Consider the following 230,686-nt stretch of genomic DNA (forward strand, 5'->3'; position numbering starts at 1 on the left):
TTGCGGACGTGCTCGGTGTCGATGACTTCGTTCCCTGCCTGCTCCCGTCCGGCAAGGTTGAACGCATCGAGAGTCTGGCGAGAGACGGGCACAAGGTTCTGATGGTTGGCGACGGGCTCAACGACGCACCGGCGCTGAGCGCCGCGCATGTCTCGATCGCACCCGCCACGGCGGCCGACATTGGCCGCAATGCAGCCGACTTCGTTTTTCTGCGCGAAAGCCTTTTGGCGATCCCGCTGGCGCTGGACGTGTCGCGCAAGGCGGGAAGCCTGATCCGACAGAACATAACAATTGCGATCGTNATCGCGGCGGTCGCGATGTCTGCCTCGTCATTGCTTGTGATTGGAAATGCCATGCGTCTGCAAGGCTTCGCAACGGGTGCGTCGTCCGAAACGTCGCGGCAGGACAGGCCCGCGCGGGCCGGCACCTTGGCCCGATCCTCATGACGACGCTCGCCTATCTCATTCCGGTGGCGCTGTTCCTTGGCGCACTCGGCCTGTCCGGCTTCCTGTGGGCGTTGAGAAGCGGCCANGGTCGCGATGTCTGCCTCGTCATTGCTTGTGATTGGAAATGCCATGCGTCTGCAAGGCTTCGCAACGGGTGCGCCGTCCGAAACTGCGCGGCAGGACAGGCCCGCGCGGGCCGGCGCCTTGGCCCAATCCTCATGACGACGCTCGCCTATCTCATTCCGGTGGCGCTGTTCCTTGGCGCACTCGGCCTGTCCGGCTTCCTGTGGGCGTTGAGAAGCGGCCAGTACGATGATCTCGATGGCGCTGCGGAGCGCATTCTAATCGACCGCGACGACGGCGCGGAGAATCCTCCTCGCTCCAAGTGACTCAGATCAAAGCGCCGCGGGTCGGGATGTCCTATCGTCGTCCGACGAAAGATCAGGAGGGTGAGGATGCAAGCCGAAGCCATCATGACGAAGCCAGTCATCACGACGGATGCGAACGCGACGATCGCGCAANAGGGTGAGGATGCAAGCCGAAGCCATCATGACGAAGCCAGTCATCACGACGGATGCGAACGCGACGATCGCGCAAGCGGTCGAGCTCATGCTTTCAAACAAGGTCAGCTGCCTGCCGGTAACGGACAGCGACGGCACCCTGGTTGGTATTGTAAGCAAAAGCGACTTCTTGCGCCGAGAAGAACTTGGGACCCAGCGTGTGCGTCCGCGCTGGCTGGAGTTTGATCTTGGCCCGGGCACAGTCGCCAATGACTATGCGCGCTCGAACGGACGGATCATCCATGAGNTCGACGAAGCGGCCAAGCTCATGCTTTCAAACAAAGTCAGCTGCCTGCCGTTAACGGACAGCGAAGGTGCCCTGGTTGGCATTGTAAGCAAAAGCGACTTCTTGCGCCGAGAAGAACTTGGGACCCAGCGTGTGCGTCCGCGCTGGCTGGAGTTTGATCTTGGCCCGGGCACAGTCGCCAATGACTATGCGCGCTCGAACGGACGGATCATCCATCAGGTGATGACCACACCCGTCATCTCGGCGCCTCCTAGCGCCTCGATTGCAGATATTGTCGACCTGATGATGCAACATCGCATCAACAATCTTCCGATTGTCGATCGGGACAGGGTCGTCGGCATCATCACGCGAACTGATTTGCTGCTTGTCCTGATCCGCGCCATGCCGAAACAGGGAACCACGCCACCCGATGACGACCTGATCCGCAAGGCTATCCTTGCCGAACTGCAGTCACAAACCTGGAGCGGTGGTGACTTGATCGATGTGAGGGTCAGCGACGGCCTTGTCGAACTGAAGGGGGCGATTGTCGACGAGCGTCAGCGGAAGGCAGCGATCGTTGCGGCTGAGAAGGTTGCCGGCGTCGGGCAAGTCAAGGACGGCCTCCTCCTCAGTACGGATCCGTTCGGTGAAGGTTTCATAGCTGCGGAAAAGGCGGGGACGCGGAGCAGAGTCCCTTTGGTTCTGCTCCCTTCCCACATCACTTGGACATGAGGCCGTCGGCGAGTTCCTTCGGCGTCTAGCGCCCGTCATGGGCGGAGAGTACGCTGTCGGCAGCAAGATGCCCGTCCTGACGGAATGCGATGGCCGCTGCCTGTTTTGGTGGGCTTGGACCGGCGCTTCCTGTGGATCTGAAGAGCGGCCAATACGAAGATCTCGACGGCACCGCCCAGCGCATCCTTATCGATCGGGAAGAGCCGCGAGGCTGAACCGGTTGGCGGCGCCCAACCACTGTGCGGATGCTGGTCGTCAGTCGACCGAGTCTGTGCTGGATTGCCTCGTCATGATGATATCGGCGCGCGTGCGAAGAACGGATCAGCCACAATACGTTGCCGAACCTTTGGCCAGTAGGGGCACGCGATTGGGAAGCCGACCATTCAGAATGCCTAGACATGCAAACGTTTTCACGGCAATCGACCACTCGACCGTGAACCCGCCGTTGCCGGTTTATCGAGCCTGGTTGATCCAGATCAGCGTTATCTCTTCGTCGGCGTGGTTTCATTGACCAGGCTTCCAACGGAGAACGCATGTCTATCGACGATGGGGAGATGAGCGGCAAACCGTGGGTGATTGCGATGCTTCAAGAGCGCTTCGTATCGCAGATAGCCGCTATGGCGGCACGCTGATGGCCGGCTCTGTCGACACATTCGACATCATTGTCGTCGGAGCTGGGCCGGTCGGACTTGCCTTCGCAGCATCGCTCGCCCTGAGCCGACTCAAGGTGGCAGTGGTTGAACGGCAGTCGCTCGACAGCCTGGCGAATCCGGCTTTCGACGGTCGCGAGATCGCGCTGACGCACGCATCAGTGAGAATCCTTCGCGAGCTCGGCGCCTGGGACGCCATGCCCGCATCTGACAAATCACCGCTTCATGGCGCGCGCGTGCTCAACGGATCGAGCCCTTTCGCCCTGTGCTTCGATACTCGCAGCGGATCTGGGGAACCACTCGGATTTCTGGTCCCAAATTGTCGGATCCGCGATGCCCTGTTCAAAATTGTCCACTTCCAGGATCATGCCCGGCTGCTGTGCGGCAACTCGGTCGTCAATGCAACAAATAGCGAAGACGAGGCGGTCATAACGCTTTCTGATGGCAGGCAATTGGCCGCTCGGCTGCTCGTAGCAGCGGATTCGCGTTTGTCCGCGATGCGCGACCTGCTCGGCATTGGCGCCAACATCCATCCGCTTGGCCACTCCATGCTGATTTGCCGAGTGAGGCACGAGCGCTTCCATCACCAGATCGCGGTCGAATGGTTCGACCACCATCAGACCATAGCGATGTTGCCGCTCATGGAAGGCGTGTCGTCGCTGCTTCTGACTTTGCGCTCAATCGAGGCCGATAGACTGTCTGTTCTCGATGACGAATTGTTCCTCATGGAATTGATGAACCGGTGTCGAGGACGCCTCGGGCAGATGACCCTGGCAAGCACCCGCCATGCCTATCCGCTGGTCACGACCTGGGCGCACAAGTTCTCGGCACCGAGTGCGGCACTTATAGGAGACGCTGCCATCGGCATGCACCCGGTGACCGCGCATGGCTTCAACATCGGCCTCAGCGGCCAGAAGCAACTCGCTCATAGCATACTGACAGCATGTCGCGCCCGCCGCGACATTGCCGATCCCGACATGCTCGGCAGATATGAAAGCCGGCTGCGGCTGTCGGCGGCGCCGCTCTATCATGCCACCAACATGCTTGTCGGTCTTTACTCAAGCGAGCACCCGGCGGCACGGCTTGCAAGACATGCTGGGCTCCGCTTTGCCCAACATCTTCCCTTTGTCCGCCATGGCATTTCGGCCATGCTCAGGCGGTGAATCGCACAGAGCGCTACCGCTCTGGAGCGCTGTCTTGGCGCGGCTTCTTTGTCTTGCTGGCTCGCAGCGTCGCGGGCAAGGCTGCTTCCTGGTGACCTTGCCGATCATGGCATGATTCGGATCAAGGCACGCGCGCGGGCGAAACCTTGATGATTCGGCAATGCTGAGCCAAAGGTGTGACCCGAAGCATGGTGAGCGCACTGGTTATCCTCGCTGGGTTAACCCGTCCTTCAGTGGGCTTGCATAGGTTTGGTCCTCGCGAACAATGACGGAAGCAAGCTGGTCCATTCATGGCACCCCTAAAGAAAGAAGAATCGCTGGAGGCCAAAATCCGTCAGGATCAGCTTGCTGACCTGAGGGCCGGGCTCTTCGTGTCGATGCCGATAAGCGCGATCCTGTCAGGCCTGATTTGCGGGGTGCAGGCCCTTTCTGGCGGCGGCTTTGCCGCTGCAAGCTGGTTCCTGGTCGTCAATGCGCTAAATGCCGCCCGGCTTGCACTCGCCCGTTTTCAGCTAAAGGAAACGGGGCGCCATCAGGATTCGCTTGGCGTTTTGCCGCGCCTTCGCATGTTTGGCGTCCTTGCCCTTCTGGCAGGGTTTGCCTGGTCCTTCCCGGCCGTGCTGACTGTTGGATACACAACACCTCAAGCACCGATGCATCTGGTCATACTGGCGGGCATTTCAGCTGGTGCGGTTACATATGGCAGTTCGTATGCCGCGGCGGCGACCAGCTTCATCACACCTCCACTCCTCATCACGGTGGCGTGCCTTTTGGCGAAAGGCAATTTTGAACGCTACATTCTGGCTTTCACCGTTCTGCTCTTCATGGGCGGCTTGGTCCGAGCTTCGTTTGTTGGGCAGGCGCGCTTCCGCGAAGCAAGCCGCCTGAGACATGAGGCAGAGCGACTTGCGTCGGAAATGGAGCGCAACTCCAGGGAGGACCATTTGACCGCCCTTCTCAACAGGCGGGGCCTTGAACACGCCATCGGTCGGTTCAAGACCGCGGATGGCCCCTTCGTGGCAATGCTGATTGATCTGGACGGCTTTAAATCTGTCAACGACACCTACGGTCACAGGACCGGTGATGAACTGCTTGTCATGATCGCCCGCCGCATAGAGCAGGAAGCACCGGAAGGCTCAACGCTAGCTCGTATCGGCGGCGATGAATTCGTGCTGGTTTTTCCCTCAACGAGAGCTTCGCTTTCTGCCAGTGATCTCGCCTCCAATATCATAGCCAAAATTGCTCGCCCCTATATCGGGGTCGCGTCCGTGCGCGTCGGGGCATCGATAGGGATATACTTGGCGCAGACGTCGAGCCTGACTGAAATGCTGTTGCGGGCCGATATCGCCCTTTATACGGCCAAGCGCCATGGCAGGAACGAATTTTGCCTGTTCGATGCCGAACTCGACCGGGAACTCCAACGCCGCCAGTCCATCGAACGGGACCTTCATTCGGCGATAAAGACGGGAAGATTGCAACCTTGGTTCCAGCCGATCGTGAAACTCGACACCGAGGCCGTGGTCGGTTTTGAAGCCTTGCTGAGATGGTCCCATCCGACACATGGTGCCATCTCTCCACCCGAAATCATCACAGCCGCACGCGAAACCGGAATGCTTCAGCTGCTGACGCAAACCGTATTCGCCGACTGTTGTGCTTTTATCGACGGCTTGGTGAAAGCTGACTGTCGTAACATTCGTGTGGCGATGAATGTTTCCCCGCGCGAACTGGAAGCCGGCGATATCGACGACATGGTTCTGGATGGTCTGGCCGCAAGAGGCCTGCCTGCGACGATGTTCGAAATCGAGATTACCGAAGAATCGCCGGTGGACCCGGACAGAGTGGATGAAAAGCTCGGACGGCTTTCACATGCCGGTATTTCCATCGCGCTCGATGACTTCGGCACCGGCTTTTCTACCTTGGCATCTCTCAAGGACCGTCGGATACGCAAGGTGAAAATAGACCAGGGCTTCATTCGCGGCTTGGCCAAGTCCCGAGAGGACCGACTGCTTGTCAAATCCGTCATCGAACTCGGTGACATGCTCGGGATCGAGGTCATGGCCGAGGGCGTCGAAACAGAGGCGGATCGGCAAACCCTGCACAAGCTTGGTTGCCGAACCGCTCAAGGCTTCCTCTTCTCCAAGGCTGTGCCTTTGATGCAAGCACTGGAAATGGCAGTCAAACAGTACGCGAACCAGTTGTGACCGCTCCCGCCGCGCCGGCTGTCGCGGCCGTGCGCTGCCGAATTTGGCTACAGAGACTTGCCTGATCGAAACACGTGGCAGTGGGCGTTGTGCATCAGCCGGCGAACAGTTCCTTGTAGCCGGTCGTCACCATCCAGTTCGCACGGTCGATATGGCTGCGAAGAGCTTTGCGGGCGCGGACCGGGTCAATGGACGGGTCGATGCCGAGAATGCGCTCGGCCATCTCCTTTTCGCTGGCATTGTCGGCGCAGGCATCCAGGATCCGCAGGTAGATCGTGAAATGCTCCCTGTCGTAGCTCGTGAGGTTCTCCGACCAGGGGACTTCATCGCTCAAACTTGAGCTTCGAGTCTCATCCGTTCCCATTGGTCCATTCATGCCTGCGAACCTCGCCTGTGAGCGCAGGCAGTATATCCCAAAATGGGATAATCCGAAACCGGGATTAGTCGCTGATCCGGTCTTTACCCGACCGGTTCGCCTCCATGCCCAAATCCCTTCGATCGCCCCGCCACCAGCGGTTCCTGGCCCGGCTGGTTTTGCTGCGCAAGGCCAAAGGCCTGACCCAGAAGCAGCTGGCTGACAAGCTTGGTCGTCCCCAATCCTTCGTGGCCAAGTACGAGGGCGCAGAGCGGCGTCTCGATGTCATCGAGTTTCTCGACATAACTGCGGCCCTTGACGCTGATCCGTGCGAGATTCTCTCCAGCCTCCGGTCCTAGCGGGCGCGCCGCATCCATCATGATCACGGACAGGAATATTGAGTGGGACAACGCCTCAATTTGTTGAAAGGCGAGCGCTGGTTTTCGGAGGAAGCCGCGCGCACGGCGCCGATGCCTTTTGGTTCTCGACGTAACTGCGGCGCCTGACCATGTGCGAAAAAACTTGGCGGGCGCCCGCGCGCCTGACGACGCGCACCAGGTGCTCGTGAACCGAGCCCGCTTTTCTTCGGCAAGCTCAGGCGGTCTCGGCCATTCGGCTTCGCCCCTTGGCGTGGGCAGCCCTTCGGGCTGTGACGGCCGCCGCCCTTGCGGGCGGCGCGGTTTGTCTGTTTGGCCTTTCCCGGTGGCGCGGGGCGGGCGACACTCCCTTCTAGACCCGCCGCGGCAGCCCGCAACCCTTCGCGTGCCGCTCAGGGTCCTCCTCTTCGTTCCGGTCCTTCGGATGCGGTCCGCCTACCACGGCGGGCCTTTCCGGTCGCGACTCGCCGCCCACCCCGCTTCCGGGGAAAGGCGCGGCGATTGGCGAGCGGAGGATAACACATGCGTGCAAACAGCAAGCGTACCACCAGCGGAGAGGCTGGCGCAGGCAAGGGCAGGCGCCCAGGCGCAAGCCTCTATCAGGAGATCACCGACCGCATCATTGCCGAGCTGGAGCGCGGCACCGTGCCATGGGTCAAGCCATGGGGCAGCGCAAAAGCAGGCCTCGGCCTGCCGAGGAATGCGTCCACGGGGCGCACCTATTCCGGCATCAATATCCTCATCCTGTGGGGCGCCGTCATCGAGCGCAGCTATCCCAGCCAGAATTGGCTGACCTTCCGGCAGGCGCTTGCCCTGGGCGGCAATGTCAGGAAGGGCGAGCGCGGCACGACGATCGTGCATGCCGACCGCTTTGTCCCAAAGAACGAGAAGGAGCGCGCACGCCACGAGGGCGATGCACCACAGGCCGTGCCTTTTCTGAAGCGCTTTACCGTCTTCAATGTCGCGCAATGCGACAATCTTCCGGAACACCTCCATGCCCCTGCCGAGCCGCTGCCACAGTGCGAGATCGTGCCGCAGCCCGAGACGCTCATTCTCGCCAGCGGTGCGGATTTCAGGGTCGGCGGCGATCGCGCTTTCTACATGCCGTGCAGCGACCACATTCAGGTGCCGCCGCAGCCAGCGTTCCATCAGCAGATCGACTATTACCGGACCTGCTTTCACGAGCTAGGCCACTGGACCGGCCACCCGACGCGGCTTGCTCGCGACCTCTCCGGCTCGTTCGGCTCCAAGGCCTACGCGCGTGAAGAATTGGTCGCCGAAATCACTGCCGCCTTCGTCTGCAGCAATCTCGGCATCGAGCCGACCGTGCGTCACGCCGATTACATCGGCTCATGGCTGAAGGTGCTGCGCGAGGACAACCGCGCTATATTCCGTGCCGCCAGCCTAGCTTCAAAGGCCGCTGATTTCCTGTTTGGCCTTCCGGCCGATGCGGAAGGCGAGGCGCAAGAAGGGATTGCGGCATGACGATGCGCGATCCTCAACTGACCGCGACCGAGCCGACGCCGCAAAGGAGCAGACGCTCATTCCCGGCGTCCAGCCGATCACCACGCGGGCAAACCCTCCTGATGGACGCGCCGATGTGTCCGCGCGCGGCGCAAAGCTGCTCGAGGTCGGTTTCTAATGGGGAGGCGGATCAGAGGAAGGTCCGGTGAACCTTTCTCCCGCCGGACGCAAGAAGTCAACGCGACCCGTTCTGACAAGGAGTCTTTCCATGATCCTGATCACCAATCCACTGCGCGCACGACTGCTCGCCCATGGCGCCGCCGGCGCCGACATCGACCATTTTCCCGTTGTGAAACTGTTTGATCCGACAGGTGCCGCGACCTCGCTTCTGAGCGAACTCGACGCCGATGGCGACACGCTGTTCGGTCTTTGCGATCTCGGCTTCGGCTTCCCCGAACTTGGCAGCGTCAGTCTGGCCGAGCTTGCATCCGTAAAAGGGCCGCTTGGCCTCGGCATAGAGCGCGACCTGCATTTCCAGGCGCGCTTTCCGATCTCCGTCCATGCCGAAGCCGCCCGCATTTTGCGGCCACGTCACCGAGGCCGAGCGACTGCTGCGGCAGGCAGCAGACGCCCTATCAAAGCCCCATTCCGAGCTTCCGCCCGACACGGCGGAACAGCAGCGCCGATAGGCGCAAAAACCGTCCCGCCGCGTCGGCCTTCGGCCTCCGCGGCGGGGACAACCCGGCAGGCGGCGCTATTTCGCCGCGAAATCGCTTGCCGACGAGCGCGGTGAAGGCGATCCCTTGCCCTGCGCCATCATGGAGGACGGTGACGACGCCGATGCGCTCGAAGCTTCCTGATCGAAAACCTCGCCCGCCTCGATCCTGACGAAGTATGGCAATGGGAGACGTTTCGCGGCTTGTCAGGCAAGGCCGCACCGTTCTCGACATCGCTGTGACCTTCGGCATCACTGATCTCAAGGTCAAACGCATTCTGGCGCTTGGCGACCTCTTGCCCAAAATCCGCGAAGCCTATCGGCGCGAGGAGATCGACACCGAGCCGGTGCGCCATCTCACCATGTCTTCCAAGGCGCAGCAGAAGGACTGGCTGGCACTCTGTGCCGATCCCGATCAATACGCGCCGCGTGGCTATCAATTGAAGCAATGGCTGTTCGGCGGCCAGTCGATTTCCACCAAGGTGGCACTGTTTGCCATCGAGGAGTATCCCGGCCTGATCACCTCGGACCTGTTCGGCGAGGACAGCTATTTCGCCGATGCCGACCTGTTCTGGCAAAAGCAGAACGAAGCGATTGCCACCAAACGCGACACCTATCTCAACGAGGGCTGGAGCGAGGTTGTGCGCTGGAACCGAGCCAGTATTTCCACGCATGGGACCACGAGAAGACCCCGAAGAAGAAGGGCGGCAAGATCGTCATCACTGTCTCGCATCGCGGCGAGGTCGAGTGTCACGAGGGCTGGCTGTCACGCAAGGAAGCCCGCCGCGCCCGCGAGGGCGGCGAGCAAGAAGAAACAGCCGCCAAGCTGCCGCGCCCCGAAGTCACCGGCCCGATGCACAACTATATCGATCTGCATCGCCATGCCGCCGTGCGCGCGGCCATGCTCGACCATCCCGCCGTGGCGCTGCGCCTCGTGGTGGCGCACGCCATCACCGGTTCGGGCCTGTGGCAGGTGCGGCCTGAGCCGCAGCGCGCAGCCAACGAGACGGTGACTGCCAGCCTTGCCGGCTGCAAGGCTGAAGCCGCATTCGGCAAAAAGCGGCGCGAGGTATTGGCCCTGCTCGGATCACCGGATGAGGATAGCTTGGTCGCCGGCGGCAATGGCGACGCCGTTGCTATCGCCGGCGTGTTCGCGCGCCTCTTGGCGCTCTGCGACGACGATGTCATGCGCGTTCTCACCCTTGTCGTGGCCGAGACGCTTGCAGCCGGCAGCGCCGTCGTCGAGGCGCTCGGCAACCACCTGAACGTCGACATGGGCATATGGTGGCAACCGGACGATGCTTTCTTCGACCTCTTGCGCGACAAGGAAATCGCCAATTCGATGCTGGCCGACGTCGGCGGCAAGCTGGTCGCGGACGGCAATGTCGCCGAGAAGGTCAAGACGCAAAAGAACATCATCCGCGACTTCCTGGCGGGCGAGAATGGCCGCCCCTGGGTCGAGACCTGGCTGCCGCGCTGGATGAAATTCCCGGCCGAAAGCTACACCAGCCGCAGCGGCTCCGCACCCCGATCAGTGGACACAAGTGCAGCCGCTGTTCGTGCGCGAATAGTCGATCAGGGCCCGAGCGGCGGTTCTCTCGATTACCGCCGCTCAGGTCGCGCGCGCCGCTACGGGCCACGCCGGCTGCCGATTGGGCGTCTTGTCGAGCCAGTGCCGCGCGCGAGAAATTCCGACGCCAGTTCGCCCCATTTCGGCAGCCCCGCACCTCGCCGGGTTGCTTGCTGAGGCGCCAAAGGCCCATGGGGCCAATTGTCCGATCCGGTTGCCGACAGAGCCCGCGCAGCCGGCGCTCTGCATTGCGGCCGGCTTCTTGTGTCACCGATCGCGCCACCTGTCTCCATTGTGTCTCGGGGACCATTCCCTGCGGCTGGCTTGTCGACCTATGGGCGGATCAGGCCCGCCCGAAACCCTCGCCGGCAGCTTTTTTCCCCGCCGCCTGCGGCGGCTTCCTCGCGCCGCTTCGCTTCAAAAAAGCTGCCCGCGCGGGTCCTCCGCTATCGCTGCGGCCGTCCCGGTTCCGGCGGTCCGGACGCGCCCATCACGGTCCGCCATCGCAGGGGAATGGTCCCTTGCGAGCACCAAGAGGAGACTGGAAATGACCGCGATCGGATACGTCACCAAACAGGAAAACGGCGGCTACAAGGGCCAGCTCAAGACGCTCAGCGTCCGCGCCGACATCGATATCGTGCCCAATCAGGCAAAGAGCGCCGACACCCATCCCGACTTCCGGGTGCTGACGCAAGGGGTCGAAGTGGGTGCGGGCTGGATCCGCACCGGCGAGACCTCCGGCAAGGACTATGTGAGCCTGTCGATTGCCGCCCCCGAGTTTGGCCCCCGCAAGCTCTACGCCAATCTCGGCCGCGCCGCCGGCCAGGATGACGACGACACTTACGCCATCATCTGGAACCCGGTCGACTAACCGGCCGATCCGGAAAGCCCCGCGCCGCCACCGGCGCGGGGTCCTCTCTCAGGACCCGTGAGGCCGCCGAAGGGGGCGGCGAAAACTCGCCCCCCACTCTTCGCCCGTCCCCAAAACGATCTCGCTCGCCGATCCTCGCCTTCGCTTGTCCGTAGCGAAACGAGGATCATCATGGACGACGAAAACGAACGCGCAGCCCGCGCCAAGAAGGGCAGTCCGTTTCTCAATACCGCGCAAGCGGCCTTCTATATCGGGCTGTCCCAGCGCACGCTGGAGAAGATGCGCCTCAAGGGCGGCGGCCCGCAATTCCGCAAGCACGGCCGCTATGTCCGCTATCACATCGACGAACTCGACGATTGGTCGAAGGGGCACGCGCAGGAGACCGGGCCCGAGGACGGCGGGCACGATTCCGGCTCGGCCGGCGAGGGAGGCCGCTCATGAGCCGGCGTCCCACCATCCATCTGATCGGCAGCCATCTGCGGCGCATTCGGGCGCGCAAGACGATCGCCATGGCCACGATGGGCCTTGCCCTGATCGGCTTCGCCGCCTTCGGCAAACCATCGCCCTGGCTGGTCTGGAACGCCTCGGCGAGTGCGCCGGTCGGCCTCTATCGCGTCGCGTCCGGATCGCCGGCTCTTGGTGATCTCGTACTCGTCCGCCCGCCAAAACCGGTCGTCGATCTGGCCGCCGAACGCTTCTATCTGCCCAGCAACGTGCCGCTGGTCAAGCACCTTGCCGCGCTGGCTGGCGAGCACGTCTGCGCCTTCGGCGACGCCATCATCATCGGCGGCGAGATAGCCGCGCGCCGGCTTGCAACCGACACGCAGCACCGTCCGCTGCCTTCGTGGAATGCCTGCCGAAAGCTCGCCGCTGCCGAGGTTTTCCTACTCGGCAGCGACGAAAATCGCTCGTTCGACAGCCGCTATTTCGGGCCGGTGCCGACCGAAAATATCATCGGGAGGCTCGTGCCGCTATGGACCGAGTGACCCTCCTGATGCTGGGCATGGTGTCTCTCGCACCATGCTCCTGTTCCGCGGCGACCAACACGAAGCCGGTCGTCATCTCCCATAGTCCGCAGCTTGCAAGATGGCAGCCCTTCGTAGCCGAAGCAAGCCGGCGTTTCAGCATTCCACAGACTTGGATTTATGCCGTCATGGATGCCGAAAGCCGGGGGCAGACAAGGCTCAATGGACGGCCGGTCACGTCGAGCGCCGGTGCCATTGGCCTGATGCAGGTGATGCCAGGCACCTACGAGGAGTTGCGCGCAGAGCTTGGCCTGGGAGCCGCCCCGCACGACCCTCGCGACAACATTCTGGCAGGCACTGCCTATCTGCGCGCCATGTATGACCGCTTCGGATTTCCAGGCCTGTTTGCAGCCTATAACGCTGGGCCGGAGCGCTACGAACAGCATTTGCAGCGCGGGCGACCGCTGCCTAGCGAGACGGTTTCGTATCTGGAAGAGATCAAGGCGGCGGGCATTTCGGCCGGCGATATGGACGCGCTCACCGGCAAATCCCGTTCCAAAAGCGCGCCGGGAATCCCGTCCGGGCAGTCGCTGTTTTTTCTCCGAAACGGTGTTTCCGTGACCGGCCCGAATGGCCAACTCCTGGTGCCGCTCGGATCGGAGCGAGCAAGATCAGGCCGGCCGGATCGCAGGTGAGGGCAGCGGCTACCGTGGTTCGGGCGGGGGCAGGGAGGCAGGTCCGCGGAAGGCAAGATAAAGGCAGCGCCTCCTGGAGGCGGCGAAGTGTTTGTCTGCACATCGTTTTTCCAGGAGGTTGCCTCCGGGTCCAGGAGGGTCTGGCGGGCAAGCTTCTGATTTTGCTGCTGGTTCATCGGAGGCCGCTTGCAGGATGACGAATTCACGCCGAAGCTCGGCAAAATTGGCTCGCGCGGCTCGAAGGCGGGCAAACGCTACGCTGGCCAGGTGCAGGCCGCGATCAACCGAGCAGGCGGCAGGAGCGGACGCGGCAGCCGCTTCATCGGAAGCCGGGTGGGGCGCGGCGGGGCCGCTGCCGCCGTTCTTAGAGCGCGCGACCGCGACGCGGCGTTTCGGCAGCGGCGCGCAGTCGTCAAGGCACGCATCGTCAAGCTGGCCGGCAAGGGAGCCGACGGGGCTCGTGCGCACCTCCGCTACCTCCAGCGCGACGGCGTCACCCGGGAAGGCGAGCCTGGCGAGCTCTACGCTGCCGACAATGACCGCGCGGACGGCAGGGCCTTTCTCGATCGCGCGAACGGTGACCGTCATCAGTTCCGCTTCATCGTCGCCCCTGAAGACGGTATCGAGTATGATGACCTGAAGCCGCTCACCCGGCGCCTCATGGCGCAAATGGAAGAAGACCTCGGCACCACGCTAGACTGGGTGGCCGTCGACCATTTCAACACCGGCCATCCCCACACCCACATCATCGTGCGCGGCAGGGATGATCACGGCGAAAACCTCGTCATAGCGCGTGACTACATCTCCTCTGGCTTGCGCGAGCGCGCAGCCGAACTGGTTAGCCTCGACCTTGGCCCGCGCACCGACCGCGAGATCGAGCAGCGCTTGCGCCAGGAGATGGATCAGGAACGCTTCACCAGCATCGACCGGCAGCTGATGCGCATGCGCGACGATGAGGGGTGTGTCTCACTGGCCAGCCGACACACCTTTCGCCAGACGCTGCACCAGGGCCGCCTGCGCAAGCTCGAGCGGATGGGCCTCGCCGGGGAGATGCCTGCCGGTCGCTGGCGCCTGGAGGATGAGCTCGAAGCCACGCTACGCCGCATCGGCGCGCGCGGCGATATCGTCAAGACCATCCATCGCGAGCTGACCGGCAAGGGGCTCGTCCGCAGTGCCGCCGACCATCTTATCCACGATCGATCCGACGGGTCGGCTCAAACCGTGGTCGGACGTGTCGTCGGGCGCGGGCTGGCCGACGAAATCACTGACCGCCATTACCTCGTCGTCGACGGCGTGGACGGCAAAAGCCACTATTTTGATATCGGCAAAGGCGAGGCCACCCAACCGACACCAGAGGGCTGCATAGTGCGGGTCAGGCCGAGGGACACCGGGCCAAGAAAAGTCGACCGCACAATTGCCGGCATCGCCACGGTCAACGACGGGCGCTACAGCATCGATATCCATCTCAAGCATGACCCCTCGGCCACCGAACGCTTTGCCGAAACGCACGTGCGGCGACTGGAGGCGATCCGCCGTGCGACCGGTGGCGTCGAGCGCGAGCCGGACGGCACATGGACAGTCGCGCCCGACCATCTCAACCGCGTTGCGGATTACGAGCGTCAGCGAGCGAGGGCCCAGCCTGTTGTCGTCGACAAGCTCTCATCAATGCCGCTGGAGAGCCAAGTAGGCTTCGACGGCGCCACCTGGATCGACCAGGAGCTGGTATCAGCCCACCCTGAGTCCTTGCGCGACTCTGGCTTCGGTCGCGAAGTACGTCAGATCCAGGCCCGCCGACAGCAGTGGCTGATCGCGCAAGGTCTTGCCCATGATGCGCAGGATCGGGTCATCTATCGCGCCAACATGCTTTCAATGCTGCGCCAACGAGAGCTGAACCGTGTTGCCAGTCAGCTCTCGGACGAACTCGGGCTCTCGTATTCTGAAGCGCAGCATGGCAATCGAATAGACGGAACGCTGCGCTGCTGCGTCGAGCTCGCCGGCGGAAAATACGGTGTCATCGAGAAATCGCGCGAGTTCACGCTGGTGCCTTGGCGGCCGGTGCTTGAGCATCAAATCGGCAAGGAGGTGTCTGGCGTGGTGCGCGCCGAGGGGATTTCCTGGATGATCGGACGCCAGAGGAGCGGGCCCGGCGTTTCGTGAACTGGCTATAATTTATTTGTCTGCGTTGAAACACATACTCAGCCCAGACGGAGTTCCTCCGCCTGCTGCTTGCTCGCAGCATTCATTTGGCGGAGAGTCAGTGTTCTGCATTTTGTAGTTCGCTCTGTCAAAAAGCGCTGGGAATATGCACCATGTTCTGCGTTGACACGGAAGGCGCGCCGACAGGTGCTGCGGATCGGCTCCCGATGCGCTGCCAGCTAGAAAGGTGGGCTGACTCGTGACAGCGCAAGGGGCTCTGGCGGCCGCGGTACGGCGACGCGAGTTCTGGCATCGAGGATGAAGCCGCACTTCCCCTCTTATTCTACTCGCAGGACCGGCAGACGCGGCGGTCGCCCGTGCGAGCATGCTGTTGGCCCTGGCGTGAACTGGCAGTCCGTCCCGGGGGACTTTGTAACGGAGAAAACTAGGCGGAAAGAGGCGCGCGGCCCGTCTCCCCAGCAACCCGCCTTGCGGATCCTCCTCTGCCCGCTTCACAGACGGGGATACCCTCCGCCCCCTCGCTATTCGTTGCCCGCCGCTATGCAAAGGACAGGCGACCTGAATCCGTGCTCAAGCCGATCTGGCGGCAGAGAGGGGAGTCTCGGGCTGAACATGGGACCCGTGATGGACATAATTGCCACGCGAATCCTCATGTTCGCCTAACCGGCCGGAACGATTTGCAATCCGGGCAGGCAAATTAAGGAGTAGCTCGTTCCGTTTGCAAGCCCAGACAAGTCTTGGTTTTCTCACGGGCGCGATACAAAAGGCACAGGCTGGACTTGGCTGCCGGGGGCGGGGCTTGTCGACCGCTCGATTGAAAGTGAGATGCGAGGCGGAGAATCACCCATGTGCAGAGCGGCAAGGCGCTCGCCTATGTCCCTGTCATTCACCGTTAGTCGATGGTTTAGACGAAGATAGTCCGTCCATGTCGGCGTGCGGAATGTCTCGGTCCAAAGCGTCGACTTCTGAAGGTCTCGCTGGAGGGTCCAGTCCCGCGCACCGGCGCGGCTCTGAACGCGCCGCCTTTCGCGCATGCAGCTCAGAAATTCATCGATACTCTCCTCGAGTATCGAGTACTCCACCTTGATCACGATCGGACCGCTCCTGGGCTTCAAAGGGAGGGCCAGTTCTGGTGGCCTGAAGTCGACGGCCGCTTGATCCGATTCCTCCCATAGCCGCACCGGCAATAGCTTTCCCACAGCCGCGCCCAGCAACAGTGCCGCTGCAGCACCTTCCAAAGCCCACGTCAGCGAATAGTACTGCGCGACAGCACCCCAGATCCAGCTACCCGCTGCCATGCCGCCGTAGGTCAGGGCGTAATAAATGGACAGGGTGCGACCAACGACCCACCTTGGGCTTGCCAACTGCACACACACGTCGGTTCCGGTCCAGGTGACAACCCAGCCAGCGCCACCGATTGCAAGCGCGATCGCCGCCACAGCCACCGACGATGTGAGGGCCATCAAAAGGCAGCACGTTGCGCAAGCAACGGATGCGAGCGTGATCAATCGGTTCTGGGACGTGATGCGTCTCAAGTAGCTGCTGCCAATGCCGGCGATGAAGGCGCCTGTGCCGAAGCCGGCCAATAGCACGCCGTACACAATTGGCCCTCCCGCCAGTTGGTCGCGAACCAGGAGGGGGAGCAAAGCAAGGATCGAGATGCTTGATAGCCCGAACAGGGTTGCACGCACGATCGCCACTCTGATCTCTGAGGATATCGCCGTGAATCGCATGCCATCATGAATGGCCGTAGTCATCCGCTCGCGCGGAAGAGGCGAAGAGCGAACTTGCCACTGTGAGCGCAAAACAGCGCTCAACGGGACCAGGTCACTTAGCGCAGCGAGGGCGAAAGCCGTAAGGGGGCCCAGCAAAGCTAAGATTACACCGCCCAGCGCCGGTCCTATGCTCCGAACCACGTTGTACCCCACCGACATCAGCGTCACTGCAGCGGGTATGTCGCGCTTTTCCAGGATATCGCCGACCGAGGCGTGCCAGGCTGGATCGTTCAAGGCAAAGCCGCATCCGGCCAAGAAACTCAGTCCCAGGATCAGCCATGGACTAGCAAAGCCCAGTCCCACAGAGAGTGCCAGCGCCGTGGATGCCAGTGCGATCAGGCAGTGTCCGGCAAGCATCACGCCACGGCGGCTGAAGCTGTCTGCAATGGCTCCAGCAAGGATCGACAGGAAGAACGCGGGCAGTGTCGATGCAGCCTGTACGAGCGCAACCATCAGATCGGAGGCTGAAATCGTGGCCATGAGCCAGCTTATAGCCACGCTCTGCACCAGCCAGCCAAGGCTGGATATCTGCGTGGCTGTCCAGATAGAACGAAAGACCGGGTTGTGAAGAGGGATCAGTGTGTTTGCCGCAAAGCGCGGAGGATCTTGACGCCGCATCACTTCTCGCCTCCACTGGGTGTCGTTCTTCCGCTCATTTGCTTGCAGCGGTGCGGCTCTGTGCACTGACTGCGTCACAACGAAGTTCCGAGATCGCGCTCGCAACAAGGACAATGTGGCATCCACGGTGCTGATGCGCGTTGAGGTACCAACCTGGCCGTTAGCTGATGGGTCCCGCAGCCCGCTTGGTGCGGTCAGTTCTGCCCTGCGACTCTTGGCTTTGGACGGTGCTAGCGCCCCGATGGCCGGCTTGTCAAACTGCCGTAGTGCCAGCACATCCATCCCATCTGTTGAACGCGATCTCCGACGAGGTCGAGCAGCAGTAGGTCAACGGCAAATCTGGGTATTTCCGCTTCCGGTCGAGCGCGTGGCCATCGTCCAGAAACCCGAAGACGTTCATCACCCATGCGACCACGCGCCCGAGACGATGCGACACGGCGATAGCGGTTCACCAGAGGACGTGCGTTCTACTCAGCAGGAACATTGTTCTGCCGATCGTCGGCTGCGCCAGCCGCCACATAAAGCGGCGCCAGAGTCTTGCACCCGTCATTGGACTCCCGCTTTGCAGGTTTCGCCTAGGGCCTGCATCAGGTCATCGATAATGTCCTGAGGATGTTCAAGCCCTACAGAAATTCGCAGCAATCCACCTGGCGCTTTGGACTTCGCACCTTCAACGGATGCGCGATGCTCAATCAGAGAATGCGTCCCGCCAAGGCTTGTCGCCCGGACAACAATCTTCAGGCGGCCGGCCACGGCCATTGCAGCATCGGCTCCGCCCTCGACGATAAAAGATAGCATCGCTCCGTAATGGCTCATTTGCCGCGTAGCAAGATCGTGTCCCGGATCAGTTTGCAGACCAGGAAAGAGCACTTTTTCGACGCGGGGATGAGACGCCAGGGCCTCGGCCACTTTCTGGGCGCCTTCGCAATGGGCGCGCATGCGGACCGGCAATGTCTGCAGACCCCGCAACGCCAGCCAACAGTCGAAGGGCGCTGCGACGCTGCCCTTGTGTTTCTGGACCATCCGCAATGGGCGACCGAGGGGTGACGCGTTTGGGACAATGACGACACCGGCCATCAAATCCGAGTGGCCGCCAATGTACTTTGTCGCCGAGTGCATCACCGCGTCTGCCCCGATTTCGAGTGGCAGTTGAAGCACTGGGGTGGCCCACGTATTGTCCACCACCGCCAAGGCGTTTGCCTCGTGCGCGATTGCGCAGATGGCCGCAATGTCGACAACGCGGATCATCGGGTTTGACGGCGTCTCGATCCAGACGAGGCCAGTCCGCTTCGATGTCACCGCGGCGCGCAAAGCGTCCAAATCGCGCATGTCGACTGGGGCAAAGTCGAAGCGAGACCCAATGTCGGTCTCTTCGATCAGCGAACGAATGCCGAAATACATGTCATCCGGCAGAACGATCCGACCCGCCGACGGATGGCTCTCGAATACTGCAGCGATTGCGGCCATGCCCGAAGCGAAGGCGATGCCGTCTTCCCCTCCCTCAAGCGTCGCCATGGCCGCCTCGAACGCATTGCGTGTAGGATTTCCATCCCTTGTGTATTCGAAGCCGGACGGAAATGACCCGTTGACACCGCGTTCGAACGTCGTGCTGGTGTGCAGCGGCATGGATACGGCCCCCGTGGACGCGTCGACCCCTCGGCCGCAGTGGATCGTCTTCGTCTCAAAACGCATCGGTCATTTCCTTCCTAACGGGCAGTTGCAATTTCGGCCTGGTCATTATACTGACCACAATAGGTGAGCCGAGGTCCTAAGTCAATATAATGACCGATGTTACGACAGCGATGGGTTCCGAGCAGGTGCTTGGCAAAGCTATAGCGGTTCGAATCCGAGACTTGAGGCGCGACCAAAATCTGACCCTGGATCGACTGGCAAAACTGAGCGGCTTGTCCAAAGGAACCGTCGTCTCGCTGGAGCAAGGCAAGGCGAACCCTAGTATCGGCATACTTTGCCGACTGGCGGCGGCGTTTTCGCTCTCCGTGGCCGATTTGCTGAATGACGAGGCTTCCACAGTTCGCCTTCCTATTGAGCGGACAGAGACAAGGACACTTTGGACAAGCGCCAAGGGAAGCTTTGCACAACTTCATTCATCGACCTCGGGGCGCACGATGTTCGAATTGTGGAGCTGGGTCATTATGCCGGGCGACGTGTTTTCCGCGGACGCTCATAGTCCGGATACGCGCGAGCTGATCTCGGTCAGTCAGGGTGCCCTGAGCGTTGTGGTAGGTGCCCATGTGGTAATATTAAGCGAAGGCGAGAGTGCGCGGCTTGTCACTGATCAACCGCACGCATACGCGGCGGCATCTGATGTGCCCGCCCACTTCACGATGGCGGTGCTTGAGCGTAGTGGACACCGAGATCCGGGGCACTCGTCGACGGCAGCGAAGATTCAGGGGCCCGTTCCGTAAGATTTCGCCGATCACTAACAGCCGCCATTCACGACAGGAGATTTAGCGTTGTACGTTCCGCCACATTTTGCCGTCCCCGATCAGAACGCCCTGTTCGAGCTTATCGAGAGACACCCGCTCGGTATCCTGGTCACCCACAGCAAAGGCATCCTCGACGCGAACCACGTCCCCTTTGAGCTCGACCGCTCGAAGGGAGACAAGGGCGTCCTCAATTGCCATGTTGCCCGCAAGAATCCAGTCTGGGAGGAAGTCGCCAATGGCGATGAGGTTCTCGTAATCTTCCGTGCGGCCGACGCTTACATCTCGCCGAACTGGTATCCAAGCAAGCATGAATTCCACAAGCAGGTGCCGACGTGGAACTATCTCGTCGTCCATGCCCACGGACGCATCACTGTCCGGGATGATGAGCGGTATGTGCGCCGCAACGTGGCGAAGCTCACTCATATGCAAGAAACCTCCCAGCCGGTCCCATGGAAGATGGGCGACGCGCCGAGGGACTTCATCGACACGATGGTCAAGGCAATCGTCGCCCTGGAGATCGAGATCACCGGCCTGGTTGGAAAATCAAAACTCAGCCAGAACAAAGAGGTGCGCGACATTCAGAACCCTGGTGAAATGCTGCGTGCCCAAGGGGCCATTGCGATGGGAGAAGCGATGCTCGCGGCTGCGGCGGCCAAATCCCAATAGCATGGTCTTGTCCCGACAAAGCCGCTGGTGCCGGCCTCCGACGGGTCACCTAGCCCGCCTTGACGCACGGCAATAGCTTTTGACGGCCTGAAGCGACGCTGTGGTCACCGTTGTGATACTTTTCCACGCGCCTGGTCAGGCGGCAGGATTGCTCCGTCGTGGCCGACGGGTTCGTTTCAGTCGCCGGCGCCCCGTTGTATGTCGGCGACCACCCGCTACCGGTCTTGAATGAGGCGCAATCGCACGCATTTCGAAGCCACGTACCTTGGGCGGCAAGCTCGACCATGCACTCGACGCAGCTCCCAAGTGGCGGCGCCGTCAACGATCTCCTTGAACCTGCGGAACTTGCCCGAAAGCACTTCTCTTACGGGAGATGATTGGCTTTGTCGCCGAACCGACTGATGGTGGCGGCGCCGCCGTAGCGATCAGACCCGCCTTGCAGCGCAATGGCTACCCGGGCGCGACCGGGAGATGCGGGCGGGACTGTGGAGCTGCGGAGACGGAGCGGATCGGCATGGAGCCGTGACCGCTTGCGATCTGGCTCTGGAACGAGTTAACGAAGCGCGGACTTCCGATCGTGTCAAGCGCCGCCCTCTCGATGATGCCGGACAAATCGGGCCGCCGCGAGCGGCGGGCCTTGCTCAGATCGGACGGACCGGATGGTTTAAGCAGGTTCGCATCAAGAGCCACGGCACCTGTGTCGTGCGGGTGCTGCTGTCGGCACGCGACCTTCTCGTCAGCCTAGTAGGCAAAATCGAGAACAGATGCCTGGGCTTCCTTAGGCCTTCGGCGTCATATTCGGCAAGAAGATCGATGCCCAGGTGATCCTACACATGCTCAGGATACAGGCGACGCAGGTCTACCATGATCCGCTGCGAGCCGGCATCAACGAAGTGCATGAACTGTCGAAGACACATGAAGCGATCGCCAGGGCCTAGACCGAGATCCAGCACCGCATGCTGACACACTACCAGCCGCTGTATTTTCCCGAGATCGATCGCTTCCGGGGGAACAGCCGCAGCGATCGGTTCTTTGCCTTCCTCCATGCCTTTCCGACCCCAGCAAGCTTCACGGCGCTGACGAAGGAGGAGTTTGTGGCAGCAGCTTGGGATGCCGTCGGCCGCAAGGTCAGCAAGACACAGATTCTGACGATGTTTTCGAGACGGCGCGCCCATCGATCGGATTGCCGCTGCCACTGGATGACTTGATGCGCCTGCCATTCGCATGTTCCAGATGGTCATTGACGAAGCACGCAGCCTGATCCGGCACCGCAATGAGATCGAAGCACAGGCCGACGATCTGCTGCGGCACAGCCAGGATTATCAGCTCCTGCGACAAATCCCGGGCATCGGACCGATCGAGGCATTGACCGTCGTTGCCGAAGCCGGCGATCTTCGCCGCTTAGGTCATCATCGCCAGTTTCTAAAGTTTTGCGGGCTGGACCTCTCGACACAGAAGTCCGGTGAGGCCAGACCCGCCTTTCCAACCCAGGCACACGACCCATTCAATAGCATTCCTAAGCATACTGACCAGGGCGACCTCGACCCCCCTAATCACAGCGGTGAGCTCGCAGGCGGGGTCGATGAACACTATTGATTGGCCGAGCTTGAGCGGCATCTCTATCACATTGATAGCCTGTTAGGCTGGTCCGGCGTTTTATCGGACCCATGATCCATCCGAGCAGCTTGTGAGGGATGCAGCCGAACCAGGCGCTGCTCCCACAGTCTTCGCAGGTCCTCCAGCAGAGCTTCATGCTTAGCCTTATCCGGCGCAATTATATTGAGGTGATCGCTTAACACGGCTTCGCCCTCAATCCGCATCAGCAGATTAAACAGGTCGTTTGAAATTCGCACACTGTCAATGCTGGAGTGGTTCGGAATAATCTCGCAGACAGTCTCCTGATGATCTCGCGCTGTGTAAGCACGGGTTTGATGGAGGGAGACTGAGGGAGGCAATGAAATCGCAAGCGCAGTCCAATCCTGCAGCGTTGCAGCCCGTTTTTTTACCAGGAAGGGCCCGACCACAAGTCCATCCAGCTCTGTCGTCAAAAATGTGGCAATCGCGTCTGCAACCGTATCCACGATCGGTTCAGCATTGTTGTTAAAGGACGTATTGAGCAGAATTGGAGTGCCTGTCCGCTTCTTGAACGCATTGATGACCTCCCAGTAAGCGGGGTTGGCATCGCGCGATACTGTTTGCAGCCGAGCCGTACCGTCGACGTGCGTAATGGCACCCAACAAGGCGCGCTTTGAGTCACGCACGCGAACGACGAAATTCATGAATGGAAATTCGTGCTTACCGTCCGGGAGGTCGAAAAATTCGCTCGCATCCTCTTCCAGCACAGATGGTGCGAAAGGCCTATAGCCTTCGCGCTTCTTGACCATGGCATTGATCCGGTCCTTGTTTGCAGCGGGCCGAGGGTCGGCAAGAATGCTGCGGTTGCCCAGCGCACGTGGCCCAAACTCCGAACGACCCTGCACCCAGCCGATCACGGCGCCGTTGGTGATCCAGTGGGCTGCACTGCTCGCTACGTCATAAGAGCGTTCAACCTCGAGATGTCCGGACCATGCATTCAGTTCCTGTTCCACGGCGCGGTCGCTCCCGAGATCAGGACCCCAATAGACCTCCTGCAGTCGCTCACGCGGCGCGGGGCGGCCCATCTCGTTAGAGACTATCAGCGCAGCTCCCAATGCGCAGCCAGCGTCGTGAGACGCGGGTTGCACGAAGATGTCTTCGAAAAGCCCTGAATACAGCAGCTTGCCGTTCATCGTGCAGTTGTGGGCTACCCCTCCCGCCAGACACAACCGCTTCATGCCGGTGGCCTCACGGTGGTGCCGGAGAATGTGGAACACGATCCGCTCAAGCGCTTCCTGCAGTGACGCACTCACATCTCGATGCTGCTGGGTGAAAGGCATTCCCTTTCGCCTGATCTCGATGTTGCGGAGCAACGCCGGACCGATGCGGTCGAGGTGAACACGGTAGCCACCGTTGGCGGAGAGCTCGTAGAACTGCTCGAAGAGCTCGCGATAGGGAGCGGGGTCGCCATAGGGCGCGAGTCCCATTACCTTATACTCGTCGAACATGCCGTAGCCGAGACAGCGGATCGTCTCGAGATAAAACAGCCCAAGAGAATTGTCCTCCGGGAAAGCCTCGATTTGCGTAATTTCTGTGCCAGACCCTACCGCCACAAGGCCCGACAGGAAATCACCACAGCCATCAATCGCTAGAATGAGACTTTGTTCGAAGCCCGACATTGCAAAGGCGCTCACGGCGTGCGCCTGATGATGACCTACGAATGAAATACGCGAACTGTCCAACTTAGTGCCGAACTCACGCGCTAACAGGTTCTGCACCAACATTTTAGCATCCAACGGAGTGGAGAGAATGTCCGGTTGGGAAGCGGACATACCTTCAAGCATGGCGTTGGCATAGGGCTCGCTGGCGTAGACCGCGACACGATCAATGTCGCTGAGCTGAACCCCGGCCGTCGAGAGACAGTATTGAATCGAACCACTTGGCAGCTTGTTCGAGTGCTTGATTCGATTGAGGCGTTCCTCTTCTACGGCGGCTATCACCTTTCCGTCTCGGACGAGCACCGCGGCGCCGTCGTGCATAAAGGCGTTCGGACGTTCGAATCGGTTTTCATGGACTTGGTCAAGTCCGCCGCTGATTCCTAGGCACAGCATTTCTTTCTCCAGATAGTAACGGGAAGCCAAATTGGCTTACCTCGACTGTTTCCAACTAAATAGGCCGTGTTGTCGCCTGCAGCTGCGACCGCCCGTCAGGCATCAGCGGCATCGAAGAAAGCCTCATAAACGATCAATGAGATGCTTCGACTGTGACGCCTACAGTGCCATCACGCCGAGAGCTTGGCTGGATCATCCAATCCTGAGCGGCTGCTGACATGTATCCGGCGATGTCGTTTTCATCGGCAGAACCAACTTGCGATGCCGCCTGTTCTTGGGAAGGGCGGCCGTCGACGAATAACAGTACCGCCCCCGTGAACTGGCCCGATTTCATTCTCCGAAGCGACCATGGTCGCACCGCCCGACTTTGTCGGCCAGTTGCAACTCACTTTCTCGGCACGACCTCCACTGCACGTCAGGGCGCATCGAAGATTTTCTCCTTTGGATTATTCCTAAGGCAGCTTTCGTCACGCGATAGAGCAGCGTGTGATTGGTGCGTGAGGCTCTTTTTTGTCCATGCACGATTCCGGAAGAGTGATGAAATCGATTGTTTTGATCAAAGTCATCCACGCTATAAATAACAGCCGCAGCACATGCGTTTTCAAAGCGCTTCAGGCTTCCCGGATGGCTACTCCGATGTGAAGCGCATGGCATTCCAAGCGCTCTGTCAACCAAACGACGAGTATCGGCGTCGACCCTCATTGCCTTCGTCTTCGCGACTCCGTGACAGCGGCTGGCATTGTGTTTGTAGGGCATCGGGCGAAGATCATGTCGATCGGCCATCTCGCCTGCCTATCGGCAAACCCTTGAACAATGATCCACGCACCAGCGCGATTGTGATCACGAGCGCCTCTGAGCTCGGGAGGTTCGGTTTTCTGAGGGTTCCTGGGTCTCCGAAGCGATGGAGGTAGCTAGCCTTCCTGGTGCTATACGGTTGTGCTCTTCAATGGAGTGGACGCATTTGCGTCTCGAAAGCGGTTCTTCAGTGGAACCGGCGCCAAGGCCCGTCTGTGGTCGTTCAGAACACGGGGTGCCGTCTCCAAACCGGCTATTGGAGCGGGCAGCCGCCGGAATTTGACCCATGGAAATGAGCGCCTGTCAGGAGGCGTTCGAAAACGGCGCGATCTTCATCGCGGCTGTTTCATGGTGTCATTCCTGACATGTTCTTTATAATCGGCAGCTTGCGGATAGTCTTGCCCGTCGCCGCCCGTAGCGCGTTGGCGACGGCCGGGCCGATCGGCGGCACACCTGGCTCACCAACTCCCGTGGGCGGCTCCTCGGACGGCACAATGTGCACCTCGACTCGCGGCATCTGCTCGATCCTGAGCGGTGTATAGGTATCGTAGTTCTCTTGGTCTACGACACCGCCCTTCAGGGTCAGCTCCTCCTGGAGGATCGCGCCTAGCCCGAATCCGATACCGCCCTCCATCTGAGCGCGAATCTGGTCAGGATTTATCGCGGTGCCGCAATCTACCGCGCAGACGACGCGGTCGACCTTGAAACCATTTTCATCGTTGAGGGTGATCTCCACCACATCGGCGACATAGGTCGAGAGGCTTTCATGCATGGCCACGCCGCGGAAACGGCCTTCCGGCAGAGGCTTGTCCCAGCCTGCCTTCTCAGCAGCCACTTTAAGCACGGCGGCATGCCGTGGATGGTGACCGAGCATTGACAAGCGGAAGTCGACCGGATCACGGTTCGCAGCGGCGGCGAGCTCATCGATCAGGGTTTCCACCGCGTAAGCGGTGTGGGTGGAGCCTACCGAACGCCACCACAGCACCGGGATGTTCACGTCCGTGGTGGTCAGCTCGACCTTCAGGTTCGGGATCGCATAGGGCAGGTTGGTGGCGCCCTCTACGGAGGTTGGATCGATGCCGTTCTTGATCATCGCCGCAGAGGTCGAACCGCCCAAGACCGATTGGCCCACGATGTGGTCATGGAGAGCGACGACATTGCCTTTCTTGTCGAGCCCCGCCTTGACTGCGTGCACATAGGCCGGCCGGTACCGCCCACCCCGCATGTCATTCTCGCGGGTCCACTGCACCTTCACTGGCTTGCCGCGTCCCAGTGCACGCGCTGTGGAAACAGCTTCGATGATGACATCTGCATCCAAGACCGCGCGGCGGCCGAAACTGCCGCCGGTCTTCATCACGTGCAGCCTCACCTTGTCCGGCGTGGTGCCGCCTACCTGAGCGGCAGCCGCCTGATAAAGGTCGGGCATCTGGTGTCCGCCCCAGACGTCGATGGTGCCGTCTTCGTTGATTCGGGCGGCCGCGTTGAGTGGCTCGATCGAAGCATGAACAAGATAGGGGAATTCGTAGTGCCCCTCGATGATTTTCTCAGCACTGGCGAACGCTGCGGGAGTGTTACCGTCGTCGCGCGCGGTGGCCGCGCCCAGATCGTCTGCTGCCTTGTTGTATTCGGCCATGATCTCGGCCGTGCCGCGCTCTTCGGCCTTCTCCTCGTTCCAGGTCACCTCCACGAGGTCGCGGCCCTTCAGCGCCGTCCAGGTGTCCCTGCCAACCACGGCAATGCCTCGCGGCGTCTGGACGACATCGACAATGCCGTCGAGTGCCTTGGCCTTGGTTGCGTCGAAGCTCTCGATCTCGGCGCCGAACTTCGGCGGATGGATCATAACGGCCGTCTGGAGTCCCTCCATCATGAGGTCGATCGTGTAGGTCTGCGCGCCGTTGGTCTTGCCGGCGGAATCGTAGCGCTTGAGGCTGTCCGATCCGATCTGGGCCCACTTGTCGCGCGGCTTTAGCGGCACGTCGTCGGGAACCGGCATTCCCGCTGCGGCTTCAGCCAGGTCACCGTAGCGCGCCTGCATCCCTGAGGCGTGCGACACGACCCCGGAAGCGACTTTGATCTCGCCGGCTGGCACATCCCACCGCTGCGCCGCGGCCGCCACCAGCAAGGCCCGTGCGGCAGCACCCGCCTTGCGGTAGCGTTCCCACGACGAACTCATCGACGTGGAGCCACCAGTTACCTGTGCGGCCCCGCCCCAGGCGACATTGCCGTAGAGCGCGGTATTGCCATATCCGCCGACCACGTCCACCTGCGCCCAGTCGCCGTCGAGCTCTTCCATAACCAGGGTGGCGATGCCGAAATAGGAGCCTTGTCCCATCTCGAACTGCGAGGAGTAGATGATGATTCGGTTCTCCTTTGTGATCTCGACATAGGTCTGGAAGGGGTTCGCCTGAACCTTTGCAGTAGTCGTTTGTGCGATGTCGGACGCCGCCAGCACTGGCCGGTAGCCCACGGCGAGGCCAGCGGTGGTGACGCCCGCGCCGACGAGGAACCGGCGGCGCGTGGGCCGCACGGAGTTATGCTTCGAGAGAAACTGCGACATGCCTCAAGTCTCCAGCCGGTTGGCGGTCTCGTGGATGGCCGCGCGGATGCGATGATAGGTGGCGCAGCGGCAGAGATTGCCGCTCATCGCCGAATCAATATCATCGTCCGTCGGCTTAGGCGTTTCTGTAAGGAGGGCCACGGCCGACATGATCTGGCCAGACTGGCAATAGCCGCATTGAGGTACGTCGAACTCGGCCCACACGGCCTGGACCGTTTCGCCTATCTTGCCCGACACACCCTCAATGGTGGTGATCGAGGCTCCTTCGATGTCGCCGACTGCGGTCTGGCACGAGCGCGTCGGCATGCCGTTAACGTGAACCGTGCAAGCGCCGCACTGGGCAAGCCCGCAACCGAATTTCGTTCCCGTGAGTCCGATGACGTCACGGACCGCCCAGAGCAGCGGCATCTCTGGATCGACGTCGAGTGTTTGCGCCTCGCCATTGAGGGTAAAAGCGACCATTGCTTGCTCTCCTTGTCCTGAGCTGGCTATCTCGTTGAGCCTCCGCCCGCCTGGCAACCGAGCTCTTGTTGCTGAGGCCTAGCGACCACACCCTAGGAACGCGCAGCTCAAGCAACAAGCCGCTAGGTTGGCGAGTTACGAGATCGTGAAGTGGGTCGTGTCGAAAGGCTGGAGGCAACTGAATGTCATTTTTTGGGCGGACAGGCCGCTTTAGGCTGAGTTACACGAGACTGGACATTCGGGTCGTCGCGAACATCGACCGCTGGTCGGCCGCGTCCGGCAGGGCCCTGATTGGCTACACGAAATGAAATGGGACGACTATCGATGGGGGCCTACCTCGACCCGCAACCTCCACGACTGGACCCTCAGGTTTCCGACTATCGTCCCGGGCGGTGGCCGAGCTCGGCGCCTCGGACGCGATAATAGACGGTGAGGCGTTCGTCGTTGACCAGAAGGCTTGTCGCGCATTCCCAGTCTTCAGCGGGTTCTTGGCCGCGGCGGGAGACGTCAGGACCATGCTTGCCGGCTTCGACCTGCTCAAGATCGACGGCGAGGGTCTTCGCGATCGGCCACTCGTCGATCGGCGCAAAGCGCTAGTTAACCTGCTGAGACGCCGCCCAAACGGCATCGTTCTGAGCGACGAGATCAGCGGCGGCAGCGACATTCTCGCGCAAGTCTGCCAGTTCGGCCTCGACGGCATCGTCTCCAAGCTGCGTGTCAGTCCATATCGATCCGGCCGGCGCCAAGACTGGGTGAGACAAAATGCGTGCTGAGTGATGAGTTCATCGTCATCGGCTGCGAACCCGGCAACAGTTACGGCGGTCGGGAAGCGTGCTCTGGCGAATGTCGAGGACGGAAATCTGGTGTTCGCCGGCGGCATTGGCACCGGCTTCAATGCGCGCACCGGGCCGGAGTAAAGCGCCGGCTCGATGCCATTCAAATGGACAAACCACCGATTCCTAGTTTGAAGGCGAACGGTGCGGCATGGGCGGAGTGCCCTGCGCAGTCTGTACCTCCGCAGTCGATTGTCGAGTTCGAAGGGGTGTGATTGGCGTCGAGACCGCTCCAGCCATGGCTATCAGCACGCCGAGTGCGTTGTTTTCGATCAATTCTCGAAATGAGCGGGTAAATACATGCACTTCCTTTCACTTGCCGAACGGGGTTTGCTGTTCACCGGCTGGCATCCGATGGCAAACCTTTCAACGCGGCGGCGATCTGGCGCTTCGCTGCTGGGGGCAGAGGCAGGATGGGACGCGGGGGTTCGGCACTGCAAACGTCGAGCAATTCAGCGAGTGCATAGACGACGCGAAGGCTCGAGAACTCCTTGAAGAGGCTCCAGATCGGGACCAGCGCGGCATTGATCCGTCGCGCTTCGGCCGCATCGCCCTGTTGCGCCGCTGTGACGATCGTCATGCAGACCTCGGGCAGGATGCCCGCAAGGACGCTGTACCATGTGTCGGCGCCGGCGATCATGGCCTCGGCGGCGTTCCAGTCGCCGCTGTAGCCAATCGAGAACCCTTCCGGCAGTGTGCGCCTCTGGGCGGTCAGGTGGTTCTTGATCGCATCGCTTTTGTCTGTCGGATTCTTGATGGCGACAATCCCAGCCACCTTTGCCAGGCGGCTGACAAGGGGTGGACTGAAATGGAAATGCGTCGTTCCTGGATTGTCGTAGACGACGATCGGCAGGCCACTTTCGCGCGCCACAGTGGAGAAATGTTCGAACACCTCGTCATCAGTAAGCGGGGTGTAGGAGGCGGCGGCAAGCAAACCCGCAGCTGCTCCAAGGGCCTTGGCGTCTTGCGCGAGCCCCACGGCTTCATCGGTGCGCAGCGCGCCCACACCCACCACGACCGGCATTTGCCCCGCCGTTTGGTCCAAGGTCTCGGAGAGCGCCCGCCGCCGTTGCTCGCGCGACAGATAGATGTATGTGCCGGTGCTGCCGAGAAGACCGATGGAATCGACCTGAGCAATGCCAAGCCGAGCAATCAGCCTGCGCAGGGCAACGCTATCGACGCGGCCGTCACGATTGGTCGGGGTGATGGGGAACGCGGAAAGACCGCTCAGGAATGCCATGGCAAGGCTCCAGATCTTTGTGTGAGCGCAGAGGTGGCCGCACGCCAGGTCATTACAAGACGTCCAAAGCCCGCCGCAGATCGGCGATCAGGTCATCAGCGTCTTCAAGCCCCACCGAGAGACGCATGAGATCCTCGCCGACTCCATCGGCCAAATGGGCATCCTTGCGGATCGGCTGCCGAGCACGGGTGAGGCTTGCTGGATGATAGATGAGGCTGTCGGCATCGCCGAGGCTGACGGCGCGAATGATCAGGTTGAGCCGGTCCATCATCCGGCGCGCTCCTTCGTATCCAGCGTGGAGGCCAAAGGCCAACATGCCCGATCCGTTGGACATCTGTTTTCGCGCCGTCACCTGATCAGGGTGCGAGTCGAGGAACGGATAACTCACAAATGCCACCGCCGGGTGCGCTTCCAGCGCCCGAGCCACCGCAAGGGCCGTGGCGCTGTGCCGTTCCATACGCAGCGTCAGCGTCTTTAGACCGCGCAGGATTAGGAAAGCTGACAGGGGCGAGAGCGCTGCGCCGGTGATGTAGCGCAGGCCCGTTTCATGCAGCGTACGGAGCGTTTGGGCGTCGCCGAGAAGCGCCCCGCCAAGGGCATCGCCATGACCATTGATGTACTTGGTCATCGAATGGAGCACGATGTCCGCCCCGTGCTCAAGCGGTCGCTGGAGCGCGGGCGAGGCGAAGGTGCTGTCCACGGCAACCTTCACACCGCGCGCGTGAGCGCGCTCGGCAATTGCCGCTATGTCGAGGATGCGGCTCAGCGGATTCACCGGCGTCTCGAAGAAAACCAGCCGCGTCCGCTCGGTGATCGCAGCATCGAGATTGTGGGGATTTGACAGATCGACCGCGACGACCTTGATGCCGAAGCGGGGGACCGCCTGTTCGACCATGGCAAGCGTGTTCGCATAAAGCGTCTTGTGGACGATGAGTTCATCGCCCTGGGACAGGAGCGACAGGATCAGAGTGCCGAAGGCCGCCATCCCCGAGGCAACAACCAGCCCCGCCTCGGCTCCTTCCAGATTCGCGAGCCGCTGCTCGAGGATCTCGGTCGTGGGATTGTATTCGCGCGCATAGAGCCGTCCACCAAGGGCGGCGGCGGCATCGTTTGCTGCCACGCTTTCGAACCCATAGGTTGACGTCAGGAACACTGGCGGCTGGACGGCATTGGAAAAGCCGGCCGGATCGTAGCCATGATGGATCGCCCGGGTGGCAAATCCGGGGCTGGTGCGGTTGAGCGACCCCGTGGGAGCATCGGTTTCGGATTGATGGGAGCTGGTCATTCGGCCTCTGCGATCTCTCTTGGGGTTCCGAAAGATTGACGGCAACCTGGCCAATGTGAAATATCCAGTTGGCGATGAAAGAGATGGTCCAGTCTTCAAGTGCCGGGTCTGCAGCGCGCTCGCACGCGATGGGTGCACGCCAGATATACGAAGCCCTTCGCGAGCAAATCCTCGGCGGCGTCTACGAAACCGGCAGTCAGTTGCCATCCTCCCGAGCCCTGGCAAATGACCTCGGCGTTTCGCGAACCACGGTGACGGTCGCCTATGAGCAACTGGCTGCGGAGGGTTTCATCGAAGTCCGTCAAGGCGCACGACCTCGCGTTGCGTCTTCGTTGATGGGCCCTGGGACGGGGCGCACTCACGCGCAACGGGTCGGCCCGATCCACCTGTCCGCATATGGCGAGCGGCTGCGCGCGACGTCACCCTGGCCAGATTATCTGCCGACTGGGCTGAAGGTCGAGTTCCGCTATGGCGACCTCGCGCCGTCGGATTTCCCTTCATTGGTCTGGAAACGCGCGATGAACGAGGCGATGGGGCAGCGCCCGCTGCGTCTTGCCTATGACGATCCTCGCGGCTCGCGCCGGCTTCGCCAGGCGCTTCAGGGCTATCTCTGGCGCGCCCGGACCCTGAGCTGCGACCTCGACCAGATCATAGTTGTGAACGGTTCGCAGCAGGGCCTTGATCTGTGCGCGCGCCTGCTTCTCGATCCCGCCGACCGTTTCGTCATCGAGGATCCGTGCTACAGGATGGCGCGTCAGGTCTTTGCCAGTACGGGTGCCTCACCCATCCCGGTCATCGTCGACGAAGACGGGATGAGGACCGAGTTGCTGGCGGGGATCGGAGCACGACTGGCGTATGTGACGCCATCGCATCAGTTTCCGCTTGGCGGCGTCATGCCGATCGCGCGCCGCCATCAGCTTCTGAAATGGGCGCGGCACAACAACGCCTATGTGATCGAGGACGACTACGACAGCGAATATCGCTACGACATCAATCCGGTCCCTCCGCTGCACAGTCTCGAGGACCACGGGGCTGTCATCTACCTCGGCACGATCTCCAAAACGCTCTCGCCGATGCTGCGCATCGGCTACCTCGTCCTCCCGCCCGAATTGCAGGAGGTCTTCGCAACCGCCAAACAATTCGCAGACCGGCATTCGCCGGTCGCTGAACAGGAAGCGCTGGCATCGTTGATCGAGAGCGGCGGCTACGAAAGCCATGTGCGCCGTGTGCGCAGGCTGAACGGCGAGCGTCGGGAAACGTTGTTGGGTGCCTTGCAGCACAGCTTCGGGGATCGCATCACTGTCCAGGGAGCAGATGCGGGACTGCACGTCGCGGTTTGGTTCAATGACCTGCCACGATCGCGGGAAACGGCCTTGGTCGAATCCGCCCGCGACGCTGGCCTGGGGCTACACCTGATCTCGCCGCTCTACGAACGGCCATCGGACCAAGGCCGCACCGATCGCGTCGGACTTGTCATGGGCTATGCCGCCTTGAGCATTCGGCAGATCGGGAAGGGCGTTGAGGTCCTGCGAGAGGTTGTCAAGCAGGTGCAAGACGCGATGCCGGCGCGGAACAACTGAGACGGGGCGACGCCGAAAGCTGGCGCTGAAAACGGTCCGAGGGCCCGCCGTATTTCTTTCCAAACAGCCAACTGGACCGGGAAAATGCCATGCAACTGGCGCTGTTGATCAGGCCAGTTTTGCAGCAGGTTTCCACGAGACGAATTTCCGAGAGCGATGATGACCTGGCGAGGAAAGCTGCTTCACGTCCATATCGCGCCTGCCGGCTCCTATGAAATGGAGGAGCTGGCGCAGGCGCAGCTTATTGCCGGCCAAGGCATTGTCGGAGACCGCTACTACCTGGGGACGGGGACCTATTCGGCGCGTCCCGACGTTCGGGAGGTGACATTGATCGAAGCTGAAGTTCTGGACGCCATCGCGAAGGGCGAGCCCAGGATTCCGGGCTTCAAGGCCAAGCTCGGACCCGAAGATCACCGGCGCAATCTGACGACACGAGGCGTTCCGCTTAGCCATCTTGTCGGCAAACGCTTCCGGGTCGGGGAAACGATTCTCAGGGCCGCCCGGATGAATGTGCCGTGCAAGTATATCGAGGAGTTGCTCGGGCTTCCGGGTCTCTACGAGGGGCTTCTGAACCGCTCCGGCCTGAACTGCACAATCGAGGTCGGGGGCGTGATCCGCCCCGGTGATCTGATCTTGCCCATCGACGAGTGAAACGCCATGGCGTCGCCGCGCATCATCATGAAGCTGACCGTGACCGCCGCCCGCAAGGAGCCGGGCGACGTGCTGGTCATCGACCTGAAACACCCACGTAAACCTGTGCTGCCGGCGTTCGAAGCGGGTTCTCACGTCGACGTCCATCTGCCTGAAGGGAAGGTGCGTCAGTATTCACTTTGCGGCGACCCGACCGAGCTTGGCCGCTACACCATCGCGGTGAAGCGCGAGAATGACGGCCGTGGCGGCTCGGCGTGGATCCACGAAACCATTGCCGTCGGCTCCACACTGCCTGTCTCCGCGCCACGCAACCATTTTGCGCTCAAGCCAGGCGAGGGGCCGACTTTGCTGCTGGCAGGGGGAATCGGGATCACCCCGATTCTGGCCATGGCGCGCGCGCTGACCCGGCAGGCCAAGCCCTTCGAGTTGCACTATTTCACCCGCAGCCGGGCGCTCACGCCACTCTTGGCGGCGATCGGGAGCGATCTTCCTGGCGGCAATGTGCGGATCCATTTCGACAACGAGCCTCAGACCCGGCAGAACATCGCCGCGCTGCTGGCGAACCGTTCGGACGACGCGCAGACATACTACTGCGGACCGCCTGGCTTCATGGCGGTTGTGGGGCGCGCGGCTCAACACTGGCCCGAGGGTACTGTTCATTTCGAAACTTTCCAGCCTCCCGAGTTTGATGGCGCGCCACCGGAACCATTCGTCATAGAACTGGCTGAGGGCAGGGTGGTTGAGGTTTCGGCTGAGACCACGGCACTGGCCGCCTTGCGTGCGGCCGGTGTGCCGTTGATGGCCTCGTGTGAGAACGGGGTGTGCGGGACCTGCGAATGCGCAATGCTGGCGGGACAGCCGATCCATCGGGATGCCGTCCTGTCGAAGGAGGCACGCGGCCACCGCTTCATCCCCTGCGTATCGCGCGCGACAGGTGTGTTGAAACTCGATCTTTGACCATTTGGGCGGGGGTCCTGTGAGACCGGCAGCTGATTTGCGGGAAACTGAATGACGAGGAAACTGGAATATCTGCACGAGATCGAGCGCTGCGTCTCCTGGCTCGCAGCCTGGACGATCCACCACGCCAACCACGTCCGCGAGGGCGATGAGATCAAGGTCGGGGGGCATCAGGCCTCGTCCGCGTCGCTGAGTACCATCATGACCGCGCTCTACGGTTCGGTCCTGCGCCCGCAGGATCGGGTGGCGGTCAAACCCCATGCGGCGCCGATCTTCCATGCACTTCAGTATCTGGCGGGCAACCAGACCCACGAAAAGCTCATGAACTTCCGCGGCTACAAGGGCGCGCAGAGCTACCCTTCGCGGACGAAGGATGTCGACGATGTCGACTTCTCGACCGGGTCGGTGGGTCTCGGCGTTGCTCAGACGCTGTTCTCGTCGCTGGTGCAGGACTACGTCTCGGGTCACGGCTGGATGAAGGAGCGTGCCGAGGGCCGAATGGTCAGCCTGATCGGCGACGCCGAGATGGATGAGGGCAACATCTACGAGGCCCTGATCGAAGGCTGGAAGCACGGGCTCAGGAACTGCTGGTGGGTGGTCGACTACAATCGCCAGTCGCTCGACGCCGTGATCCGGGAGGGCCTCTGGCAGCGTTTCGAGCAGATTTTTCGCAACTTCGGCTGGGACGTGATGGTCCTGCGCCACGGGGCTCTGCAAGAGGCTGCCTTTGCCGAGCCGGGGGGCGAGAAGCTGCTCGAGTGGATAGAGCGCTGTCCGAACCAGCTCTATTCGGCGCTGACCTTCCAAGGGGGTGCTGCCTGGCGCAAGCGGCTGCTCGACGAGATCGGAGACCAAGGGCCGGTCACCACTCTGATCGAACGCCGCTCCGACGACGAGTTGCAGGCGTTGATGACGAACCTTGGCGGGCATGACATGCCGAGCCTCCTCGAAGCCTTCGAGGCGGCGTCCAGGCATGACCGTCCCGTCTGCTTCATCTGTTACACCATCAAGGGCTACGGTCTGCCGCTTGCCGGACACAAGGACAACCACGCGGGGCAGATGACGCCCACGCAGATGGAAGACTACCGCCTGCAAATGGGCGTAAAGCGGGGTGAGGAGTGGAACAAATGGGCGGCCGCCACCTTGCCGGAAGCGGAACTTGACGCCTTCTTCGCAAAGGCGCCGTTCTTCAGTGAGGGGCGTAGGAGGCTGTCTGCGCCGTCGGTGCCGGTGCCTGAAACCCTTCCGTCACCGGGGCAGCCCGGCAAGCCGCTCTCGACCCAGATGGGGTTCGGCCAGATCCTGAACGACATCGCACGCGAGCGCAGTCTGCTTGCCGACCGCATTGTCACCACCTCGCCCGATGTGACGGTCTCGACCAATCTCGGTGGCTGGGTCAACCGGCGCGGCCTTTTCGCCCGGGAGACCATGGCGGACACCTTCAAGGCCGAACGCATTCCGTCGACCTTTACCTGGGAATTTGGGCCGAAGGGGCAGCACCTCGAGCTCGGGATCGCCGAGTCGAACCTGATGATCATGCTCGGGGCGCTCGGTCTCTCGCACTCGATCAATGGCGTGCGCCTGCTGCCGATCGGGACAGTCTATGATCCCTTCATCTACCGATCGGCCGACCAGCTAAACTACGCCTGCTATCAGGATGCGCGCTTCATGCTGGTCGCAACGCCCTCGGGCGTGACGCTAGCGCCCGAGGGCGGAGCACACCAGTCGATCGGCACCCCATTGATCGGCATGGCGCAGGATGGGCTTTGCGCCTTCGAACCGGCCTTCGTCGACGAACTGTCCGTGATCATGCGCTTTGCCTTCGATTACATGCAACGTAATGGCGAGGGGGATCCGGATGAGACGACGTGGCTGCGTGATCAGACCGGAGGATCGGTCTATCTTCGCCTGTCAACCCGGCCGCTCGAGCAGCCGCCGCGCGACATGAACCCGGCGCTCGCGCGGGACATCGTCAATGGCGCCTATTGGCTGCGTCCGCCTGGGCCCAACGCGAGTGTCGTCATTGCTTATCAAGGCGTCGTCGCGCCGGAGGCGATTGCCGCGACGGGTCTTCTGGCGGAGGACCGGCGCGATGTCGGGCTGCTCGCGATCACCTCCGCGGACCGGCTTAATGCGGGCTGGCAGGCGGCGGAACGTGCCCGGCAGCGTGGCGCGATTGGCGCCCTGAGTCATATCGAGCGGCTGCTCGCGCCGCTATCGCGTGACTGCGGCATCGTCACCGTGATCGACGGCCACCCGGCGACGCTCGCGTGGCTCGGTGGGGTTAACGGGCATCGCGTGAAGGCGCTCGGGGTCGAGCAGTTCGGCCAGACGGGGACTATTGCGGACCTATACCGTCACCACGGCCTGGACACCAACGCCATCGTACATGCGGCGCAGGCGGTCAGTGCGGGACCGGCTGTTCGCTACCGGAAGGCGCTGCCTTGACCATGAGCGACCGGATGCTCCGTGGCTGGTACGGATCGGCTGTTTCCACGGGCGTTCCGGTTCGCTTCAAAGCGGACAGGGCCGGGACACTGTGGACGTTCTGATCGCGCTTGAGTAGCTTGTGCGACCCCAGGGTCACCTGGGAATACGCAGGGAGGCGGCTTTTATTTAGCCTTGCGTCCAATTACGAATTCGATCCAATCCAGTCCGGAGCAAAAGCTCCGCGTCCTCCCGATTTTCGGCTTCGACGTAGCACCGCATTTCCGGGGCATTTCCGGATGGACGCAAATGCAAGACACGCTTATCCGCGAGAGTGATACGAAGTCCGTCAACATCGCTAACCTTGCTTACCACTCCAATCGACCCGACGAAGGCGGCGATGTTAGTTTCCGCTGAACGAAGGTATGTCATGAGGCGAGTGCTGCTTTCGACGGAAAAATTTTCCAAGCGATCCGCCGCCGCCGCCGGCAATTGAAAGGAACTGCCAATCTCCGACAGTGGCTGCCCACTTGTACTGACAAGGGAAAGTGCCGCCAGGATGGGGAGAAAACTGTCGCGTGTAGGTAGCGCTGGCAGTTTAGTTCCGTTCGGGTCAAAGTCCGTGCCGGTCAACAAACCACCGTTTGCTTCGAAACCAACCACGCGCTCGTGACCCGACGCAACCAAATCGAGCATGGCAGCAATAACAAATGGCGATCCAACCTTGGTACGCACGACTTTAAAAGAACCTGCGGTCTCGATACCAGAGTTTGATGTGACCGGCGTGACGACTGCCTTCGCTTGCAGGAAGTTCGCCGTAATCAGGCCTAACAAATCACCGCGAAGGGGGTCTCCATGGTCGTCAGCTACCAGTGGGCGGTCACCATCGCCATCTGCCGAGACGACCGCATCAAGCCGATGCTCTTTGGCCCAGAGCTTGAACTGTTGAGCAGTCTCGTCAGAGACCGCTTCAGTGTCGACAGGAATGAAAACTTCCGAACGTCCCAGGGTTACGACCGTCGCACAGTGATATGAGAGAATGTCAACCAAGAGATCGCGCGCGACTGTGCTGTGCTGATATACGCCCACCGTTAAGCCCTTTAGAGCATTAATCTCCATAAGCTTTCGATTGCGCGCCATGAACAAGGCCTTGCATTCGGCCTCCCGGTGCTGCCGACGTGCAACAGCACCTTCAAGGACGTATCCGCGCTTCTCCAGCTGCAAGGCGATGCGCGTTATCTCCCGCTCATCATCCTTGTCGATCTCACCGTCGGGTCGATAGAATTTTATTCCATTACGGTCGGCCGGAATGTGCGAGCCTGTGATCATCAAACAACCACTCTTACGCGCCTGAGCATACAGTGCCAGGGCAGGGGTGGGGACTGCGCCGCAATCGACTACGATGAAGCCGAGCGCGGACAGTGCCGCCGCACAGACGGCGGCGATGGCCGGACTCGAGGCGCGAAAGTCGCGCCCTATGAGTATCTCGTCGCCAATTCTGGCCAGGCCGGATTCCAGCAGGAATGTCGCGAATGCCGTTGCATATAGGGCAGAGGCGGCTCCTGCCAATTCTGTCGCCAGGCCCCGTAATCCACTTGTTCCGAATTTCATACCAAATCCGACGTTGCTAACCGGGTTTTGAAGGTAACATGCTCAAACTTTGGCTCGTCCGGAATGCCCATCGACAGATCCCTCGGACGAGAACAAGAAGTACATTCGGTTACCGTAGACGCGTTCGGTTATCGACGGTTACCCTTGTGAGGATTGACGCAGTCGGCGTCGGCGTGGGCAGCGCACCGTGACCTTCACGGCGACGAGGTTGGAGCGGATGGGGTCCGGGTCCGGCGGGGCTCCTCGCGGCTGGCTCACATGAGCGCTATCGCCATCGAGTGATTGTCTCAGTCTACATTAGCTCTGGGTCCCGAAAGCGCGTACAGGCCTGAGACGCAGCAAATCCTCTTATCTACCGCCGTTCGGTGTAGCTCCCGTTTAGAAATGCATGATAGACACTCTCGATGCCTTCCATGAGAGTGATCTTTGCCGCCCATCCCAAAGTGCGCAGCTTGTCGACGCTCATCAGCTTTCGCGGTGTACCGTCAGGTCTAGAGTGATCATGCGCGATCTCCCCAGTAAATCCGACTACACGGCAGATCATTCTAGTCAGCTCTAGGATCGTGATGTCCTGTCCGCAGCCGAGATTGACGTGATCATGGTCAGAGTAGTTCTTCAGAAGGAAGACTAATGCGTCGGCGCAGTCGTCGACGTGCATGAATTCCCGACGTGGTGTGCCCGTGCCCCAGATGGTGATTTGCTTATCACTTATGAGCTTAGCTTCATGCGCTTTCCGGATCAGCGCTGGGATGACGTGGCTTGACTGCAAGTCATAATTGTCGCCTGGCCCGTAGAGATTCGTCGGCATAGCGGAGATGTAGTCGCGGCCGTATTGCTGGCGATAGGCTTGAGCCATTTTGATGCCGGTGATCTTGGCGACGGCGTAGCATTCGTTGGTGCGCTCTAGTGGCCCGGTCAAAAGCGCGCTTTCAGGAATGGGCTGTGGTGCCATCTTCGGATAGATGCAAGACGAGCCGAGGAAGAGGACGCGGTCGACATTGTTTTCGTGGGCTGCCGCGAAGATATTGGCCTCGATCATCAGATTGTCGTAAAGAAAGTCGACCGGATAGGTGGCGTTCGCGAGAATACCACCTACCTTTGCCGCCGCCATAATGATAGCGTCCGGTTTCATCACTGCCACGAAGTTTTCAACCTCGGTCTGTCGCTTGAGGTCTAGCTCTCCCCGAGGGGCGGCCACAACTTTGCAGTCTTCAGACGCGAGTCGGCGTACAACAGCGCTGCCCACCATACCTTTGTGGCCAGCGACCCACACGGTTTTTCCGTTCAGATCATACATTACGCTTCCTTCATGACTACAGATGTCTGCATGACCTTCAGGTCTTCGCGCACCATTTCCGCAGCAAGCTCGCGCACGGATGTCTCATGCACCCAGCCGAGCTTCTCCTTCGCCTTGGTAGCGTCACCCAGGAGAAGATCGACTTCCGTGGGGCGGAAGTAGCGTGGGTCCACTTGGACTAGGCATCTGCCGCTCGCTACATCATAGCCCTTTTCGCCGACACCCTTGCCACGCCATTCGATCTCGACGCCGATATCTTCGAAAGCCCACTCGACGAATTGGCGGACAAGAGTCGTTTTGCCCGTAGCCAGCACGTAATCATCCGGTTGATCCTGCTGTATCATCATCCACATACCTCGCACGTACTCACGCGCATGGCCCCAATCGCGTTGAGCATCGAGATTGCCGAGATAAAGCTTGTCCTGCTTGCCCAGGTAGATAGCAGCGGCAGCGCGGCTGATCTTGCGCGTCACAAAAGTTTCGCCACGAAGGGGGCTTTCGTGATTAAAAAGAATGCCGTTGGAAGCGTGCATACCATAGCCCTCGCGATAATTGACGACCATCCAGTAGGCGTAGAGCTTGGCGGCGGCGTAAGGGCTGCGCGGATAAAAGGGCGTCGTTTCGTTCTGCGGTACGGACTGCACGAGGCCGTATAGCTCCGAAGTCGAGGCTTGATAGAAGCGGGTCTTGTCCGTCAGACCGAGGAGGCGAATCGCCTCAAGAAGTCGCAATGTACCGATACCGTCCGCGTTTGCTGTGTATTCAGGTGTTTCGAACGACACCTGCACATGGCTCTGAGCAGCCAAGTTGTAAATTTCGTCTGGCTGAGATTCCTGAACCACGCGGATGAGGTTAGTCGAATCAGTGAGGTCACCGTAATGCAAGATCAGGCGCGGATCGGATTCGTGCGGGTCTTGGTAGAGGTCTTCGATACGACCCGTGTTGAAGGAAGAGGAACGTCGCTTAATCCCATGAACGATGTAGCCTTTTTTGAGAAGAAGACGGGCAAGATAGGCACCATCCTGTCCAGTTATGCCCGTAATAAGAGCAACTTTTCTGCTATCGCCCATTCTATTCCTGCTCTATCTAAAGTTTAAAGTTTCGGCTCCGGCTCGCCACGCCGACACAATGTGCGGCCCGCCCCGTGCCCTATGGAGCACTTCGACAGATGCGGCGCGAAGCTCGTCATTGACGGTCTGCCAGCCGAGCACACCTGCTCTTGCTTGGAGTCACAGCAAAATAGAGTTGCGCCGCTAACTGGGATTCGTACATGCGGTTAGAGTGCCGATCAGCTCACGCCGCGAGCGACTGTACTCCGAGCACCTTGCAGCTGATTTGCTCATCTATCAGCGAGTGAGGACGCCCTTCTTTCTTGCTTCAGCGTCTTCTAATGGGAATTGTTTGGATCAGTGAAATCGATTGTTTGGATAAAGTGCATCCACAGAATGGATGGTCTGACCGAGCAGCCTGGGCGCATCGCCGGCCCGGAGTCGTAGGTCCCGAGCTTCCGTTCGGGGCGAGGACAAAGTTCGTGGCCGCGAGCCCTCACCACAGCATCCGGCACAGGTCGTGCAGAACTTTGGGAGCAGACTGCAGATTCTGTCGATCAGCTGGTTCCAGGCGCGTCGAGCCGTCGACCTCATCTCGCCCGGTACCGGTTGCTGTATGCAGCCTTGCACCTTGGCGTACGGCGTCGACGGAATGATTTGCTTCGGCAGGCAGTGTCGCAGCGTTTCCCGGCTGTTTCGGCTCTATTGGCCGGGCCCGCGTCAGCCGAGCCCTTCATCATGGCATCCAACACATGGATGGCCGGCATCCACTCAATAGATTTTACATATGCCGCGGAAGCCCAGTAGAGAAGGCTGAACCGGAAGCGAGGGCATCGGCTTCAAGCTGTGCGAGCGTCACGGGATTAGTGGGCAGTGCTGAGTGAGCTCTTCTGCCCTATGGCCCGGCCTCTGCCAAGCGCCCGGCGTCAGGGTCTACGTGTCGACTAAGGATACCAAACCGGGCAACCTCCTCTCTGAACGAGATTTCCGAAAATGCATGTTAGTGGATTGGAAAAGCGCCGGTTCGTCGTCTCTCGGAGGCGTACGGGGTTCGGTGATTGTCTGTGGTCATTGGCGGCCGCTTGGCGCTACGCGCAGCGGTCGGGACGAACTCTAGTCATCGACTGGCGGGGGGCCTGCTACCTCGACCAACCCTTCACAAATGCGTTTCCGGTGTTCTTCCAGCCGATCAATGACATCGCTGGCGTGCCGGCTATTTCCGACGACCGGATCAACGACGTTTCCTTCCCTGGTCCATTCTTCCCGGAGTGGTGGAACAGGCCGGCGATCGAGTGCCTTTACCGGCCAGATGAGCAGATTTTCCAAGAGCGCGATGAGTTGGGCGAGCTCTTTCAGGCCGAACACGATGTCGAAGCGAACACAGTAGTGTGTGACGCTTGTCTGATGTGGCGGTGCGATGAGGATGCAGAGCGGCAGGTGTTCCAGAGTGTCCAGCCTCGGCCAGAAATTCAAGCCCGCATAGATGCCATTTATCAGGAATGTTTTGAGGGGCACAGCATCATCGGGATTCATGTTCGGCACGGTAACGGTGAAGACATCATGGAGCATGCGCCCTACTGGGCCGATCCGGAGCTCGCCGTTCGGCAAGTGTGCGCTGCAATTGACAAGGCTAAGGCGTTACCGCACCCCAGGCCTGTGCGGCTGTTCTTATGCACGGACAGCGCGCGGATACTGGATCTTCTGTCGGCCAGGTTTCCCGATCTGCTCACTGTCCCGAAGCACTTCGGATCCAATCAAGGTGGCCCTTTACACACTGCAGCACTCGGGATTGACGGCGGAATTTCCGCCCTCGTTGAGATGTATCTTCTCGGGCGCTGCGATACCGTAATTCGGTTTCCCCCGACGAGCGCCTTTACACGATATGCACGCCTTTTCGCACCACGGGTAATTGAATTCGATCTGAAAGAGCCAAGTCGTTTGACTTTGATAGAAGGCAGCCAAGTCTCTGATCTCAGTTAAGACCCGCCACCTGCGCAATTCGGCAGACGCAACCAACAGGCATAGTTGAATGCGCATTTCTCACCGACGCCAGTGGAGGCGTCGTACATTACCGATACCGTCGTCATCTGACGCCGCCTGCAACGTGCCAGAACTTCGCTGTTACGCGGGGGCCGCAGACAAGCCAGAGCGACGGCGATCGTGACGCTGACGCTCGAAAGAACGCGGGCGATCACTCCAGAGACGAAATTGAGGTTGGTTATGAAAGTCATTCCCGTGATCATCAGCGGCGGAGCCGGATCGCGGCTATGGCCCGCCTCAAGGCAATCGCACCCCAAACCTTTCCTCAAAATGGCGGATGGATATTCTCTCATTCAGCACACTGTGCTGCGCGCCGCTTCGATAGAAGGTGTCGTGGAACTCGTCGCTGTGACATCCGGGGACCACCTCTTCCTGACCAAGGACGAATTTGACGAACTGGATTCCGTGGTCCTGCCACGCACCTTTCTGCTCGAGCCCGAAGGCCGGGATACGGCCGCCGCCGTGGCTGCAGCCGCGATCCATGCGAGGGCAACGCAAGGCCCTGACGCGATCCTGTGCGTCTTCCCGGCCGATCACCTGATTGGCAACCTGCCTGCGTTTCTAGACGTCATGGGCCTGGCCATGAAACATGCGAAGCTCGGGCGGATCGCCACATTGGGCATCACCCCAACCAGACCGGACACAGCATTCGGCTACATCGAAGCAGATGGTGAGAACGTCGTCCGTTTCGTCGAAAAACCGGATCTGGAGACAGCCAAAGCCTATGTCGCGTCCGAATGCTTCTTCTGGAACGCCGGCATCTTCTGCTTCAGTGCGCAAACCATGCTCGACGAGATGGTTTTGCATTGTCCCGAGGTGCTCCAGGCCGTCGCCGACAGCTACGAGAACGGCCGCGCCAGTCAATGCCAAGGCTTTGCCAAAATCGAACTCGCGCCTGAGCATTTCGGTTCCGCGCCGCGAATCTCGCTCGACCACGCTATCATGGAGAAGACTAACAGACTTGCCGTGGTTCCCTGCGACATGGATTGGAACGACATCGGATCCTGGAACGCAATGGCCGATTTGATCGCCCCCGACGAAAGCGGGAACAGGATACGCGGCGATGTGCATATGGTCGACACGACCGGCACCTATGTGAGCTCCGACAAGCGCGTCATCGGCACGGTGGGCGTAAGCGATCTGGTGATCGTGGATTCCCCGGACGCTTTGCTTGTCACATCCCGCGACCGCGTTCAGGACGTTAAGAAGCTCTTCGAGGGCCTCAAGGCTTCGGGACATGAAGCTCATCTGGTCCATAGCACGGTACACCGGCCCTGGGGTACCTATACGGTTCTGGAGGAAGGCGAGCGCTTCAAGATCAAACGCATCGAGGTAAAGCCCGGTCGCCAGTTGAGCCTGCAGATGCACTATCATCGTTCGGAGCACTGGGTCGTGGTCAGCGGCTCCGCCAAAATCGTCAATGGCGAGCAGGAGTTGTTCCTGGGGACAAACGAATCTACTTACATCCCCTGCGGCCATAAGCATCGGCTCGAGAACCCAGGCAGAATTGACCTGGTTATCATTGAAGTGCAGAGCGGCGATTATCTCGCCGAGGATGATATCGTTCGCTTCGACGACGAATATGGTCGAACGTAGATAACAGTACAAAAAACGTTAAACGGCGAGCCGTCGCTCAAGGATCTCTGTCGTGGGTTCTGGGCCTGACATTGGCAAGCAGCGGGCCGAGCGTGTCATAGTATCCGCCCCGCACTCTCATCAGGCACTCGATCGTGGTCGAAAACATCGGTGAGCGCTTGACAGCTCGCCGTCCGCGGGAACGAAGACTTCAGATATTTCTTAGGCGGACCCGTTGCTCAGCTGTCCAACGGCACAGCCGTATTTCAGCCTGTAGGCGGCAATGAAATCCTCATCGCTGCAGATGCAGCGGCCGCTGGAATCTTTGGCTTTCGGATCATGGAGGTAAGAACCAAGGGGGCGCAGTAGATTCACGCGAGTGCTGGTCGTCGGACTCATCGGAAAACCCGCACTATGCTTGACCAGGTCTGCGGCAAGCATGATCCCGGCAATCGCTGATTGAAAGGCCATCGGAACCACGGTTCGAAGGAGACGACTTCCATCGCTAAGCTGGAACACCAGGCCGCCGCAGATAACCTGCTGATAAAAGGAACGGAGGGGCTGGCCAACAAACGCGGCGAGCGGCTCAAACGGGCCATCGCCGTAGCCACCCGAGCTACGAACTCATTGGGGACTCCGGTATTGGTCTGCAGGAGCGTTTTTACCTCCTCGTGTGCTTCCGGCATTCCGAGTTCCTCCGCGACCAATTGGTGTTCGTCCTTGGATTTCCCGGTCGGCATGTACATGCAGCAAAGGCAAGCCTGGCCGTCATCGAAACCATGCCGCGAGATGCCTAGATCTTGCTCCTGAGTCCAGGCGTTCGCGATCCATCTGGGCAGAGCACCTTGGACAGCTAGACGGTCGGCGGCGGTGTCAAGCGCCACACCCACTCGGTCGAATACCCGGTCGCCCCGGCGCGCAACATATTCTGCCCACTTCATAGGGTGCGCCTCGACCTCAAGGGCGGTGGACCGAAGGGCGTGGGTTGCTAGGGGCCGCCTTAGAGAGGCCGACCTCCGCCTGACCTGCCAACACGTAGCGCTGCAGGTTTGAGAGTTCGATAGCTTCGTGATCAACTACATGCAGGCGCCCGGACAGACCGGATTGCCTCGCCAGCGCCCAGAGCGAGCTATGGCCCATCGCGCCGAGCCCAACGAGGTGCGTTTCACCGAGGTCGACAGGGAAGTCTAAGGGGATGGAATCGCCGGCGTTGCTCTTGTTGTAGGTATATAAACAGAGGTCGATGTTCTCGTCCAGCTCCGCGCCGGTCAGCTGGGAAGCAAAGACGGTTCGAAAGACGTTGGCGGCGGCAAAGCAGCTTGCGGCGCCGGCTCCATACGCCAGGCAATTCGCGGAGGTTGAGAATGGCGCAATCGGCGAAGCTGTCGCCGATCGCGAAATTGAAGCTCAGGATCTGTCGGTCCTCGTCGAGTTCCAGTTGTTGGTAGGTCGCCTCGGCTCGCCCCGCGATCATATAAAAGTCGCTCTGGCGAAATTGCTCGACGGCTTCCGACTCGTTCTGAAGCCATACCACCTCCTGATTGGAAATCGGCGGATAGACGGTCTCCAGAATGGTAAGCTTAGATTTGGTGCTGGTCGCGCTGATAGCCCAGGCCTATTTCCTTTGTGGACGCGCCGCAGAAACGTCCTTGATCGATTGCAGACATAATGTCATCCGCGATGCTTTGACAGGTGCGTGAAATCTTAGTCTGCGAATGCGTACGCATTCCAGCACGCGACGAGGAAATCGGCCACTCGGCGCGCCCGTACGGTGTCACTGTGTGCAATGGCGACAAGGCGTTCCAGCGCCTCAATCACGTTGGTGATACTGACCGTGCCGCCTTCAGTCAATTTGTCCCTCCTGAAAATCCGGCGGGCGCAACGCAAACAAGTCGATCACCACACTCCTCGCGGGTGCGACAGGAGTGGCGCTGGCTGTCTCATGGCAATTCCGAGACACACACGCCCAGCATGGCGCTTGAGGTCGTGGCCGCCTGCGCGCGCGATGGATCGACCATATGTTCCCCACGCAGCCCTGATTGGCATTGGCATGGCGATCGTTCCTCGGGAGGCTGCTCGCTGCATCCTCCCAGCATAACGCGCGCAGAAACTCCTCGTGGGTCAAGCTGCTAGGGCAAACTCTCACCGTTGAGAAAGGGGCCGCACGAACGCCGGGAGGTCCTTCGCCCGCCGGATAGAGAATGCCGCCACCCCAATTAAGGATGACGCACGCCTTCGCGCGCTTCCACTTCTCGACGAACTGCGATGCGCCGGCGATAGAAGGTGCCCCGAGCCCGCCACATTTTCGGTGGTCGATGCCACTAGCTTATGAGAACCTATTTTTATCATAAGCTTGTGGGAGCCGCCAATGGGGGTGCTTTTTTCTCGTCGAACCGTCCTTGCGGCGATCGACGTTCTGGAATCGGTTTCGAGCCAGGCCGAAACCAGCGCACTGTTCATCGAATTCGGACCGGACATATATCGGCATCTTCGTAGCGACGGCTTCAGCGTCAAAAAACGCATGAATGACCTCAAGGCGTTTGTGGATGCGAACCCCGAGCAGCCGGTTGACGGTGGTCTGCTGGAAAATGTTTTGGTTGAACTGGCTGTCCAGCACATGCCGTCCGAGGAGCCGGAATACCCTTGGTCTGAGCCTGTCACTCTTCACCCGGTGTATGTGCCGCTCAAGCATGCCTTAGCGCAGGACGACTACGCAGTTGTGGCAGGCAAGCTGCGCCGCACGTTGCCAGAGGATATAGGCATGCCACAGGTTCAGTCCGAGATGACGGTGCTGCTCGACCGACATGGTTTCACTACCGCGCAGGGACATCTAGACCAGGCGCTCGACGCTCACGCGCGAGGCCAATGGGCCAGCGCCAATGGGCAGCTTCGCAATTTTCTCGATTCGGTGCTCGACGGGATGTCGGAGAAGATCGATTCATCTGCAGCGGGACTCGCTAGCGGCCAGCCACGACGGACCAAGCTCGCAGCCGCAGGTTTTCTGAGCATACCGCTTAACGAATGGACAATGACGGCCGAGGGTTCCTCAATGGCCTTTTCAAGCGGCTGGCTCCGGCGGGGTCGCATCCGGGGCTTTCGGAACCCGACGACAGCACATTTCGGCTACACGTCGTGCTCTTGACCGCCGCCCTCCTGCTTCGACGATTTGACGCGTGGGGTAAGCCATGAACCAGCTCGTCGGGTTTTCTGCTCTTCTGCTCCATCAGTTCCCGTGGTCGACGCCGCCGGCGAGCGCGCCCGCTGGCGGTTTCTGTAATTCTTCACCGCGCATATCCGCAATCCGAACACCCGCCGCGCTTACAGCAGGGATGTCGGCCAGTTCCTCCAGTGGTGCCAGGCGCAGGGCGTGCGCGACATTCCTGACGGACCGCAAAGCGCCCAATCTAAGCCGCTCCGGATCGAATCCGCTGATCTCGAAACCTGCCGTAAGTTCATAATTAGCATGGCCGCATATTTTGGCTGCGGCACGTATGTGTTTGAGCAGCTTTTTGCTCGTCGCCTCTCTCGAACTTAGCAACGGGAGAATTTTCACCCCAACGTACTTCCCGCGTGAGTCGCGTGCGCCACTAGCAAGACCGCTTTTTAAATAGGTCGTCAAAAATGCGATCGGCACCCCATGCCTGGGCGGATGTGAAGGCAAGCAAGCGTTCATCCTCAGGGTTAAGCGGTTGCTCTCCTGGCTTATAGCCGAGATCGTGCTCTGCTTCGGACCATGCGTGCTGAAAAAGGGTCTTGATCTGCAACTCAAAGACATCCGGGACGAGTGCCTTGTCCTCAGCAGCGCCATACAGGTCGCTCGGCATTAGGAGGATGTGGTGCCTACCAAAGTATCCAAACTCCCATTGGTGCTGAGGAACGACGTGTTTCGATTCGATTGGTCGAAACTCCCGAAGGATGACCTCTTCGATCACCGGAACGTCGCTCGAATAGAAGGCAACTATCCTCGCGCCGATCTGATCTTGAATCTGGTTGAGCGGATCATCGTATTTCAGCTTATCACCGTCCGCCTTCTCCGCCTTGCTCATGAAGCGATCGATTGACTTTGGACGTGCGGTCACGCGGTCAACGCGAGGGGTGCCCGCAATGATTTCGGTCAGATTGCCGATCAACGCTGTCGCTACCGGTGTCAGCGCTTTGGTGTACCGGTTCGTATAGTCAGTTCGAAGGTCCGTCATTTTGACCTCGCTATCTTCTCGGTCACGACAGAACCTATAGTGGAGTACTTGTATTCTCCGTCAACTTCAGCGTGGACCGGCTCCTTCGTGAAGACCTCATCAAAGTCGGCCGACGGCGCGGTAAGCACCGCTCCGGAGCTCAGCTCCACGGTGCGGTACGGCACCTGCTCAGTGAAGACAGGAGCGTCGAAAACGAAATTCTCAGCCTGGATTGTCGGATCCTTTATCTCGGCGAGGATTGCGTTGCGGGTGGGCTCAGAGAAGTGGAAGTGGTCAAGAAAGCCGTTCACGCTCGTGGTCTGTCCCTGCATACCTGGGCCGAGAGTGACCGCCGACGCGATCTCACTTTTGACGGTTACGTCCTTGGCTTTGCTGACCGCTGCTTTGAGCGCGAGCGCAAGCCGGCGCGTTCCGCGGGTAGGGGTCGTGCGAAGGGCGGAATCGAGGAAATCGTTGATCCAGTATTGAGAGACCTCACGCTCTCGACTCTCGATCTGTTTGTCGATGGCGCGGCCCGTCCAGAAGCCATTGGTCAGCGAAGTATGCTGGTAGACGACCGCTTTGTATGAGTAAGCGTTTCTCATAAAGACGCGCTCAAGAAAGGCGAGTGTCAGGGTTGCCGCTTCTGTCTCCGCCAACACTGCACTGTGAGCTGGGAAGCGCGACACCACGATCTTACGGTTTTGGCCGTCCTGACCCGCTACGAGAAACAGCAGTCCCAGGCCTGACCGTTTGGTGGTGTGCTGCGCCAGCCGCTCGGCCAATAGACGGCCGGTGTCGATCGTCCCGTTGGTGAGGTGATTGATCAGAAGCGCTCGGCATGGGTTCCTCTGGGTGCCGTCTGCTCCCAGGCTGAACGCAATGTCGATTGTATACTCGTTGTCTGAGCGCAGATATACCTCTTCCAACAGGTCGAAGAGCTTACCCTGTAGTGGAACAACAGAGCCATTGATAGCGTCGATCTCGTCGGCACCTTTGCCAGGATAGACAAGGTATGTATAAATGCTTTGAATGGGCACGCTATTCCCCCTGAAGTAAGTGCAGAAAAATCGCCCCTTCGCTGCGGCTTGCTCCGCCACGTAGAAGCTTCTAGCACGAAATGTATCTCAAGCATTCGCTTGAAGATTGTCAAACGGCAGGCGCTAGAATGCGCTGCCGAAAGGAAACTGACCTCGCCACGATGCGATCTCCGTCAACGGGAATCTCTCATCGGGCCATTCTCAGCCTTCGCTATACGGGACAGAAGGCCGGCTATCGCTGATGAGCGATAACGACATCTGCCGGTTCGCTACCGTCCCAAACGCTGCGGGCGGCAATGCGCCTCAATGTCGGTCGCAGAGTTCAGTTTTGCGGTTGCCCAAAGCAGATGAGGTGGATGGCTCCCGCTCCCGGCATCTGAGTGCCACAGTGGGTTTGCTGTCAGGCAACCCGAGCAAAGGAGCCATCCGCCATGCAGATTACCACCGTGGGCCTCGATCTGGCCAAGCGCATTTTTCAAGTTCACGCCGTCGACGCGTCTGGAGATGTTGTTGTGCGCAAGGCACTGCGCCGATCGCAAGTTCTGCCGTTCTTCGTCAAGCTACCGCGCTGCCTGATCGGGATCGAGGCCTGCGGGACGTCACATCACTGGGCTCGAGAACTGACGGAGCTCGGCCATGAGGTCCGCTTGATGCCGCCGAGCTACGTGAAGCCTTATGTGAAGCGCGGCAAGAATGATGCGGTGGACGCGGAAGCGATCTGCGAAGCGGTGACACGCCCGACCATGCGCTTCGTGGCGATGAAGTCGGCCGAGCAACAGGCGGCCCTGTCGCTTCACCGCACACGCAATCTTCTGGTCAAGCAGCGCACGCAACTCGTGAACATGATCCGCGGCTTGTTGGCTGAGTTCGGCATCGACATTCCCCAAGGTTTGGAGCGGGCGCTCAGGCTGGCGCACCAGATCGCCGCGAAGGAAGCGACGCCGGAAGTGCCGGCAATGGCAACGCAGGTTCTCGGTCTCCTGTGCGGGCAGGTGCTCGACACCCATGTTCGTCTCCAGGCGATCGACCGTTCGATCAGTGCCCTCCAACGAACCGACGACGTCGCACGACGCTTGTCGACGATCCCCGGTATCGGTCCGGTAGGGGCTACAGCGTTGGCGGCCTCGGTTGCCGATCCGGGTCAGTTCCGCTCGGGTCGAGAGTTCGCCGCCTGGCTTGGGCTGACACCTTCGCAAAACTCGAGCGGCGGCAAGGATCGGCTCGGCCGCATCACCAAGATGGGCGACCGGTATCTGAGAAAGCTCCTGGTGGTCGGCGCTACATCGTTGATTCGTCGGGCGAGATACAAACCGGAGACAGCGGATCCGCGCCTCCTCGCGTTGCTCGCCAGGAAGCCAGCGCGCGTGGCAAGCCTAGCCATGGCAAACAAGATGGCCCGCGTGGTGTGGGCGATCATGGCGCGCGGCGAAACCTATCAAGCTCGCCATGCCGCGAGCCTTGCGGCGTAAGGTTCGAAGAGGATGAAATTTTAAGGGCAGAGAACAGTTCGAGCCGATCGATCGGCTCCATGAGGTTGTGAGAGCGACGCGATGTGATGGCGAGACCGGTCAGGCCGGGAACAGGGACAACCCGTCGAATGTCCGAGGCATCATAGCCTGATAAGCAGATTGGGACCCAGTTCGCCGACCCCATCAGGGCCAGCAGTCTCGAATGGCTGCATCAACAGGCCGGACAGAAGACTGCACCCGACCAACGCGCCATAATGTCGAATTACCTCTTGCATCGCGGGAGCCATCCACAGAAGACAATCCCGCGATCGCTGGGGTCGCGGCTGCGCCAGAAGCGAAACACTGGCGAACTATGCACCAGAGCGGCGCCTATTCCCTTCCCAGCGCTTATTGTTTGGCAGGACTGCGGACCGAGCGGATCGGGTGGCTGACGTAGATAGGCGTCATATTCGGAATGCCGACGGCGATTAAGGCAGGGAGTAGTCGCGGGCCTTTTCTATGCAATCGGCGAAGAGCCCTGGTTGGCGTTCAGCCAGGTCGAAATATCCCTCCAGCAGTTGCCCAGGAGTCGTCCTCAGAGACTCGGGCGCAACGGCGACTCTCTCCAGCAGGGGAACGAGGGGCGACCCCGTTAAGGATTTGATTGTTCGGCCATCAAGCGCCAACCGAACATGAGTGGGAACTAAAGCGAACAGGATCAGCGTGTGAACCTGTCGGACAAACACGGCATTGGCGAACGCTTCCAAAGCATCGGACCTGTCGAATTCCCGCAGTGAGTGGTGGTTGGGATGCAAACTGGTCCAACGGTGCCACCAGCGGCTTTCCCGCGGAAATCCTGCAGTGGCGAATGTCCCCAGCGGGTTAGCCTCGGTCTTGCGTCGTGATGGATAGGCCACCGCTTCTGGAGCGCGTGTGCGCCTGGCCCCAACCATTTTCGCGCGAATAAAAAGCCGCGACGTTTCCGCGTGTATCTCGTCGCCTCTAGCATCAAACTCTCGGCGGTGTCCTCCCCATTTCAAATACTCGGACAGGCGATATCCGGCGACTTTGTCGTCGATGATAACTTCGTCGGCTTCAGGCACAAAAATGCACGATACCGCTTCGTCGGCGCATGCGCAGCAAGCGTGATAGCCGGGATATTCTGCAAGAAAACTTTTTGTCGTTCGAGCGATGCCTTCGATCAGATCTTGCGGCGCCGATAGTGCGGAAGCCGTCATAGAGGCGATGAAACCCCCACCATAGATGGTGTCGGCGTCGGCTTGAAGGATCAAGAACTCATTGTTGGGAATACTAAGTTCAGCGGCGAAGGTCTCCGCCATCGACACTCCCAGGTGACGCGGCGGCACGTAGCCGCGCTCGAGCGTCTGCCCCAACAGCACTGTTCCCACATTGGCATTCTTGATGTGATCCATCACATCAAGAGTGCCGTCAGTCGAGCCGTTGTCGACCAGGATCAACACTGTATCGGGAGGAGTGGCACCCCTGCTGAAACCGAGCGAAATGCAGGTCTCAAGAAGCGAGGCCGCTTCATTCAGGCAGGGAACAACGACGGCTGTGTACACGGAAGCCTCGTGAAGAGAGAACGTTGGCCAAGCGCTGTTGGAACCGGTGCGATCGCTTTAGCACCTGCGTTGCCATGTGGAGCGACGCCCGACAATGCGCGGAACAAGGGACATGGCTGATGAGGGCGCGGCCTGCTGTGTAATGTGAGACCGATGTCAACGAGAAATTCCCCACGTGACGCCGCATAGAGATTTGCTCCGACCAATCGTCCAGGTGCATTTCACCGACACGCCGCGCTATGCGGGCACAGCATCGCGGATAGCCAAGCCACTGTCCCAGCCAGACCGTGTGATCACCGACGGTCTGGTCGATGGCGAGAAGCCGCCGAACGAGCACAGAACGTTTTGAGAAGACGACAAAATTATCCCGATCGCGGCAAAAATAGAGCCCTTTGAGCCTCGCCCATCGTCCGATCTCAGCATCGCGGACCTCGCCCTGCACTTCGGTCCGAAACGCGGGTCGCACATTCAGCGTCACTTGGTACAGATCCACCATTGATGACGGCTTTAGCCAGTTTGGTCGCATCATCACGCCGCGCGTCGCCAGACCATAAGAAGCTGCGTCGCCCCCGGTCGCGCGTCTTCTTTGAACCCAGCTTCCTCCGCTGCCCGTCGCGAGGCAAGATTTGACTTGCGCATGTGGGCATAGATCACGTCGTATCGGCTCGCCTCGCATGCCTTGCGGTAAGCAACTCTACCGATCCGCCGACCCTGACTTGGTTTATTGAGATAGATCTGAATAGACGCGTGGCGGCCCACCGGAGGCTCATCGATGACATTGATGAAGACAACGCCTGCCCGTCTGCCATTAGTTTCAATTTTCCAGGCCTCACCGCCGGGCCCGCCGCCACGTTCAGCTGTCCCTTTGGTGGGCGTGAGGACGACAAGATCAGGTTGAACAAACTCGAGGCTCGGTTTTGCCCGCACGGCTTTGGGTTTCGGCGTTGGGTGCTTAGGGCTGCGGCGAGGCGCTGCTGTTGGGGAAGGCTTAGCGCTCATAGATCCGCTCCAACGCCGGCACAATTCGAGCTGTGGCCTCTTGCCAATATTCGGCCGGGAAAAACCCTGGTGAATAGGCGACCACGATATCGACAAGCTGCGAGCCAAGACCGGACCAGTTAAGGGCGGCGGTCATGTCGTCAATCTTTCCCAAGATATGGTCCAAAGCTGGATCGAAGGGCTTCTCACGGCTCTTCCAATCTGTATCCCCGTCATAGCGATTGTTAAAGAAATCCATATCGATATGAAGGACCGTTGGCTGGGCTGGTAGGTCTTCGAGCCAATCATCGATGTCGGGGGTCGAACGATACAGCCCAGGGCCGGTCTGCCTTGAAGTTGGCGTCAAATGTACTGCGGGCCGGAATTGGCTTGGATCCAGCAAATCGTCAGCCTGTCTGGTCAGTCCAATTGCGAAATCTTGGGTCTTGGTGACCTTTGGCGGTTGACACAGCTGGCGTACCTCAGCCTTCGGAAAACCGTGTAGAAAAGGCGTTAGAAAACTACCCATCCCGATGGCTCCGCTTTCTATGGCCGCGCGCACAGACGCGGGATTGCCAAGATCGCAAAACTCCCCGGTGATGGCGTCTTTCCACCTCCCGTTTTCCTCGAATAGGCGAGGACTCGCCAGATCCCGGTGGTCGTCTACGTGTAGGATTAGCACATGCTCGTCTGCACGGACGCCGGCGGCATCCACCCATTCACTCCAGCTTTGAAGGGTCCAGGAATCATATAAAACGCTCAGCACGTGTCGCTTACGGGTGCGGGCCAGGGCCATCGTCGGTAGGGTGACGTTGCCATTCCACCATGCCAACCCCTCTTGCAGCCGTGGATCGACATGCCTTTCGAGACCATCCGGCCAGGATAGGTTCAAATGCCATCCTGCCGCTCCCAGAATGGCATCTGCATCCTTGTCACAGAAATAGTCGCGAAGAACCGCGTGTCGCCTGGACTTGGATGCCGGCAGGCGATCGACCGGGAGCATCAATGTTCTCACGCCGCTTCTAGCACCGACTCCGAGGCTTTCTTGAGGACTTCGGTCAAAGAGCGGCCTGTCTTGGTAAGCGGGCAGCTCAAAAGCGTCGCAAAGGCCTCTGCAAGGTGCTCGTCGGTGTCCCTGATCTGGTTGACCGCGCGATTGTGCAGGCGCGACGGCCCATTGTGCCGCACGAACTGCCAAAATCGGCGCAGTTCCACAAACACAAAGACTGCATGCAGCAGTCCGGAAGGTGGCCGCAAATCTTCCCGCCAGGGAGAAACCACGCGCATGTCGGTCGGTTCGACTGTGGGCGAGATGCGTTCGAGCAGGTATAGCTTCTGGTGGCGATGCTCGTGAATCAAGGAATCGGCCAGATCATAGGGATCAATCAACCGCTCGCCTTGCCATACAGACACATAAAGCGCCCCAGGTACGGTGTTGTCACTGAAAGACACGATCTTCTCAGGGTGGGCCAACGGGTCGCGAACGAATTGCACGGCGCGACAGGCCATGCGTATCTCGTTTGCCAAAGCTGGGCGCCACGTTTCGATAATCCGCAACGCCTCCTCGACGACCGACCGTGCCTGCGTAGCAAAAGCCTCTGATTCGAAATAGATGGCATCGCCGAACGGTTTGCGCAGCCAAAAATCCTCGCTGGCGACGGCCAAGGACGTCATGTCGCCTTCGGACCGGCCTAGCAAGTCGTCAAGGTAAGCCGGGTCGGCCGACAACGGTTGTCCGTCGACCGTATGCACCAGCCGCCCCAAATTCTGCGAGGCAAGCGTCCTTTGCCAGGCAACCGCTCCTGGCTGCTGGCAAAGCTCGGCCATTCGCTCCGGCTCGGTTTCGCCGAGATCGGCGACCTTTTGAAATTCTTCGGCAGGCAAAAAGCTGGCGGCTTCCAGAAACTCACTTCTCAGAGCATTGCGCGCTGCTTCGCACAGGAGTTCCATCTCCGCACCGCCAAGCTCGGCCGCTTCGTAGTGTTCAAACCGGAAGGTGTCCGGTAGCGTCTCGACCGGTCGCGCTCCGCCCTCCAACAGACCTTGGAGTCGCCCCTTGATATGGGCGACAAGTGCGGTCATTTCCCCGCAATAGACGGTTGGGTTGTCGAAGCCGTTCGCGCCGTAGCGGTGAGGTAGCGAGCCGCCACCGCAAATGTCGACGATCGCACATTCTTGACAAGTCACGCTGAGACCCGGCTTGCTGAGCAACTGTCTGTGCACGGCCAAGTGATCGGATGAAGCAATTGATGAAATCTCAGTGTCAGCAACGGTCCCGCCGATTTTCGTCGCACCGTCCTTCGTAACCTTCAACACATCCAGGTCGTGGTAACTGCCATCGGTCTCGATGCCGATGAGGCTTACGTCGCCAAGGCCAAAAGCGTCGGTGGTGGACGGCAGACCCGCGACCGCGTCAAGCAGCGCCTCGAACGTTCGCACGGACAGGTGCGGGTAGCGATCAAGCCAGACATCAAAGGCATGGCAAAGCCAGGCTTCATACAAATCAGGTCGTTCGCTGCGGCCAACCGGCTGACGCAAATGGTGTGCATCCGGCAACAGAAAATCCAGCTTGGGAACCGCATGCGAGGCGAAAAACGCAAGCAGGTCGTCCGCGGGCGTTGTTGGATCAACGACGGCGATGACGCCTGCAAAGATCTTGGGATGGCTTTTGAGACGCACCAGCGCATCTTGGACCCGCTCGAAACTTGAACGGCCCCTCTTTGAATTCCGATGCTTGTCGTTGGCGTATTTCGGCCCATCTAGGCTGAGCGAAATGCTGATATCGGCGGCCTCAAACGCTTCAAGTGCCGCTTCGGTCAATAAGAGGCCGTTTGTCTGCAGCCCGATATCGACCGCAGATGGGGTCGCGGCACGGATCTGGCCCGCGAAGGCTACGATTGTCTCGACGCCGGCTAGCAAAGGCTCGCCGCCGTGGAAGATGACCGTGCAGCGCTTGATCGATTCTTCAGCCAAGTAAGTCGCAAGCCTTTCTACAAAAGCGCTACGATCGCCAGCCGAAAGCAGCTTCGGCATCGAGCGCCAAGACTGATCCGCATGGTGGTATACGTAGCAATAGTCGCAGTCGAGGTTGCAGCGCGAGGCGACCTTAACCAGGAACGAGGTAATCCGGGGTGGCGCCTCGCTAACTGTCATGACCGGCTATGGCGATGATGCATCCTGTCATAGCTTGTGATGACGTCGCTTGGTTCAGCCTGGGACAAGACGCGCCCCTGCAGTCGTTGCAGGGCGGGGTTGGCCAGACGGCCCTTCAAAAGCGCCGTACGTACGTCACGATTCGGCACGGCTGAAGGGGTGGACGCCTGTTGCTGATTTGGATTTGGCATTTGTAGCTCCAGATTTTTGACCACCCGATTATAGCATGCGAAAGCACATACGCTACTAGATTTCAATTTGGCTTCTGGGGCCCATTGGTTCGAATCCGCGAGCCAAGAAATGTATTGAAATCGACCCTCTCAATAAAAAATCCAATAATGTTGGCGATCTAGCGGGGCAGGATGACCGAAAGCGTCCTAGGCGAGCGCTTTCGTTGGGATTGTCCTGTAAATTGTGTCAAAAAATCATCGCTAGTTTCTTTTTTGGCTATCGACATACATATCCGGCGATAACCTCGTAAAAGATAAACCTTGCTTCACATGCTGCGATCTTAGCTGGTCCGCTTAAGTTTTTTCCAATGCATTAGAGACATCGTCGAAATTTTTTGTACAACTCAAGTGTATTCAATATTGGCGGTCAACCTAGGTGATACCAAGGATGGATTCGGTGTCTGCACCACTCGACGGCCCCGTTCCCGTCAGCGTCAGAGAGCTGAGTATTCAGCTCAAGATCGCAAAATCAGGATGCGAGTGGGGAGACGGACAGCGCTGCACGGGAGCGGTCTTTTTGATAGGCGCCGGATGTTCGCGATCTGCGGGCATACCCATGGCCAGCGAAATAGCGAAGGATCTGACGCGCGAGTTGGCGAAACTTCAGAGTGCGCCTGAAACGGAGACGCTGGACCCGTCACGCGCTCTGATTTGGCTCGATGAGCGAGAATATCTTACGGATATAGCTAGGCTGTTACCCAACTTTGATGTGGGAGACCCCAATTGGGGACGGCTATACGGCTATCTGTTCGAGCAATTTTTTCGATCAGATAACAAACAGCGTGCAATCATCAAGGCAGCGATCGATCGCAGTGATGGCAAGGTGAATTGGGCTCACATTTGCCTTGGTGAGCTGGTGCGTTGCCACTATGCGCACACGGTCCTGACCACCAACTTTGATCAGCTCGTACTCCAGGGTATCATCTTGGCGGGGATGATACCTGTGGTGGCTGATGGTCTGTCGGCACTGAGCCGTGTTGCCTCACTCCCAGACCATCCCCAAGTCGTCCATCTGCACGGATCGATGTATACCTATGAGCTTAGAAATAGCGTGGGGGATACGTTCGCTACTCAAGACGACCTGTCCATGCAGGGAACAATGTTTGGCCTGAAAGACGCTGAGCTATTGGTTGTGGTTGGTTATTCAGGCAGCGAGGAGGGCGGTGTTGTCACCCTCCTCGAACGAGCCTGCGCAGCGATACCCAATCTGATGGTGTTTTGGGTCCTGTTTGAGGATTCAATTGAAGCGTTGAATCCCCGCGTGAGGAAAATGTTGGCAGGCCGAAACAAGTTCGCGATTCTGAATCAGGACGCTGACAAGTTCTTTGCACAGCTGGTCCGAGGTCTTGGATTTGGCGCGCCTGGTTGGATGACCGACCCGCTAGCTGTGCTCGACAGCCGAAAAAAACTTATCGCTGATCCGACAGATCCGGTCATTGCACGTCTCAAACGCGACTTCGGCCTTGGGATCGGGCGTCTGCGTAGCGCGTCAGCTCCAAGCGCTGAGGACATGATCCTCGAACAGGCAACGATTGACAGCCTCGGCGGACGGGATAGCAGCGTTGTACTAGGTGTGACGGAAGCTATGGCATCGAGCGACCCCGATGCTGCCAGATTACGTGCGATCAGTCTTGGCCGCTTAGGCAGCACCGCAAAGGCATCTGACCTGTTGGCAGCGAGTGTGAAGGCTTGGGCGGCATTCTTCGAAGCTGGCGGGGCCGATGACGGCAAGGCACGTACAATCTTGGCACAGACCCTCTTTGATCTTGCAGAAGCTCCTGGGAATCAAAATGGGGTCCAGTCGAAAGAAGCCTTCCGCCGGGCCATGGAAACATTCCGCGCTGCGACAGAGGAGATTAATCCAACACTTTCGCGATCGGACTGGATTGAATCTGCCTTGGGGTTTGCGGAGTCGGTTGCTGAGCAGGGAGACGAAGGTGCAGCGGTTAATGACCTCACCGCCGCTATCGAAATTCTGGACAGAGCGCTCACGGTTTTGACCGGAGGCTCACAATCGCGTCAAAAATTGGCGGCCGAAGAGAGGCTGGGGATCCTGCTGTGCATGCGTGCCCGGCAAAGCAAGTCGGAGGCCGATTATCACAGAGCGATAGATATCCTGGAGGACGTTTCGCAGCGGGCAGTCGCTCCTGAATCCTGGTCCGCGGGTGTCGTGAGGAATCTGGCTGTGGCTTTCCGTGGGTTGGCCGAATTGATCCAACACGACGCGCCGGACGAGGCGAAGGACAGTTACCGTCGTGCCGCAGATCTATATCAGGAATCTGCCAGACTTTATCTCGGTGGCCTTCGGGATATAGATGAAGGCGAGGCACTTCAGGCTGCCATGTGGGCTTACGAAGAGGCGGAGAAACTCTACTTAGTTCTCAAAGACGCCGATGCCGCGGTTCTGATCGAAGGAGAATTGCGTCGCATCCGCGCCGAGCTTGAAAAATAACCGCGTCAGTCAGTTCGCGACGGTGCCCACACCATGGCGAACTGTTCAATCTGGCGCGGAATAGGCTTTAGGGTTGGAAAGAGGCCGCTAGAAACAGTGGGTGGCGGAGGAAGACGCGAATCTAGCGCCTATTGTGAAGCTCGTGCGCGCTTATGATGCCACCGAATGGGAGATTTTCATCTCGGAATGGCAGAAAGGTCTGAGCGGCTATACGTCCGTCAAGCGACTTGGTCGATCGGGTGACCAGGGACGCGATGTCATCGGGTTGTGCTCATCCCGCCGGCTGCCAAGGCGTGTGGGACAATTACCAATGCAAAACACTATGAAGTCCCGCTTTCGACGCCCACGGCGTGTGAGGACGCTGGCAAGATCATCTTCCGGCGCATTCACCTCCTCCTCGAAGATGCTCGTTCGTCGCGCCTCGCGGGCCAAGCACAGAGTTGCGTGACCTATTGCTTCGTCCTGGCAAATTCAAGGCTGAGGTCATAGCGACGTGGGACAGGCGCGTTACGAGCGATAGTGCGATCGCAAGCACACCCTTGAAGGATCGCGCATTCAAGGCGTTCTCGGAAATGCTGGCCAACCTTTAGTTGATCACTCTGGAAAATGTCGATGTTCCAGCGCTGTTGGAGGGGCAACCCCATGTAACGCATTTCACCGGCAAGCGGCCGCAGGGCGCGCGGGCCTGTTTCCGAAATAGGAACTCGCTCACACACGTCGAGAAAGGCGAAAGCTTCTACAAGCGTGATCGGATGACGCGCTTCCCATTTCTCCTTCAGTCCTAGGCACCCTGCACTTACGGCAGCCGGCGAGCTCTCATGTTCGAAAGCCGTCGGTCGCTCGCGGAAAGCCCGCGGCGCCGTTTCTCCATCGGCATCGGGACTGCTTTTAAAACACTGCCGCCCCACTGGACTTCATTTTCTTTACCTGCTAGAAGGTGAAAAAAATGAAGTTGGATCGGTCAATGAGCACTGTAGCAAGCGCCTCACTCTACCAGCATCCTTTTGACGCTCGCCGCCGTCTAATGGAACTGGGCATCTCTGTTGAGGCCTTGATCAAGGCTGTACAGGCTGGGCACTTGGCCCGGTTGAATTGCACTGACAATGACCCGCCGTTCATACCCGGTACCGAAGCCTGGAGAATGGTAGTGCGCACTCTGCGAGATGAGTTGGTGCCGCTTGGTTGGCGCAAGGACGATCCGAGCAACTACTCGTTGGTGATCAACGATTCGAGTAAGATCAACATTGTCGTAGCAAGTGCCGACCACCTCACTTGCAGATGGCCTGGCATACCAAGAACAAAGTCACTCAAGGGTCTCTTTACGGAGGCGGCCGTCTTGAAGAACAGTGTGGAGGGCGATCTCTTTCCCGATACAGTGAAAGCTGATCTGCTCCGGGCTGTGACGGTCCTTAACTACAAGACTTATATGCTGCTAATAAACATTGATGATGAACAATGCCGGGCCGAGCTGTCCTTGCCGTCAGACTTCGACGACCAAATGGTGACAGATTGGGCTGAACGCATTTTCATCCCCATACCTGGTGTGGACGGCGGCGTGCCGCAGAAGATAGATAACACGCCCGATATCGACGTGCCGGTGAAGCGCAAGGCCGCATAGAATGTTCAACAAATCGCGGCTGAAAGTAGCTCGTCAGCGCGCCGGGCTGACGATGCGAGAACTTGCGTCCAGAGTTGGTATCGAACCTCGTACTGTGACCGGTTATGAGGCTGGGGAATACCTGCCTAGCGATGACGTAGCTCGGAAATTCGCGCGGGTACTCGGCTTCCCTCTCGAATTCTTCATGGCTGACGACCTGGACATTCCACTGGTGGAAGGTGTGAGCTTTCGCTCTATGAGCAAGATGACGGCTCGGCAGCGAGACGGTGCGATCGCCGCTGGCGCTGTAGCCTTCCTTCTTTCGGACTGGCTGGACGGAGAGTTTGACCTGCCGGACGCTGACCTACCGGACATGCGAGAAGAGTTACCTCAGACTGCGGCAGCCGGGCTGCGAGACTATTGGGGCTTGGGCAACAGACCCATTAAGAACACGGTTCATTTGCTAGAGCTGAAAGGTGTTAGAGTCTTCTCCCTTGGGGAAGATGGCAAAGAGGTCGATGCGTACTCGCTGTGGCGGGGGGCGCGGCCTTATGTGTTTTTAAACACCCAAAAATCGGCAGAACGAAGCCGATTCGACGCGGCGCATGAGCTCGGGCACCTCGTGTTGCACAAGCATGCTTCGCCAAATGGCCTGGAGGCTGAGAAGCAGGCTAATGAGTTTGCCGCAGCCTTCTTGATGCCAGAGGCGCCGCTCCGGGCTGTGGGGCGAGTTTCCGGGCTTCCAAAAGTCGTGCAATTGAAGCAAGAGTGGTCAGTATCGGTTGCTGCTATGGCTTACCGACTGCACGAGATCGGCCTCCTTACCAAATGGAATTACCAGCAGATTTTCGTCGAGATCTCTAGGCGGGGCTGGCGGACTGCAGAGCCTTCGCCAATTCGACGCGAGCAATCCCAGATCTGGCAGAAGGTGCTAAGCGAGGTTCGCCGGGATGAAGAGTTGGGATTAGTCGGGTTGTCCCAGCTTCTTTCGTTGCCTGAGGCGGAGCTAGCGAAACTGTTGTTTGGTCTCGTGACCGTTGGTGTGCCGTCGGCCCCGCGGAGAGAACCAATTACGCCTCCTCGTGGCCAGCTAAGGCTGGTGAAGTAATCCAAGGTGGACCACGATTATTTTGGTGCACCATCTACTGTGCGGAACGCAAATCGTACGCGCCCGGCGCGATGGAAGTTAACTTCCAGCCGCAGTTCGAACGGCTTTGAGTATGGCGAAATTTGTCCCCAGACGTTCGACATTGAGGTCGGATGCTGAACGGTAGCTAGTCCCGAATAGACACTTCAAACCTGCCAGTCCGTTTCCGGCCCCATACAAGTCATTCGCTCGTCGCCCTTCGCGATGACACTTCTTGGCGCCCCAGTCTTCCAAGCCTGCAACGTTCACTGCATCGCACGGGCGCGTATATTGGGTATCTTCGATATTCTGAAACGTCACGTTATGCTGCTTCCATCTACGACCAAACAGTGGAGGCTGTGCCCGTGACACCGACGAAGCTCCTTGTCGGCCAGATCGTAGTTGTGTTCGCCATCGTCATCGTTGGCGTATGGGCGGCAACGCAATGGTGCGCCCACATGCTGGAATATCAGCCGCAGCTTGGCGCGCCATGGTTTGCCGCGGCGGCCCGGCCGATCTACAAGCCGTGGAAACTGTTCGAATGGTGGTTTCACTTCGACGCCTATGCGCCTGAGGTCTTCGACAAGGCCGGCATGCTTGCCGGAGCCAGCGGATTCTTGGGGTGTGCGGCCGCAATAGCTGGCTCCCTCTGGCGCGCGCGGCAGAGGGGGTTGGTCACCACCTACGGTTCCTCACGATGGGCCGCGGCTCGGGAAATCGAGAAGGCAGGCCTGTTTGAGCCGGCCGGCGTTTTCCTCGGCAAACTGAAGGATCACTATCTGCGACATGACGGGCCGGAACATGTCATGGCCTTTGCGCCGACACGTTCGGGCAAGGGCGTGGGATTGGTCGTTCCAACGCTTCTTTCCTGGACCGGCTCGGCCGTCATTCACGACATCAAAGGCGAGAACTGGCAGCTGACTTCCGGCTGGCGGTCGAAGTTCTCTTTCTGCCTCCTGTTCAATCCGACCGACTCGAGATCGGCGCGCTATAACCCGCTGCTGGAAGTGCGCAGGGGTTCAGATGAGGTCCGCGACGTTCAGAACATCGCGGACATTCTCGTCGATCCGGAAGGCGCGCTGGAGCGGCGGAATCATTGGGAGAAGACTAGTCATTCACTCTTGGTCGGGGCCATCTTGCACGTGCTCTACGCGGAAGAAGAAAAGACGCTCGCGCGCGTCGCCACTTTCCTGTCGGATCCGCAACGCTCATTTGCCGCGACACTGCTGCGGATGATGACCACCAACCACCTCGGCACGGCGGACACACCTCGGGTCCATCCCGTCGTGGCCTCGGCGGCTCGCGAGGTGCTGAACAAGTCAGAGAACGAGCGTTCTGGCGTTCTCTCGACCGCAATGTCGTTTCTCGGGCTCTATCGTGATCCGACGGTTGCCTCGGCAACATCGGCCTGCGACTGGCGCATTGCCGACCTCATGGATGCGGAACGACCGATGTCGCTCTATCTAGTGGTGCCGCCATCGGATATTTCGCGCACCAAGCCACTGGTGCGACTGGTGCTCAATCAGATCGGCAGGCGACTGACGGAGCGGCTGGAAGGTGACCCGAAGAAAAGCCGCAAGTACCAACTGCTCATGATGCTGGACGAATTTCCGGCTCTTGGTCGCCTCGACTTCTTCGAGACCGCGCTCGCCTTCATGGCGGGTTACTGCATCCGCGCCTATCTGATCGCGCAATCCTTGAACCAGATCTCCAAAGCCTATGGCGAGAACAACGCCATTCTCGACAATTGCCATGTGCGCATTGCCTTTTCCTCCAACGACGAGCGCACGGCCAAACGCATATCGGATGCGCTCGGTACGGCGACGGAACTCAGGTCCATGCGCAACTACGCCGGCCACCGGCTGGCGCCCTGGCTTTCGCACGTCATGGTCAGTCGCCAGGAGACCGCTCGCCCGCTGCTGACGCCTGGCGAAGTGATGCAGTTGCCGCAAGCTGACGAATTAATCCTTGTTTCCGGGTTGCCGCCGATCCGCGCCCAGAAGTTGCGCTATTACCAGGATCCGAATTTCACCGAACGGGTGCTGCCGGCGCCGGTGTTGCGCGACGGTCTGTACGCGGACTGTCCTGCGTCGCGCCCCGACGATTGGAGCGGACAAGTCCGCAGTGTTGACCGCCGTCTCGCTGCCGATGACGAACACGCCGGCGCGGCAATCGAAGAAGGGAGCGGCGTGCAACAGCAGCGTCATCCCGGCCTGCCTGAAGAACACGTCGTCGTCTCTCGGGAGCCTGATCAAGACGACCTCTTCAATCTGGCGGACGATGACGCCGAGGCACTCGCAGACAAGCGCGTCCTGGACCGGGTTTCCACCGCCGCCAGCGCCTACGGCCTCAACGAGGGAAGGGGCGACGACAAGGACATCATCCCCGGCTTCTGAACGCTTTCCGCAACTTAGGCGTATCTCGGCGTAGATAACGCCCATAAGCGATTTTGCGGATTTCGGCGATGTTCGTTCGCACCGCCGGCGCATCAGCGCCGGCCAGTCGGAACGAGACGTATGAAGCCCCATCGCATTCGCCACCAGTTTCTGCTCGAACCCGCGTTAAGCGAGAAGCTGGAAACGCTCAGCCGCAACCCGTCGACCACGAAATCGGCAATCGTCGCGAAAGCGGTCGAGGCCTTCATCGAACGGCGTGGTGAAAACGAGCTCGACCAGCGCTACGGCAAGCGGCTGGACCGTCTTTCCCGCGATCTCGACCATGTCAGGCGCGACGCCGAAATAACTCTGGAGAGCCTGGCGCTCTTAATCCGCTTTTCAATCACGCTTCATGCCCACACGCCAATTCCGGATCGGGCGACACAGGCGATCGCCCAAGAGCGCTTTGACAAATTCGTCGAGCAGGTCGGTCGCCAGATAGCCTCCGGGAAGCGCTCGCTTGGTTACGGCAATGGCAACGGAGGCGAAGGATGAACTCTCATCCCGCAGCGGACCACCGCCGCCGAGCCATGCTGCGCACAGCCATGGGCGCCGCGATCACCGAGGCCCTTTCCGATTCGACCGTTATCGAGGTGATGGTCAATCCCGACGGCACGCTGAGGCTCGACCGGTTGGGAGAAGGCCGGGTCGATACAGGCGTGCATATGCATCCTTCCGAGGCGGAACGCATCATCCGGCTCGTCGCCTCCCATGTACGCGCCGAGGCGCATGCAGATAGTCCGATTGTCAGTGCCGAATTGCCATCAGGCGAGCGCTTCGAGGGTCTGCTACCGCCGGTCGTGCTGGCGCCATGCTTCGCCATCCGCAAACCGGCGGCAAAACTCTACACGCTGGCCAACTACGTCGCCGATCGCGTCATGCTCCCGCTGCAGGCTGATGCCCTGAGGAAGGCAGTGCGCGAGCGGCGCAACATCCTGGTCGCCGGCGGCACATCGTCGGGCAAAACGACACTTACCAATGCTCTACTGGCAGAAGTCGCCGAATGCGATGAGCGGGTGATCCTGATTGAGGACACCCGCGAGCTGCAATGCGCGGCCAAGGACTGCGTTGCCATGAGGACGAGGCGGGGCTCCATCACACTCGCCGATCTCGTACGCTCGACCTTACGGCTGAGGCCCGACCGCATCATCGTCGGCGAAGTCAGAGGCGCGGAAGCGCTCGATATGCTGAAGGCATGGAACACCGGACATCCCGGCGGCATTGCCACGGTTCACGCCAATTCGGCACGCTCCGCACTCTATCGTATTGAGCAGCTCGCCCAGGAAGCCGTTGTCACCGTTCCCCGCCGGCTGATCGCCGATGCCGTCGACTTGGTCATCTTTATCGCCGGAAGAGGACCCGCGCGCCGCGTTGACGCGATCGCCGAGGTCACGGGTCTCGACGGCAGCGGCGATTACGCCGTCACCCCGCTCACACTTCCGCAACTCCAGCAGCTCTGAAAGGTTACCTCATGCGCAAGAAGCTTCGCTTTCTTTCGTTCGCCGCCGTCGCGCTTCTTCTCACGGCCCAGGCCCACGCTGCCGGCTCCGGCATGCCGTGGGAACAGCCGCTGCAGCAGATTCTGGAATCGGTGCAGGGGCCGGTCGCCAAAATCATCGCGGTGATCATCATCATCACCACCGGCCTGACCCTTGCCTTCGGCGACACGGCGGGCGGTTTCCGCCGGCTGATCCAGATCGTCTTCGGCCTGTCGATCGCCTTCGCGGCCTCGAGCTTCTTTCTTTCCTTCTTCTCCTTTGGCGGCGGGGCAGTCGTCTGATGAGCACCGGAGAGCAGCATATCGAAGGCTTCGAGGTTCTGGTCCATCGGGCGCTCACCGAGCCGATCCTGCTCGGCGGCGCGCCGCGAGCGGTGGCGATCCTCAATGGCACGGTGGCCGCGGCCATCGGCCTAGGCCTGCAGCAGTGGATTGCCGGTCTGATCCTCTGGATCGCCGGCCACACGCTCGCGGTCTTTGCCGCACGGCGTGATCCGGATTTTGCCAGCGTGCTTGTCCGTCATCTTCGTCAAAAGGGCTGGCTTGCATGCTGAAGCTTTCCGAATACCGCGGCAAAGCCGACCGGCTTGCCGACCATCTGCCGTGGGCAGCACTCGTCGCGCCCGGCATCGTGCTCAACAAGGATGGCAGCTCCCAGCGGACATTGCGGTTTCGTGGCCCCGACCTTGAAAGCGCGACGGAGGCCGAACTTATCGGCATATGCGCGCGGGCAAACAATGCGCTGAAAAGGCTCGGCTCCGGCTGGGCATTATTCTTCGAGGCCGAGCGCAGCGAAGCGCTGGGCTATCCGAGCTCGGCGCTTCCCGATGCTGCCTCATGGCTGATCGATGAGGAACGGCGCGCGGCCTTCGAGGGCAAGGTCGCGCATTTCGAGAGCATCTATCATCTGACCTTGGTCTTCATGCCTGGGCCCGATGGCCAAGCGCGCGCGGAAAGTGCTCTCGTCGACTCGCATGACTTGGGAGGGGAAAGAGACTGGCGCCAGGAGCTTGCCCGGTTCCGAGACGAGACTGACCGTGTTCTCGATCTTCTTTCGGGCTTCGTGCCCGAGGTGCGCGCGCTCGACGATGCCGAGACCCTGACGTACCTGCACGGCACGATCTCGACACGCCGTCATCCGGTCGCCGTGCCGGAAACGCCAATGTATCTCGACGGCGTCCTGGTTGACGCGCCGCTGACTGGCGGCCTAGAGCCGATGCTGGGTGACCAGCATCTGCGCACGCTCACAATCCTCGGTTTTCCGAACGTCACCCGGCCAGGAATCCTTGATGCGCTCAATAACCAGGATTTCGCCTATCGCTGGGTGACGCGCTTCATTCCACTCGACAAGGCGGAAGCCACGAAGACGCTGACTCGGCTCCGCCGGCAGTGGTTTGCCAAGCGCAAATCGATCGCGGCTATTCTGCGCGAGGTGGTGACCAACGAACCTGTGCCTCTCGTCGACAGCGACGCCGACAACAAGGCGCTCGATGCCGATGCAGCACTGCAGGCATTGGGCGGCGATCATGTCGGCTTCGGCTATCTCACCACAACGGTGACGGTGTGGGATCAGAACCGTAAAGCCGCCGCGGAAAAGCTTCGTGCCGTCGAGCGGATCGTCAACGGGCTCGGCTTCACCACCATTCGCGAAAGCATCAATGCCGTCGAAGCGTGGCTTGGTTCATTGCCGGGTCATGTCTACGCCAACGTTCGCCAGCCGCTCGTTCACACGCTTAACCTTGCCCATCTCGTGCCGCTGTCGTCCGTGTGGGCAGGTCCAGCGGAGAACGAGCACCTTGCCGAGGTCACCGGCGATCACGCTCCGCCGCTTCTTTTCGCCCAAACCAGCGGCTCGACGCCGTTTCGGCTTTCGACCCATATCGGCGATGTCGGCCACATGCTGATTGTCGGGCCGACCGGTGCCGGCAAGTCGGTTCTGCTTGCCCTGATCGCTTTGCAGTTCCGGCGCTACGCTGGCGCGCAAATCTATGTCTTCGACAAAGGCAATTCGGCCCGCGCCGCCGCGCTTGCCATGGGCGGCGACCACCATGCGTTGGGTGCGAATGGTGCGCTTGGTTTCCAGCCGCTGCGCCACATCGACGACCCGGCCACACAGAGCTGGGCGGCCGAATGGATCGCCGGCCTCATTGCCCACGAGAATGTCACCGTCACCCCGGAGGTGAAGGAGGCAATCTGGTCGGCGCTCACCAGCCTCGCCACCGCGCCGGCGCAGGAACGCACGCTGACTGGCCTGTCGGTCCTGCTTCAGTCCAATGCGCTCAAATCGGCATTGATGCCCTACACGCTCGACGGACCATTCGGCCGACTGCTCGATGCCGATGACGACCGGCTGGCCATCTCGGATGTGCAGTGTTTCGAAACCCAGGAGCTGATGCACAGCCAAGGCGCTGTGCTGCCTGTGCTCACCTATCTGTTCCATCGTCTTGAGGACCGGTTTGACGGGCGGCCGACGCTGCTCATGCTCGACGAGGCCTGGGTCTATCTCGACAACCCGCTCTTTGCCGCCCGCATCCGCGAATGGCTTAAGGTGCTGCGTAAGAAAAACGTCTCCGTCATCTTCGCGACGCAGTCGCTTGCCGACATCGCCGGCTCTTCTATCGCACCCGCAATCATCGAGAGCTGCCCGCAGCGCATTTTTCTCCCCAATGATCGTGCGGTGGAGCCGCAGGCACGGGCAGCCTATGAGCGCTTCGGTCTTAATGAGCGACAGATCGAATTGGTCGCCCGCGCCACGCCGAAGCGCCACTACTATCTGCAGTCGCGCCGCGGCAATCGCCTCTTCGAGCTCGGGCTAGGCCCGATCGCTCTTGCGCTTTGCGGCGCCTCCGACCCGGCCGCGCAGACCCTGATCGACAATATTCTTTCCGAAGAAGGGCAGGGCAGCTTTGCCGCCCGTTTCTTCAGTGCGCGCGGCCTGGATTGGGCTGCCGAGCTTCTCCAGCAATTTCCTCAACCTAACAAGGAGCAATCGTCATGATCGGACGCCGCCTTTTTACTAGCCTGGTCACCGTTTCCCTGATTGCCAAACCGATGGCTGACTACGTCCAGCCGGCCTATGCGCTCATCGTGTTTGACCCGTCCAACTATACGCAGAATGTGCTGTCGGCAGCACGCGCATTGGAGCAGATCAACAACCAAATCCAGTCGCTTCAGAACCAGGCGACCATGCTGCAGAACATGGCGCGCAACCTTCAGCGCCTGGATTTCTCTTCCGTGGGCCAGCTTACCGGCTCGCTCCAACGGATTGACGGTCTGATGACCCAGGCGAGCGGCCTGAGCTTCGATCTCGACAAGCTGCAGGACCAGTGGCGCCAGCAATATCCGGAAAGCTACGACGCCACCATCAAGGTCAGCGATGTGGCGAGCGCCGCGCGCGAGCGCTGGCAGAGCGCCATGCAGGCGTTCCGCCAGACCATGAGCGCGCAGTCGCAGATCGTCGAGAACGTGCAGGCCGATGGCGACCTGCTTACCGATCTCGTCAATCGCAGTCAGGGCGCGGCAGGTGCCCTCGAGGCAAGCCAGGCTACCAATCAGCTGATCGCGCTTTCGACCAAGCAGCAGATGCAGATCCAGACGCTGCTTGCGACCCAGTTCCGGGCCGAAGCCGAGGATGCGGCGCGCAAAGCGCAGTCTGAGGAAGCCGCTCGCGAGACGACGAAGCGTTTCCTGGGCACCGGCACGGCTTATCCCGGCAACTGAGCGGCAGTTCTTCAAGACAACGAGGAAGGCGGCGACATGAACGACCTCGGAGTCATCGATCGCTTCATGGAGACCTTTACCCGCTACATTGACAGTGGGTTCGGTCTGCTTTCGGGCGACGTCGCCTTTCTCACCACCATTCTGATCGGCATTGACATCACGCTCGCGGGCTTGGTCTGGGCGTTCGGCGGCGAGCCCAACATTCTCGGCCGGCTTGTTCGCAAAGTGCTCTATGTCGGCGCCTTCGCCTTCGTCCTGAACAATTTCAAGAACCTCGCCGACATAATTTACCGCTCCTTTGCCGGTCTCGGCATCAACGCATCGGCCGGCAACCTGTCCGCCGACAGTCTCCTGCGGCCAGGCCGCATTGCCGCGGCCGGCTTCGAGGGCGCCTGGCCGCTCCTCAATCAAGCGAGCCAGCTAGTAGGCTTCCCCGAGATCTTCGGTAACGCGCTCACCATCTTCGTGCTGCTTCTGGCCTGGTTCCTGGTCCTCATCGCCTTCTTCATTCTTTCCATCCAGCTCTTCATCACCATCCTCGAGTTCAAGCTCACCACGCTGGCCGGCTTCGTCCTGGTGCCCTTCGCGCTTTGGAACCGTTCGGCGTTTCTGGCCGAGCGCGTGCTCGGCAACGTGATTTCGTCGGGCATCAAGGTGATGGTGCTTGCCGTCATCGTCGGCATCGGCTCCACGCTCTTTGGCGAGTTCGCTTCCGCCCTGCAGGGCCAGGAGCCGGACCTGGCGGCGGCCATGTCTCAGGTGCTGGGTGCGCTGGCGCTGCTTGGGCTCGGCATTTTCGGCCCCGGGATTGCCTCGGGTCTCGTTTCCGGCGCGCCGCAGCTTGGCGCCGGCGCGGCACTTGGAACAACGGCGGCCGCAGCTGGATCAACGCTCGTTGCCGGAGGCGCTGCGTTTGCCGGCGCGCGCATGGCAACAGGCGGCGGCCTCGCCGCAGTCCGTGCCGGCGCCGCCATGGGGTCCGCTGCCACCGTCGCCTGGCAAACGGGGCGCGCGACATCGCCCGAGTCCGGGCTGTCCGGGGTAGCTGCTGGGCTGCAGGGGGTTGCGAGTGCCGCTAGCGGCGCCGCGATGCGGGGAATGCGATCCGCAGCAGAACCATTCCGCCGTAGTGCCGACGCCGGTCGCGATGCCGGCTGGATGACCGGCGGCATGCCGACCAGCTCGATGAGCGGAAGCTCTCCAGTTGTAGCTCCCGCGGCCGCGCCTGCCTGGGCAAGGCGTCTGCGTTCCGAACAGACCGCACGCGCCCATCGCAATGCTGCCACGCAGGCGGTGCGCGATGGAGATCGGGGCGGAAGCGGCGCCAATCCCTCCCTCAATGACAAGGAAGACTAGATGCTCTTCAAGCGACCCGTTCAGCGTTATGGAAAGACGCCCGAACCCGTAACACCCTACCAGAAGGCCAGCCAACTCTGGGATGAGCGCATCGGCACGGCGCGCGTCCAGGCCAAGAACTGGCGCTTCATGGCCTTTGGCTGCCTGGCTCTGACGACGGGGCTTTCCGGTGGGCTTCTGTGGCAGTCGATGCAGGGCCGCGTCGTGCCTTATGTCGTCGAGGTCGACCGCTTTGGCGAGGCGCACGCGGTCGGGCCGGCAGTCCAAAACTACCAGCCCGACGATGCCCAGATCGCCTGGCATCTCAGCCGCTTCATCCAGAATGTTCGTTCGGTTTCCACCGATGCGGTTCTGGTGCGGCAGAATTGGCTGTCGGCCTACGACTTTGCCACCGACCGAGCGGCGCTCTTCCTCAACGAATATGCCAAGGCGAACGACCCTTTCGGCCAAATCGGCACGCGCAGCGTGTCAGTACAGGTGACCAGCGTGGTCAGGGCTTCCGACAGCTCGTTCCAGGTCAAATGGACCGAGCAGGTGTTCGAGCGCGGCAGCCTCGCCAGCACGACGCGCTGGATCGGGATCCTCACCATCCTCATCCGCCCGCCTAGGACAACCGAGCAGCTGCGCAAGAACCCGCTCGGCGTCTTCATCAACGCCATCGACTGGTCGCGCGAGCTCGACAGCGCCGCGCCAACCCCCGTTTCCCCTAAGGAGCCCGCCAATGACAAATAGAGCCCCATTGCTTCGTGCTGCCTTGATCCTGTCGGCGTCTGTTGCGGTTCTTTCGGCCTGTGCCTCGAAGCCAGTGCCGCCGCCTCAGATTTCCTATGACCACGAGGACTTCAAACCAGCCGCGATCGAGAAGGCGCCGGAGAAGCCGGTCAAGGTCGTGGAAGTGCCGAAACCGTTACCGTTGCCTGGTCAGTTGATGCCCGCACCCGGCAAGCCCGCCCCAGATAAGCGCTCGCCGGAAGAACAGGTCGCCGATGCCAACAAGGCGGCGACGCAACAACCCACCAAGTTTGGCTATGTCAATGCGGTGCAGGTTTACCCCTTTGCCGACGGCGCGCTCTACCAGCTCTACGCCGCGCCGGAGCGCGTCACCGATATCTCATTGCAGCGGGCGAGAAGCTGACCTCGGTCTCAGCCGGCGATACGGTCCGTTGGGTGATCGGTGACACCGTTAGTGGCTCAGGCGATGACCAGCGCACTCATGTGCTGGTGAAGCCATTCGCGCCGGGGCTTGCCACCAATCTGGTCATCACGACCGACAGGCGATCCTATCACCTGCAGCTTCAAAGCACTGAGAAAACTGCCATGGCGGCGCTCTCCTGGATTTACAGCGAAGACCAACTCGTGGCGCTTCGGCGGCGCAACGCTCAGGCAGAGGCTGAAATGCCCGCGGCCTCGAACGTAGCACTCGAAAACATCCGCTTCCGCTATTCGATCACCGGCGACACGCCGCCGTGGAGACCGACGCGCGCCTTCGATGATGGCAGCAAGGTCTACATAGAGTTCCCGAAGCGCATTGATCAGGGCGAGGCGCCACCGCTCTTCATCGTCGGTGCTGACGGGGACAACCAGCTCGTCAACTATCGGATGCGCGGCAACTACTACATCGTCGAGCGCCTCTTTGCCGCGGCTGAACTCCGTCTCGGCGCCAAGCAGCACCAGGTGGTGCGCATCACCAGGACCGACGGACGGCAACTGCCGCGGCGGATATCGCTCTTTTCGCGTTTTGGCAGGTGAGGGGAGGCTCATGACCGACACGTCCCGCCCCAATGTTCCGCCCAAACTCGATCCCGAACAGCTGCAGCTGCGGGCCTCACCGCGCCGGGCCGTGCGCTTCAAGCGCGGCATAATCGTCGCGATCGCAGCTGTTGGCTCCGCCACCATCTTTGGCGTCACGATGATGGCGCTGCAGGGGCCGGCACTGCGCCTGAAGCAGCAGGCTGAAGAGCTTTACAGCACCGACCGCAACCCGACCGCCGAGGGACTTGAATCGCTGCCCAAGGACTATTCCGGGAGCAAGCCGAAGGCTCCGGTGCTTGGACCGCCGCTGCCCGGGGATCTCGGCCGTCCTATTCTCGAGCACCAGCGCCAGCTTGGCATCGCACCTGGGCAAGACGTTTCCGCCGAGGCGCAGCGGCTTGCACAACAAGCGATTGAGGCGCGCGAGTCGCAAGTCCTCTTCCGCATCGAAAACCGGCCCCAGCAGACGGAAGCTTTTGGCAATGGGCAGGGCGGACGTTCGCCTTTCGAGACGGCGTCTCCGCAGCCAGATACCGAAGGCCAGCGAGCTTCCGTCGCGCCGGCCGAGGGCGACCAGAACAATCAACAGCGCAAGCTCGATTTCATCGATCAACGGAACACCGGCGGGATCTACAACCCGCATGCACTGCAGACGCCGGCTTCGCCCTATCAGATCATGGCCGGTAGCGTGATCGCTGCAAGCCTGATCACCGGCATCAATTCCGATCTGCCCGGCCTTGTCGTCGCCCAGATCACCGAGAATGTGCACGACAGCGTCACCGGCAGCATCCTGCTCATCCCGCAGGGCTCACGGCTGATCGGCACCTACGACAGCGTTGTAGCCTTTGGGCAAAGGCGCGCTCTGTTGGTGTGGCAACGCATCGTGATGCCGGACGGCTCCTCTACCGAAATCGACAATCTGCCCGTGACCGACGCGGCCGGCTATGCCGGGCTCGAGGACAAGGTGGATTTCCATACTTGGCAGTTGATCAAGGGCGTCGCGGTAGCCACATTGCTGGGGGTTGGTACCGAGTTGAGCTTTGGGGAAAATGAAAGCGACTTGGTCAAGGCAATTCGTGAATCCACCCAGCAGAACGTCAGTCAAGCGGGCCAACGGATCACTGAAAAGAACCTGAACGTCCAACCCACGATCACCGTGCGCCCTGGTTGGCCGTTGCGCGTCATCGTGCACAAGGACCTCGTGTTGCGGCCATACACGGGGTGAACAGGAGGACTTCATGGCTAACCTGAAACTCGGAAAACTTCCGGACCGGACACCTTCGAAGATCACCATCACCGTTGGCGCCGACTTGAGCCAAGCACTCAACGACTATGCCGCACTTTACCGTGAGACCTATGGCGAGTCCGAAACGGTGGCGGAACTGATCCCCTTTATGCTGGTCGGGTTCCTGGAAGGCGACCGGGCGTTTGCCAAGGCCAGAAAGGAAGGTCTGCCGGGCGCCGGCGCGTCGGAGAAACCACGAAGGCAATCATCTTCCACACTGGACAACGGTTAGCGCTTGGTGTCGTTGTGGAGCACGCTAGGTTCTTGATCCTGACCGCGTTGCCGCCGGTCCGTACTCCACCAGTTCGAGTGCCTCCTCCTTTGTGCAGGAATTCGCCTGAGCGAGTTCGAGCGCCTCTTCAAGGAAGCGATGATTGCGCTCCTGTACATCGAGGTGAGCCGGCGTCGGAAAGCACGCGACAATCCATTGCCACACGCGGTGTTGAAACGAGCCTGAAGGCATGTCTAATTCCCAGCGGCTACCTTGAGAAGACACTGAGTCTGAGGGAGATTCAAGTTTCAGGGGAACAACTAAGCCTGCTAGACAATAAGTGCATAAAAGCCGTGGCTTTTTCTTGCGGCCGGCCTCGTTCTCTTCGGACAAAAATCGATCTTGTCACGATGCCGCCAGACCGGATGCTGAATGACAGCTTCTCGCCAACAGTAATTGAATAGCGGACCGGACCGCTCCCGGCCCCGACAAGTTGTTGAGTTCTCGACCAGCGGTCATTCTCGATGGTACCGTGGCGAAAAGGTCGATCGCACATTGTTGCGTGGCGCAATGATTTTATATAGGTTGGTATATGAAGGTTGCCGATATGTGAACCTATATAGCGTTAAATTGATATAGTAACGTATATTGACACCCGTCATATACGAGCCTATATCAGGCTAGCTCATACAGAAATCGTATACGCCATGAAGATCAGAACAGCTCGCGACATTGGAATCCTGATCAAGGAGGCCCGCACCCGGCGCGGCCTGTCACAGGCTGCCTTGGCCAAAATGATCACCACGACGCAGACGTGGGTGTCGTGGATCGAGAACGGCAAGCCCAGCGCCGAGATCGGCAACGTGCTGCTGGCGCTGACCACGCTTGGTGTGGAGATGGACTTTCAGATCCCGCCGGCGCCGACGTCGGCTGATCATCATCATAATGCCGATGAACGGCATGTCGACGATGACGACGACGAGATTCCCTACAAGCTCTAGATGACGATGATCATGATGAACCCGATCGACACCCTCGACGTCTATATCGCTGGCAGACCGGTTGGGGGGCTCCACCACCTGCAGGGCGGCAAGCTTTCGTTCTCCTATCACGAGGCATGGATGGAAGGCCCGGTGGCGATCCCGCTCTCCCTGTCCATGCCGACGATCACCAGGACCTACGAGGGCAAGGTCGTCGAGGCATTCCTCTGGGGCCTACTGCCGGATAATGAGCAGACCCTCGCCAGATGGGCGCAGAGGTTCCAGGTCTCCGCCCGAAACCCGTTTGCCCTGCTCAAGAATGTCGGCCGCGACTGCGCCGGCGCCGTCCAGTTCCTTTCGCGTGGCGACCAGATTTCCCGCGGCGAGAACGTGGAGTTGCTCACCGAGGCGCAGATCGGCGACCGCCTGCGCGATCTGCGCAAAGATGGTGCAGCGACCCGGCGAATCGGCGATCCTGGTCAGTTCAGTCTCGCTGGTGCGCAGGCAAAGACGGCGTTCCATTTCGATAAGGGCAACAATCGCTGGGGGATCCCTCTAGGCGACACGCCCACGACACACATCTTCAAGCCGCCTTTGCCGCACTTGCACGGGCATACCGAGAACGAGCATTTCTGCCTGCAGCTTGCATCCAAGCTCGGCATGGACGCTGCACATAGCCAGGTTCTCGACTTCGCAGGCGAAAAGGCAATCGTTATCGAGCGCTACGACCGCCGCAACAACGAGGGCAAGACCATCCGCATCCATCAGGAGGACATGTGCCAGGCCCTGTCGGTGATGCCGACGCTCAAGTACGAGAACCAGGGTGGGCCAGGTATCACGACGATCTCCAGAAAGGTGCTGTCGGCCTCCCTCGACCCCGTCCAAGACCGTCAGATCTTCATGGCCGCGAACGTCTTCAACTGGATCATCGCCGGCACGGACGCGCATGCAAAGAACTACTCGATGCTGCTCGGAGCCCAGGGCGAGGCCCGCCTAGCTCCGCTCTACGACATCTCCTCCATTCTGCCGCACCTCGGGGGAGAGATCCAATCTGAGATGCGCGACCTCAAACTGGCGATGAAGATCGACAGAGTCTATCCCATCGAGGAGATCATGCCGCGCCACTGGGGGCGCTGTGCGTCCTCAGCAAAGGTTGGCGGCGAGTACACGGTGCGGACGATCCGCCATCAGCTCGCGGTGATGCCCGATATGGCGTCGGAGTGCGCCCAAGAGCTTCGCCAGGAGGGGATCATCCATGAGATCGTTGGTCGCCTCGTCGACGCGATCGCGACGCGCATCAAGGGCTTGTCCCGGATCTATGGAGAGGAAGGTTGTGGAGGTTAAAGTCGGGCGGGGATAGCGGATCCACGGACTAATGCCGGCGAAACGGACGGACCGCACACTGCCCACGGGATTCTCGCTCTAATAGCGCGCGGCCCCGGGCCGGGTAGATGGCCGGTTTCGGAACCGGCCATCGGCAGCTTGAATGACGGAAATGGGGTCGGCTGCAGAACGGCAGCTTCCCGCCGAACGCGGTCAACTTTCTCTCCGGAAAATCTGACAATGCGGGCCTACGATTTGGCGTCGAGTTGTGGCGTTTTTCGACGGTCAGTATGATTTCCGGCGGTTGGAGATTTGTATCGGCGTTTGATGAACGGCCTCTGTTGGTTTCAAAGTGGATGGTCGCGTTGGTGTGTGGACAGCAGGCTTGCGGCGTCCCTCGATTGAGATCACCCGCAGGTTTTTGCTCTTGAGTTCATCCAGATAATCGGCCCACCACTGCATCATCTCGACGCGCTCGTCCCAGTGCTCTGCCCGGGCGTAGGCGCGCCGAACGTCGTTGTTCTCAATGTGGGCCAGCTGCCGCTCTATCGCGTCCGGATGCCACTTGCCGCATTCGTTCAGCAGAGTTGATGCCGTTGCTCGAAAACCATGCGCGGTAGCTTCTTCCTTGCTGTAACCCATACGACGCAGTGCGGCGTTAAGGGTATTGTCGGAAATCGGACGCGAAGCCGATCGAACACTAGGAAACAGCAGCGATCCATCACCAGAGATTTCTCTCAGTGAAGTCAGGACGCTGATCGCTTGCTTTGATAGGGGTATGCGGTGCGGCCGTCGCATTTTCATGCGTGCTTCAGGGATCGTCCACACCGAGCTTTCAAAATCGAACTCTTCCCATTCAGCGGCGCGAAGCTCGCCTGGGCGGGGAAACAGCAGCGCTATCAGCTTCAGACCGGCTCGCGTTGTAGGCTGTCCGTCAAATGCATGGATCGCCCTCAGCAAACCGCCCAAGGCCTTCGGATCGGTAATCGCGGCGCGAGACGTTACCTTCGGACTGATGAGTGCGCCTCTGAGGGCGAAGGTCGGATCTGTCTCGGCGCGTGCGGTCGCGATCGCGTATCGAAACACGCTGCCGATGGTGGAGCGCAGTCGCCTGGCCGACTCATATCGACCGCGAACCTCCACGCGACGGAGGGCGGTAAGGATGCTGGCCGGCTCGATCTCCCGAATGCACTTGTCGCCGATTATCGGATAGGCAAAGTCGAGCAGCCATTTGACCTTGCTGATCGTCCGGTCGGCACGTCCCTCCTTCTTCAGCTTGTCAACATATTCGTCCGCGATTGAGCGAAAGGAGTCCTTTGCCGAATCGGCCTTCCGCAAGCTGCGTTCCTTTCCAGGGTCGACGCCAGCTAGCAGGAGCCTTTTAGCATCATCGCGCGCCTCCCGTGCCTCGGCGAGAGAGATAAGGGGATAGCTGCCCAGCGCGAGCAGTTTCTGCTTGCCGTCAAAGCGGTAGGCGAGCCGCCAGAGGCGAGAGCCCGTGGGCTGTACCCATAGCTGCAGCCCGCCCCCGTCAGACAATTTCGCGAGTTTGGAAGCAGGGCGGGCGTTTCGACATTTCACGTCGGATAGGGCCATTCGTCAGGTCTCCCTTGGCTGTTTCGATACCATCAGGATGTCGAATACCAACGGAAATACCATCCCCCCGCCTCGTTGGATCAAATGCGCCCGAAGCGCTCTCTGTCACGCCTAATTGCGCAATGCGACAGCAAAAGATCAATAATTCCAGTCGCTTGCAGAAGCTGCAGCGTAGACGGTTCGGCTAAACGGAGTGTCGGGAGAAGAGGGGATGGTGCCCAGAGGCGGATTCGAACCACCGACACGCGGATTTTCAGTCCGCTGCTCTACCAACTGAGCTATCTGGGCCTCGCCGGCAAACGAGACATCGCCTGACCGGATTTCAGGAAAGCGCCGTGGGGCACCCCTTGAAAGCGCGTGGGTTATAGCACGGGAATCCGGCCTGTCCAGCGCCTAAGCGCTGATTTTCCGGGGCAATTGTCGCAGACAACACCGACGCCGGCAAAGCAGCAATTGCGTAAGGTCGGCGAAGTGGAATTGCGCGGCCGGCACCGCCCAAACCCTACTTCGGCTCGTCGCTCTCGTCCTCGTCATCCCGCGCGGTGATGACATAGGCGCCCTTCAGCCAGCGGTTGAGGTCGATGTCCTTGCAGCGCTTCGAGCAGAACGGATAGGTCTCGCGCGCCGACGGCTTGCCGCATTCGGGGCAGGGGCGCTTCGGGCGCAGTGGTGTGACCTTATCGTCCAGGCTCATGGCCGCGCGGTATGCCAGCTGGTGTGGACCTTGAAGCCTTCGCCCGAAAGCAGCGCCACTGTCTCGTAGAGCGGCAGGCCGACAATGTTGGTGTAGGAGCCGACCAGCTTGACGACGAACGAACCGGCGAGACCCTGGACGGCATAGCCGCCGGCCTTGCCGCGCCATTCGCCGGAGGCGACATAGGCGTCGATCTCCTCGCGTGGAAGCCGCTTGAAGCGTACCCTGGATTCAACCAGCCTTTGGCGCAGCTTGCCGCCCGGCGTAATCAGGCAGATGCCGGAATAGACCCGGTGCGAACGGCCCGAAAGCAGTCCAAGGCAATTGGCGGCGTCGTCCAGCGTCTCGGCCTTGGGCAGGATGCGGCGTCCGACCGCGACCACCGTATCGGCGGCCAGCACGAAACTTGGCGCATAGTCTTCCTCGCTTTTCAGCGAGGCCAGCGCCTTCTCGGCCTTTTCCTTCGACAGCCGCTTGGCCAGCGAGCGCGGATGTTCGGCGCGCAGCGGCGTTTCGTCGACATCGGCTGGCAGCACGCGGTCCGGCTCGATGCCGGCCTGTTGCAACAGTTCGATCCGGCGCGGCGAACCAGAGGCAAGCACGAGCTTCTGCAGGATGCTCATCGCGGTTCGCGCCGGACTGTTACTTGAAACGGTAGGTGATGCGGCCCTTGGTCAGGTCATAGGGCGTCATCTCGACCAGGACCTTGTCGCCGGTCAGCACACGGATGCGGTTCTTGCGCATGCGGCCAGCCGTATGGGCGATGATCTCGTGTTCGTTTTCGAGCTTCACCCGGAACATCGCGTTGGGCAACAATTCCGTCACGACACCCGGAAACTCGAGGACTTCTTCCTTCGGCATTCGATACCTTTGCTTGGATTGCAGTTCCGGCGCCCTGGAGCGCCCAGGCCGGAATTTCGGCGGAACCTATATGATAATCGTGCGCTTGTGAACACGCTTAGATCGCGTCATAAGCGACGCGCTCCAAGCTTTCGTTTTATGCATGTCGTTGTCTCAAAACCGGGACCGCTTTTGAGCGACATGCATCAATCCGCCGCGTTTTTTACCTCCGGAAGCAGAAAACGTCGGCTAATGCGCGCTTTCAGCCGTTCTCTCACGTCGCGATAGCTGGCCATGATCTGCTCGCGCCTACCGCCGACATCGGTCGGATCCGGCATCGGCCAGTATTCGACGTCGACGGCAAGCGAGCGGGTGAGTTCGAGCGCGGCGTGGTGGGCTTCCGGCGCCAGGGTGACGACCAGGTCGAAATAATCGTCCTCGAGATCGTCCATCGAGCGCGGCTGGCGCTCGCCCAGCGTCAGGCCCTCTTCGGCCAGCACCGCGTCGACGAACGGATCGCGCTCGCCCCTGTGCACGCCGGCAGAGGCGACGAAAGTGGCCGGCGGCAGCATGCGCCGCGCCAGCTGCTCGGCCATCGGCGAGCGCACGGCGTTCATGCCGCACAAGAACAGGATCGAGCGGGGCGCCCCAGTCAGGTCTAACCCCGCCAGTGCAGCACGCAGACCAGCGTGAACAGCCGCCGCGCCGTGTCGAAGTCGATGTCGATCTTGCCGGCCAGCCGGTCCATCAACGTCTGCGAGCCTTCATTGTGCAGGCCGCGCCGGCCCATGTCGATCGCCTCGATATGGCTCGGCGTCGAGGAGCGGATGGCGTCGTAATAGCTTTCGCAGATCAGGTAGTAGTCCTTGACGATGCGCCTGAGCGGCGTCAGCGACAGGATATGGGTGACGACATCAGCACCATCCTCGCGGGCGACCGCAAACACCAGCCGGGATTCGGCCAGCGAGAGCTTCAGCCGATAAGGCCCGGCGCCGTCATCATTGACCGGCTGAAAGCTGTTTTCTTCGATCAGGTCGAAGATCGCAACCGCGCGCTCATGTTCGACATCGGGCGTCGAACGGCCGATCGACTCGTCGAGCTCGACATCGATCAGCCTTGCGCGGGTTTGATCGCCGTCCGCCATCGCCGCCTACATGTTCAGCCGGATGGCGACGGAGCGGCCATGCGCGTCGAGGCCTTCCGCCTTGGCCAGCGCAATCGCCGCCGGCGCAAGTGCTCTCAGCTGCTCCGGCCCGAGCTTCAGGATCGAGGTGCGCTTGACGAAATCGAGCACCGACAGGCCCGAAGAGAAGCGCGCCGAACGCGCCGTCGGCAGCACGTGGTTGGAGCCGCCGACATAGTCGCCGATGACTTCGGGCGTATGGCGTCCCAGAAACACAGCGCCCGCATTGCGCATCCTGGCCAGGAAGCCCTCGGCATCGTCGATGGCGAGTTCCACATGTTCGGCGGCGATGCGGTCGACCAGCGGCAGCGCGGCTTCGATGGTCTCCACCAGGATCACCGCGCCGAAATCGCGCCAGCTGGCAGCCGCCGTCTCGGCGCGCGGCAGGCTCAGCAATTGGCGCTCGACCGCCTGTTCGACTGCTTTTCCAAACGCAGGATCGTTGGTGATCAGGATCGATTGCGCCGACACGTCGTGCTCGGCCTGCGCCAGAAGATCGGCGGCGATCCAGTCGGGATCGTTGCTGCCGTCGGCCACCACCAGCACTTCAGACGGTCCGGCAATCATGTCGATGCCGACCGTGCCGAAGACCTGGCGCTTGGCGGCGGCGACATAGGCATTGCCCGGTCCGACGATCTTGGCGACCGGCCGGATCGTCTGCGTGCCATAGGCAAGGGCGGCAATCGCCTGCGCGCCGCCGACGCGGTAAATCTCCGAAACGCCTGATATATCGGCTGCCACCAGCACCAGCGGATTGATGATGCCGCCCGGCGCCGGCACGACAATGACGATGCGCTCGACGCCCGCCACCCTGGCCGGCACGGCGTTCATCAGCACCGAGCTTGGATAGCTTGCCGTGCCGCCCGGCACATAGAGCCCGACCGCCTCGATCGCCGTCCAGCGCGAACCCAACTCGACCCCGGCGGCATCGGTATAGCGATCGTCCTTGGGCATTTGTCGCTCGTGATGGGATCGGATGCGGTCGCGCGCGAACTTGAGCGCATCGACCGTCTGCGGATCGGCGTCTTTGTAGGCCTGCGCGATGTCGTCCTTCGACACGGCGATGCCGAGACTATTGAGGTCGGCCTTGTCGAATTTCAGCGTGTAGTCGACCAGGGCAGCGTCGCCCTCGGCACGAACCCGCGCAATGATGGCGCGCACGGCAGTGTCGACGTCCTCCGATACTTCCCGCTTGGTGGTCAGGAAGGCGGCGAAACGCTGCGCGAAACCGGCATCGGATTGGATAAGCGTAATGGCCATCGGCTGCGTCTAGATCATGGTGAGATTTGCTTGAAATCTCATCATCATCTAGCCCTTTGTTGGAGCATGATCTCTGGACAAACGATTCCCGTTTTGTCCAACAAAAACCGGCACCCACTTTTTGGGATCATGCTCTAGACCCTGTGCACCGGACGCGAGGTGGCTTCCCAAGCGCCGCCTATGTCGGCAAGCCGTGCCTCGATGCATTCGACGTCGAGCATGATCGCGCCGCCGCCGGAAAAGACCAATTCGACGATGCCGGCCGGCTTGCTGATTTCGATAAAGCTGATTGCCAGAAGCGACAGCACCTCGGCCGGCCGATCGCGGGCAATGCCGCTGGTCTTGGCGCCGAGCACGCGGTCGAAATGCAACACCGCCTGGCGCCGCTCATTGTGCGGGCTGAACAATCCGGATTTCGCCTCCCAGACGAAGCGGTTCATGGTCAAAATGAAACGCTTGGCCGAAGGCAGGTATTCGAGATCCGAGACCTTCATCACGGCGTCCTGGACGTGAGCCGAGACGATGCTCAGATCCTGATCGTCGAGCGCAACGAGTTTGAGGGCTGCCATGCCGAATGCACACCTGAAAGTTGGTTTCAGCCTTCTGTTAGGCGGTCTTTCCGGTCCGTGCAACCGCGACACAAATTCAACCCGAGGCTAGCGCCTCGGGTTTGAAGTGTTGGCGGTGAATGAAGGCAGCACCAGACGCCTGTCTGTCTGAAGCAACTGCCGTGCGGTCAAGCCGAAATCCGCTCGATCACCGCGCCGCAATTGGAGAGCTTTTCTTCCAGCCGCTCAAAACCGCGGTCGAGGTGGTAGACGCGGTTGACCGTCGTTTCGCCTTCGGCCGCCAGACCGGCGATGACCAGCGACACCGAGGCGCGCAGATCGGTCGCCATCACGGGCGCGCCCTTCAGCTTGGAGACGCCGTCGACGATCGCCGTTTGGCCGGACAGCGTGATGTGGGCGCCGAGCCGGGCCAGTTCCTGCACATGCATGAAGCGGTTTTCAAAGATGGTCTCGGTGATGCGCGACTTGCCCTTGGCCATGGTCATCAGGCCCATGAACTGCGCCTGCAGATCGGTCGGGAAGGCCGGGAACGGCGCCGTCGTCACGTCGACCGGCGAAATGCCGGCGCCGTTGCGCCGGACGCGAATGCCGGAATTGGTCGGCGTGATCTCGGTACCGGTCTGGGCAATCACATCCAACGCGGTCTGTAGCAGCTCGGGGCGGGCGCCTTCGAGCACGACATCGCCGCCGGTCATGGCCACAGCCATGGCATAGGTCCCGGTCTCGATGCGGTCGGGGATGACGCGCACGCGCGCGCCCGACAGCGACTCGACGCCATCGATGGTGATAACAGGCGTGCCGGCGCCGGAAATTTTTGCGCCCATGGCGTTGAGGCATTCGGCGAGGTTGACGATCTCGGGCTCGCAGGCGGCGTTTTCGAGTACCGTCTCACCCTTGGCCAGCGCCGCCGCCATCATCAGCACATGGGTGGCGCCGACGGAGACTTTCGGGAACACATAGCGATTGCCGACGAGGCGGCCGTTCCTGGTCTTGGCCAGCACATAACCAGTGTCGACATCGATGTCGGCGCCCAGCGCCTGCAGGCCTTCAAGGAACAGGTCGACCGGCCGCGTGCCGATGGCGCAACCGCCGGGCAGCGACACTTTCGCCTCGCCCATCCGGGCCAGCAGCGGGCCGATCACCCAGAACGACGCCCGCATCTTCGACACCAGCTCGTAGGGCGCGGTCGTGTCGACGATGTTTCGGGCCGAGAAGTTGATGGTGCGCGAATAGCCCTCATTCTGCTTCTCGCGGCGGCCGTTGACCGAATAGTCGACGCCGTGATTGCCGAGAATGCGGATCAGCTGCTCTACATCGGCCAGATGCGGCACGTTTTCCAGCGTCAGCGTGTCGTCGGTGAGCAGCGAGGCGATCATCAGCGGCAAAGCGGCGTTTTTCGCGCCCGAAATCGGAATGCTTCCGGCGAGCTTGTTGCCGCCGACAATTCTGATGCGATCCATGAGAGAATGTCCCCTCGGCCCGAAAGGCCGGTTTTCGTCAGTTTGCGTATCGGCCCGTCTAGACCATTGGCCGGCTTGGTTCAAGATTCCTGAGCCCGTTGGCCAAGTTGGCCGGCCAGTGTGGCCGATATCGGTCAGTCCTTGTGCATTTTTTCAGCAGCCGCCAGGCCTTCCGGGCGCTGGTCAGCGTCACCGGTGCGCCGCGAACGCGCTTGCGTCTTGCGCTTCATGAGATTGGCGCGCAACTGCTCGGCCAGACGGTCCTTGCGGTTAGTCCCGTCCTTTTTTGCCGGATCAGCCTTTTTCGGTGGAATTGTCTTGTCGTCCATCGTTCCGTCCCGCCCGCGACTGGCAGGGCCTGCCGTTCAAGGGATAGCTAGCATTGTGGCGCCGCCATGTCAGCGAAACTTGTCTGGCAAAGCCTTTCACAGACGCCTTGCGCTTGCCGGTTCTATATGGCAGAAGCCCCGCCATCAGCGGCTGCGGTAGCTCAGTGGTAGAGCACTCCCTTGGTAAGGGAGAGGTCGAGAGTTCAATCCTCTCTCGCAGCACCAGTTCATTCCTTTGATTTTAAAAAGATGCAGTCGCGAAGTCGGGGTCTCGTTGCGGACCAAAAAAGCCGGCTGACGCAAAAGTGCCAATCCCGCCATCCAACCGTGGCCCCCTCGCCCGGAAACATTGAGAGAAAGAGGCTCTACGGGCCGGACGACTGCTCAACAAGTCCGGACCTGTCAACTCATGAACAGGCCGGACTGGCCGTATCCGGCATGCTGAACACTACCGCGCGCACGCTGAAAGCCAGCCGCCTCGTACGCATATCCACGACAAGAACACAGCTCGCCCAAGGACTTGCCATCGGCCGGCCATCATGATGCCATCTCGCTTGCGGAAGATAGCGTCGGGATTTGGGGTAGAGAATGCTCTTCGGGCGAACGGCAGGTGCGACAGGGCGCACGTGTGCGGCAATTGCTGCGGCACTGGCGCTGTGCCTATGCGCGTTTGGCCCCGCTTTGGCTGAAGAGCCGAAGGCGCTGAAAGGCGTCGCGCTCATCATCGGTCAGTCCGAGTACCAGCATGTCGGCAAACTGCCCAATCCGGAAAACGACGCCCGCGCCATCGAGGAGATGTTCGACAAGCTCGGCTTCGAGACAAATGTCGCCACCAATCGCGACGCACGCAAATTGCGGCGCGATCTCGAAGGCTTCGTCGACGATGCCGAGGGCGCCGATGTCGCCATCATCTACTATTCCGGCCACGGCATCGAAGCCGGCGGCGAGAATTATCTGGTCCCTGTCGATGCCGATATCTCGGCGCTCGACAATGCCGGCGAAAAGCTGGTGCCGCTGTCGTCCATCGTCGCCGAACTGAAGGCCAAGGTGCCGGTCACCATCGTTCTGCTGGACGCCTGCCGCAACGATCCGTTCCCGCCGGGCACGCTCCTGAAGCTGGCGCCGGGCGACGAAGGCAAGCCGATCGGCGCCGGCGGTCTCGGCGAAACGCGCGGCGTGGTTTCCCTGAAAGGTGGCGCCGAGGCCAAGGGCTCGGTCGACGACAGCCTCGGCCAGGTCATCGCCTTTGCCGCCGAGCCCGGCAAGGTTGCGCTGGACGGTCCGGCCGACGGCAACAGCCCTTATTCGGCAGCGATCCTGCGCCACATCGACACGATGGGCGGCGAGGAATTCGGCACCGTTTTGCGCATGATCGGCGAGGAGGTCTATCTCAAGACCAATGGCCAGCAGCGGCCCTGGGTCAATGAGAGCCTGCGCCGTCTGCTCTATTTCGGCACGCCCGCGGAGGCGCCGAAAGGCGATGAGGGCGAAATCCTCAGGGAGCGGCGCCAGCTCCTGCTGACCATCTCGACGCTACCCGATCCGGAGCGCCGCCAGATCGAAACCATATCGCGTGACGGCAAGGTGCCGATGGATGGGCTTTACGCCATGCTGAAGGCGCTCGGGGTCGACATACCCAAGGATCCGGCTGAGCTCGACAAGCTACTGCGTGGCCAGACCGAACGGCTGAAACACGTGTTGGCCGAACGCGAGACTTTGAAAAACCCGGACCCCGAAATTGCCAGGCTATCGAAACTCGCCGAACAGGCGGTTCAGGAAGGCGCGCTCGAAGCGGCGCAGAAATTCAACGAGCAGGCCAAGGCCCGCATCGGCGAACTTTCGTCTACGGTCGACCAGGCCGAGGCCGAGCTGAAGGCAAAGCGGCTGGAATTCGCAAAGGTCTTCGCCAGCAGTGCCAGGACTTATGAAATCTCCTTCAACTTCAAGGAGGCTGCGCAGGATTACGCCAAGGCCTTCGAGCAAGCTGCCAAATGGAGCGACGAAGACGCGTTCTACTACAAGGCGGCAGAGGCCAACGCTCTGTCGGAACAAGGGGACTTCTCCGGCGACAATGCGTATCTCGCCCAGGCCCTGACAGCCTATGAACAGGCATTGACCTATGTCACCCGCGAAAAGTTGCCGCTGCTTTGGGCGGCCACCCAGAACAATATGGGCGCCACGCTTGCTACGTTGGGCGAACGGGAAGCCGGCCGCGAAAACCTCGACAAGGCAGCTGCCGCCTATGAGCAGGCGCTGACCGTCTATACGCATGACGCCTACCCCGACGACTGGGCATCGACCTATGGCAATCTGGGCACGGTCTACTGGCGGCTCGGCCAGCGCGAGAACGGGACGGCGCTTCTGGAGCGGGCTGTCGCGGCCTTCCGCTCGGCGCTCGAGGTGCAGTCGTTGAAGAAACTGCCGCTGGAATGGGCGGCGACGCAGAACAATCTCGGCATCGTGCTGTCCGAAATCGGCGACCGCCAGACCACATCGGACAGTTTCCGCGCGGCGATCGAGGCGCATCGTGCGGCATTGACGGAATACAACAGAGAGCGCGTACCGCTCGACTGGGCATTGAGCCAGATCAATCTGGGTGTCGTTCTGGCGAGCCTCGGCGCGCGCGAAAAGGATGTACCGACGCTTGAGCAATCGGTCGCGGCCTTCCAGGCGGCGGCTGAGGAGATGACCAGGGAACGCGCGCCGGCGCAATGGGCGACCATCCAGAACAATTTGAGCACCGCATTCGAGTCGATCGGCGAGATCAACGGCGATATCGCCGCGTTGCAGCGCGCGCGGGAGGCGGCGGAGGCATCGCTTACGGTTTGGACGCGCGAGCACGCCGCGGCGAGCTGGGCCAACGGCCAGCTGACGCTCGGCAACGCCTTGCAGCGCCTCGGCGCCAAGCAGAAGAACAAGGAACTGCTGCTGCAGGCAGCCACCGCGTACCAGGCCGCTCTGTCCGAATATCCGCGTGAGAAACTGCCGCTCGACTGGGCTTCGCTGCAGCAGAATCTGGGATCGGTCAACGACACGCTCGGCGATCTCGATACGGGAACCGATTACTACATTCAGGCGGTGACCGCGTATCGTCAGGCATGGGAGGTCTATACCGCAACCGCCGCGCCGGGCGAGTTCGCTTCGATTGGTTACAGCCTTGCAGGCACGCTATCGAACTGGGGCGAACGCGCGGGGGACATCTCGACCCTGCGGCAGGCGATCGATGTCTACGGTCAGGTGCTCAGGGTTCGCACCCGCGACAAGGACCCAGCCAATTGGGCCAAGACGGAATTCCGCCTCGGCTGCGCGTTGATGATGTCAGGCAAGCTGGCCTCTGACGATCAACTGCTGCAGCAATCGGTCGACGCGCTGCGGGCGGCGCTCGACGGGCAGACGAAAGGCGGTGATGTCACGGAGATCGGCCAGACGCGCCGCGTGCTCGGCCAGACCCTGTCGATCCTGGGCGACAATACATCCAACCTGGACTTGCTGGCGCAAGCAGCCGACATGCTGGAAGCCGCGCTCCCCGCCTACTCCAAGGACGCCGACCCGGAGGAGTGGGCCAATATCAATTACGACCTCGGCTTTGCCCTCTACAGCCAGGGCCGGATTGGTGGCGACGCCACGTTCTACGCCAAGGCCGTGGAGAGCTTCGAGACGGCAGCGCGGATCTACGACGGTTTTCCCGACCGCATGCAATGGGCGCGCACCAAGGGCGATATCGGCAATGCCTTGCTGATGGCCGCGGACGGCAAGGACGTCGAGTTGCTCACCCTCGCGATTGCCGCCTATGACGCAGCGCTCAGCGTGGTAACGCGCGAGAATGCGCTGGCTGTCTGGGAGAACAATCAGAACAATCTCGCCGGCGGGCTGTCGAGTCTTGGTTACTGGGCGAACGATGTCGGCAAGCTGAAACGAGCCGCTCAGATCTACCGCGACCTCGCCACGGTGCGAACGATCACCCGCGATCCCGGTCTCTGGATCACCAATCAGACCAGTCTCGCGCAGACGCTGAGCATGATCGCGGCCCGCGAGCCTTCGGCGGAATTGTACGAGGAGGCGGTTGCCGTCAACCGGGCGCTTGCCGAGCAGATCGGTCGCGAGCGCGATCCCGAACGTTGGGCCAATGCACGCAACGATGGGCTATGCCTTGACCATGGCCGGCCGCGCCGAAAACAATGTCGCGCATTTCGAGGAGGCGGTGTTGGTCCTGCGCGAGGCGATCGTGGTGCAAAAGAAGATCAATTCGGTGCCGGCCGTCGCCTTCACGCAGGACAGCCTGTGCGACGTGCTGGTCGATCTGGGCGCCGCCCACAAGGACAAGGCGATGGCACAGGAAGCGATCGCCGCATGCCAGGACGCGCTCGTTGTCTTCCGCGCGCGTAAGATGGACGATCTCGCCGCCGGTTCCGAAAAGAACCTCGCCGAGGCACAGGCGTTGCTGGCCGAGTTGCATTAATCCGAGCCCGCGCTCCCGGATGCGGGCGAATGGTGGGCACGCCAGCGTTCACGCTGTTGCGCAAGCAGATGTCACCGGCTCGCTATGGCATGACAGAGATGCGATGTGGCAGTATCGGCTTGTGCGCCGGTCGCCACCCGTCATTCAGGACGACAGGTAATCATATTCCGTTGGAGCGCCAGATGACCCTATTCACCCGCCGCGGGCTTCTGAAAACGGCTGCGGTTGCCGGCGGTGGCGGCGTCGGGCTGGCAGCAATGACCAGGCTCAGCGGTTGGGCAGCTGTCACACCTGAGCCGGTGGTGCTCAAGACGGCAAAGATCCAGGCCAGGTTCATGGATATCGGCCAGACCCGCGATGTGCTGACTTATGGAGAGGCCGGAATGCCGCCGGTGCTCAGGATGAAAAAGGGCGAGCCTTTCGCCGCCCGCCTCGTCAACGGCATNAGAGGCCGGAATGCCGCCGGTGCTCAGGATGAAAAAGGGCGAGCCTTTCGCCGCCCGCCTCGTCAACGGCATCGACGATCCGACGACGATCCACTGGCACGGCATTCGCGTTCCAAACAAGATGGACGGCGTCCCCTTCCTGGTTCAGCCCTACGTCTACACCGGCGATCATTTCGACTACGCCTTCACCCCGCCCGACGCCGGCACCTTCTGGTATCACCCGCATTGCAACACGCTGGAGCAGATGGGCCATGGCCTCACCGGCGTGATCGTGGTCGAGAACCCCAACGATCCAAAATTCGACGCCGAAGCCGTCGTCAATCTGCGCGACTGGCGCCTCGGCGACGACGCGCAGTTCATCCAGCAATTCCGGCCGCGCGATGCCGCAAAAACCGGAACCTATGGCACGGTGCGCACCGCCAACTGGCTCGACCAGCCGCAATTCGACGCGCCGGCCGGCGGGTTGGTGCGGCTGCGGGTCGCCATCACCGATGTCACCCGCATCTACGCTTTTCGCGTCGAGGGTGGGGAGGCCGCGGTCATCGCGCTGGACGGCAATCCGGTGCCGCAGCGTTTTGCGCCCGATGCCTTGCTGCTCGGACCGGGGCAGCGCATGGAGCTCGCCATCCGCATGCCTGACCAGGAGGGCGCGATCGTCAGCCTGGGCGACATCAGGGGCACCAAACCCAAGGTCCTCGCCACCTTGCGCGCCACCGGAAGCTCGCTTAAGCGCGACCTGAGCGACCTCGCACCGCTGGAAGCGAACCCGGTGCCGGAGGTGGATCTCGCCAGCGCGAAACACATCGCGCTCTCGCTCAGCGCCACCGCGGAAAACGTGCCGAGCGACAGCATATGTGGCACGCTCGGCTACTCCTTCTGGGCCATCAACAAGGTGCCGTGGCCCGGCGACACGCCGGATCCGACCGCGCCTTTGGCCGAGCTGAAGCTCGGCCAAAGCTATGTCATCGACCTGGAAAACCTGACGCCGCAATCGCATCCCATGCATCTGCACGGCATGAGCTTCAAGGTGCTGTCGTCTTCGACGCGCCAGGTTCAGCCGGTCATCTCCGACACCTATCTCATGCAGCCCAACGAGAAGGTTCAGCTCGGTTTCGTCGCCGACAATCCCGGCGACTGGCTGCTGCACTGCCACATCATCGAACATCAGAAAACCGGCATGACGAGCTATATCAGGGTGGTTTGACGCCGAGGCGGGTCAATCAGCCTCTACCGGGGTTGGCCTCACCGGCCGGGCCTGTTGCCGGAGAAATTGCCGGTGTTCGCCGGTTTCGTTGGCAAAGCGGGGCCGTTCCCTGCTATTCCCGCCTGCAATCAAGAAGCCGTGGACACGCTTGCATGACCAATGTCGCCCTGACCGGACTGGCCCGCGATCTCGCCAGGCGCGCCGCCGAGGGCCGCCCGGTGCGCATCGGCGTCATCGGCTCCGGCGAAATGGGCACCGACCTGGTCACGCAAGGCATGCTGATGCCCGGTATCGAGATCTGCGCCATCTCGACGCGGCGTCCGCACACGGCGCGTGACGCCATCCGCATCGCCTATGGCGACGAGGCGATGGCGGTCGAGGCCGACATGGGTTCGAAAGTCACCGCGGCGATCGAGGCCGGGAAAATCGCCATCACCTCGAACGAGATGCTGGTCACCAATCCGCTGATCGACGTCGTGATCGACGCCACCGGCAAGCCTGGTGTCGCCGCCGATTTCGACTTGAAGGCGATGGAGCACGGCAAGCACCTGGTGATGATGAATGTCGAGGCCGACGTCACGATCGGCTGCTACCTCAAGCAGCAGGCAGACCGGCTCGGCGTCGTCTATTCGGTCGGCGCCGGCGACGAGCCGTCGAGCTGCATGGAGCTGATCGAGTTTGCCTCCGCGCTCGGCTACACCATCGTCTCGGCTGGCAAGGGCAAGAACAACCCGCTCAACCACGATGCCGTTCCGGATGACTATCGCGAGGAAGCCCTTCGCCGCAACATGAACCCGCGCATGCTGGTCGAGTTCGTAGACGGCTCGAAAACCATGGTCGAGATGTGCGCCATCGCCAACGCCACCGGGCTGGTGCCCGATGTGCCGGGCATGCACGGGCCCAAGGCCGACCGCGACCAGCTGGCCAAGGTGCTGATACCGCGCGCCGATGGCGGCATCCTGTCGAAGAAGGGTGTTGTCGACTACACGATCGGCAAGGGTGTGGCGCCGGGCGTGTTCGTCATCGTCGAGGCGACGCATCCGCGCATCGTCGAGCGCATGGACGATCTGCATATCGGCCACGGCCCCTATTACAGCTTCTTCCGGCCCTACCATCTGACCTCGCTGGAAGTGCCGCTGACGGCAGCGCGTATCATGCTCTACGGCCGCCCCGACATGGTGCCGCTGCCGAAGCCGGTGGCCGAGGTCTGCGCGGTCGCCAAGCGCGATCTCGCCATGGGCGAGACCTTCGATGCCATCGGTGAGACCTGCTACCGCTCCTGGACAATGACCGTCGAAGAGGCCCGCGCCGTCAGCGCCGTCGCGGTCGGCCTGCTCGAAGGCGGCAAGGTGCTGAAGCCGGTCAGGAAGGGCGAGCTCATCACCACCGACAACGCCACACCCGACCGCACGACCAGGCTGTTTGCTTTGCGCAAGCTGCAGGATGAGATGCTGTACGGGAGCTGAGATTGGATGACAGGCCAGTCGGGCTGGCCTTGTCATGACAACTCCCTATGTTGTAGTGGCACCGAACGGAGGCTTCCAGGATGAATCTCCAGATCAGAGACCCGCGCGCCCGTGACCTCGCCCGGCAGCTTGCCGAAAAGCGAAAGATTTCAATGACCGAGGCGGTGATCGAGGCGCTCGAATCCGAGCTTCAGCGCGAACGTGAACGAGTTCCGCTGGCTGAGCGGCTGGCCGCCATATCGAACGATCTGAAGGCCAAGGCGGGAAGCGGCGGCAGGGATGTGACTAAGGATGAGATCGACGAGATGTGGGGACATTCCTGATGTTCATCGACACCTCGGTGGTGATCGCTGTCCTCGCCGGAGAGGAAGACGCCGCCGATTGGAGCCGCCGGATCGGGCAGGCCTCGATACGGATAACATCTCCGCTGGTCGTGCTCGAAGCGGCGATGCGGCTTTCGTCGAAGTTGGTGGTGGAGCCGCTCTCGCCGAAAGGGCAATAGGAGACTTCCTGCGCGAAGCCGCGATCGAGGTGGTTCCGATCGAAAGAGGTGATGCCAAGCTCGCGATCCAGGCTTTTTCGAACTATGGCAAAGGTCGCGGCCACCCGGCTCAGCTCAACCTCGCTGACTGCCTGTCATATGCCTCGGCAAAAAGCCGTGGGATGCCCTCGCTCTACAAAGGGAAAGGCTTTTCCCACACCGATCTGGCCTGATCCTACTCCCCCAGTTCCACGATTCGGTCAGCAGCTTCGTCAGCCGCTCCCGCCCAGCAGGCCAAATGCTGCCGCGGTCGCGCCATGGGGCTGTTGACCTGCTCGCGCAACACGCCTGATCATTGCGCTCGTGCTGACGACGCAGACCATCGGCTGCGATTGTATGATCCATTCATATAGTCTGTCTTTTTGATCCGGGTTTTTCAAACGATGCCGAGATGCCAATCTCCGAACGATCAGTTGAACCCCATTGAGGTTGAAATCTTGCAAACCATTTGGACAAGACGCGAAACAATGAAAACCCTTCTGGCAATGGGCATGGTTGCCATGCTTCAGCCTCTGGCTTTTGCAGCCAAGGCCGCCGCCAAGCTGGAATGGACCTATTTTCAGGCTGACGAGAAGGGTTTCCGCCGCACGCCGGTGCTGCTGACCGGTGAGAAGGAAGCCATCCTCCTCGATGGCGGATTTACGCTGTCGGATGGCCGTGCGGTCGCGGATGCGATCAAGGCGACGGGCAAGACCCTGACGACGATCTATGTCAGTTGCAGCGACCCTGACTATTATTTTGGCCTGCGTCCCGTCGCGGATGCTTTCCCCGGCGCCAAGATCATCGCGGCCGCTGCGACGGTGGCGGCCATCAAAGCCAATGTGCAAGCCAAGCTGGATGTCTGGGGCCCGCAGCTCAAGGACAATGGACCGAAGGTCCTGGCGGATGTCGTCATTCCCGAGGCATCCGATATCACCTCACTTGAAATCGAAGGAAACAAGATCGAGATCGTCACCGTCGCCGATCTGAAAGACCGGCGGTATCTCTGGGTGCCCAGCCTTGAAGCGGTGTTCGGCGGCGTGCTGATCTCGTCCGGCGTACATGTTTGGGTTGCCGACGGGCCAACCGTAGACGACCGCAAGAAATGGATTGCCGCGCTCAACGAAATCGCGTCCCGCAAACCCAACATCGTGGTGCCGTCCCATCAGGTAGCCGGTGCACCGGACGGTCTGGCGGCCGTGGAATTCACCCGCGCCTACATCGAAGCCTTCAACGAGGAAGCCGGGAAATCGAAATCCAGCGTGGAACTGATTGCGGCGATGAAGCGGCGCTATCCTGATCTTCTTGACGTCTCCTCGCTGGAACTGGGAGCAAAGGTTGCCAAGGGTGAAATGAAGTGGGGCTGATGCGGTTGGCCCGGGGCTAAGGCAGGAGCACACGGGCCACCTACAGCCCTGACGTATCGCGAACGGTTTACTTCCCCAATTCCACCGACCGCAGCCGCGCGGCTTCCACCGCCTCGGTCAGCAGCTTCGTCAGCCGGTCTTCGCCCATCAGCACGGCAAGGGCTGCTGCCGTGGTTCCGTTGGGGCTGGTCACCTGTTGGCGCAGCACGCCGGGCTCCTCGCCGCTTTCGGCGGCAAGTGCCGCAGCGCCATAGACGGTCTGCATGGCCACCAGCCTGGCGGTGTCGGCCGGCAGTCCGGCCCTCTCGGCAGCAACCGTCAGCGCTTCGATGAAGTGGAAGATGTAGGCCGGACCGGACCCGGACACCGCCGTCACCGCGTCCATCAGGCCTTCATCGTCGATCGTCGTCACCACACCGCTCGCCGACAGCAGCTCGGCAACGAAACGCCTGATGTCGTCGGTCACCAGCGGGTTGGAATAGACCACCATCATGCCCTTGCCGATCGCGGCCGGCGTGTTGGGCATGCAGCGGATAACAGGCGCGAGATGGCCGAGTATGTGCTCGAAGGTGGCGACCGGCGTGCCCGCGGCGATGCTGACGAAGGTAGTCCTGCCGTCGCCGAAGCGCTTATAGGCGGCGGTGACGTCGCGGATCACCTGCGGCTTGACGGCGATGACGACGAGGTCGGGCTCTGCGTCGGCGGGGATCCCGTTCGCGTCCGCGGCGACACTGCAACCGAGGTGCTCGGCGCGCTTGCGCAATTCGGCATTGGGCTCGACCACGAACACGGCTTGCGGGGCAAGCTTGCCGGATTTCAGCCAGCCCGCAAGCATGGCGTAACCCATATTGCCGCAACCGGCGAGAACAAGCCTGATCGTCATTGAGAGCCCTCCGAGACAAGGGTTCTCCTTAGACGCTAGCGGGCAGACGGGAAAGCCCCTCAAGGGGTGCTGGATCAGGCCAGCCGGTCAAGGTCGCCGGCGCACCGCGATCGGCCGCAGCGACACTTGCCGCAAGCCAAGCACGCCGAGCACGAAGAACAGCCACACCGGGTCGCCGCGATGGAAGAAGAAGCTTTCCAGGAACGCGTTCAGCGCCGTGAACAGCACCACCATCATGAAGAAGTCACCGAGATAGATGTTCTCCTTGCGCGGCGGGATGCGCATGTAGTCGCGCAGCGGCGCGATCACGAAAGTGTAGACGGCAACGCACAGCGCCGGGATGCCCATCAGCACCGCAATGTCGAGATAGCCGTCATGGCCATGCACGATGGTCCGGATGTCCCAGGCCCGGTCGAAAGGCTGGTCCTGGCTCAGCAGCAGCGGCGTGCCCCAGAAGCTTTCATAGCCGTAGCCGGTCCAGGGGTTCTTCGCCAGCATCTCGCCGGAGAACTCCCACAGCGTCGTGCGCCCGGTATAGGTGAGGTCGGGGAAATAGGTGGCCGCCAGCTCTTTCACCGGCGGGATGAAGACGATGCCTAAGGTACCGATGGCCGTCGCAATGATCGCCAGTGCAAACAGGATCGGCGTGCCGAACCGCATGCCGATCAGGCCCGGCAGCACGACGATCAGGATCGAGAACGGCACCAGGCCGGCCGTCGTCTTGGATCCGGTGTGCAGCATGAAGATCATCGCCGCGCCGAAGATCGCCACGCCCCAGAATTTCTGGCCGCGCCGGAAGAGATAGAGGCCGGCGAAGCTGAAGCAGGCCATGATTGGTCCGGCAATGTTCTTGTGGGCGAACACACCACGCCACAGGCCGGCATGTTCGGGCTCCTGCGAATCGGCCGTATGCAGGGCCTCATGCGGAAAGACGATGAGGCCGATATAGGACAGGCCGATAACGACGATCGCGCAGAATATGATGACTTTCGAAAAACTGTCGGCATCGCGCGGCAGCACCAGGACCGTCGCTATCGTCAGAACGCCAAGCAGCGTGAAGAAGGCCGCGCGCATGGCCGAGGACGGGTCGGTCGCGTTGATGACCGAAAGCATGAAAAAGCCGAGCATCAGAATCCAGGACGGGCTGAGCAGCGAGCGCACCACCTTGGGGTCGGCGAACGTCAGCAGTGAGAAGATCGAAATGGCGCCGAGCGAACTGAAGCCGAGCTGGTTGACGATGTCGCCGCCGTCGCCGGTCAGTTCCGCGCCTGCCGGCTGAAACGGCCGGAACGACACGATGATGACGGCAAACAACAGCGCGGCAATCGCCGTCGCCACGCCGTCGCGGGTGACGATGCCGCCCAGCAGCAGCTCGTCAGTTCTTCTCAGGCTGCCTGTATTGCTCATTGGCGTATCCGAATTCGGCAAGCACGCGGCCGAGCGAGACATAGACGGGGTAAAGCGCCGTCGACAGCGATCCTGTCCGCGCCAATTTGATTGCGCCGCGCACGGGCGAGGCTATCAGCAGCGCCAGGCTTTTTGCAAACACCTTGGCGCCGGCGAATGGCGTGCCGGCGCGCTTCTTCTTTTCGACCAGGGTCGAGATTACACCGTTGCGTAAGGATCGGGCGCGGATCCAGTCAGCCTCGACGCGCCGGGCCGGAACGCCTTCGCGCACCTTTGCCTCGGCGCACCAGCCAAGCACGAAACCTTTCTGCGCCGAGCGGCTGAGGAAGTCGGAATCGCCGCCGCCCATGAAGTTGAACCGCAGGTCGAGGAAGGGTGGCCCCATGATGGTGAGCACATTGCGCCCGACCAGAAGGTTGCCCGAGGAATAGAGTGCGGCCACGCGCCCGGTCTGGCGATAGGGCGGCGCAAACACCGGGTGCTCGGCCCATTTGGCGTGAGCAGGATCGGTAAACACCGGCACTTGCGGGCCACCGACAATGTCGGCGCCAAGCGTCTCCGCCGTCCTGCACATGCGCTCCAGCCAGTCCGCGTCGGCGATCTCGTCATCGTCGATGACCAGCAAATGGCGGAAATCCGGAAAATGCAGGATCGCCGTCTGCCAGCCAGCATTGTAGGCACTGCAATTGCCCCGCTCATGCGCGATGATGACCATGCCCTTCATATCGTCGCGTTCGAACAGCGGCACGGCCGCCTGGGCGCCCTCACGCGCCTCGGCCTCGTTTTCGATGACGATGACGGCGAAGCGCCGGCTGGTTTGCTGTGCCTTGAGCGACGCCAGCGTTTCGAGCAGCAGTTGCGGCCGCTTGAAGGTCGGCAGCGTGACGACGGCTTCCATCGTCTCTGCGGCGAGCCCCGGAGAGCGTCCCGCAATCGATACCGAACCGTCCGATGGCAAAGGGATCATCCGCTCCAGCCGCATGTTTTGAATCTGGCTTTCGATAACACCGCGACGATAACGTTTCGTTAATCACCTTTCGCAGCGGCGCCTGCCGGTCCGCGCCTTTCAGCCGTTGCGTTGCGTGATTTAATCAAGGGTTCACCCAGCTTTGCTAGTGGCTGACGCCTGGATAGGTGAGATGCATCTGCTGTTCGCCACATCGATCGTGCCCGACGGCGCTCTCGCTTCGGGCTATGAGATCGCCAATGCTGCGATCATCGCCGCCTTGCGGCGCGCCGGCGTGCGCGTCACCGTCATCGGCTTCATCTGGCCGGGCAAGGCGCCCAGCGACCCCGAAAACACCATCGTGCTCGGCGCCGTCGACGTGCGCACGGAAAGCGCCTCGGCGCGGCAGAAGCTCGCCTGGCTTGGCAAGGCGGTGCTGTCAGGGCTCACCTTCGCTTCCGTGAAGCTGCGCGCGGTTTCCGACAGCGAAGTCCGTGCCGCGATCGAGCGCGCCGGTCCCTTCGACGGTTATGTCCTGAATTCCGTGCAGTTTGCCGGCGCCTTCGAAAAACTGTTCGCCGACCGTCCCTCGATTTTCGTCGCCCACAATGTCGAACATGGTTCGGCCAAAGAGAATGCGGCGGCAGCAAACAGTCGCTTCCAGCGCCTGCTGTTTACCCGCGAGGCCAGGCTGCTCAAGACCATGGAGGAGCGGCTCTGCCGCCGGGCTCGCTTCGTCTTCACGCTGGCCGAGGAAGACCGCGCCGCACTCGGCGTTGCCAGCGACGACCGCTCGGCGGTGCTGCCGCTGGTGACCACTGCCACGGCGCCAAAGCCGGTCAAGCCGCGCCGTATCGATTGCGACGCGGCGCTGATCGGCACCTGGACCTGGCAGCCGAACCGCATCGGCCTCGACTGGTTCCTGGAAAAGGTCGTGCCGCATCTTCGCCGGAGTTTTCGCGTCAGGGTCGCCGGCAACATGCCGTCGGATATCACCTCTGCCCATCCCGGTGTCGAATTTGTCGGCCGCGTGCCCCACGCCCAGGATTTCGTGCGCGGCGCCGCCGTCATTCCACTGATCAGCACCGCGGGCAGCGGCGTTCAGCTCAAGACCATCGAAACCTTCGAACTCGGCCTGCCGTCGGTCGCCACCAGCCGTTCGCTGCGCGGCATCGATCATCGCCCGGCAAATTGTTTCATCACCGACGATCCGGCCGCCTTCGCCGGCGCGCTGGAGGCAGCTGCGGCCGATGTCAGGGATGTCAATGGCAGCGCCTTCCATCGCCGGCAGATCAAGGCACTGGATGCCGCCATCAGGCTCGGCCTGGAAAAGCTTGGGCCGGTGGGGGAGGAGGTGTTTGCATGAACATGCACACCGCCCGCGCCGCCTTCGGGCTCGATACGCTGAAGACGATCCTTGGCATTTCGGTCCTTGCCATCGGCTGGGATGACGCGATCGCGCTGCTCGCTCGTCTGATTGCCGAGCGGCGCTTTACCAAGGTCAGTTTTCTCAACGCTCACAACGCCAACATCGCCTCTACCGATCCGGTCTTTGCCGAGGCGCTCGACGATTTCCTCATCCTGCCTGACGGCGTTGGCGTCGATCTGGCGGCAAAGCTGCTCTACGGCGCGCCGTTCCCGGACAATCTCAACGGCACTGATCTCATTCCGGCCTTTCTGCAGGCATCGGCGAGGCCGCTGACCGTCGGGTTGCTTGGCGCCACCCGCGCCAACGCCGAGGCGGCGTCGGTCAGGCTGGCCGCGCTGGCGGTGCAGCACGAATTCGTCGTCATCCATGACGGCTATTTCTCCCCCGCCGAAGAGCAGGCGATCGTCGATCGCATCGAGGCATTGCGGCCCGACGTGCTGCTTGTGGCCATGGGCGTGCCGCGCCAGGAATTGTGGATCGCCCGTCATATCGATGCCCGCCACTGCACGCTGCCGATCGCCGTCGGCGCGCTGCTCGATTTTCTCTCCGGCACGGTGCCGCGGGCTCCTCTGTGGATGCGCCAGCTGAGGCTCGAATGGTTGTTCCGTCTGTGCATCGAGCCCGGCCGGCTGTGGCGCCGCTACGTCGTCGGCAATCCGGTGTTCCTGCTGCGTGTCGTCAGGCAGAAATTCTCGCGTCGGCCCGAGCCCGCCGGAGAGTTGCGGTGAACAGCCGCGTCGTGCCGAGCCCTGCAGCCGAGACCGGTGCCCTGCCGCAAACGCCGACGGCGGCGGTGGTGACCGCCAGCTATGCGCCGGATTTCGAACGCTGCCGCCTGTTGTGCGAGACCCTCGACCGCCATGTCTCCGGCGTGGCGCATCATTACATTCTGGTCGAGCACCGCGACGTGGCGCTGTTTCGCCAGTTGGAAAACGACCGCCGCAGCGTTGTCGACGAGCGCGACCTGCTACCGCGCTGGTTGCGTGTGTTCGACGATCCGATGAGCCTCTTTCGCCGTCGCATCTGGCTCAGTCTCAAGACCCAGCCGCTGCGCGGCTGGCATGTGCAGCAGCTGCGCCGCATCGCCATCGCTGCGCATGCTGGAGAAGACGTGCTGGTCTTCTGTGATTCCGACGTCGCCTTCCTCAAGCCATTCGATCTGAGCGCCTTCTGGCGCGACGGCAAGGTGCGGCTGTTCCGGCGCGACGGCGTGCTGTCGAGCGACGGTCACGACGAGCATCGCATCTGGTCGCGCAATGCGGCCTCGGCGATTGGTATCGATGCATCCGAGGTTTCGAACCACGACTATATTTCGACGCTGATCGCCTGGCGCCGTCAGACCGTTACGGCGATGTGCGCCGAGATCGAGAAGGTGCACGCGCGCGGCTGGGTCGAGGTCATCGCTTCAGTGCGCCGGTTCTCCGAATGCATGATCTATGGCCGCTATGTCGACGATGTGCTGAAGGGCGCTGGCCATTTCCACGGCTCGGAGGAATTCTGCCGCGTGCACTGGACCGGCGAGGCGCTGTCGGATGACGAATTCCGCAGCTTCGTCGCTGCCATGGCACCGGGGCAGGTGGCGATCGGCATGCAATCCTTCATCGGCACCGATATCGGCCGCATCCGCCGCTTGATCGGATTGGCTTAGACTGCCTTGGCGGGCTTGCGCAGCGCCGAATAGGTCAGCAGCGCCGAGGCGAGATAGAGCAGCAGGAAGACGACATTGAGCGATACGACAAGCCTGGGCGTGTCGGCAATCGTGGTCAGCACATAGGTCAACAGCACCGCCTTCAGCCCCGCCAGCAGGCCGAGGTTGAGCGCCCTGAGCGCGGTCTGGCCGCGCGCGAACAGCAGCTCGGCCTGGTATTCGACCAGGTTGCGCAGTCCCGGCACGCCGATTGCCAACGCCACCAAGGGCGCCGCCTCGGCGACATTCCGGCCAAGTGCATTGGGGAAGAAATGCAGCACGATGCCGAGTGCGGCCAGCGCCAATGTCGACACCAGGAACACGCCGGCTTCGATACCGCTCTTGACCCGCAGTCGCGACAACAGCTCCGGCGCCCGCATCATCTTCTGCACCAACATCATCGAGAAGGTGCGGATCGGTATTGCCGTCAGGTCGACCAGCCGCATGATGATGGCATAGATACCGGCCAGATGCGGCCCGCCGATCGCCAGCACGAGCAGCTTGTCGAATTCCGACTGCAGGTAGAACAGCACTTCGGCTCCTGCAACATAGATCGAATCGGCAAGCCGCCTGAGATAGAGCTCGGTGCGCAGCCTCAGCCGCTGGCGTGGATAATAGAAGCCGAAGGCCAGCAGCAGCGAGGCGGCGTTGGCGCCGATGTAGAACAACGACCAGATCCAGACGCTGTGCTGGCCCGATAGCATGAACAGCACGGCGCCCAGCGCGCGGAACGCCGTGGCCACGATCGACAGCACGGCGGCGCGGCCGAATTTGCCGAGCCCGTTGTTGACGATCAGCACCACCTCGACCGGCCGCCACAAAAGCGCCTCTGCAAAGACGATTGCGGCAAAGACGGCCAGCGGAACGGTGCTGGCGAAGAAGATCAGGTAGACGCCCCACGAGGCCGCCGCCAGCAGTGGTAAGGACACGGCGCCAAGCAAAAGGAAGCCGGCGGTGAAGGTGCCGATCAGATTGGGGCGGATGGTGGCTGTGCGGTAAAGCGCCGAGATGAAGCCGAAAGCGAGGATGCGCGACAGCATGACGCCGGCCGCCGAGGCGGTGGCGAACATGCCGAACTCGGCAATCGACAGCGTGTTGGCAAGTGCGATGAAATAGGCAAGCGAGAACACCAGCCGCCCGCCGGCGCCGCTGATGGCTGAAAGATAGTCGCGAAACAGCCCCCGTCTTTCGGCGAGGAAGGTGCCGATGCGGGCGAGTGTCCGCCTTTGCGGTATGTCGCTGGCCTGCGTCATATCGAGGAAAGCCGTAAGCCGGAAAGCTTAACGTGCGGTTCTGACGCCATTTTACAGATCCCGGCAATGCGTGGCGAAGCGAGAAACTTTCACTTGCAGACTTCGGAAATTAACCTTTTGTTTCCCATGCCTGTTTAGCGTGACTTAACGATTGGCCGACCGCCGCTCCCGCGCCGTCGAAGGTAAAGTTTCGAGACAATGGTCGACAGGGAAAACCGTGAAGACTGGAGGCGCGAGCGCTCCCTCCTGGCGCTCGGCAAAGCCGTGCGCGGCGATGAGGCGGCGGATGCGTCGGCGGTCTCGATCGGTGACCGGGTGGATCCGTCATGGCGCGAGGATGCCGCCACGCGTCACCGCATAGCCCGCTCGCAACGCGAGGCGCGGTCGAATCCGGCGCCAACGTCACCGCCCGAGCCGCCGCAGTTCCAGGCCGACGGCGAACCCGTTTCGGCCGCCAGCGCGCGTGAGGAGCCTGTTTCCGGCCGGGGTCAGCAGCACGCCGCCTATGAGCCCCGCTCTTTCCACGAGCAGCGACCGGACCGCGACGACGATGACGGGCAGGAATGGAAACCGCTGATCGATCCGCTCCAGGTCGTCCGCGGCATTAGTCGTTCCAAGTTGCTGATCGTCTCGGCGACGATATTGGGGACTGTGCTCGGCGTCGCCGTCGCCGTTTCGACACCGAAGAAATACGAAGCCACCACACAGATGGTCATCGAGCCAGGCGACCTGAAGCTTTCCGACAACGATCTCACCCAACCGGTCGGGCAGCCCGATGCGGCGCTGGCTGTTGTCGAAACCCGCATCAAGATGGTGACATCCGGCAAGGTCCTCGACAAGGTCGTGGCCGATCTCAATCTCGTCGACGATCCGGAATTCAACGGACAGGGCTCTGGCGGCCTTGGCGTCCTGTCGCTCATTCGGTCGATACTGTCGCGCCAGGATGGCCCTGGCGGCGGCGGTGAAGTGCGCCGCCAGGCGCTGGCGGTCGGCAATCTGGCCAAGAGCCTGTCGGTTGAGCGCAGCGGCAAGAGCTTTGTCGTTTCCATCAGCGCCACCACTCAAAGCGCCGACAAATCGGCGGAGATAGCCAATAGGACCAGGGACGTTTTCCAGCAGGAGGCGGCCCAATACCAGTTCGGGATGGCCGGGCGCGCGACGGACCAGCTGACCGCCAAGCTCGATGACCTGCGCAAGAATGTCGAGACAGCGGAGCGCAAGGTCGAGGATTTCAGGGCCACGCATGATCTCGTCGACGCGCAGGGCCATCTGATCAGCGACGACCAGATGCTGAAGCTCAACGAGCAGCTCTCAGTCACCCGAGCCCGTACGCTGGAACTCAATGCCCGGGCCGCGTCGGCGCGTTCGCTGGACGTCAATTCGGTCATCAACGGCACCTTGCCGGAAGAAATCAATTCCAACACGATGAGCGAACTGCGCGCGCAATATGCAGTTTTGAAGCAGGAGGCCGACCGCGCCGCCGTGCGTCTGGGACCGCGTCATCCCGAATACCAGGCGCTCAGTGCCCAGCTCGACGGCTCGCGCGAGCGCATCGCAGGCGAACTGCGCCGCATCGCCTCGTCGCTGCAGGTCGACTTGAAGCGCTCGGTCCAGCTTGAGCAGGATCTCGCTTCCCGCCTGGCTCAGGCAAAGGTCCAGAGCGGCGACGTCAACAGCGATCTGGTCAGCCTGCGCGAACTGGAGCGTGATGCCACGGCCAAACGCTCCGTCTACGAACAGTACCTTCTGCGCGCCAAGGAGACCGGCGAACAGCAAAACATCAACACCACCAACATCAATCTGATGACCCCCGCGCAACCGCCGCTCGAACCCAACGGACCGTCGCGGGCTGTAATAGCGATGGCCGGCCTGCTGCTCGGGCTTGCTTCGGGCATCGGTGTCGGCGCCATGCGCGGCGCCTTTGCCAGCCTGCGCGGCGCTGCCAATTCGCGTTCGCGCGGCAGAATGGACGAGCGCCGCCCTCCGGTCGAGGACAAGGTCTATCGCGCGCCGCTGCCTGCGCCGCCGCCGCCGGCAGCACCTCCGGTGTTGCCGGTCGAGACCGCTCCCGCCCGCAGCCCGGGTCTGTTCGGCGGACTGTTCTCGGCGATGCGCAAAGCCACGCCGGGTAGCGGGACGTCAGGCGATTGGCCCGTCGAGACCTACCGCGCCCAACCAGCCGCCGAATATATAAGGCCGGTGCAGGAGCCTGTGGGCTATCGCCAGCCGGACTTCCGGAACGAGGTTCCGCACGCCAATCCCCCTGCGCAGCAGCCTGGCTACGCGCAGCCTCGTCAGCCGGCTGACTATGCCTATTCGCAGGCTCAGCCGATGCCCGCGGCGTCCGGGCCGTGGTCTTCTCCGCAGCCCGCTGGGGCGGCGCCGGAAGACCAGCAGGCGCAAATCGACGATATCCGCGCCAGCCTGCGCGAATTTCGCGAAGCGGTGCGCGAACTCACCGAAAGCCGTTCGCACCGCCGCTATTTCTGAGCAATTCCAGGAAAAGTGTGAAACGGTTTTCCCGGGAAAAGCGCGTAGCGCGCTTTCCCTTGGGAATTGCGTCAAAACAAGAAATAGAGCGGTTCAGCCTTTCCGTGAAAGGATGAGTCGCTCTGAGCCCGTCAGCACAGAATAAAAGCTGCCGGTTTCGAGTTTACGGCATGTGACGGCGCTTTGACGGGATTGCTTAGGCCAAATTTCGTGACAATGCCGCGCAGCATGGCGCCCAAAAAGCGCTGCCGTCGGGCTTTACCCGAATGGGCGGAACGTTTGGAACAACGACATGCACGAAGCAACGTTCAAGGCGCGCGCCGCGCCTTGGCTGGAATGATGTCGAGGATGGTTCATGGCCGAAGTGATTGACGGAAAGATCGTCGCCGCAGACGTGGTTCAGAAGGTCAAGGCCTTGACCGAGGACCTGGTCGCCAAGGGAAAGGCCCAGCCCGGCTTAGCGGTGGTCATCGTCGGCGAGGATCCGGCAAGCCAGGTCTATGTCGCGTCGAAGTCGCGCACCGCCAAGGAATGCGGCTTTCATTCGCTGCAGCACACGCTGCCGGCCGACACGTCCGAAGCGGCACTGCTGAAGATCATCGGCGAACTCAACGCCGATCCGGCCATCAACGGCATTCTGGTGCAGCTGCCGCTTCCCGCCCATATCGATGCCGGCAAGATCATCCAGGCCATCGCACCGCAAAAGGATGTCGACGGCTTTCATTTCATCAATGTCGGCAAGCTCGGCACCGGCGAACTCGAAACAGCCTTCGTGCCCTGCACGCCGGCCGGCTCCATGCTTTTGATCGAACGCGTGCGCGGCAAGGATCTTTCCGGCCTCAACGCGGTCGTCGTCGGCCGCTCCAACATCGTCGGCAAGCCGATGGCAAATCTGTTGCTTGCCGCCAACTGCACCGTCACCATCGCCCACAGCCGCACCAAGGATCTGCCGGCACTGGCCCGCACAGCCGACATTCTGGTTGCCGCCGTCGGCCGGCCCGAAATGATCAAGGGCGACTGGGTCAAGCCCGGCGCCACCGTGATCGATGTCGGGATCAACCGCATTGCCGCACCCGAGAAGGGTGAAGGCAAAACCCGCCTCGTCGGCGATGTAGCCTATGTCGAAGCGGCCAAGGCCGCCGGCGCCATCACCCCCGTGCCCGGCGGTGTCGGACCGATGACCATTGCCATGCTGATGGCCAATACGTTAGCCTCAGCCTACCTTGCGGCCGGCTTGAAGCGGCCTTCCTTCTGACCCAGAAAGCAGCTTCTTTGCCGAACCTTACTGTACCCTCTGAACGGCCGGTCGTGGATGATCCCGTTCAAGGGGGCCGGCAATTCGCGTTCCTGCTGGTCGACAAGTTTTCGATGTTTTCGCTGGCAGCGGCGATCGATACCTTCCGCTCGGCCAACCGCCTGCTCGGCCGCGATTTCTATGGCTGGACGACGGTCTCGGCCGACGGCGATCCCGTCATGGCCTCCAACGGCCTGCCGCTCAAGATCGACTATGCCGTCGCCGATTTGCCGCCCGTCGATATCCTGTTCGTGTCGGTGGGCCTGTCGGTCGAGTTCCCCGGCAAGAGCAAGGTGCTGGCGGCGCTGCGCAGCTGGGGCCGGCGCGGCAATGCGCTCGGCGCGTTGTCGGTCGGCTCTTACCTCCTGGCCGAAGCCGGCCAGCTCGAAGGCTATCGCTGCACCATTCATTGGGAAAACCGGGCCGGCTTCGTCGAGCGCTTTCCCGACATCAACTGCACCGGCAACGTCTTCGAGATCGACCGCAAGCGCTACACCTGCGCCGGTGGCACGACCTCGATCGACCTGATGCTGGAGATCGTGCGTGGCGACTTCGGCTCGAACCTCGCCAACGGCGTTGCCAACCAGTTCCAGCATGAGCGCATCCGCTCCGCCGGCGACCGCCAGCGCGTCGGGCCGGAGCGCGACCTGACCGGCAAGTCGGAGAAGCTAAGGCGCATCGTCGAACTGATGGCCGACCATCTCGACGAGCCGCTATCAGCCGTGCAGCTTGCCAAATCGGCGGGCCTGTCGGTGCGCCAGGTCGAGCGCTTGTTCCTGCGCCATTTGAGCGTCACGCCCGGTCGTTACTACATGCGGCTCAGGCTTGAGCGGGCGCGCGAACTGCTGCGCCAGACCAACATGCCGATCCTCGACGTGGCCATTGCCACCGGCTTTACCTCGCACTCCTATTTCGCGCAGAGCTATCGGCTGCAGTTCGGCCGTCCGCCTTCCGAAGAGCGGCGCACCACGTACTGACGCGGTGCTGAGCCGGCCTCGGAACAGGCCTCGGCCGGCGCCGATCCTGTTACACGGCAACCGTTCGTGACCCGCTCCGGGGCTTGTGCCCGGACGCGCCGTCAAATAGCTTCCGGCGCGGATCAGAGGGCGGTCTCAAGGAGATTTCCATGGCGGGACTTTTGCGGAGCGTCGCTGCGGCGCTGCTCCTTTTGTCGATGACTTCGCTCGGCTTTGCCGCCAACAAGGTTATCATCATTCTTGACGCTTCAGGCTCGATGTGGGCCCAGATCGACGGCAAGCCGAAGCTCGAGATCGCGCGCGAATCGCTGAGGACCGTACTGCAGTCGGTCCCGGGCGACGACGAGATCGGCTTCATGGCCTATGGCCACCGCGAAAAGGGCAGCTGCGACGACATCGAACTGATCGTGCCGCCGCAAGCCGGCTCGGCTAGCGCCATTTCGGCCGCTGCCGACAGCCTGAAATTCCTCGGCAAGACGCCGCTGACCGCAGCCGTCAAGCAGGCGGCCGAAGCCCTGAAATACACCGAGGACAAGGCGACCGTGGTCCTCATCACCGATGGGCTTGAAACCTGCGAAGGTGACCCGTGCGCGCTGGGCAAGGAACTGGAGGCCTCAGGCGTCGATTTCACCGTCGACGTCGTCGGCTTCGGCCTGACCGCTGACGAGGGCAAGCAGATCGCCTGCCTTGCCGACAACACCGGCGGCAAATATATCCAGGCCTCGGACGAGAAGGCGCTGCAGGAAGCACTGGTCGAAACCGTCGCCGCGCCGGCTCCGGCGCCGGCACCCGAACCCGCTCCGGCGCCTGCCCCTGAACCGGCAAAGCCCGAATTCAATTTCATCCCGAGCGTGGTCATGGCGGAAGGCGGCGATCCGATCACCGACGGCAATGCCTGGGAGGTCTACAAGGCCAAGGCCGATGGCACGCGCGGCGAGGCCGTCACCACCCAGTACAACAACTACGAGGCCAATCTCGAGCCGGGCGACTATGTCGTCGTCGCGCGCGCCGACGAAGCTCGGGCGGAACAGAAGGTCAAGATCGAGGCGGGCCAGGTCTACAAGCCGCTCTTCACCTTGAACGCCGGCACCATGCTCATCCATCCGAAGCCAAGCCAGGGCGCCGAGATCAGTGACGAAGCCCATGTCGACTTCGCCTTCCCGGGCGGCAGCACCACCCACTATGGCGACATCAGGATCATCGTGCCGGCTGGTGAGCAGAAGGTGACGGTTGCGATCGGCAGCGGCTCGGTGACCGAGAACATCCAGCTCGCCGCCGGGCAGACTGTGGAAAAAGACATAGTCGTCGGCGTCGGCCATGCCGCCGTCAACGCCTACTACACTGCAGGTGGCGACAAGGCCGACTCCTCGGGCATCAGCGTCCAGATCGTCAAGGCCAAGAAAAAGATCGACGGCTCGCGTGACGATGTCGCCCACTCCTATGGGCCCGACAGCAAGTTCTGGCTGCCGCCGGACGACTATGTCGCGGTCACCTCGCTTGAGCTCGCAACCGTCGAGCAGCCTTTCAGCGTCAAGGTTGGCGACAATCAGGACGTCAAGGTGACGCTGGATTCGGGCGTGCTGGTGATGTCGGCGCCGGGCGCCTATTCGATCGAGGTGCTGTCGTCGAAGAAGGATATCCAGGGCAACCGCAAGGCGCTCGGCCTGAACTATGGCGACACCTGGCAGCAGACTATCCCGGCCGGCGACTATGTCGTCCTCCGCCACATGCCCGATCAAGGCCATGACAAGGAAATGCCGGTGACGGTCAAGGCCGGCGAACGGAGCGAGATTACGGTTCAGCCGTAATCGCCATCCATCCCTCACCAAAGGGCGGCCTCAAACCGAGCTCGAGCCGCCCTTTTTACAAAATAGGCAATTATGCCTCAAGCCGTGCCGAAAGCACTGGCGCCGTGGTCGGCGCGGCCGACCAACTGGCGGAAACCAGCGAACAGCTCGCGGCCGAAACCGAACTCGTTGCCGATGAGATCGATGTCGGCCGTGCGGCGCAGCGCGAGCTCGGGCCCCGGCACCAGCACTTCCAGCGTGCCGGCATCGGCGTCGAGCCGGATGATGTCGCCGTCATGGATCCTGGCGATCGGCCCTTCCTCGACCGCTTCCGGCGTTACATGGATCGCCGCCGGCACCTTGCCGGAAGCGCCAGACATGCGCCCGTCCGTGACCAGCGCGACGCGCTGGCCACGATCCTGCAGGATGCCGAGCACGGTGGTCAGCTTGTGCAGTTCCGGCATGCCGTTTGCCTTCGGGCCCTGGAAGCGGATGACGGCGATGAAGTCGCCGGTCAGCGTGCCGGCCTTGAAGGCTTCGTTCAGTCCCTGCTGGCTGTCGAACACCTTGGCCGGCGCCTCGATGACGCGGCGTTCCGGCTTCACGGCGGACGTCTTGATGACGGCGTGGCCGAGATTGCCGGCGAGCACTTTCAGGCCGCCGGTCGGCTGGAAGGCCTTCTTGAACGGCGCCAGCACCTTCTCGTCGCCGCTCTGCAGCGGCGAGGCTTCACGCACGACGCCGCCATCTTCGCCGAGCCGGGCCTCGACCGCATAGGGCCTCAGGCCTTCGCCCCATACCGTCTGCACATCCTCATGCAGGATGCCTTCGTCGAGCAATTCGCGGATCAGGAAGCCGAGCCCGCCGGCGGCATGGAAATGGTTCACGTCGGCAAGCCCGTTCGGATAGACGCGCGCGAGAAGCGGCACCGCTTCCGACAGGTCGGAAATGTCCTGCCAGGTAAGCGTGATGCCGGCCGCCGCGGCCATGGCGATGAGATGGATGGTGTGGTTGGTAGAGCCGCCGGTGGCGTGCAGGCCGACGACGCCATTGACGAAAGAGCGCTCGTCGATCATGCGGCCTACCGGCGTGTAGGCGTTGCCGAGCGCGGTGATCGCCAGGGCTCGCCTGGTCGCCTCGCGCGTCAGCGCGTCGCGCAGCGGCGTGCCTGGATTGACGAAGGACGCGCCGGGCGTATGCAGGCCCATGATCTCCATCAGCATCTGGTTGGAATTGGCGGTGCCATAGAAGGTGCAGGTGCCCGGCCCGTGATAGGATTTGGACTCCGCTTCGAGCAGTTCTGCGCGTCCGGCCTTGCCCTCGGCATAGAGCTGGCGAACCTTGGCCTTCTCGTCATTGGGCAGGCCCGTCGTCATCGGCCCGGCCGGCACGAACACCGCCGGCAGATGGCCGAAGGTGAGGGCTGCAATCACCAGCCCCGGCACGATCTTGTCGCAGACGCCGAGATAGACGGCGGCGTCGAACATGTTGTGCGACAGGCCGATCGCCGCCGACATGGCGATGACGTCGCGCGAAAACAGCGACAGCTCCATGCCGGGCTGTCCCTGGGTCACGCCGTCGCACATGGCGGGCACGCCGCCGGCCACTTGCGCGATGCCGCCAACTTCCTTCGCGGCTTCCTTGATCAGCGCCGGGAAGGTTTCGAAGGGCTGATGCGCCGACAGCATGTCATTGTAGGAGGTGATGATGCCGAGGTTCGGCACCTTGTCGGCGCCGAGCGCCAGCTTTTCAGACGGGCTGCAGACGGCAAAGCCATGCGCGAGGTTGCCGCAAGACAGGACGCTGCGGTTGGCGGTGCGGCTGGAGGCCTCGGCGATGCGGCCGAGATAGCGCTCGCGGCCGGCTTTCGAGCGTTGGCGGATGCGTTCCGTGATGGCTTCGATGTCGCGTCTGGCTGTCATGGTCAGTCCTTTCGAGCCCCGGAAGAACGTCCTCCACCGTCTGCCGGGACTGCTTTGCGTGAAATCAGGGTGCCCAGAACACCTCTACCGGGGTGGGTGCCGCTTCGAGCACTTTGCGGATGGGCTTTTTCGCACCCGGTCCCATCGCACCGTCGAAGGCGGTGCGCTTGTCCTCGCCTTCTATATGCAGCGCGATGAAGCCGGCGTCGACGATCCGCGCCAGCGGCAGCGTCAACCGGGGTTCGCCGGCGCTTGCCGCGTGAACCGGCAGCACGATCCTTGATGAGGCCGGGTCGAGCAAATCGCCGAGATTCTCGGCGTCGGGAAAGAACGAGGCGGTGTGGCCGTCGCCGCCCATGCCGAGCACGACGACATCGAGGGGCCAGGGCAGAGCCTTCAGCGCCGCATCGTCGGCCGCCGCGGCGGTCTCGATGCTTGCCGCCTCATGGTAGAGCGGCACGAAGTGCGCGGCAGCCGCCTTGTTCTGCAGCAGGTTGGCCGCGACCAGCCCCGCATTCGAGCGCGGCGAGGAGGCCGGCACGAACCGTTCGTCGACCAGCGTCACCGTCACCTTGTTCCAGGCGATCGGAATGGCCGAAAGTGCTGCAAAGAACTTTGCCGGCGTGGTGCCGCCGGAAACGGCAAGCAGGGCCGTGCCGCGCTCGTCGATGGCCTTGGTCAGGCGCGCCGCGACATTGCCGGCAAGGGCTGCCGCCAGGTCCTGGCGCCCGGCAAAGCCGTTCCAGTTATAGACGGGCTCGCTCAATTGCTTTCGTGCCATGTCCGCCCGTCGCGTTCGATCAGCGCAATCGAGGCCGAGGGACCCCATGTGCCGGCCGTATAGCCTTGCGCCTCCTGCCTGGCGCTTTCCCAGGCGTTCTGGATCGGGTCGATCCACTTCCATGCCGCCTCGACCTCGTCGCGGCGCATGAACAGCGTCTGGTTGCCCCGGATAACATCCATGATCAGCCGTTCATAGGCGTCCGGCGCGCGACCGTCGAAAGATGTTGCAAAGCTCATGTCGAGCGGAATCTGGCGCAGCCGCATGCCGCCCGGGCCTGGATCCTTGATCATGATGAACTGCTTGACGCCTTCGTCGGGCTGCAGCCGGATCACCAGTTGGTTGGCTGAGATCGGCCCGGCGCTGTCGCCGAAGATCGAATGCGGGATCGGCTTGAACTCGATGACGATTTCCGAAACGCGGGTCGCCAGCCTTTTGCCGGTCCGGAGATAGAACGGCACGCCGGCCCAGCGCCAATTGCCGATCTCGGCCTTGATGGCGACGAAGGTCTCGGTGGAGCTGTCTTTGCCGAGTTCCTCGACATAGCCTTTCACCGCGCCGCCTGCAGAGGCGCCGGCGCGGTACTGCCCGCGCACGGTGTGCTTGGGTGCCTCATTGCCGTTGATGCGCTTCAGCGCCCGCAGCACCTTCAGCTTCTCGTCGCGCACGGCATCGGCATCCATCGACGATGGCGCCTCCATGGCAACCAGGCAGAGCAGCTGCAGCATGTGGTTCTGCACCATGTCGCGCAGCGCGCCGGCCTTGTCGTAGTAGGTGACGCGGTCTTCAAGACCGACGGTCTCGGCCACCGTGATCTGCACATGGTCGATATGGGCAGAATTCCAAAGCGGCTCATAGAGCGCGTTGGCAAAGCGCAACGCCATCAGGTTCTGCACCGTCTCCTTTCCGAGATAGTGGTCGATGCGGAAGATCTGGCTTTCGTGGAAGTCGTCTCCAACCACGTCGTTGAGCTTGCGCGCCGAATCGAGGTCGCGGCCGATCGGCTTCTCCAGCACGATGCGTGAATTCGGCGTGATGAGATTGTGGGCTTTCAGCTGGTGCGAGATGTCGCCGAACAGCGCCGGCGCCACCGCCAGATAGAAAGCGCGGATGCGGTCGCTTTCGCCGATCGCCTTTTTCAGCTTGTCGAAGCCGGCACCGGTCGTCGCGTCGGCCGATACGTAGGACAGCCGGGCAAGAAATGTCTTGAGTTCCTCGGCGTCGATGTCGGCCGGCTTAACATGCTGGGAAATCGCCTGCTTGGCGAAAGCCTGGAATTCCTCGTCGCTCATCTTGGAGCGCGAGGTGCCGATGATGCGGGTCGGCTCGGAAAACTGGTGGTCGCGCTGGCGGTGGTAGAGCGAGGGCAGCAGCTTGCGTTCCGACAGGTCGCCGGTGCCACCGAAAATGATGAAGTCGAAAGGCTCGACGGGAATGATCTGGCTGGTCATGGTCTGTCCGCTTTGACGCCGCTCGCTGTGACGCGGCAGGATATAATCTAATCGATTTAAACTATCCAGTGCCATGGTGTCACATCGAGGCCAAATCACTGCATATTGATTCGCTCCAAATGTGCCTTGACACTGGCTGCCAGCCGGAGGCTTTTCGTCAAGCGATGGTCCCGGGGCTTTCGCGCCTGCAACATAAAGCGGGAATGTGACGAAAACTAATGCGTGTCGCCCAGAAGTGCGAAGCGGTTCTGGGAGACAGACACGCATCAAAGAAAAAGGAAAATGCGCTTGCGAGGTGGGTCTTCAATGAGCGGAAAAAGCATGCGTCTGGAAAACAAGGTTGCCGTCATCACGGGTGCTGCGTCAGGTTTCGGCGAAGGCATGGCCAGGCGCTTTGCCGAAGAGGGCGCCAAGGTCGTCGTCGCCGACCTCAACGCCAAGGGCGCGGAGCGCGTTGCAGCAGAGATCGGCCAGGCCGCGATCTGGACCCAGACCGACGTTTCGCAGCGTTCCGAATTCGACGAGATGGTCCATGCCGCAAAAAGCGCCTTCGGCCGCATCGATATCATGGTCAACAATGCCGGCTACACCCACCGCAATGGCGACATGCTCGACGTCGACGAGGCGACCTTCGACCTGATCACTTCAGTCAACATGAAGGCGATCTATCACGCCGCACTTGCCGTGGTGCCGATCATGGAGCGGCAGGGCGGCGGCGTCATCCTGACCACGGCTTCGACCGCCGGTCTGCGGCCGCGGCCGGGGCTCACCTGGTACAATGCCTCGAAGGGCTGGGCGATCACCGCGACCAAGTCGATGGCGGTCGAACTCGCGCCCAAGAACATCCGCGTGAACTGCCTTTGCCCGGTCGCCGGCGAGACCGGCATGCTGGAGAAATTCATGGGCACTGACACGCCGGAGATCCGCGAGAAATTCCGTGCCTCGATACCGCTCGGCCGTCTGTCGACGCCGCTCGATATCGCCAACGCTGCGCTTTGGCTTGCGTCGGACGAAGCCGCCTTCATCACCGGTGTGGCGCTGGAGGTCGACGGCGGCCGCTGCATTTGAGCAATTCGGGAAGTACCTCGCTGTTCGCAATGCATGGCAGACAGAGCAATGTCGGCAAGAGTTCGCATCGGTGCGCCGGCCGGCCGAGGAACGAACAGTTGACGTCGTCACGCCGGACCCCAGTTTGACTTCTCGATCCCCCGAAAGGCATAACGGATCGTGGATAGTGTTGGCGGGTGATGAAGATCAGGCAGCAGAAAAGTCGCTACGATCTGGGATGGCGGCTGCGGCTTTACCTGGCCAAGCGTGCGCGGGCGCGAAGCAAGGCAATTTTCATCGGTGTTACCGGAAGCTCCGGCAAGACGACGGCGGGAAGCCTGCTTGGACACATCCTGGCTGGCCAGGGTTCGGTCCACACACAGGTTCTGGCCAACACTATGAAACTGTTGGTCTCGACCCTATCCAGGCGAATGGGAAAGGGCGGCAAAACCGACTACGTCGTCTTCGAGGCTGCTGCATTCGGCCCGGATACAATGAAGCCCATGGCCGAGTTGCTTCGCCCCGACGTGGCTGTTGTCACAATGGTCCGGCTGGAGCATCGGGCCAGTTTCAAGACTGTGGAAAACGTCGCTCGAGAAAAGAGCGCCCTAGTCGCGGCGCTGGAGCCGGGCGGCTTCGCGATGCTCAATGCCGATGACCCTCTTGTGATGGGCATGGCCTCGGCGAGCTATTGCCGTTCCGTCACATTCGGCACATCGGAGCAGGCGGATTATCGCGTCAGCGATATCGAGGCAGCCTATCCCAAGCCGTTGCGGTTCTCGCTCCACTGGCGCGGCGGTGTGCTCGATATCGAGACGTCGTTCCCCGGCCAGCATTTCTGGCTGCCGACGTCAGCGGCGGTTGCATCCGCTCTTGAACTGGGCGTGCCTGCGCAGATGGTCAAGGACAGAACCGCGACGTTCCAGCCTCTGGAAAATCGCGGCCAGGTGCTCGTCCCCGCGGGCGGCCCCCACTTCATCGTGGATGCCGCAAAGGCGCCCTGGCATTCGCTGAGCCTTGCCTTCGACATGGTAGCCGGATCGACATTCGGGCGAAAACGTATCGTTCTTGGCCAGCTATCGGATTTTTCCGGCTCGAATAACAGATATGCCCAAGCCTACAGCAGCGCGCGCGAGATTGCAGACCAGGTGATTTATGCCGGCGATCATGCCCATCGCTCCAAGGCGAACCAGGCAGATCGCGACAGCGGCCGCTTCATCGAATTGCGCACGGCCAGGGAAGTGTCGGACTACATCGCCCAAACCGCGCAGCCTGACGAGTTGATCCTGCTCAAGAGCTCGTCCAATCTGCACCTCGAGCGTGTCGCTCTTGCCTGGACCCACGACGTCCAGTGCTGGGTTTCGGTATGCGGCAAGACCGAGGGATGCGAGCAATGCGGCCTCTATGAAGTGCCGTTTGAGCAGCACCGTGAGTTTGTGGCGCAGAGAAAATCGAAGCGCCGCAAGCACAGACTGCTGCGGCTCCTCGGCCGCTAGAATCTTTGGCTGAAGCACGCCAGCGCCCGTTTGACTCTGGAACTTGGCACGACGCATATTAGGCTGGGCTAAAAGCTGGCGGGGTGTGAAACTGGAATTGCTGAAAATTCGCAAGGACTTGGGCTGGGCGCTGCGACGGCTGCAGGCGCGCTGGGTGCGGGCGCGTAACAAGGCGACGTTCATCGGCATTACCGGCAGCTCCGGCAAATCCACATCCACCAGCCTGCTTGCACACATACTGGCCGCCCAAGGCAAGGTGCATCTACAGGCCCAGGCCAATACAATGCCTGCGCTCATCCGAACGCTTTACAAGCGCCTGAGGAAGGCCGGCAAAGTCGATTACGTCGTTTTCGAAGCCGGCGCTTCCGACTTCGGCACGATCAGCGCCATGGCGCAGATGCTGAAGCCGAGTGTGGCGGTGGTTACGATGATCCGTCTGGAGCATTTCGGCAAGTTCAAGACTCTGGAAGCTGTGGCGGGAGAGAAGCGGGCGCTGGTCGGGGCACTCCAACCCGATGGACTTGCGGTTCTCAATTGCGATGACCCACTGGTGATCGGCATGGCGTCTGGCGCGAAATGCCGGATTGCGACCTTCGGCCAGTCCGGCGAGGCAGACTACCGCGTGAGTGACGTGCATGCCGCGTATCCGGAATTGCTGCGGTTCACCCTTCATTGGCGCGGTGGCAGCCTGAATATTCAAGCGCCTTTTCCCGGCGAGCAATTCTGGCTGCCGACTGCAGCGGCTGTTGCCGCCGCCTTGGAACTTGGGGTCCCGCCAGAGCAAGTCGTAGCGAGAACGGCATCGTTTGCACCACTGCCCAACCGCTCTACGGTGCAAGAGGTATCCGCGGGTCCGAAATTCCTGGTCGATACGGCCAAAGCGCCCTGGCATTCGCTCAACATTGCCCTGGAGATGATTGCAAAGGCCAAGGGTGCTCGCAAGCGCATTGTGCTGGGGCAGATATCGGACTACGCCGGCTCGTCGAGGAAATACGGCGCCGCCTACAACATCGCGCGCGAAATCGCCGATGAGGTCATTTATACCGGCGACAATGCGCATCGCTCGCGCGCCAGCCAGGCCGACCGCGACAGCGGCCGTTTCATTGAGCTTCGCACTGCCAAGGAAGTTTCGGATCATATCAAACGGACGGCAGTCCCAGGAGAACTGATTCTGCTGAAAAGTTCGTCCAACCTTCATCTGGAAAGGATCGCGCTCGCCTGGACACACGACGTCAAATGCTGGGTCCCGATATGCCGCAAGTCGGAAAGCTGCCAAATGTGCGGCCTCTACGAGGTGCCGTTCGAGGAACACCGGGATTTCCTGGCTAAGCGCAAACTTGCTCGCAGGAGACACCGTTTCAGGTGGTTGCTCGGCGGCTGACCAGATCTGGCGGCTTGTGTCTCAAGCCCCGGTCTTGATGTAGCTCTTGTAGATCCAGCCGCGCTTGCCGTTGTAGACGATCTGGCACCATTTCTTGCAACTCACCACCTGCACCGACGACTTGGCGGGCACGGTGCCCATGGCGGCGGCGTTTTTCTGCGGACCGCTGCGCATTGTCACCGTCCTGAGGATGCGTCCGGTGTCGGCGGCAGCAGCCACCTTCTGTGGCTTGGCCTTGGCCTGGGTATCGTTCGTTGCGGCGGAAGATTGCTCGTCTGGAAGTTGCGGTTTTGGCGTCGGTATGGCGGCGGTTTCCGCGTCGTCGTCATTGGCGGGAGCAGCGACCTTTGACAACTGCGTCGTGGCGTCGCCCTGGGCCGCCGGTTCTTCGAATGCCGCGGCATCGGACGGTTTGGCGGCAGCCTGCTCGGTAGGCGCCTGATCGGATGGCGTCGCGGCAGGGTCGCTGTTGGATTGCGCCGCAGTCCAGCGCGGATCGTTGGCCGACAGCGGCGGCATCGCAGCCCCACCCACAGCGACCGTCGATGAAACCGCGTCGCCCTTGCGCGCGGCTTGTGGCGCCGCTACCGCGGTAGCCGTCGCCGCGACCGGGGCAATCTTGGTCGTCTTGACCGGAAAAGTCGGAACGTTCTGCTGTGTGCTGGCGATCGCTTGCCGGTCGTTGGCCGGCAATGCCAGCCAAAGCGCTATGCCCGCCACGCCAAGCAGCGCTGCGGTGCCGACCGCGGCGATCACCAGATGCGAATTCGTGCGCACCCCCTGCCAGAAGGAGGGCCGCATGTCATAACCGAATTGCATGGCGAAGCGCCGACGTTCCGGCGCGCCGAAACTGAAGGGCTCGTTCACTCTTGCCACCTCCAAAAGATGAGCCGGTGTTCTTTCGATCGGCGCCGGCAGCCCGGCATTCGATCGGCATCGGTCCCAACAACAAAGCGGGCAGGCCCGCAGAAGTCCCCGTTCAATCGCCCAGAACCGGCATCCTTTGCCCTTGATTGTGGCATCAGTGCGCCCTCAAGGGGAATTGTGCGCTCTTGTTAAGGATTCTGCAACGTCTCGTTGCGGCAACCAACAGCTCAATAGAATCGGCTCAGTACCAGCCCCGGCTGATATGAGATACTGTCCCTATATTCGGTCCCTCAGGGCAAACCAGTTCAGTGCCAGGAACAATAATGGTGTTCTAAAGCGCCGGCCACCGGGAAAAGCCGGGATGTTCAGGTCCTCGATCAGCTTCAGTCTGTCGCGGTTGCCGGCGACGGTCTGGGCATAGAGCTTGCCGAAGAAGTTCGACAGCATCACGCCGTGGCCGGAATAGCCACCGGCCGAGATCACATTGGGCATCACCTCGCGCACGAACGGTTTCCTGGGCATGGTGATGCCGACATAGCCGCCCCAGCCATGGGTGATCTCGACATCGCTCAGCTCCGGATAAAGCTCGGCTATCTGCCGGCGGATATGGACATGGATGTCCTTCGGATCGTTGACGCCATAGACCTCGCGCCCGCCGAACAGCAGCCTTCCATCCCTGGATTTGCGGAAATAACGCACGACGAAACGCGAATCGTCGACCGCCTCGCCGCCCGGCAGCACTTTCGAATCGACGCCCAGCGGCACCGTCGCGCCGATGAAGGAACCGATGGGCATGATGTGCGCGGCACTCACCGGCTCGAGCGTGCCGCCATAGGCATTTACACCGATCAGGCATTTCTGGGCGGTGATGGTTCCTCTCGAAGTCGTCACCCTGACCTTGCCGCCGCTGGAGGTAACACCGGTCGATAGTGTCTGCTCGAACAGGTGCGCGCCGGCCGCTGCCGCGACCTTTGCCGTGCCGATCACCAGCTTCATCGGGTGGATGTGTCCGGTGCCGGTGTCGCGGGTGCCGGCGAAGTAGCGTGTGGAGCCCAGCCGTTCGGCCGTTTCCCTGGCATCCATGAAGGCGATGTGCGGATAATTGAAGCGGCCCGCCATGATCTCGGCATGCGCCTTGTAGTCGTCGAGATAACGCGGCTTGTGCGCCACGGACAACTGGCCGGGCATATAGTCGATGTCGATCTGGTTGACGGCGGCGAATTCGAGCAGGTGCGCTTTCGCCTCCTCGGCAAGGTCGAACAGCGCCTTGGCGCGGGAGAAGCCGTATTCGGCCTCCATCTCTTCGGCCCAGGCGCGCTGGCCCGTGCCGAGCTGGCCGCCATTGCGCCCTGAAGCGCCGTCGCCGAAGCGATGCGCCTCGATCAGAACGACGTCGGCTCCCGCCTTCGCCAAATGAGCGGCCGCCGACAGCCCGGTGAAGCCACCGCCGACGACGACGACGTCGCAGCTGCGGTCGCCGTCCAGGGCAGGGTACTCAGGGCGTGGTCCGGCTGTGTCTTCGTACCAGGAGCGACCGGGGGAGATAGGTGATTGGTAAGGCATGGGGGCACCAGCCAATGGTGAATGGTGAATGGCTGCGAGACGCACGTCGTCTGCGCTCATCCATCCAATATGAAACTACTCAGCATTCACTATTCACCATTCACACGACGAAGTCGCCGCTCACACGTTGAGCAACAGATACTCCCGCTCCCACGGGCTGATCACTTCCATGAAGGTCTCGAACTCCGCCCGCTTGATCGCTGCATAGGTTGCGGCAAAGGACTTGCCCAAAAGGGCGCACAGCTCCTCGTCGCCCTCAAACAGGTCGACGGCTTCGAGCAGGCCGCGCGGCAGGTCGATCTCATCGGCGTTTGCGGTGGTCAGCACCGGAGGCTCGGCCTTGATCTTGTTGGTGATGCCGATCAGCCCGCAGGCAAGTGAGGCCGCCAGCGCCAGATAGGGGTTGGCGTCGGAAGACGGGATGCGGTTTTCGACACGCCGCGCCGCCGGATCCGAGCGCGGCACGCGGAACGCCGTGGTGCGGTTGTCATAGCCCCATTTGTTGTTGACCGGCGCCGAGGCCGACTGCGTCAGCCGGCGGTAGGAATTGACGTAAGGGGCAAACATCACCAGCGCGTTCGGCACATGCTTCTGCATGCCGCCGATGAAATGGAAGAAGTCGTCGGTTTCCGAGCCGTCCTTCGCCGAAAAGATATTCAGCCCGGTCTTCTTGTCGATGATCGACTGGTGGATGTGCATGGCAGAACCTGGCTGGCCCTGGATCGGCTTGGCCATGAAGGTGGCATAGATCTCATGCTTCAGCGCTGCCTCGCGGATGGTGCGTTTGAACATGAACACCTGGTCGGCGAGCTCGACCGGATCGCCGTGACGCAGATTGATCTCGAGCTGGCCGGCGCCTTCCTCGTGGATCAGCGTGTCGATCTCCAGGCCCTGGCTTTCGGAGAAATGGTAGATGTCGTCGATCAGTTCGTCGAACTCGTTGACGCCGGCGATCGAATAGCCGGCGCCGCCGCCGATTGCCCGTCCGGAACGCCCGACGGGTGGGGTCAGCGGATAATCCGGGTCGGGGTTCTTGCGCACCAGATAGAATTCGATCTCGGGCGCCACCACCGGCTTCAGCCCGCGCTTGTCATAGGCTGCTACCACGCGCTTCAGGACGTTGCGCGGCGTGAACTCGACCGAACGGCCATCCTGATGGACGAGGTCGCAGATGACGGCGGCCGTCGGGTCTTCTTCCCACGGCACCACGGTCAACGTCGACAGATCCGGCATCAGCTTCAGGTCGCCATCATCCTCCGGATAGTGGAAACCGTTGCCGTCCTCGGGATAGCCGCCCGAAATCGTCGTCATGAACACTGCCGACGGCAGCGCCAGCGAGGTGTTGGAAGTGAATTTCTTCGACGGCATCATCTTGCCGCGCGCGACGCCAGCCTGATCAGGCGTGATGCATTCTATGTCTTCGATGCCGCGCCATTCCAGCCAAGCGCTGACTTCCTTCCAGTTCTTCACGCCGCGTTGATTTTTCACGAAGGCAGGCGTTCGGACGCGTCCTCCGCGGGTCGACGGACGGACTTCCTTTTTCGCAGGCGGCATCATTCACCAGTTTGGGTTGCAATTATCACAGTATAGCTGTTGCCGGTGATGGAAGGGAAGGGGAGCTGCCTGTCTTCGGCTTCCTGGTTGAAAATCGCGCCACGCAGATTAGGGTCAACCTCCCGCAGATCGAGCAGCAGAAGACACCGTATGCCAGGCAAATTGACCACTATCGGCTTCGACGCCGACGATACCCTATGGCAGAACGAACAGTTCTTCCGCCTGACCGAGAAGCATTTTGCAACCCTGCTCGCCGACCATGGCGAGGCCGAGCACATTTCGGCACGGCTGCTGGAGGCCGAGAAGCGCAACCTTGCCGTCTACGGCTTCGGCATCAAGGGCTTTACCTTGTCGATGATCGAAACGGCGATAGAAGTGACCGAGGGCCGTGTGCCGGCCTCGACGATCGCCGAAATCCTTGCCGCCGGCCGCGACATGCTCGGCCATCCTGTCGAGGCGCTGCCGCATGCGCGCGAGACAGTCGAAAAGCTCGCCGGCGCCTACCATCTGGTGCTGATCACCAAGGGCGATCTGTTCGACCAGGAGCGCAAGCTGGCGGCGTCCGGCCTTGGCGACCTGTTCGATGCCGTCGAGATCGTCAGCGACAAGAGCGCCGCCACCTATGCCAGGATCTTTGGCCGTCACGGCAGCCCGCAGACCAGCATGATGGTCGGCAATTCGCTCAAGTCGGACGTGGTGCCGGCCATCGAGGCCGGCAGCTGGGGTGTGTATGTGCCGCACGAGCTGACCTGGGTGCTCGAACACGTCGAGCCGCCGGTCGAGGCACCGCGTTTTCGTCAGCTTGTAGATCTTGGCGAACTGCCGGCTTTGATCGAGAGCATCGGCAAGGAAGGCTGACCGCCCGCACGCGTTCGGGCGGATTGCGATCAGCCGCGCCCGAGACTGATCAGCCGGTCGACCACCGGCTGCAGCCTTTCGGTGGTGATCGGCTTGGTTACCACCACATCGACCACGCTCGACAGACCCAGGCTGTCGGGCGTGCCGGTCTTGGTTGAAAGCAGGATCACCTTGGGGAGCGACCGCCCAGATGTCCGCCGCAAGGCGTCGATGGCCGCAATCAGCGCGCGGCAGTCCTCGTTGTCGGGGCCGCCATCGAGAACGACGGCGCCCGGAATGAGGNGGCGACTCGGAGATCGGCTTCAGTCCGGACTTCTCGACGATCTTCGACACCACCACCCGGTTGATCGGCGATTTTCCAACGACCAGCACGTGGGAGAAATCCGTTGATATCTCGGAGTTCGCGTCCCTGCTTGACGAATTCAGATGTTTGGCGGTGTCGGTCTCGCGGTTCACAGGGCACATGGGCGGGGCGGGCACTCGGCGCTGCTTCAATGCAGGGTTGAAATCCGAGAGCCAATTGGCGTGAGATCGCCCGCCATGTCAAGCTGAAATGACGGACCTGCGAAATATAGCCGGAAATATTAAAACCCGGAGACAAGGTCTGTTTTCGAACTGTAGTTAAGTTTACGCTCAAAAGCGAAAGTCACCCGCGCTGAAAACCCGCGGGTGACGTTGAAATCGGCCAGTGAGCGGCGGGGCCCATAGGTTCCACAAGCACAAAGCTTCCGTTAGGGAAGATCAGCCGTGACTCTTCTGCGTGACGATCACCGGGATCAGCAGGTCGCCCCAATTGCCGTCGCCACCATGATGCCGGGCCGAGCGCACCAGTTCCACCGAGACGCCGGCCTCCACTGCCTTCATCACCGATTGATTGAGCCGGTGCAGGTCGTTGGCCAGCATGCGGATGGTCGCCTGTTGGTCGACACTCATCGTGGTGGACTGCTCTTCTGCACGTTCCTTGACGCGGCTTATGGATGCCATTTTCTTCTCCCTTGCCCTTCGGGCGTTTCCTCTGTTGGTTATGTCGATCGGGTCATTCCGCTGCCGGCTTGAACTGGGCGTGCTCAGTCGATTCATGCATGGCGGCGGTCGAGGACTGGCCGCCGCTGATCGCCATTGAGACGGCGTCGAAATAGCCGGTGCCGACCTCGCGCTGGTGCTTGGTCGCGGTGTAGCCGTGGACTTCGGCCGCGAACTCGGCTTCCTGCAACTCGGAATAGGCCGCCATCTGCCGCGCCTTGTAGCCGCGGGCCAGCTCGAACATGCCGAAATTGAGCTGGTGGAACCCGGCCAATGTGATGAACTGGAACTTGTAGCCCATGGCGCCGAGCTCGCGCTGGAACTTGGCGATCGTCGCGTCGTCGAGGTTCTTCTTCCAGTTGAACGACGGCGAGCAATTATAGGCGAGCAGCTTGCCCGGATGATGCCTGCGCACGCCTTCGGCGAATTTCTTGGCCTGCGCCAGATCGGGCTTGGATGTTTCGCACCAGATCAGGTCGGCATGCGGCGCATAGGCAATGGCGCGCGCGATGCACGGTTCGATGCCGTTCCTGACCTGGTAGAAGCCTTCAACCGTGCGGCCGGCATCGTAGTCGACGAAAGGCTGGTCGCGCTCGTCAATGTCGGAGGTCAGAAGCTTTGCCGCTTCCGCATCGGTGCGTGCCACGACTAGCGTCGGCGTGCCCATCACGTCGGCCGCCAGACGCGCCGCGTTGAGGTTGCGGATATGCGCAGCGGTCGGGATCAGCACTTTGCCGCCGAGATGGCCGCACTTCTTCTCAGAGGCCAGCTGGTCCTCATAGTGGACGCCGGCAGCGCCCGCCTCGATGAACGCCTTCATGATCTCGAAGGCGTTGAGCGGTCCGCCGAAGCCGGCCTCGGCATCGGCGACGATCGGCGCGAACCAGGTGTCGACCGACAGGCCGTTGCCTTCCGAGGTCTCGATCTGATCGGCGCGCTGCAGCGTGCGGTTGATGCGCTTGACCAGTTCGGGCGCCGCATTGGCGGGATAGAGCGACTGGTCCGGATACATGGCCGACGCGGTGTTGGCGTCGGCGGCGACCTGCCAGCCCGAGAGATAGATTGCCTTCAGCCCGGCACGCACCTGCTGCATCGCCTGGTTGCCCGACATGGCGCCGAGTGCATTGACGAAGTCTTCCTCGTGGATGAGCTTCCACAGCCGGTTGGCGCCCATTTCGGCAAGACTCTGGCGTATCTGGACCGACCCGCGCAGCCGCTTCACATCGTCCGGCGAATAGGCTCGTTCGATGCCGTCGAAGCGGCCTTCGGGCGCGGATGGGACAAGATTGTAAAAATCAGTCATTGGTCACTCCAGATCAATCGATGCCAGTGTCTTGAAACGCCGCGCCCTGGGATGGTGTGCGTCGTCTGTGTGTGACATCATTTACATTGCGCCGCGACGAGAGCGAGGAAAACCGCCATTTCCGGTAGAAAATAAGAGAAAACCTGTGTTGTGTTTGACTGCTTGCCGCTGTAAATCTGTCATGATTGTAAAAAGATGGTGCGCCGTTCATCGCTCGCAAGTCGTGTAAATTCCTGTCAAGGAAAGCCGATGGCCGACCAGAAGATATTCGCCGGGCCGCGCATCCGCCGCATCCGCATCGCCAAAGGCCTGACCCAGACGGCGATGGCCGAGGGGCTCGGCATCTCGCCGTCCTATCTCAACCTGATCGAGCGCAACCAGCGGCCGCTGACGGTGCAGCTGATCCTGAAGCTGGCCTCTGTCTACAAGGTCGACCCGCATGAATTGCAGGGTGAGGCGAGAGGGTCGATCTCGGCCTTGAAGGAAGTGTTCGGCGACCCGCTGCTTGCCGGTGAGCTGCCGGGCGACCAGGAACTGATCGAACTGGCCGAGGCCGCCCCCAATGCATCGGCTGCGATGATAAAACTGTTTCGCGCTTACCGCGAGCAGGCCGAGCGGCTGTCCGATCTCAACGAGCTTCTGGCGCGCGAGGGCCGCGCCACGGCGCTGTCCGGTGCGCGGCTGCCGATCGACGAAGTGCACGAGATTTTCGAGCGCCGGCCGAACCATTTTGCAGCACTGGAGGAGGAGGCCGAGGCCTTCACCTCGATGCTCGACCCCGGCGACGATCTGTTCGGCGCGCTGAAGGCGTGGCTGAAGCGCGAGTATGGCATCGTCGTCAAGGTGCTGCCGGTCGCCACCATGCCGAACTGGCGCCGCCGTTATGACCGTCATTCGCAGCGTCTTTTTCTATCGGAGCGGCTGTCGCCGTTCGACCAGTTGCGCGAAGTCGCCATGGAGGCCTGCCTGATCCGCATGACGGTCGCTGTCGCCGGCGAAATTCAGACGCTGAAGCTCGGTACGGACGAAGCCCGTCGGCTCGCCCGCTTCGAGTTCGGCCGCTACGCCGCCAATGCCTTGATGATGCCCTATCAGGCATTTCATGCCGCCGCCGTGCGGGCTCGTTACGACATCGATGTGCTGCGCTCGCGTTTCGGCGTCTCCTTCGAACAGGCGGCGAACCGCCTGACCATGCTGCAGCGTCCTGGCTTGTCCGGAGTGCCGTTCTTCATGCTCGAGGTCGACAATGCCGGCAACCGCTTCCGCAAGGCCGGCGGCCAGGGCTTTCCGCAAAGCCGCTTTGGCGGCGGCTGCCCGAAACTGCCGGTCCATGCCGCTTTCGCTTCGCCTGGCCAGATCCTGGTCGAGGCGGTGGAAATGCCCGACGGCGCCGAGTTCCTCTGCATCGCACGCACGCTCGAGGGGCCGCAGGGTTCGTTCTCCGAGCGTCCGCGCCGCACCGCGCTGCTGTTGGGCTGTGATATCGGCTTTCGCGACGAGACCGTCTATGGCGCCGGGCTGCCGGCAAAGGCCGGACAGGGCGCCGCCACGCCGGTCGGTCCCGCTTGCCGGCTGTGCGAACGCATCGGCTGCCTCGCCCGCGCCGAGCCGCCGGTGACCCGTCCGCTGGGCCTCGACGAGATGGTGACGGGCCTGAGCGCTTTCGATTTCCAGTGATGCTCTCGAGCTGGCCGTCCCGGAAGACTGGAGCTATTGGCCTTAAGCAATAGAGTGCGGCCCGAACCACCGCCGAACCAAATATTGATTAAGCATCGGCGCTGCGCTATCGAAAGGTGAGCCGCAGGGCAGCCAAGGGGGGGACGGCTTATGAACAGGAAAGCTTTGTGGCTTGGCGTGGCGCTTGCCGTTTCGGCAGGGCCAGCTCTGGCGGAAAAATCCTCGGAATTCTTCAAGGACTATCAACAGTATAGTGACGACGGCAGGGCGTTCCTGGACAAGATCGACCCCAAGACCGGCATGATCGACCTTCCCGAAGGCATCCATCTCGATCTCAAGGACAAGTTCTATTTTCTGGACAAGAAGGACGCCACGTCCGTCCTGACAGAGGCCTGGGGCAATCCGGCTGATACCGCGTCCGAAGCAATCGGCATGATCTTCCCGGCCAAGTACGAGCCCATCGCCGGCAACGGTTGGGGCATCGAATTGCGCTATGAAAAGATCGGCCATGTCGATGACGCCGACGCCGCATCCATCGACTACACCGAATTGCTGAGCAGCATGCAGGCGGACACATTGTCGGCCAACGATCAGCGGGTGAAGGACGGCTTTCCCCCGATCAAGCTGATCGGCTGGGCCTCGCCGCCGGTCTATGATTTCGTCCACAAGCGGCTGCACTGGGCCAAGGAACTGCAGATCGGAGACGATACCGTCCACACGCTCAATTACGACGTCCGTTTCCTCGGCCGGGAAGGCGTCTTCGTGATGAGCTACATCGCTACGGTCGAACAATTGCCGGAGATCAAGCAGAGCCTGGACGAAGTGCTGGGCGTGGCGGACTTCAACACCGGCAAGAAATACACCGATTTTCTGCCAGGCACCGACACGGTCGCCGCGGTTGGCATTGGCGGCCTCATCGCCGGAAAACTCGCGGCAAAGGCCGGCCTGATTGCAGTCGCGCTCATCGCCCTGAAAAAGTTCGGCATTCTGCTGCTGGTACCGTTGGCCGGTCTCTGGCGCTTTATCCGCGGCAACAAGGGCATGTCCTAGAAACGGCGGTGTTTGCCCGTATGGCTGCCGGTTGGCGGTGCGCCAAAGGGAATGCCGGGCTGGGTCACGTCCGGCGGTAGCCTATGCGCTAGGCGAATACGGCACGTTTCTGTCGTCCATTGTGCATCATGCCACCCCGAGATAGCCGACAGTCGCACCCCATGACCGATACCGCATCTTCTCCAATCGCCGCACCGCCGATCGTCTCGCCGCGCGAAGAGCGGGTCGGCTTGCTGCTGGTGTTCCTGTCGGCGCTGATGTGGAGCTTTGGCGGCACCATCGCCCGCTTCATCGACACCGCTGACAGTTGGACGGTGGTGTTCTGGCGCTCGCTGTGGGCGGCTGTGTTCCTGATTTGCTTCATGGCCTGGCGCGACGGCTGGCGCGGCATGTTGCGGCTGTTTCGCGACATGGGCCTGCCCGGCCTTGCCGTGGCCGTCTGTTTCGCCACGGCGTCGACGTGCTTCGTTGTCGCGCTCGCCTACACCACCGTTGCCAATATCCTGTTGATGCAGGCCGGTGTGCCGCTGCTGGCGGCATTGCTTGCCTGGGTGCTGTTTCGCGAACGCGTCGCCGTCGCGACCTGGGTGGCGATCGCCGCCGTCATCGCCGGCGTCGCCATCATGGTGTCGGAATCGCTCGACGGCGCCGTATCGCCCATCGGCGACGGGCTGTCGCTGCTGATCGCCGTCATGTTCTCGATTGCCACCGTCATCACCCGGCGCTTCGCCCATGTGCGCATGACGCCGGCGACGTGCCTCGGCACGATGCTGGCAGCGGCTTTCGCCGCATCGCAAGCCACGCAGTTTGCCACGTCGACCCACGACATGGCTTTCCTGTTTGCCTTCGGCGTTATCAATCTCGGCCTCGGCCTTGCCTTCTTCGCCACCGGCGCGAGGCTGGTTCCTGCGGCGATCGCAGCACTCCTCGGCACGTTCGAGCCGATCCTCGGACCGATCTGGGTCTGGCTCGTTCATGGCGAGGTGCCCTCGGTGCGCACCATCATCGGCGGCGCGGTGGTGGTCGCCGCGCTGCTCGTCCATATCGCGCTTGAATTCAAGCGCCAGGCGAGGCCTGCACGGCCGGGGACCACTGGCCTGCCATCCCCTAATTGACCCGCCTTTCCCTTGGTTGAGCCCGTCTTCCCTAATTACGCCCGTCTTTCCCCAATTAGCGAAGCCGCACGCCCTATTGACCGAGCTTCCCCGCGCGGGCCATTGACAACCTTGCTGCGGCACGGGCAGGCTGGGGCACGGCAACAACAAGACAGGCTTATCTTGCCAAGTGTCCCCGCCGGTCGGACCAAGACCGGACCACAGCGTCGTATCCCTGCCAGCGCCGCGGCGAAAGCCTCTGACGGCGTCAGCGCGCCCGCCATGCGGGCACACAGAGCCATCATCTGCCGCTCGTCGAACCGCCCGGACGGCGCTGGCAGTTCATGCTTGTGGCTGCCCGGAAAGCTCAATACTCTGAAGCAAATGCCCAATCGCGCTCGAACAGCGACGACTTGGCGAAGGAACACTCATCAAAGGAGAACAGCATGATCCGCAAAGCGCTCTGGCTTTCGGCAACCTCGGCATTTCTGACGCTTTTCGCCGTTGGCGGCCATGCCGAGGATCGCGTCGTCAACGTCTTCAACTGGTCGGATTACATCGACAGTTCGATCATTGACGACTTCACTAAGGAGACCGGCATCAAGGTCGTCTACGACACCTTCGATTCCAATGAAATCCTCGAAACCAAGCTGCTTGCCGGCGGCAGCGGCTATGACGTCGTCGTGCCCAGCGGCAACTTCCTGGCCCGCCAGATCCAGGCCGGCGTGTTCCAGAAGCTCGACAAGTCGAAGCTGCCCAACATTTCCAACATGTGGGACACGGTTTCGGAGCGCACCGCCAAATACGATCCGGGCAACGAATATTCGATCAACTACATGTGGGGCACGGTCGGCATCGGCTACAACATCAAGAAGGTGAAGGCTGCACTCGGCACCGACAAGATCGACAGCTGGGATGTGTTCTTCAATCCCGACAGCCTGGCCAAGCTGAAGGACTGCGGCGTCTATGTGCTGGACTCGCCGGCCGACATCATCCCGGCGGCGCTCAAATATCTCGGCCTCGATCCGAACAGCACCTCACCTGACGACATCGCCAAGGCCGAGGAGACGTTGCTGAAGGTGCGGCCGTATATCCGCAAATTCCATTCGTCCGAATACATCAACGCGCTCGCCAACGGCGATATCTGTTTGGCGGTCGGCTGGTCGGGTGACGTCTTCCAGGCACGCAACCGCGCGGTCGAGGCCAAGCAAGGCGTCGAGATCGGCTATTCCGTGCCCAAGGAAGGCGCCCAGATGTGGTTCGACCAGATGGCGATTCCCGCCGATGCGCCGCATGCCGCCGAGGCACTCGAATTTCTCAACTACATGATGAAGCCGGAAGTGATCGCCAAGTCGTCCAACTATGTGCTGTACGCCAACGGCAACAAGGCTTCGCAGCAGTTCGTCGACAAGGCACTGTTGGATGACCCGGCTGTCTATCCGGACGCCGAGACCCTGAAGAAACTCTATACGGTCCAGCCCTACGATCCCAAGACCCAGCGCCTGATCACGCGCAGCTGGACCAAGATCGTCACCGGCCAGTAAGCAACGCGACTGGTCCCGGCAGTCATCTGCCGGGACCATTCTTCTCTGGGGCAAGAAGCAAAAAAACAGGACGGAGTGGGACATGAAATCGCTTGGCAGCATCCGCAGGGATTTTGCGCCTTGGACTGATCCGAATGCCAAGCCATACATTCAGTTCGAGAACGTCACCAAGAAGTTCGGTGACTTCACAGCCGTCAACAATCTATCGCTGACCATTTTCGAGCGCGAGTTCTTCGCCCTGCTCGGCGCGTCCGGTTGCGGAAAGTCGACTTTGCTCAGGATGCTTGCCGGCTTTGAGGAGCCGACCGCCGGCCGTATCCTTCTCGACGGCCAGGATTTGCGCGGCATCCCGCCCTATCGCCGCCCGGTCAATATGATGTTCCAGTCCTATGCGCTGTTCCCGCATATGACGGTGGAAAAGAACATTGCCTTCGGCCTCAAGCAGGAAGGCATGCCGGGACCGGATATCGAAAAGCGCGTCGCCGAGATGCTGAAGCTGGTCAAGCTCGAGCAGTTCGCCAAGCGCAAGCCGCACCAGCTCTCCGGCGGGCAGCGCCAGCGCGTCGCACTCGCCCGCTCGGTCGCCAAGCGGCCGAAAGTGCTGCTGCTCGACGAACCGCTCGGCGCGCTCGACAAGAAGCTGCGCGAGGAAACGCAGTTCGAGCTGATGGACCTGCAGCAAAATCTCGGGCTCACTTTCGTCGTCGTCACCCACGACCAGGAAGAGGCGATGACCATGGCCGACCGCATCGCCATCATCGACAAGGGCGAGGTGATGCAGGTGGCGACGCCGGCGGAAGTCTATGAAGCCCCCAGTTCGCGCTTCGTTGCCCACTTCGTCGGCAATGTGAACATGTTCGAGGGCAAGGTCGCCGAGCGTGCGGCAAACACCACGCGCATCACCGGCGCGACAGGGGCCCAGATCGTCGTCGAAAACAGCACCGATACAAAGGCCGGTTCCGACATCGTCTTCGCCATCAGGCCGGAGAAGATCAAGGTTTCGTCGACGAAACCGGCCGACGCCGTCAATGCGCTTGAGGGCGAGGTCTACGACGTTGCCTATCTCGGCGACATGACCGTCTACCACATCCGGCTGGATGACGGGCAGATCATCAGGGCAAGCGCGCTCAACGCGGCGCGAGTCACCGAGGACCCGCTGACCTGGAACGACCGCGCCTGGGTCTCCTTCCGGCCGGATGCCGGCGTCGTGCTGACACGGTAGGGGGCGGCCATGTCCAACATTGCACTCACCGACGCCGGTCCATCGGCCGCGGCCAAACCGTTCCTGATGCGGCTCGGTGCCGGCTTTGTCAGCCGGCTCGTCATCATCGTGCCTTATCTCTGGCTGCTGTTCTTCTTCTTCATCCCGTTCATCATCGTCTTCAAGATTTCGCTGTCGCAGTCGGCGATCGCCATGCCGCCCTACACGCCGGCGCTCGATTTCAGGGACGGCATGTCCGGGTTCTTTGTCCGCTTCCGCGAACTCAGCGTCGACAATTATGTCTGGCTAACGCAGGACGCGCTTTACTTCAAAGCCTACGTGACCAGTGTTATTATCGCTGCTGTCTCGACGATCCTGACCTTGCTCGTCGGCTTCCCGATCGCCTACGGCATGGCCCGCGCGCCGGCGACGATCCGTCCGACCTTGCTGATGCTGGTTATCCTGCCGTTCTGGACGTCGTTCCTGATCCGCGTCTATGCCTGGATCGGCATCCTCAAGCCCGAGGGTCTGCTCAATCAGCTGCTGTTGTCGCTGCACATCATCAATCAGCCACTGATCATCCTCAACACTTACACGGCGATCTTCATCGGCATCGTCTATTCCTACCTGCCATTCATGGTGCTGCCGCTCTATTCCTCGCTGGAAAAGATGGATTATTCGCTGATCGAGGCGGCAAAGGATCTCGGCTGCCCGCCGACATCAGCCTTCTGGAAGATCACCTTCCCGCTGTCGCTGCCCGGGGTCATCGCCGGCTGCCTGCTGGTGTTCATTCCAGCGGTTGGCGAGTTCGTCATTCCCGATCTGCTCGGCGGCTCGCAGACGCTGATGATCGGCAAGACCTTGTGGAATGAATTCTTCGCCAACCGTGACTGGCCGGTGTCGTCGGCCGTCGCCGTCATCCTGCTGCTGCTCCTGATCGTGCCGATCATGCTCTTCCAGCAGGCCCAGGCACGCGCCCAGGAGCAGGACAAATGAACGCCACCTGGAGCCGCTTCAACGTCACCTCGGTCGTGCTGGGCTTTGCCTTTCTCTATCTGCCGATCGTGCTGCTCATCGTCTTCTCCTTCAACGAGTCGAAGCTGGTCACCGTCTGGGGCGGCTTCTCGACCAAATGGTATGCCTCGCTGTTCCACAATCAGGGGCTGATGGACGCCACCTGGGTGACCGCGCGTGTGGGTGTCATCTCCGCCACTGTGGCAACCGTGCTCGGCACGCTGGCGGCACTGACCTTGACCCGCTACACCCGCTTCCGCGGCCGCATCCTGTTTTCCGGCATGGTGTTTGCGCCGCTGGTCATGCCGGAAGTCATCACCGGCCTGTCGCTGCTGCTGCTGTTCGTTGCCGTCGGTCTCGACCGTGGCTTCCTGACCGTGACGCTTGCTCACATCACCTTGACCATGTGCTTCGTGGCCGTCGTCGTGCAGTCGCGCCTGGTGTCGTTCGATCGTTCGCTGGAAGAAGCTGCCTTGGACCTCGGCGCAACGCCGGTAAAGACCTTCTTTCAGATCACGCTGCCGGTCATCATGCCGGCCATCGTCTCCGGCTGGATGCTGGCCTTCACCCTGTCGCTTGACGACCTGGTCATCGCCTCCTTCACCTCCGGGCCTGGCGCCACCACGCTGCCGATGAAGATCTACAGCCAGGTGCGTCTCGGCGTGACGCCGGAAATCAACGCCGCCTGCACCATCCTGATCGCCGTCGTGGCGGTAGGCGTCATCATCGCTTCGGTCGCCAACAAGCGGCGTGAGGTGCAGCGCCAGCTCGACGAACAGGCCGCGCAGCGCGGTTGATTGCGTCAAACGAGGATAGGGCGGTTCCGGCGAGGGACCGCCTACTCGCCTGAGACGCCGCGGCTGATCGGCGAGATGAACGGCGTGCTCCAGGTGCCGCCGACGAAGAATGACGACTGGTTGGATCCCTGCTGGCCATTGACCGGTACCGCTGCCGGGTCGGCCTGGGTGACACCGCCCGACAGCGCCAGCCCGCGTCCGCCGTAAGAGGCGATGCCGGACAGCCAGACCTTGTATTTCGCCGAATTGGCCTCGGCCTTGTCCAGCCTTGCCACACCCTTCGAGATGGTGGCCTTGAGCTCGGCGCCGTCCATCGGCAGTGTCCCGTCCGAGACGTCGTCGAGCGCGAAGAAGCCGCCCTGTTCCGTGTGCTTCAGAAATGCCGGCAAATTGAGCCCGCTCAGCGCGCCCGGCCCGAACGTCGCAGAGACCGAGCCGTCCGCGTTCTCGAAGATCGAGTCCCAGGATTTGCCCGGCCCTTTGAGAATGACCGAGACAGTGCCGGTGCTGGCCGGCACCAGCCGCGTCATTCCGGCCGCGGTGCCGAAAGCGGCGCCGTCAATATCGGAGGCGAGCAGCCGGATCTCGACCTGCGAGCCCTCCGGTTTGCGGTCGAAACGCAGGCTACTTTGCACGTTGCCGCCAAAGGCCGACGCATCGGAGATATCGAAGACGGCAAGCCCGTTCTTCACCTGCGCCGTGGCGGCGACGTCGGCAAGCTGGATTGCGCCGGCCGAGGCATGCGCCGCTGACAGCCTCAGATCGAGATTGATCCGGTCGGCGAAGCTGGTGTCGATTTCGCCGGGACCGGTCTCGCCGGTCGGCGCCAGCGGCGTGAAGGCCGAAAACAGCGACCTGAGGTCGAGCGTATCGAAGGCGAGTGTGCCTGATATCACCGGCAAGGCGTCGCCGAACGAAAAATCCAGCGCCCCCATTCCCGGGTTGTTGTCGAGCGTCACCGCGGTGTTTTCGAATTTGACGCGGCCGGCGGTCGCCGTGATCTTGCTCGAAATCGAGACCGAACCGATCGCCGTACCAGGAGCAATGCCGGCCTGCGACCATTCCAGCACGCGCCGCAGCGAGGGCGCGGCGAATTTCGCCTGGCCATCGAAATAGGCGTTTTGCGACATGCTGGCCGTGCCGTCGAACGAGAAGCTGGCCGGCGCTGCCTTGAACGAAAACGTGACCGGTGCGGCGCCGCCGGCAAACAGCACCAGCGGCTTGGGCGAGGCGGCATCGACGGTGACGCTCTCGCCGCGCCAGATTCCGGTCGCCGACAAGGTCGCGTTGCTGTTCATCGCTGCCCAGCTCGCCTGGCCGGACAGGCTGGTCAGCAATTCGACGTCCTTGCCGCCGACGGAGGCGACCATGCGGCCGTCCCTGAATTCCACGATGCCGAACGGATCGGCGGGCAGCTTGCTCAGATCCGGCTTCGTCGGATCGGCGTTGACCACGCCGCGCGCCGTGTCGATGGAGCGGGTGATGCGTCCGCCCGTTGGTATGGCGGGCAGGAATATGCCGTTTGCGGCGCGCTGGACCCGGATCGTCGGCCGCACCAGCCGCGCCGTCGAAAACACCACATCGCCCTGCAGCGCCGCCATGGCCGAAAGGTCGACCTCGACCCGTTCGGCCTCGATCACCGGCGGCGCGTCGGTCTCGGTCCACTGCGACAGCGTGACGTCGCTCAATATGGCGCGGAACTTCGGCCACACCTCGATGCGCGGCGAACCGGCGATGGTGACCCTGAAACCGCTCCACGCGCTCATTTCCCAGGCGATGCGATCGCGCACGATCCGGGTCGAGGCAAACAGCGGCAGAGCGGCGACGACCAGCGCGATGACGAGCACGGCAACGCCGATCGCCCATATTCCGCGCCGGATCAAAGGTGATGGCATATTGCCCCGGTTGCTTTCATTCCGATAAAAATCGCCTGACGGGTGTAACCGTCAGTTGTCACCACGCCTTCCAGTCGTCACTACGACTTAGGGCTGAGGCATTTCAAGTCTTTATGGCCCGGCGATGGCAATTGCGAACATATGGCCGAGTTTTAGCGGAACAAAATCTTGCTCTGCCGCACGGTGGTAGGCATAAGCGATGCAGCTTCAGCCTGCTACGAGGCGCGGCGTTTTTGGGACAGCGGCGCCTGTAAAGCTGAGGCTAGTGCATGTCGCAAGGAAGAGTGCAGCGGTTCCGGGACAACGACGTGCATCAAAACAAAAGCATATCTATCTTGCGACGCGACGGGCTTCAAGGAGGATCGATCATGGCTGCCGAAGCACCGCTCTGGACCCCGACGCAAGACCAGATCGACGCAGCACCACTGACCGCGTTCATGAAGGCAGCAGCGGCCAAAAGCGGCACATCCTTCGCCTCCTACGCCGACCTGCACCGCTGGTCGGTCGAGGATCGCGAAGGCTTCTGGAGCCTGCTGTGGGACTTTTGCGGCATTGTCGGCGACAAAGGGACCGATGCGGGCGAGACCGTGCTCGTCGATGGCGACAAGATGCCCGGCGCATCGTTCTTTCCCGATGCGACGCTGAACTTCGCCGAGAACCTGCTGAAGAAGATCGGTTCCGGCGACGCGATTGTCTTTCGCGGCGAGGACAAGATCGAGCGGCGGCTGTCGTGGAGCGAACTGCACCAGCTGACCTCGCGCTTTCAGCAGCTTTTCCTGTCGCTCAAGGTGAAAAAGGGCGACCGCATCGCGGCGATGATGCCCAACATGCCGGAAACCGTCGCCGCCATGCTGGCGGCCGCCTCCATCGGCGCGGTCTGGTCGTCCTGTTCCCCCGATTTCGGCGAGCAGGGCGTGCTCGACCGTTTCGGCCAGATCGAGCCGGTCATATTCATTGCGCCGGATGGCTATTGGTACAATGGCAAGGCAATCGAGGTCGCCGACAAGATCGCTGCCGTTGCGGCGAAGCTCGAAACCGTCCGCAAGGTCCTGATCGTCGACTATCTCGGTACCTCGCGCGATATCGCAGCGATCATCGACAAGGCCGTGGCGCTCGAAGAGGCGGTGTTACCCTTTACCGCCAAAGCGGTCACGTTCGAGCGGCTGCCGTTCGCGCATCCGCTCTACATCCTGTTCTCGTCAGGTACCACTGGCATTCCCAAATGCATCGTCCATTCGGCCGGCGGCACGCTGGTCCAGCATGTCAAGGAACACCGGCTGCATGCCGGACTCATCGAAGGCGACCGCTTCTTCTACTTCACCACCTGCGGCTGGATGATGTGGAACTGGCTGGTGTCGGGCCTGGCCTCGGGCGCCACGCTGCTGCTCTATGACGGCTCGCCCTTCCACCCCGACGGCAATGTGCTGTTCAGCTTTGCAGATGCCGAGAAGATGACCTTTTTCGGCACCTCGGCCAAATTCATCGATTCCGTACGCAAGGCCGGGCTCAAGCCGATCCGCAGCCATGATCTGTCGTCCGTGCGGGCGATTTCCTCCACCGGCTCACCGCTGTCGCCGGAGGACTTCCGCTTCGTCTATGACGGCATCAAGAAGGACGTGCATCTGGCCTCGGTTTCCGGCGGCACCGACATCGTCTCCTGTTTCGTGCTCGGCGTACCGACGCAACCGGTCTGGACCGGCGAGATCCAGGGTCCCGGCCTCGGCCTTGCCGTCGATGTATGGGACGATGACGGCAAGCCGATCCGCGAGCAAAAGGGTGAGCTGGTCTGCACAAAAGCGTTCCCGTCGATGCCGATCGGCTTCTGGAACGATCCTGAGGGCAAGAAATACCAGGCCGCCTATTTCGAGCGCTTCGACAATGTTTGGTGCCACGGCGACTTCGCCGAATGGACCGCGCATGGCGGCATGATCATCCACGGCCGTTCCGACGCGACGCTCAATCCGGGCGGTGTGCGCATCGGCACGGCGGAGATCTACAATCAGGTCGAACAGATGCCGGAGATCCTCGAGGCGCTGTGCATCGGTCAGGATTTCGACAATGACGTCCGCGTCGTGCTGTTCGTGCGGCTGGCCGCCGGCGTGACGCTGGACGAGGATCTGGAAAAGCGCATTCGTTCCAAGATCCGCAGCGGCGCCAGCCCGCGCCACGTGCCGGCAAAGATCGTCGCCGTCAGCGACATTCCGCGCACCAAATCGGGCAAGATCACCGAGCTTGCAGTGCGCGACGTGGTGCATGGCCGCGCCATCAAGAACAAGGAAGCGTTGGCCAATCCAGAGGCGCTGGAGCTGTTCAGGAACCTGCCGCAGCTGGCTGAGTGACGCGGCCGGGATGGTTAACCAGATATGTCGGTCGAATTTACCTAGATTTCATGAGTGGTACACATTCGTAAATTTTTTGGACGGCCGGTAAGGAGTTGTTAAGGTCCGGCGTCGATAGTCGCACGTAACTTGAGGGAGAAATCCCGTTCCTCGTCCCCTGAGGATCAGATTCGCTCAAGCCCCCGTTGTGACAGCAAATCCCATTTAAGGCGTCCTGTTGGACGCCTTTTCTTTGTCCGGGATTCTCGCCCGGGAATGGCCGGCCCTATTCGGCCAGCACCCGCGTCGACGGGAAGGCGACCTCGACCAGCGTCCCTTCGCCCGGCGTCGAGGTGATGGTGAAGCGGGCGCGGTTGGCTTCCACCATCGCCTTGGTCAGCGGCAGGCCGAGACCGGTGCCGTCGCCACGCCCGCGCTTCAGCGCATTGATCTGCTTGAATGGCTTCAGCGCCTGCTCGATCTCGGCATGGCTCATGCCAATGCCGGTATCGCGCACCCGCATGACAACGTCGCCGGAGGTTTCATAGGCGGTCGACACGATCACCTGTCCGCCGGCTTGCGTATAGCGAATGGCGTTGGACAGGATGTTGAGCGCGATCTGGCGCACGCTTCTGAGGTCGGCGACGACTTCCGGCAGTCGCGAGGCGAAGCTGGAGCGAATGATGACACGCTCGCGGTTGGCCTGCGGCTGCATCATCGCCACCGTCTCGGCCAGCGTATCGTTGAGCGACACCGCCTCGTAGTCCATTTCCTGCTGGCCGGCCTCGATCTTCGAAATGTCGAGGAGGTCATTGACGAGATCGAGCACATGGTTGCCCGAGCGGTTGATGTCTCTGAGATAGTCGCGGTAGCGGTCATTGGCTACCGGGCCGAACTTCTCGTCCACCATCAGCTCGGAAAAGCCGATAATGGCGTTGAGCGGCGTGCGGATCTCGTGGCTGATGCGGGCGAGGAAATCGGTCTTCTGCGAGGAGGCGCGCTCGGCCACCGCGCGCGCCTGGGTCAGATCCTCTTCGGCCCGCTTCCACTGCGTGATGTCGCGCACCACGGCGCAGAAGCCGCTGTCATTGGGCAGCCTGCCGATGGTCATGAACAGCGGGATGAAGCGCCCTTGCGCCTCGCGCCCGATCACCTCGCGGCCATCGTTCATCACACTCGCCACGCCGGGCTCGGACAGGCCGTTCAGATAGTCGCGCGCCGCGCGCTGGCTTTCGATGGCAAACAGCGAGGCGAACGGTTTACCGGTGACGTCGTCGCTGTCGAAGCCGAACAGCGCCTCGGCCGGCCGGCTGATCGAGCGGATGTCGCCGTCGCGGCCGATCAACACCACACCATCGGTCGCGGTGTCGATGATGGTGCGCATCTCGGCAATGCGCGCTTTGAGTTCGGAGACATCGGGCTGCGTCTGCTCCTCGGCTGCGAGATGCGCAACCATCGGCGGCTCGTTATCGCCGGTACGTCGCACCACCAGCATCAGCGCCTTGCCGGCGCGCCACGGCACCGAACGCAAAATGGCTTCGATCGGAAATTCCTGGCCCTCGCGCGTCTTCAGTTTGAGTGTGTGGTCGCTTTCGCCGGCCATTTCTGAATAGGGATCGGCAAACAGCGCGTCGAGCCCGCCGGCGTCGCTCAGGTCCTCAAGCGTGTCATAGCCGGTCAGGCCGAGGAATTCCTCATTGGCGTAATGAAGCTCGTCGCCCGAATGGATGAGCAGCGGCACCGGCAGCTTGCCGAGGATCGACGTGTCAGGGGCCTTGTGTTCATCTCCGGCCGAGAATGCCGAAGGCATGAACCCCTCAAGCTTGAGCGGCGGCACTTTCAGGCGCTGTGGTTCTGCCGGCACTGTGTCCGCATCGCCGGCCTTGTCCCCGTCTTCCACGGCGGAATCGGTCGCCTCGTCGGACGGCGCCCAATCCTCATTGTCCTCGGCATCGCGGAAGTCGGCCGACGTCATGCTGTCGTCTTCACCGGCATTGGCCGGCGTCTCGGCAACAACCGGCTGTGGCTCTGCGGCCTCGACGATCTCTTGGGCTTGCGTATCATCCGGTTCGGAAGCCGGCGCAAGTTCGTCGTTGGACGACGTTGCTTCCGTACTGTCTTCGGTGACGGAGCCTGGTTCGGGATCGGCATAGTCGAGCAGGGAGCGCGACACTGTCGGCGCCTTCGCCTCGCCTGCTTCGCTGTCCGCAAGGCCGTCGTCCGGCTGCTCGCCGTCAAGCCGCGTCAGGTCCTTTTCGTCCTCGGCATCGCTTTCCGGCGGTTCGGCCTCAGCCGTTTCGCTTTCGGGTGCGGCTGCCGATGGTTCAGCCACGGCAGCCGGGCCGGCTTCGTCCGGACTCGAGACCTCGGCGGGTTGTCGGGCTGGCGCGGCTGTTTCAGGCTGGTCCGCCTCGACATGATCCGGCTTGGGCTCATCTGCCTTGGCCTGGTCTGGCATTACCTGATCCGGATTGGCCGGTTCGGCCTGCTTGGCAGTCTCCGGCTGCTCCGGCGGGGGATTGTCCTTCTTCAGCCGCTCGCCGATTTCGCGGAAAGCGCTGCGCTCCAGCGTCGACAGGCCCCTCTCGCTTGTCGGCTGCTTGTCGTTGGCGGGCTGCCGATGCTCGGCCAGCCGGATGACCTTGTCGGCAAAACGACGTTCCTGCTTCGGCACGATGGTCAGTGCCGGCACTTCGCCCTCGAACGGATCGGCCGCCTTGGGAGCTTCCGCCACGGGCTGTTCCGGGGCCGGCTCAGCTGCTGCCGCTGGCGCGCCATTGGGGACCAGCGCCATGCCGATTGCTTCCGGATCGACCACCGCATCGCCGGCGCGGGCGACGCCGAAACCACGAAAACCTTCGAAGGCGCGGCTGCGGCCATAGACAGGCAGTGCTGCCAGATCGACCGGTATCTTCAGGTCGGAGCCGGCAACCGGCCACAGTACCGAGCGGCCCGACCAGGTGTCGCGCCGTTCAAGCAGGCCCGCGATCTCGCCCGAGGCGTCGAGGCCGAAAGTTGTCGCGACGTCCTTGAAGCGGCGGCCGATCACGTCGGCGGCGGCTTTGCCGACAATGTCGCCGAATTCCGGCGACAGCGCGCTGAACTTGCCCTCGGCGTCGGTGCGCCAGACGAAGCGCAGCGGCGGCGCCGAGCGGTCGACCTCACGTTTGGCGGGAGGCGCAGCCGGTGGGGCTGCGTCGGACGGCAGGGCGGGCGCAGCGGCACTGCTGTCCAACTGCGCACTCTCGGCCGGGGAAACAGAGTCCGGCCCGGCCTGCGCCGGGCTGTCCGGCTCGCCCGCCTGCGGCTCTTCGCCGGCATGGAAGTACCAATGATCATGTTGCGCCGGCGCGCTGTCATTCGCCGCCTGCTCGCGGCCGGTCGTCTGCTCGCGATGGTCCGCCTTTGTATCGGTTGACGCCGAAGCATCATGCTCGGTGGCAGCCGGACCTGTCTCCCCGACATCAGGCGCGGCCGCGAGTGGGGCGCCCTGATTCCCGCTTGCGGTGGGGTGGTCAGCCACCGCATCCACCGTTACCGCGTTCTCCGCGGCGGCTTGCGCCGGGCCATCGTCGACCTGCGCTGCAGCAGGTTCGGCATCCAGCTCGCCGACAGGATTTTCCTCACCGAGCTGATCCTCGTCGATGACCACCAGCAGATGCCTGGACTCGGTCAGGCGCGCGAAGCCGGCCGGATAGGACGTGGCGCCGCCGGGGACCAGCCGCTTGACGATGCGGTCGTCCTGGCTCGCCACGTCGGCGACAAGCGCGGCCAGCGTCTCAGGCCGGATGGCGAGCGCGCCAAAGCCATCCGAAGCCGCCTCGACAGTGCCGGCGGCGTCGACAAAGGCGATGAAATGGCCGTCTTCGGTAAAGCCGCTGATGGCGCGGGTCCCAATGTCGGCAGCACTGCGCGAGCCGGCCTGCGCTGCCGGCACCACCAGCATAATGGCGCTTTCGCCGTCCGGCATAGTCACCGCACTGGCCAGGAAGCCGACGGCGCGGCTGGTGATGCCGGTCGCCAGCCGTACCGTAATGGCGCGGTCGCTGCCGATCTGCGGGAAGCCCGCGGTCGCCATGATCTGGCGCCTGGCGATCAGCGGCAGCTGAGCCGAGGCGCCGATGATGGCCTCGATATCGGGATAGCCGAACACCGCAGCGCCCGGGCCGTTGGCCCAGATCACCTGTTCGAGGTCGGCCGACAGAATCGCGATCGCGTCGCCGGCGGCGAAGCGCTGGCGAACCGCATCAAGCACGGCGACATCGAGGAAAGAGTAGTTCTCGGAAGGCATGCGCTTGGCGGACCCTTTCGGTGAAACCTCTTGGCGAACCCCTCTTGGCGAACCTACAAGGCGGGCAATTTGCAGTTAACGCTTTGTTAATAAAAGCCCGCGCGGCGAAGGTCCACAAGCCATGGCGGGAAGCAGGTGGAATCTCTGGCCACTTGGTTAACAGCGTCTCGGAATGTCCCTGGATAACCTCTTGGGTGACGCATGGGAAGAAATTTATGGTGCACTGCAACAAAGATATTGCATCGCACAAAAAAACCGCTATATTGCCATCATACATGAACGAGACGGCTTTTTGTCAAAGCCGCTACCCCGAAAGGATGGAAAATGACCAAGGCCAAGACCGCTGAGACCATCGAAAACGTCGAATTCCCGAGCTTCGACGCTTCCAAGGCAACCGACCAGATCCGCGCTTTCGCCGAAAAGGGCGTCGAGCAGTCGAAGGAAGCCTACTCCAAGCTGAAGACCGGCGCCGAAGAGACCCAGAAAGTCCTGGAATCGACCTTCGAGACTGCCAAGACCGTTTCCAGCGACCTGTCGCTCAAGACGATCGCCGCTCTGCGCGCCAATGCCGAAGCCGGCTTCTCGCATCTCGAGGCCCTCATCGGCGCCAAGTCGCTGTCGGAAGTAGTCGAACTGCAGACCGCCTTCCTGCGCAAGCGCGTCGAGACCACGGTCGAGCAGGCCAAGGACTTCCAGGCTGTTGCTTCGAAGGCTGCCGAAAACGTCTCCAAGCCGGTCAAGACCGCTTTCGAGAAGGCCCTGAAAGACATCAAGGCCGCCTAATAATTGCGCACAACTCTGCGATGCATCAAAACGTCGCATTTCGTCAGACAAATAGGTGTGCAATAGAGTTGTCCAAATGAATACCCGGCGAGTGGAACCTCCTCCCTCTGCTCTCCGGGGTGACCAGCCAGCACCTCCTCCCGCTGGCTCGTAACAGGAAAAGGCCGGCACCTCCTCCCGCCGGCCTTTTTCTTTTGCCGAAGAAACCGGCGCCTGTTGGCAGAACCGGCTTTGCCTTATCAAAGGCCTTGAATTAGTCTCTGATAGACCGTATTGGACGCATCGCCGAACGACAGAGCGGATCTCGGAGAATGAATTTTCACCACGATCTGGCTCAGGCGAACGTGCCGTTGTAGCTCAGATGGTTAGAGCGCCGGATTGTGGATCCGGAGGTCGCTGGTTCGATCCCAGCCAACGGTACCATCGAATTTCCCGCTAAAGTATTGATTGCCGATCCCGACGGTCCACGAGAGATCAAGACCTGTATGGCGCTGTCGGCAGGGCAGGAAGACCCTGACTGCACACACGCCGCGGTGCGGATACCCGCGCCACAGCTTAGGTTTCATTTTACTCCAGCGATTCGTCGGTCGGCCGAGGCGTCGTGCCTGCCTGACGAGGGCGGCCGGCATTGCGATTTGCAATACGGCTGTCGAGCGGCGATCTGGACGCTTGCTGGGCGCCGGCGGTCTTGGGTGCCGTCGGCTTGGCGCCGGAATCGCTGTCTTCAGCATCGCGACGGGGATGTGGCAGGCCGGCGGCCTCAGGCGACCTGACCGGGGGTGTGGCGGCCGGGTTTGTCGATGCGGGTTTGTCCTTGGCCATTTTCAACTCTCGCCTTTTCAGCATGCAGACGGCCGGACAACAAAGTCGGGCCATTGGACAGAACGGTCAGCCGTGCGGGCGCATCACGACTTTGATGCAGCCGTCCTCCTTGTCGCGGAAGGTTTTGTAAAGCTCGGGCCTGGCCTCGACGCCACCCGATGGGTGATCACGAATGACGGGTCGATATCGCCGTTCTGAACTTTCTGCAGCGATGTCGCGTTCATCCTGGATCGTCGGATCGGCCACCTGTTCGCAACGTATGTGGCCTTTGCCGCGCCATGTGAGGGCCTTCATGTGCTGTTCCTTGACGACAAGCTCTGCGAGCCCGAACTTGGCTTGATGTGAAATGTTCCCGCTTCGAACGAGCATCTGGCCTCAACCCTTGGCGGCCGAGCCGGGTTCGGCCATGCCGCAATGCTGCTCGGTCGGGGTGCCGGCCGGCGTGGCATGCGCGGCTGCAACCTGCTTTTCCAGCCGCTGATCGCCTGCTGCCCACGGCCACATCCTTGAACGCGTTTTGGCGCAAGCGCAGGCTATCGCGCCAGCATCGCGGCGACAACGAACACGACGGCGGCAACGACGACAAGCGCGACAATGGCCAGCACCGGGCCGTTTTTACTCGGGGCCGGGGCGCTCTCGTCGTCCGGCCGCCGCATCGCATTGGCGAAGCTTGCTTGATTAGCGAAAGCCGGCGTGCCCGTCGCTGCGGGAACCGGCACGGCGCCGGTGTCTGCCGCTTCGGCATCGGTTTCCATGGGCGCCGCCGCCGGGTCGAATCCCGGCGTCTTGTCCTCTGTCACCCCAGACTGAATATCGCCTCTGTCTTCGGCCGGGTTACGTTCGACGTTCATGATGATGCTCCTGCCGCTGGCCCGGGCTTCCCCAACCGCGAGCGGATCAGGATGTTCCATTGGGCGGAATCGCCAACAACGAGGAGCAAATTTCAGATAGCCTTCAAACAGATGTCTCTGGTGGCAACGCGGGCCTTGCAACCGGTCAGCACCGGATTGGTGGTCTCGTTGTAGTCGGCCATGGTCGGCAACGCGGCAGATTCGGCAAAGTTCCAGTCTGGCTCGCAATGCCCGCTTACGCACACCGCCGCTCGTTGACCTTGAGCTGGCTCGTTCCAGCCACTCCAACCCAAATTGCCAGTCGGGCTCCCGGCGGCGCGCTGTTTGGATTCCGTGGGAACATCAACAGCGCCAGCGAGTTCGGTATGTGCAGCGAGTTCCCTGTTCGCCGCATGGCCAACATCCGGAGCTCTTGACTGCCCGCGTCTTCGCTCCTGGAGCGCGGGCCACTCCTCTTAGCCCAAGGTTGCGATCATGAGCAGAAACATTCCGGAAAAGCGGGCCAGGCAGGGTGGCTTGGGGCGACCGGTCCTTGGCGTGCTCTTGGCAGGCCTTGTCTTGGCGCTCGTTGCCTGGGGGATCGCTGAAATCTATGGCGAGCAGGCTAAGACACCGGCGACACAGCAAAACAGCCGGGTTCCATCGCCAGATACTTACAGCCCAAATCCTGGCCAAACGGACCCTGCAAACTCCAAGGCCGACGATGTGAATGGCGAACCGGTGGACCGAAATCCCAAGCTCGACAAGGATCCGACGCCGCGATCAAGCACTGGCGGGGATCAGCCAGGAACGCCGCCAGCTCAACCTGCTTCGCCATAGCGTTCGGACCTGTTGATGAAAACAATCCAACAGCAGATGCGGAAATTTGGAGCGGCGATTTCAGCCAAATTCAGGTGCCCGGGTCTGTCAATAATCGCCGACGCTCTCTGATAGCTGAAAGTCACGAAAACCTCCGCTGATTATTACCGCTTGCTGGATGGCACTGGCGGCTCCAGACCGACTGCGCGCTGTGTCACGCCGGCAGACCTTTGCACCTCTGGGCGCTTTTGGAGTTGCAAGTCGATGGAATCGGGCAAGCTGGGTGTAGATGATGCAGTCGTCATCTTATCCAGGTCCGGCAGCAACACCATCTTTGCGTAGCGTGGAGGAACCAGATGGCCTCCGAAAACAGCGAATATCCCGCACACGAATAAAGCGAGAAGCAGGGCCGTAAGCACATCTGTGAAAATTTCGACAAATCTCATGTGCTCGCTCCGCGCGTAAGGATCCCGCCGCGCTCTCGACAGTAAGAGCGGCGGGATCCTCAACCGGCGATGAAGGGACTTTGATCGACGGTCTTCTCCTAATGTGGCTTCCGGTTGCGTGTTCCCTGGTTCGGACCTTATCCACCGACTATGGGACTAAGGTCCCGAACCTAAATGGAACCAATGGGGAAGAGCGGAATCCATGTGCCTTTAAGAGGCTTCAACCAGAGGGCACGACGGCTGATCGTCAGCCTCCCGCCAGAGACAGTCCACGGGCGCGCTCGCGCAGCAACGCAAGCAGTTCGTCGCGCCGTGGCTCCGGCGTGTCGACGGGTAACACCAAACACAAGGTCCTTTTGATGGCGCCGTGGCCGTCACGGATGGGGGCCGCCATGCACCAGGTGAAACGGTCGGCCAAGGCTGTGGTCTCGCTGAAACCCTGCCGGTGGGCCAAGGCAACATCGGCAAAGAATTCGGCTGGTGCAATGATGCGGCCGTCGGGAAGCCTGTAGTCGCCAGATGGGATGAAATCCCTCAACTCTTGCTCGTTCATATGGCCGAGGAGCAGCCGTCCGGATGCCGTCCATGGGATCGGCACCTCAACCCCAACATCGCTTGAGATCCGGAACGGGCCTGGGGAATCTCGGCAGTCAAGAACGACGTATTTGTTGCCACGCAGGCCGCATAGCTGGACCGTCTCGCCTGTCTCGGCGGCCAACTTATCCAAGGTCTCGATGATGCGACGGTAATGGGCATTGTGATGTGAGTAGGCCCAGCCGAACAGATGCATGGCGCGTCCGAAATAGACGTAACCTTCACCGCCGACGTTTTCGAGCATTTCGGCGTCGAGCAGGCTGTTGACGATCTCGTAGGTGGTCGAACGCGGCGCGCCGATCATCTTGGCGATGTCGCCGACGCGCATTGGCGCGCGATGCCGCAGCAAAGCCTCGAGCAGCATGATGACGCGGTCGATGCCGCGTCGTCGTTCGCCATTGCGCGGCTCCGCGCCGGCTTCCTTCCCGATCGCATCGTTAGTGCCGTCGCTCATGACCATCCGCCAAAATCATTTCGGTTCTCGTCTCAAGGCGCTTGAAAGATGTCAAGGCTCGGTCTAGCATCCAATTTGTCCGATATACAGACACATTGTCTGAAATACCAGACAAACTAACGAGCCTGACGCAGACAAATCCCGAGGCGACACACGGTTTCCAAGATCCGGCGACCGACGGGTTTCCTCGCCCTTGTTCTGCACGTCGAGGCCACAACCTCTGAAGGGAACAGTCATGATGAAATCACCGTTTTTCGCATCCGCCAGCGCGCTTTGCCTCGGTCTCGTGCTGAGCTTTGGCGCCGGCTCGGCAGCCAATGCCGCCGCCAACTGCATCAAGGGCGACCGCAAGGCGCCGTACACGATCGGCTGGGCCAACATCTATTCCGTGCCGACCTGGATGAAGCAGACCCAAGGCACGATCGAAGCCGAAGTCGAGACCCTGAAGAAGCAGGGACTGGTCGACAAGCTCGTCGTCACCGACGCTCAGGGCGATGCCAACGTCCAGATCCAGCAGATCCAGTCGATGATCGATTCCGATGTCGACGCCATCATCCTGATCGCCGGTTCGTCGACCGCACCTGCACGCGTTCTAGCCGATGCCTGCGCCAAGGGCATCGCCATCATCAACTTCGACAGCCTCGTCGACACCGACAAGGTCACCGCCAAGGTCAACACCGATTCTTCGCAATGGGGCGACCAGGCCGCCAAGTTCCTGATCGACGCCATCGGCGGCAAGGGCAAGATCCTCATCCTCAATGGCCCCGCCGGGGTTTCGGTCAGCGATGACAGGCGCAAAGGCGCCGACGCTGAGCTCAAGGCCCATCCCGACGTGACGGTGCTTGCCGAGACCAACACGCCCTACAACGTCGCGCCGGCACAGGAAGCCGTCACCAGCCTGCTCTTCGCCAACCCCGAGATCGACGGCATCCTGTCGCTCGGCGGTGCTCTGTCGGCAGGCGCCGTGCTGGCCCTCGACAAGCAGGGCCGCGAACAGGTGCCGATCACCGGTGAGAACGCCCGGCAGTTTTTGGAACTCTGGAAAGAAAAGGGCTTGAAGAGCTGGGCGACGATGCAGCCGAACTGGCTCGGCGCCTTCGCCACCTACACCGCCGTTCAGGCGCTGGAAGGCAAGGATGTGCCGGCTTTCGTCAAGATTCCGCTGCCGGTGATCGACAATTCCAACATCGACGAATACCTCGCCCGGGCCAAGGACTTCCCGGCTGACGGCTACATCTTTTCTCCTTACGATGAGGAGCTGTTCAAGAAGCTGCTGGCTCAGAAATAAGCCTGAAGGGTTGTAGCGTTGACAACCATGGCTCCGCTGCTCGCGGCGCGCGGGGTGTCGAAGTCTTTCTTCGGCAACCCCGTCCTGCGCGACGTTTCAATCGCTCTCCAGCCGGGCCGCGTGCATGCGCTGCTCGGCGAGAACGGCGCCGGAAAGTCGACCTTGATCAACCTTTTGTCCGGCGCCTTGAGACCGGATGGCGGGACGATCGAGGTCGATGGAAGCGCGGTCTCACGCATGACGCCAGCTGTTGCGCGGCAGGCCGGCATCGCCGTCGTTCAGCAGGAACTCAGCCTGACGGCCAGTCTTTCCATCGCCGAAAATGTTGGTCTCGGCGCCTATCCCAAACGGTTCGGCCTGATCGACTACCGCGAACTCGCTGCGCGGGCGAGGGCCGCATGCGAACTTGTCGGGCTGCACGAGCCGCTGTCGACGCCGGTCGGGCATTTGTCGCTCGGCCGCCGCCAGATGGTGGAGATCGCCAAGGCGCTCTACCGCCGGCCGCGCGTGCTCATTCTCGACGAACCGACATCGTCGCTATCGGCAACCGAAACCAAAATCCTCACCGATCTGCTGCAGCGGTTGCGCGGCGAAGGCATCGCCATTCTCTACATCTCGCACCGACTGAACGAAGTCATGGCGCTGTGCCAGCACGTCACCGTTCTGAAGGACGGCACCTGCACGGCCGACCGCACCCTGGAAGGCACCGACGCCGCCGGGTTGGTTCGGCTGATGGTCGGCCGCGATCCCGGTGATCTTTTTCCGCAATGGCAGCCTTCCAGTTTGCCTGCCGACGCTATCTCTGTCCGAAATCTTTCGGCCGGCCTGATGCGCGACGTCGATCTGGATATCAAAACGGGCGAAGTGCTTGGCATTGGCGGCCTGGTCGGGCAAGGGCAGGAAGATCTGCTGCTCGGTCTCTACGGCGCCATTCCGGCACGGACGGCGTCGGCGACCGTCAACGGCGCCTCCGGCCTGCCCGGCGGCGTGCCGAAAGCCAACGCGCTGGGGCTGGCCTATGTGCCCGCGGATCGCAAGCGCGAGGGCCTGCACCTGATCCATCCCATCATCACCAACATGATGCTGCCCGCCTTTGCCAGGCTGCCGGCGCTGAAGCTGCGCAGCCGCCGCGCAGAGCGCGAGACGGCCAAAAGCCTTGCCGCCCAACTCGGCATCAAGGGTCACCTCGGCCGGGCGGCGCAGGCTCTATCGGGCGGCAACCAGCAGAAGGTGGCGCTGGCGAAATGGATGCCGAACGACCCGTTGGTGCTTCTGCTCAACGATCCGACGCGCGGCGTCGACGTCGAAACCAAGCGTGAGATCTACATGATGCTTCGCAATTTCGCCGCCGCCGGCAAGGCGGTCGTGCTGCTCAGTTCCGACACGCCCGAACTCGTGCACGTTTGCGACCGTGTAGCCATCGTCCGTGAAGGCCGCATCGTCACCATGCTGGCGCGTGGGGCGCTGAGCGAGGAAGCCATCGTCTCCGCCGCGATGGGCGCCGAACAGCGGAAGGTTGCGGCATGAACACATCTTCCTCCGCCCGGCAGACCGGCGCGCTCTACTGGCCGGTGCAACTGCGTCGCAATGTCGGCGTGCGCAGCCTGTTTGCCGTCGTCCTGGTGTTTCTCATCGCCTATGGCGTCCTCTTTCCGGGTCTGTTCACGGCGTCCGGCTTCGCCAAATTCACGCAGAGCTGGTTTCCATTGGCTCTGGTCGCGATGGCGCAGGCCATCCTGATGCTCACCGGCGGCATCAGCCTGGCCATCGGCGCGACGGTCAGCTTGGGCGCGGTCATCGCCGCGACGACGATGGCCGGGCCGCTGGGCGTCGCCGGGGGCACTGCCGCGGTGGCGCTGACGGGCCTCGGCATCGGGGCGGCGACCGGCTTCATCGTGGTACGGCTTCGGCTGCCGGCCATCGTGGTGACGCTTGCCGGGTCGTTCATCATCGGCGGCGCCGCACTGCTGATCCTGCCGCGGCCCGGCGGCGCAATCCCGGCGTGGCTGTCCGACCTGCTTGCCGGCAACACACCGGCGGCATTCGTGCTGCTGGTGGTCATCATTCTCCTGTGGAAGCTCTATCTCGCCACGCCGCTTGGCTTGAGCCTCTATGCCGCCGGCGAGAATCCGGTCGGCGCCTATCGCTCCGGCGTGCCGGTCGACGGCGCGCGCATTGCGGCCTATGCGATCAGCGGTCTGCTCTCCACCGGCGCCGGCTTGTTCGTCGCCGCACAGACCGGTTCGGGCGACCCGGTCATCGGCGCCGCCTTTACCCTGAACTCGATTGCCGCTGCGGTGCTCGGCGGCATCGGCTTCCTCGGCGGCCAGGGCACGATGCGCGGCGCGCTTGCCGGCAGCCTGCTGCTCAGCCTGATGATCAGTGTCATGTTCTTCCTCGGCTTCACGCCGGTCGCACAATATGTGGCCCAGGGCCTGATCATCATCGGCGCGGTCGCCATCCCGCAATTCCGCAAGGCACAGCAATGACAGCATGGAATGACAGCGCGGGCGGCAAACGCGCCCTGACGGTCCTGCGCAGCCGGCCGTTTCTCACCGTTGCCATCGTTGCCGCGGTCTGGATCGTGGCGAGCTTCGTTTCGCGCGGCTTCGGCGCTTATGGCCATCTGCGCTATCTGGTGGAGCTCGGCGCCGTCATCGGCCTGGTTGCCGCGGGCCAGACTTTTGTGGTGATCGCCGGCGGCATCGACCTTTCCGTCGCGGCCATCGTCACGGTCAGCGCCGTCAGCCTGCCGCTGCTGTCGTGGCAGGTGGATCCGACCGGCATCACCGCCATTCTTGCCGTTCTGGTGCTGACCACGGCAATCGGCCTGGTCAACGGGCTCGGCGTCGCTTTGCTGCGCGTCCACCCGATGATCATGACATTGGCCATGGCGACATTCCTGCAGGGTCTGTTGATCATCATCGCCGGCGGCAGCGCCGTGACCGCCGAGAACCCGCTGGTCCACTGGCTCGGCAATGGCCGGCCGGCCGGCATTCCCGCTGGCGTATTGTTGTGGGTGGTCGTCTCGGTGATCGTGCTGACCACGATGCATGCGACATCGCTCGGCGCCCGGATTTTCGCCATGGGCGCCAACCCGCTTGCCGCAGCGCTGTCCGGGGTTCCGGTCACGTCCACGACGCTTGCGGTCTACGGCATCAGCGGCTTCTGCTCGGGACTTGCCGGCGTGCTCGTGTTGGGCATGAACGGACAGGGCTATGTCGGCATCGGCGATCCCTATCTGCTCGCCTCGATTGCCGCCGTGGTCCTCGGTGGCACCTCGATCCTCGGCGGGCTCGGCACCTATGCCGGCACCATCCCCGGCGCCATCCTGCTGGTCACCATCACCGCGCTGATCACCGTCGTCAACGCATCGCCCGGCTGGCGCAGCATCCTGTTCGGCTCGCTGATCCTCGGCCTGCTGCTGCTCTCAGGCCGGGAGCAGGCGCGCCGATGACACATCGTCGAGCCGATAGATGCGCCTTGCGTTGCCGAAGAACAGCGCCGTCTGCTCGTCGGCGGAAAAGTCCACTGTGATGGTTTTGAAGCCGTCATATATGTCATCGAACGAGGCATGCAGGCCGGCGACCGGAAAGTCGCTGCCGAACATGGCGCGACCGGTGCCGAAACAATCGATGCAATGCAGGACGACGGGCTCCAGACTGTCGAGCGTCCAGTCATGATCGTAGGCGACCAGATCCGATATTTTGATGGCGACGTTGTCGCATTGCGACAGAAGCCGCAGCCCGTCGCGCCACACCTGCATGCCATCGGCGTCGCGGTCGATCGGGCTACCGCAATGGTTGAGCACGAATTGCTGGTTGGGGAAGGCCCTGGCAAGCCGCCCCGCGTCGGCGAGCTGGCGCGGAAACACCATCAGGTCGAAGGCCAGCCGATGCTGGCCAAGCAAGGCAAGCCCGGCGCGCCAGGCCGGATCGTCCATGATGCCGTCACGGGCCGCAAAACGGCGGGCAGGGTCGGGATCCCAGCTCAATATGTCGCGCACGCCGGCGACGCGCTCGAACGCGGCTTGCGCTTCGATCAGCGCAGGCGCCTGGCGATCGGCGAGCGGCACGTGAACGACATAGCGGGCGGCGACGCCGCGCGATTTGTCGAGTGTTTCAAGCCAGCGCGTTTCTCCGATGCAGTCGCCATTCGCCCAGCCGGCTTCGACATGGACGGTCGCGAGGACATTATGCCCTATGGCATCGCGCGCATAATCCCCGGGCAGATAGTTCCGCCGCAAGGGGCCAAGCTCGCCCAGGCCGCCGCGCTCGCCGGCCGTGGCGGCGAGCCAGGGATGCCGTCCCAGTCTGAGATCCCAAAGATGATGATGGGCGTCGATGATTGGTCCGGCGTAAGGTTCTGGCACGTATCTTTCTCAGGCTGTGACCGGCGATCGATCCTGGCTTCGTTCTGCGACGGTGAAAGGGTTAGCATCGCATGACTGAAAACTCACCGGTTCCAGCCCTTTCAGTGCGCGAAAATTTTCGGCTCGACGACCGCATCCGCGGCGTGCCTCCCGGCACAACCGGGCTGGACAGCAGCCTTGTCGCGGCCGAGCACTGGCATCCCGCCGATGGACGCATGGCGCTTCCGGTGCTGACCCTCGACGAGGCGGCCTTCTCCGCCAATCGCGACCTGTTCCTGCGCTATGCGCGCGAACACAATGTCGCGATCGCTCCGCATGCCAAGACGCCGATGGCGCCCGACCTTGCCCGGTCGCTGGTCGAGGCCGGCGCATGGGGCACGACGGTCGCCGACATCAGGCAAGCGACAGTGATGCTGAAGGCCGGCTTGACACGGCTGATCATCGCCAATGAGGTTGGCGGAGCCGGCGGCGCCAACCGGCTGGCCGTGCTTGCTGGTGCCTGGCCGGATGCCGAGCTCTATGTCTTTGCCGACTCGGTCGACGCCGTGAACGCGCTTGCCGAGGCTTGGCGCGCCAATGCGGCGCTGCCGCCGCTGCGCGTGCTGGTCGAACTTGGTGCGGGCAGGGCGGGCGCCCGCACCACCGCGCAAGCCGAGGCCATCGCCGATGCGATCACGGCTGCCGGCGGGCGGCTGCTGATCGCCGGCGTTGCGACCTATGAAGGGGCGGCGGCGCAACCCGAGCCCGGTCGCACCGATGAGGTGATATCCGGCCTGCTGGCAATGACCGCCGATATGTTCCTGCGGCTGCGTGCCCGCGTCGGCGGCGACGCACCGCTGATCGTCACAGCCGGCGGCTCCGCCTTCTTCGACAGAGTGGTTGAAGCACTTTCGCCGGTGGTTTTCAGCGACGGCAACGCAACGCTGGTGCTGCGCAGTGGCGCCATCTTCTTCCACGACCACGGCACCTATGACCGTTCGCTCGGCGCCCTCGATGCCCGCAAGGGTTTTGCCATAGGCGGCATCAGCGCTTCGGCGCGGCATTCCTTTCGCCCTGCGCTACGCCTGTGGGCCGAAGTGCTGTCGCGGCCTGAGCCCGGCCTCGTCATCTGCGGCATGGGGATGCGCGACGTGTCGTTCGACCAGGGATTTCCAACGCTGCTCACGGTCTTCCGCGCCGGGAAGCCGTCGCCGATGCCCATCGCGCGCGCCGAGGTGGTCAAGCTCAACGACCAGCATGCCTTCCTGTCGATTGCGCCGAGCGACGACATCGCCGTCGGCGACGTCATCGAATTCGGCATCTCGCACCCCTGCACCTGCCTCGACCGTTATCGTGTGATCTTCGGGGTCGACGCGACCGGCCACGTCCGCCACGCTTTCCCCACCTGGTTCGGCTGACCAGATCCCCGAAAAAGAGAACCTCGAAAGGATTCGATATGATCAAGTATTTTCAGTCCGGCTCGCGCATGTCGCAGGCAGTCGTCTATGGCGGCCTCGTTCACATAGCCGGCCAGGTGGCCAACGATCGCAAGGCCGGCATCGAAGGCCAGACCAGCGACGTGCTTGCCAAAGTCGAGGCGCTGCTGGTCGAGGCCGGCAGCAGCAAGTCGAAGTTGGTGGCGGTCAACATCTTCCTGCCGCAGATCGGTGATTTCGAGGCCATGAACAGCATCTACGATGCCTGGATCGATCCTGCCCGCCTGCCGGCGCGGGCCTGCGTCGAGGCGCGGCTTGCCGACCCTGATCTGCGCATCGAAATCACCGCGGTCGCGGCGGTCTGACCATGCACACCGGCCTCGCCCACACGCTCGATTTCGACCGCGACGGCAAGACGCTCAGCCATCTAAGCATTCCGTTCTCGATCGATCGCTCGCCCTACTTTCAGGTCAAGGTGCCGATCTGCCTCATCCGCAATGGCGACGGCCCGTCACTGCTTTTGATGGCCGGCAATCACGGCGACGAATATGAGGGCGAGCTGTCGCTGGCAAAACTGGCGCGCCGGCTCGATCCGAAGCGGATCAAGGGCCGCATCACCATCATGCCGATGGCCAATGCCCCTGCGGTGATGGCCGCCAAGCGCTGCTCGCCGCTCGACGGCGGCAATCTCAACCGGGCCTTTCCCGGCGATCCCTCGGGAACGCCGACAAGCCGGCTCGCCAATTTCCTTGAGACGGAGCTGTTCCCCCGTCACGAGGTCGTCTTCGATATCCATTCGGGCGGCACGTCGATGGAGCATCTGCCGACCGCGCTGGTCGAACGCAACGCCGATCCCGAGCGCCACCGGCGTGGCGTCGAGCTGATGCGCAAGCTCGGCATGCCCTACGGCTTTATCGCTGACAACGGCCAGGCCTCGCCAACCTCGATGGGCGCAGCGCGCCGCGCCGGCGCCGTCGGCGTCAGCGGTGAGTTCGGCGGCGGTGGCACCGCAACGGTCGATTCGATGGCGATCACGGCCCGCGCACTCGACCGTCTGATGATAGCAATGGGTGTGGTCGGCGCGCCGGTTCTTGGCGCTGGCGAAAAGCATTCGGCGCCGACAAGGCTGCTGTCCCTGTCCAGGCACAGCCAGGGCCTCTATGCCACCCGCCGCGGCTGGTTCGAGCCCGCCGCCAGGCTCGGCGACAGTGTCACTTCAGGACAATTGGCCGGCTGGTACCACGATCTCGAGCGGCTCGATGTTGCCGAGGAGGCCCTACATTTCGCCGAAAGCGGCTTGGTGCTGTCGCGCCGGCTGCACACGATGTGTGAGGCGGGCGACTGCCTAATGCAGGTCGCAGAGCCGGTCGACGGCTGAGCCAAACCCGGATCAGGCAGAGGATATTCCATGCAGCAACTGTCCATGTGGACCTATCCCTGGGACATCCAGGATCTCGGCCTGGAGACGGTCGAACGTGATCTTGTCGGGCGCGCCGGGCTCAACATGATCAGCCTGGCGACATCCTATCATGCCGGGCGCTTCCTGCAGCCGCGCAGTCCGCGCCGCAAGGCCTATTTCCCTGAGGACGGCACCATCTATTTCAAGCCGACCGCAGCGCGCTGGGGAAGTCTAGCCATCCAGCCCAAGGTGGCTGACGTGATCACCGAGGGCGGCGACGTGCTCGGTCAGCTCATCCGCCGTCGCGACGCGGGCGGACTAGGCGTTTCGTGCTGGACGGTCTGCCTGCACAACACCCGCCTGGGCATGCTGCATCCGCAGGCCGTCACCCGCAACGCCTTCGGCGATGCCAATTACTACAATCTCTGCCCGTCCCATCCCGATGCGCGCGCCTATGTCCGCGCGCTGATCGCCGACATCTCGCACAGCTACCGGCCGGACGGGATAGAACTTGAAAGCCCGTCCTTCATGGGCTTTGCCCATGAATACCATCACGAGAAGGACGGTGTCGGGCTGACGCCGGAAGACGATTTTCTTTTGTCTCTGTGCTTCTGTCCGTCCTGCGTCTCCCGTGCGGCAAAAGCCGGCATCGATGCCGAGGCGGCGAGCAAGCTCACCAGGCAATGGATCGTCGAGACCTGCGAGCGTGCGGTGCCTGAGCGGCGCTTTCCCAATTTTCCCGCCTGCGGGCTCGACGCCTTTGCCCCATGGCCGGAACTCCATGCCTATCTCTTGTGGCGATTCGAGCCAGTGACCAGCCTGGTCGCCGAACTGCGCGAGGTAGCCGATCCCACGACGCGGGTCGTTATTATCGATCTGAAAGACGGCTGGCTTGGCGGTTGCGATCTGGCAGCGCTGGGCAAGGTCTGCGACGGGGCGATCCTGTGCGCCTACGACATGCAGGCCGGCGATGTCGCCAGCCTGATGGCGGCCGGCCGTGCGGCACTGGGCGCGGACAAATTCCTCGGCGCCGGCTACCGGCTGTTCTATCCGGAAATGGCCCGCCCCGACATCCTGGCGGCCAAGGTGAAGCCGGCGCTGGCGCCCGGTGTTGACGGCATCAATTTCTACAATTACGGCCTCATTCCAGCCGCGCGGCTCGACTGGATCGGCGCTGTTCGGCGGTCTTGAGCCAGCCGGCCAATGCTCGTCGGCCACGAGGCGTTGAGGCCGGATTCGCGGGCGAGCGCTGCCAGGTGAATCAAATCAGCGAAACCTGAAGCGATCCATGATGTAATCCGGGTAGGCGTCCATCGTGTCGAACAGATCGAACAGGTCAGGGGTCTCCGCCAATATTCCTGACAGAACCAGCACCGTGGCCACGCCGGCAGCAAGTCCGCCAGCGATGTCGTGTTCGACACTGTCGCCGACGCAGACCACAGTGCTGCGGTCTGGATTGCCTGCCAGCGCTAGCGCGGCGCCGAATATGGCGGGGTAAGGCTTGCCGATACGCGTGACGCTACCACCGAGGTCCTCGTAGAGATCCGCCAGCCGGCCGGCGCCGAAGCGCGGCCCCACTGCCGTCAGCATGATCTTGTCAGGGTTGGTGCAGAAGCATGGCACCTGCCGCACCGCAGCCGGCGCAAGAAGCCGGCGATAGTGCTCGAGATCGTAGCGGTCGCCCTCGCTGGCCGAAATCAGCACCAGCCCGGCATCGTCACCGTCCTTGGTCAATGCGAAGGGCAGACCTTCGATCGCCGAGCGGTCATCGTCGCGGCTTATCAACAGGCATTTCGTGTTTGGCAGTAGCTTTCCGGATACCGCCATGTCGTGGAAGAACTCCCACGCGACCTCGCCGGAAGAAACAAAATGGTCCCAGCTTCCCGGTTCGAAGCCGAGCTTTAGCAGCCGGCTCTCGTTGGGCCCCGCCCGCTTGCCGGAGTTCGAGATCAACACAATGGTCTTGCCGGCGCGCTTCAGCGTCGACAGTGCTTCCACCGCCCCTGGATAGGGGCTGGCGCCGTCATGCAGCACGCCGAACTGATCGAGCAGGAAAACATCATAGCGCTCGGCCAGCTGGTTGACGCCGTTGAGGTGTTCGACTGTTTTCGCGCTCATAGAAGCCCCGCCGCGCTTGCGCCCGTCAGCGCCAGTCGCGCCGTGCCGGCGGCGGCTTCGTCCGAAAGTGCCGGCAGGAAATCAACACCAAGTCTGCGCCGCCGGATCGCCGTCCAGGCGGCATTCGCCGCACCGCCGCCGACGCTTCTGACCGACGTCAGCCGCGGCGCGCCGAGCTCGGCGAGCCTGTCATAACCGAGCGCCTCGATCGCGGCGATACCCTCCAACATGGCTTTCAGATAGTCGGCGTCCTCCACCGGTCGGGGCACAAGACGCGGCGGCAGTGCCGGATCGGCGATCGGAAAGCGTTCGCCTGCAGTGGCAAGAGGATAGTAGTCGAGGCCGGTCTCGGTCATCGGGTCGATCGCCATGCTCAGCTCGACGATGCGCGCCAGAGGGAAATGTTGTGTCAGCACCTTGCCGCCGGAGTTCGATGCTCCGCCCGCCAGCCAGACATCTCCAAGCCGATGGCTGTAGATGCCGAAGCGGGGCGCCGAGATAGGCCGGTCGGACAGGATCTTGACGGTCAACGACGACCCCAGCACGGTGACGCCGTCGCCCATTGCCGCGGCACCTGTCGCCAGGAACGAGGCGCAGCCATCGGTCGTTCCGGCGACGACGGCGATTTCGCGCGGTAAGCCGAACATATCCGCGGCATCCGCGGTTAGCTTGCCGACGACATCGCCCGGCCTGACGACGCCGGGCAGCAACTCCATGCGCATTTCGGTGGCCGCAATCCAGTCCGGCCAGCAGCGGGCCGTGATGTCGTAACCGGTTTTCAAGGCATTGTTCTCGTCGCTGACATCGAAGCGACCGGAGAATTGTCCCGCGATCCAGTCCGCCTGATGCAGCACCGCGGCAACACCGGGCGTGCGCTGGAACCAGAGCGCCTTGGCGAGACCGGACGTCGCCCCAAGTGCGGCACTGGTCGCTGGGGCTTCGCGAGCGATCGCGACCAGAATGGCGTTGTCGGCGACCGTATCGTTGTACATCAGCGGCTCGGCCAGCGGCCGCCCGGCGGCGTCGACCGGCAGCAACGTACCTGAAGTGCCGTCAACAGCGATCGACCGGACCGCTGTTCGGTCGATGCCCGAAAGCAGTTCCGCCAGCGCTGCGCCGACCGCTGACCACCACACTGCAGGGTCGCGGGCATTCCGGCCAAACAACTCGAGCGAAACGGCGGAACGCGCGGCAATGGAAAAATCTGGACGCATGGCGACCGCGCGCGCGCCGGACGTGCCGATGTCGATGCCTATGGCAAGCGGCGTGTCAGCGGCTGGCGGCATTGAGTTTCTGTCGATACTTCTCGGCGTCCCAGTTGACCAGTTCATCGTTCTCGGCGGCGGTGAGGTAGTTCAGCCGCGCTGCAATGTCGATGCGTGCCGTCACGTCGGCAAGGCAGCGTTGCATGGCGTCGGCGCCGGCACTGGCGTCGCCGCGCATCAGCACGCCCAGCCCGGGAAACAGGATCGCCACGGGCTTTGCACCGCACCGCTCGATGACGCGCGGCACATCCTCACCGGGCTTTGCCACCACCGACCCCCGACCCAGAAAGATGACGTGATCGGGGTAGAGGCTGCCCCCCGACGCCATGCGGCGGCTTTCGGGATCGATGGCTACCGCGTGCGCCTCGACTTCCGCCGGCAGCCTGTAACCGGTTTTCCCGGCCAGCGCCGCCAATCCCGCAACATCCGGTTCCGCCACTTGGCGCGCCGGCCGCGCCAGAAGCAGCGTGACGCGGCGCAGCAGCACTTCGGCCTCGGCGACGGTATCGGCCGCGACGACCAGCCCGTGATTGGCAAGGATCAGCACGTCGACCCCAGCCTGAAGCCGCTCGGCAATACCCTGGGCAAGCGGCAGGCCTGGCCGGAAATAAGGAACATACACCCATTTGAGACCATCAAGGCGTCTGGCGGCTTCCACCTCGCAATTGGCCTGTACCGCCAGCGAAATGGTTTCGACGCAATGGACATGCAGGACGACGCGCTGCGGCATCAGCGCGTGAACGGTGGTTTCAATCGAAGGGCGCAGGCGCCGGGCGTTGAGCGTCTCGATGGCGAAGATCTGCGGCTGGTCGGCGGCGCTGTCGCGCTGTTCGACAGCCCTGAGCAGCGGCGCCATGGCCACCGGCACCATGATATCTTCGGAGAGCGCATCCTTCAGCCATGTGCCGGAAGCCTTGATCCACAGCGTGTCGCCGGCTTTTAGCGAGGTGTTGCCGCCGGCGGCCTGGGTCAGGTTTGGATTGCGCCCGATGCTGGCCGAAAGCGCCCGCAAGGCAGTCATTTCCTGCGCATCCGCATAGGTCGCCATGGCGCATTTCCTCTATCAGCTCCGCCAGCCTCGCAGCTTCGGATACCCGTCGTGGGATGTTGATGTGTATCGCAGATGCGAGCGACTTACGTCAATGATGATCTAATTTCATCAAAGGTTCTTGCAATCGGAAAGATGCTGAGTAAGTTACGTCAAATGCCGCGGCAAAAACGGCTCCTGGGAGGAAAAACGATTGAGCGACTCCGGCCGCCAGCGTCAGATCGTCGAGTTGCTGCGGGATCGCCCCTTCGCGTCGGTGCGCGAACTGCAGGAGCAGCTCGGCGTGTCGGCGGCGACGGTGCGGCGCGACATCGACAAGATCGACGAGGCCGGTGAAGCACGGAAGGTCTATGGCGGCATCTCGGCGCTCGACGGCGCTTCACAGGCGGGTGTTGCCTATGCCAGGCCCTATGACGAGAACCGCGACCTCGCGGTCGAGGCCAAGCGGCAGATCGCCGCTCTCGCGGCCACGATGGTGCGCGACGGCGATGCGGTCATCGTGCATGGCGGTTCGACCTGCTTCCACCTTGGGGTCAAGCTGGCTGAGCGCAGCATCCGTCTCTATACCAATTCGATGCCGCTCGCGGCCTATCTGAGCGACCACGGCCATTGCAGCCTGACCGTTGCCGGCGGCGATCTGCATCGTGAGCCGGGCATCATCCATTCACCGACCCAGGCGGAGCCGTTCTACGCATCGAAGTTCTTTCTCGGCGCCCAAGGCCTTGGCCAGGAGGGCGTGCTGGAATCGCACCCCCTGCTGGTCCGCTCCATCGCCGATCTCAGCCTGTGTGCCGACCAGATCGTGGTGCTGGCCGACAGCCGCAAACTGTCGATCCACGCCCGTAACATCGCGCTGCCCTTGTCGCGCATCGGCACGCTGGTGACCGATGACGGCCTGTCCGACGTCGACGCGCGCATGCTGGAAGACGCGGGCGTCATGGTGCGCATCGTTTCGGTTTCGGGAGCCATCCAGTGAAGATGGCCGTCCTCGATTTCGGCAAGACCAATTCGAAGCTGTTCGTCTTCGCTCAGGACGGGCGCATCGTCGACGAGCGCCGGACCCGGCCGAACTGGATGCGCAAAGATGGCTTCAGCGTGCTTGATGAGGCAGCACTTCACGATTGGGCGGTTCGCGCCGTTAGCGAGGCCGCCGACATCCATGGCGTAGAGGGCGTGATGGTGTCGGGCCATGGCTGCACCTTTGCCCTGGTCGACGAGGCGGCGCTAACGCATCCGATACTCGACTACGAGCAAGAGCCGCCGGCTGATATTGCCGCGCAAATAGATCGCCTCGTTCCGGATTTCACCGAGACCTTCTCGCCGCGATTGCCGCTCGGCTTCAACTACGGTCGCCACATGCTGTGGCTACAGGCGGTGCAACCCGGTGCATTCACGGCCGCGAAATCGATCCTCGGCTATCCACAATACTGGAGCTGGCGGTTTGGCGGCCGGGCGGTCTCGGAAGTGTCCTATCTCGGCTGCCACTCGCATTTATGGGCGCCGCGCAAGCGCGACTTCAGTTCGCTGGTCGACATCGAGGGCTGGCGCGACCGGATGCCCGCTTTCGAGCGGGCGGGCTCGGTTATCGGCGAGCAACGCCTCAGCGACACGAAGCGGCGGATCGCCATCCACAATGGTGTCCATGACAGCAATGCCGCGCTCCATGCCTATCGCCGGCAGGAGCTTGGCCCGGTCACCGTCGTCTCGACCGGCACCTGGGTCGTCGTGCTTAATCCGGATTGCCTGCTCGACGCGCTCGATGGCCAGCGCGACATGCTGGTCAATGTCGATGTCGACGGCGGCCCTGTGCCGACCATCCGCTTTATGGGCGGGCGCGAATTCGCCACGATCAGCGACGGCTGGCAAGGCGCGATCGCGCCGGCGACAGTGCAGCGGGTGATCAACGCCGGCAGCATGGCGCTGCCGAGCTTCGCGCCGGGCGGCCCAATGCCCGGCCGCGCCGGCAAATTGGTCGGCCGCATGCCAAGCGCCGAGGAACGCGCAGCCGTGGCGCTGCTCTACGTCGCGCTGATGGTCGACCTCTGCCTCGACCAGATCCATTCGGACAACACCGTGATCGTCGATGGCGGACTGAACGCTGGCGGCCTGCTCGCCGGGCTAGTGGCGCAACTGCGTCCCAGCCAGGCCTTCCTGCAAGGGGCCACACTGGAGGGCAGCGAACACCGGGGCGGCGGCGCTGGCCTTCGAGACCGTCGGCCGCGAATTTGCCGCGGAAGTGCCGGAGCCCGTGCGTGCCGCAAGCTTCACCGGACTTGCCCGATATCGCGACACATGGCGTGGCCTCATCGGCGAGCAGGGCATCCCCCGCGCGGCAGCGGGAGGCGCACGGTGATCGTCGCTGCTCAGGCCGAAGTCACGCGCCAGCCAGTGCTGGAAATGCGGCACATCTCGAAGACGTTCGGGCCAGTCCGCGCCTTGCAGGACGTGTCGCTGACCGTCCATGCCGGCGAAGTCCATGCGCTGATGGGTGAAAACGGTGCCGGCAAGTCGACTTTGATGAAGGTGCTGTCCGGCGCCTATCGGCCTGATGCCGGCGGCGAGATACTGATTGACGGCGTGCCGGTCGCCACCGGCGACCCGATCAAGGCGCGGGCTCACGGCATTGCGGTTATCTACCAGGAACTGTCGCTGGCGCCCAACCTGACGGTCGCGCAGAACATCTTCCTCGGCAATGAGCCGAGGCGTTTCGGCATCGTCGACCGCGACCAATGCTACCAGCGCAGCAATGAGATCATCAAGCGTCTCGGCGTGTCCTTCTCCGCACGGGCCCACGTTTCCAGCCTGTCGCTCGGCGAGCGTCAGCTGGTCGAAATCGCCCGCGCGCTTTCGACCAGCGCGCGCATCATTGTCATGGACGAGCCAACCACCTCGCTGACCTCGCGCGAGACCGACCGTCTGTTCGAGGTCATCGCGACGCTGAAGTCGCAAGGCATCGCCATCATCTACATCAGCCACCGCATGGAAGAGGTCTACCAGTTGGCCGACCGCGTCAGCGTGCTGCGCGACAGCGGCTATGTCGGCACACTCGAGCGCGCCGAGCTGAACGCCTCGCGCCTCGTCTCGATGATGGTTGGCCGCGACCTGTCGGCTTTTTACAGGAAGGATCATCGCCCGCCGGACAGCAAGCGCGCGGTCGCGTTGTCGGTGCGCGGCATGGCAGACGGCAATCTCCTGAAGAACTGCTCCTTCGAACTGTACAAGGGCGAGGTGCTGGCTCTGGCTGGCCTTGTCGGCTCGGGCCGCACCGAACTCGCGCGACTGATCTTCGGTGCCGACAGACGCATCGCCGGCACGCTGGAACTCGACGGCAAGCCAGTAACCATCGGCTCGCCAAGCGAGGCACTGAATGCCGGCATCGCCTATCTCACCGAAGACCGCAAGGAACTCGGCCTGTTTCTCGACATGTCGATATCCGACAACATCAGCATGGGCGTGCTGGCTAGGGATGCGCGGCCCGGCGGCTTGCGCGATTTCAAAGCCGCCGAGAGACGTGCTGCCACGGCCGTTTCGGATCTCTCCATCCGCACCAGGTCGGTACAGGCCAATGCCGGTTCGCTGTCGGGCGGCAACCAGCAGAAAGTGTTGCTTGCCCGCCTGCTCGAGACCGAGCCGCAAGTGGTCATCCTGGATGAACCGACGCGCGGCGTCGATGTCGGAGCGAAGTCGGAAATCTACCGGCTGATCGACAATCTCGCCAAAAAGGGCATCGCCATCCTGATGATCTCCAGCGAACTGCCGGAGGTGATCGGCGTCGCCGACCGCGTGCTGGTAATGCGCGACGGCACGATCGCCGGCGAGGTGACGGCGTCCAAAGACCAGCCGCTGCGCCAGGAAGCAATCATGGAACTTGCAACGGGAGCGGCCAAGGGATGACCGACAAGGCGACCGAGATCAGTGGCCAGGCTGTCGGCAGGAGCCGGCGGTTGCGCACCGCCTTCGCCGCCCTTGGCATGCTGCCGATCCTGATCCTGCTGGCGGTCGGCTTTCAGTTGATGAACGCGCGCTTCTTCACCCAGACCAATTTGCTGATCGTCATGCAGCAATCGTCGATCAACATTGTGCTGGCAGCGGGCATGACCTTCGTCATCCTGACCGGCGGGATCGACCTGTCCGTTGGCTCGATACTTGCCGCCTCGGCGATGGTGGCGGTGATGGTGTCGCTGGTGCCTGATTGGGGACTGCTGGGCGTGCCGGCGGCCATTCTCGTCGGCCTCGGCTTCGGCGTCATCAACGGGCTGCTGATCGCCTATATCAGACTGCCGCCCTTCATCGTCACGCTGGGGTCGCTGACCGCTGTGCGCGGCGTCGCCCGCCTGCTCGGCCAGGACACCACGGTGTTCAACTCGGACCTGCCGTTCGACTTCATCGGCAACGGTACGCTGTTCGGCATTCCCTGGCTGGTCATCATCGCCTTGTCGGTCGTGGTGCTGTCCTGGCTGGTGCTCAAGCGCACCGTGCTCGGCACCTGGATCTATGCCGTCGGCGGCAATGCCGAAGCGGCGCGGCTGACCGGCATCAAGGTGCCGCTGGTGCTGCTCTTTGTCTATGGCGTTTCCGGCCTGCTGGCCGGCCTTGGCGGCGCCATGTCAGCGGCCCGGCTCTATGCGGCCAACGGGCTGCAGCTTGGGCAGTCTTACGAACTCGACGCCATTGCCGCGGTCATTCTCGGCGGCACCAGCTTCGTCGGCGGCGTCGGCTCGATCTGGGGTACGCTGATCGGTGGCCTGATCATAGCGGTGCTCTCCAACGGGCTTATCTTGGCCGGTGTCTCGGACATCTGGCAGTACATCATCAAGGGATTGGTCATCATCGTGGCAGTCGCCCTCGACCGCTACAGGCTCCAGGCAGGAGCGAGAACGTGATTGACCTTGGTCGCCGGCGTAAACGACCGGTTTGTGTAACGCACCGTGAGAGGCGCGGGGCAATTGGAGGAAAGCAATGAAGACCATCGCTAAACTGCTCTGCGGCGTCGCACTCGCGGCTGCCGCCATCGCGCCCGCATCGGCCAAGGACCTCAACAAGGTCGGCATCTCGGTCGGCCTGCTCGGCAACCCCTTCTTCGTCGCCACCATCAAGGGCATCGAGGACGCGGCCAAGAAGATCAACCCAAAGGTCGAGGTAACCTCAGTGTCGGCCGACTACGACCTCAACAAGCAGGTCTCTCAGGTCGATTCCTTCATCGCCGCCGGGGTCGACGTGATCATGCTCAATGCGGTCGATGCCAAGGCGATCGGCCCGGCGGTGAAGAAGGCGCAAGCAGCGGGCATCGTCGTTGCCGCCTTCGACGTCTCGGCGCCAGGCGCCGACGTCACCGTCATGACCAACAACGTCAAGGCCGGCGAAGAGGCCTGCCAGTATCTGGTCGACCACACCGGCGGCAAGGGCGACTACGTTATCCTCAACGGCCCGGCGTCGTCGTCGATCCTGGAGCGGGTGAAGGGCTGCAAGGACGTCCTTGCAAAACACCCCGACATCAAGATCCTCTCCGACGACCAGAATGCCGAAGGCTCGCGCGACGGCGGCCTGAAGGTCTTCCAGTCGCTGCTCACCCGCTTCGACAAGATCGATGCGGTGTTTGCCATCAACGATCCGACGGCGATCGGCGCCCAGCTTGCGGCCAAGCAGCTCAATCGCTCGGAGTTCATCTTCACCGCAGTGGATGGCGCTCCCGATATCGAGAAGGAACTCGCTTCCGGCACCTCGATGATCAAGGCCTCGGCTTCGCAGGATCCCTACGTGATGGCTGGCCAGTCGCTGACGATGGCGGCTGAGCTGCTTGCCGGCAAGAAGCCGGCGGAGCCGACCGTGCTGCTCGACCCGAAGCTGATCACGGCCGAGAACCTGAAAGACTACAAGGGCTGGACCGCAGCCCGCTAAGCCTCCCAAGGCCGATGCGGCCGGGGCAACCCGGCCGCATCTCAATTCCAGAAACGGGAGACGATCATGTCGCGCATCGGTATTCATTCGTTCGTCTGGTCGGCGAGTTCGGCGCAAGGCGACCTCGAACGCACGCTGGCCAACACCAGAGAGGCCGGCTTCGACCTGATCGAGTTCTCCTATCTTGACCCGGCCAATGTCGACGTTGGCGGGTTGGCCAGGCGCATCGCCGACCTCAAGCTCGGCGTCGCGATCAGCATCGGCCTGCCGGCCGACGGCGACATTTCGAGTGCCGACAAGGCGGTTGCCGCGCGCGGCGTCGAGATCCTCAACGAGACGATCGCGCTCACCCGCGATCTCGGCGGCCAGAAAATTGGCGGCATCCTCAGTACCAGCCACGGCTTGCAGACGCAGGCGCCGACGCGCGATCAGTGGAACCGCAGCGCGGGGACACTTGCGAAGGTTGCGGAGACGGCCAAGTCCGCCGGCGTCACGCTCAATCTGGAGATCGTCAATCGCTTCGAAAGCAATCTGCTCAACACCGCTTCACAAGGCCTGGCCTTCATCGCGGACACCGGCTCCGACAACATCTTCCTGCATCTCGATACCTTCCACATGAACATCGAGGAGGCCGATGTCGGACTGGCTATCCGCCATGCCGCTGACAAGATCGGTTATGTCCATATCGGCGAGAGCCATCGCGGTTTCCTCGGCACCGGCAATATCGACTTTGCCGCCATCTTCGATGCGCTGACCGCAATCGGCTATAGGGACGACCTCAGCTTTGAATCCTTCTCGTCGAAGATCGTTGACGAGAACCTGTCACGGAAGACCGCGATCTGGCGCAATCTGTGGGCCGACAATATGGAACTGGCCCGGCATGCGCGCGCCTTCATCGCAATCGGGTTGGAGACGGCGCAGCGGAAGGCAGAGCTTGTCGCATCGAGACATCGTCCTTAGCAGGAGCGCGCTGCCAAAGCGCCAATGTTGTCGTTCATCCGGCCCGCGCCTTACGTGCAAGGAATCGACGTCGGAGGCGCTGAGTGTGGCGGAGGCAGTCGAGCGGGGTGACGCTGACGAGAGCTTTCTGATTTTGGCCACGAAACGCAATAAATCAACATTTTCATACGCCCTCCGGGGCCATCCAATCTCCATACTGGACGGGGATGACGTTTGACACAGCGCGGCGGAAAGAAGCAGGATAGCTGATAGAGTCGACATCACATAATGATGTCACTATATAGCGGCGGCTTCGACCGTGTAGCTGTGGCGGTGTACCACGAAGCAGCAGAAAATGTGTTACGCGTTGTGATCCCTATTGTGATACAAATCGGCCGTCGACAGCAGGAAAAGATCGTAAGAACAACAGCATAGAGCCGAAGCCGATCCCGGCCAACGTACCACTCTATCAAACAATCAGAACGTGCTCATTGAACCCTTCCCTTCATTCGGCTCTTCGGACCTCCGACAAGATCAACTTGCCGGGCGAAGCCGACTCGGTTCGAATGGCAGCATGCATCCTTTACCGGGTGCGGACGTTTACGGTTACCAACCGGCATAGCCGCCAGGGAAAAGCAGTATGAGTGAACATGCGATCGAGTTCTTGCGCGGATGGATCGGTGAAAAGGTCCACTGCCAGCACTCGCCGGTAAAGATCGAGAAGCAGGCCGAGACCCTCGCCAAGGAGTGCGCGGCCAAGGCCGCTGAGGTCGGCATTCCGCTGGAAGATATCCAGGAAGAAGTCGGCGACATCCAGGAACTGATCGCATCGCGGCTCGAAGAGGCGGCCGAGGCCGACCAGAGCAACGCGGCCAAACCGTGACGCAACAGGCCTGGTGCCGCCAGGCCTTGTCCTCTATCCAAATCGATCTTTCAGCCAGGCCTTCGGCAGCGCCGGCACGAAATTGCCGTCGCGTCCGCTCATATCCTCATTGGCGACCATTGCATTGAGGCCTCCTCTACGCCTTGCGCCACCGCATCGAAGAACGGATCGATATCGACGTCCGGGATGTAAGCGACGTTTGCGGTTCGTCCCGATGGTGCAAGTGCTGCTTGCGGATTGGCGGTGGTGAAGGCCAGAAAAATGTCGCCCGAACTGTGGTAGCCGAAGCCGCCTGTCATGGCGATGCCGAGCGGCACGCGCTTTGCCAGCCGCTTCATCTGGTGCGGCAGAAATGGCGCATCGGTGGCGACGATGGCGATGATCGAGCCCTTTTCGGCACGCGGCGTGCCTTCGCGCATCGCCGGCTCTACCAGATCAGGCCCGACGCGGGCGCCGCGCAGTGTGAAATTGCGCCGCTTGCCGAAATTCGCCTGCACGAATACGCCGACCGTATGCCTGATGCCCTGCCACTCGACGATGCGCGATGCCGTGCCCGAGCCGGCCTTGAAGCCAAAGGCAATCATGCCGGTGCCGCCGCCGACACTGCCTTCCTCGATCGCTCCACCGGCGGCACCGTCGAGCGCGGCTTCGACATCTTCGAAGCCGACGTGATAACCGTTGATGTCGTTGAGGAAACCGTCATAGGTCTCCGCCGCAACCGGCAGGCCCCAGCCGCTGTCGAGCGCCGCCGGCAGCACGCGTTGCATCCAGCGCAGCGTGCCGTCGCGGGTGACGCCGCAGGAATGCGTGTTGGTGATCGTGACGGGCAGGTTGAAGGCGCCGACTTCCTCGATAATGTGCGACCCCGTCAACTCGCCATTGCCGTTCTGGCTGAAGACACCGGCAAACACCGGCGTGGCGAGCTCAGCCAACGGCCGCGGCAGGATGGCGGTGACGCCGGTGCGCACCGGCCCCGTGCCAACCTCGAGCAGACCCTCGCCGGAAATCAGCGTCGCATAGCCGACTGATACGCCGGGCACATCAGTGATGGTGTTGAAGCCGCCCGGCGTGCCCTCGAAGGCAATGCCGAAAGCACGGGCGCGCGGCTTGCCCGCCGGCGTTTGAAGATGCGGGTCATGTCCGGTCATGCGGTCCTCTAAAAAAGCGAGCCCTGATTGCCCGGTTCTTTCGGTTTGCTGGCCGCCGGCTTTGCGGCGGGTTTGCTGGCGGGCGGCGTGGCCGCTGGTTTGGCAACGGCCTGCACCCGCTCGGCGTCGCCGGTCGCGACTGCATTTACGGTGCCGTCGGCGAACTCCAGCTGCAGGCCAGCGCCCGGCGCCACATCAACTGCCAGTTTGATCACCGCGCCGTCGGCATCCTTGACCAGCGCGAAGCCGCGCGCCAGCACAGCCTTGTGCGACAGCGTTGCCATCAGCCTCTCGGATTGGACGATGCGGCCGCGCAGTCGCTCCAGCCTGAGCAGTACCGCTTGCGTGCCGCGTCTCGTCAAAGCCGTCAGAAGATGCCTCTGCACGGTTTGCCGCCGTGCCGTTGGCTCGATCGTAATGCGGCCTTGCAGCAAAGCCAGTTGCTGCCTGTGCCGTTGCAGGGATGCTTTCGCACATTTTGGCAACTGATCCGCCGCACGATTCAACTCCGCGCGCCGGGCTCTCGCCAATGCGCGCAGCGCCCCTTGGGCGCGCAAAAGGTTGCGGTCGTTGGTGCGTCGCGCCTCGGCAATCCGCCGGGACAGCGTTGCCGGAGTGAGCTTCACGGCGAAGAACCGAGCTTGCTTTCTTTCGGTGGAGACCATCAGCCCCCGGCTAAGCCGGCTGGCCGCCTCGTCCAGCCGCCGTCGCGGCAGCGCCAGCAACTGGTCGGGCGAGGGCAGCGCGCGGGCGGCCGCACGCGAGGCCTGCCGCTTGCGTTCGAAATTGCGCAAGGTAGCTGCTTTGAGCCGTGCGCCAAGACTGGCTAGTGTCGCTTCGAGGTCCGCTTTCACCGGCACCGCGATCTCCGCCGCACCTGTCGGCGTCGGTGCCCGCATGTCGGCGACGAGATCGATCAAGGTCCAGTCGGTCTCGTGGCCGACGGCCGAAATCACCGGGATGCGCGAGGCAGCGACGGCGCGCGCCAGCCCTTCATCGTTGAACCCCCAGAGGTCCTCGAGGCTGCCGCCGCCGCGCGCCACGATCAGAAGGTCGGGCGGCACGATCGCTCCATCCCAGGCCAGCGCGTTGAAGCCGTTGACGGCCGCCGTCACTTCCGCCCCCGCCGTCTCGCCCTGGACTCTTACCGGCCAGACCAGCACATGCAGCGGAAAGCGGTCCTTGATGCGATGGATGATGTCACGGATCACCGATCCGGTCGGCGAGGTGACGACGCCGATGGTGCGCGGCATGAACGGCAGCCGCCGCTTGCGGCCGGCATCGAAAAGTCCTTCGGCCTGCAGTCGCCGCTTGCGCTCTTCCAAAAGCGCCATCAGCGCCCCGGCGCCGGCGGGTTCTAGATTGTCGATGACGATCTGGTAGTTGGATTTGCCGGGATAGGTGGTGAGTTTGCCGGTGGCGATCACCTCCATCCCCTCTTCGGGACGGAATTTCAGCCGGCTCATCGTGCCTTTCCAGACCACGGCATCGAGCCGCGCGCGGTCGTCCTTCAGGGTGAAATAGGCATGGCCGGAAGAGTGCGGCCCGCGATAGCCGGAAATTTCGCCGCGCACCCGCACATGGCCGAAGACATCCTCGACCGTGCGCTTCAGCGCGCCGGAAATCTCGCTCACCGTGTATTCGGTGGCATTGGTTCGTGATTCGGATTCTGCGTCGCTCATCGGCCGATTGAGCGGCTGTTGTCGCTCCGCGTCAAGATTCCATAACTTGATCTTAAGCCTGGCCTGATTGACTCTGGGCCAAGGAGGACGCATGAGCGCCCGCAAACAACGCAGCCCGTTGACGTTCCAGGTCACCCTGACGGTGCTGACGCTTGCCGTTTTTGCACTGGCCATCGTTGTCGGCTTCGGCCTTTACGCCACCATGCAGGCCGACCGGGTCTCGCTCGAGCGGGAGAAGGTTTTCCTTGCCAACGGCCTGCAGGACCAGATCGCCGCGGTAAAGCGCGAGCAGGAAAGCGTCGCCGTCTGGGATGATTCCGTTATAAACGCCAAGGCCGGCAACCAGACCTGGATGGCCGAGAATTTCAGCGTCTGGATGTACTCGTATTACGGCCACAACCGGGTCTATGTGCTGGACAACGCCAACCGGCCGGTCCACGCCATGCGCGAAGGCAAGGTCGTGTCGCCTGCCGTCTTTGGCGAGGACGAACCCGCTTTGCGGCCGACCATCGCCAGGTTGCGCCAGATGATGAGCAAGGACGCAAGCCAGGCCGGCGCAAAATTCGTTGCCGACGATCTGGTCTCGCTTGGCGGTCAGCCTGCCATACTCAGCGTCATGCCTCTGGTGCCGAGTTCGGATCGCGTCACCCAGGCATCCGGCAGCGAATATCTGCATGTCTCCATAGAGTTCATCAACGACGCGGTGATCGGCAAGATCGCGCAGAAATATCTGCTGGCGGGGGCGCATCTCCTGCCGATGGCTCAGCCGCTTGGCTCGGCTGCCATTCCGCTTATCGACAAACAGGGTGTCATCCTCGGCTATATTGCCTGGGACCAGGAACGGCCCGGCCTGACGCTGGTGGGCAAGGCCAGCCCGGCCCTGGCTCTGGCCGCGCTGGTTGCGGCGAGCGTGCTCGCCTTTCTGCTCCGGCGTCTGCGCCGTGCGTCATCGGCGCTGCAGACCAGCCAGGCCCAGGCGCAATATCTCGCCTTTCACGACACGCTCACCGGCCTGCCCAACCGGGCACTGTTCGAGGACAGGCTGCGGCGTGCCTTGCTTACCTCCGGCAATGAAAGCAAGGTCGCGCTGCTTTATCTCGATCTAGATCGCTTCAAGCATGTCAACGACACGCTTGGTCACCCGGCAGGCGACGAACTCGTGCGCCAGACGGCGGCCAGGCTTCAGCATACGGTTCGCGACGTCGACACGGTGGCAAGACTGGGTGGCGACGAATTCGCGGTGATCCTGATCGATGTCCGCGACGTAAGGAACGCCGAGGATATTTCCGAGAGGGTGCTGCAGAAACTGCAGGAGCCGTTCAAGCTGATGGACGATCAGGTCTTTATCAGCGCCAGCATCGGCATAGCCTTGTCGACAGGCCCTGATGCCGACGCAGACGATCTGCTGCGCAAGGCCGACATCGCGCTCTACGAAGCCAAGAAGAACGGCCGTGGCCGCTACCAGGTCTTCGCCGGCGACATGGACGACCTTTTGCTGCGCAAGCGCAAGGTCGAGAGCGAGCTGCGCAGCGCGCTGAATGGCGGCACCGGTATCAAGCTCGCCTACCAGCCGGTCTTTGCCAGCGACGGCAAGACCATTGTCGGCGCCGAGGCGCTGATCCGCTGGGCGCATGAGGTCCATGGCGCACTGCCGGCGGCGCAGTTCATCGCCATCGCCGAGGAACGCGGCATGATCGGGCAGCTCGGCGCATGGGCCCTGCTGGAAGCCTGCCGCTTCGCCGTGAAGACCAAACTGCCGTGGCTCGCCGTCAATGTCTCGCCGCTGCAATTGCGCGACGCCGGCTTTGCCGAAGAGGTTGCCTCGATCCTCGCCGAAACGGGACTGGCGCCGAAGCGCCTGCAGCTCGAGATCACCGAAAACGTTCTCCTGGAAAACAACGACACCACCAGAGCGGCTCTGGCAGCCTTGCGCCAGTCGGGCGTCGGCATTGTGCTCGACGATTTCGGCACCGGCTATTCGTCGCTGAGCTATCTGCGCCGCCATGCCATCGACAAGCTCAAGATCGACCGCTCCTTCGTGCGGCTTCTCGACGGCGACGGCAATTCGGGCGCCATCGTCAAGGCGCTGATCGATCTCGCCGGCGCGCTCAAGGTCGAGGTCACCGCCGAGGGCGTAGAGACCGAGGTGCAAAAGGCGCTGCTGGTCGCCATGGGCTGCCAGCAGCTGCAGGGCTACTTCTTGTCGCCGCCGCTGGAGCCGGCGCAATTGGTGGCGCTGCCCGGCCTGTCGTCGGCCAACGCAACGACGGAGGCGGCAGCGTCGGCCTGATCGTTCCTACCAGCCAGGCAGGATCTGGTTCGGCTTGCTCCGCTTCATCTTGGCGAAGGCGAGCGAGGCGAAATCGAAGCTTCCCGTTTCTTCGCCGAGCGGCACGGAAATATTGTCGAGGCTTTCCGAGATGTGCCGGGCCAGCGCGTCGACGATTTCGGGCCGCGAGGTCTGGCCGCGCATGATGCCGATGCGGCAGTCGGGCAGCGCGCCAAAACCGTCGGCTTCGCCCAGCACTCGCATGCCGGGCCGCAGCGCGCATTCCGGCAGCACCGAGATCGCCAGCCCCGACAGCACCGCGGCGGTGATGACGGTCGCCGAGAAGCTGGTGAAGAGGATGCGATAGTCGCGGCTTTGCCGGTCGAGCACATCGACGGCGGCGCGCCGCCAGATGCAGTTCGGCCGGCCGAAGGCCATCGGCAGCACTTCCTGTTCGTGCGTGGCATGGTTGGCCGAGGTCACCCATAGCAGCGGCTCGCGCCGCACCACTTCCGACTGGCCGCGCGTATCATTGTGCGTCACCAGCGCAAGATCGAGATTGCCGCGCTTGATATGCTCGACCAAGCCTGGTGTCGGCTCGCAGATGACAGTCAGTTCGACGCGCGGATTTGACCGTGTGAAGCGTGCCATGATTTCGGGCAGGAACCGGTCGGCATAGTCGTCGGGGGTGCCGATACGGATGGTGCCTTCGAGCCGCTGATCATCGAAGGCGGCCAGCGTTTCGCGGTTGAGATAGAGCAGGCGGCGCGCGTAGGAGAGCAGCTTGTCGCCTTCCTCGGTCAGCCTGTTGGTGCGGCCGTCCTTTTCGAACAGCGGCTTGCCGATCCGCTCTTCCAGCCGGCGCATCTGCATCGACACCGCCGATTGCGTGCGCAGCACTTCCTCGGCCGCACGGGTGAAGCTGCCGGTATCGGCAATCGAGATGAAGGTCTGCAACTGGTCGAGATCGAGTGGCGCTTTCATCGGTCCAATCCATCACTAGCGTTGATGCTAAAGATTAGAAACATTCGTTGGATTAATCAATCGGTGCGTGGCAAATTCACATTGTCCACATGAAGGCATGTGAATCGAGACCGGAACGGCCGCTGTCCCCAGCGCCGATCGCCTGGTCTTGTCCAGTTCGAGTCTGAAGGAGACCGACATGACCACGTTTGATTTCGCCACAGAGACCTCGCGCATCACCTCGCGTCCGGCCGTTGCGACGCGCGTGGCCAACACTCTTCTCAATGCCTACCAGGCCTGGAAAAATCGCCGGGCCTTCTATCGCCTCGGCGAGATGTCGGACGCCGAACTCGCCGATATCGGCCTGACGCGCGCGGATCTCCATGTCGCCATCGATGTGCCGTTCGGCGCGGATCCGACCGTGAAGCTGCGTGCGATTGCGAGCGATCGTGCCGATACGATCGAAGATCTCGCCCGCCAGATAGCGTGATATCGGGCGCATTGTTTCGGTTGCCGTGAACCTTTCTCAGGCTTCGCTGCGACCAACGAGTATAGCAGGCTCCCCACTCCCTGCCGGTTCCCCGCCGGCCAGCCTGCACACTGGCCCGGTCCTCCTCCAGGACCGGGCTTTTCTTTTAAAGCTCCGTCGTCATCGTGCGGTCTGCGCCGCGTCGCTTCGTTCCTTGCTCCGAAGCCGCGAAGGTCAGCGCCCAACTACCGCCAACTACCGCCGGTCCATGTCCCGCTTGAACTGGTCGAAGATCGTTTCCACGCCCTTCTGATAGTCGTCGCGCTGCTGGGCGCCGGTCTCGAACATCTTGCCGAAAATATCGTCGAACGGATTGCGTGGCCTGCCGCTCGGATTGGCCTGCGGTTGCGGCGCCTGGCGCTCCTGCGGTGCCTGTCGCGGCTGGGGTGCTTGCGGCTGCTGCGGCGCCGGCTGCCCACCGGGCAGGCCGAAGCCGCCACCACCGCCTTGCCGCATCATCTCTTCAAAAATCTTGCCCAGCGGGTTATCGCCGTAAGGGCTCTGCGTCTGTTGCGGCTGTGTTGGCTGCTGCGGCCGGCCCTGCGGTTGCTGTGCCGCGCCACCGCCGAACATATCCTGCAGCACCTTGCCCAGCGGATTGTCGCCATAGGGGTTGGGCGCCTGTTGCGGCTGGCTTTGCGGCTGTTGGGCGCCGCCGCCGAACATGTCCTGCAGCACTTTGCCCAGCGGGTTCTCACCGTAAGGATTGGGTGCTGGCTGCGGCGCAGGCTGTGCCCCGCCGCCCGCCTGCCGCATCATCTGTTCGATGATCTCGCCGAGCGGATTGCTGCCGCCGCCGAAGCCACCGGCGGCCTGCATCTGACCCCCGGTCAACTGGTTTGTCGTCTGCTTGAACAATCCGCCCATCACCATCGAAGCGATGGCCGGCAGCATCTGCTGCAGGATCTGCTGGCTGACGCCGGTCGCCTGCGCGGCCTGGCTGGCCACCGCGCGCGACAGCTCCTTCGAGCCGAACAGATGACCCAGAATGCCATTGCCCTCATTGACGCCTTGCGGTGAGAAAGCCCTGGTCGCGTCCTCGAAATATTTGGCGTGCTGGCCGCTCGCCATCGCCGTCATGAAGGCGCCGAGCCCATAGGGATCGGCGGTGTTGCGTTGCAGCCCTTGCGAGAAGGCCGGCAGCAGGGCGGCGACAGCCGCCTGCGTCTGCTGCATGGAAAGCCCGTACTGCTGGGCAAGCGCCTGCATGCCGTTGCCGTTCTGCGCCTGCGCCAATATGTCGAACAAGGTACGCATCGGTTTCTCCTCCCGGAAATCCTCGAGGGAGAACCTAGTTCGTTTCGATGTTCGATTGAAGCGGCTTTTGCCGCTGCTCAAGGCGCGACGCTAATACGCATATTCCATGAACACCGGCTCGATCGAGCCGCCCCAGCGCGTGTGGTAGGCCGACAGCATTTCCTCGGCACTGGTGGTACCGCGCGCCACGACTTCGTCCAGCGTGTTGAGGAACGAGGTCTCGTCATAGCCGTCGCGGTTCTTCCTGCCGCGATTTTTCAGCCCAAGGCGCGAAATGGTCATTACATCGCGGCCGATCTCACGCAGCGTCGTGTTGCGGAACGGCGCGGAAATGCCTTGTTCCGGCACCGCATTGCGCATCGCCAGCGTTTCTTCATAGGTCCAGCTCGAAGTCAGCGCCTCGGCGGCGTCGAGCGCGGCCTCGTCATAGAGCAGCCCGACCCAGAAGGCCGGCAGCGCGCAGATGCGGCGCCACGGCCCGCCATCGGCGCCCCGCATTTCGAGGAAGCGCTTCAGCCTGACGTCAGGGAACAGGGTCGACAGATGGTTCGCCCAGTCGCCCATGGTCGGCAGTCCGTCCGGTACTTCATTGCGGGCAGCGCCGGCCATGAACTGGCGGAAGGTGATGTGCGTCATGTCGTGATAGTGGCCGTCGCGGATGACGAAATACATCGGCACGTCGAGCGCCCATTCGACATAGTCGGCAAAGCCGAACTCGGGCGAGAAGCAGAATTCGAGCAGGCCCGAGCGCTGGTTGTCGGTGTCGCGCCAGATGTCGCCGCGCCAGCTCTGCAGCCCGTTCGGCCGGCTGTCGGTGAAGGGCGAGTTGGCAAACAGCGCCGTCGACAGTGGCTGCAGCTTCAGCGACACCTGCATCTTGCGGCGCATGTCGGCTTCGCTTTCGAAGTCGAGGTTCACCTGGATGGTGCAGGTGCGATACATCATGTCGAGACCCTTGGTCCCGACCTTGGGCATGTAGCGGGTCATGATTTCGTAGCGCGATTTCGGCATTTTCGGCGTCTCGGCGAGCGACCATTTCGGACTGCCGCCGAGGCCGAGAAAGCGGATGCCCATCGGCTCGGCGATCTCGCGCACTTGCGCCAGATGCGCATTGCCCTCCCGGCAGGTCTGGTGGATCGTTTCCAGCGGCGCGCCCGACAGCTCGAACTGGCCACCAGGCTCCAGCGAGATCGCGCCCTGTCCGGTCGGCTCGACCAGGCCGATGATGCGGCCGTCATCGATGATCGGGTCCCAGCCGAGCTTTTGCTGCATGCCTTCGAGGATGGCGCGGATGCCGCGCTCGCCGCCATAAGGCACCGGCGCGTTGCCGTCGACATAGAAGGGGAACTTCTCGTGCTCGGTCCCAATGCGCCACTTGTCGCGCGGCTTGTTGCCTTCGGCCAGATGCTCGACCAGTTCGTCGATGCCTTCGATTGGCCGGAAATCGGTTGTGTCGCGCGCCATGGGGCCCCCTCTGCGGCTCTCGGAGCCCGCCGGCGCTAAATGGACGAAATGTCAGCAGCCGATCAAGCGAAAAATCCTGAGCCACAGGTCAACAGGAATTGATCTTTACGCCTCTTACCAGTCTCCGACCGTCGCCTGCATCACCGCAAGCGCCGCTACAGCTGCTGTGTCAGCGCGCAGGATGCGCGGTCCGAGCGGGATGGCAGTGACGAAGGGGAGCGCCCGCAGCATCTTGCGTTCGTCGTCGGAAAAGCCGCCTTCCGGCCCGACCAGCAGCGCCAGCTTCCTCTCCGGCACCGCCTGCAATGCCGGCAGCGGGTTGTTGGTCGAGGCATCCTCGTCGCAGAAGATAAGCCGGCGTTCCTTGTCCCAGCCGGAGAGCAGGCGCTCGAATTTCTCGGCCTCGCGCACTTCCGGCACCGCCAGTATGCCGCATTGCTCGGCCGCCTCGACGACATTGGCGCGCAGCCGGTCGATGGAGGGTTTTGCCACTTGCGTGTGCTGGGTGATCACCGGCTGCAGGATGCCGGCGCCCATCTCGACCGCCTTCTGCACGAGATAGTCTAGCCGGCCCTGTTTCAGCGGCGCGAAGCAATAGATCAGGTCAGGCAGGGGCGGTTGCGGTCTCTGCGAGGCCAGCACCTTCAGCCGCACCGCCCTTTTCGACCTGGTGGCAATCGCCGCCGACCACTCGCCGTCGCGGCCGTTGAACACCAGGATCTCGGCGCCTTCGCCGAGCCGCAGCACATGCGTGAGATAATGGCTCTGCTGCTGGCCGGCATCGAATTCGATGCCTGCCGCGAGGTCGTCCGGCACGAACAGCCGCTGCATCTTGTAATTGGCGCGCATCGCCGAGGAATGGGCGAGGCGGTGCCTGGCGTCAAGTCTCGGCGGAACGATGCCACAGCGGTTCAAAACCGTGCCGCAGCACCGAAACGGTCGTGGCCGGTGTGAGCAGGCGCAGCGACCGGCCGGCAAGGCTGTCGAAGGCCGCCGCATCGCCATAGCCTGCGAACGACCAGGGCAGCGCGTTGCCGCCGCGCAACGCATAGGCCGAGCCGCCATCCGCGATCATCGCTCCGTCCGGCAATTCGGCAAGCTCTCCCATGGTGACATCAGGTGGCTGGCCGCCGGAAGCCAGCCGCTCCTTGTGCAGCCGCTTGTCCACCATTGGCGCGCGCGGTTCGTTTACACCGAAGACTTTGCCGAAACGCCCGACAAAATCCTTGGCTCGCTCACGCCGGCAATAGAAACAGGGACGGTGCCCGGCGGCCAGCGCCGTCACCTCGTCGAGGAAGAACAACTCGGTCCAGCCGGCCCTGCCGCCCGGCCGGTTCCTGCCCATCGGCTCGCGCCGCACATTGCGGAATTGGCAAACGCAGATGATCCAGGCCGGCAAGGCCCAACGCTTTTTCAGCAGCGTCTTGGTCTCCGGATCGTGGATGATGCCGCGATTGCCGGTGAACAGGCCGCGCTCGGATATGGCATGGATGGCGCCGAACGGATCGACCCGGTTCTGCAGTGGCATAGCTCTCTCCCGAATACGCATCTTGGCTGCAATGCTGGCGACATGATATCGCTCGTCGCGTCATTTCATGTCAGCAGGGTTTTGCGATGCGGGTGCTGGTGGTCCAGAACTACGACAACACCGGCCTTGGCCAGGTTGGTGCCGCGCTCGCCGAAGCCGGCGCCGATCTCGACCTGCGCCGGCCCTACAAGGGCGATGCGCTGCCGGACGACGCGACCGGACACGATGCCATGGTGATGCTGGGCGGCGGTCAGAATGCGCTGGCCGACGATGACTACCCGTATTTCCCGGCGCTGCTCGAACTGACCCGCGATTTCGCCGCCAAGGATCGCTCGGTTCTCGGTATCTGCCTGGGCAGCCAGTTGGTTGCCCGCACTTTCGGCGGTGAGAACCAGATCGGCGGCGCCTCGGAATTCGGCTGGCACAAGGTATCGCTGACGCCGGACGCCAGAACCGATCCGGTGCTTGGCGCACTTCCCCAGGATTTCCCCATCTTCGAATGGCACGACGACACTTTCGCGCTGCCATCAAATGCGGTGCGGCTTGCCGGCAGCGAAATTGCTGAGAACCAGGCGTTCCGTATCGGCCGCGCCGTCTACGGCTTCCAGTTCCATTTCGAGGCCGACCAGCCGATTGTGAGGGACTGGAGCGCATCCTTCGCGCCGCTGATTGCCGATCGCCATCCCGACTGGCAGGATCGCCTCGACAGCGAAATGGCACGCAACGGCCCCGAGGCCGACGCCGCGGGCTTGGCCATTGCCCGCGCCTGGGTGGCGACAATCTGAGCCCAGCCAACGCGCGGCCGTTGCATAATTGGCACGCGGCGGGGAATCTGCCGGGGACAACTTCTTTCGTTCTTGGTTTGTGGCCGAACGCTATCCTACAAGGCGCGCGCTTTGCATCGGCAATGCAACCGCGATGAACCTTCTGTGTGATCCGCGCGACACACCGCCGATACAGAATCGACCTACAAGCGCGAAATCGTCGAAACTTTGAGACGAATTCTCGGTTTCAACCCATTGGTAACCGCCTCGTGCCCAGATGCAGGAAGCTCAACTAGAGATGACGTCCGTGAAAGCAGCGCTTCTGTCCTTTGTCATGCTGTCTGCCATCGTTTTGTGCGGTCTCGGCATTTATTCCGCCGATGCAGCCAACAACCATCAGGCCGTCGACGGCTACGGCGTCACCGCCGCGCTTCGCTAAAACGCTTTTCCCTGCACAGTCAGGATACGCTTGTCCGCGCCGTCCACGGCGAGCGCGCTGAGCATGCCTGACTGCCAGGCGAGCGTGTCGACATTGACGCGGTTCGGCATCACCTCCGCCTCCGGCACCGGTGTGTGGCCGTGCACGATCACCTTCGGGTAAAGCCCTGGATGGTTGTGGAAGACGTCGCGTATCCAGACCAGATCCTGCGGGCTCTGGCTCTCCAGCGGCACGTCAGGCCTGACGCCAGCATGGCAGAAGAAGAAATCACCTGATATCAGTGACAATTGCAGCGACCGCAGGAAGTCGACATGGGCTTGCGGTACAGCATTGACCAGTGCCTGGTGTCCCCGCCGTAACGCCTCGGCCTTGCCGAACCAGCTTGCGTGTCCCGCTAGGTCGACGCCATAGGATTGTGCCGTCTGCACGCCGCCATAGCGGATGAACAGCCCTTCCGGGTCAGGCTCGTCGAGAAAATCGAGGAAGCCGATATCGTGGTTGCCGGCGAGCATCACATGCCGTGGATCGCGTTTCTGTGCCTCGATCAGGAAGTCTATGACGCCCTTGGACTCTGGTCCGCGGTCGACATAGTCGCCGAGGTGGATGACGCGCCAATCGCTGGTCGGCTTGTATTCGAGTTCGCTCTCGATGCGGCGATGCATGGCGGCGAGCAGATCGAGCCGGCCATGCACGTCGCCGATCGCATAGAGGCGCATGCCATCGGGCGCGCGCGCGTCGAGGTAGTGGATGCCGGTCTCGATCAAGGCGGCTTCGTCTCCGTGATCCAGCGAGGCTAGGGTCTAATCGGTGAACAAGACCCTATCGCCGCAACTGGTCCTTGCCCATCTCGGTCACCAGCCGTTTGCCGCACAGTGCCAGCGTGATGTCCATCTCCTTGCGGATGATGTCCAGCGCCAGGGTCACGCCTTGCTTGCCCATGGCGCCCAACCCGTACAGGAACGGGCGGCCGATATAGGTGCCCTTGGCGCCGAGGCAAAGCGCCTTCAGCACGTCCTGGCCCGAGCGGATGCCGCCGTCCATATGCACCTCGATCCTGTCGCCGACGGCATCGGCGATCTCCTCCAGCGCCATGATTGACGACGATGCGCCGTCGAGCTGGCGCCCGCCATGGTTGGAAACGATGATGGCGTCGGCGCCGGTCTCGACCGCCATCAGCGCGTCCTCTTTGTCGAGAATACCTTTCAGGATCAGCTTGCCGCCCCAGCGCTCCTTGATCCAGGCGACGTCCTTCCACGACAGGTGCGGGTCGAACTGCTCCGTCGTCCACGATGCCAGCGAAGCGACGTCGCCGACGCCCTTGGCATGGCCGACAATGTTGCGGAAGGTGCGGCGCTTGGTGCCGGCAATGCCCATCAGCCAGCGCGGCCGCATGGCGATGTTGGCAATGTTGGCCAGCGTCATCTTGGGCGGCGCCGACAGCCCGTTGCGGACATCCTTGTGGCGCTGCCCCAGGATCTGCAGGTCGAGCGTCAACACCAGCGCCGAGCATTTTGCAGCCTTCGCCCTGTCGATCAGGTCGAGCACGAAATCCTTGTCGCGAAGCACGTAGAGCTGGAACCAGAACGGCTTCTTCGTCACCGACGCGACATCCTCGATCGAGCAGATGCTCATCGTCGACAGCGTAAACGGCACGCCGAATTCCTCTGCCGCCTGCGCCGCCAGCATCTCGCCATCGGCATGCTGCATGCCGGTCATTCCAGTTGGGGCAAGCGCCACCGGTATCGCCACTTTCTCGCCGATCATGGTCGATTCCAGCGAGCGGTTGCTCATGTCGACCAGCACGCGCTGACGGAATTTTATCTTCTGGAAGTCCTCCTCGTTGGCGCGGTAGGTGCTTTCGGTCCAGGAGCCGGAATCGGCATAGTCGTAGAACATCTTCGGCACCCGCCGGCGCGCCAGGTCCTTGAGATCGGCAATGGTGAGGATGTCGCTCATGGTGGTTCCTCGTTAGCCAGTCGTCTTGAAGCCGTCGTCGGCGTCGGAGCGCTGCTTAAGCCTGAGCCGCGACACGCGCTGCCAGTCGCCGCTGCGTTCGGCCTCGAGCATCGAGCGCTCGACATAGGAGATATGGTCCATCGCCGCCTGGCGGGCAGCTGAGGGATCGCCGGCCTTCACGGCTTTGTAGATCGCGCCGTGCTGGGCCAGCAGCGCCTCGCGCGCTCCGGGCACGCTGAACACCAGAAGCCGGTTCTGGAACACGCCTTCAGACAGCAGCCGGTAGCAGGAGCGCAGTGTGTGCAAGAGGATGATGTTGTGCGCGCATTCGCACACAGCATGGTGGAACTCGACGTCGATTTCCGCCTCGTCGTCGAAATCGCCGGTGCGGTGCGCCTCGTCCATGCGCGCCATGATGCGGTCGAGCAGCGCAATGTCGTCCGCTGTCGCGCGCCGCGCCGCATATTCGGCCGCAACACCTTCGATCTCGCGGCGGTATTCCAGATAGTCGGTCACCGCCTTGCGGTGCATCGAGATGAGGTCGGTCACCGGCTTGGTGAACAACTGGCCGATGACGTCGGCGACATGGGTGCCGCCGCCGGCCTTGGTGATCAGCAGCCCGCGCCCATCCAGCGCCTTGAGCGCATCGCGCAGGATCGGCCGCGACACGTCGAACTGGCGCGCCAGCTCGCGCTCGCCCGGCAGCCGGTCGCCGGTGCGCAGCACGCCTTCAAGGATCAGGCTTTCGATCTGCTGCACCACCTCGTCGGCGGTGCGCGAATGCTCGATCCTGGAGAAAATATCGCTCAACGGGGGCCTGGGAAATTGAACCGGCGTCGCGCAAGATAAAGCCAGCGTCGCCAACTGGTCAAATTATTTATCCAATTTGCCCAATCGGGTCGGTCTGCGCGTCGCGCCGGCAGGACCTACGATGCTAGACTTTGGTGTTTACGCGCCTCATGGATTGCCTTTAGAGGACGCCATCACACGAAGGGTCGAGAACAGGGGGACCACCGTGTCGGACGAGACGTCCAACCTCGAATTCCAGCCGCGCGCCCAGGGCAGCGTGATGGGCTTTCCCGCGCATGAGGGACGGCCCGGCGCGATCGGCGAGGTCCATGCCCGGCCGCATCCGCTGATCGAGAAGCCGCGCGTGCTTGTGCAACTCGCCTTCATGACCGAGGGCGGCTCCGGCGTCGACATGGCCGTGCTCTCCGAACTGTCGCGGCGCCTCGGCATCGCGGCGCCCGACCGTCATGCCCGCCACCACGCCATGAAGTGGGGCAAGGGTACGCTGCGCTGGGAGCGGCATACGGAATTCTCGACCTATCTTTGGGAAGGGCCGCTTGCCGAAAGCGGCAGGGCGCAGGAGGATTCTCCTTTCGGCAACGGGTTCTCGCCGCCGGGAACGGTGATCTCAGGCATAAGGCTGGAGATCCGCAAATGGACGCCGGCAAGCGAGAAGCTGATTGCGGCCTTCGACCCGACGAGCCTCTGCTATTCGCTGGTCGAGCGCGGCAATGCGGCCATCGTCACCGATTTCCGCCAGGACGGCGACGGCCTGACCCGCATCCTGGTGCTTGATCGCGGCCTGACGCCGGCGCGGACCGGCGCGCTGTCGCAGCGGCTGATCGACGTCGAGACGTATCGCACGCTTGCCATGCTCGGCCTGCCGCTGGCGCTGACGCTGTCGGGCCGCGCCCGCCGCATTGAGGACCGGCTGGCGCAGACCACGCTGGAAATGAAGGTCGCTGAAACCCGCGACAGCCAGACGCTGCTCGCCGACCTGACCGAGCTTGCCGCTGAACTCGAGGCTGATGCCGCCTCCAGCCTCTATCGCTTCGGCGCCAGCCGCGCCTATGACGGCATCGTTGTCGAGCGGCTGGAAGCGCTGGACGAAGAAGCCGTGCCCGGCTACGACACTTGGGGCGGCTTCCTGCAGCGGCGGGTGGCACCCGCCATGCGCACCTGCCGTTCGGTCGAGGAGCGCCAGGCCAACCTGTCGCGCAAACTAACCCGCGCCACCACGCTGCTGCGCACCTGGGTCGATGTCGAGGTCGAGAAGCAGAACCGCGATCTGCTGGCGTCGATGAACAACCGTGCCCGGCTGCAACTGCGGCTGCAGCAGACGGTGGAAGGCCTGTCGGTGGCGGCAGTGTCCTACTATGTCGTCGGCCTGATCTCCTATCTCGCCAAGGGCGCCTCGATCTTCGGCCATGCCTTTGCACCGGAAGTCGTCACGGCCGTCGCGGTGCCGGTCGCCATCCTGCTGGTCTGGTGGGGCGTGCGGCGAGTCAGGCGGATGCACTCCGAGCCGGCGAAACATCCGGGGGAGTGAGAAGCGGTCCGCGCAGCGGACGAAAAGCCAATTGCTTGGCTTTTCGAGCTTCGAACGCCCTGAGCCAGCGAAGGGCAAGGCGCTGGACTATCCGCCCTGCCGGGCCAGCGGCAGATTGCCGCTGCGGAAGGCCGGCAGTACGCTCTTTGCCCAATGCGGTGTTTGCAACATCCAGATGTAACTGGTAAAAGATTTTTACCAGCCAAGCGGAGAACGCCGCCGATGTCCGGCCTTGTCATGCCCAAGCCAGACGACGCCACTATGCGAAGGCGGGCGGAGATCGTCGCCGACATGCGCATCATCGTGCCGGGCGAGGGCGTCGTCGACGCCACCAATGAGATGCGCGCCTTCGAAAGCGACGGCCTCACCGCCTACCGGCAATTGCCGCTGGTCGTGGTGCTGCCGGAAACGGTGGCGCAGGTGTCGCGCATCTTGAAATACTGCAACGACCGCAACATCCGTGTCGTGCCGCGCGGCTCCGGAACCTCGTTGTCGGGCGGCGCGCTGCCGCTCGAGGATGCCGTGCTGCTGGTCATGAGCCGCTTCAACCGCATTCTGGCCATCGACTATCCCGACCGCATCGTCGTCGCTCAGCCAGGCGTTACCAATCTTGGCATCACCATTGCCGTCGAGCAGGAGGGCTTTTACTACGCCCCTGACCCATCCTCCCAGATCGCGTGCTCGATCGGCGGCAATGTCGCGGAAAATTCCGGCGGCGTGCACTGCCTGAAATACGGCCTGACCGCCAACAATGTTCTGGGCATCGAGATGGTGCTGATGAACGGCNATGAACGGCGAGGTGGTGCGCCTGGGCGGCAATCATCTGGACTCGGAAGGCTATGATCTCCTCGGCGTCATGACGGGGTCCGAAGGCCTGCTCGGCGTCGTCACCGAGGTCACGGTACGCATCCTGAAGAAGCCGGAGACGGCGCGCGCTCTGCTGATCGGCTTTCCGACCAGCGAGCAGGGCGGCCAATGCGTCGCCGACATCATCGGCGCCGGCATTATCCCTGGCGGCATGGAGATGATGGACCGGCCGGCGATCCATGCCGCGGAAGATTTCGTCCATGCCGGCTACCCCCTTGATGTCGAGGCGCTGCTGATCGTCGAACTCGACGGGCCGGGCGTCGAGGTCGATCACCTGATCGGTCTCGTCGAAGCGATCGCCTATAGGAACGGCTCCACCACCTGCCGCATCTCGCAATCCGAACAGGAGCGGCTGAGTTTCTGGGCCGGCCGCAAGGCGGCCTTCCCGGCGGTCGGCCGCATCTCGCCCGACTATTACTGCATGGATGGCACCATCCCGCGCAAGGAATTGCCGCGTGTGCTCGCCGGCATGCGCGAACTGTCGGAGAAATACGGCCTTGGCGTCGCCAATGTCTTCCACGCCGGCGACGGCAATCTGCATCCGCTGATCCTCTACGACGCCAACGTGCCGGGCGAACTCGACAAGGCGGAAAGTTTTGGCGCCGACATCTTGCGGCTCTGCGTCAAGGTCGGCGGCGTCTTGACCGGCGAGCACGGCGTCGGCGTCGAGAAGCGCGATTTGATGCCGGAGATGTTCAACCAGATCGACCTCGACCAGCAAATGCGCGTCAAATGCGCCTTCGACCCCAACCATCTGCTCAACCCCGGGAAGGTGTTTCCACAACTGCGCCGCTGCGCGGAGCTTGGGCGCATGCACGTGCATCGCGGCCAGGTGGCGTTTCCGGACATTCCGAGGTTTTGATGGGGGCGNGAGCTTGGGCGCATGCACGTGCATCGCGGCCAGGTGGCGTTTCCGGACATTCCGAGGTTTTGATGGGGGCGGAATGTCTCACGTCGGCGATCCTTCGCGCCCCCCTCTGTCCTGCCGGACATCTCCCCCACAAGGGGGGAGATCACCAGTCATCTCTGCCTTCGCCAATCTTCGACGTTGCTAGAGAGGCGCGGTCGCCAAAGCTGCTAATCTCCCCCCAAGTGGGGGAGATGTCCGGCAGGACAGAGGGGGGCGCGAAGGAACTCGACCCATCTTCGCCATGACGACCTTCACCCCCACCACATCGGCCGAGATCCTCTCCACCGTCCAATGGGCGGCGGCGGAAGAGTCACCTTTGGAAATCATCGGCCACGGCTCCAAGCGCGGCATCGGCCGGCCACAGCAGAGCGAACACACGCTCGATCTTTCGAAGCTCACCGGCGTCACCCTCTACGAGCCGGCCGAACTGGTGCTGTCGGCGAAGGCCGGCACACCGCTTTCCGATATAGAAAGCCTGCTCGCCGAAAACGGCCAGCAACTTGCTTTCGAGCCGATGGACTACGGCCCATTGTTCGGCGGTATCAAGGGAAGAGGCACGATCGGCGGCGTGCTTGCCGCCAACCTGTCCGGCCCGCGCCGGCTGAAGGCGGGCGCCGCGCGCGACCATATCCTTGGCATCAACGCGGTTGCCGGTCGTGGCGAAGCGTTCAAATCAGGCGGCCGCGTCGTCAAGAATGTTACCGGCTACGATCTGTCGAAGCTGATGGCCAACAGCTGGGGCACGCTGGCTGTATTCACCGATGTCACCTTCAAGGTGCTGCCGGCGGCCGAGATCGAGGTGACGCTTGCCGTGCGCGGCTTGCTCGACGATGCCGCCTCTGCCGCCATGGCGCTGGCGCTCGGCTCCAGCGCCGAAGTGTCGAGCGCGGCCCATCTGCCCGAACGCATCGCCGCGCGCGTTGCCGGGGGCAGTCTAGGCACCGACGCTGCAACGCTGCTGCGCGTCGAAGGGTTTGGCCCATCGGTCGCCTATCGCATCGAGGCGCTGAAGACCCTGCTGAAAAATGCCGGCCCGCTGCAGGAGATCGCAGGTGAGACATCGCATACCCTCTGGCGTGACATAAGGGACTGCACGCCATTCGCCGACCGTAGCGAAAAGCCGGTCTGGCGCGTCTCCATGGCGCCGTCTCAGGCCCATCAGATGGTGCTGACGCTGCGCATGCAGATCGGTGTCAGCGCCTTCTACGACTGGCAGGGCGGGCTGGTCTGGCTGCGCATGGAGGAGGGCGATCCCGAGGCCGCCCTGCTGCGCGGGCTGATCAGAAAGCTTGGCGGCGGCCACGCCACGCTGGTGCGCGCCACCCCTTCGCATCGCGCCGCCGTGCCGGTGTTCGAGCCACAGGCGCCGCATCTGGCCGCCCTGTCGGCTAGGCTCAAGACCGAGTTCGATCCCAAGGCCATCCTCAATCCCGGCCGCATGGCCCAGGGCTAACGCGATGCAGACCAATTTCTCCCTTGCCCAGCTCGCCGATCCGCATGTCGCGGAATCGGAGAAGATCCTGCGCAAATGCGTGCATTGCGGCTTCTGCACCGCCACCTGCCCGACCTATGTCACACTCGGCAACGAGCTGGATTCACCGCGCGGGCGCATCTACCTGATCAAGGATATGCTGGAGAACGGCCGTCCCGCCGACAAGGAGATCGTCACCCATATCGACCGCTGCCTGTCCTGCCTCGCCTGCATGACGACCTGCCCGTCGGGCGTCAACTACATGCATCTGGTCGACCATGCCCGCGCCCATATCGAGGAAACTTACAAGCGGCCGCTGCTCGACCGGCTCACCCGCGCCCTGCTGGCCCTAGTGCTGCCTTACCCCGCGCGCTTTCGCGCCGCGCTGAAGCTGGCGAGATTGGGCAAGCCGTTCATCGGCCTGTTCGAAAAGGTCCCAGCCTTGAAGCCGCTCGGTGCTATGCTGAAGTTGGCGCCGGCCTCGATCCCGGCGGCCTCGCCGATGGCCTCTCCCGGCGTCCATGCCGGGCAGGGGACGAAGAAAGGCCGCGTCGCCATCCTCACTGGCTGCGCCCAATCGGTGCTCGATCCCGCCATCAACGAGACGACGATTGCATTGCTGACCAGGCTCGGCATCGAGGTCGTGGTGCCTGAGGGCGAGGCCTGCTGCGGCGCGCTGGTCCATCATATGGGCCGCGAGGCAGCCGCACTAGCCTCGGCGAAGCAGAATGTCGATGCCTGGACACGCGCCATCGACCAGGGTGGGCTCGATGCCATCGTCATCACCGCGTCCGGCTGCGGCACCACCATCAAGGACTATGGCTTCATGCTGCGCCTCGATCCGGCCTATGCCGACAAGGCTGCAAAGGTCTCGGCGCTGGCCAGGGACATCACCGAATATCTCTCAAGCCTCGACCTGCCGGAGCCGGTGCGCAAGCCCGGCACGGTCGTTGCCTACCACTCCGCCTGTTCGATGCAGCACGGCCAGAAGATCACCCGCCAGCCGAAGGAGTTGCTGGCCAAGGCCGGCTTCGTCGTGCGCGAGCCGCGCGAGGGCCATCTGTGCTGCGGCTCGGCCGGCACCTACAACATCCTGCAGCCGGAGATTTCGGAGAAGCTGCGCGACCGAAAGGTGAAAAACATCGAGGCCACCGGCGCGGAGATCGTTGCCACAGGCAATATCGGCTGCATCACCCAGATCGCTTCGGCTGCAAAGCTGCCGGTGGTGCACACGATCAAGCTGCTCGACTGGGCCTATGGTGGTCCGAAGCCGGAGGGCGTCTCCGAAGGAAACCTGGTCGCCGCCGAGTAAGCAGCTATTCCGCTGCCAGCCGGTCCACCACGCCATACGTCGCCTGGTAGCGCGCGCGCTGGCGGCTGAGCGCGACCATTGTGTTGCGCAAGAGGATCGCCACAGTGATCGGGCCGACGCCGCCCGGCACCGGCGTGATCCAGGACGCGACTTCCTTCACGCTCTCGGTGTCGACGTCGCCGACGATGCGGCTCGTGCCGTCCGGGCCGATCTCGGAATTAATGCCGATGTCGATGACGGCCGCACCGGGCTTCACCATGTCGGCCTTGATCAGCCGCGGCTTGCCGACGGCGACGAACAGCGCATCGGCGCGGCGCGCATGTGCCGCCACCGAGCGCGTCATGTGATGGCACACCGTCACCGTTGCGCCTTCGCTCATCAGCAGGAAGGCAATCGGCTTGCCGACGATCTCGGAATGGCCGACGACGACGACTTCGAGCCCCTTGAGGTCGAGGCCGGTTTCCTTGAGCAGCTCGACCGAGGCCGCAGCCGTGCAAGGCGCGAGGTCGAGCTGATTGTAGACGATATTGCCGATCGACGCCGGATGCATGCCCTCGACGTCCTTCAGTGGGTGCACCGCCGCTTGCAGCGTCTTGATCGGGATATGCGCCGGCACCGGCCGCTGGATGATGATGCCGGTGACGCGCGGGTCGGCGTTCAGGCCGTGGATCGCCGCCTCGAGTTCGCCGGCGCTGATGTCGGCGGGGAACCGCCGCTCCTCGAAACCGATGCCGGCAAGGGCGGCCTTGGCGCGCTGGTTGCGCACATAGACATCTACGGCAGCGGTATCGCCGACGGTGATCGACACCAGCTTGGGCGGAAAACCTTCGGCGGTAGCGATGGCGGCATCCTCGCGCACGGATGCCATGATGCGCTGGGCGACCGGGCCGCCCCGGAGATAGCGGCTATCGTCTGGCGGAGACATGGCTGGACCTTTGCAGCGGAGTTTGGCGCAGGGGAGTTTGGCCGTCCCTATAGCAGGGGAAATGCGGCAAGGCAGCGTGAAAGCGAACTGTCATCCCCCTGGCGCGACGTTCTGGCGCAGCCTGGCTCAGCTATAGCCGCAAAGAGAAAGGGCAGCGCGGTTTCCCGGGCTGCCCTTTCCTGACTGGCCGCATCCCCACACGGCCCGTCCCCCGTAAACTCTTCCCGATCCTGAAGGTCTAACCTTCTGGACCAGATGATTCGGTAGCCGATTATATCACGACCACGGTCGTTCCAACATTGACCCTCTCGTAAAGGTCAACCACGTCCTCGTTGCGCATGCGGATGCAGCCGGAAGACACCGAGCCGCCGATGGTCCATGGCTGGTTGGTGCCGTGGATGCGGTATTCCGTCGTGCCGAGATAGAGCGCGCGGGCGCCAAGCGGGTTTTCCTCGCCGCCGGCCAGATAGGTCGGGAGGTAGCGGCCCTTGGCGGCCTCGCGCTTGATCATCTCCGCTGGCGGGCGCCAGTCCGGCCAGACGCGCTTGTTGGTGATCTTGTGCGTGCCAGACCATTCGAAGCCAGGCTTGCCGGTGCCGACGCCATAGCGCCGCGCCTTGCCGTTCTTCTCGACCAGGAAGAGGAAATTCTGCGTCGTATCGATGACGATCGTGCCCGGCTTCTGCGGGCCGTCATAGGCGACTTCCTGCGGCAGGTAGAGCGGATTGATCTGCGGCCGCATCACCACGCGCTTGGCCGGCGCCTGCACGGAAGCAGTGCGCACCCGATCGGGTCGCGCCGGCTGCGCATAGCGAAGTCGCGGCTGCTGGACCACCTGTCGGCTCTGCCGCACGATGCCGGGCGCCCGGCCAAGCTGCAGCACCCAGGGTGCGGAAAGGTCGGGGCTCACCATCACCGGCGGCCTGTCGGCATAGCGGTCGTTGGCGGCAGAGGAGGTGACGCCGGCGGCCAGAATGGCCACGGCGCCGAGCACGGAACGCAAAAAGATCTTCATCGGAACGCACCTTGATCGTCGAACGGACGGAGGCGGAACTTGCCCCCGGTTGCGCGATCCTTGGCGCGAAGCGGCAACCGAAACATGAATCGGAATGCGTAAAATGCCGCTTTGTCAGTAAACCTTTTGGTGTGGTTACCGCCGGGTTCAGGAATCTGGTAAAGCCGCGGTAAATGCAGCGCGAAAGCGCGTTAACGGATGGATTGGCCATGGCGCAAGACAACACCGGACTGCTTACCGGCTCCGACGGGATCACGCGCTGCTTCTGGCACGGCAATCTGCCGGACTATCTGCACTACCACGACCATGAATGGGGCCGGCCGGTCGCCGACGACCGCAGGCTGTTCGAAAAAATCTGCCTGGAAGGCTTTCAGTCCGGCCTGTCCTGGCTGACCATTCTGCGCAAGCGCGAGAATTTCCGCGAGGCCTTCGCCGGTTTCGACTTCGACAAGGTCGCTGCCTTCACCGACGAGGATGTCGAGCGCCTGGTCGCCAATGTCGGCATCATCCGCCACCGCGGCAAGATCGTCTCGACCATCAACAACGCCAAACGCGCGCGCGAAATGGTGGATGAATTCGGCTCGCTGGCCGCCTGGTTCTGGAAGTTCGAGCCGGGGCCGGAGGAGCGGCCGGAGATCGTCGACCTCGCCCACCTGCGGGCCAACCCGACGACAGCGGTCTCTATCAGGATTTCGAAGGAGTTGAAAAAGCGCGGCTGGAGCTTTGTCGGACCGACGACGGTCTATGCCTTCATGCAAGCGATGGGTCTGGTCAACGACCATCTCGAGGGGTGTGTTTGCCGGGAGCAGGTGGAGAAGGAACGCAAGGCCTTTAAGAGGCCGAAGTAGGGCGCTGTCCCCCTACCTCCCCCTTGTGGAGAGGTCGCGCCGAAGGCGCGGGTGGGGGTATCTTGGCGCCGCACCCCCACCCCGACGCTACGCGTCGACCCTCCCCACAAGGGGAGGGTAAGGAACTCACGTCCCGCTGGCGCCAGTCAGGAACAATCCCGCCACAATCGCCGCCAGTGCCGCAAAGGCCGGATAAATCACCAGCAATCCGGTCATCAGCGCCTCGCGCATGGTGGAACCCTTGCGCTCGTCGGCGGTGACCTCAAACGGACCGAGGCTCGCCGTCACCTGCGCACGGCTCTCGGCCGGCCGCAGCCGGACTTCATGCAAGCCGTCGTCTCTGATGTCGAACTTGTGTGCCGCAGTCATGGCCCCAACCCTTTGTTTCGGCGCGCTTATCGGCTCTGATTGTGTCGGCACGATGCCGCGCCGATGGCGGAATTGTTTCCTTTTGGTGCGTTTTGTTTCGGAGGAGAAGGAAAAAGCGCAAACCCTTGCCGCACAAAGCCGCTTCGGTTAGGACACGCCCACTCCAAACAAGTCATCGATTACTAAGCGAAAAGACCCATCCCATGGCCGACAAATCGGAAAAGACGAAAGCGCGGCTGCCGCGCGGCTTTGCCGACCGCAGTGCGGAAGACATCCGCGCCGTCGAGAAGATGATGGCGACGATCCGCTCGGTCTATGAGCTCTATGGTTTCGAGCCGGCCGACCAGCCGCTGATCGAATACACCGATGCGCTGGGCAAATTCCTGCCCGACCAGGACCGGCCTAATGAGGGCGTATTTTCTTTCCAGGACGATGACGAGCAGTGGCTGTCGTTGCGCTACGACCTGACCGCGCCGACGGCGCGTTATGTCGCCGAGAATTTTGAGCGACTGCCGAAGCCCTATCGCAGCTACCGCTCCGGCTGGGTGTTCCGCAACGAAAAGCCCGGCCCCGGCCGCTTCCGCCAGTTCATGCAGTTCGACGCTGACACCATCGGCACACCGGGCGTCGCGGCTGATGCTGAAATGGCGATGATGATGGCCGACGTGATGGAAGCGCTCGGCATCAAGCGCGGCGACTACGTCATCCGCGTCAACAATCGCAAGGTGCTCGATGGCGTGCTGGAAGCGATCGGCCTTGGCGGTGACAACAATGCCGGCCGCCGGCTGACCGTGCTGCGCGCCATCGACAAGCTGGACAAGCTCGGGCCGGAAGGCGTGAAGCTTCTGCTTGGACCAGGGCGCTGGGATGGCGGCAAGGAAGGCGAGGGCGACTTTGCCAAGGGCGCAGGGCTCGACGACGAGTCGATTGCATTTGTCTTGGGTAGGGTTCTGCCTGGAGATCCGAACGCACGTGATGTCGTCGGCGTGAACAAGATCAGGCTTCAAAGCCTTGAAAAGGCACATGCTGACAATGCAACTGCCTCTGCTGGAGTGTCTGAACTTCGCGAAATTGAAGCGCTCGTCAGAGCAGCGGGCTACGACGCAAAGAGGATCTTGATCGACCGGTCCGTCGTCCGTGGGCTCGAATACTACACCGGCCCGGTCTTCGAGGCCGAGCTGCTGGCCGAAATCCCCAACGAGGATGGCCAGATCGTGCGCTTCGGCTCTGTCGGCGGCGGTGGTCGCTACGATGGCCTGGTCTCGCGCTTCCGTGGTGAGCCGGTGCCGGCGACCGGCTTTTCCATCGGGGTCTCCCGCCTGATGACGGCGCTGAAGAACCTTGGCAAGCTGGACAGCACCGATGTCATCGCCCCGGTCGTCGTGCTGGTGATGGACAAGGACACGACAAGCCTCGGCCGTTACCAGAAGATGGTGGCCGAACTGCGCGCCGCTGGCATCCGTTCCGAAATGTATCTCGGCGGCGCCGGCATGAAGGCGCAGCTGAAATATGCCGACCGTCGTGGCAGCCCGGTGGCCGTCATCCAGGGCGGCGACGAGCGCGCCAAGGGCGAGCTGCAGATCAAGGACCTGATCGAGGGCGCGCGCATGTCAGCCGAGATCACCGACAACGCCGAATGGCGCGCCGCAAGGCCGGCGCAGGTGACTGTGGCGGAGAGCGAGCTGGTCGCCGAGGTGAAGAAGATTTTGGCGGCGCAGGTCGAGGAGAGGGCGAAATGATGAGCGCCGCGCTGTTCTTCCCTTCTCTCCTTGTGGGAGAAGGTGGATCGGCGCGGAGCGCCGAGACGGATGAGGGGTGTTCCAGGGAACTCCAACGCCTCACTCCGCTGGAACACCCCTCATCCGTCGCCTTCGGCGACACCTTCTCCCACAGGGGGAGAAGGGAAGGCTGCGCTTCATGACCTCCCGTCCCGCCATCTCATCCGAAATCACCAACCTCTTCGCCACCCGCAACACCCATGCAGTGGAGGTCGCCGTGCTGCAGCCGGCCGATCCGTTCCTCGACATGGCCGGCGAGGACCTGCGCCGCCGCATCTTTCTCACCGAGAGCGAGACCGGCAAGACGCTTTGCCTGCGGCCCGAATTCACCATTCCCGTCTGCCTCGACCACATCGCGTCGCAGGCCGGCACGCCGCGGCGCTATTCCTACCTTGGCGAAGTGTTTCGCCAGCGCCGCGAGGGCGGCAACGAGTTTTTCCAGGCCGGTATCGAGGATCTCGGCGACCGCGATACGGCCGAGGCCGACGCCCGTTCGCTGGCCGATGCGCATGCGCTGCTGCAGTTAGTGCTGCCGGGTCAGACCCTTGCGATCACGCTCGGCGACCAGACCATCTTCGAGGCGGTGCTGGCAGCCCTTGGCCTGCCGCGCGGCTGGCGCATGCGGCTGGCGCGCGCGTTCGGCTCCGCGCCGATGCTGCAGGCAGCGCTGGCCGATCTCGCCAACCCGCCACGCAACGGCCAGCTCGACGGCGATGTCGCCGCCCTTGTGCTCGATGGCGATCTCGAAGCGCTTTCCGCCCACATCGCCGGCGGCATGGAAGAGGCCGACCTTTTGGCATCCGGCGGACGCGCCCCGGCTGACATTGCCCGGCGGCTGATCGAAAAGGCCGAGCTGCGCAGCGTGCGGCTGTCGAACGAGGCCTTTGCGGCGCTCAGGGATTTTCTGGCCATCGACGTGCCGCTCGACGGCGCCAGTGCTGCGCTCGAAAGCTTCGCCGCCTCTGCGGGCCTTTCACTGGGCGCGGCGCTGGAAAAATTCGCCGCCCGCGCCAAGGCCATCGAGGCGCATGGCCTGCCGACCAGGACAATCCGCTACGACGCCGCCTTTGGCCGTCCGCTGGATTATTACACCGGCATCGTCTTCGAGATCGCGGCTGAGAACGGCGAGCGGCCGTTGGCCGGCGGCGGCCGTTACGACCGGCTGCTCACGCTGCTCGGCGCCAAGACGCCGATCCCCGGCGTCGGCTTTTCCGTCTGGCTCGACCGCATCGAAGCGCTGCGGGGGGAGCCCAAATGATCACGCTGGCGATCCCGTCGAAAGGCCGGCTCAAGGAGCAGGCGCTGGAGGTTCTGGCCAGAGCCGGGCTTGCCGTCAGTCTGCCCGGTGACGAGCGCCAGTACCGCGCCCGCATCGACAATGCCGAAGGTATCGAGGTGGCGTTTCTGTCGGCGTCCGAAATTGCCGGCGAGATCGGCCAAGGCTCGGTCGACCTCGGCATTACCGGCGAGGACCTGTTGCGCGAAAACCTCGCCGACTGGGAGGCGCGCGCCGAGATCGTCGCGCGCCTCGGCTTCGGCCATGCCGATGTCGTAGTCGCCGTGCCCGGCATCTGGCTCGACGTCGATACTATGGCCGATCTCGACGATGTCGCCGCCGATTTCCGCCAGCGCCACGGCAGGCGACTGAGGATCGCAACCAAATACTGGCGGCTCACGCAGCAGTTCTTCTCGCAAAAGCACGGCATCCAGGTCTACCGCATCGTCGAAAGCCTCGGGGCCACCGAAGGCGCACCGGCGGCAGGCCTCGCCGACGTCATCGTCGACATCACCACCACCGGCTCGACCCTGCGCGCCAACCATCTCAAGGTGCTGGCCGATGGGGTTGTGCTGAAGTCGCAGGCATGCCTCGTGGCTGCCAGGAAAGATCGTGCTGCTGCGGATGAGGCGCTAGTGCGGGAAATAGCCGCGAAGATGAGCGCGCTCCCTCCCCCTTGAGGGGAGGGTGGACAGCCGCCAAAGGCGGATGGACGGGTGGGGTCGCTCCGGCAGTGCTCGACGCGAGACCACCCAAGCCGGGTCGACCGTGACCAAGGAAGTCGAGCACTTCGCCGAGGACCCCACCCGCCTCGCTTCGCGAGGCACCCTCCCCTCGAGGGGGAGGGGAACCGCCTGTACTTTCCACCACCCCATCAGGCTGCTAGGCTCACTCATCGGGAGGAAACGGCGATGGCGATTAATCTCGACGAGCTCAAGAACGCCACCAATCTGCGCGGGCGCGGCAGGGCGTTCATCGCTCCGCTCGACGGCCGGGCACATGTGTCGGGCGACCGTTCGGTGCCGCTGCTCGACAAGACGATCCCTCAGCTTTTCTCCGACACGGTCGGCAGATACGCCACGCAGGATGCTGCCGTCTTCGTCGGACAGGACAAGCGCTTCACCTGGAGCGAATTGTCGGACACGGTCGATACGCTCGCCGCCGGCTTCCTGGCGCTCGGCCTCGAAAAAGGCGACCGTGTCGGCATCTGGTCGCCCAACCGCTGGGAATGGCTGGTCACCCAATTCGCCACCGCTCGCATCGGCCTGATCCTGGTCAACATCAACCCGGCCTACCGGCTGACGGAGCTGGAATATGCCCTCAACAAGGTCGGCTGCAAGGCGCTGGTCACCGCCGCCAGTTTCAAGACCTCCGACTATCTCGGCATGATCGAGACGCTGGCGCCGGAGCTCGCCAACGCCACCCCCGGCAAGCTCAAGGCGCAGAAATTGCCGACGCTGAAGATCGTCATTCGCATGGGCGACGACAACTCGCCCGGCATGTTCAATTTCGCCGATGTGCTGTCGATGGCCGGCCGCGACGAGCATGACAGCCTCGACCGCATCTCCGAAGGGCAGAAGCCGGGCGAGGCCATCAACATCCAGTTCACATCAGGCACGACGGGCGCGCCCAAGGGCGCGACGCTGACCCACACCAACATCGTCAACAATGGCAATTTCGTCACCGCTGCGATCAAGCTCACCGTCGACGACCGGCTCTGCATCCCGGTGCCGCTCTACCACTGCTTCGGCATGTCGATGGGCACGATGGGCTGCGTCACCAAGGCCGCGACCATGGTGTTTCCTGGCGAGGGTTTTGACGCCGGCGCGACGCTGAAGGCGGTGGCGCAGGAACGCTGCACCGGCCTCTACGGCGTGCCGACCATGTTCGTCGCCATGCTCGACCACGCCGACTTCACCAGCTTCGATCTCTCCAGCCTGCGCACCGGCATCATGGCGGGCTCGCCATGCCCGATCGAGGTGATGAAGAAGGTGGTGTCGCTGATGCATATGGAAGAGGTGACCATCGCCTACGGCATGACCGAGACCAGTCCCGTCTCCTTTCAGAGCAGTGTCGACGACCCGCTGGAAAAGCGCGTCTCCACCGTCGGCCGCATCCATCCGCATGTCGAGGTCAAGGCCATCGACGCCGACGGCGCCACCGTCGCGGTCGGCGCGCCGGGCGAGCTGTGCACCCGCGGCTATTCCGTGATGAAGGGTTATTGGGACGATGCGGAAAAGACCCGCGAGGCGATCGACAGCGATGGCTGGATGCACACCGGCGACCTCGCCACGATCGACGCCGAGGGCTATTGCAACATCGTCGGCCGGGTCAAGGACATGGTCATCCGCGGCGGCGAAAACGTCTATCCCAGAGAGGTCGAGGAATTTCTCTATCGCCATCCCCAGGTCAAGGAGGTGCAGGTGTTCGGTATTCCCGACGCCAAATATGGCGAGGAGCTGTGCGCCTGGATCGTGCTGAAGCCCAACCAGATCGCGACCGAGCAGGAGATCAAGAACTTCTGCGCCGGCCAGATCGCCCACTACAAAATCCCCCGCTACATCCGCTTCCGCACCGAACTGCCCATGACGGTGACGGGAAAACCGCAGAAGTTTCTGATGCGCGAGGCGATGGTGGAGGAACTGGGGCTGGTGGTGCAGAAGACGGCTTGAGGGTTGAACGCCGGGGGACGGGATCGCCCGCTTCGAAACGACATTGGGGTGCTCGACAGGCTTCCGCAAGGTTCGCCGAACGCATTGGGGCTTGAATGAATGGTTTCGCACGATCAGCGACTTCCTATGCGATGCCTTTGGCCGCGCTGGCACTGGCCGTTGCGGTCAGAGTCAGCGGGCTACCGGTGGACGAAGGTTCGCCGAGCGTCAGGATTCTCGTCGGAGCGCTCTCGAGTGCGATCATGTTCATCACTATTTTCGTGGTGCTCGATCACGCCGAGGCGGTGGCCCACCGTGTGGGGGAGCCTTACGGCACATTGGTGCTGACTTTTGCCGTGACGGCAATCGAAGTGTCGATTATCGTTTCCATGATGCTGCATGGAGAGAACAACCCCACGCTTGCACGTGAATCCGTCTTCTCGACAGTGATGATTGCCTCCACCGGCGTTGTCGGAATGTGTCTCACGTTTGGCGGCTGGCGGCATCGCAAGCAGGCAATTGTCCGGCAAGGGACCAGCGCATATCTGGCGGTTCTGGCCGCACTGACCGTCATGACGCTTATCCTGCCGACCTACACGCGGACCACCGATCCCGGCACATTTTCGGCAGCTCAGCTTGGCCTGGTAAGCGTTCTTTCCGTGCTGCTCTATGCAAGCTTTGTGTTCGCGCAGACAGTCCGGCATCGGGACGATTTCATCGAAGGACTGGCACACGACCTTTCGGCGCGAACCGCCCCTCACAAAAGCATCTCTTCCAGCGCTCTGCTCCTGGTAATCGGACTGATCGGAATTGTCATGCTCGCCGAGCAGGTCGCCGCAAGTGTTGAAGATGCGCTTGTTGCTTACCAGGTGACCCAGGCTGACAGCATTGTGGGGGCAATGATCGCGGGTCTGGTTTTGATGCCGGAAGCCATTTCGGCGGTTCGCGCTTCACTCAACAATGAGCTGCAGCGCGGCCTGAATGTCGCAATGGGTTCGGCTTGCGCCACGATTGGTTTGACAATACCTGCGGTCGCAGCAGCCAGCCTGCTTACGGGACGAGGGTTGACCCTGGGGCTCCCGGAAGCTGACGCAGTACTTTTGGTTTTAGCGCTTTTCATATGCGGCGTAAGCTTTAGCAACGAAAGGACGACCTTCCTGACCGGAATCGTCCATGCCGTGGTATTTTTCGCGTATGTATTTCTGGTATTTATCCCTTGAGGCTTTGGTGCGATCTGGCGACCAGCCGTCAAGGCGGGTATTCTCGAACGCGCCTGATTTGAGTTCTTTTCGGGGTTCCCAAGGCGCCATCTAAGACCCGAACGACTCACACCCACATCACCACCCCATCCAGCCCGCGAATGATCTTCGCCAACTCGACGCACTCATCATGCCGCACCTTGTTGCGGCGCCAGGCGAGGCAGATCGTGCGTTGCGGCATTGGCTCCTGGAACGGCACGATCTTGAGGTCCGGCATGGCGCTGGCCGGCCTTGCCGCCATTTCGGGGATGAGCGTGACGCCGAGACCATGCGCCACCATCTGCAGCAGCGTCGTCAGGCTGGTGGCGCCGTAGCTTGCCATCGCTACGGGACGCACGCTGCCGCACAGGGCCAGCGCCTGTTCGCGCAGGCAGTGGCCTTCCTCCAAAAGCATCAACCGCTCCAGCGCCGGGCTTTCCGGTGGCACGGGTGGCGAGGCGAAGGCTGGATCTCCGGCTGGCACGGCGAGGAAGAAGCGGTCGGCGAACAGTTCCTCGGTGACCAGGCCCGGCTGCTCGAGCGGCAGCGCGGCGATGAAGGCGTCGAGCCGTCCGGTTGCCGTGTACTCGACCAGTGATGCCGTCACTGCTTCGCGCAGTTCGAGTTGCAGGGACGGAAAATGCCGCTTCAGCTCCGGGAGCACATGCGGCAAAAGATAAGGCGCCACGGTCGGGATGATGCCCAGCCGGAAGCGGCCTTCCATGGCCGGGCGGCCGCGCCGGGCCGTCGTCTCGACATCACTGATGTCGCGCAGGATGCGCTCGATGCGTGGCAGCAGCGCTTGCGCCTCTTCCGTCATCCGCACCGTCTTGCCGCCGCGCTCGAACAGCCGGCAGTTCAGCCTTTGCTCCATCTCGGCGATCTGCGCGGACAGCGCCGGCTGGCTGACGCCGGCGAGTTTTGCGGCGCGGCCGAAATGCAGCGTTTGCGCCAAAGCCTCGAAATATTGCATCTGCCGCACGGTCAAGCCAATCATAAGGAAAGCCTATCGCAACAAACAGGAAAGGCAATTTGTTTTTATCGAAGAGACGGCTTAGTCTGGAACCATTCCAGAATGGCGCGGCTCCCGGCCGGCCCGGAAAAAACAACACATAAATCAGCAATTCGGAGGCCAAGATGGACGCGATGACCGACGACAACAGCGCCGGCAAATGCCCGGTCGCGCATGGAACCTCCGCCAGGACCAACCGCGACTGGTGGCCGAACCAGCTCGACATCGGCGTTCTCCACCGGCAGTCGAGCCTTTCGGACCCGATGGGCGAAGCTTTCGACTACGCCGCGGAGTTCAAGACGCTCGACCTCGACGCGGTGATCGAGGATTTGCACAAGGTGATGACGGATTCGCAGGATTGGTGGCCGGCCGATTTCGGCCATTACGGGCCGCTGTTCATCCGCATGGCCTGGCACAGCGCCGGCACCTATCGCATCGGCGACGGCCGGGGTGGCGCCGGTGCGGGCCAGCAGCGTTTCGCGCCGCTGAACAGCTGGCCGGACAACGCCAATCTCGACAAGGCGCGCCGGCTGCTGTGGCCGGTCAAGCAGAAATACGGCCGCAAGATCTCCTGGGCCGACCTGTTGATTCTCACCGGCAACGTCGCGCTGGAATCGATGGGCTTCAAGACCTTTGGCTTTGCCGGTGGCCGCGCCGATGTCTGGGAGCCCGAGCAGGATGTCGACTGGGGTTCGGAAACCAAGTGGCTCGACGACAAGCGCTATTCCGGCGACCGTGAGCTGCACGGCCATCTCGGCGCGGTGCAGATGGGCCTGATCTACGTCAACCCGGAAGGGCCGAACGGCAAGCCGGATCCGCTGGCCTCGGCCCGCGACATCCGCGAGACCTTCGCGCGCATGGCAATGAACGATGAGGAAACCGTGGCGCTGATCGCCGGCGGCCACACATTCGGCAAGACCCATGGGGCCGGTGATGCAGCACTTGTCGGCGCCGAGCCGGAAGGCGCGGGCATCGAGGCGCAGGGCCTCGGCTGGTCGAGCAAGCATGCCACCGGCATTGCCGGCGATGCGATCACGTCCGGCCTCGAAGTTACCTGGACGACGACGCCGACCCAGTGGAGCAACAACTTCTTCGACAATCTCTTCAACTTCGAATGGGAGTTGACCAAGAGCCCGGCCGGGGCCCATCAGTGGACGCCGAAGGGCGGCTCTGGCGCGGTTACGGTGCCGGACGCGCACAATCCCTCGAAGCGTCATGCGCCGGCAATGCTGACCACCGACCTCGCGCTGCGGGCCGACCCGGCCTATGAGAAGATCTCGCGCCGCTTCCACGAGCATCCGGAGCAGTTCGCCGATGCCTTCGCCCGTGCCTGGTACAAGCTCACCCATCGCGACATGGGGCCGGTCGTGCGGTATCTCGGCCCGCTGGTGCCGAAGGAAGAGCTGATCTGGCAGGATCCGGTTCCGGCCGTCGACCATGAGCTGGTCAGCGACCAGGATATCGCATTGCTGAAGGCCAAGATCCTGGCTTCGGGCCTCAGCGTTTCGCAATTGGTCTCGACCGCCTGGGCCTCGGCCTCTACCTTCCGCAACTCCGACAAGCGCGGCGGCGCCAATGGCGCGCGCATTCGTCTGGCGCCGCAGAAGGACTGGGAGGTCAACCAGCCTGTCGAACTGGCCACCGTGCTGGCGAAGCTCGAAGCCATCCAGAACGAGTTCAACGCAGGCGGCAAGAAGGTCTCGCTGGCCGACCTCATCGTGCTCGGCGGCGTCGCCGCGGTCGAGAAAGCGGCGCAGGATGGCGGCAATGCGGTGAAGGTTCCCTTCACGCCCGGCCGCACCGACGCCTCGCAGGCGCAGACCGACGTCCATTCCTTTGCGGCGCTCGAGCCGAAAATTGACGGCTTCCGCAACTATGTCAGGGGCAAACCGCCGATGTCGGTCGAAGCCATGCTGGTCGACCGGGCGCAACTGCTCAACCTGACGGCGCCGGAGATGACGGTGCTGGTTGGTGGCCTGCGCGTGCTCGGCGCCAACACCGGCGGCTCGAAGCATGGTGTGTTGACCGACAGGCCGGGCACGCTGACGAACGACTTCTTCGTCAACCTGCTCTCGATGAGCACCATCTGGGATCCGGCCTCCGAGCCGGGCTCGCATGAGGTCTATGAAGCACGCGACCGCAAGACCAGGGCAGTCAGGTGGACCGCCACACGCGCCGACCTGATCTTCGGCTCGCATGCGCAGCTGCGCGCGCTGGCCGAGGTCTACGGGTCGGCGGATGCCGGGCAGAATTTCGTTGGCGATTTCGTCAAGGCGTGGACCAAGGTGATGAACGCCGACCGTTTCGACATCGCTGCCTGATACAACCTCCCAAACGAAGGGCGCGGGCCGAGGCCCGCGCCCTTCGTTTTCGCAGGCTTCGAAATCAGTCCTTTTCGAAGATGCGTGCCTTGGCGACGACGCCAGCGATTGCGCCGCCGATCAGCGGCGCAACGATGAACAGCCAGAGCTGGCTGAGGGCTGCGCCGCCGGTAAACAGCGCCGGGCCGATCGAACGCGCCGGATTGAGCGAGGTGCCGGTCACCGGGATCATTGCGAAGTGCAGTCCGGCCAGCGTCAGGCCGATGACCAGGCCGGCGAACGCCGTCGAGTGCTTCTCGGCGGTGACGCCAAGGATGACGGTGACGAAGGTGAAGGTGCCGATCAGCTCCCATAGGAAGGCCGAACTCGTCCCCCATTTCGCCACGTCCCAGCCATTGGCGCCGAAACCGGTGGTGTGCCCGCCGGTCTGGCCGGAGACGATGATCCACAGCGCCAGCGAGGCCAGAATGGCGCCGATGATCTGCGCGATCCAGTAAGGAATGACATCCTTGGCCGGCAGCCGGCCGGCAAGGAAGACGCCGAGCGTGACGGCCGGGTTGAGATGTGCGCCTGAGATGGGACCCACCGCGTAAGCCGCCGCAATCAGGCCGATGCCGAACGCCAGGCCGATGGCTTCCTGGCCCAGCGGCAAGTCGGCGAGAAAGCCACCCGTCGCCACCGACGCCGTGCCGATAAACACCAATAGAAATGTCCCTAGAACTTCCGCAAGATACGTTTTCATTGCCCTCTCCTCGTATCGATCCGTCGGTCCGCTTTTCCGCGCCGCGAATCATGGCGCAAAGAGTATTCCCAACGCAAAAGCTTGGAAAGCAGAGCAATTGCGCCACAGATCGTGCTTACGGCGGCCAGTTACCAACATTAGAGACCTTGCATATATTTGAGATTTGTTATCGCCGGCGTGCAGACATTTGCCGGCGGGGAAAATCGTCGGCCGCGAGCGGAAGGCCTCGTCGCCGCGAAATTCAAGCGGGGTTCAATCTCGACGCGAAACGCTCTAAGAGCAGGCCGAAAGATACTGTGCTCGATAGATGGAATGACGAATGCGACTGGGCGGACGGCTGGCGGCAGCCATTGAAGTGCTGGACGACATTGGCCGGCGCCACCGGCCGGTGGCCGATGCGCTGAAAGATTGGGGCCTGTCGCATCGCTTTGCGGGCGGCGGCGACCGCGCGGCGATCGGCAACATCGTCTACGACGCGCTGCGCCACAAACGTTCCGCCGGCTGGCTTTTGGGTGAAGACACGCCCCGCGCCATCGGCTTCGGCGCGCTGCTCATCGAATGGGGCCAGACGCCGCAGTCGCTCAACGATGCGCTCGAGGGCGACAAGTTCGCGCCACCGTTGCTCAGCGCCGCCGAGTTGCAGGCGCTGGCCGAGCGCCGGCCTGAAGACGCGCCGGAGGCAGTGCGGGCGGACGTACCCGACTGGTGCGCGCCGTTGTTCGAACGAGCCTTTGGCGCAGACTGGGTTGCGGAAGGGGCGGCTTTGGCGACCCGCCCGCCGCTCGACATCAGGGTCAACACGCTGCAGTCCGACCGCGCCAAAGTGCTGGCGGAACTCGCCGACACCGGCGCCAAGGCAGCTGCTATTGCGCCGCAAGGCATTCGCATCCCGCCCATCGACGGCGACGGCCGGCACCCCAACGTACAGGCCGAGCCGGCTTTCCAAAAGGGCTGGTTCGAGGTTCAGGACGAGGGTTCGCAGATCGTTGCAACCCTTGCCGGCGCGCAAGCCGGGATGCAGGTGCTCGATTTCTGCGCCGGCGCCGGCGGCAAGACGCTGGCGCTATCTGCGGCGATGGCCAACAAAGGTCAGGTCTTCGCCCATGATGCCGAAAAGGCGCGGCTGGCGCCGATCTTCGACCGCATCCGCCGTTCGGAAAACCGCAACGTCCAGGTTGTCACCAAGCCGGCTGAGCTCAGCCCCCTCGCAGGCCACATGGACATTGTGCTGGTCGATGCGCCCTGCACCGGCAGCGGCACCTGGCGGCGCCGTCCAGACGCCAAATGGCGGCTGACGCAAAGACAGCTCGATGCCCGCAAGGGCGAGCAGTCGGCGATCCTCGATGCGGCGAATGCCTATGTCAAACCGGGCGGCCTGCTGGTCTACATCACCTGTTCGGTGTTCGACGAGGAGAATGGCGAGCAGGTCGCCGCCTTTCGCGAACGGCACAAGGGCTTCGTTCCGGTCGATCATCGCGCGCTCTGGGATGCCAGCTTCCCCGGTCACGCAGCGGCCGCCCGGATCGGCAAGACAAGCGATATCTCGCTGTCGCCGGCTCTGAGCGGCACCGACGGGTTCCATTTCTGTGCGCTGCGTCGGGCGAATTGACGCTGCGATTGACAGGCTGACATAGCGCCAGTTGCAGATGCGCGGCGTCGGCCGCCAGACGGGGTAGAATTCTTGCAAAGATATGTGTCGCTTCTGCTTTTCCTCCTTCTGGTGCTCGGCGGCGGCCTGTTGATCGGCTATGTCACGCTGCCGGGTGAATGGTATGCCTCGCTCGCCAAGCCGCCCTTCAACCCGCCCAACTGGGTCTTCGCGCCGGCCTGGACGCTCCTCTATGTGCTGATCGCCGTGGCCGGCTGGCGGACATGGGAGCGGGAACGAGCAGCCGCCGCGATGAAGATCTGGGCCCTCCAGCTTGTTCTGAACTTCGCGTGGTCGCCGACTTTCTTCGGCGCCAAACAGATGGGGCCGGCACTGGTCGTGATCCTGGCTCTTCTCGCCAGCATTGCGCTGTTCATAGCCACGGTGTGGAACCGCGACCGGGTTTCCGGCTGGCTGTTTGCGCCCTATGCCGCGTGGGTAGCCTTCGCCACCTTGCTCAACGCGTCGCTGCTCCTGTTGAACTGAGTGCTTTGCTGCAGTGCAGCAAAAGCATTTGCGTGGCGTTCAGGCGTCTGCGATAAGCTTTGCAGATAAATCAGGGCGATGGCCATGGCAGCAAAGATCGTACCCGCACCCGATTATGAGGACCGCGTCAGGGCGTCGTTCGCGCGCCAGCAGGCGATGGCGACCATCGGCGCCGAACTGACGCTTGTGACGCCGGGCATCATCGAGATCGAAATGCCCTATTCGGCCGCACTCACGCAGCAGCATGGTTTCCTGCATGCCGGCGTGATTTCGACCGCACTGGACTCGGCTTGCGGCTACGCCGCGTTCTCGCTGATGCCGGAAAATTCCGGCGTGCTGACCATCGAGTTCAAGGTCAATCTCCTGGCGCCCGGCCGGGGCGAACGCTTCCTGTTCCGCGGCTCGGTGACCAAGCCCGGCCGCACCATCATCGTCGCCGACGGCCAGGCCTACGCCTTTGCCGCCGATGGCGAGGCCAAGCTGATCGCGACCATGACCGGCACGATGATGACGGTGGTTGGCCGTGACGGGATAGCAGGCTGATGGCCAAAATTACGCGAATTGGTGGCAAGGACGTCCTCTTCGTCATGGCGGCGCAGGCCGAGTACGGTCCGCATCTGCAAAAACTGTTCACGCCGCTGATGACGGGCGTCGGCCCGGTAGAGGCAGGTGTGCGGCTCGGCGCCGAACTATCATGGCTGAAGTCTGAGAAGACGCTGCCCGATCTCGTCGTCTCGCTCGGCTCCGCCGGCAGCCGCACACTGGAGCAGACGGAAATCTACCAGGCGGTCTCGGTCAGCTATCGCGACATCGACGCTTCGCCGCTAGGCTTCGAAAAAGGCGCGACGCCGTTCCTCGACCTGCCGGTGACCCTCCCGCTATCATTCAGGATTCCGGGCATTAAAGAAGCCAGCCTGTCGACCGGCGGCGCCATCATCACCGGTGCCGCCTATGACGCCATCGCCGCCGACATGGTCGACATGGAAACCTTCGCCTGCCTGCGCGCCTGCCAGTTGTTCGATGTCCCGCTTATCGGCCTGCGCGGCATTTCAGACGGTGCAGCCGATCTGCGCCACGTTGGCGACTGGACCGAATATCTGCATGTCATCGACGAGAAGCTGGCGGATGCGGTCGTGCGCCTCGAACAGGCCATCGGCTCCGGCACGCTACACAAGGAGCAGCCTGGGCAAGAGCCGGCAGCGCTCTGAAAGTCGGGCTACGCACCCCATTGCGCCGACTCGTTTCTTTCTCTAAAGGCTCGCCATGACGACAGCCAATCATCCCGATACAGTCCTGATTGTCGATTTCGGCAGCCAGTTTACGCAGCTCATCGCCCGCCGCATCCGCGAGGCTGGCGTGTTTTCCGAGATCGTGCCGTTCCAATCGGCCGAAGCTGCCTTCAAGCGCATCAATCCGAAAGCCGTGATCCTGTCGGGCGGTCCCGCCTCGACATCGGACATCGGCAGCCCACGCGCGCCCCAGATCGTCTTCGATGCCGGCGTGCCGGTGCTCGGCATCTGCTACGGCCAGATGGCCATGTGCGTGCAGATGGGCGGCGTCGCCGAAAGCTCGAACCATCGCGAATTCGGCCGCGCCTTCGTCGAGATCGAAAAGGACAGCCCGCTGTTCGAAGGCCTGTGGGCGCCCGGCCAGCGTCACCAGGTGTGGATGAGTCATGGCGACCGCGTCATCTCGCTGCCCAAGGGGTTCGAGGTCTTCGGCAAGTCGGAAGGCTCGCCCTTCGCCATTTTCGGCAATGTCGCGCGCAAGATGTACGGCATCATGTTCCACCCGGAAGTTGTGCATACGCCGGATGGCGCCAGGCTGCTGAGAAACTTCGTGCACATCATCGCCGGCATCGAAGGCGACTGGACGATGCGCGCCTATCGTGAGCACGCGGTCGAGACAATTCGCAAACAGGTCGGCAAGGGCAAGGTGATCTGCGCGCTGTCGGGCGGCGTGGATTCATCGGTCGCTGCCTTGCTGATCCACGAAGCGGTAGGCGACCAGCTGACCTGCATTCTTGTCGACCATGGCCTTATGCGCAAGGACGAGGCCGCCGGCGCGCTGCTCGCCGCCAAGGGAGCGGGCAAGGNACGAAGCGGTAGGCGACCAGCTGACCTGCATTCTTGTCGACCATGGCCTTATGCGCAAGGACGAGGCCGCCGGCGTGGTGGCGATGTTCCGCCAGCACTACAATCTGCCGCTGATCCTGGTCGACGCGTCGGAAAAATTCATCTCGGCGCTGGAAGGCGAGTCCGACCCCGAGAAGAAGCGCAAGACCATCGGCCGGCTGTTCATCGAAGTGTTCGAGGAAGAGGCCAAGAAACTCGGCGGCGCCGATTTCCTGGCGCAAGGCACGCTCTATCCCGACGTCATCGAGAGCGTCTCCTTCACCGGCGGCCCGTCGGTGACCATCAAGTCGCACCATAATGTCGGCGGCCTGCCGGCGCGCATGAACATGCAGTTGGTCGAGCCGCTGCGCGAACTATTCAAGGACGAGGTGAGGGCACTGGGCAAGGAACTCGGCCTGCCCGAAAGTTTTATTGGCCGCCATCCGTTCCCCGGACCAGGCCTTGCCATCCGCTGCCCCGGCGGTATCACCCGCGAAAAGCTCGAAATCCTGCGCGAGGCCGACGCCATCTATCTCGACGAGATCCGCAAGGCCGGCCTCTACGACGCCATCTGGCAGGCTTTCGCCGTGCTGCTTCCGGTGCAGACCGTCGGTGTGATGGGCGACGGCCGCACCTACGAATTCGTCTGCGCCCTGCGCGCCGTGACGTCCGTCGACGGCATGACCGCCGACTTCTACCACTACGACATGGCTTTCCTCGGCGCGGCGGCCACCCGCATCATCAACGAAGTCCGCGGCATCAACCGCGTCGTCTACGACGTGACGTCAAAGCCGCCAGGCACCATCGAGTGGGAGTGATTCAGGCCCACTCAAACGCCGCCGAAAACACGCCATTGTACGCCACAACCATTTGATAACACGTATAAATCCATTCGGAGACAATCAGCGACAATCGGTGCGGAGATTGGATTTGACGGACCGGCTGACGGACCTTCCGCAAATTGCTAGCTCAGATTTTTCGAAGTACCGTCAGATCCAATGAGGCTCTGACGGTGTTTTTTGATGCCTTAAGGCACTGGAGATAAAACGAATGTTCTGCCGAAGAGCCTCGAAATTGTACTGACGGTACTTTTCAGGAGGCACCGGGGAATGCTGACGGACGTCGCCCTTAAAGCCCTGAACCAAAAGAGAAATCTACAAGATTGCGGACCGTGACGGCATGTATGTTCGCGTCATGCCTAGTGGCGCGATCTCCTTTCGGCTGGATTACAGGCTCAACGGAGGCCGCGAGACGGTCTATCTTGGCAGGTATGGACGGGACGGAATCTCGCTTGCCTCAGCCGGGAGAAGTGTCTCGACGCGAAGCGCGCTATTGGCGAGTGACGGTCGCCGGCGATAGAAAAGCAGCGCGACAAGCGCCGAGTTGTCACCCCGGTCTCCGGCCGACTTCAGCGCCGAAATGGCTACCAAACCAAAGCGATGCCCGGGCCTTCAAGGCCTCTTCTTATTCCGGCCAAGCCGGCCCGGAGCGCCGCATTCACTCACATCCCTTGAACCTGAGTGCAGAGTTGCCGCATCGAAGCCATTTGAGCAGCCGAGTTCGCGCCCGAACCCGTGCTGGTGCTGGCGGTCGTATCGCCAGCTGTATTCGAGGATCCCGACGTGCCGGTGGTTGTACCCGAACCAGTGCTGTTGCTGGCCGTGGTGTTACTGCCGGTCGAACCAGAGCTGCCTGAAGTGCCGGTGGCTGTGCCAGAGCCGGTGCCGATACTCGCCGTTGTATCACTGCCGGTCGAAGCCGAGCTACCTGACGTGCCGGTCATTGTGCCAGAGCCAGTGCCGTTACTGGCCGTCATCCTCGAGCAGTCGGAGCGAACCTGTGCCTGCTGTTCAGAGCTCAGGGACGACCAGTTCTTGCGGATCTCATCCTGCGACAGAAGTCTTCCCGAATTGGCGTCGCTGAAGAATGAGCCGGAGAGCTTGCTGTCCCAGCCGCTCGGGATACCGCTTTGGCCGGAGCCGGACGTAGAGCTCATACTGGACCCGGCCGATGAGCCGGACGTTCCGTTCGTGCCGCTGGATGTTCCCGACGACTGCGCCAAGGCCGCGGTGGCGAGACAGAGAGAGATCGCTGTAGCTGTCAAAATCTTACGTTTCATGTGAGTCTCCTTTGGGGTTCGACGCCGTTGCGGCGTCGAATCCTAATCCCGAGGAAAGGCACTTGTTCCTGTAAAGAGTGGAATTCGATGTCATGATCCTTGTGCACCAGCCTTGGCCTCGAATGCGATGCCGGAGCGCTTCAACGACGACTGACGCCTCAGGCGAGAGCTGTCCGCTACTGGGTGTTAGAGGCGATATGCGGAACGCTTCCCGAATAGTTGGGTGCCACCATCGGGTAATTGCGAGGCAGGTTCCATTTGGTTCGGTAATCGTCCGGATTCATGCCCAGTCGGCCAAGGTGCGAACTGCGTCGGGTCTCGGTTAGAGACAGGAGGGTGGCCTTTGCCGCGGCGTATAGCTCGACATGCGGAGCTCGTCTCGACCGCGCACACTCAATATATTTTACGATGACGCCCCCAGATGTCATATGAGCGAATGCCTTTCCGGCGAAATAAATTGCTCCCAGCAGGTCGACGCTCAGCACCTTCAGCCAGCCCGCTCTAGTGAATGCCTCAATGGTTAAAGATTATCAGGCCGGCGCGTTGTTGACGATTATCACCAACCTGCCGAACGCGTGAGCGCAAGTCGACAGCACCGTGATAGCGGCCTCCCCGGCGCGCCCCTTGTCGAACCGATGCGCGCCTTCTCGACCTTGCCTCAACCCACGTCGGCTCACCCGTGCACCTTCGGTGCCCAACCGCATGGCGATGGCCAGTCCAATGCCGCTTGCAGCACCGGTTACAATGCAGTCTTGTTATCCAGGCGCATCGGGTTCGACCGCTTTCTGGGGAGCAGCAAGTGGTTCAGTCCAGCCTTCAGCGACCCGATCCACGCTCAGCAGGCTGCGCGCATAATCCTGTTGCGCGCGAACAATGGCATCGTCTTGCTGTGAGGGAAGAAAGACCGGCAAAGCAAGGCAGACACTTTGTGTGGCCAACAGCTTGTTCCAGTTCGCGATCAGCGCCTTGAAAGCGCGCCCCACCGCCCTCGGATTTCGGTCGAGGTCATAGAGGCCGAGCGGATTCATCCGTCCGTTGTTCTCCCGAAGCGCACTGTCCCAGTCCACCTGATCCGTCAGCGAGTACCAGGTGAAGCCTACGATGGGGATGCCATCGTTGCGGATCCGCAGCACGTTGGCCCACTCTTTCCACAGCCAATAGACGGCCTCGTCTCCATTGGGGCCTTCGCTGATGTTGGTCTCCGTATGCATTACGGGAAGCCGGTAGCGGTTGAAGTACTGCCGCGTGATCTCGTCATAGCCAAACACCTCGCCGGACCCGGACGTCGTTCCGTCTGCCCAAACCCGATGTTCGTTGGTCTGGTAATAGTCGGTGCCCATCACGCAATGCCTGCGCAGATGGCTCTCCAGGAAGAAACTGTATTCTTCGGCCGTCATCCCGTTTTCGAGAAGATAGCGATAGGTGTGCGCGTCGACGTCATGACCGTAGTTGAGATCAAGCGACAGGAAACGCTCGCTGTTGAACCGTTCCGCTCTGCCGACCGCCTCGGGAGAATCGGCGTGGAAGTATTCCGAGGATTCGCTCTGTATGAAGATGGCGTCCGGCCGCACCTCGAGGATCGCCCGCATGGCAAGCACGTTCGCCTTCACGATGTGCTTGAGGGCGGTGACGAAAGCAGTGTCGCTGCTCAGTTGTTCGTTCCACCATCCCCAGCGAGCCGAAAAGGTGGCGCAGATGAACATCTCATTTATTGGGGTGAAGAGCTGGATCCACGGATAGCGCATCGCGAAATCCCTGGCGTAGTGCTCGAATAGTGTCGGAAAGTCCGGGTTTTGGAAGTTGCCAACCCAGTCCGGCACGCCAAAATGGCAAAGGTCGACGATCGGAAGAATGTCTTTCGCCTTCAGGTCCGCGAAGGTCTCATCGGCGAATGCCCAATCATAACGTCCATCACCCAGCCACGTTTTGTGGATGGGAGGTCCGTAGCGGAGGAAATGCACCCCGAGATCCTGGACCAGTTCGAAGTCGGTGCGCCATCGTTCGTAGAAGCGGCATTTTCCATTTCGTCGACGCGCTCCCGGCCTTGTCGAATGGTGGGGGTGCTGTTCTCGATGCCGGTGGCAAACATGAACGTGAACATTGATGGTCCTTAGCCAAGGCGGAGATGCCCGCGCTTGGTCAAACGTTCAGTGCTCGACGCAGTTCCTGCAAGACTGCTTGTCAAGTTCGGTAGGCGCCTGACAACCACGTGCCTGAAATTGGCGGAATTCTATCCCACGGTTCAAGCGAGCAGCTTGCGCCGAACATGGTCGGACTATGCTGGACGGAGATGTCGGCTTCGGGCCAGACCAGTTGGCGTCAAACGCGCCTTTGCAAGTGAAAGCGGTATGGTAGCTATCCACGTTTGCAAACTGCAAGCGGACGTTCCGCTGCCGGCCCCATTTGAGCCATTCACTGGGAGGCAGACCCGCGGTACATCTCCAATATTCGAAGCCAATAGTTAGTCTCGTTCATCGTCCTTTGGTTCGACAGACCCATACGAGAGAATACGAGAGATATGGACCGGCGAACCATCCGCTGTATTGATCTCCTGTAGAAAACAGTGACCCTCAGAGACTAACATGATCGTTATTTGTCAATGCGCTACGAAGCTGTTCGCCCAATTGATTCAAGAAGCTGATCCAGCCACTCCCTGACCGCATTTATCTTCTGCCGAACGGCAGCAACGCGCCTGAATCCTGCCTCCGGATCAATGTTCGCGTGCGCAAAAACGGCCGCTCGCGAACATACATTGACAGGTCCAGTTCCGAATAATAAGTTCGGTCATAGAACGAATTAACCGGAGTTCAATGTGACTGACCTGCCACGCATATCCCGTCAGTTCTCACAGCGCTCCGTGATGGAAGCGATCGTCCAGGGCGGGCCGATCTCCCGCGCCTCGATCGCCAAGCTGACGGGCCTGTCGAAGCAGACCATCTCCGAAATCATGCGCGGGCTCGAGCAGGAGGGCTGGGTCCAGGAAACCGGCCGCACCAGCGGCCATGTCGGGCGCACCGCCGTCACCTACGAACTGGTCCACGACGCAGCCTATATCATCGCCGTCGACCTTGGCGGTACCAAGGTGCGGGTCGCGCTGACCGACCTTGCCTGCCAGATCTTTGCCGAAGCCGCCACACCGACCGATCCGCGCGGCGGCCAGTTCGTCGTCGATCAGATTGCAGCGCTGGCCTTCGATGCCGCGGCCAGACAGCACGTCGCGCGCAAGAAGATACGCCTGGCCGTCATCGGCGCGCCTGGCGCTCCTGACCCGGCCACCGGCCGCATTCTAATGGCGCCGAACATTGCCGGCTTCGACACAATGAATGTGCTGGATGCCTTCGAAGAAGCGCTCGGCGTCGCGGTGATGATCGAGAACGACGTCAATCTCGCGGTGCTTGGCGAGAACTGGCTCGGCCAAGGCCAGGGCATCGACAATCTCGCCTACATCGCGCTCGGCACCGGCATCGGCAGCGGGCTGATGCTGGGCGGCGATCTGGTGCGGGGTGCTGGGCACGCCGCCGGCGAGATCGGTTTTATGCCGATCGGCGCCGATCCCTTCGCCGAGGAATCACTGCGCACCGGCGCATTCGAACGCGCGGTGGCCACCCACGCCATGACCGATCGCTACCACGCCCTCACCGGCAGGCAGGTCTCGGTGCCGGCAATTTTCGAGAATGCCGCGCTTGGCGACAAAGACGCGCTCACCGTGCTCGACGAAACTGCCCGCCATCTGGCGCAAGGCGTTGCGGCAATCGCGGCGATCGCCAATCCAGAAAAGTTTATCCTCGGCGGCTCGATTGGGTTGCGGCCCGAAATCCTGTCCAGGGTGCAGGCGCTTCTGCCGCTATGCTTCCCCTATCCGGTCAGGGTCGAGGCGAGCGAACTCGGCGCACGCGCAGCCCTCATCGGCGCGGCGGCAATCGGCCTTGGCCAATTGCACAACACGCTGTTCGGCGTCGACGCGCCTGATGGCCGGATTTCGCTGCCGCCTGCCCAGGCCGCCGCGCTGAAGGAGGCCGCGATATGACTCACGATATTACCGCCCGCCTGCAGGCAGCGCTCGACCGTGACGACGCACTAACGCTGTTTCGCCGCGCCATCGGCCGAGAGAGCATCACCGGCAACGAAGCCAACTTCGTCGACTTCCTCGAGGCCAGGATGCGCGACCTTGACCTCAGCGGCCTGACCAGGACGGAATTCCTTCCTGGGCGGCCCAACATCTGGGGCGAGCGCAAGGGGGCCGATCAGGGAAAGCGCCTGCTGTTCATCGGCCATACCGACACCGTCCACGTCGACGGCTGGCGCGAGCATTGGGCAGGCACCGAGCGTGAGGATCCGTTCGCCGCCCCGATCATTGATGGTGCTGTCTGGGGCCGCGGCTCAGGCGACCTCAAGGCCGGCATCACCGCTTCGCTTGCTGCACTCGCGCTGCTCGAAAAGGCCGGCATTCGCCTCAAGGGGGACGTCGCCTTCGCTTTCGTCGGCGACGAGGAGAGCGGCCAGCCCGGCACCGGCATTTCCGCCGGGATCAAGCACTTCGTCGGGCGCATCGAGGCCGGCGAGATCACAGCACCCGATTTCACCGTCTATGTCGAGCCGACCCGCCTGGCCGTCTATGCGGCGCAGATCGGCTTCTTCATCACCGATATCTCGATTACCGGCAAATCCGCCTATTTCGGTGTGCCAGAACTCGGCAAGGATGCGCTCCGTGCAAGCCATGCCGCGATGACGGCGCTTTGGAAGCATTCGGATGAGGTCGCCGCGCGCGCCGAGCACAAACTGGTCGGGCGCGGCTTCCTGCTTATCACCGGGCTTGCCGGCGGCGGCTACATTGCCGTTCCCGAGCGCTGCACGCTCTCGCTGATCCGCAAGCTGTTGCCTGGCGAGGACCTCGACACCGCCGCTGCCGAGATCGAGGCTGCCGTGCGCGGCGCGATCGCCGATCCGGATATTTCGGTAGAGTTCGCCTACCCCGCCGGCCGCGACCACAGGCTGGGCGGCACCGCTGCCGAGATCGGCGAAACGCGGGCGGAAGTCGCCATGCTGTCCGACGCGATGGCTGGCGCAATGAGCGGACGCGGCGTCATCGAGGGCGCACCGTTCTGGTCGGAGTCCCCCTTCATCATCAATCAGCTCGGTATTCCTGCCGTCTATTGCGCGCCCGGCGACATCAGGAATTGCCACACATTCGAGGAGCACGTCGATGTCGAGGAATATTTCGCCGGCATAGTCGGCTTCGCCGCCTTCATGGCCCGCTATTGCGGCGTGGCCGACTGAACCACCAACGAAGCAAAATGGGAGAACTGACATGCCGATGAAGACACTGATCGCCGCCGCCTTTGCCGGCGGATTGATGCTTGCCGCCAACCCAGCTTTCGCACAGACGGTCGGCCCGCAGGGCGAGAGCGCCACGCCGAGCGCCGACGTGATCCTAAGCGATGCCGACATCGCCGCGCTCAAGGACAAGGGCTACAAGGCTGCCTTGCTCTGGCACACCTCGTCCGATTTCACCAATGCGGTAACCGCCGGCGCCACCGACGAATTCGCCCGCGCCGGCATCACCATTGCGGTCAAAACGGATGCCCAGTTCGACTCCGCCCGCCAGCGCAGCGACATCGAGACGGCGTTGGCCGCCAAGCCCAACGTCATCTTGGCGCTGCCGCTCGACCCGGTCACCTCGGCAGAAGCCTTCCGCCAGGCGGTCAAGGACGGCACCAAGTTGGTGTTCCTGTCGAACTTGCCCAAGGGCTACAAGCAGGGCACCGATTACGCTTCGATCGTGACTGACGATCTATTCCAGATGGGCAAGCAGGCTGCGGACGCGATGGCCAAGGCGATCGGCGGCAAGGGCAAGGTCGGCTACATTTTCCACGACGCTGCCTACTACGTCACCAACCAGCGCGACCAAGCCTTCAAGACCACCATCGAGAAGGTGTATCCCGACATCAAGATCGTCGCCGAACAGGGCATATCCGACCCGGCCCGCGCCGAGGAACTGGCCAACGCGATGCTTTTGCAGCATCCCAATCTCGACGGCATCTACGTGACCTGGGCCGAGCCGGCCGACGGCGTGCTGTCGGCGCTACGCGGCGCCGGCAACGCCAGGACCAAGATCGTCACGCTCGACCTCGCCGAGCCGGTCGCGCTCGACATGGTCAAGGGCGGCAATGTCGCAGCCCTCGTCGCCGACAAGGCCTATGAACTCGGCCGCGCCATGGCTGCTTCCGGCATGAAGTCGCTGCTTGGCCAGCCGACACCGGCCTTCGTCGTCGCCCCGGCCCTGACCGTCACCAAGGAGAATGTCGCGCAGGGCTGGAAGGACTCGCTCAACCGCGACGCGCCGCAGCCGGTGCTCGACGCGGCGAAGTAAGGCTCTCGCTCCGGCGCGGCCCGCCGCACCGGAGCTTTCTTCGACACAACAAAAAGGGAACCGGGACATGCGCAAAGCATCTGTAATCATAACGACAGTGGCGAGCCTGCTAGCCATGCACGCCTTCGCCGCCGAAGGCGTCACCACAGGACCGAATGGTGAAAAGCCGGTGCCGGCGAGCAGTCTTACGCTGACGCCAGCCGAAGAGCAGCAGATCAAGGACGGCAAGTTCACCGCCGCCCTCGTCTGGCACGAGATGAGCGAATACACCAACGCCGTCAACGCCGGCGCCCATGACGAATTCAAGCGCCTCGGCATCGAGGTGGTGGCGCAGACCGATGCCGGTTTCGACGCCGCGCGACAGAAGGCCGATATCGAGACGGTGATGGCCAAAAAGCCGTCGATCATCCTGTCGCTTCCCGTCGATCCGGCGACCGCAGCTTCGGTCTACGATCCGGCACGCCAGGCCGGCGTCAAGCTCGGCTTCGTTGACAATTCCCCGGCCGGCTACAAGCAGGGCAGGGACTATGTCACCATCGTCTCCGACGATCTCTTTCAGATGGGCAACAAGGCCGGCATCGCCATGGCCGAGGCGCTCGGCAAGAAAGGCAAGATCGGCTACATCTTCCACGATGCCGACTTCTACGTCACCAACCAGCGCGACCAGGCCTTCAAGAAGACCATCGAGCAGGACTATCCCGATATGAAGATCGAGGCCGAGGCCGGCATGGCCGACCCGGCGCGCAGCGAAGACATCGCCCAGGCGATGATCACCCAGCATCCGGACCTGGACGGCATCTATGTCACCTGGGCCGAACCGGCGCTGAGCGTGCTTTCGGCATTGCGCGGTGCTGGCAACACGCACACCAAGATTGTCACGCTCGACCTCAACGAGCCTGCCGCGCTCGACATGGTCAAGGGCGGCAACATCGCGGCCCTCGTGGCCGACGAGGCCTACAGCATTGGCGTGACGCTGGCGCGCGCCTCGGCAGGTTCTCTGGTCGGCAAGAAGGCCGAACCATTCTATGCCGTAGATTCCATCGCCGTCACCAAGGACACGGTGAAGGACGGTTGGAAGAAGTCCCTCAACAGGGACGTACCGGCGGCTATCGCGGACGCGGTGAAATAGGCTCGAGGCGAAGCGCTCACCACCGGAGGATAAAATGTCCAGTGCCAACACCAGCGCCGGTAGCAGCTTCGCCAGCCGCTTCAATCTGCAGCAATATGTCGTCTACCTCGGTTTCCTGGCGATCTTCCTGTTCTTCGCCATTGTGCTGAGGGACAGCGGCTTCCTCACCGTCCGAAACTTATCGAACATCGTGTTGCAGACGACGCCGGTGACGATCATGGCCATCGGCCTGGTCTTCGTCATGTCGGCCGGCGAAATAGATTTGTCGATCGGCTCGATCGTGGCGGTGGCGGCCCTTGCAGCCGCCGTCACCATCAACGCGTACGGCATGCCGGCAGGGATAGTCGCCGGCCTCGGCGCCGGCCTGCTGATCGGCGTCATCAACGGCGTGCTGGTGGCGTATGTCAGGCTGCCTTCCTTCCTGGTGACGCTGGCGACGCTCGGCCTGTTCGCCGGCGTTTCGCGTTCGATGACAGACCTTCGCTCGATCTCGGTGACCAACGAAGCGTTCACCGGCTTCTTCGGTTCCGGCTCGCTGCTCGGTGTCCCCTCACTCGTCTGGTGGTCGGTGATTGCCGTGGCCATCGGCCACCTGGTGTTCCGCGAAACCCGTTTCGGCGCGCATGTGCTGGCGACCGGCGACAATGCCCGCGCCGCAAGCGTATCGGGCATCAGCGTGCCCAGGATCAGGCTCGCCGTGCTGACCATCAGCGGCGGGCTCGCCGGTCTTGCCGGCTTGCTCTATGCCGGTCGCCTGCAGGCGGCGAAATATACTCTCGGGGAAACCGACCTGATGACGGTCATCGCCGCCGTCATCGTCGGCGGCACGCTGCTCAATGGCGGCAAGGGCTCCGTGGTCGGCGCGCTGGTCGGCTCGTTGATGATGGGCATGCTCAACAACGGCCTGATCCTGATGGGCCTGTCGGTCTCCGACCAGATGATCGTGCGCGGCCTCATCATCCTGACCGCAGTCGCCGTGTCGCTGCGCGAAAAGAACCGCTGAAGGAAGCCATCCATGTTTCTCGACATTTTGCGCCGCCGCAACCCCGCCTTCATCGAATCAGCTATCCGGTTGCACCAGCAAGGTAAGCTGCCGGCCAATGCTTATGTGCTCGATCTCGACACGGTTGAGGCCAATGCGCGGGTTCTCAAGAGCGAGGCCAACCGCAACGGCCTGAAGATCTTCGCCATGACCAAGCAGGTCGGCCGCTCCTCGTCGTTCTGCCGGGCTGTGATGCGCGGCGGCATTGACCGCGCGGTCGCCGTCGACATGGCTTGCGCCCGCGCCACCCACAAGGCAGGCATGAAGCTTGGCCATCTCGGCCATCTCCAGCAGGTCGCAAAATTCGAAGCGGCGGCTGCGGCGAAAACCTTCAAGCCGGACTACTGGACCGTGTTCAATGATACCAAGGCTGGGGAAGCGGCAACAGGCGCCAAGGCGGCCGGCTATGTGCAGCATCTGCTGGCCCGCATCGCCGCCGAAGGCGATATCTTCTATCGCGGCCATGAAGGCGGTTTCAATGCCGCCGACATTATCGATGTCGCCGACCGGCTGGATGCCGTCGAAGGCGGCCGTTTCGCCGGCATCACCACTTTCCCTGCTCTGCTGTTCGACCATGCTTCGCGGAAAGTGCTGCCGACCCCCAATCTGGCGACGCTCGCGAAAGCTGCGGAAGCGTTGGCCAAGGCAGGCCGCAAGGACATTGAGATCAACGCGCCGGGCACCACGTCGAGTGTCATGCTGGCGGCACTCGCCGAGGCTGGCGCGACGCAGTGCGAGCCCGGCAATGGACTGCATGGCACCACCGCGCTGCATGTCATGGAAGATTTGCCGGAGCTGCCGGCGGTGCTCTATCTCACCGAGGTCTCGCATCTCTCCGGCGGCAAGGCCTATTGCCTTGGCGGCGGCTTCTACATCGATCCGATCTTCCCCGACTACGACGTCAAGGCGATCGTCTCGGCTGAACCGACGACGGCAGGCTCGGCACTGCGCAGCGTCGAGGTGCCGCCGCCCTCTGCGATCGACTATTACGCCATGATCGATGCCGCCGGCGCGAACGCGCCGAAGCCTGGCGACAGCGCCGTGTTCGGCTTCCGTGGCCAGGCCTTCGTCACCCGCGCCCATATTGTCGGCGTGTCGGGCATTTCGACGGACAATCCGAAAGTGGAAACCATCGAGAACGGCTTCGGTGAACCCTATGCCTGGCCAGTCTAGGAGAAACACATGACGGTGAGCGCGCCCATCCTTCAGCTGCACGACATTCGCAAGAATTTCGGCGGCATCACCGCGATCGACAGTTTTTCGCTCGAGGTTTTCCCGGGCGAGATCGTTGCACTCGTCGGCGACAACGGCGCCGGAAAGTCGACGCTGGTCAAGATCGTCTCGGGCGTCCACCCGCCCTCGTCCGGCACCATCGTCATCGAAGGAAAACCGGTGACGATGTCGAATGCCACCATGGGGCGCGCGCACGGCATCGAGGTCGTCTACCAGGACCTGGCGCTGGCCGACCAGCAGACGGTCTACATGAACATGTTCCTCGGCCGCGAGCCGCTGAACCGCCTCGGTTTGCTCGACCGCCGCCGCATGATCGACGAGACCGAGAAACTGGTGAAGGAACTGGACGTGCGCATCCCCTCCGCCCACGCCACTATCCGCGATCTCTCCGGCGGCCAGCGCCAGGGCGTTGCGATCGCGCGCGCCACGCATTGGGCAAGCAAGCTGATCCTGCTGGATGAGCCGACGGCGGCGCTGGGCGTTGCCGAAACCGCCCGGGTGGAGGCTATCGTCCAGTCGCTGAAGCAGCGCAATGTCGGCATCCTGATCATCAGCCACAGCCTCGACCAGGTCTTCAAGCTCTCCGACCGCATCTGTGTTCTCAGGCGTGGCAAGCAGATTGGAATTCGCGAGACCGCGAAGACCGATAAGAACGAGATCATTGCCATGATCACCGGCCTGCAGCAGCAATAGCAGGAACCTCTCTGAGAGCCCCCGCCCGAGATCCGGATGTTGTCGGCGATCACACGATCGATCAACTTGTGCCGCCTGGTGATCGCCATCGGCCCGTCCTGGTCGTAGCTGCCTTGCCACTCCGGATGCGGCGCCAGCAGCGCTGGCACATACATCGTGTCGGCCGAAATCATGCGCTGTTCCTTGCCGGAGTTTGCGAGGTAGACCGAGTGGCCGGGCGTGTGGCCGGCGCAGCGATGATCTGGAAGCCGGGCGCGACTTCGGCGCCGTCATGGATGCTGCTGGAACTGCTGCGTCTGGTGAAGTTGCCTGCATCGCCTGAATTTCTCCAGGCGTATCCGCACCAGCTTTCTGGCGGCCAGCAGCAGCGCGTTGGCATCGCTATCCCAGTCTCGACTTGATAGGACCTATGCAATGTATGGCGGCGCCGACATCACCGTGCCGCCCGGCGGCGTCAAGCTGTCCGGTTTCGGTCGCGACAAAGTCGCTGCATGCGCTGGACAGATACACCGTCTCAAAACAGCTTGGATTTCTCTGGGCTGCCCGTTTCTCGCTAAGCGCTGCCGAGGATGAAATCGGCGCACCGATCGGCGATCATGATCACCGGCGCGTTGGTGTTGCCGCTGATGAGACGCGGCATGATCGAGGCGTCGCAGATGCGTAGGCGCGGCACGCCGCGCACGCGCAATTGCGGGTCGACCACCGCCTGGTCATCGGTGCCCATCCGGCAGGTGCCGCAGGGGTGATAGACCGTCTTGGCGTGTTCGAGGATGTGGTCTGTTATGGACTGATCGGAAAGGTCGGCGGCCCCGCCCGGCGACAGCTCCTCGGCGATCACCGCCTGCAGGGCCGGCTGACGCAGGATGGTGCGGGCGATCTTCATGCCGGCGAGCAGCAGGGCAACACGCAAGATGCGACGGCAGGCTTTCCCTACGAAACCCGCTTCGAGGATCTGGAATATCTCACCACCGGTCGCACCGATCTGGTCTCGGCTCTTATCAACAACGCCTACACCTCCATTCCCATTCCTCATTCTTTTGTCTTCCTGCTCGTGCTGGCGGCGGTGATGTAGGTCGTTCTGCACCGTACCGCCTTCGGACGATATCTCTACGCCGTAGGCAAAAATGAAGAGGCCGCGCGGTTTTCGGGAATCCGTACCGGCCGGGTTATCATCTGCGCCTATGTGATCTGCGCCGGGCTGACGGCGCTGTCATCCATCTTTCTCGCAATGTACACACGCTCGATCCTGCCAAGCTCGCACGGCAATTTCTACGAGCTCTACGCGATCGCCGCCGCCGTCCTTGGAGGGTTCTCGTTGCGGGGCGGGGAAGGCTCAATCATTGGTGTGGTGCTTGGAACGATCTTGCTGCAGGTGCTTCAGAACCTTGTCAATCTTCTAGGCATTCCCTCCTCACTCAACTTTGCCGTGAGTGGATCGGTGATCCAGATCGGGGTACTGGCCGACCAGGAATACACAGCGTTTCGAAAGCGCCGCGAATTGATGCGGGGCCGGCTCGCAACCGCCGAAGGTAGGCTGTGATGCCCGAGCCGGTGAAATAGGTTGTTCACGGCAGTTGCGATCGCCGACCGGTTGGCTGCTTGCGCCCGGGGGGCAGCCGAAGGCCAGGATCTAAAACGCCGCAATATTGCCTCTCGAGCGGCTCCTGCTTCGAAGGCAGTCGCCGCAATGTCGATGCAGTCGGCTCATGATGTGCCGAGTTTCGATCTCGCATGGCGATGTAACTTATGCGATCAGCCCGTACTGCCGTGCCTTGTTGCGCAAGAACGGCAGACCGTTGCCCATCACAACCGCTTCACTCTCGGCCACCGGACGCCACACGCTAAGGCCAAACGCCAGACGCGGATCCATGTTGATGAAGCTCTCCATCGCGAGCCCGCCCTTGAAGCCGATCGCGGCCAGCGTCGCGAACGTCTCATCCCAATTGCAATTGCCCTCGCCCGGGGTGCCGCGATCAGACTCGGAGAGATGGATATATTTGAGGTAATCGCGGGCGGTGATAATGCCGTTGCCCATGCCCTTTTCCTCGATATTCATGTGGTAGGTATCAAGGTGCACGAACATATTGTCGGCGCCCACTCGTTCGATCAAAGCCACCGCCTGAGTCGCGGTGTTGATGATGTGGTTCTCGTAGCGGTTCACGGCTTCGACACCGAGTTCGATGCCGCGAGACTTGGCTTGCGCGGCGGCGGACGTCATCACTTTCGCAATGTTATCAAGTTCGTCCTGCGTAGGTGGCACGCCAGTACGCTCGCCGATGCCGCCATAGATTACGCCGCATAGCGCCTGGGCTCCGATGTCGGCCGTCTTGTCGATAGCCACCTTGAGAAAGTCAATCGCCTCCTGTGGGTGGCGCGATGCCCACGCATATTCGGGCAACCCTAGCGAGCACACCGCCTGCATGCCATTTGCCGCCAGCAGCTTGCGGGTGTGATCGGCATCGCAAGAAAATGGGTCGGCCAGCGAAATTTCAATGAAATCGAGATCGTATTTTTTCACCGCCGCTACAGTGTGCTCGGCGCCCTCTACGGACCAACCACTCGTCCACATGCTCGTATGAACGCCAAAACCCTTCATCGTGTTATCCTCATGAAATTGAGCTGCCCGGCAGCCCACCGCAAGATCATGACGCCGATCAGCATGATGCCCCAAATGGCTGTGGCCAGGTGCTGGCTGGCGCCCAAGAGATTCAGTCCCGAAGAAAGCAACTGCAAAACGATGAGGGCTAGGAAGACCGAAACGACCTTGCCGAAGCCGCCAAACGGATTCACCCCGCCCAAGAAGCAGGCAAGCACCGTAATCAGCACATAGGACTCGCCATGGCCGACACGGACGGAATTGAATCGTGCCATCATGATAATGCCGGCCAACGCACACATGGCGCCAGACAGCGCGTAGATCAGAATGATCACGCGTCGCGTCGAGATGCCGGAATAGCGCGTCGCCTCGATGTTGGAGCCGACCATGTAGTTTGAAAAACCAAGCCTGGTTCTGGTCATCAAGACATGCCACACGACGACCGCGCCGAGCAGTATCAGCAGGGGTACAGGAATGCCGACGATGCTGCCGTGGCCGAGCGGCTGGATGAACTCGGGAAAGCCCGAAATATCTGCGCCTCGGGTCAGGAACTCGCCAAGGCCGCGCAGGAAAATCATCACCGAGAGCGAAACGAGGATGGGGTGCGCGCCGGTATAGGCTATCACCGGGCCCATGACCAAGCCGCTTGCCGTGCCAACGCCGACCGCAAGAACGGAACCGAGTAGAAAGGCATAGATGCTTGCGTCCGGTCCTCCGTTGGCCTGAAGAACCCAGGCGAGCGTGAGGCCACAGAGATTGGCCGTGAACGTCACGGCGAGATTGATTCCGCCCGAGATGATCGGCATCAACATCGCAAGCGTAAGCAGTCCAAGTTCAGGCAACTGGAAGGCCACCGATTCAAAAGTAGCTTTGGACAGGAACCGCGGCGAGAGGGACCCGAAGAATGCAACCACCAAAATCAATGCCAGCAAAAGCCCGATATTCTCGGCGCCCAACGTGCCGGCAAGACGGCGCAAGAATCCGTGCCGTAGCGCTCCAGTTTCGAGCACGCGCTGCGTCATGTACCCATCCTCTGCCGCAAGCCCGCGAGGATGAGCCCGAGCGGGGCGTTGGACAGCGTGATGGCAATCAGAATGATCGCCCCGACGATCATCTTGAAAGCATAGGGCGAGATGCCGAGGAGGTTCAGCCCGTTTTGCGTCACCGACACAAGAAACACGCCAAGGATGCAACCGAGCACGGTGCCGCGCCCGCCACCCAGTCTGGCACCGCCAAGGACTACCGCTGCCAGCACGTCCAGCTCGCGCCCCACCAATGCGTTGGGCACGACTTCCTGGGAATAGTGCACCTGCACAAGTCCCGCGATCCCGGCCATCAAACCAAGCCAGCCGAAGGCAATGAAGTGCATCGCCGCGATGTTGATACCGAGGCGACGGGCGCCCTCCGGGTTGTCGCCAAAAGCGTATAGCTGCCGTCCCGTGGTGGTATACCGGATAAGCCCCCAGGTGGCGGCGACGCAGACCGCCATGATCGCAACCGGCAGTGTTAGCTCGGCCCAATTGCCATTCGCCTGTTTGAACTCGAAAAGCACAGTGCGATGCGTCCACCATGCAGGCAGATTGTAGATCGATACACCGTGCGTGAAGAACATCAGCAGGCCGAAAAAAATATTGAAGGTGGCGATGGTGACAACGATTGAAATGATCTGGAAATAGTAGATGAGGCCGGCGTTCACCGCACCCAGGGCGATCCCGACAATTGCCGCCAAGGTGAGGCCGATGAACCAATCACCACCTCCCATTTGGGCTAGAGCCAGCGCCACGACGTATTGAACCACTGACGCGGCCACAGCGAAGGAGATGTCGATGCCTCCCGCGATCAACACCACCAGCAGCCCAACCGCGAAGATCAGATTTGTCGAGCTTGTGTTGAGCAGGTTGAAGAGATTGGCAATGGTGAAGAATTTGTCGCTCGCAACGGAGAGACCTGCGCTCATGATGAGAAGAACCACAACGAGCCATGTCTCGGTGGGATGAGCCCGGAAGAGCTTGCCGCGGTTACGCATAGACGGCAGCTTCCAGGTCACCGAGCGAGATGGCGTGCGGGTCGTATTCGGCGACTATCTTGCCCGCGGCCATATGGAGGATGCGATCGGCGTTGAAATAGACCTCCGGCACTTCATCGGATATCAGCAGAATCGCCAGGCCTTCGGCAGCGAGCTTGGCGACAATCTCGAAGATGCCGGCCCGTGCGCCAACGTCCACCCCCACGGTCGGCGAATCAAGAATGATCAGTTTCAGTCCGACCGCCAGCCATTTGGCGATGGCCACCCTTTGCTGGTTGCCGCCTGAGAGCGTGGAAATCGCATCGGTCTGCCGCCCGACTTTTATCGCCAATTCCTCGATCCAATGATTGACGAGCGCATCCTTCTTCTCCGAGGAGATCAGCCCTCGATCAAGGATCTTGTCGAGCACCGGGATAACGGCGTTGTCGGCGATGGACTGAGCTTGTATGAGACCAAGGGACAAGCGGTCTTCGGAGAGATATCCAATACCCGCGCGGATTGCGTCGCGGTTGGAGTTCAGATGAAGAACCGTCCCGTTGAGTGCGATGCTGCCGCGGTCTGGGCGCAGCATGCCGAAAATCGAAAGCGCGAGTTCTGTGCGACCGGCGCCGAGTAGCCCGGTCAGGCCAAGCGTTTCACCGCGCCGTATTGTCAGCGAAACGTCGTCATAGTCGCCTGCGCGGGTCAATCGGTCGATCTTCAACACGACGGGTGATCCACTAAGGTTTCTCGTGCTCACGGTTTGGTCGAAAGTCTTGCCGGTCATTACTTCGGTGAGGCGTGATTGGGTCATTCCGGCGGTCGGGAACACCCCAACGACCTTACCGTCGCGCAGAACGGTGACGCGACTTGAGATCTCCAGAACTTCTGCAAGGCGATGGCTGACGAAGACGATAGCCATGCCTTCATTCGAGAGTGTTCGAACGATCGCGAGCAACCGGTCTGTTTCCGATTGAGTAAGCGACGATGTGGGCTCGTCCATGAAAATAACCTTCGCATCGCCGGCGAGCGCCCGGGCGATGGCGACGATCTGACGTTGGGCGATTGCAAAGCTACGCAGAGGCGCGTCGACATCGAGGTCGGCGCCAAGCCGCGCCAACAGCCCTCGCGCCACCTCGCGAATGCGCGAATGATCGACGAGCCGAGGCATGTTGCCGAGGACAGTTCTGATCCCGATATTTTCCGCGACTGTCATTTCAGGAAACAGTGCGAGGTCCTGCCAGATGACTTCCACCCCGGCGCTGCGCGCCGCAGCCGGCGACATGATGTCGACAGACTTTCCGGCGATCGACATGTTTGCGCCGCCTAGCGGCTGACAAACGCCGGTGATTACCTTGATCAGGGTGCTCTTGCCGCTGCCGTTCTCACCGGCGATGCATTGCACTTCGCCCGGGAGAACCTCGAAGGCGACATCCTGGAGGGCTCTAACGCCACCAAATGTGACGCTTATGTTGCTAAACGACAGAACCGGTGGGAGGTCCTGCGTCGTAGACGCGACGAGGTTCACGGCGGGCCCTTCTGAAATGACAAGGATGGGGCGTGCCGGGATTGATCTGCCACCCCGGCACGCCAGCCATGGTCCGCCATCTAAAGCCCTAGGGCTGCAAGACCATCGACCGTTTCGACCGTGATAGGCTGCACAGCGTCCACGATGATGGTGCCGGTTTTGAAGTCAGGGTGAACGACACCCAGACCTTCGATCGTCATGCCGTCGGTGATTTCACCGCCGCCCGCCAGAAAATCAGCCATTGTTACGAATACTTTGCCCGCTTCCAGAGGATTCCACATGTAGCCGCCGTCAATAATGCCGGACTTGAGCATTGCGCTGCCTTGGCTAGGCGAGAATGAACCGACAAGAACCACCTTGTCACCAAGCTTCTGCTCCTCGATCGCGCGTCCGGCGCCGATCGGTCCCTGACTGCCGAACGTCAGGAAGCCGCCGAGGTCAGGATTGGCGGCAAGCACATCCAGAGCCGTCTTTCGGCTGTCATCGGCGCTCTCGGCGACGCCATATCTGTCGCCAACCATCTGCATGTCGGGAAAGTTCTTCTTCAGGTAGGCGATTGCAGCATCGGCCCAGGCATTGTGTGCGGGCACGGTAAGAGAACCCACGTACACGACGTACTTGCCTTTGCCGNTTGCAGCATCGGCCCAGGCATTGTGTGCGGGCACGGTAAGAGAACCCACGTACACGACGTACTTGCCTTTGCCGCCCATTTTCTCGGCAAATAGTTTGGCATGGGCCTCACCGAAACCAACGGCCGAGACCATTTCGAAGTCCCAATCAGCGTTCACCTGGTCCGGCGATTCATGGGTTATGACCTTGATGCCCGTGTCGCGCGCCTTTTTTAGAACCGGCTCGAGAACGTTTGCATCATTCGGCACGACGCCAATTACGCTGACGCCCTGAGCTATCAGGTCTTCGATCGCGCGGACCTGAAGTGCCGGGTCGGCGCTGGTCGGCCCGACCATGAAGCCGTCGTCGCCAAGCTCTTTCGACTTTTCCTTTATTCCCGTTTCCATGGCATTGAACCAGGGAATGCCGCCGATCTTCACGACGACTCCAACCTTGATGTCCTTCGCCAGTGCAGCATCCATTGTGGCGACCGAAAGGGCTGCGCCGAACGCTGCCGCGAGTATAGTTTTTGCTAACATTTAGTTCCTCCCTGATTGACGAGTTTTTGGGTTGCCTATTGCCCATGTCGGCTTTGTTTGGCCCACCCCTTTGGGCCCTACGGCATTGACGCACTCGGCGCCGCATTCCTCCCAGAACGCGCCATAAAAGACTTTGAATGCCGGCCGGTCAAGGTGCTAAATAGATTTAGCAAGGCGGTCACGCCACCAGCGTCTAAAAACATTTCTCGATTGATGTAAACGATCCGCCCTTTCGCACTCAGGCTGCACCCGTAGAAACGACATGCGATCCCCCGCGAGCCTTGGTGGAGGCGGTGCTACCCAGATCCGAGGTGCTGATGAACGGAGTTGAACTTCTGCAACGATGTCTCGTGACAAAGAATTGCTAGTGGTCGATGCTCGATTTGGATGCCGAATCCCAATCTTCTTGGGCGCCGTCATGCTCTCCGGTTCGCCCAAAGCTGGTCGGTACGGTCACCAGCGGAAAGTGGTCTATCGAATAATTCTCCAGAAGCGAAAATCCTTCAGCAATCATCACCTCGACATTCTGTCGGACCATGGTCACATCGAAGGGCAAATGCGCCGCGAATGGATCCCAGTCGAAGCTTCCGACAACAACCCGTCCAAGCTCACTTGAGGCTAGCGTCGAAGTGAACCGCAATGTTCCTTCAAGAGCGGTCACGCCGTTGACGAACATACCTGAGGGCAGATGCCCAAGCTGAGCGTATCGTGCAGCGAGAGACCGAGCAGCGTTGGTCGGTGCGTATCCGCAGCAGTCAATCGTGCCCGGGCCCGTAACAATCCCATGCGCTGCCAGCGCATCGTGAAAACCCAGCAAACGGCTACGTGTTGCGTCATCATCGCTGACCCCGCCAAAGAAGAAGAGATCTTCGGTGGAGCCCCCTCGTTCTTTCAATTTCTGAACAATGATCTCTGTGAGCGCCTTGGCGCCCCCGTAGTTGTCAGAAACAACTGAGGGAGCCCGGCGGCCTGGCAGATCGATGTTGATGCACCGGACGCCCGCTGCCCGGCACAGATCATTCAGCGGATCGGGGTCACGAACGCCCGCAAGGAAGAGAAATTCCACCTGCTGGGCCAGCAGGGTTTCCGTCACACTCAACTCGTTATCAGGATTGCGATGGGTGCTGACGACGATCGGGCACAAGCGGTGGACGCGGGATTCCGCTTCAAAGGCTTCGGCCAATCCGGCGAAGAAGCGATTGCGGTAATGTGGCAAGATCATTCCAGCGAGCCCGGATCGGGAAAGCCGCAATCCTCGTGCCTTGAGGTTGACAGCATAGCCAAGCCGCTCAGCCCAATCGAGGATGGTCGCTGCGGTTTCCGCCTTGATCCGGTGCTGTTGCCACGAGCCATTGAGGACGAGACTAACCGCTGTCGGGGACAACTTTGCCGCCACCGCGATGTCATAAATCGTTGACTTGCGTCGGACAGACTTTCTCGCCATTCGTGACGCTCCTACTAGCAGATGCAGTAGACGCTAGTGCGGGGTCAAGGCAACATCTCTAAATTGCGTCAAACGGTTTGAGCGACCCCACGGAAGGACGCGGCCTCTCGTGCCTCCGGTCCGGTCTCCCTGATTGTCTCGATCGTTGCAATGGCAGCGCCAGGGAAATCGGCAGATTTGGGATTTTCCGTGAAGCTTCGTTCAGCGTCACTGGAGACACCAACCCCAGTGTTTCGGCTTTGGTCTCCCCGATGATCAATCACCTTGCAAAGGTCGACGAGAAGTTTCGATCAGTTTGGAGCCCACCGTTGGCGATGGTCGGGCGCACGCGTCACGATCGAGTCCTCCGTTTCAATAGCGGGAAGATGAAAGTTTTGGGTTTCTGAGTCTCTATCTGGCCCCAAAAAGGGTGCTGCCGGATGCGCCTTCGTCTCCGGGCGTTGTTTGCGTGCTTGGCCGAGGTGCCCTTGCTTGGCAAGTTCCTTCCGCGACAAGGGTCTGCTCGACAGCATTTTCGTCGCTATTGCCAATGCGGAGCCACGGAGGATCAAAACCGGTTAGCAGCATGATGCCGACGGTTCAGAGCAAGCGACTCAGATTCCCGATTTGCTCAGAGTCTCCCAGCCTGTGGCTCTCCGTGCAGCGGGCCTTGAGCGTCTGGCTCGACCTTTTTGAAAGCTCGCCTCCAATCGCTGGACGAGTTTGGCGGCAAGGCTAGTCGTCTCCATCGGTGTTATGATCGATGCCAGGGAGGCCGCCTGGACCATGGCGTGAACTCATTGCCGTATGCTGGCAGTGCAAGGCAATGAACTGACTGCACAACATGTAGGTGCATTCGTGGATCAAATTTCCAGATAGCCAAACAGCGCGCGTATCTCGATTAGGTGGCAAGGAGTTGCGAAAGCTATGTTCGCGGTTTGAGAATCGTCCGATATGCCGCACAACGATGCCGGCAAGACGAGCCGAGAATGATCTGACGCAATGTTCAGATCCAAGAAGGACGGTTACCTGTGGCCCAGAAAGGAATCACACTAAAGGACGTTGCCGCAGCGGCTAAGGTGTCGCGCGCCACGGCCGCCCGGGCGCTCAACAGCTATGGTTACGTTGGCGACGAGACGGCGCTCCGCGTGGTTGAGGCAGCCGAAAGGCTGGGCTATCGGGCCAACCTCGTCGCGCAGGCGCTGCGCAGCGGACAATTGCCGATCATAGGCTTCGTGCCCGGCGATATCCAGAATCCGTTCTTCGCCCGAATCGCGCACGACATAGAGGTGGAACTGCGCAAGCACCGCCACAATCTTCTGATTGCCAGCAGCGAGGAGAATGTAGAACAGGAGAAAGAACTGCTTGAGAGCCTTCGCTCGCTCAGCATTCGCGGCTTCATCCTTGCCCCAACGTCTGCAACCGACAGCCAGCATATTGTGCAACTGGCCCGCGAAGGCGCACCGATCGTGCTCATCGACCGCGTGGTAAAGGACCTGCAATGCGACAGCGTCGTCGTCGACAACGAGGGCGGGGCACGCGAGGCAGTGGACTATCTGGTTGGCAACGGTCACCACCGGATCGGTCTTTTGCGCGACGAGTCACGCATCTTTACGGCACAGGAACGCTTGGCTGGCTACGAAAACTCGCTTCACTCGCATGGGATCGCAATCGATGAAGCGCTCATCGGCGTATCGCGCTCGACCGTCGAGCACGCCATCGAAGCCACGATCCGCCTGTTCAGCCGGCGCAATCGCCCCACCGCACTGTTCACGGTGGACAGCCTCATGACGCAAGGCGCGCTTCTTGGCCTGCGTTCAATGGGGCTCTCGATTCCGCATGACGTGTCGGTGGTTGGCTTCGATGACTTCAACCTCGCCACGTTCACCGATCCGCAGATAACGGTCGTGGCGCAACCCATCTCCGAGATCGGACCGCTCGCCGCCAGATACCTGCTGGAGCGGCTTGCCGGCAAAAAGGTTGCACCGCGCCGTACCCGATTTCAGACCCGCTTGATCGTACGCGGCTCGGTTGCCCGGCGCGCTGTGCGCTAAAGAGCAAACCCCTCGATTTCGGAGAATTTCGTCTAAAGGACTTGCCATTGGCGAAATTGCGTGCCCATTATTGCTTGTGAGATCGATCTCACATCGGGAAACGAGCTAGACGGCCCACCGACGCCTAAGGCGGGCTAGAGGCCTGTAACATGCGAAATACAAGGAAAACGTCATGCTGAACTTCGATAGGGACCGCTTCGTGAAGATCCAAAGCGGGGCCGTCGCCGTCGCAGGTGAGGTTCGCTCACTGATGCGCACACTGCTGGCAGATGGCGTCGAGCGGCTGTTTTTCATGGGCACCGGCGGCGTGCAGCTTCTAACCTTGCCCGCGATCGAGTTGGCGCAGCGCTGTTCCACCTTCCCGGTGAGCGGTGCCTATCCGGCGCAGGTCGTGATCGATCCGCCCGCCGGTCTCGACAGCAAGGCCGTGGTGGTCATCCCGTCCTTGTCGGGCACGACCAAGGAAGGCGTCGAGCTCATGGCCTTTCTGAAAAAACGTGGTGTGCGCACCATTTCGCTCACCGGCCATTCGGATACGCCAATCGCACGGGAGGCTGACCACAATTTCACGAACTTCGCCGAAGACGACACCTCGTCGGAATCCTTCTACCTGCAGACGCTGCTGATCGTCCTGGCCCTGCTGGAAGAGCGCGGCGAATATGATGATTTTGATGGCACTGTCGCCGAACTCAAACTGCTGCCGGATCTGCTTGCCGACGCCAAGGCTGCCTTTGAGGACAGGGCGGCCGAACTGGCCCAGACAATCAAGGACGATACCTATCACATCTTCACCGGCGCCGGCTCGGTGTGGCCGGAGGCACACTATTACGGCATGTGCATCCTCGAAGAGATGCAGTGGATTCGCACCCGCCCGGTGCACGCCGCCGACTTCTTCCACGGTACGCTCGAGTTGGTCGAGCCGGGCGTCAGCGTTTTCGTGTTCAAGGGCGAAGATGCCCTTCGGCCCCTGGCCGACCGGGTCGAGAACTTCGCCAAGCGCTACACGGACCGCGTTCGCACGCTGGACGCGGCCTCGGTCAAGTTGCCGGGCATCTCCGCAAAGGTCCGCGGCATGATCTCGCCGGTTCTGCTCGCCACGTTGCTCGAGCGGCTGAGCGCCCATCTCGAGGTGCTGCGCAACCACCCGCTGACCACCCGTCGCTACTACAAACGCGTGGAATATTGATCCCCTCTCACCTCTGAAGGAGCTATCCATGAAACGTTCGCTGCAAATCGTGGCGGTCACGGTGGCCGCGGTATCATCATTGGGGTTGTCGATAAGCGGCAGTTCCGCCGCTTCGCCGGCTGTCACGGCCGACCCAAACGCCAAGGTGGAATACACCGGCACGCTTTCGGTCCTGACGAAGTTCGGGCTGCAAGAGCTGTCGCCGTATTTCGTCAACCTGGCACAGGCCTATGAGAAGCTCCATCCGGATGTGAAGGTCGAACTTATCCAGGAGAGCGACGACAGCGTGAAGGGCAAGACCAAGACGCTGGTCGCTTCCAACTCGCTGCCCGATATCTATTTCTCCTGGACAGGCAGCTGGGGTGGCAATTTCGTGCGCGGCAATCGCGCCGTTGATCTCACGCCCGTCATTGCTGCCGATACCGAGTGGGGCAAGTCGCTGTCTCCAGCCGCCGTCAAGGCGTTCCAATACAACGGCAAGTTCTATGGCATTCCGCTTTACCAGGATGCCAAGTTCATGGGCTACAACAAGCAGATCTTCGCCAAGCTCAGCCTCAAGGCACCGGGCACTTTCGAGGAATTGCTGACCAGCTGCGACGCCCTCCGCAAATCCGGCGTGACACCGATCTCCTTCGGCAACAAGGAGGCCTGGCCGGCAATCCACTTTGCAGGCCAGCTGCTCGCCTACAACGTGCCGCAGGGAACGCTGGAACGCGACTTCGATCCGGCCACCGCCCAATACACCGACCCAGGC

187 protein-coding genes, 3 tRNA genes and 17 pseudogenes (1 of these 207 cut by a window edge) are annotated in these 230,686 nt (G+C 62.0%); 126 read left to right on the top strand and 81 right to left on the bottom strand.

Annotated elements, in window-relative coordinates; translation table 11 throughout:
- From X756_RS0133715 to X756_RS158475, 6 genes and pseudogenes are all read left to right on the top strand, one after another.
- A partial coding sequence (locus X756_RS0133715; RefSeq protein ID WP_031237894.1) for an HAD-IC family P-type ATPase occupies positions 1-446 on the top strand: 446 nt, incomplete at its 5' end.
- Positions 443-529: pseudogene (gene ccoS, locus X756_RS1000000167140) on the top strand (cbb3-type cytochrome oxidase assembly protein CcoS); the annotation flags it as partial. The gene X756_RS0133715 and the pseudogene ccoS (X756_RS1000000167140), both read left to right, overlap by 4 nt.
- A gap of 135 nt (positions 530-664) precedes the next feature.
- The gene (ccoS, locus tag X756_RS158485) at positions 665-835 is read left to right on the top strand and encodes a cbb3-type cytochrome oxidase assembly protein CcoS (protein ID WP_023697810.1); all 171 of its coding nucleotides are present in this window, start codon (positions 665-667) and stop codon (positions 833-835) included.
- Between the two features lie 142 nt (positions 836-977).
- Complete coding sequence (locus tag X756_RS1000000166585) at positions 978-1,964, top strand: CBS domain-containing protein (protein ID WP_023729021.1); 987 nt, start codon at positions 978-980, stop codon at positions 1,962-1,964.
- A gap of 631 nt (positions 1,965-2,595) precedes the next feature.
- On the top strand, positions 2,596-3,777 hold the full coding sequence (gene ubiM / locus X756_RS158480) for a 5-demethoxyubiquinol-8 5-hydroxylase UbiM (protein WP_023729023.1): 1,182 nt from the start codon (positions 2,596-2,598) through the stop codon (positions 3,775-3,777).
- Positions 3,778-4,067: 290 nt separating this feature from the next.
- Entirely contained in the window at positions 4,068-5,978 is a 1,911-nt protein-coding gene (locus X756_RS158475) for a bifunctional diguanylate cyclase/phosphodiesterase (protein ID WP_023685543.1), read from the top strand.
- Between the two features lie 94 nt (positions 5,979-6,072).
- Here X756_RS158475 and X756_RS158470 read toward each other — a convergent pair whose 3' ends face one another.
- Entirely contained in the window at positions 6,073-6,354 is a 282-nt protein-coding gene (locus X756_RS158470) for a DUF2285 domain-containing protein (RefSeq protein WP_081726268.1), read from the bottom strand.
- Between the two features lie 104 nt (positions 6,355-6,458).
- Between X756_RS158470 and X756_RS1000000167150 the strand changes: the two genes are divergently transcribed.
- From X756_RS1000000167150 to rlxS, 9 genes and pseudogenes are all read left to right on the top strand, one after another.
- Positions 6,459-6,692, top strand: a complete 234-nt coding sequence (locus X756_RS1000000167150) for a helix-turn-helix transcriptional regulator (protein ID WP_023708050.1) — start codon at positions 6,459-6,461, stop codon at positions 6,690-6,692.
- Between the two features lie 540 nt (positions 6,693-7,232).
- A complete protein-coding gene (locus X756_RS158460) occupies positions 7,233-8,195 on the top strand; it encodes a zincin-like metallopeptidase domain-containing protein (protein ID WP_023729025.1) in 963 nt (320 codons plus the stop codon).
- A gap of 247 nt (positions 8,196-8,442) precedes the next feature.
- Positions 8,443-8,863, top strand: a pseudogene (locus X756_RS01000000165240) (DUF2958 domain-containing protein).
- 879 nt (positions 8,864-9,742) lie between these two features.
- On the top strand, positions 9,743-10,636 hold the full coding sequence (locus tag X756_RS1000000169710; RefSeq protein WP_023740427.1) for a hypothetical protein: 894 nt from the start codon (positions 9,743-9,745) through the stop codon (positions 10,634-10,636).
- Positions 10,637-11,006: 370 nt separating this feature from the next.
- The gene (locus X756_RS158450; protein WP_023672372.1) at positions 11,007-11,330 is read left to right on the top strand and encodes a DUF736 domain-containing protein; all 324 of its coding nucleotides are present in this window, start codon (positions 11,007-11,009) and stop codon (positions 11,328-11,330) included.
- 171 nt (positions 11,331-11,501) lie between these two features.
- On the top strand, positions 11,502-11,771 hold the full coding sequence (locus X756_RS158445) for a helix-turn-helix domain-containing protein (RefSeq protein WP_023672373.1): 270 nt from the start codon (positions 11,502-11,504) through the stop codon (positions 11,769-11,771).
- Entirely contained in the window at positions 11,768-12,316 is a 549-nt protein-coding gene (locus X756_RS158440; protein ID WP_023729028.1) for a S26 family signal peptidase, read from the top strand. Before X756_RS158445 ends, X756_RS158440 begins: the two co-directional genes overlap by 4 nt.
- Before the next feature lie 17 nt (positions 12,317-12,333).
- Positions 12,334-12,990, top strand: coding sequence for a lytic transglycosylase domain-containing protein (locus X756_RS158435; RefSeq protein WP_348529819.1), 657 nt, complete (start codon positions 12,334-12,336; stop codon positions 12,988-12,990).
- Positions 12,991-13,176: 186 nt separating this feature from the next.
- Positions 13,177-15,147, top strand: a complete 1,971-nt coding sequence (rlxS, locus tag X756_RS158430) for a relaxase/mobilization nuclease RlxS (RefSeq protein WP_023729030.1) — start codon at positions 13,177-13,179, stop codon at positions 15,145-15,147.
- A 746-nt stretch (positions 15,148-15,893) separates the two neighbouring features.
- Here the strand turns inward: rlxS and X756_RS158425 are convergent.
- Together X756_RS158425 and X756_RS158420 are read right to left on the bottom strand one after the other, a co-directional pair.
- Entirely contained in the window at positions 15,894-17,540 is a 1,647-nt protein-coding gene (locus X756_RS158425; protein ID WP_023689403.1) for an MFS transporter, read from the bottom strand.
- A gap of 546 nt (positions 17,541-18,086) precedes the next feature.
- The gene (locus X756_RS158420) at positions 18,087-19,232 is read right to left on the bottom strand and encodes a PLP-dependent aspartate aminotransferase family protein (RefSeq protein WP_023729031.1); all 1,146 of its coding nucleotides are present in this window, start codon (positions 19,230-19,232) and stop codon (positions 18,087-18,089) included.
- Positions 19,233-19,321: 89 nt separating this feature from the next.
- Between X756_RS158420 and X756_RS158415 the strand changes: the two genes are divergently transcribed.
- From X756_RS158415 to X756_RS01000000165250, 3 genes and pseudogenes are all read left to right on the top strand, one after another.
- A complete protein-coding gene (locus tag X756_RS158415) occupies positions 19,322-19,966 on the top strand; it encodes an XRE family transcriptional regulator (protein ID WP_023729032.1) in 645 nt (214 codons plus the stop codon).
- A gap of 48 nt (positions 19,967-20,014) precedes the next feature.
- The gene (locus X756_RS158410) at positions 20,015-20,653 is read left to right on the top strand and encodes an FMN-binding negative transcriptional regulator (RefSeq protein ID WP_023729033.1); all 639 of its coding nucleotides are present in this window, start codon (positions 20,015-20,017) and stop codon (positions 20,651-20,653) included.
- Positions 20,654-21,465: 812 nt separating this feature from the next.
- Positions 21,466-22,117: pseudogene (locus X756_RS01000000165250) on the top strand (transposase); the annotation flags it as partial.
- 158 nt (positions 22,118-22,275) lie between these two features.
- On the opposite strand, the gene X756_RS158405 reads toward X756_RS01000000165250, so the two are convergent.
- From X756_RS158405 to X756_RS158395, 3 genes are all read right to left on the bottom strand, one after another.
- On the bottom strand, positions 22,276-24,339 hold the full coding sequence (locus X756_RS158405) for a carbamoyltransferase (protein WP_023689396.1): 2,064 nt from the start codon (positions 24,337-24,339) through the stop codon (positions 22,276-22,278).
- Between the two features lie 1,141 nt (positions 24,340-25,480).
- Complete coding sequence (locus X756_RS158400) at positions 25,481-27,691, bottom strand: xanthine dehydrogenase family protein molybdopterin-binding subunit (protein WP_023689395.1); 2,211 nt, start codon at positions 27,689-27,691, stop codon at positions 25,481-25,483.
- 3 nt (positions 27,692-27,694) lie between these two features.
- On the bottom strand, positions 27,695-28,153 hold the full coding sequence (locus tag X756_RS158395) for a (2Fe-2S)-binding protein (protein ID WP_023729034.1): 459 nt from the start codon (positions 28,151-28,153) through the stop codon (positions 27,695-27,697).
- 392 nt (positions 28,154-28,545) lie between these two features.
- On the opposite strand from X756_RS158395, the gene X756_RS1000000166590 reads away from it, so the two are divergent.
- Positions 28,546-28,926 (top strand): hypothetical protein, encoded by a 381-nt coding sequence (locus X756_RS1000000166590; RefSeq protein ID WP_050589229.1) that lies wholly within the window; start codon positions 28,546-28,548, stop codon positions 28,924-28,926.
- Between the two features lie 3 nt (positions 28,927-28,929).
- A complete protein-coding gene (locus X756_RS1000000168635) occupies positions 28,930-29,070 on the top strand; it encodes a hypothetical protein (protein ID WP_023689392.1) in 141 nt (46 codons plus the stop codon).
- 253 nt (positions 29,071-29,323) lie between these two features.
- Here the strand turns inward: X756_RS1000000168635 and X756_RS158390 are convergent, their stop codons facing one another.
- Both X756_RS158390 and X756_RS158385 read right to left on the bottom strand, forming a co-directional pair.
- A complete protein-coding gene (locus X756_RS158390) occupies positions 29,324-30,226 on the bottom strand; it encodes a dihydrodipicolinate synthase family protein (RefSeq protein ID WP_023689391.1) in 903 nt (300 codons plus the stop codon).
- 52 nt (positions 30,227-30,278) lie between these two features.
- Entirely contained in the window at positions 30,279-31,511 is a 1,233-nt protein-coding gene (locus tag X756_RS158385; RefSeq protein ID WP_023689390.1) for a PLP-dependent aspartate aminotransferase family protein, read from the bottom strand.
- A 74-nt stretch (positions 31,512-31,585) separates the two neighbouring features.
- On the opposite strand from X756_RS158385, the gene X756_RS158380 reads away from it, so the two are divergent.
- The 4 genes from X756_RS158380 to X756_RS158365 all read left to right on the top strand — a co-directional run bounded on the left by X756_RS158380 (position 31,586) and on the right by X756_RS158365 (position 37,147).
- Positions 31,586-33,091: a PLP-dependent aminotransferase family protein gene (locus X756_RS158380; RefSeq protein WP_031237899.1), complete on the top strand. Its 1,506-nt coding sequence runs from the start codon at positions 31,586-31,588 to the stop codon at positions 33,089-33,091.
- A gap of 159 nt (positions 33,092-33,250) precedes the next feature.
- Complete coding sequence (locus X756_RS158375; protein WP_023689388.1) at positions 33,251-33,742, top strand: MOSC domain-containing protein; 492 nt, start codon at positions 33,251-33,253, stop codon at positions 33,740-33,742.
- Positions 33,743-33,748: 6 nt separating this feature from the next.
- The gene (locus tag X756_RS158370; RefSeq protein WP_023689387.1) at positions 33,749-34,699 is read left to right on the top strand and encodes a PDR/VanB family oxidoreductase; all 951 of its coding nucleotides are present in this window, start codon (positions 33,749-33,751) and stop codon (positions 34,697-34,699) included.
- A gap of 51 nt (positions 34,700-34,750) precedes the next feature.
- On the top strand, positions 34,751-37,147 hold the full coding sequence (locus X756_RS158365) for a transketolase (RefSeq protein ID WP_023689386.1): 2,397 nt from the start codon (positions 34,751-34,753) through the stop codon (positions 37,145-37,147).
- Positions 37,148-37,315: 168 nt separating this feature from the next.
- Here the strand turns inward: X756_RS158365 and X756_RS158360 are convergent, their stop codons facing one another.
- The 3 genes from X756_RS158360 to gmd all read right to left on the bottom strand — a co-directional run bounded on the left by X756_RS158360 (position 37,316) and on the right by gmd (position 41,104).
- Positions 37,316-38,737, bottom strand: a complete 1,422-nt coding sequence (locus X756_RS158360) for a phosphomannomutase (protein WP_023689385.1) — start codon at positions 38,735-38,737, stop codon at positions 37,316-37,318.
- 352 nt (positions 38,738-39,089) lie between these two features.
- Positions 39,090-40,034 carry a GDP-L-fucose synthase gene (locus X756_RS158355; protein WP_023689384.1) on the bottom strand — a complete coding sequence of 315 codons (945 nt, stop codon included), beginning with the start codon at positions 40,032-40,034 and terminating at the stop codon, positions 39,090-39,092.
- Positions 40,034-41,104, bottom strand: coding sequence for a GDP-mannose 4,6-dehydratase (gmd, locus tag X756_RS158350; RefSeq protein WP_023729036.1), 1,071 nt, complete (start codon positions 41,102-41,104; stop codon positions 40,034-40,036). Before gmd ends, X756_RS158355 begins: the two co-directional genes overlap by 1 nt.
- A 972-nt stretch (positions 41,105-42,076) precedes the next feature.
- On the opposite strand from gmd, the gene X756_RS158345 reads away from it, so the two are divergent.
- Together X756_RS158345 and X756_RS158340 are read left to right on the top strand one after the other, a co-directional pair.
- Positions 42,077-43,063 (top strand): nodulation protein NodZ, encoded by a 987-nt coding sequence (locus X756_RS158345; protein ID WP_023711832.1) that lies wholly within the window; start codon positions 42,077-42,079, stop codon positions 43,061-43,063.
- Between the two features lie 240 nt (positions 43,064-43,303).
- The gene (locus X756_RS158340; RefSeq protein ID WP_023689381.1) at positions 43,304-44,719 is read left to right on the top strand and encodes a mannose-1-phosphate guanylyltransferase/mannose-6-phosphate isomerase; all 1,416 of its coding nucleotides are present in this window, start codon (positions 43,304-43,306) and stop codon (positions 44,717-44,719) included.
- Positions 44,720-45,093: 374 nt separating this feature from the next.
- Here X756_RS158340 and X756_RS1000000169715 read toward each other — a convergent pair whose 3' ends face one another.
- Positions 45,094-45,639: a hypothetical protein gene (locus X756_RS1000000169715; RefSeq protein WP_023729037.1), complete on the bottom strand. Its 546-nt coding sequence runs from the start codon at positions 45,637-45,639 to the stop codon at positions 45,094-45,096.
- A gap of 16 nt (positions 45,640-45,655) precedes the next feature.
- Positions 45,656-46,042 carry a ThiF family adenylyltransferase gene (locus X756_RS1000000169720; RefSeq protein ID WP_245262711.1) on the bottom strand — a complete coding sequence of 129 codons (387 nt, stop codon included), beginning with the start codon at positions 46,040-46,042 and terminating at the stop codon, positions 45,656-45,658.
- On the opposite strand from X756_RS1000000169720, the gene X756_RS1000000168640 reads away from it, so the two are divergent.
- Positions 45,942-46,367: a hypothetical protein gene (locus X756_RS1000000168640; RefSeq protein WP_023689379.1), complete on the top strand. Its 426-nt coding sequence runs from the start codon at positions 45,942-45,944 to the stop codon at positions 46,365-46,367. The two genes, X756_RS1000000169720 and X756_RS1000000168640, sit on opposite strands and share 101 nt — an antisense overlap.
- 35 nt (positions 46,368-46,402) lie before the next feature.
- Here X756_RS1000000168640 and X756_RS1000000168645 read toward each other — a convergent pair whose 3' ends face one another.
- Positions 46,403-46,549, bottom strand: coding sequence for a hypothetical protein (locus tag X756_RS1000000168645; RefSeq protein WP_023740436.1), 147 nt, complete (start codon positions 46,547-46,549; stop codon positions 46,403-46,405).
- Positions 46,550-47,066: 517 nt separating this feature from the next.
- Between X756_RS1000000168645 and X756_RS158335 the strand changes: the two genes are divergently transcribed.
- Positions 47,067-47,840, top strand: a complete 774-nt coding sequence (locus X756_RS158335) for a hypothetical protein (RefSeq protein WP_023729039.1) — start codon at positions 47,067-47,069, stop codon at positions 47,838-47,840.
- Between the two features lie 81 nt (positions 47,841-47,921).
- Here the strand turns inward: X756_RS158335 and X756_RS1000000168650 are convergent, their stop codons facing one another.
- From X756_RS1000000168650 to X756_RS158325, 3 genes are read right to left on the bottom strand one after another with little or no spacing between them, the layout of a single operon-like run.
- Positions 47,922-48,251: a hypothetical protein gene (locus X756_RS1000000168650; protein WP_156933879.1), complete on the bottom strand. Its 330-nt coding sequence runs from the start codon at positions 48,249-48,251 to the stop codon at positions 47,922-47,924.
- 34 nt (positions 48,252-48,285) lie between these two features.
- Complete coding sequence (locus X756_RS1000000166595) at positions 48,286-48,894, bottom strand: RelA/SpoT domain-containing protein (protein ID WP_023689376.1); 609 nt, start codon at positions 48,892-48,894, stop codon at positions 48,286-48,288.
- Entirely contained in the window at positions 48,891-49,973 is a 1,083-nt protein-coding gene (locus X756_RS158325; protein WP_023729040.1) for a hypothetical protein, read from the bottom strand. The genes X756_RS1000000166595 and X756_RS158325 overlap by 4 nt, the downstream gene beginning before the upstream one ends.
- 371 nt (positions 49,974-50,344) lie before the next feature.
- On the opposite strand from X756_RS158325, the gene X756_RS158320 reads away from it, so the two are divergent.
- Positions 50,345-51,382: an IS110 family transposase gene (locus tag X756_RS158320; protein ID WP_023689374.1), complete on the top strand. Its 1,038-nt coding sequence runs from the start codon at positions 50,345-50,347 to the stop codon at positions 51,380-51,382.
- 467 nt (positions 51,383-51,849) lie between these two features.
- Here X756_RS158320 and X756_RS158315 read toward each other — a convergent pair whose 3' ends face one another.
- Complete coding sequence (locus tag X756_RS158315; RefSeq protein ID WP_023729041.1) at positions 51,850-52,944, bottom strand: glycosyltransferase; 1,095 nt, start codon at positions 52,942-52,944, stop codon at positions 51,850-51,852.
- 175 nt (positions 52,945-53,119) lie between these two features.
- Between X756_RS158315 and X756_RS1000000168655 the strand changes: the two genes are divergently transcribed.
- On the top strand, positions 53,120-53,293 hold the full coding sequence (locus X756_RS1000000168655) for a hypothetical protein (protein ID WP_156933880.1): 174 nt from the start codon (positions 53,120-53,122) through the stop codon (positions 53,291-53,293).
- Positions 53,294-53,472: 179 nt separating this feature from the next.
- Here X756_RS1000000168655 and X756_RS1000000167165 read toward each other — a convergent pair whose 3' ends face one another.
- Genes X756_RS1000000167165 through yhhB form a run of 3 tightly spaced genes read right to left on the bottom strand, consistent with a single transcriptional unit; the run spans position 53,473 to position 57,075 of the window.
- Positions 53,473-53,943 (bottom strand): GNAT family N-acetyltransferase, encoded by a 471-nt coding sequence (locus X756_RS1000000167165; protein WP_084566806.1) that lies wholly within the window; start codon positions 53,941-53,943, stop codon positions 53,473-53,475.
- Positions 53,933-54,925, bottom strand: coding sequence for a hypothetical protein (locus tag X756_RS158310; protein ID WP_031202937.1), 993 nt, complete (start codon positions 54,923-54,925; stop codon positions 53,933-53,935). Before X756_RS158310 ends, X756_RS1000000167165 begins: the two co-directional genes overlap by 11 nt.
- 8 nt (positions 54,926-54,933) lie before the next feature.
- Positions 54,934-57,075 (bottom strand): cyclophane-forming radical SAM/SPASM peptide maturase YhhB, encoded by a 2,142-nt coding sequence (yhhB, locus tag X756_RS158305; RefSeq protein WP_031202935.1) that lies wholly within the window; start codon positions 57,073-57,075, stop codon positions 54,934-54,936.
- Between the two features lie 786 nt (positions 57,076-57,861).
- Between yhhB and X756_RS158300 the strand changes: the two genes are divergently transcribed.
- The 17 genes and pseudogenes from X756_RS158300 to X756_RS158230 all read left to right on the top strand — a co-directional run bounded on the left by X756_RS158300 (position 57,862) and on the right by X756_RS158230 (position 77,061).
- Complete coding sequence (locus X756_RS158300; RefSeq protein ID WP_023689368.1) at positions 57,862-59,757, top strand: hypothetical protein; 1,896 nt, start codon at positions 57,862-57,864, stop codon at positions 59,755-59,757.
- Between the two features lie 964 nt (positions 59,758-60,721).
- Positions 60,722-61,375, top strand: coding sequence for a hypothetical protein (locus X756_RS158295; protein WP_084566807.1), 654 nt, complete (start codon positions 60,722-60,724; stop codon positions 61,373-61,375).
- Between the two features lies 1 nt (position 61,376).
- Positions 61,377-62,462 carry an ImmA/IrrE family metallo-endopeptidase gene (locus X756_RS158290; RefSeq protein ID WP_023729042.1) on the top strand — a complete coding sequence of 362 codons (1,086 nt, stop codon included), beginning with the start codon at positions 61,377-61,379 and terminating at the stop codon, positions 62,460-62,462.
- A gap of 383 nt (positions 62,463-62,845) precedes the next feature.
- A complete protein-coding gene (locus X756_RS158285) occupies positions 62,846-64,876 on the top strand; it encodes a conjugal transfer protein TraG (protein WP_023729043.1) in 2,031 nt (676 codons plus the stop codon).
- A gap of 120 nt (positions 64,877-64,996) precedes the next feature.
- Positions 64,997-65,410, top strand: a complete 414-nt coding sequence (locus X756_RS158280) for a hypothetical protein (protein WP_023729044.1) — start codon at positions 64,997-64,999, stop codon at positions 65,408-65,410.
- Positions 65,407-66,375, top strand: a complete 969-nt coding sequence (trbB, locus tag X756_RS158275; RefSeq protein WP_023689363.1) for a P-type conjugative transfer ATPase TrbB — start codon at positions 65,407-65,409, stop codon at positions 66,373-66,375. The genes X756_RS158280 and trbB overlap by 4 nt, the downstream gene beginning before the upstream one ends.
- 11 nt (positions 66,376-66,386) lie before the next feature.
- Positions 66,387-66,695 carry a TrbC/VirB2 family protein gene (locus tag X756_RS158270; protein ID WP_023689362.1) on the top strand — a complete coding sequence of 103 codons (309 nt, stop codon included), beginning with the start codon at positions 66,387-66,389 and terminating at the stop codon, positions 66,693-66,695.
- Entirely contained in the window at positions 66,695-66,967 is a 273-nt protein-coding gene (locus X756_RS158265) for a VirB3 family type IV secretion system protein (RefSeq protein ID WP_023689361.1), read from the top strand. The genes X756_RS158270 and X756_RS158265 overlap by 1 nt, the downstream gene beginning before the upstream one ends.
- On the top strand, positions 66,961-69,411 hold the full coding sequence (gene trbE / locus X756_RS158260) for a conjugal transfer protein TrbE (protein WP_023729045.1): 2,451 nt from the start codon (positions 66,961-66,963) through the stop codon (positions 69,409-69,411). Before X756_RS158265 ends, trbE begins: the two co-directional genes overlap by 7 nt.
- Positions 69,408-70,133: a P-type conjugative transfer protein TrbJ gene (trbJ, locus tag X756_RS158255; protein WP_023669263.1), complete on the top strand. Its 726-nt coding sequence runs from the start codon at positions 69,408-69,410 to the stop codon at positions 70,131-70,133. Before trbE ends, trbJ begins: the two co-directional genes overlap by 4 nt.
- A gap of 36 nt (positions 70,134-70,169) precedes the next feature.
- Positions 70,170-71,489, top strand: coding sequence for a P-type conjugative transfer protein TrbL (gene trbL / locus X756_RS158250; RefSeq protein ID WP_023689359.1), 1,320 nt, complete (start codon positions 70,170-70,172; stop codon positions 71,487-71,489).
- Complete coding sequence (gene trbF, locus X756_RS158245) at positions 71,490-72,221, top strand: conjugal transfer protein TrbF (RefSeq protein ID WP_023685994.1); 732 nt, start codon at positions 71,490-71,492, stop codon at positions 72,219-72,221.
- Positions 72,211-73,238: pseudogene (gene trbG, locus X756_RS01000000165270) on the top strand (P-type conjugative transfer protein TrbG). Before trbF ends, trbG begins: the two are co-directional and overlap by 11 nt.
- 10 nt (positions 73,239-73,248) lie before the next feature.
- Complete coding sequence (locus tag X756_RS158240; protein ID WP_023729046.1) at positions 73,249-74,466, top strand: TrbI/VirB10 family protein; 1,218 nt, start codon at positions 73,249-73,251, stop codon at positions 74,464-74,466.
- 13 nt (positions 74,467-74,479) lie between these two features.
- Positions 74,480-74,758 carry a DUF2274 domain-containing protein gene (locus X756_RS158235; protein ID WP_023689356.1) on the top strand — a complete coding sequence of 93 codons (279 nt, stop codon included), beginning with the start codon at positions 74,480-74,482 and terminating at the stop codon, positions 74,756-74,758.
- 686 nt (positions 74,759-75,444) lie between these two features.
- Positions 75,445-75,738 (top strand): helix-turn-helix domain-containing protein, encoded by a 294-nt coding sequence (locus tag X756_RS0133775; protein WP_023689355.1) that lies wholly within the window; start codon positions 75,445-75,447, stop codon positions 75,736-75,738.
- The gene (locus X756_RS158230) at positions 75,739-77,061 is read left to right on the top strand and encodes a type II toxin-antitoxin system HipA family toxin (RefSeq protein ID WP_050587469.1); all 1,323 of its coding nucleotides are present in this window, start codon (positions 75,739-75,741) and stop codon (positions 77,059-77,061) included.
- A gap of 264 nt (positions 77,062-77,325) precedes the next feature.
- On the opposite strand, the gene X756_RS158225 is transcribed toward X756_RS158230, so the two are convergent.
- From X756_RS158225 to X756_RS158175, 11 genes are all read right to left on the bottom strand, one after another.
- Positions 77,326-78,636 carry an integrase arm-type DNA-binding domain-containing protein gene (locus X756_RS158225; RefSeq protein ID WP_023729047.1) on the bottom strand — a complete coding sequence of 437 codons (1,311 nt, stop codon included), beginning with the start codon at positions 78,634-78,636 and terminating at the stop codon, positions 77,326-77,328.
- 212 nt (positions 78,637-78,848) lie between these two features.
- Positions 78,849-78,924: transfer RNA gene (locus X756_RS158220), tRNA-Phe, on the bottom strand.
- 214 nt (positions 78,925-79,138) lie between these two features.
- Positions 79,139-79,330 carry a DNA gyrase inhibitor YacG gene (yacG, locus tag X756_RS158215; RefSeq protein WP_023669280.1) on the bottom strand — a complete coding sequence of 64 codons (192 nt, stop codon included), beginning with the start codon at positions 79,328-79,330 and terminating at the stop codon, positions 79,139-79,141.
- The gene (locus X756_RS158210) at positions 79,327-79,953 is read right to left on the bottom strand and encodes a Maf-like protein (protein WP_023681911.1); all 627 of its coding nucleotides are present in this window, start codon (positions 79,951-79,953) and stop codon (positions 79,327-79,329) included. The genes yacG and X756_RS158210 overlap by 4 nt, the downstream gene beginning before the upstream one ends.
- A 19-nt stretch (positions 79,954-79,972) precedes the next feature.
- Entirely contained in the window at positions 79,973-80,191 is a 219-nt protein-coding gene (gene infA, locus X756_RS158205) for a translation initiation factor IF-1 (RefSeq protein WP_006200926.1), read from the bottom strand.
- Between the two features lie 185 nt (positions 80,192-80,376).
- A complete protein-coding gene (locus X756_RS158200; protein WP_084569868.1) occupies positions 80,377-80,841 on the bottom strand; it encodes a low molecular weight phosphatase family protein in 465 nt (154 codons plus the stop codon).
- The gene (locus tag X756_RS158195) at positions 80,829-81,314 is read right to left on the bottom strand and encodes a UPF0262 family protein (protein ID WP_023669283.1); all 486 of its coding nucleotides are present in this window, start codon (positions 81,312-81,314) and stop codon (positions 80,829-80,831) included. The genes X756_RS158200 and X756_RS158195 overlap by 13 nt, the downstream gene beginning before the upstream one ends.
- Positions 81,315-81,320: 6 nt before the next feature.
- Positions 81,321-82,613: a histidinol dehydrogenase gene (gene hisD, locus X756_RS158190; protein ID WP_023729049.1), complete on the bottom strand. Its 1,293-nt coding sequence runs from the start codon at positions 82,611-82,613 to the stop codon at positions 81,321-81,323.
- 134 nt (positions 82,614-82,747) lie between these two features.
- Positions 82,748-83,182 (bottom strand): DUF2948 family protein, encoded by a 435-nt coding sequence (locus X756_RS158185; RefSeq protein ID WP_023701831.1) that lies wholly within the window; start codon positions 83,180-83,182, stop codon positions 82,748-82,750.
- A 167-nt stretch (positions 83,183-83,349) separates the two neighbouring features.
- Entirely contained in the window at positions 83,350-84,642 is a 1,293-nt protein-coding gene (murA, locus tag X756_RS158180) for a UDP-N-acetylglucosamine 1-carboxyvinyltransferase (protein WP_023697319.1), read from the bottom strand.
- Between the two features lie 134 nt (positions 84,643-84,776).
- Complete coding sequence (locus tag X756_RS158175) at positions 84,777-84,971, bottom strand: hypothetical protein (protein ID WP_023729050.1); 195 nt, start codon at positions 84,969-84,971, stop codon at positions 84,777-84,779.
- Between the two features lie 150 nt (positions 84,972-85,121).
- On the opposite strand from X756_RS158175, the gene X756_RS158170 reads away from it, so the two are divergent.
- The 8 genes and pseudogenes from X756_RS158170 (at position 85,122) to X756_RS158155 (ending at position 94,433) form a co-directional block, all read left to right on the top strand.
- Positions 85,122-85,196 (top strand) — tRNA-Thr (locus X756_RS158170).
- 363 nt (positions 85,197-85,559) lie between these two features.
- Entirely contained in the window at positions 85,560-89,357 is a 3,798-nt protein-coding gene (locus X756_RS0133780; RefSeq protein ID WP_084569869.1) for a caspase family protein, read from the top strand.
- A 255-nt stretch (positions 89,358-89,612) separates the two neighbouring features.
- A pseudogene (locus tag X756_RS01000000165275) lies at positions 89,613-91,080 on the top strand (multicopper oxidase family protein).
- Positions 91,081-91,232: 152 nt separating this feature from the next.
- Entirely contained in the window at positions 91,233-92,546 is a 1,314-nt protein-coding gene (locus X756_RS158165) for an NAD(P)H-dependent oxidoreductase (RefSeq protein ID WP_023729052.1), read from the top strand.
- 80 nt (positions 92,547-92,626) lie between these two features.
- Positions 92,627-92,869 carry a type II toxin-antitoxin system VapB family antitoxin gene (locus X756_RS158160; protein ID WP_023729053.1) on the top strand — a complete coding sequence of 81 codons (243 nt, stop codon included), beginning with the start codon at positions 92,627-92,629 and terminating at the stop codon, positions 92,867-92,869.
- Positions 92,869-93,048 carry a type II toxin-antitoxin system VapC family toxin gene (locus tag X756_RS1000000170325; RefSeq protein WP_245261319.1) on the top strand — a complete coding sequence of 60 codons (180 nt, stop codon included), beginning with the start codon at positions 92,869-92,871 and terminating at the stop codon, positions 93,046-93,048. The genes X756_RS158160 and X756_RS1000000170325 overlap by 1 nt, the downstream gene beginning before the upstream one ends.
- A gap of 29 nt (positions 93,049-93,077) precedes the next feature.
- Positions 93,078-93,260, top strand: a complete 183-nt coding sequence (locus X756_RS1000000170330; RefSeq protein WP_280806608.1) for a type II toxin-antitoxin system VapC family toxin — start codon at positions 93,078-93,080, stop codon at positions 93,258-93,260.
- A gap of 273 nt (positions 93,261-93,533) precedes the next feature.
- Positions 93,534-94,433 carry an MBL fold metallo-hydrolase gene (locus X756_RS158155; protein ID WP_023729054.1) on the top strand — a complete coding sequence of 300 codons (900 nt, stop codon included), beginning with the start codon at positions 93,534-93,536 and terminating at the stop codon, positions 94,431-94,433.
- A gap of 67 nt (positions 94,434-94,500) precedes the next feature.
- On the opposite strand, the gene proC is transcribed toward X756_RS158155, so the two are convergent.
- The 3 genes from proC to X756_RS158140 form a co-directional block, all read right to left on the bottom strand.
- Positions 94,501-95,316, bottom strand: a complete 816-nt coding sequence (proC, locus tag X756_RS158150; protein WP_023692397.1) for a pyrroline-5-carboxylate reductase — start codon at positions 95,314-95,316, stop codon at positions 94,501-94,503.
- An 87-nt stretch (positions 95,317-95,403) separates the two neighbouring features.
- The gene (locus X756_RS158145) at positions 95,404-96,723 is read right to left on the bottom strand and encodes an O-antigen ligase (RefSeq protein ID WP_023729055.1); all 1,320 of its coding nucleotides are present in this window, start codon (positions 96,721-96,723) and stop codon (positions 95,404-95,406) included.
- Positions 96,692-97,690, bottom strand: coding sequence for a glycosyltransferase (locus tag X756_RS158140; RefSeq protein ID WP_023692395.1), 999 nt, complete (start codon positions 97,688-97,690; stop codon positions 96,692-96,694). The genes X756_RS158145 and X756_RS158140 overlap by 32 nt, the downstream gene beginning before the upstream one ends.
- 172 nt (positions 97,691-97,862) lie before the next feature.
- Here X756_RS158140 and X756_RS158135 point away from each other — a divergent pair, with 172 nt between their 5' ends.
- From X756_RS158135 to X756_RS158125, 3 genes are read left to right on the top strand one after another with little or no spacing between them, the layout of a single operon-like run.
- Complete coding sequence (locus X756_RS158135; RefSeq protein WP_023729056.1) at positions 97,863-99,035, top strand: glycosyltransferase family 4 protein; 1,173 nt, start codon at positions 97,863-97,865, stop codon at positions 99,033-99,035.
- Positions 99,032-99,826 carry a WecB/TagA/CpsF family glycosyltransferase gene (locus tag X756_RS158130; protein ID WP_023669298.1) on the top strand — a complete coding sequence of 265 codons (795 nt, stop codon included), beginning with the start codon at positions 99,032-99,034 and terminating at the stop codon, positions 99,824-99,826. Before X756_RS158135 ends, X756_RS158130 begins: the two co-directional genes overlap by 4 nt.
- Positions 99,823-100,746, top strand: a complete 924-nt coding sequence (locus X756_RS158125; RefSeq protein ID WP_023729057.1) for a DUF6492 family protein — start codon at positions 99,823-99,825, stop codon at positions 100,744-100,746. The genes X756_RS158130 and X756_RS158125 overlap by 4 nt, the downstream gene beginning before the upstream one ends.
- On the opposite strand, the gene X756_RS158120 is transcribed toward X756_RS158125, so the two are convergent.
- Positions 100,743-102,038 carry a lipopolysaccharide biosynthesis protein gene (locus X756_RS158120; protein WP_023729058.1) on the bottom strand — a complete coding sequence of 432 codons (1,296 nt, stop codon included), beginning with the start codon at positions 102,036-102,038 and terminating at the stop codon, positions 100,743-100,745. The genes X756_RS158125 and X756_RS158120 overlap by 4 nt on opposite strands.
- A 198-nt stretch (positions 102,039-102,236) precedes the next feature.
- Here X756_RS158120 and X756_RS158115 point away from each other — a divergent pair, with 198 nt between their 5' ends.
- The 4 genes from X756_RS158115 (at position 102,237) to X756_RS158100 (ending at position 108,607) form a co-directional block, all read left to right on the top strand.
- Positions 102,237-104,528, top strand: a complete 2,292-nt coding sequence (locus X756_RS158115; RefSeq protein WP_023729059.1) for a GumC family protein — start codon at positions 102,237-102,239, stop codon at positions 104,526-104,528.
- Between the two features lie 355 nt (positions 104,529-104,883).
- Positions 104,884-105,783, top strand: coding sequence for a bifunctional methylenetetrahydrofolate dehydrogenase/methenyltetrahydrofolate cyclohydrolase FolD (folD, locus tag X756_RS158110; RefSeq protein WP_023729060.1), 900 nt, complete (start codon positions 104,884-104,886; stop codon positions 105,781-105,783).
- A gap of 17 nt (positions 105,784-105,800) precedes the next feature.
- Positions 105,801-106,799: a GlxA family transcriptional regulator gene (locus tag X756_RS158105; protein WP_032891834.1), complete on the top strand. Its 999-nt coding sequence runs from the start codon at positions 105,801-105,803 to the stop codon at positions 106,797-106,799.
- Between the two features lie 149 nt (positions 106,800-106,948).
- Positions 106,949-108,607 (top strand): VWA domain-containing protein, encoded by a 1,659-nt coding sequence (locus tag X756_RS158100; RefSeq protein WP_023729061.1) that lies wholly within the window; start codon positions 106,949-106,951, stop codon positions 108,605-108,607.
- 77 nt (positions 108,608-108,684) lie between these two features.
- On the opposite strand, the gene edd is transcribed toward X756_RS158100, so the two are convergent.
- The 3 genes from edd to zwf form a co-directional block, all read right to left on the bottom strand.
- The gene (gene edd, locus X756_RS158095) at positions 108,685-110,508 is read right to left on the bottom strand and encodes a phosphogluconate dehydratase (RefSeq protein WP_023689335.1); all 1,824 of its coding nucleotides are present in this window, start codon (positions 110,506-110,508) and stop codon (positions 108,685-108,687) included.
- Between the two features lie 64 nt (positions 110,509-110,572).
- On the bottom strand, positions 110,573-111,289 hold the full coding sequence (gene pgl, locus X756_RS158090) for a 6-phosphogluconolactonase (protein WP_023669306.1): 717 nt from the start codon (positions 111,287-111,289) through the stop codon (positions 110,573-110,575).
- Positions 111,271-112,740 carry a glucose-6-phosphate dehydrogenase gene (zwf, locus tag X756_RS158085; RefSeq protein ID WP_023669307.1) on the bottom strand — a complete coding sequence of 490 codons (1,470 nt, stop codon included), beginning with the start codon at positions 112,738-112,740 and terminating at the stop codon, positions 111,271-111,273. The genes pgl and zwf overlap by 19 nt, the downstream gene beginning before the upstream one ends.
- A gap of 321 nt (positions 112,741-113,061) precedes the next feature.
- Between zwf and X756_RS158080 the strand changes: the two genes are divergently transcribed.
- The 3 genes from X756_RS158080 to X756_RS158070 all read left to right on the top strand — a co-directional run bounded on the left by X756_RS158080 (position 113,062) and on the right by X756_RS158070 (position 116,664).
- Positions 113,062-113,808: an SDR family oxidoreductase gene (locus X756_RS158080; RefSeq protein WP_031202922.1), complete on the top strand. Its 747-nt coding sequence runs from the start codon at positions 113,062-113,064 to the stop codon at positions 113,806-113,808.
- Between the two features lie 179 nt (positions 113,809-113,987).
- Entirely contained in the window at positions 113,988-115,283 is a 1,296-nt protein-coding gene (locus X756_RS158075) for a Mur ligase family protein (protein ID WP_023729062.1), read from the top strand.
- Between the two features lie 85 nt (positions 115,284-115,368).
- Positions 115,369-116,664, top strand: a complete 1,296-nt coding sequence (locus X756_RS158070; protein ID WP_023753883.1) for a Mur ligase family protein — start codon at positions 115,369-115,371, stop codon at positions 116,662-116,664.
- A 21-nt stretch (positions 116,665-116,685) separates the two neighbouring features.
- On the opposite strand, the gene X756_RS158065 is transcribed toward X756_RS158070, so the two are convergent.
- The 3 genes from X756_RS158065 to X756_RS158055 all read right to left on the bottom strand — a co-directional run bounded on the left by X756_RS158065 (position 116,686) and on the right by X756_RS158055 (position 120,651).
- Entirely contained in the window at positions 116,686-117,531 is an 846-nt protein-coding gene (locus tag X756_RS158065) for an SH3 domain-containing protein (RefSeq protein ID WP_023729064.1), read from the bottom strand.
- 276 nt (positions 117,532-117,807) lie between these two features.
- Positions 117,808-119,094, bottom strand: coding sequence for an FAD-binding oxidoreductase (locus X756_RS158060; protein ID WP_023729065.1), 1,287 nt, complete (start codon positions 119,092-119,094; stop codon positions 117,808-117,810).
- 120 nt (positions 119,095-119,214) lie between these two features.
- Positions 119,215-120,651 (bottom strand): glutamine synthetase family protein, encoded by a 1,437-nt coding sequence (locus X756_RS158055; RefSeq protein WP_023669313.1) that lies wholly within the window; start codon positions 120,649-120,651, stop codon positions 119,215-119,217.
- Positions 120,652-120,798: 147 nt separating this feature from the next.
- On the opposite strand from X756_RS158055, the gene X756_RS158050 reads away from it, so the two are divergent.
- Positions 120,799-121,506: an HAD family hydrolase gene (locus tag X756_RS158050; protein WP_023729066.1), complete on the top strand. Its 708-nt coding sequence runs from the start codon at positions 120,799-120,801 to the stop codon at positions 121,504-121,506.
- A 29-nt stretch (positions 121,507-121,535) separates the two neighbouring features.
- Here X756_RS158050 and X756_RS01000000165285 read toward each other — a convergent pair.
- From X756_RS01000000165285 to aceA, 3 genes and pseudogenes are all read right to left on the bottom strand, one after another.
- Positions 121,536-121,971, bottom strand: a pseudogene (locus X756_RS01000000165285) (response regulator).
- A gap of 276 nt (positions 121,972-122,247) precedes the next feature.
- Entirely contained in the window at positions 122,248-122,490 is a 243-nt protein-coding gene (locus tag X756_RS158045; protein ID WP_023669318.1) for a hypothetical protein, read from the bottom strand.
- 52 nt (positions 122,491-122,542) lie between these two features.
- A complete protein-coding gene (aceA, locus tag X756_RS158040) occupies positions 122,543-123,832 on the bottom strand; it encodes an isocitrate lyase (RefSeq protein ID WP_023669319.1) in 1,290 nt (429 codons plus the stop codon).
- Between the two features lie 249 nt (positions 123,833-124,081).
- On the opposite strand from aceA, the gene X756_RS158035 reads away from it, so the two are divergent.
- From X756_RS158035 to X756_RS158005, 7 genes are all read left to right on the top strand, one after another.
- Positions 124,082-125,509 carry a helix-turn-helix domain-containing protein gene (locus tag X756_RS158035; protein ID WP_023692381.1) on the top strand — a complete coding sequence of 476 codons (1,428 nt, stop codon included), beginning with the start codon at positions 124,082-124,084 and terminating at the stop codon, positions 125,507-125,509.
- 150 nt (positions 125,510-125,659) lie between these two features.
- On the top strand, positions 125,660-126,559 hold the full coding sequence (locus X756_RS158030; RefSeq protein ID WP_023729068.1) for a DUF2167 domain-containing protein: 900 nt from the start codon (positions 125,660-125,662) through the stop codon (positions 126,557-126,559).
- A 161-nt stretch (positions 126,560-126,720) separates the two neighbouring features.
- Positions 126,721-127,674 (top strand): DMT family transporter, encoded by a 954-nt coding sequence (locus tag X756_RS158025; RefSeq protein WP_023729069.1) that lies wholly within the window; start codon positions 126,721-126,723, stop codon positions 127,672-127,674.
- A gap of 425 nt (positions 127,675-128,099) precedes the next feature.
- Entirely contained in the window at positions 128,100-129,197 is a 1,098-nt protein-coding gene (locus X756_RS158020; RefSeq protein ID WP_023681872.1) for a polyamine ABC transporter substrate-binding protein, read from the top strand.
- 82 nt (positions 129,198-129,279) lie between these two features.
- Positions 129,280-130,419, top strand: a complete 1,140-nt coding sequence (locus tag X756_RS158015; RefSeq protein WP_023729070.1) for an ABC transporter ATP-binding protein — start codon at positions 129,280-129,282, stop codon at positions 130,417-130,419.
- Positions 130,420-130,428: 9 nt separating this feature from the next.
- A complete protein-coding gene (locus X756_RS158010; protein WP_027049422.1) occupies positions 130,429-131,394 on the top strand; it encodes an ABC transporter permease subunit in 966 nt (321 codons plus the stop codon).
- Positions 131,391-132,209: an ABC transporter permease subunit gene (locus X756_RS158005; RefSeq protein WP_023669326.1), complete on the top strand. Its 819-nt coding sequence runs from the start codon at positions 131,391-131,393 to the stop codon at positions 132,207-132,209. Before X756_RS158010 ends, X756_RS158005 begins: the two co-directional genes overlap by 4 nt.
- A 41-nt stretch (positions 132,210-132,250) precedes the next feature.
- Here X756_RS158005 and X756_RS158000 read toward each other — a convergent pair whose 3' ends face one another.
- Positions 132,251-134,104: an AsmA family protein gene (locus X756_RS158000; protein WP_023729071.1), complete on the bottom strand. Its 1,854-nt coding sequence runs from the start codon at positions 134,102-134,104 to the stop codon at positions 132,251-132,253.
- Positions 134,105-134,472: 368 nt separating this feature from the next.
- Between X756_RS158000 and X756_RS157995 the strand changes: the two genes are divergently transcribed.
- Entirely contained in the window at positions 134,473-136,443 is a 1,971-nt protein-coding gene (locus tag X756_RS157995) for an acetoacetate--CoA ligase (protein WP_023729072.1), read from the top strand.
- 265 nt (positions 136,444-136,708) lie between these two features.
- Here the strand turns inward: X756_RS157995 and X756_RS157990 are convergent, their stop codons facing one another.
- Positions 136,709-140,713 carry a PAS domain S-box protein gene (locus X756_RS157990; RefSeq protein ID WP_023729073.1) on the bottom strand — a complete coding sequence of 1,335 codons (4,005 nt, stop codon included), beginning with the start codon at positions 140,711-140,713 and terminating at the stop codon, positions 136,709-136,711.
- Between the two features lie 324 nt (positions 140,714-141,037).
- Here X756_RS157990 and X756_RS157985 point away from each other — a divergent pair, with 324 nt between their 5' ends.
- Positions 141,038-141,496 carry a phasin gene (locus tag X756_RS157985; protein ID WP_023729074.1) on the top strand — a complete coding sequence of 153 codons (459 nt, stop codon included), beginning with the start codon at positions 141,038-141,040 and terminating at the stop codon, positions 141,494-141,496.
- Positions 141,497-141,842: 346 nt separating this feature from the next.
- Positions 141,843-141,919 (top strand) — tRNA-His (locus X756_RS157980).
- A 144-nt stretch (positions 141,920-142,063) separates the two neighbouring features.
- Here X756_RS157980 and X756_RS157975 read toward each other — a convergent pair.
- The 5 genes and pseudogenes from X756_RS157975 to X756_RS157960 form a co-directional block, all read right to left on the bottom strand.
- Complete coding sequence (locus X756_RS157975) at positions 142,064-142,318, bottom strand: hypothetical protein (RefSeq protein ID WP_023729075.1); 255 nt, start codon at positions 142,316-142,318, stop codon at positions 142,064-142,066.
- Between the two features lie 66 nt (positions 142,319-142,384).
- Positions 142,385-142,527: pseudogene (locus X756_RS1000000169285) on the bottom strand (glutathione-dependent formaldehyde dehydrogenase); the annotation flags it as partial.
- A 166-nt stretch (positions 142,528-142,693) separates the two neighbouring features.
- Complete coding sequence (locus X756_RS1000000170335) at positions 142,694-142,822, bottom strand: hypothetical protein (protein ID WP_023729077.1); 129 nt, start codon at positions 142,820-142,822, stop codon at positions 142,694-142,696.
- Between the two features lie 29 nt (positions 142,823-142,851).
- The gene (locus tag X756_RS157965) at positions 142,852-143,169 is read right to left on the bottom strand and encodes a hypothetical protein (RefSeq protein WP_023704493.1); all 318 of its coding nucleotides are present in this window, start codon (positions 143,167-143,169) and stop codon (positions 142,852-142,854) included.
- Positions 143,170-144,660: 1,491 nt separating this feature from the next.
- On the bottom strand, positions 144,661-145,461 hold the full coding sequence (locus tag X756_RS157960; protein ID WP_023681861.1) for an IclR family transcriptional regulator: 801 nt from the start codon (positions 145,459-145,461) through the stop codon (positions 144,661-144,663).
- A 235-nt stretch (positions 145,462-145,696) separates the two neighbouring features.
- On the opposite strand from X756_RS157960, the gene X756_RS157955 reads away from it, so the two are divergent.
- Genes X756_RS157955 through X756_RS157940 form a run of 4 tightly spaced genes read left to right on the top strand, consistent with a single transcriptional unit; the run spans position 145,697 to position 150,206 of the window.
- Entirely contained in the window at positions 145,697-146,749 is a 1,053-nt protein-coding gene (locus tag X756_RS157955; RefSeq protein ID WP_023723360.1) for an ABC transporter substrate-binding protein, read from the top strand.
- Positions 146,750-146,776: 27 nt separating this feature from the next.
- Positions 146,777-148,276 carry a sugar ABC transporter ATP-binding protein gene (locus tag X756_RS157950; RefSeq protein WP_198020004.1) on the top strand — a complete coding sequence of 500 codons (1,500 nt, stop codon included), beginning with the start codon at positions 146,777-146,779 and terminating at the stop codon, positions 148,274-148,276.
- The gene (locus X756_RS157945) at positions 148,273-149,238 is read left to right on the top strand and encodes an ABC transporter permease (protein WP_023710147.1); all 966 of its coding nucleotides are present in this window, start codon (positions 148,273-148,275) and stop codon (positions 149,236-149,238) included. Before X756_RS157950 ends, X756_RS157945 begins: the two co-directional genes overlap by 4 nt.
- Positions 149,235-150,206 carry an ABC transporter permease gene (locus tag X756_RS157940; protein WP_023748645.1) on the top strand — a complete coding sequence of 324 codons (972 nt, stop codon included), beginning with the start codon at positions 149,235-149,237 and terminating at the stop codon, positions 150,204-150,206. The genes X756_RS157945 and X756_RS157940 overlap by 4 nt, the downstream gene beginning before the upstream one ends.
- On the opposite strand, the gene X756_RS157935 is transcribed toward X756_RS157940, so the two are convergent.
- Entirely contained in the window at positions 150,180-151,121 is a 942-nt protein-coding gene (locus tag X756_RS157935; protein ID WP_023729080.1) for an amidohydrolase family protein, read from the bottom strand. The two genes, X756_RS157940 and X756_RS157935, sit on opposite strands and share 27 nt — an antisense overlap.
- 71 nt (positions 151,122-151,192) lie before the next feature.
- Between X756_RS157935 and X756_RS157930 the strand changes: the two genes are divergently transcribed.
- Genes X756_RS157930 through X756_RS157915 form a run of 4 tightly spaced genes read left to right on the top strand, consistent with a single transcriptional unit; the run spans position 151,193 to position 155,126 of the window.
- Positions 151,193-152,518, top strand: a complete 1,326-nt coding sequence (locus X756_RS157930; protein WP_031237912.1) for an alanine racemase — start codon at positions 151,193-151,195, stop codon at positions 152,516-152,518.
- 38 nt (positions 152,519-152,556) lie between these two features.
- Positions 152,557-152,901 carry a RidA family protein gene (locus X756_RS157925; protein WP_023670576.1) on the top strand — a complete coding sequence of 115 codons (345 nt, stop codon included), beginning with the start codon at positions 152,557-152,559 and terminating at the stop codon, positions 152,899-152,901.
- 2 nt (positions 152,902-152,903) lie between these two features.
- Entirely contained in the window at positions 152,904-153,914 is a 1,011-nt protein-coding gene (locus X756_RS157920) for a succinylglutamate desuccinylase/aspartoacylase family protein (RefSeq protein ID WP_023729082.1), read from the top strand.
- A gap of 30 nt (positions 153,915-153,944) precedes the next feature.
- The gene (locus X756_RS157915; RefSeq protein ID WP_031237916.1) at positions 153,945-155,126 is read left to right on the top strand and encodes a hypothetical protein; all 1,182 of its coding nucleotides are present in this window, start codon (positions 153,945-153,947) and stop codon (positions 155,124-155,126) included.
- A gap of 75 nt (positions 155,127-155,201) precedes the next feature.
- Here X756_RS157915 and X756_RS157910 read toward each other — a convergent pair whose 3' ends face one another.
- Genes X756_RS157910 through X756_RS157900 form a run of 3 tightly spaced genes read right to left on the bottom strand, consistent with a single transcriptional unit; the run spans position 155,202 to position 158,366 of the window.
- The gene (locus X756_RS157910; RefSeq protein WP_023729084.1) at positions 155,202-156,053 is read right to left on the bottom strand and encodes a TIGR01459 family HAD-type hydrolase; all 852 of its coding nucleotides are present in this window, start codon (positions 156,051-156,053) and stop codon (positions 155,202-155,204) included.
- Positions 156,050-157,339, bottom strand: coding sequence for an FGGY-family carbohydrate kinase (locus tag X756_RS157905; protein ID WP_031237918.1), 1,290 nt, complete (start codon positions 157,337-157,339; stop codon positions 156,050-156,052). The genes X756_RS157910 and X756_RS157905 overlap by 4 nt, the downstream gene beginning before the upstream one ends.
- Entirely contained in the window at positions 157,323-158,366 is a 1,044-nt protein-coding gene (locus tag X756_RS157900) for a class II aldolase/adducin family protein (RefSeq protein WP_023729086.1), read from the bottom strand. Before X756_RS157900 ends, X756_RS157905 begins: the two co-directional genes overlap by 17 nt.
- 193 nt (positions 158,367-158,559) lie before the next feature.
- Between X756_RS157900 and X756_RS157895 the strand changes: the two genes are divergently transcribed.
- From X756_RS157895 to X756_RS157870, 7 genes and pseudogenes are all read left to right on the top strand, one after another.
- Positions 158,560-159,342, top strand: coding sequence for a DeoR/GlpR family DNA-binding transcription regulator (locus tag X756_RS157895; protein WP_023670570.1), 783 nt, complete (start codon positions 158,560-158,562; stop codon positions 159,340-159,342).
- A pseudogene (locus tag X756_RS01000000165290) lies at positions 159,339-160,719 on the top strand (FGGY-family carbohydrate kinase). Before X756_RS157895 ends, X756_RS01000000165290 begins: the two are co-directional and overlap by 4 nt.
- Positions 160,720-160,763: 44 nt before the next feature.
- Complete coding sequence (locus X756_RS157890; protein ID WP_050589234.1) at positions 160,764-162,260, top strand: sugar ABC transporter ATP-binding protein; 1,497 nt, start codon at positions 160,764-160,766, stop codon at positions 162,258-162,260.
- Positions 162,257-163,249 (top strand): ribose ABC transporter permease, encoded by a 993-nt coding sequence (locus X756_RS157885; RefSeq protein ID WP_023710139.1) that lies wholly within the window; start codon positions 162,257-162,259, stop codon positions 163,247-163,249. Before X756_RS157890 ends, X756_RS157885 begins: the two co-directional genes overlap by 4 nt.
- 76 nt (positions 163,250-163,325) lie before the next feature.
- Positions 163,326-164,264, top strand: coding sequence for an ABC transporter substrate-binding protein (locus X756_RS157880; protein ID WP_023670567.1), 939 nt, complete (start codon positions 163,326-163,328; stop codon positions 164,262-164,264).
- Positions 164,265-164,330: 66 nt separating this feature from the next.
- Positions 164,331-165,224, top strand: coding sequence for a sugar phosphate isomerase/epimerase (locus X756_RS157875; RefSeq protein ID WP_023729088.1), 894 nt, complete (start codon positions 164,331-164,333; stop codon positions 165,222-165,224).
- Between the two features lie 619 nt (positions 165,225-165,843).
- Complete coding sequence (locus X756_RS157870) at positions 165,844-166,086, top strand: DUF768 domain-containing protein (protein WP_023670565.1); 243 nt, start codon at positions 165,844-165,846, stop codon at positions 166,084-166,086.
- A 33-nt stretch (positions 166,087-166,119) separates the two neighbouring features.
- Here the strand turns inward: X756_RS157870 and X756_RS01000000165295 are convergent.
- Both X756_RS01000000165295 and xseA read right to left on the bottom strand, forming a co-directional pair.
- A pseudogene (locus X756_RS01000000165295) lies at positions 166,120-167,234 on the bottom strand (P1 family peptidase).
- Positions 167,235-167,242: 8 nt separating this feature from the next.
- The gene (gene xseA / locus X756_RS157865) at positions 167,243-168,916 is read right to left on the bottom strand and encodes an exodeoxyribonuclease VII large subunit (RefSeq protein ID WP_023729089.1); all 1,674 of its coding nucleotides are present in this window, start codon (positions 168,914-168,916) and stop codon (positions 167,243-167,245) included.
- Between the two features lie 91 nt (positions 168,917-169,007).
- Between xseA and X756_RS157860 the strand changes: the two genes are divergently transcribed.
- The gene (locus X756_RS157860; protein ID WP_050589231.1) at positions 169,008-171,206 is read left to right on the top strand and encodes an EAL domain-containing protein; all 2,199 of its coding nucleotides are present in this window, start codon (positions 169,008-169,010) and stop codon (positions 171,204-171,206) included.
- A gap of 6 nt (positions 171,207-171,212) precedes the next feature.
- Here X756_RS157860 and X756_RS157855 read toward each other — a convergent pair whose 3' ends face one another.
- Positions 171,213-172,169, bottom strand: coding sequence for a LysR substrate-binding domain-containing protein (locus X756_RS157855; protein WP_023670561.1), 957 nt, complete (start codon positions 172,167-172,169; stop codon positions 171,213-171,215).
- A 178-nt stretch (positions 172,170-172,347) separates the two neighbouring features.
- On the opposite strand from X756_RS157855, the gene X756_RS157850 reads away from it, so the two are divergent.
- On the top strand, positions 172,348-172,638 hold the full coding sequence (locus tag X756_RS157850; protein ID WP_023670560.1) for a DUF1127 domain-containing protein: 291 nt from the start codon (positions 172,348-172,350) through the stop codon (positions 172,636-172,638).
- Between the two features lie 234 nt (positions 172,639-172,872).
- Here the strand turns inward: X756_RS157850 and X756_RS157845 are convergent, their stop codons facing one another.
- The 4 genes from X756_RS157845 to X756_RS157830 form a co-directional block, all read right to left on the bottom strand.
- On the bottom strand, positions 172,873-173,934 hold the full coding sequence (locus X756_RS157845; protein ID WP_023729091.1) for a DUF937 domain-containing protein: 1,062 nt from the start codon (positions 173,932-173,934) through the stop codon (positions 172,873-172,875).
- 90 nt (positions 173,935-174,024) lie between these two features.
- Entirely contained in the window at positions 174,025-175,398 is a 1,374-nt protein-coding gene (locus X756_RS157840) for a glutamate--cysteine ligase (protein WP_023729092.1), read from the bottom strand.
- 114 nt (positions 175,399-175,512) lie between these two features.
- A complete protein-coding gene (locus X756_RS157835) occupies positions 175,513-176,247 on the bottom strand; it encodes a 16S rRNA (uracil(1498)-N(3))-methyltransferase (RefSeq protein WP_023729093.1) in 735 nt (244 codons plus the stop codon).
- Positions 176,248-176,278: 31 nt separating this feature from the next.
- On the bottom strand, positions 176,279-176,926 hold the full coding sequence (locus X756_RS157830; protein ID WP_023729094.1) for a hypothetical protein: 648 nt from the start codon (positions 176,924-176,926) through the stop codon (positions 176,279-176,281).
- An 86-nt stretch (positions 176,927-177,012) separates the two neighbouring features.
- Between X756_RS157830 and X756_RS157825 the strand changes: the two genes are divergently transcribed.
- Entirely contained in the window at positions 177,013-177,711 is a 699-nt protein-coding gene (locus X756_RS157825) for a type 1 glutamine amidotransferase (protein ID WP_023729095.1), read from the top strand.
- A gap of 277 nt (positions 177,712-177,988) precedes the next feature.
- Positions 177,989-178,129, top strand: coding sequence for a hypothetical protein (locus tag X756_RS1000000167175; protein ID WP_006206855.1), 141 nt, complete (start codon positions 177,989-177,991; stop codon positions 178,127-178,129).
- Here X756_RS1000000167175 and X756_RS157820 read toward each other — a convergent pair.
- From X756_RS157820 to X756_RS157810, 3 genes are read right to left on the bottom strand one after another with little or no spacing between them, the layout of a single operon-like run.
- Positions 178,126-178,893 carry a metallophosphoesterase family protein gene (locus X756_RS157820; protein WP_023729096.1) on the bottom strand — a complete coding sequence of 256 codons (768 nt, stop codon included), beginning with the start codon at positions 178,891-178,893 and terminating at the stop codon, positions 178,126-178,128. The genes X756_RS1000000167175 and X756_RS157820 overlap by 4 nt on opposite strands.
- Before the next feature lie 55 nt (positions 178,894-178,948).
- Positions 178,949-180,085 carry an alpha-hydroxy acid oxidase gene (locus X756_RS157815; RefSeq protein WP_023729097.1) on the bottom strand — a complete coding sequence of 379 codons (1,137 nt, stop codon included), beginning with the start codon at positions 180,083-180,085 and terminating at the stop codon, positions 178,949-178,951.
- 12 nt (positions 180,086-180,097) lie between these two features.
- Complete coding sequence (locus X756_RS157810; RefSeq protein ID WP_023729098.1) at positions 180,098-180,895, bottom strand: FCD domain-containing protein; 798 nt, start codon at positions 180,893-180,895, stop codon at positions 180,098-180,100.
- Positions 180,896-181,100: 205 nt separating this feature from the next.
- Between X756_RS157810 and X756_RS157805 the strand changes: the two genes are divergently transcribed.
- The 4 genes and pseudogenes from X756_RS157805 to glcF all read left to right on the top strand — a co-directional run bounded on the left by X756_RS157805 (position 181,101) and on the right by glcF (position 186,983).
- Positions 181,101-182,423 carry a DUF3422 family protein gene (locus X756_RS157805; protein WP_023729099.1) on the top strand — a complete coding sequence of 441 codons (1,323 nt, stop codon included), beginning with the start codon at positions 181,101-181,103 and terminating at the stop codon, positions 182,421-182,423.
- A gap of 222 nt (positions 182,424-182,645) precedes the next feature.
- Positions 182,646-184,152 (top strand): annotated as a pseudogene (locus tag X756_RS01000000165300) (FAD-linked oxidase C-terminal domain-containing protein).
- 289 nt (positions 184,153-184,441) lie between these two features.
- The gene (glcE, locus tag X756_RS157800) at positions 184,442-185,653 is read left to right on the top strand and encodes a glycolate oxidase subunit GlcE (protein ID WP_023729101.1); all 1,212 of its coding nucleotides are present in this window, start codon (positions 184,442-184,444) and stop codon (positions 185,651-185,653) included.
- A gap of 4 nt (positions 185,654-185,657) precedes the next feature.
- A complete protein-coding gene (gene glcF, locus X756_RS157795; protein ID WP_023729102.1) occupies positions 185,658-186,983 on the top strand; it encodes a glycolate oxidase subunit GlcF in 1,326 nt (441 codons plus the stop codon).
- Positions 186,984-186,987: 4 nt separating this feature from the next.
- Here the strand turns inward: glcF and X756_RS157790 are convergent, their stop codons facing one another.
- Entirely contained in the window at positions 186,988-187,908 is a 921-nt protein-coding gene (locus X756_RS157790) for a bifunctional 5,10-methylenetetrahydrofolate dehydrogenase/5,10-methenyltetrahydrofolate cyclohydrolase (protein WP_023670547.1), read from the bottom strand.
- Between the two features lie 271 nt (positions 187,909-188,179).
- Positions 188,180-188,923 (bottom strand): L,D-transpeptidase, encoded by a 744-nt coding sequence (locus X756_RS157785; RefSeq protein ID WP_023686831.1) that lies wholly within the window; start codon positions 188,921-188,923, stop codon positions 188,180-188,182.
- 209 nt (positions 188,924-189,132) lie between these two features.
- Between X756_RS157785 and X756_RS157780 the strand changes: the two genes are divergently transcribed.
- Entirely contained in the window at positions 189,133-189,771 is a 639-nt protein-coding gene (locus X756_RS157780; protein WP_023704470.1) for a DNA-3-methyladenine glycosylase I, read from the top strand.
- A gap of 126 nt (positions 189,772-189,897) precedes the next feature.
- Here the strand turns inward: X756_RS157780 and X756_RS157775 are convergent, their stop codons facing one another.
- Entirely contained in the window at positions 189,898-190,140 is a 243-nt protein-coding gene (locus X756_RS157775) for a hypothetical protein (protein ID WP_023681830.1), read from the bottom strand.
- Between the two features lie 203 nt (positions 190,141-190,343).
- Between X756_RS157775 and hisS the strand changes: the two genes are divergently transcribed.
- From hisS to X756_RS157745, 5 genes are all read left to right on the top strand, one after another.
- The gene (gene hisS / locus X756_RS157770; protein WP_023729103.1) at positions 190,344-191,879 is read left to right on the top strand and encodes a histidine--tRNA ligase; all 1,536 of its coding nucleotides are present in this window, start codon (positions 190,344-190,346) and stop codon (positions 191,877-191,879) included.
- 178 nt (positions 191,880-192,057) lie between these two features.
- Positions 192,058-193,176, top strand: a complete 1,119-nt coding sequence (locus X756_RS157760) for an ATP phosphoribosyltransferase regulatory subunit (protein ID WP_023729104.1) — start codon at positions 192,058-192,060, stop codon at positions 193,174-193,176.
- Positions 193,173-193,874: an ATP phosphoribosyltransferase gene (gene hisG / locus X756_RS157755; RefSeq protein WP_023667716.1), complete on the top strand. Its 702-nt coding sequence runs from the start codon at positions 193,173-193,175 to the stop codon at positions 193,872-193,874. Before X756_RS157760 ends, hisG begins: the two co-directional genes overlap by 4 nt.
- A gap of 231 nt (positions 193,875-194,105) precedes the next feature.
- Positions 194,106-195,866 (top strand): AMP-binding protein, encoded by a 1,761-nt coding sequence (locus tag X756_RS157750; RefSeq protein WP_023729105.1) that lies wholly within the window; start codon positions 194,106-194,108, stop codon positions 195,864-195,866.
- A 95-nt stretch (positions 195,867-195,961) separates the two neighbouring features.
- The gene (locus X756_RS157745) at positions 195,962-197,065 is read left to right on the top strand and encodes a calcium:proton antiporter (RefSeq protein ID WP_023729106.1); all 1,104 of its coding nucleotides are present in this window, start codon (positions 195,962-195,964) and stop codon (positions 197,063-197,065) included.
- Between the two features lie 106 nt (positions 197,066-197,171).
- Here the strand turns inward: X756_RS157745 and X756_RS157740 are convergent, their stop codons facing one another.
- Entirely contained in the window at positions 197,172-198,080 is a 909-nt protein-coding gene (locus X756_RS157740; protein ID WP_023729107.1) for a hydrogen peroxide-inducible genes activator, read from the bottom strand.
- A 140-nt stretch (positions 198,081-198,220) separates the two neighbouring features.
- Between X756_RS157740 and katG the strand changes: the two genes are divergently transcribed.
- Complete coding sequence (katG, locus tag X756_RS157735) at positions 198,221-200,416, top strand: catalase/peroxidase HPI (protein ID WP_023729108.1); 2,196 nt, start codon at positions 198,221-198,223, stop codon at positions 200,414-200,416.
- A gap of 64 nt (positions 200,417-200,480) precedes the next feature.
- Here the strand turns inward: katG and X756_RS157730 are convergent, their stop codons facing one another.
- On the bottom strand, positions 200,481-201,158 hold the full coding sequence (locus X756_RS157730) for an MIP family channel protein (RefSeq protein WP_023681822.1): 678 nt from the start codon (positions 201,156-201,158) through the stop codon (positions 200,481-200,483).
- A 319-nt stretch (positions 201,159-201,477) separates the two neighbouring features.
- On the opposite strand from X756_RS157730, the gene X756_RS157725 reads away from it, so the two are divergent.
- The 8 genes and pseudogenes from X756_RS157725 to X756_RS157705 all read left to right on the top strand — a co-directional run bounded on the left by X756_RS157725 (position 201,478) and on the right by X756_RS157705 (position 207,529).
- A complete protein-coding gene (locus tag X756_RS157725) occupies positions 201,478-202,767 on the top strand; it encodes an RsmB/NOP family class I SAM-dependent RNA methyltransferase (RefSeq protein ID WP_023704462.1) in 1,290 nt (429 codons plus the stop codon).
- A gap of 72 nt (positions 202,768-202,839) precedes the next feature.
- Entirely contained in the window at positions 202,840-203,292 is a 453-nt protein-coding gene (locus X756_RS157720) for a TspO/MBR family protein (protein WP_023729109.1), read from the top strand.
- Between the two features lie 84 nt (positions 203,293-203,376).
- Positions 203,377-203,835, top strand: coding sequence for a PaaI family thioesterase (locus X756_RS157715; protein WP_023686843.1), 459 nt, complete (start codon positions 203,377-203,379; stop codon positions 203,833-203,835).
- The gene (locus tag X756_RS157710) at positions 203,835-204,500 is read left to right on the top strand and encodes a 5'-methylthioadenosine/S-adenosylhomocysteine nucleosidase (protein ID WP_031204112.1); all 666 of its coding nucleotides are present in this window, start codon (positions 203,835-203,837) and stop codon (positions 204,498-204,500) included. The genes X756_RS157715 and X756_RS157710 overlap by 1 nt, the downstream gene beginning before the upstream one ends.
- Before the next feature lie 55 nt (positions 204,501-204,555).
- Positions 204,556-205,347: pseudogene (gene guaA, locus X756_RS0133820) on the top strand (glutamine-hydrolyzing GMP synthase); the annotation flags it as partial.
- Between the two features lie 43 nt (positions 205,348-205,390).
- Positions 205,391-206,224 (top strand): annotated as a pseudogene (gene guaA / locus X756_RS0133825) (glutamine-hydrolyzing GMP synthase); the annotation flags it as partial.
- 291 nt (positions 206,225-206,515) lie between these two features.
- Positions 206,516-206,746, top strand: a pseudogene (locus X756_RS1000000167180) (Arm DNA-binding domain-containing protein); the annotation flags it as partial.
- Positions 206,747-206,980: 234 nt separating this feature from the next.
- Positions 206,981-207,529: a hypothetical protein gene (locus X756_RS157705; RefSeq protein ID WP_023667727.1), complete on the top strand. Its 549-nt coding sequence runs from the start codon at positions 206,981-206,983 to the stop codon at positions 207,527-207,529.
- A gap of 172 nt (positions 207,530-207,701) precedes the next feature.
- Here the strand turns inward: X756_RS157705 and X756_RS1000000169725 are convergent.
- Positions 207,702-207,827: pseudogene (locus X756_RS1000000169725) on the bottom strand (MucR family transcriptional regulator); the annotation flags it as partial.
- A 453-nt stretch (positions 207,828-208,280) separates the two neighbouring features.
- Entirely contained in the window at positions 208,281-209,486 is a 1,206-nt protein-coding gene (locus X756_RS01000000165305) for a family 1 glycosylhydrolase (protein WP_348529818.1), read from the bottom strand.
- An 851-nt stretch (positions 209,487-210,337) separates the two neighbouring features.
- On the opposite strand from X756_RS01000000165305, the gene X756_RS157700 reads away from it, so the two are divergent.
- From X756_RS157700 to X756_RS157670, 7 genes are all read left to right on the top strand, one after another.
- The gene (locus X756_RS157700) at positions 210,338-211,552 is read left to right on the top strand and encodes an ROK family transcriptional regulator (protein ID WP_023729111.1); all 1,215 of its coding nucleotides are present in this window, start codon (positions 210,338-210,340) and stop codon (positions 211,550-211,552) included.
- On the top strand, positions 211,549-212,802 hold the full coding sequence (locus X756_RS157695) for a M20/M25/M40 family metallo-hydrolase (protein WP_023729112.1): 1,254 nt from the start codon (positions 211,549-211,551) through the stop codon (positions 212,800-212,802). Before X756_RS157700 ends, X756_RS157695 begins: the two co-directional genes overlap by 4 nt.
- A gap of 31 nt (positions 212,803-212,833) precedes the next feature.
- Complete coding sequence (locus X756_RS157690; protein WP_031237930.1) at positions 212,834-213,895, top strand: substrate-binding domain-containing protein; 1,062 nt, start codon at positions 212,834-212,836, stop codon at positions 213,893-213,895.
- Positions 213,896-213,962: 67 nt separating this feature from the next.
- A complete protein-coding gene (locus tag X756_RS157685; RefSeq protein ID WP_023729114.1) occupies positions 213,963-215,024 on the top strand; it encodes a substrate-binding domain-containing protein in 1,062 nt (353 codons plus the stop codon).
- A 34-nt stretch (positions 215,025-215,058) separates the two neighbouring features.
- Positions 215,059-216,027 (top strand): ABC transporter permease, encoded by a 969-nt coding sequence (locus X756_RS157680; RefSeq protein ID WP_023686847.1) that lies wholly within the window; start codon positions 215,059-215,061, stop codon positions 216,025-216,027.
- A 12-nt stretch (positions 216,028-216,039) separates the two neighbouring features.
- Complete coding sequence (locus tag X756_RS157675) at positions 216,040-217,239, top strand: alanine racemase (RefSeq protein ID WP_023729115.1); 1,200 nt, start codon at positions 216,040-216,042, stop codon at positions 217,237-217,239.
- Between the two features lie 9 nt (positions 217,240-217,248).
- Positions 217,249-217,992, top strand: a complete 744-nt coding sequence (locus tag X756_RS157670; protein WP_023729116.1) for an ATP-binding cassette domain-containing protein — start codon at positions 217,249-217,251, stop codon at positions 217,990-217,992.
- Between the two features lie 23 nt (positions 217,993-218,015).
- Here the strand turns inward: X756_RS157670 and X756_RS1000000169730 are convergent.
- A pseudogene (locus X756_RS1000000169730) lies at positions 218,016-218,269 on the bottom strand (MBL fold metallo-hydrolase); the annotation flags it as partial.
- A gap of 4 nt (positions 218,270-218,273) precedes the next feature.
- On the opposite strand from X756_RS1000000169730, the pseudogene X756_RS1000000170340 reads away from it, so the two are divergent.
- Positions 218,274-218,387: pseudogene (locus X756_RS1000000170340) on the top strand (peptide ABC transporter ATP-binding protein); the annotation flags it as partial.
- A 158-nt stretch (positions 218,388-218,545) separates the two neighbouring features.
- Here the strand turns inward: X756_RS1000000170340 and X756_RS1000000167195 are convergent.
- Positions 218,546-218,875 carry a GMC oxidoreductase gene (locus X756_RS1000000167195; protein WP_023692322.1) on the bottom strand — a complete coding sequence of 110 codons (330 nt, stop codon included), beginning with the start codon at positions 218,873-218,875 and terminating at the stop codon, positions 218,546-218,548.
- Positions 218,876-218,896: 21 nt separating this feature from the next.
- Between X756_RS1000000167195 and X756_RS1000000167200 the strand changes: the two are divergent.
- Positions 218,897-219,532: pseudogene (locus tag X756_RS1000000167200) on the top strand (ABC transporter permease); the annotation flags it as partial.
- Between the two features lie 204 nt (positions 219,533-219,736).
- Here the strand turns inward: X756_RS1000000167200 and X756_RS157660 are convergent.
- From X756_RS157660 to X756_RS157635, 6 genes are all read right to left on the bottom strand, one after another.
- Positions 219,737-220,588: a sugar phosphate isomerase/epimerase family protein gene (locus X756_RS157660; RefSeq protein WP_023710095.1), complete on the bottom strand. Its 852-nt coding sequence runs from the start codon at positions 220,586-220,588 to the stop codon at positions 219,737-219,739.
- A complete protein-coding gene (locus X756_RS157655; protein WP_023729121.1) occupies positions 220,585-221,610 on the bottom strand; it encodes an ABC transporter permease in 1,026 nt (341 codons plus the stop codon). Before X756_RS157655 ends, X756_RS157660 begins: the two co-directional genes overlap by 4 nt.
- Positions 221,607-222,614: an ABC transporter permease gene (locus X756_RS157650; RefSeq protein ID WP_023729122.1), complete on the bottom strand. Its 1,008-nt coding sequence runs from the start codon at positions 222,612-222,614 to the stop codon at positions 221,607-221,609. Before X756_RS157650 ends, X756_RS157655 begins: the two co-directional genes overlap by 4 nt.
- On the bottom strand, positions 222,607-224,121 hold the full coding sequence (locus X756_RS157645; protein ID WP_023729123.1) for a sugar ABC transporter ATP-binding protein: 1,515 nt from the start codon (positions 224,119-224,121) through the stop codon (positions 222,607-222,609). The genes X756_RS157650 and X756_RS157645 overlap by 8 nt, the downstream gene beginning before the upstream one ends.
- A gap of 80 nt (positions 224,122-224,201) precedes the next feature.
- Positions 224,202-225,269, bottom strand: a complete 1,068-nt coding sequence (locus X756_RS157640) for a substrate-binding domain-containing protein (protein WP_023729124.1) — start codon at positions 225,267-225,269, stop codon at positions 224,202-224,204.
- A gap of 364 nt (positions 225,270-225,633) precedes the next feature.
- Positions 225,634-226,713, bottom strand: coding sequence for a LacI family DNA-binding transcriptional regulator (locus X756_RS157635; RefSeq protein WP_023667744.1), 1,080 nt, complete (start codon positions 226,711-226,713; stop codon positions 225,634-225,636).
- A 1,010-nt stretch (positions 226,714-227,723) separates the two neighbouring features.
- Between X756_RS157635 and X756_RS157630 the strand changes: the two genes are divergently transcribed.
- From X756_RS157630 to X756_RS157620, 3 genes are all read left to right on the top strand, one after another.
- On the top strand, positions 227,724-228,746 hold the full coding sequence (locus X756_RS157630) for a LacI family DNA-binding transcriptional regulator (protein ID WP_023667745.1): 1,023 nt from the start codon (positions 227,724-227,726) through the stop codon (positions 228,744-228,746).
- A 172-nt stretch (positions 228,747-228,918) separates the two neighbouring features.
- Positions 228,919-229,932, top strand: coding sequence for an SIS domain-containing protein (locus X756_RS157625; RefSeq protein ID WP_023729125.1), 1,014 nt, complete (start codon positions 228,919-228,921; stop codon positions 229,930-229,932).
- A gap of 28 nt (positions 229,933-229,960) precedes the next feature.
- Positions 229,961-230,686, top strand: partial view of an extracellular solute-binding protein gene (locus X756_RS157620; RefSeq protein WP_023729126.1) — the 5' portion only. Its footprint extends 597 nt past the window's final position; the window shows 726 of its 1,323 coding nt (coding positions 1-726); its start codon is at positions 229,961-229,963; its stop codon lies off the right edge, out of view.

It is taken from the genome of Mesorhizobium sp. LNJC405B00 (assembly GCF_000502615.1).
Taxonomy (GTDB): domain Bacteria; phylum Pseudomonadota; class Alphaproteobacteria; order Rhizobiales; family Rhizobiaceae; genus Mesorhizobium.

Coding starts and splice junctions, on each gene's coding strand:
- X756_RS158385 (WP_023689390.1), bottom strand. CDS start 31,511: ATGACCAGCTCCCATCAATCCGAAACCGATGCTCCCACGGGGTCGCTC.
- X756_RS158015 (WP_023729070.1), top strand. CDS start 129,280: ATGAAATCGCTTGGCAGCATCCGCAGGGATTTTGCGCCTTGGACTGAT.
- yhhB (WP_031202935.1), bottom strand. CDS start 57,075: ATGACAGTTAGCGAGGCGCCACCCCGGATTACCTCGTTCCTGGTTAAG.
- X756_RS158195 (WP_023669283.1), bottom strand. CDS start 81,314: ATGGCGGACGGCGATCAAACCCGCGCAAGGCTGATCGATGTCGAGCTC.
- X756_RS157655 (WP_023729121.1), bottom strand. CDS start 221,610: ATGACGCAGCGCGTGCTCGAAACTGGAGCGCTACGGCACGGATTCTTG.
- X756_RS157975 (WP_023729075.1), bottom strand. CDS start 142,318: ATGGCCAAGGACAAACCCGCATCGACAAACCCGGCCGCCACACCCCCG.
- murA (WP_023697319.1), bottom strand. CDS start 84,642: ATGGATCGCATCAGAATTGTCGGCGGCAACAAGCTCGCCGGAAGCATT.
- X756_RS158035 (WP_023692381.1), top strand. CDS start 124,082: ATGGCCGACCAGAAGATATTCGCCGGGCCGCGCATCCGCCGCATCCGC.
- ubiM (WP_023729023.1), top strand. CDS start 2,596: ATGGCCGGCTCTGTCGACACATTCGACATCATTGTCGTCGGAGCTGGG.
- X756_RS157750 (WP_023729105.1), top strand. CDS start 194,106: ATGGCGATTAATCTCGACGAGCTCAAGAACGCCACCAATCTGCGCGGG.
- X756_RS157670 (WP_023729116.1), top strand. CDS start 217,249: ATGACGGTGAGCGCGCCCATCCTTCAGCTGCACGACATTCGCAAGAAT.
- X756_RS157930 (WP_031237912.1), top strand. CDS start 151,193: ATGACTGAAAACTCACCGGTTCCAGCCCTTTCAGTGCGCGAAAATTTT.
- X756_RS158225 (WP_023729047.1), bottom strand. CDS start 78,636: ATGGCCCTATCCGACGTGAAATGTCGAAACGCCCGCCCTGCTTCCAAA.
- X756_RS158370 (WP_023689387.1), top strand. CDS start 33,749: ATGGCGTCGCCGCGCATCATCATGAAGCTGACCGTGACCGCCGCCCGC.
- X756_RS157960 (WP_023681861.1), bottom strand. CDS start 145,461: ATGAGCGACGGCACTAACGATGCGATCGGGAAGGAAGCCGGCGCGGAG.
- X756_RS1000000169710 (WP_023740427.1), top strand. CDS start 9,743: ATGCACAACTATATCGATCTGCATCGCCATGCCGCCGTGCGCGCGGCC.
- pgl (WP_023669306.1), bottom strand. CDS start 111,289: ATGGCACGAAAGCAATTGAGCGAGCCCGTCTATAACTGGAACGGCTTT.
- X756_RS158335 (WP_023729039.1), top strand. CDS start 47,067: ATGGGGGTGCTTTTTTCTCGTCGAACCGTCCTTGCGGCGATCGACGTT.
- X756_RS1000000168635 (WP_023689392.1), top strand. CDS start 28,930: ATGAGTTCATCGTCATCGGCTGCGAACCCGGCAACAGTTACGGCGGTC.
- X756_RS158375 (WP_023689388.1), top strand. CDS start 33,251: ATGACCTGGCGAGGAAAGCTGCTTCACGTCCATATCGCGCCTGCCGGC.
- X756_RS158020 (WP_023681872.1), top strand. CDS start 128,100: ATGATCCGCAAAGCGCTCTGGCTTTCGGCAACCTCGGCATTTCTGACG.
- X756_RS1000000166595 (WP_023689376.1), bottom strand. CDS start 48,894: ATGACGGACCTTCGAACTGACTATACGAACCGGTACACCAAAGCGCTG.
- X756_RS158425 (WP_023689403.1), bottom strand. CDS start 17,540: ATGCGGCGTCAAGATCCTCCGCGCTTTGCGGCAAACACACTGATCCCT.
- X756_RS157785 (WP_023686831.1), bottom strand. CDS start 188,923: ATGAAGATCTTTTTGCGTTCCGTGCTCGGCGCCGTGGCCATTCTGGCC.
- X756_RS158445 (WP_023672373.1), top strand. CDS start 11,502: ATGGACGACGAAAACGAACGCGCAGCCCGCGCCAAGAAGGGCAGTCCG.
- X756_RS158115 (WP_023729059.1), top strand. CDS start 102,237: ATGGTCGACAGGGAAAACCGTGAAGACTGGAGGCGCGAGCGCTCCCTC.
- trbF (WP_023685994.1), top strand. CDS start 71,490: ATGCTCTTCAAGCGACCCGTTCAGCGTTATGGAAAGACGCCCGAACCC.
- katG (WP_023729108.1), top strand. CDS start 198,221: ATGGACGCGATGACCGACGACAACAGCGCCGGCAAATGCCCGGTCGCG.
- X756_RS157900 (WP_023729086.1), bottom strand. CDS start 158,366: ATGGCGACCTATGCGGATGCGCAGGAAATGACTGCCTTGCGGGCGCTT.
- X756_RS157860 (WP_050589231.1), top strand. CDS start 169,008: ATGAGCGCCCGCAAACAACGCAGCCCGTTGACGTTCCAGGTCACCCTG.
- X756_RS157905 (WP_031237918.1), bottom strand. CDS start 157,339: ATGCCGCCAGCCGCTGACACGCCGCTTGCCATAGGCATCGACATCGGC.
- ccoS (WP_023697810.1), top strand. CDS start 665: ATGACGACGCTCGCCTATCTCATTCCGGTGGCGCTGTTCCTTGGCGCA.
- gmd (WP_023729036.1), bottom strand. CDS start 41,104: ATGGGCGATAGCAGAAAAGTTGCTCTTATTACGGGCATAACTGGACAG.
- X756_RS158005 (WP_023669326.1), top strand. CDS start 131,391: ATGAACGCCACCTGGAGCCGCTTCAACGTCACCTCGGTCGTGCTGGGC.
- X756_RS157625 (WP_023729125.1), top strand. CDS start 228,919: ATGCTGAACTTCGATAGGGACCGCTTCGTGAAGATCCAAAGCGGGGCC.
- trbB (WP_023689363.1), top strand. CDS start 65,407: ATGAACTCTCATCCCGCAGCGGACCACCGCCGCCGAGCCATGCTGCGC.
- trbJ (WP_023669263.1), top strand. CDS start 69,408: ATGATCGGACGCCGCCTTTTTACTAGCCTGGTCACCGTTTCCCTGATT.
- X756_RS158280 (WP_023729044.1), top strand. CDS start 64,997: ATGAAGCCCCATCGCATTCGCCACCAGTTTCTGCTCGAACCCGCGTTA.
- X756_RS1000000167175 (WP_006206855.1), top strand. CDS start 177,989: ATGACGTCCGTGAAAGCAGCGCTTCTGTCCTTTGTCATGCTGTCTGCC.
- X756_RS157925 (WP_023670576.1), top strand. CDS start 152,557: ATGATCAAGTATTTTCAGTCCGGCTCGCGCATGTCGCAGGCAGTCGTC.
- X756_RS158390 (WP_023689391.1), bottom strand. CDS start 30,226: ATGGCATTCCTGAGCGGTCTTTCCGCGTTCCCCATCACCCCGACCAAT.
- X756_RS158025 (WP_023729069.1), top strand. CDS start 126,721: ATGACCGATACCGCATCTTCTCCAATCGCCGCACCGCCGATCGTCTCG.
- X756_RS157740 (WP_023729107.1), bottom strand. CDS start 198,080: ATGATTGGCTTGACCGTGCGGCAGATGCAATATTTCGAGGCTTTGGCG.
- X756_RS157660 (WP_023710095.1), bottom strand. CDS start 220,588: ATGAAGGGTTTTGGCGTTCATACGAGCATGTGGACGAGTGGTTGGTCC.
- X756_RS1000000169715 (WP_023729037.1), bottom strand. CDS start 45,639: ATGAAGTGGGCAGAATATGTTGCGCGCCGGGGCGACCGGGTATTCGAC.
- X756_RS157840 (WP_023729092.1), bottom strand. CDS start 175,398: ATGGCGCGCGACACAACCGATTTCCGGCCAATCGAAGGCATCGACGAA.
- X756_RS158045 (WP_023669318.1), bottom strand. CDS start 122,490: ATGGCATCCATAAGCCGCGTCAAGGAACGTGCAGAAGAGCAGTCCACC.
- X756_RS158365 (WP_023689386.1), top strand. CDS start 34,751: ATGACGAGGAAACTGGAATATCTGCACGAGATCGAGCGCTGCGTCTCC.
- X756_RS158470 (WP_081726268.1), bottom strand. CDS start 6,354: ATGAATGGACCAATGGGAACGGATGAGACTCGAAGCTCAAGTTTGAGC.
- aceA (WP_023669319.1), bottom strand. CDS start 123,832: ATGACTGATTTTTACAATCTTGTCCCATCCGCGCCCGAAGGCCGCTTC.
- X756_RS157780 (WP_023704470.1), top strand. CDS start 189,133: ATGGCGCAAGACAACACCGGACTGCTTACCGGCTCCGACGGGATCACG.
- hisD (WP_023729049.1), bottom strand. CDS start 82,613: ATGGCCATTACGCTTATCCAATCCGATGCCGGTTTCGCGCAGCGTTTC.
- X756_RS158160 (WP_023729053.1), top strand. CDS start 92,627: ATGAATCTCCAGATCAGAGACCCGCGCGCCCGTGACCTCGCCCGGCAG.
- X756_RS157850 (WP_023670560.1), top strand. CDS start 172,348: ATGACCACGTTTGATTTCGCCACAGAGACCTCGCGCATCACCTCGCGT.
- X756_RS157990 (WP_023729073.1), bottom strand. CDS start 140,713: ATGCCTTCCGAGAACTACTCTTTCCTCGATGTCGCCGTGCTTGATGCG.
- X756_RS157825 (WP_023729095.1), top strand. CDS start 177,013: ATGCGGGTGCTGGTGGTCCAGAACTACGACAACACCGGCCTTGGCCAG.
- zwf (WP_023669307.1), bottom strand. CDS start 112,740: ATGACCAGCCAGATCATTCCCGTCGAGCCTTTCGACTTCATCATTTTC.
- X756_RS158185 (WP_023701831.1), bottom strand. CDS start 83,182: ATGGCAGCCCTCAAACTCGTTGCGCTCGACGATCAGGATCTGAGCATC.
- X756_RS157760 (WP_023729104.1), top strand. CDS start 192,058: ATGACCTCCCGTCCCGCCATCTCATCCGAAATCACCAACCTCTTCGCC.
- proC (WP_023692397.1), bottom strand. CDS start 95,316: ATGACGATCAGGCTTGTTCTCGCCGGTTGCGGCAATATGGGTTACGCC.
- X756_RS158235 (WP_023689356.1), top strand. CDS start 74,480: ATGGCTAACCTGAAACTCGGAAAACTTCCGGACCGGACACCTTCGAAG.
- X756_RS157875 (WP_023729088.1), top strand. CDS start 164,331: ATGTCGCGCATCGGTATTCATTCGTTCGTCTGGTCGGCGAGTTCGGCG.
- X756_RS158380 (WP_031237899.1), top strand. CDS start 31,586: ATGAAAGAGATGGTCCAGTCTTCAAGTGCCGGGTCTGCAGCGCGCTCG.
- X756_RS158300 (WP_023689368.1), top strand. CDS start 57,862: ATGGCCAGCGAAATAGCGAAGGATCTGACGCGCGAGTTGGCGAAACTT.
- X756_RS157915 (WP_031237916.1), top strand. CDS start 153,945: ATGCAGCAACTGTCCATGTGGACCTATCCCTGGGACATCCAGGATCTC.
- folD (WP_023729060.1), top strand. CDS start 104,884: ATGGCCGAAGTGATTGACGGAAAGATCGTCGCCGCAGACGTGGTTCAG.
- X756_RS158175 (WP_023729050.1), bottom strand. CDS start 84,971: ATGGACGACAAGACAATTCCACCGAAAAAGGCTGATCCGGCAAAAAAG.
- glcF (WP_023729102.1), top strand. CDS start 185,658: ATGCAGACCAATTTCTCCCTTGCCCAGCTCGCCGATCCGCATGTCGCG.
- X756_RS157675 (WP_023729115.1), top strand. CDS start 216,040: ATGTTTCTCGACATTTTGCGCCGCCGCAACCCCGCCTTCATCGAATCA.
- X756_RS157955 (WP_023723360.1), top strand. CDS start 145,697: ATGATGAAATCACCGTTTTTCGCATCCGCCAGCGCGCTTTGCCTCGGT.
- X756_RS158415 (WP_023729032.1), top strand. CDS start 19,322: ATGACCGATGTTACGACAGCGATGGGTTCCGAGCAGGTGCTTGGCAAA.
- X756_RS158010 (WP_027049422.1), top strand. CDS start 130,429: ATGTCCAACATTGCACTCACCGACGCCGGTCCATCGGCCGCGGCCAAA.
- X756_RS157995 (WP_023729072.1), top strand. CDS start 134,473: ATGGCTGCCGAAGCACCGCTCTGGACCCCGACGCAAGACCAGATCGAC.
- X756_RS157945 (WP_023710147.1), top strand. CDS start 148,273: ATGAACACATCTTCCTCCGCCCGGCAGACCGGCGCGCTCTACTGGCCG.
- X756_RS157815 (WP_023729097.1), bottom strand. CDS start 180,085: ATGAGCGACATCCTCACCATTGCCGATCTCAAGGACCTGGCGCGCCGG.
- X756_RS158055 (WP_023669313.1), bottom strand. CDS start 120,651: ATGATGCCGCCTGCGAAAAAGGAAGTCCGTCCGTCGACCCGCGGAGGA.
- X756_RS158120 (WP_023729058.1), bottom strand. CDS start 102,038: ATGACGCAGGCCAGCGACATACCGCAAAGGCGGACACTCGCCCGCATC.
- X756_RS157650 (WP_023729122.1), bottom strand. CDS start 222,614: ATGCGTAACCGCGGCAAGCTCTTCCGGGCTCATCCCACCGAGACATGG.
- X756_RS158240 (WP_023729046.1), top strand. CDS start 73,249: ATGACCGACACGTCCCGCCCCAATGTTCCGCCCAAACTCGATCCCGAA.
- X756_RS158075 (WP_023729062.1), top strand. CDS start 113,988: ATGAAGATCAGGCAGCAGAAAAGTCGCTACGATCTGGGATGGCGGCTG.
- xseA (WP_023729089.1), bottom strand. CDS start 168,916: ATGAGCGACGCAGAATCCGAATCACGAACCAATGCCACCGAATACACG.
- glcE (WP_023729101.1), top strand. CDS start 184,442: ATGACGACCTTCACCCCCACCACATCGGCCGAGATCCTCTCCACCGTC.
- X756_RS157965 (WP_023704493.1), bottom strand. CDS start 143,169: ATGAACGTCGAACGTAACCCGGCCGAAGACAGAGGCGATATTCAGTCT.
- X756_RS157940 (WP_023748645.1), top strand. CDS start 149,235: ATGACAGCATGGAATGACAGCGCGGGCGGCAAACGCGCCCTGACGGTC.
- X756_RS157870 (WP_023670565.1), top strand. CDS start 165,844: ATGAGTGAACATGCGATCGAGTTCTTGCGCGGATGGATCGGTGAAAAG.
- X756_RS157635 (WP_023667744.1), bottom strand. CDS start 226,713: ATGGCGAGAAAGTCTGTCCGACGCAAGTCAACGATTTATGACATCGCG.
- X756_RS158290 (WP_023729042.1), top strand. CDS start 61,377: ATGTTCAACAAATCGCGGCTGAAAGTAGCTCGTCAGCGCGCCGGGCTG.
- X756_RS158230 (WP_050587469.1), top strand. CDS start 75,739: ATGACGATGATCATGATGAACCCGATCGACACCCTCGACGTCTATATC.
- X756_RS158460 (WP_023729025.1), top strand. CDS start 7,233: ATGCGTGCAAACAGCAAGCGTACCACCAGCGGAGAGGCTGGCGCAGGC.
- X756_RS1000000168640 (WP_023689379.1), top strand. CDS start 45,942: ATGTTCTCGTCCAGCTCCGCGCCGGTCAGCTGGGAAGCAAAGACGGTT.
- X756_RS0133780 (WP_084569869.1), top strand. CDS start 85,560: ATGCTCTTCGGGCGAACGGCAGGTGCGACAGGGCGCACGTGTGCGGCA.
- X756_RS157985 (WP_023729074.1), top strand. CDS start 141,038: ATGACCAAGGCCAAGACCGCTGAGACCATCGAAAACGTCGAATTCCCG.
- X756_RS157680 (WP_023686847.1), top strand. CDS start 215,059: ATGTCCAGTGCCAACACCAGCGCCGGTAGCAGCTTCGCCAGCCGCTTC.
- X756_RS157775 (WP_023681830.1), bottom strand. CDS start 190,140: ATGACTGCGGCACACAAGTTCGACATCAGAGACGACGGCTTGCATGAA.
- trbL (WP_023689359.1), top strand. CDS start 70,170: ATGAACGACCTCGGAGTCATCGATCGCTTCATGGAGACCTTTACCCGC.
- X756_RS0133775 (WP_023689355.1), top strand. CDS start 75,445: ATGAAGATCAGAACAGCTCGCGACATTGGAATCCTGATCAAGGAGGCC.
- X756_RS157910 (WP_023729084.1), bottom strand. CDS start 156,053: ATGAGCGCGAAAACAGTCGAACACCTCAACGGCGTCAACCAGCTGGCC.
- X756_RS158130 (WP_023669298.1), top strand. CDS start 99,032: ATGAACATGCACACCGCCCGCGCCGCCTTCGGGCTCGATACGCTGAAG.
- X756_RS157920 (WP_023729082.1), top strand. CDS start 152,904: ATGCACACCGGCCTCGCCCACACGCTCGATTTCGACCGCGACGGCAAG.
- X756_RS1000000167195 (WP_023692322.1), bottom strand. CDS start 218,875: ATGAAGATCGCCCGCACCATCCTGCGTCAGCCGGCCCTGCAGGCGGTG.
- X756_RS158395 (WP_023729034.1), bottom strand. CDS start 28,153: ATGGTCGCTTTTACCCTCAATGGCGAGGCGCAAACACTCGACGTCGAT.
- X756_RS158355 (WP_023689384.1), bottom strand. CDS start 40,034: ATGTATGATCTGAACGGAAAAACCGTGTGGGTCGCTGGCCACAAAGGT.
- X756_RS157790 (WP_023670547.1), bottom strand. CDS start 187,908: ATGTCTCCGCCAGACGATAGCCGCTATCTCCGGGGCGGCCCGGTCGCC.
- X756_RS158265 (WP_023689361.1), top strand. CDS start 66,695: ATGAGCACCGGAGAGCAGCATATCGAAGGCTTCGAGGTTCTGGTCCAT.
- trbE (WP_023729045.1), top strand. CDS start 66,961: ATGCTGAAGCTTTCCGAATACCGCGGCAAAGCCGACCGGCTTGCCGAC.
- X756_RS158320 (WP_023689374.1), top strand. CDS start 50,345: ATGCAGATTACCACCGTGGGCCTCGATCTGGCCAAGCGCATTTTTCAA.
- hisS (WP_023729103.1), top strand. CDS start 190,344: ATGGCCGACAAATCGGAAAAGACGAAAGCGCGGCTGCCGCGCGGCTTT.
- X756_RS157710 (WP_031204112.1), top strand. CDS start 203,835: ATGGCCAAAATTACGCGAATTGGTGGCAAGGACGTCCTCTTCGTCATG.
- X756_RS157725 (WP_023704462.1), top strand. CDS start 201,478: ATGCGACTGGGCGGACGGCTGGCGGCAGCCATTGAAGTGCTGGACGAC.
- X756_RS158050 (WP_023729066.1), top strand. CDS start 120,799: ATGCCAGGCAAATTGACCACTATCGGCTTCGACGCCGACGATACCCTA.
- X756_RS158030 (WP_023729068.1), top strand. CDS start 125,660: ATGAACAGGAAAGCTTTGTGGCTTGGCGTGGCGCTTGCCGTTTCGGCA.
- X756_RS157695 (WP_023729112.1), top strand. CDS start 211,549: ATGACTCACGATATTACCGCCCGCCTGCAGGCAGCGCTCGACCGTGAC.
- X756_RS158295 (WP_084566807.1), top strand. CDS start 60,722: ATGAGCACTGTAGCAAGCGCCTCACTCTACCAGCATCCTTTTGACGCT.
- X756_RS157745 (WP_023729106.1), top strand. CDS start 195,962: ATGAATGGTTTCGCACGATCAGCGACTTCCTATGCGATGCCTTTGGCC.
- X756_RS158400 (WP_023689395.1), bottom strand. CDS start 27,691: ATGTCGCAGTTTCTCTCGAAGCATAACTCCGTGCGGCCCACGCGCCGC.
- X756_RS158420 (WP_023729031.1), bottom strand. CDS start 19,232: ATGCGTTTTGAGACGAAGACGATCCACTGCGGCCGAGGGGTCGACGCG.
- hisG (WP_023667716.1), top strand. CDS start 193,173: ATGATCACGCTGGCGATCCCGTCGAAAGGCCGGCTCAAGGAGCAGGCG.
- X756_RS157690 (WP_031237930.1), top strand. CDS start 212,834: ATGCCGATGAAGACACTGATCGCCGCCGCCTTTGCCGGCGGATTGATG.
- X756_RS157830 (WP_023729094.1), bottom strand. CDS start 176,926: ATGCCACTGCAGAACCGGGTCGATCCGTTCGGCGCCATCCATGCCATA.
- X756_RS158165 (WP_023729052.1), top strand. CDS start 91,233: ATGACCAATGTCGCCCTGACCGGACTGGCCCGCGATCTCGCCAGGCGC.
- X756_RS158210 (WP_023681911.1), bottom strand. CDS start 79,953: ATGAGCATCCTGCAGAAGCTCGTGCTTGCCTCTGGTTCGCCGCGCCGG.
- X756_RS158080 (WP_031202922.1), top strand. CDS start 113,062: ATGCGTCTGGAAAACAAGGTTGCCGTCATCACGGGTGCTGCGTCAGGT.
- X756_RS157835 (WP_023729093.1), bottom strand. CDS start 176,247: ATGCGCGCCAATTACAAGATGCAGCGGCTGTTCGTGCCGGACGACCTC.
- infA (WP_006200926.1), bottom strand. CDS start 80,191: ATGCCGAAGGAAGAAGTCCTCGAGTTTCCGGGTGTCGTGACGGAATTG.
- X756_RS157715 (WP_023686843.1), top strand. CDS start 203,377: ATGGCAGCAAAGATCGTACCCGCACCCGATTATGAGGACCGCGTCAGG.
- X756_RS1000000170325 (WP_245261319.1), top strand. CDS start 92,869: ATGTTCATCGACACCTCGGTGGTGATCGCTGTCCTCGCCGGAGAGGAA.
- X756_RS158100 (WP_023729061.1), top strand. CDS start 106,949: ATGGCGGGACTTTTGCGGAGCGTCGCTGCGGCGCTGCTCCTTTTGTCG.
- X756_RS157730 (WP_023681822.1), bottom strand. CDS start 201,158: ATGAAAACGTATCTTGCGGAAGTTCTAGGGACATTTCTATTGGTGTTT.
- X756_RS158310 (WP_031202937.1), bottom strand. CDS start 54,925: ATGCTCCCGGTCGATCGCCTGCCGGCATCCAAGTCCAGGCGACACGCG.
- X756_RS158270 (WP_023689362.1), top strand. CDS start 66,387: ATGCGCAAGAAGCTTCGCTTTCTTTCGTTCGCCGCCGTCGCGCTTCTT.
- X756_RS158345 (WP_023711832.1), top strand. CDS start 42,077: ATGCATGTTAGTGGATTGGAAAAGCGCCGGTTCGTCGTCTCTCGGAGG.
- X756_RS158145 (WP_023729055.1), bottom strand. CDS start 96,723: ATGAGCAATACAGGCAGCCTGAGAAGAACTGACGAGCTGCTGCTGGGC.
- X756_RS158435 (WP_348529819.1), top strand. CDS start 12,334: ATGGTGTCTCTCGCACCATGCTCCTGTTCCGCGGCGACCAACACGAAG.
- X756_RS157880 (WP_023670567.1), top strand. CDS start 163,326: ATGAAGACCATCGCTAAACTGCTCTGCGGCGTCGCACTCGCGGCTGCC.
- X756_RS158440 (WP_023729028.1), top strand. CDS start 11,768: ATGAGCCGGCGTCCCACCATCCATCTGATCGGCAGCCATCTGCGGCGC.
- X756_RS1000000167165 (WP_084566806.1), bottom strand. CDS start 53,943: ATGAGCGCTAAGCCTTCCCCAACAGCAGCGCCTCGCCGCAGCCCTAAG.
- X756_RS157845 (WP_023729091.1), bottom strand. CDS start 173,934: ATGCGTACCTTGTTCGACATATTGGCGCAGGCGCAGAACGGCAACGGC.
- X756_RS158475 (WP_023685543.1), top strand. CDS start 4,068: ATGGCACCCCTAAAGAAAGAAGAATCGCTGGAGGCCAAAATCCGTCAG.
- X756_RS158340 (WP_023689381.1), top strand. CDS start 43,304: ATGAAAGTCATTCCCGTGATCATCAGCGGCGGAGCCGGATCGCGGCTA.
- X756_RS158360 (WP_023689385.1), bottom strand. CDS start 38,737: ATGAAATTCGGAACAAGTGGATTACGGGGCCTGGCGACAGAATTGGCA.
- X756_RS157890 (WP_050589234.1), top strand. CDS start 160,764: ATGCGGCACATCTCGAAGACGTTCGGGCCAGTCCGCGCCTTGCAGGAC.
- X756_RS158000 (WP_023729071.1), bottom strand. CDS start 134,104: ATGCCATCACCTTTGATCCGGCGCGGAATATGGGCGATCGGCGTTGCC.
- X756_RS1000000170335 (WP_023729077.1), bottom strand. CDS start 142,822: ATGTGGCCGTGGGCAGCAGGCGATCAGCGGCTGGAAAAGCAGGTTGCA.
- X756_RS157685 (WP_023729114.1), top strand. CDS start 213,963: ATGCGCAAAGCATCTGTAATCATAACGACAGTGGCGAGCCTGCTAGCC.
- edd (WP_023689335.1), bottom strand. CDS start 110,508: ATGACAGCCAGACGCGACATCGAAGCCATCACGGAACGCATCCGCCAA.
- X756_RS158405 (WP_023689396.1), bottom strand. CDS start 24,339: ATGCTGTGCCTAGGAATCAGCGGCGGACTTGACCAAGTCCATGAAAAC.
- X756_RS157950 (WP_198020004.1), top strand. CDS start 146,777: ATGGCTCCGCTGCTCGCGGCGCGCGGGGTGTCGAAGTCTTTCTTCGGC.
- X756_RS158135 (WP_023729056.1), top strand. CDS start 97,863: ATGCATCTGCTGTTCGCCACATCGATCGTGCCCGACGGCGCTCTCGCT.
- yacG (WP_023669280.1), bottom strand. CDS start 79,330: ATGAGCCTGGACGATAAGGTCACACCACTGCGCCCGAAGCGCCCCTGC.
- X756_RS158140 (WP_023692395.1), bottom strand. CDS start 97,690: ATGATCCCTTTGCCATCGGACGGTTCGGTATCGATTGCGGGACGCTCT.
- X756_RS1000000167150 (WP_023708050.1), top strand. CDS start 6,459: ATGCCCAAATCCCTTCGATCGCCCCGCCACCAGCGGTTCCTGGCCCGG.
- X756_RS157885 (WP_023710139.1), top strand. CDS start 162,257: ATGACCGACAAGGCGACCGAGATCAGTGGCCAGGCTGTCGGCAGGAGC.
- X756_RS157855 (WP_023670561.1), bottom strand. CDS start 172,169: ATGAAAGCGCCACTCGATCTCGACCAGTTGCAGACCTTCATCTCGATT.
- X756_RS158060 (WP_023729065.1), bottom strand. CDS start 119,094: ATGCCTTACCAATCACCTATCTCCCCCGGTCGCTCCTGGTACGAAGAC.
- X756_RS158450 (WP_023672372.1), top strand. CDS start 11,007: ATGACCGCGATCGGATACGTCACCAAACAGGAAAACGGCGGCTACAAG.